Below are 185,193 nucleotides of genomic sequence, written 5' to 3' on the forward strand. Positions count from 1 at the left end.
CCGAGGGTTCCCCCCACCCACGATCTCTCCACTTCGCACTACAGCGCGCATCCGCTCCGAGCTCCAAGCGAGCTCCGAACGGCGTGCGCGCAGAACCAGGTAATCGATGAGCAACGACGCCGCCGGCGTGAGCGAGCCCGACCGGGCCGCCGCCGAGCATTCAGTCCCCGCCCCCGACACCGCTGTTCCCGAGACGCACGCCATGGATCCCCGCGATCCGGCCGTGCTCGAGGCGGTGCATCTCACCAAACACTTCCCGCTGCGCGGCATCCGCAACAAGGGCGTCGTGCACGCGGTCGATGACTTCAACGTCGCGCTGCGCCCCGGCCACGTCGTCGCTCTCGTCGGCGAATCCGGATCAGGCAAGTCCACCGTGGCCCGCCTGCTGGCCCGCCTCTACACGCAGACCAGCGGCGAGGTGCTGCTGCACGGCAAGCCCGTGACAGCCAAGCGCGGCCGCGCGTTCCGGCAGTACACCCGAAACGCGCAGATGATCTTCCAGGATCCGTTCGCGTCGCTCAACCCCGTGCACACCGTGCGGTACGTTCTCACGCGCGCGGTGCGGATCCAGACGCCAGGACTGCGCGGCGACAAGCTCGAGGAGCAGCTGCACACTCTGCTGGAGCGCGTGCAGCTGAACCCTGACCGGTTCCTGGACAAGTTCCCGCACGAGCTCTCCGGAGGACAGCGGCAGCGCGTCGTCATCGCCCGCGCGCTCGCCGCGGATCCCGAGGTGCTACTCGCCGACGAGCCCATCTCGATGCTCGACGTCTCCATCCGCGTCGGCATCCTCAACCTGCTGCAGGATCTGCGCGACCGCTTCGGGATCGCCATTCTCTACATCACGCACGACATCGCATCCGCCCGCTACTTCGCCGACGAGACCTTCGTGATGTACGCGGGGCGCGTCGTGGAGAAGGGCGACAGCGAGTCGACGACGCAGCAGCCCGCGCATCCGTACACGCAGCTGCTCGTGCGCTCGGCACCCGACCCCGAGAACCTCGCGAACCTCGACAAGACGGGCGCCAAGGGCGAGCCGCCGAACATGGTGAAGCCGCCGAGCGGATGCCGCTTCCGCACCCGCTGCCCGTTCGCCACCGAGCTCTGCGAGACGACGCCCCCGTCGTTCGAGATCGGACCGAAGCGCGAGGTGGCGTGCTGGGGATACGCCGACAAGGTCGCGGGCGGCACGGATGCCGTTCCCTCCGGTGCGCAGCTCCCCGACCTCGGCGACGCGGCGGCTCCCGTGCAGCCCGTGAAGGCGGTGGCAGCATGAGGTACCTCGTTCGCCGCATCATCTTCTACGTGATCACCGCCTGGGCGGCCATCACGCTGAACTTCCTCATTCCCCGGTTCATGCCGGGCAACCCGGTGCAGTCGCTGATCAACAAGTTCCAGGGTCAGCTGTCGACCAGCGCGATCCACTCGCTGTACGTGCTGTTCGGACTCGACAAGAAGCAGAGCCTCTGGGACCAGTACTGGACCTACTGGGGCGAGCTGCTGCACGGCAACCTCGGCATCTCGTTCGCCTACTTCCCCACCCCGGTGAGCGAGGTGATCGGGCAGGCGCTGCCGTGGACGATCGGACTCGTCGGCGTCTCGACGATCGTCTCCGTCGTCATCGGCACGCTGATCGGCACGTACATCGGATGGCGGCGCGGAACCTGGGCCGACGGCATCCTGCCGGTCACCACGTTCTTCTCCTCCGTGCCGTACTTCTGGCTGGGGCTCATCTTCATCGCGGTCTTCGCCGTGATCCTGCCGGTGTTCCCGGCCGGCGGCGGATTCGACGGCGGACTGATCCCGGCGTTCAACCTCGAGTTCATCGGCTCGGTGCTGCAGCACGCCGCACTGCCGGCGATCACGATCATCCTGTCCTCGGTGGCGGGCTGGATCCTGTCGCAGCGCAACATGATGGTCACCGTCACGTCGGAGGACTACGTCACCGTTGCCCAGGCGAAAGGCCTCAAGGAGCGCACCGTGATGTTCGCCTACGCGGCGCGCAACGCGATCCTTCCGCAGGTCTCCGGATTCGCGCTGTCGCTCGGCTTCGTGGTGTCGGGAACCCTGGTCATGGAGCTCGTCTTCTCGTACCCGGGCATCGGCTACTCGCTGTTCCAGGCGATCAACGCCCACGACTATCCGCTGATGCAGGGCATCTTCCTCGTCATCACCATCTCGGTGCTGGTCGCGAACATCATCGCCGACATGGTCTACGTGTTCCTCGATCCGCGCACCCGTCAGGAGGGCTGAGACATGTCGAACGCACCCGTCGTGAACGACGCGGCCATCACCGGAGCGGATGCCGCGGCGCAGCCGACCGCGACCGCCACCTCGCACAGCGGCAAGCGCCACCGCAAGCGCTTCGCGTCGTTGCGCAACCCGAAGTCGATCACCGGCCTGGTGATCTTCGCGGTGTTCCTGATCCTCGCGATCATCGGACCGCTCATCGCGCCGTACGATCCGAGCGCCATCACGAACACCCTGTTGTCGCCGCCCACCGCGCAGCACTGGATGGGCACGGACCACCTGGGGCGCGACATCCTCTCGCAGCTCCTTGTGGGAACGCAGGGCGTCATGATCGTCGGCGTCATCGCCGGAGCGCTCGCCACGGCACTCTCCGTGCTGATCGGAGTGAGCGCCGGATTCCTGGGCGGAGTCGCGGACGAGATCCTCTCCGCGCTGTCGAACATCTTCCTGGTCATCCCGGCGCTGCCGCTCATCGTGATCGTGGCAGGGGCTGTGCCGAACGCCGGCAACCTGCTCATCGCGTTCGTGCTCGCGATCACCGGATGGGCGTGGGGTGCTCGCATCCTGCGCGCCCAGACGCTCTCGCTTCGCGGGCGGGACTTCATCGAGGCCGCGCGGGCGGGCGGCGAGTCGACCTGGCGCATCGTCTGGTTCGAGACGCTGCCGAACCTGACAGCGATCATCGCGTCGAGCTTCATCAGCACGATGACGTTCGCCGTGCTCACGCAGACCACGCTCGCCTTCATCGGCGTCACCTCGGTGACCGACTGGAGCTGGGGCACGGTGCTCTACTGGGCGCAGGCGAACGGCGCCCTCGCCCGCGGCGCCTGGTGGTGGTTCGTTCCTGCCGGCCTGCTCATCGCCATCCTCGGCATGTCGCTCACGCTCATCAACTTCGGAATCGACGAGTTCGTCAACCCGCGCCTGCGGCTCGCGGGGCTGAGCGCACGCAAGATGCGCAAGACAGGCATCCGTCCCCGTATCGGCTTCACCGCCATGGTGCGCGACGCACCGCGCGGCCCTGCCGTCGGCACGGCCGCGCACGCCGCCCGCGCCGCTTCCCAGGAGGTCACCCGATGACGACCGACGTCACCACCGCATCCCAGAACACCCTCGACGCGGCAGCGGACAGCGCGCCGGCCGGCGGGTCCGCCTCCGCAACGAGCACCGCACCGGATGCCATGGGCCGCGTCCGCAACGCCGGCGGCGGTCGTCCCGTGCTCGAGATCAAGAACCTCTCCGTCGACTACGGATACGGCGAGGATCGCGTGCACGCGCTTCGCAACGTGAGCCTCACGCTGCGCGAGGGGGAGGTGCTCGGACTGGCGGGCGAATCCGGATGCGGCAAGTCCACCCTCGTGTACGGCGCGACCCGTCTGCTTCCGCCGCCCGGACTCATCTCCAGCGGCGAGGTGCTCTACCACCCGGAGGACGGCGGCGAACCGGTCGACATCCTGCGCCAGTCGGAGCAGGATCTGCGCGCCGGTCGCTGGCAGGACACCGCGATCGTGTTCCAGGGCGCGATGAACTCGCTCAATCCGGTGCACCGCATCGGCCGCCAGATCACGGATGCCATCGCCGCCCACCGCCCGGAGACCACGAAGCAGGAGCGCCAGGAGAGGGCGCGCGAACTGCTCGAGATGGTCGGCATCGACCCCGGTCGCATCACCGCGTTCCCGCACCAGCTTTCCGGCGGGATGCGGCAGCGCGTGATGATCGCGATGGCGCTCGCCCTCGAGCCCCGCGTGCTCATCATGGACGAGCCGACCACCGCCCTCGACGTGGTGATGCAGCGTCAGATCATCGAGCAGATCGTCGACCTGCGCGAGCGACTCGGCTTCTCCGTCATCTTCATCACGCACGACGTGTCGCTGCTGATCGAGATCGCGGACCGCATCGCCATCATGTACGCGGGCGACATCGTTGAGCAGGGTCCGGCGGCGAAGCTGTACCGGCAGCCGCGGCATCCGTACACGAAGGGGCTGCTCAGCTCGTTCCCGCCGCTGCGTGGGCCGCGGCGCGAGATGACCGGCATCCCAGGGTCGCCGCCCGACCTGGTGGCGCTGCCGACCGGATGCCCGTACCACCCGCGCTGCCCCCACGCGATGCCGGTCTGCAGTGAGAAGCTTCCGCAGCTCCTGGAGCCGACGGCGATCGGCCCGGAACCCGATCGCCTTGTCGCGTGCTGGCTCGACGAGGACCCGACGGCCACGGTTCCCGAGGAGCTGGCCCTCCGCCCCTGATCCCCGCCCCGAGGGTGCCCGTTCCTCCTCGCGAGGGTGCGCGTTCCTCCTCCCGAGGGTGCCTGTTCCTCCTCGCGAGGGTGCCAGTTCTTCCTCGCGAGGGTGCGTGTTCCTCCTCGCGAGGGTGCGTGTTCCTCCTCGCGAGAGTGCAGTCCCCGCGCACTGCGGGCCCAGACCCGTTGGACCATCCGCAGCCCCCGACGCGGATGGTCCAACGCCCGGTGGTGAGCGGTCGACGACACGCCCCACCCGGTCTCCGACCCCTCCTCCACAGTCCTCGCGGGCCGCATCTCTTTCCCACTGCTTCCTCCACAAGTTCCGGAACCCGCCCGAGCCCGGTACGCTGACTGGCCAGATCCACGATTCCCGAATGTCGTGCCCCCGGACGCAGAGCGCGCCCCCCTCGCGCTGTCTCTGCGTTGCTTCCGCCCGGAAACTCCGGAGCCCGCCAAGCGGTGAACCGACGCATTCTCGGCGTCGGGCTCGCCCTGGGATCGCGTGCAAGGAGGCAACGGGAATGAAGATCACCAAGGGCCTGGCCGTCGTGGCGGCAGCCCTCGTGGCCGTGGGCTTGTCGCTCTCCGGATGTTCGGGCGGCGGATCCGCATCGGAGGCCGGCCAGCGCGCGCTGACGATCGGCATGCCGAACGGCCCCCAGACCAACAACTCGAACCCGTTCCTGAACACGTCCGCGGCGACCTCGCTCGGCTACCGGTACGCCATTTACGAACCGCTCGCCCAGGTCAACGACACGCGTCCGGCGAACAAGGCGATCCCGTGGCTGGCGAAAGCGTGGAAATGGAACAAGGACTACACGCAGCTGACGCTCACCGCGCGCAGCGGCGTGAAATGGTCGGATGGCACGGCCTTCTCCGCTGATGACATCGCATTCTCGCTGAACCTGCGAAAGAAGTTCGATGCGCTGAACACGGAGGGCCTGCCCTACGGCGACATCACGACGAGCGGAGACACCGTCACGGTGTCCTTCACGACCGGTCAGTTCGTCAATCAACTCAAGGTGCTGCAGCTGTTCATCGTGCCGGAGCACCTGTGGCGGAAGGTCGCCGATCCCACGAAGTTCGCCAACAAGACGCCGGTGGGAACCGGTCCGTACATCCTGAAGAGGTGGACCAGCCAGACCGTCACGCTTGACGCCAACCCGAAGTACTGGGGCGGCAAGCTCGCGGCGCCCGAGCTGCGGTACACGTCCTACAGCGGCAACGACACCCTGACCACCGCGCTGGCCGTCGGTGCGTCCCAGTGGGCGTGGACGTTCATCGCGGACTATCAGAACGTCTTCATCAACAAAGACAAGGCGCACAACCGGGCGTTCTATCCGGCCGGCCTCGCGGTCGACTTTCTGGCGCTCAACACCCAGACGGCCCCGTTCAACGACGTCGCGATCCGCATGGCGCTGAACACCGTCGTCGATCGGGCGAAAGAGAGCAAGATCGCCGAGTCCGGCATCTTCCCGGAGCTCACGAGCGTGACGGGCATCCCCACCCCAGCCGGTGACTCGTTCATCGCAGACGACTACAAGGGCAAGAACTACAAGGTCGATGTCGCAGCGGCGAAGAAGATCCTCACCGACGCAGGGTACACGTACAACAAATCGACGCTGATCGGCAAGGACGGTCAGCCCGTCACGTTCACGCTCACGGATCCCGCAGGCTGGAGCGATTACGACACGGGACTCACGCTCATCGCATCGGCGGCGGCCTCCATCGGCATCGACGCCAAGGTATCGACCCCCACTGCGGATGCCTGGACCGACTCATTGAACAGCGGCGACTTCCAGGCCGCCCTGCACTGGACCAACATCAGCGTCTCTCCGTGGGAGACGTACGCCGACATGTTCGACCCGAACTACTACGTGCCGATCGGCCAGAAGGCGTCGTGGAACTACGGCCGCTATCAGGACGATGACGCCAAGACGCTCTTCACGGCGTACACCGACGCCGTCGACGACGCCAGCCGCAAGAAGGCGCTCGACGGGCTGCAGAAGATCTACGTGGAGAAGGTGCCGACTCTGGCGATGGATGCGCGACCATCCGGCGCCGAGTTCGCAACCATGTATTACACGGGCTGGCCGTCCGACCATGACGCTTATGCCAATCCCCAGCCGACCATGCCCAACGTGGCGCTCATCCTGACGCGTCTCAAGGCCGCGACCGACTGACGCGCTGCGCAGCTCTACCGGGCATCGTCTCCACCCGACCTCCACCCGCGTTCCGCCACTTCGCGCGCACTCTCCACCCACGGTCCGAGGCGCTCACTCGCCGTGCCGAAGAGCATCGAAGGGGCGGCGGATGCCGCTCCCTGGCGATCCGGAAGGTGCGTGGCGCGATGGCTCGATGGTGGCAGGCGGTCGGAGCGTTCAGCGCCCGGCGCCGGTGGTGGGTGATCGCGGCGTGGATCGTGCTGCTGGTCACGGCCGTCGGCAGCACGATGGCGTTCGCGAAACCGTTGGACTCGAACATCACCGTCAGGGGACTGCACTCCATCACCACCCTGCACACGGTCGACCGGATGTTCGGCACCGGCAACGCCTCCGGTCAGATCGTCTTCGCTTCCCCGAAGGGGCAGAGGCTCACGGCGGCGGACGCCGCCTCCGTCGGACGGCTCGCGAAGCAGCTCGCCGCCGTCCCCGGCGTGTCCTCCGTGGCCGATCCGTTCGCTGCGCCGCGCGCGGGCGGACTCGCCGCCGACGGCCGGATCGGATACATCACTGTGCAACTCGACTCGCCGAAGCTGTCCTCGACGACGGCGACGGGCATCCTCGCGGTCGTCGATCGCGCGGATTCACCGCGGCTGGAACTGGCGGCCACCTCGGGGGCCGTCGGCGCGCCCGCCTCCTCGTCGTCTCAGCTGCCCGGCATCATCGTCGCGATCATCGTGCTGCTCATCACGTTCGGCAGCATCGTGGCGGCGGGGATGCCGCTGGTGTCCGCCCTGGTCGGACTCGGCACCGGCGTGACGGCCATCTATGCCGCGACCTCGTTCGTCTCGCTCACCTCGGTGGCGCCGACGCTCGCCATCCTGCTCGGGCTCGCGGTCGGCATCGACTACTCGCTCTTCATCGTGAGCCGCCACAGACGCCAGCTGCTGGAGGGTATGTCGCCGACCGAATCGCTGCCACTGGCCGTCGGCACAGCAGGCACCGCCGTGTTCTTCGCAGCAGCGACGGTCATCATCGCGCTCGCCGGGCTGGCCGTCGAGGGTCTCGGCTTCCTGACCCAGATGGGTCTCGCAGCGGCCTTCGCCGTTTTCGTCGCGATGCTCGCCGCGTTGACACTGACACCTGCACTGCTGTCGCTCGCCGGATCCCGCCTGCTCGGCCGCCGCACCCGGCGCCGGCTCGCATCCGGTGAGGCGAAGCGGAGCCGACGGATCGCCGCCGGGTGGGTGGCCGCCATCCAGAAGCGGCCGGTGCTGTTCCTCATCGCCGGATTCGTGCTGGTGGGCGTGCTCGCCGTGCCGGTCTCACAGCTGCGACTGGGACTCGGCAACGACGGAACGCTGCCATCGTCGACGACGCAGCGACGGGCATCCGATCTGCTCGCGGAAGGATTCGGCGCCGGCGCCAATGGTCCGCTGGAGGTGCTCGCCACCTATGCGACGACACCGACGCCCGCCGAGGCCGGAGCGCTCGTGCGCACGGTGGGTGCGACATCCGGTGTCGCGCACGCGCTGGCGGCGGGGGCGAAGGGCGACGCGGTGCTCGTGGCCGTGATCCCGAAGAGCGGACCGTCGGATGACGCGACGGTCGCGCTCGTCGGCGCCCTGCGCGACCCCTCGCTCCACCGCGCTCTGCCGGGCGCCCCGCGGATCGAGGTCACAGGCCAGACCGCCGTGGACATCGACATCTCCGCGCGGCTCGCATCCTCGCTTCCGCTGTACCTCGGGCTCGTCGCGGTGTTCGCGTTCCTGCTGATGATCGTCGTGTTCCGGTCGATCCTGGTGCCGCTGAAGGCGGCGATCAGCTTCCTGCTCAGCCTCGCGGCATCCCTCGGCATCACGGTCGCCGTCTTCCAGTGGGGATGGCTGGGCGGGCTCTTCGGGGTCGACCCGCCCGCTCCGCTGCTCGCTTTCCTTCCGACCATCGTGATCGGCGTGCTCTTCGGACTCTCGATGGACTACGAGATGTTCCTCGTCACCGGAATGCGCGAGCACTACGTGCACCACCAGAGCGCTCGGGGCGCCGTCTCCACCGGATTCCAGCAGGGCGCCAAGGTCGTCGCGGCTGCCGCGCTCATCATGATCGGAGTCTTCGGCAACGGTGTCGTCGAGGGGGATGCGACGATCCGGCCGATCGCGTTCGCGCTGGCCGTCGGGATCCTGGTCGACGCGTTCGTCGTGCGGATGACGATCGTCCCGGCCGTCATGACGCTGTTCGACCGGGCGGCGTGGTGGTTGCCGAGCTGGCTGCAGCGGATCGTTCCGCGTGTGGATGTCGAGGGTGCGTCGCTGAGCCGGCCGACGACATCCGCTGCGGCGGGCGTGGAAGCAGGTGCGGAAGCAGGTGCGGACGTTGATGCGGAGGCGCCGGCCGGCAGTATCGTGTCCACATGAGCTTGGGAATGGGCCCGGGCAACCCCGGCCCGGTCACGATGAAACCCGGTGAGGGCGCGACCTCCGGATTGCCGCGGCCGCCGGAACGGTCGCACGGTCCTCTGCGCTGGTTCGGTCTCGGTCTCACCACCGGGGTGGTCGGCACCCTTGTCGTGGTTGCGGTGGTGATCGCGGTCTCGCACTAGGTCGTGTCGACAAACTCGCGCTGGGCTTGGCCCCCATCGCCGGTTCCGGCGCGCCGTACGCGGAGTGACGGCCGTGCGATAGGAACGGTGTGCTCGGATGGCCCTTCGTTCCCAGCTCCACCGCGCACGCTTCCCGCGCTTCACACCCGTGCCGCAGCCGCGTTGCACGTCTCTCGGCGACCCGTGTCGAAAACGCGAGACCTCGTTCGACGTCTACGTGACCGACCTTCCAGGAGGAACAACCATGAAATACATGATGATCGTGGCCACCGATCCCAACGCCGAGCCGTACTCGGCCGAGGAGGACAACATCCAGGAGTGGGGCGACTTCGTCTCGAAGAAGGGCGCGTGGATCGACGGCAGCCGACTGCGTCCGTCCGAGGACGCCAAGACGGTGCGCCTCCGCCAGGGCGAACTCTCGGTGACCGACGGCCCGTTCCTCGAGACGAAGGAGATGATCGCCGGCTACGACGTTCTCGAGTGCGAGAGCGTCGAGGATGCCGTCGAGATCGCGTCCAAGCACCCCATGGCGCGCTTCGGTCAGATCGAGGTGCGCCCGTTCTGGCCGTTCGAGTAGCGCTGCCCCTTCGAGCGATCCGCGTCCTTTCATGGAGCTGGCCCGTGGAATGACCAGCAGCGGTCACGGTCGCTCGACAGAGCACGAAGGCCTCGGCCAGGACGCACCCGTCGTCCGCCGGGGTCTTCGTCGCGTCAGACGGAGCGGATGCCGTCCCCTCAGCGCCTGCGTCCGGCCAGGAAGTAGACCACCGGCCCGACCCAGTTGACCAGGATCACCGGGATCCACACGGCCTTGGGCCCGCGCACCTCGTCCCGATCGCGCCGCGCGAGATCCACGAACGCGGCGACGGCGAGGGATACCTGCACGAGGGCGGCGACCGCCACCCCGATCTTGGATGGGGTTGGCAGGTCGGCGAAGTTGCTGCGTGCAAGGGACATGCATCCATCCTGCCTCGGACGGCGCCTTCGGGGTGGCGAGACTTCAGGCCGACCGGACATCGGGCGGCGTCATCCTGTGGTGTCTTTCGGGCGGAGACGCTCGTTCGGCGTCGTGGAATCCTTACGTCCGCCGGGCTCGGATCCGTGTGCTTTCCTTGATCCATGAGGCACACGCCGCACTATCTGATGACGGATCCCGACGAGGTCAAACGCCTGATCCGCAACAACCCGTGGGCCACCATCGTGTCGAACACGGCGAACGGGCTCGTCGCCTCGCACTACCCTGTGCTGCTCGACGAGGACGCCGATGGCATCGTGATCCTCAGCCACTTCGGCCGGCCCGACGAGGAGCTGCACGAGCTGGGGCAGCACGAGGTGCTGGTCATCATCCAGGGGCCGCACGACTACGTGTCGTCGAGCTGGTACGAGCCGGGAGACATCGTGCCGACCTGGAACCACGTGACCGCGCACCTGTACGGCACGCCGGAGCTCCTCTCCGAGGAGGAGAACTTCCGCGTGCTGTCGCGGCTCACCGACCATTTCGAGCAGCACTATCCGCATGGCAGGAGCCTGTCGGAGGACGAGGCCGGCGCTCGCCGCATCGCGAAAGGCACCGTCGGGCTGCGGATGCTCGTGACCCGCTTCGACGCGCGGTCGAAGCTCAGTCAGAACAAGAAGCCAGAGGTCGCCGACCGCATCATCGAGAACCTCGAGCCGGGGAACCCCGGCCTCGCGGAGGAGATGCGTCGCATCCGCCACTGAGGTCGGCCGTCGCGCCATTCGCAGCCCCCGCCGGCGTGCGCGCGCAAGGGAATTGCTGGCGCGTGTTGTCGCTATCGGAACGGCTAGCGACAAGAAGCGTCAGGTAATCAGCGGACGTGCGCGCGCTCAAGGGAGTTGCTGGCGCGTGTTGTCGCTAGCCGGTTCCGATAGCGACCACAAGCGTCAGGAATTCGGTGAGGGAGCCTCGAGGCCGGCGAACGCGGGCGGCCGGGCGGAACGGTGCGGGGCGGGCGTCAGGACTCCTTGGGCTTCGGCATCGCCGACGCCACGCGCTCCAGCGTGTCCAGGATGTCCGTGATCGCGACCAGCTCGTCATCGTCCAGTTCGGCCATGAGCTTGCCGATCCGCTCCGCGCGCTCGGCCCGCGCCTGCAGCACGGCCTCGGCGCCGGCATCCGTGGCGGTCACGAGCGACGAGCGGCCGTCGTCGGGATCCGGATGCCGTTCCACGAGCCCGCGCGCCTCGAGGTCCGCCACGAGCCGGGTGATCCCTGGCGCCCCGATGGATTCGATCCTGGCGAGATCGCCGGGACGGAGCGGACCCTTGCGCGCGATGCTCGACAGCGCAGACAGCTGCGCCTGGGTGAGGTGCGAGCCGACGGCGCGGATCCTGCGATTGATCCGCCCAACCACGACCGCGAGTCGCGCCGCCGTCTCGGCCCGGTCGCCGGTGGACCGTGCGCCGGCCGCGTGGACCCCGGCGGCGCCGGCCGCGTCGACGTCGGCCGAGTCGGCGTCGGCGGCGCGAGTGTCAGGGCGTGGCATCCGTCGATCCTAGGGTGCGCCGGTGCTGCCCGCCTGTGCCCGCTGAGAACCTGCCGCAGCAGAACCCGTGACGGCGGCAGCGGGGGCGTCGGCCGTCGTCACGGCGACGGAAGCAGGCGCCTGGTCGGCGGCATCCTCGCTCCCGTCGTGCTCGAGGCGCAGTCGCACCGGGGCGGTGTCGACGTGCACGTACTTCTTGCCGCGGCTGAAGGAGGCGATCGCTCCGATCAGCGACATGATCGCCGCCGCGATGAACACCACGGCGAGTCCGTCGTGGAACGCGTTCTGGATGAGCTGCGGGAAGAACTCCTTGCCGGTGAGCGTGGCCGCATCCGATGCGGGAAGCTTGTCGAGCACGCCGGTCGGCCCGAGCAGACTCTCGATCGGGTTGTAGCCGAGGAACGTCGCGAACACACTGCTCACCGGCGGCAGCTCGGCGATCTTGTGCGCGGCGGCGGAGGGCACGCCGTGCGAGGTGAGCCCGTTGTACAGCGCGCTCGGCAGCGACGCGGCGAGACCGGAGATGAGCAGCGAGAAGAACAGCCCCATCGAGAGCGACGTGCCCGCGTTCTGCACGGTGCCCGCCATGCCGGATGCCGCGCCTCGCTGATTCGCGGGAACGCTGTTCATGATCGCGGTGCGGTTCGGTGCCCCGAACATGCCGGATCCGATGCCGGAGAGCCCCGTGATGATCGCGAACTGCCAGTACTCGAAGTTCACCGGAATGAGCAGCAGCAGCACGAAGGTGATGGCCACGACGAAGAGGCCGAGCGTGGCGAACAGGCGAGCGCCGAAACGGTCGGAGAGCACGCCGGAGAGTGGTCCTGCGATGAGGAATCCGATCGTGATCGGCAGCATGTAGATGCCGGCCCAGAGCGGGGTGTCCGCGTAGTCGTATCCGTGCAACGGCAGCCAGATGCCCTGCAGCCAGATGATCAGCATGAACTGCAGGCCGCCTCGGCCGACGGAGGCGAGCAGCCCCGCGAGGTTCGCCATGGCGAACGCGCGGATCCGGAACAGGCGCATGTTGAACATCGGCGACTTGGCGCGCAGCTCGATGAACGTGAAGACGACGAGCAGCAGGGCGCCGCCGATGATGCCGGTGAGCACCCACGGGTTGGTCCATCCGGTGGAGTTGCCGCCGTAGGGCTGGATGCCGTACGTGATCGCCGTGAGCAGCGCGGTCAGACCCACCGCGAACGTGATGTTGCCCGGCCAGTCCAGCTTGCCGGGATTCTTGGTGCCGACCTCCTTGAGGGAGATGTACGACCAGATGGTGCCGATCACGCCGATCGGCACGCTCACGAAGAACACGGCACGCCAGTCGACGACAGCGAGCAGACCGCCGACGATGAGGCCGATGAAGCTTCCGGCGATGGCCGCGACCTGGTTGATGCCGAGCGCCATTCCTCTGCGGTTGGAGGGGAAGGCATCCGTCAGGATGGCCGTCGAGTTGGCGAACAGCATGGCGCCGCCGATGCCCTGAACGAACCGCCACACGATGAGCCACATGGCTCCCGCGCCGTTGGTGAACGGATCGAAGGCGAGGGCGATCGATCCGATCGTGAACACCACGAAGCCGAGGTTGTAGATGCGCACGCGACCGAACATGTCGCCGAGACGCCCGAACGTCACGACCAGCACGGCTGTGACGAGCATGTAGCCCATGAGCATCCAGAGCAGGTAGCTCACATTGCCCGCCTCGAGCGGGTTGAGCTTGATGCCCTTGAAGATGGCGGGCAGCGAGATGATGACGATCGACGAGTTGATCGTCGCCATGAGCATGCCGAGGGTGGTGTTGCTCAGGGCGACCCACTTGTAGTGGGGGTGCTCCTTGGTGAACAGGGCGCGGGAGGGCGGCGGTGTGGTGGCGGTGGTCACAGAACTCCAGAACGGCGTAACGACTGAACTACTTGCTTGATGTGAAACAAATATAGTCCGTTCGTTCGAACATCGAACTACGGATGTTCTACCGTGCGGAGACGGGCACGTAACGTTCCCGCGGGACGGGCGTCGGCGAGGGGACCGGACGCTAGAGCCCCGGTCGCACCCGCAGCTCGGTCAGATCCGCGTCGCGAGGCAGGTCGAGCGCGGTCAGCACGGCGGTGACGACCGACTCGGGACGGATCCAGTCCGCGTCTTCGTACTCGGCACCCTCTTGCTCGTGCACGCGCTGCTGCATCGGGGTCGCCGTGCGTCCCGGGTACACGCTCGTCACGCGCACGCCGGCCGCGCGCTCCTCGGCACGCAGGGAATCCGCCAGCGCCCGCAGACCGAACTTGCTCGCGGCGTACGCACTCCACTGTGGCGACGCGTTGAGCCCTGCACCCGAATTCACGAACACCACCCGACCGGATGACTCGCGCAGCGCGGGCAGCGCGAGTCGCGTCAGCTCGGCCGGGGACTCGAGGTTCACGGCGAGCGTGCGGCGCCACACCGCGGGCGGCAGCGTCGCCACCGGGCCGAGGTCGACCACCCCTGCGACGTGCAGCAGCGAGTCCAGACGGGACGGCATCCGTTCCCCGACGGATCCCGCCAGCGACTCCGGATGCTCCAGGTCGCCAACGACCGTGCTCGCGCCCGGGAACTCGGCCGCCAGCGCCGCAGCTCGTTCGGCGTTCCGGGCCAGCAGCAGGAGTCCGTCTCCGCGGTCGTGCAGAGCGCGGGCGAGGGCGGATCCGATACCGGAGGTTGCGCCGGTCAGGAAATGGGTGGACATGGACTCCAGTATGCGAAGTAGAGATGCGTGCTGGAAGTCGGAGTTTCCGCGCCACCGCCGGCGTGTCCTCGCCACGCGCGGCGAGTCACCACAGGATTCCGAATTCCAGCACGCGAGGACTCACCGGCGGCGGCGTCGGGTGAGAACCAGCACCAACACCGCGATCAGCGCGAGCACAACGATCGCCACGGCGATGACGACCACGACGACGATCGCACCCGAGTTGACGGTTCCCTGTGCCGTACCCGCACCCGCCCTCGCGGTGCTGGTCGCTCCCGCGCCCTTGCACGCGCTGTCTGCCGACCCCTTCGCCGCCTTCGTCCCGGCCGGCGGTGCGTACGTGAAGGTGATCGAATCCGACACGACGTGACCGTCAGCCGAGACGATCTGCCATGTGACCAGGTATTTTCCCGGGCCGCCGAGCGCTACAGGAGCCGTGACGTCGCGGTCCTGCACCTTCGGGCATCCGGTCTCGAAGTGGGTGGATGCGCCGTCGGGGCCTGTCACCTGCAGCAGGGCGCCGGGACCCGTTTGCGCCAAGTCGAGCACCACGTCGTCGAACGTGAGTCGGACGCTGTCGAGCGGGGTCGTCTGCGTCGATCCCGCCTTCGGCGAGCTGTCCACGAGATAGTCGTGCGCGCTCGCGGGGGCAGACGTCAGTACGCCGATCGCCGCGGCCGCCGCGAGGGCGACGACCGCGGCGGCGGCACTGAGACCTCGCCTCCCCGGAAGACGGATGCGGCGCCGCGCCACCGAGACGCGGTCGACTCCATCTCCCGAGCGTCGGGGTCCACCTGGCATCACGCCTCACCCCCGCCCGAGCCCGCTCCGTCCTCCGACGAGCCCGCCCGTGCGGATGCAGCGCGCGGGCGCCGGGTGAGCGCCAGCACCGACACGACGAGGGCGATGGCGCCGAGCGCCAGACCGCCGAGGCCCAGACCGATCCCCAGCGAGTCAGACGGCGACGACGCGGCGGCCAGCGCCGGCGGTGCCGCCGAACTGCTCACGATCGTGGGCGCCGAGTCGCCGGGCGGCGCGTCGTTGATGTAGAGCGTGGGAGCCGGATGCTCCGGCTCCTCGCCCGACGCCGGCGTCACCTGGTCCCACTTCACGACGCTGCCGTCCGAATAGGTCTGCGTGGCAGGGAGCACCACCTTGCCGGTGTCCGGCACGATGCCGGCGGACACACTGAACTGTTGGAACTGGCCTGGGCCGACCTGCGTGCCGGCGTCGGCCGTCCACACGATTTTCGTCGGCGCAGACGTGACAGTGGCCCCGGAGATCTTCACCGGCTCGGGCAGCTTCGTCGTGGTGACGACGGCCGACCATCCGGGCACCGGCTGGTACGAGATCGAGGTGAACGGGGTGTCGGTTGGGAAGTCGACCTCGAGCCCGACGGTGCCCGCCGTGGCCGACTCGGTCGGCACGCGGAACGTGAGCACCGTGTACGTGCCGGCGGACGCCTGGTCCGGGTCGATCCGCACGTGCGCTTCTGCGGCGAGAGGGGTGGCCACCGCGAGGACGACTGCGGCGGCTGCGATGGCTGCTGCCGTCGCGAAACTTCGTCTGATCATGGATTCTTTTCATATGCCTGCTCGTGCATACGATGCACGATGCGCTGGATGCTGACGTCGAAGCGGCGAGGCGCGACGACGCCGATCGCGGGCACGACCGCCGCCGTTCTCGAGGTCCGAGTGACGACGGACGGTGGTCCGGGATCGTCCGAGTGCGCTTACGCCGTGAGCGCGGCGGGCGGGCCTCTGTGCCGCAGCACTCCGAAGGCGGGGATCGAAACGGCGACGGGTGCAGGCGTCGCGCGCACGAGCATCCGTGCCGGCGACTCCACGGCGACGGTCGAGATGCGGTTCACTGCGGTGACCAGCAGCACGGTGAAGTTCGCGAGCGCGAACAGCGTCTTCTCACCGTGGCGCAGCGCCACAATCGTGGCGATCGCTGCTGCGGCGTGCGCGACGAGCATCAGGGAGTCGTCGTGGTGCATGACCTGTGCGGGCACGAGCTGACCGGGCACGATCGCGATGTGGCTTCCGGCGTGCACGTGGCCGGCCGGGGCGATGAGCGTCGTCCCGCTGCTGCCGGAGCCGAGGCCGAACAGCAGGTGCAGCAGCAGCTGGCTCACTCCGACGGATGCTGCCTGACGCCACAGCGCGATCCGCTTGCCGGCAAGCGCGACGCACAGCGGCACCGCGAAGGCGAGCGACAGCACGACGGCGAGCGCGGACGGCAGTCCGCCGCCCGCCGCATCGTGGAACAGGGCGGCGACGAAGACGGCGAAGGACGCGGCCGCGGTCCCGCGGACCGCGCGGATTCCGCGTGGCGTCATGACGTTCCCCGATGCGAGTGGATGCCTCCAGCGTAGTCAAGCGTCGGCGCACTTCTCGTCCTCCCCAGGAGAGGTTGTGTCGCATCCATCCCCGATCGTCCGATCCCGCGTCCGCCCGTCGGATGTCGTCGTTAGCCTGGTGGGGTGAGCATGCCCGAGCCCTTCGATCCCGCCGCGTCGGGCGACCGCGCCCCATCAGACGCCCGAACCTGGTCGGGCGACCCCGCTGTGCCGGGTGGTTCCGGCCATACTGACGCCTTGCTGGGCGAATCCGCCCCTACGGACTGGGACTGGGATCCGAACGAGCTGGTGCCGCCCGACGACGAGTACGGCCCGGAGGTGGTGCCTCCCGTGCAGACCGGTGCGCGTCCTCGCGTCGGCGCCGGTGCCGGTGGGAGCGGCACGCCGACCAGATTGGACGACGCGTTCGAAGCGGAGCTGGAGCGGGCATCCGTTCGACGCATGGTCGGCGCAGACCCGCTCGACGTGCTGCGCACGGTGTGGGGTTATGACGGGTTCCGCGGCGACCAGGCCGCCGCGATCGATCGGCTCATCGGCGGCGGCGATGCCGTGGTACTCATGCCCACCGGCGGCGGCAAGAGCCTCTGCTATCAGGTCCCGTCGATCGTGCGAGAGGGCACCGGCATAGTCGTCTCGCCGCTCATCGCGCTCATGCACGATCAGGTCGACGCGCTGAGCGCCGTCGGCGTGCGTGCGGCCTATCTGAATTCCACGCAGGATGCCGCCCAGCGATCCGCCGTCGAGCGCGCCTACCTGCGCGGCGAGCTCGACCTGCTCTACGTGGCGCCGGAGCGACTGTCGTCCGAGCCGACGAAGCAGTTGCTGTCGCGCGGAAAGATCGCCCTGTTCGCGATCGACGAAGCGCACTGCGTGTCGCAGTGGGGTCACGACTTCCGACCGGACTATCTCGGGCTGTCGGAACTCGCGCAACGCTGGCCTGATGTGCCACGGATCGCACTCACCGCCACCGCGACGGAGGCCACGCACAAGGAGATCACCGAGCGGCTGAGACTGCAGAACGCCGAGCACTTCGTCGCGAGCTTCGACCGACCGAACATCCAGTACCGCATCGTCGAGAAGAACGATCCGCGCAGGCAGCTCGTGTCGTTCATCAAGGGCGAGTTCGGCGGCGACCCGTCCGCCGGAGAGGGCCCGGCGTCCGGCATCGTGTACGGACTCAGCCGCAAAACGGTCGAGCAGACGGCCGAGCACCTGCGGCAGAGCGGCATCGACGCCATGCCGTACCACGCAGGACTCGACGCCGGCACGCGCGCGCGCACGCAGTCGCGTTTCCTGCGCGACGACGGTGTCGTCATCGTGGCCACCATCGCTTTCGGCATGGGGATCGACAAGCCGGACGTGCGCTTCGTCGCCCACATCGACCTGCCCAAGTCCGTCGAGGGCTACTACCAGGAGACCGGTCGCGCGGGCCGTGACGGCGAGCCCGCCGTCGCCTGGCTCGCGTACGGCCTGCAGGATGTCGTGCAGCAGCAGCGCATGATCGAGCAGTCGCCGGGAGATCTCGCACACCGTCGGCGCCAGTCTGCACACCTCGATGCCATGCTCGCGCTCTGCGAGACAGTCGGATGCCGACGCCAGAACCTCCTGCAGTACTTCGGGCAGTCGTCGGAGCCGTGCGGTAACTGCGACACGTGCCTCAATCCGCCCGAGACGTGGGACGGCACCGTCCCCGCACAGAAGCTCCTCTCCACGGTTGTGCGGCTCAAGCGCGAGCGCAATCAGCGTTTCGGCGCCGGTCACCTCATCGACATCCTGCGCGGCAAGCGCACGCCGCGCGTCGACCAGTACGGACACGATGCGATCAGCACCTGGGGCATCGGCGACGACCTCGGCGAGCAGCAGTGGCGCGGCGTCGTCCGGCAGCTGCTCGCACTCGGCCTGCTCGCGGTCAACGACGACGGATACGGCACCCTGGCCATCACGCCGGCGAGCACCGAGGTGCTGAACGGATCCCGCACGGTGCTGCTGCGGCAGCAGGCCGAGCGGCCGACGCGCTCCCGTGCGGCCAAGGCGAGCATCGACGCGCTGCCGGATGCCGCGCATCCGCTCTTCGAAGCGCTGCGAGCCTGGCGCGCCGAGCAGGCGCGGGAGCAGGGCGTTCCGGCCTACATCGTGTTCGGGGATGCGACACTTCGCGGCGTCGCAGCGAGCCGCCCGGGCAGCCTCGACGAACTCGCGCAGATCTCCGGCGTCGGTGCCAAGAAGCTCGAGACCTACGGGGAGGGCGTGCTCGCGGTCGTCGCGGCTGCGGGCGGCTGACCCGGCGGTCGGGACCCTCGGCGAGCGTTTTGCGGGACTCGTCCGGACCGGCCCGGATTCGTCCAGACTGACGCGGACCGGCTTGGAGGCTCCGGGTCAGGGCCGTGCCCTAAACCTCCGGATACCGCTCGTGCGGTGCGACCGGCCGGAGTCCGAACGTGTCCACGATGATCCGGGCGGACTCGCTCGGATCGAACCGCTCGGTGTCGATCACCAGATCCGTCGGCGGTTGTTCGACGGGATCGTCCGCATCACGTTCGGATTCGCGCAAACGCCGAAGGGTGTCGACATCGACGAGTTTGCGGAATTCGTGACGGCTCGGGCTCCCGAGTCGGCGCTCCTGCTCGGCTTCGCCGACGGTGAAGCCGACGAACCTCACCCTTCCGCCGGACTCCTCCGTCACACTGCGCACACGCTCGGGGAACCCTCGCTGCACTGTCCGCTCCGGCGCGAACGTGAAGATCAGCGACGTGTCGAAGGACGCAGCCTCGCTGAAGGTGGACAGCCAGAACTGTTCGCGGAGCTTCACGAACGGCGTAGAACCGAACGCGAAGACGCTCGTCACGGCATCCACGATCAGGTGATTGTGGAAGACCGCGAAGCCGGTCAGCTCACCGAGGGCGCGGGCCACCGTCAGTTTCCCCGCGGCAGCGGGGCCATGGAGGAACACCAGATCCATGGGCCGACCCTAGGGTGTGACCGCTTGGCGGCCGCGACGGCGCGCGACCATGCCCAGGACTGCGGACCCCATCGAGCCGCTCACGCCGCTCCCGATGGTGATCCGACCGGGAGCAGGGTGGGATGCCGCTCGAATCACGTCAGGTCGTCGTGGTCTCCGCGCACCCACTCGATGTAGAGATCCGCGGATGCCCGCACCACGGCGTGCGCATCCTCCGGAACGCCCCGTCCGAAGTTGTTGAACAGCCGATCGAACCGCAGCCCGAGCGCCCGCGTTGCCACCCGGTCGACCACGGCGGCCGACAGGGGCAGCAGATTCGGGTAGCTGCGCATGAACGACACCGATGTCCCGTTCGGATTGGGGAAGATCGCGTCCCCGGCCAGGAGCACGCCCTTGCCGTCGGCACCGGCGTCCCAGAGCGCGGCGGTGCTGCCGGGGAAGTGGCCGCCCAATGTGTGCAACGCGAGGCCCGGTGCCAGCTCGAAGGTGCCGCTGAACAACCGGATCACGGGATCCTCACGGCGCACCCACTCGGCATCCGCCCGATTCACGTAGACCGGCGCGTCGCCGAGCGCGTGCGACCACGACACCTGGGCCCCGTACATGTGCGGGTGGCTCGCCGCCACCGCGATCACCGGGCCGTACTCGAGAACGTGTGCTGCGGCATCCTCGTCGACGTAGCCGATCGGATCGAAGAGGAGATTTCCGGCCGGCGTGACCACGAGCATGGTCTGCTGGCCGATGCCAACGTGCGGTTCGCTCGTGATGCCGATGAGGTTCGGCTCCACCTCGAACAGCTGCACCCGGATGCCGCCGGCGCGCAGTTCCTCAGCGGTCGTCCACTGCTGTCCGGTTCGCGGCACCCACTGCCTGTCGTCACTGCAGATGACGCATTCGGCGGGCGGTTCCGGGGTGTCGGCATGTTCGACACCACAGGTCGCGCAGATCCACACAGTCATGAAACCGACCGTATCCCGCTGTCCTCGTCTCTCGCGCACGTCCGCGTGTCCTGCGTGTCCTTCGAACTGCAGAAAGGGCTCCATAACGAAAGCGTTGGAGCCATTTCTGCAGTTCCAACGTCGCGCGACGTGGTCGAGGCGTCGGTTGGGCGAGGGCGCGTGCTCGCTGCTTGCCTCACGTGCGGGTGATCGCGGCTGGCGCCGCTCGACCCACGCCATCGGCTCGGTGGTGCGAGCTCGCTCGCGTCACTCTCGCCTCGCTTGCGGGTAAATCGTCTCTCCGCGCGCGAGCATCGCGACGTACTCCGCGATCTTGCGCGCCCGCGTCTCCGCCCGCTTCACGTTGCCGATGCGGAACAGAATCGCGAAGCGGTTCTGGCTGGTCAGCGTCGCGAACATCGCGGTCGCCTCGGGGCTCGCGGCCAACGCCGCGGCGAGGTCGTCCGGCACCTCGATGGTGCTGGATCCGGCGTACGCGGCATCCCACCGACCGTCCGCCTTGGCGCGCTCGACCTCGACGCGTCCCGCATCCGTCATGCGACCCTCGGCCTCCAGGCGGTCGACGTGCTCGCGATTGCGCTGAGACCAGATGCTCCGCTTGCCGCGCGGCGTGAAGGTCTGCAGGAACTCGGTGTCGCTGAGACCCTTCTTGCGGCCGTCGATCCAGCCGAAGCACAGTGCCTCGTCGAGCGCTGCCGCGTACTTCAGGCCTGGCGTCGACCCCTTGGCCAACGCGAGTTGCACACCGTCATTCGTCGTGTGGTTCTCCTCGAGCCAGGCACGCCACTCCCCGGCGCTCCCGATGCGCAGGATCGGTCGTCCCGAGCTCGTTCCCTCGGACGATTCCGCGGCGCTCACAGCAACTTCCGCAGGGTGTTGAGGTTGCGGTTCGTGGTCAGTTCCTTGTCCTTCCCTCGTCCGAGACGCTTGCCGACGACGCTGTCGAGTGTGTGCCCGCGTTCGACCGTCCAGAAGACGACCGAACCGCCGTCGGCGACCTCCTCGAGCTTCGGATCGAGCTCCAACTCGAGCACGCTCTCGGCCACGGCATCCAGGTCGGAAGACCGACCGGTCGAACGCACGTCCCGGCCGGCAGCGCCTTCTGCACCGATCAGGAACACCACATACCGGTGCCAGCCCTCGCGCTCGGCAAAGGGGTAGGCGTCGATGACGGAGGTCAAGGCATCCGTCTCGAGAACGTGCACCTTCGCGTCATAGCCGAACCGTTCGGCGAGCGCCTTCTCGATGCGAGTGCGGGCAGCGGATGCCGTCCCGTCCGTCGTGAACACCACGTTGCCGCTCGCGAGCACGGTCTTCACCTCGTCGTACCCGAGTGCCCGGAACACGTCGGCCAGCTCCGCCGACTTGATGGTGCGCCCGCCCACGTTGACGCCGCGGAGCAGGGCGATGAAGCGCGTCATGGATCCCAGCATGGCAGCGACCACCGACTCCGCAACGGGATCAACGGAGCAGCGCCCTCCGAGTCGGCAACGGGACCGGCATGACCGCGACCATCGACTCCACCACGGGACCGACGGGGCAGCGCCCTCCGACTCGGCAACGGGGACAGCAGGGAACGCATCCGGCGACCCGGCCCGCGCGCGCCGTAGGCTCGACGCGTGGGGGACGAGGTGCCGGGGGACGGCTCGGCCGAGGAACGTGCGGGGACGGCCGACGCAAGCATGTCTTCGCGGCGGCGCACGGTCATCCGTGCAGTCGTCGTCGCTGCCGTGTTCATCGTGATCTATGCGGTCGTCGTGACGCTCTACGCGCTGAGCGGTGCGGTCTCGTCGCTCGGGCCGAAAGAGCCGGAGCCCGACAAGGGCGGCGTCACCGTCGTGCTCACGGTCGAGGGTGTGGATGCCGCGCATCAGCGGGTCGACCTCAGCGTGCGGGTCGACCCGTCCGAGACCCTGTACACGGGCGACCGTCTCGCGCTCGCCGAGGACATCACCGTGATCGTCACGCCGATCGACGGCAGCCAGACTCTGGTCTTCAAGGCGCAGACGAACGCCGCGACCAAGTCGGCGACGCTCCGTACGAACGGCGAGATCACCGACTGGCCGTTCGACGCGTATCGGGCGCAGAATCTCGTGGTCCTGGCGTCCGTCACGAGTGGCGGTGTCGCGCGCCCGATACCCACGAAGGTCTGGATGACGGGCGATGTCCCCGGCTGGAACGTGGACGCGAAGCAGGTCGGCGCGGCGCCGACCGCGCTGCCGGCGACGCTGTCGGAGGCCGTCGCGACGGCGCCGTCGATCGATCTGCACGCGGTGCGTTCCGGCAGCACCGTCGCGTTCGCCTTCGTGCTCCTCGGGCTGCTCGTCGTGATGCCGTGCCTCGTGCTCTTCGTCGCGATCACGGCCTACCGCGGTCGCCGCAAGCTCGAGCCGTCGTTCATGAGCTGGATGGGCGCGATGCTGTTCGCGACGATCCCGCTGCGCACGTTCCTGCCAGGATCCCCGCCGATCGGCTCGTGGATCGACTTCACCGTGGTGCTGTGGGTGGTGGTGGGGCTCATCGCAGGGCTCGCCGTGTACGTGGCCGCGTGGATGCGGTGGGGGCATCCGGCCGACTAAGCATCCGGCCGACTATGCGGGAGCGTCGCGGCGGAGGCCAGAAATGGCCTCCGCTTTTAGCTCCAGCACGCAGCGCGCAGCGGCCGAGAACAGTGAGGTTGCGCAATCCCACAGGCATCCGAGAAAGCGCTCAGCGGGGTTTGTGGCATCCGCACGGCGGACTGGCCGCTCTCAGAATGCCGACCTACCGTGAGAGTCGACGTCCTTTTCGGGCGCCGGATGCCGCGAGCGGGCTCCCAGCCCCACGGCCCGAACGCTTCCACTTCAGACCACCACGGAAGAAGGCATTGCGATGGTCGACACCGTTTCCAAGCCCACCACCGATCACGTGACGCGCCCCGATCGCACGCAGTACACCGCCCAGACGGGACCGATCGACGTGGACGCCCCGCCCGCAACGGTGGACGTCGCGGCGCTCGGCCGCACGCTCATGGGAACGTGGGCGGACATCCGCGTGGCTGCTCGCGAGTTCGCGAAGAACCCGGCGCTCCAGCGCATCGAGGGTCTGAGCCTCGACGACCACCGCACGCGCGTGTTCGAGCAGCTGAAGCTGCTCGTCGACAACGGTCAGGTGCACCGCGCGTTCCCGAAGTCCGTCGGCGGCGGTGACGACCACGGCGGCAACATCGCAGGCTTCGAGGAGCTCGTCACCGCCGATCCGTCGCTGCAGATCAAGAGCGGCGTGCAGTGGGGCCTCTTCGGTGCGGCCGTGCTGCACCTCGGCACGGAGCGCCACCACCAGAAGTACCTCCCGGGCATCATGAGCCTCGAGGTTCCCGGCGCGTTCGCCATGACAGAGACCGGACACGGATCGGATGTCGCAGCCATCGCCACGACCGCCACCTACGACCCCGAGACGCAGGAGTTCGTCATCAACACGCCGTTCCGTGGCGCGTGGAAGGACTACCTGGGCAACGCCGCGAAGGACGGGATCGCCTGCACCCTCTTCGCGCAGCTCATCACGAACGGCGTGAACCACGGCGTGCACTGCTTCTACGTGCCGATCCGGGATGCCGCAACCGGCGAGTTCCTGCCGGGCATCGGCGGCGAGGACGACGGCCTGAAGGGCGGCCTGAACGGCATCGACAACGGACGCCTGCACTTCACCGATGTGCGCATCCCGCGCGAGAACCTGCTGAACCGGTACGGCGACGTGGCGGAGGACGGCACGTACTCGAGCTCCATCGCGAGCCCCGGCCGCCGCTTCTTCACCATGCTCGGCACGCTCGTGCAGGGTCGTGTGTCGCTGGACGGCGCATCCACGCTGGGATCGGCGATGGGTCTCACCATCGCGATCACGTACGGCAACCAGCGCCGTCAGTTCACGGCGGGCAGCGACACCGACGAAGAGGTGCTGCTCGACTACCAGCGCCACCAGCGTCGTCTGATTCCCCGCCTCGCCACGACCTACGCGCAGGTGTTCGCGCACGACAAGCTGCTCGTCAAGTTCGACGAGGTGTTCAGCGGCAAGGCCGACAGCGACGACGACCGGCAGGATCTCGAGACCCTCGCCGCCGCGCTCAAGCCCCTGTCAACCTGGCACGCTCTCGACACGCTGCAGGAGACGCGGGAGGCATGCGGCGGTGCCGGCTTCCTCGTGGAGAACCGGATCACCAGTCTGCGCGCCGACCTCGATGTGTACGTCACGTTCGAGGGCGACAACAACGTGCTGCTGCAGCTCGTCGCCAAGCGTCTGCTGACCGATTACTCGAAGAAGTTCGCGAAGGCGGATGCCGGCGCACTCGCCCGCTACGTCGTCGCCCAGGCTGCCGACCGTGCGTACCACGGCTCGGGCCTGCGGCGCCTCGCCCAGACGGTCGCGGACTTCGGGTCCACCGCACGGTCGGTCGGGCAGCTGCGCGACCCGCAGACCCAGCGCGAGCTGCTCACCGATCGCGTCGAGACCATGATCGCCGAGGTCGCCACCCGCCTCCGCAACGCGAACAAGCTCTCGAAGCAGAAGGCAGCCGATCTCTTCAACTCGCAGCAGAACGAGCTGATCGAGGCGGCTCGTGCACACGGCGAGCTCCTGCAGTGGGAGGCGTTCACCGAAGCGTTGGAGACGATCCAGGATCCCGGCACCAAGCAGGTGCTGACCTGGCTGCGTGACCTCTTCGGCCTGGGTCTCATCGAGAAGCACGTCGCCTGGCACATCATCCACGGCCGGCTTTCGCCGCAGCGCGCGCAGGCCGTCAGCGCGTACATCGACCGGCTCGTCGCGCGTCTGCGCCCCCAGGCGCAGAGCCTCGTGGATGCCTTCGGCTTCGAGCAGGAGCACCTGCGCGCGAAGATCGCCAGCGGCGCTGAGGCCGAGCGCCAGACCGAGGCCCGCGAGTACTACCGCGAGCAGCGGGCATCCGGCACTGCTCCGATCGACGAGCGCGCTCGAGCTTGAAGCGGAGGTCATTTCTGACCTCCGCCGCGAGGCCAGCGCCGACCGCCGTCTCGGCGGTCGGGCCGACGCTGCAGAAGAAGCACAAGTAGCTCGACGTGATTCGCGGATGCCCCGCGCCGGCCCCGACCGCCGGCGCGGGGCATCCGCCTTTCGTGGGAGCATCGCCCCATGGTCCTTCCCGCCGACAGCCATGTGCACAGCGAATGGTCGTGGGACACCGGAGGTCCGGATTCGGATGCGCGCGGCCGGATGCGCGCCACGTGCCGGCACGCCGTGCGGATCGGTCTCCCCGCGATCTTCTTCACCGAACACCTCGACCTGCCCGGATCCTGGCGTGCGGAGCCGGACGACCTGATGCCCCACCAGCGGCACTATCTCGGTGAGGACTCGCGGGTGTGGTTCGCGCCCTTCGACGCCGACGGATACTTCGAAGCCATCGAGCGGATGCGCCACGAGTTCCCGCAGTTGCGCATCCATACCGGCGTCGAGTTCGGCCAGCCCCACCTCTGGGAAGCCGAGGCGCGGTCGCTCGTGGACTTCTCGCGCATCGAGCGCGTGCTCGGATCCCTGCACACGCTCGACCTGCACGCACTCGACCCGGGTGCGCCCGGTGCGGGCACGCCAGGCCTCGGTTCCCCGGGATCGGACTCGACCGACCCCGGTGTCGCGGATGCGGGCACGCGCGCCGAGCCGAACACGCTCTTTCGCGAGCATCCGGCGGAGGAGGTGATGAACGCGTACCTCGCTGAGATCCCGGTCATGGTCGCCGGCTCGCGTCTCTTCGACGTGTTCACGCACATCGACTACGCGATCCGGCTGTGGCCGACAGATCGGCTCGGGCCGTTCGACCCACGGCCGTTCGAAGAGGGATTCCGCACGGCGATGCGCGCGATCGCCGACAGCGGCCGGGCGCTCGAGATGAATACGAGGCGGCTGTGGCCGTGGATCCCGCAGTGGTGGGCCGAGGAGGGCGGTCGTGCCGTGACGTTCGGCAGCGACGCACACACGCCCGATGCCATCGCCGGCAACTTCCCGGAGGCGACGGCGATGCTCGAGCACGTCGGATTCCGCCCGGGCTCCGTGCCCGAGGACCCCTGGATCCGCTGACCCGGGCGAGCCGGGCGGATGAGGTGCGGATTCGTCAGGCGAGGCGGGCGGGTGGGGCGAGGCCGTCATCCGCCTTCACCTCGAACTCCGGCGCCTTGGTCACGATCAGCCAGGTGGGAAGGGTGATGACGCAGAGGATCGGGAGCACCGTGATGTCGCCGGTGAGGGCGACGCCGAGGAAGAGTCCGATCCAGCCGTCGCGCGTCTCCGAGATCACGAAGCCGAGAGCGCCGCACGCCACGGCCAGGCCGATCGGCATGCTCGGCACGAGCGCGTGGGCGAGCAGCCCGAACGCGACGCCGATGAAAACGATGGGGAACACGCGGCCGCCGCGGAATCCCGAGCTGGCCGCGATGAGCAGCGCAACGAGCTTCACGACGACGAACAGCGTGAGCGTGCCTGCGGAGTAGTCCTGCGGATGCTCGAGCAGCTCGCCCATCTGCTCCAGCCCTTTGAACAGGGTGGTGGGTCCGCCGATGATGCCCAGCACGCCGAGCAGTACGCCGCCGACGGCGCTGATGGCCAGCGGATTCCGCAGCAGGCGGAACGCTCCGTGCAGGTACGGGAACACCCACGCCGCCGCGACGCCGAGCAGTGCAGCGACCCCGGCGACGACGACGCCGCTCACGAAGTCGATGAGGCGAGGCGATCCGTACGCGGGCAGGTGGAATCCGAGAGTCTGACCGCCGAGCAGATGCATCGTGACCGATCCGGCGGCCGCGGCAGCGACGGGCAGGAAGAGCTTGTCCCAGAGCGAACCGCCGCCCTTCACGGCGGCGACCGCGCCGGTGAGCACGAGAGCGGCGGCGACGGGGGTGCCGAACAGTGCTCCGATCGTGGCTGCGGAGGCGAGCATGCCGATGAGTGCCGGCGGAACCTTGGTCATGATCCGGCCGACGACGTAGACCGCCAGCGCGCAGTTGATGGCGATGATCGGGTTCTCCGGTCCGAGGCTGACACCGCCGGCGAGTCCGATGATCACGACGATGGCGATGCTGGGCAGCGTGCCCGCCGCGGGGGGAGGCGACGACAGACCCGTGGTGGCGGTGTCCGGACCGCCGTGGCCCGGCACCAGCCACACCACGAGCCCGACCGCGATGCCGGTGACCGTGAGCACGGAGAGGATCCACAACGGGTTGTCGCCTCCGATGCCGAACGCGTGCGGCAGGTCGTCCCAGAGCGCGGTCTCGAGCCATCCGGAGAGCAGGTCGAGCAGCCACAGCATGATGGCCGATCCGATGCCGATCAGCAGTGCGGGAATCGCGAGGAGGAGCAGCATCCGGATGCTCGGCCCGGCCTCCTCCGTCGCCCCCGCCTGTCCTGCGCCCGCCTCTGACACGGTTCCTCCTCCGTCGGCCGGGACGGTCGCGAAGGGTGGCCGCCGTGCCGTCACCGCTCGTGGATCCGTCGGAACACGCTATTCGTGCCCGTCGCACGAGGATCCGGGACGGCCGCGGAAATCACGTGACTCGGGTGAGCGGCGGGCGAGTCGCGAGAGGGGTGGCGGAGGCGGCTCGGGCGAGCCACGGACGAACCACGGGAGAGCGGCCTGGGCGGGCGGTACGGGCGGGCGACTCCGCGAACGGCAAGCGGTGCATCCGGTCGGCACAATGTCGTCCGATCGGACGACGACGGTGGGGGAGGTGGACAATATGGTGGTCTCGTCCCCCTTGCTCTGAGGACGCCATACGCTGCGCGGATCCTCAGCAGTCTTCGTGCCAGCCGCCGGAAGGATGCCATGACCGACGCCGTGACCCCACCTCCACTCCCCGAGGGCGGTGCGCCGCAGCCGGCTCCCGTCGGGCAGACCGACCAGGCCTCCACGCCCGATCCGTCGTGGCCGGCGCCCCAGCAGCCGGCCCAGGCAGCTCCGCGCGCCCCGCTCGCTGCCGTGTCGCCGGATCCGGATCCGGCCGCCGCGCTCTCCATCCGCCTCCTGCACAAGTCGTTCGGGCAGAAACACGCGGTCGACGGCATCAGCCTCGACGTCCCGGTCGGCAGCTTCTACGGACTCGTCGGCCCCAACGGCGCAGGCAAGACGACCACGCTCAGCATGGCGACGGGTCTGCTCAAGCCGGACGCCGGGGTGGTGACCGTGCACGGGATCGACGTGTGGCAGCATCCGCTGACGGCCAAGGCTCAGATCGGGGTGCTCTCCGACGGCAACCGGCTGTTCGACCGTCTCACCGGCGAGCAGCTCGTCGTCTACGCGGGACTGCTCAGCGGGATGGATCGCGCCACGGCCGTCTCCCGCACCCGCGATCTCCTGCAGCTTCTCGATCTGCAGTCGGCAGGAGGCACGCTCGTCGTCGACTACTCGGCAGGCATGACGAAGAAGATCGCGCTCGCCTGCGCCATGGTGCACGCGCCGAAGCTGCTCGTGCTGGATGAGCCGTTCGAGTCGGTCGATCCGGTGTCGGCGGCGAACATCCGCGACATCCTCGGCGGGTTCGTGCGCGGCGGCGGCACCGTCATCGTGTCGTCGCACGTCATGGATCTGGTGCAGCGCATGTGCGACCACGTCGCGGTCATCACGAACGGGCGGGTCGTGGCATCCGGAACCGTCGACGAGGTGCGCGCCGGCGCCGACCTCGAGGATCGTTTCGTCGCGCTCGTCGGCGGACGTCGTGTGCAGGAGGGGCCGGAGTGGTTGCAGCACTCGTAAGGCTCCGGCTGCTCGTTCTGCGCAACAGCCTCAAGCGCAGCGTCGGACAGCTGATCGCCGTCATCATCGGTGGCCTCTACGGCCTGTTCGTGCTCGCCATGGTCGTGGTCGGGCTCTTCGCGCTGAGCTTCGCTCCGATCGAGCTGACCCGCACGATCGTGGTCCTCGCGGGGTCGGTGTTGACGCTCGGCTGGGCGATCCTGCCGCTGTTCTTCTCGGTGGAGCAGACGTTGGACGCCCCGCACCTTGCCGTGTATCCCATCCCGTTGAACACGCTCCTGGTGGGTCTTCTCGTCTCGGGAGTCGTGGCGATCCCGGGCGCGATCACGATGGTGGCGTCCGTGTTCACGTTCGGATCGTGGCTGCGGATGCCCGGCGTCGCCGTTCTCGCACTGCTGTGCGGCATCGCCGGTGCGCTGCTCTGCATCATGCTGTCCCGCGCCGTCACCACCGCGGCAGCCGGCCTCGCCTCTGGACGACGGTTTCGGGAGGCGGCCGGCATCCTCATCTTCATTCCGCTCGTGCTGCTCGGACCGATCATCGCCGGGACCGCCTCGTCGCTGCGGCACTCGCAGGATGCTCTGCCTGCGCTCGCCGACGCCATGTCGTGGACGCCGCTCGGCGCCATCTGGGCCATTCCCGCGCAGGTCGCGATTGGTGATCCGCTCGGAGCTCTGCTGCGCGCGCTGATCGGTATCGCGACGATCGCCGTCGTGTTCCTGGTGTGGCGCTGGGGCCTGGCGCGCGCGCTCGTCACTCCCGTGCACTCGACTTCCAAGGTGCGCGCGGAGGGCAAGCTGGGGCTGTTCGCCCGCCTGCCGGGTACGCAGGCGGGCGCCATCGCGGCGCGCTGCCTCATCTACTGGTTCCGTGATCCGCGCTACCTGCGGCAGCTCGTGCTCATTCCGGTGATGCCGATCCTGTTCTGGTTCTATTCGTCGCTGAGCCACTTCCCGCAGCTGCTGCTCTGGTCGGGTCCGCTGGTCGCATTCCTCCTCGGCGTCACGCTCATCGCCGACGTTTCCTACGACTCCACGGCGTTCGTGCTGCACGTGAGTAAGGCGGTGCCAGGGCGCGCGGATCGGTGGGGGCGGGCATCCGCCGTGCTCACCTTCGGGCTGCCTGCCGCGGTCGCGGTCACGCTCGTGACCTCGGCCGTCGTGCAGCAGTGGTGGACCGTTCCCGGCCTGCTCGGGCTCGTGGTCGGGCTGCTGCTCGGCGGCCTGGCCGTGTGCTCTGTGACGTCCGCGGTGCTCGTCTTCCCCGCGCCGGCGCCCGGCGACAATCCGTTCAAGACGCGACCCGGTGCCAACACGGCGCTCTTGGGATCCACGTTCCTCAGCTGGGGAATCCTCGCCGTGCTGACATCGCCGGAGATCGTGCTCTTCCTGGTGAGCGTCTTCACCGGTCAGGTCATCTGGGGATGGATCGGCCTCGTCGTCGGCGTCGTGCTCGGACCGGTCGCTCTCGCGATCGGTGTGCGCGTCGGCGGCAACGTGCTCGACCGCCGTGCGCCGCAGCTGCTCATGCAGCTGCAGAAGGAGGGCTGAGCGCCGCCGGTGTGTGCGGCGCGCAACGCCGGACGTGCTCAGGCGGTGCTGGCCGCGAGCGAGAGCAGCACCATCGCCTCGTGGTCCGGCGTTCCCGGCATGGCCTGGTACACACCGAGTCGGGTGCCGTCCGGACCGACGTCGAGGCTCTCGTACATCAGGGTCAGCGTGCCGACGACGGGGTGGTTCAGCGTCTTGCGCTCCGTGCGACGGTGTCGCACGTCGTGGTGCTCCCACAGTTCGGCGAACTCGGGGCTGGCGGCGGTGAGCTCGTCGACGAGAGCCGTGAGCGCGGTGTCGTCGCTGTCGCCTCGGGATGCGGCGCGAAGCTGTGCCACCGACATCCGTGCCGCATGCGTCCAGTCCGGGTACAGGGCGCGGGCTGTCGGATGGAGGAACAGATACCGCGTCGTGTTGCGCCGCTCCGGCGGCCATTCGGCGATGCCGGCCACAAGCGCCAGTCCCTCGGGATTCGCCGCGAGGATGTCGTTGGTGCGGTTGCGCACATAGGCAGGGCACGGTCGCACGGTCTCCAGCAACTGCCGGATGCCGGGCCGCACGGTGTTGTCGATGCGCCGCCTTGGTGCCCGGCCGGCGAGCTGGTCGGCGAGGCCGAAGAGATGGTCGCGGGCGTCGTCGTCGAGCCGGAGCGCACGGGCGAGGGCGGTCAGGACGGGCCCGCTGGGGTGCAGCTCCTTGCCCTGCTCGAGCCGGATGTAGTAGTCGACGCTCACCCCGGAGAGCGCCGCCAGCTCCTCCCGACGCAGGCCGGGAGTGCGCCGGTTGCCCGTGCCCTGCGGAAGCCCGAGGTCGGTGGGCTGAAGCCGCCCCCGACGGGCGCGGAGGAACTCGCCGAGCACGTTGGGTCGAGATGCCGGATCCGAGGTCACGCACTCAGCTTGCCATCGGCGGACCACACGGCGACCGGTCGTTCGACATCCGGGCCGACTCAGGTCCTGCCTCCGGCCCCACCCGTGCCGTCCGCGGTCCCACCCGTGCCGTGCACGGTCCCACCCGTGCCGTCCGCGATCCCACCCGTGCCGTCCACGCCCCACCCGTGCCGTGCACGGTCCCACCCGTGCCGTCCGCGATCCCACCCGTGCCGTCCACGCCCCACCCGTGCCGTGCACGGCCTCACCCGTGCCGTCCACGCCCCACCCGTGCCGTCTTCAGGAGGAGCGGCACTCGGGCCGCCATATGCGATCGAACTCGCCCTCCTCCTGAACACGGAACGCTTCGGAGTTGAACCCGAACCCTTCGGAGTTGAACACCGAACGCTTCGGCGTCGATCCCCGAACGCTTCGGCGTTGAACCCGAACGCTTCGGGCCTGAACCCGGAACGCTTTGGGCCCCAACCCGCAAGGCTTCGGACGCCGTTCCTGGCCGTGTCACTACCAGGAACGGCGCGGCCTTCTCTCCGCCGCCGTGCGGGCGGAGACTCGTCGCAGACCCCGGCACCGCACGGCGTCCGCGACCGGAGCGCAGCCACGGCGACCCCCGACCGAAGGAATGACGATGACCACGACCCTGCACGATCTTTCCGCCCATCCGGCTCGGCAAGCGGCTCAGGATGCTTCGCCGCGCCCGCCAGCATCCCGCCCGCCCCGCAGATGGAAGCTCTGGCTCCTCACCTGCGCCGCGATCTACCCGGTGATCACGGGACTCGGATACCTGCTCGCCGCGACAGCCGGCGCGCTCCCGATCTGGGCGCACTTCGTGGTCATGGTGCCGATCGCGGTTGCGCTGCTGGTGTTCATCGTGATGCCGCTGCTGACGAAGGCGTTCTTCGGATGGCTGGCCCGATGAGCGACGATAGGAAGCGCACCGCGCTCGAGGTCGTCGAGGGCATCGACCTGTCGGGCAAGGAGGCGATCGTGACCGGCGGCTCCTCCGGCCTCGGGTTCGAGACCGCGCGTGCGCTCGCCGCTGCCGGTGCGCGAGTGGTGATCGCCGGCCGCGACGTCGCTGCCGGTGAGAAGGCGGCGGCCACGTTGCGCGACGAGACGGGGAACGAGCAGGTCGTGCATCGCCGGCTCGACCTGGCATCCCTCGAGTCGGTGTCGACGTTCGCCGCTCGCCACGTGGCGACGGGCCGGCCGCTGCACATCCTCGTGCTGAACGCCGGCGTGATGGCGACCCCCTTCGGGCGCACCGAGGACGGATTCGAGACGCAGTTCGGCATCAACCATCTCGGCCACTTCGTGCTCGCGACAGGGCTTCTGCCGTCGTTGCGATCCGCCGGTGGCGCACGTGTGGTGTCGGTGTCATCGCGGGCGCATCGCCGATCCGACGTGGACTTCGACGACCCGAACTTCGTGCACACCCCGTACGATCCGTGGCTCGCGTACGGACGCTCCAAGTCGGCGAACGCGCTGTTCTCGGTCGGATTCTCCACCCGGTTCGCGGCAGAAGGCATCCTCAGCAATGCGGTGAGCCCCGGCGCGGTGCTGACCGGACTGCAGCGACACATGTCGGCCGAGCAGATCGCGGCCAGAGGCTGGAACGATCCAGAGAACCCGTCCATGTCCACGCCGGCCGAGGGTGCCGCGACGTTCGTCTGGGCCGCCGTCGCGCCGGAGCTCGACGGGATCGGTGGCCGCTATCTCGAGAACTGCACGTTCGCGGAGCCCTTCGATTCAGGGGTGACCGGCGAGCTCCCTGACGGCTGCTATCTGCCCCGCGCGCTCGATCCAGCGCGCGCCGACCGCCTCTGGGACCTTTCGGAGGGACTTCTGGCCACGGCTGTCGCTGGCTGATCTCGTCGAAACCTGCACCGGATTGCCCGTGACCGCTGGTTGAGCGTACCGAAACTCGCGCCGGTCGCCCGTGACCGCGGTTGAGCTCGTCGCAACCAGCACCGGCGGCCCGGTTTCCACGAGCTCGACCGGCGGGATGCGCGACACCCGGCCCTCGCTCAACTGGCGGGATGCACGGCGGCCGGCCCACTCTCAACCGGCGGGATGCGCGACAGCCGGCCCTCGCTCGACCAGCGGTGATCCGAGCCGGAGGTCTCAGCCGGGCAGCAGGCCCAGAGCGCGCACGGCCTCGCGCTCCTCGACGAGTTCCGCGACGGATGCCTCGATGTGCGCCCGCGCGATCGGACCCTCGTCGAATCCGGGAACGACGCGCCACTGCCCATCGGACGATCGGACCGGCAGCGAGCACACCAGTCCCTCCGGGACGCCGTAGCCGGCTGCGGCTTCGGCGTTCGCGCCGCTCGAGGTGACGCCGGCTGACGTCCATTCGTAGCCGGTGCCGTTGACCCAGTCGTAGACGTGGTCGATGGCGGCGTTCGCGGCGGATGCCGCGCTCGATGCTCCACGAACCTCGATGATCTCGGCGCCGCGACGGGCGACCTTCGGCACGAAGACGCCCTCCAGCCACTCCTCGTCCACGAGCTCGACCGCACTGCGCCCGTCCACGGTGGCGTGCGAGACATCCGGATACTGCGTCGCCGAGTGATTGCCCCACACGATCACCCCGTGTACGGAGGCGACAGGGACCTCGAGTTTGAGCGCCAGCTGCGCGACCGCCCGGTTATGGTCGAGCCGGGTCATCGCGGTGAAGCGCTCGCGCGGCACATCCGGAGCATGCGACGAGGCGATCAGCGCGTTCGTGTTCGCCGGGTTGCCCACCACGAGCACCCGCACATCGGATGCCGCGCCCTCGTTGATCGCACGCCCCTGCGGTCCGAAGATGGCCGCGTTCGCCTCGAGCAGGTCGGCCCGCTCCATGCCGGCGGTGCGCGGACGCGCACCCACCAGCAGTGCGACATTCGTGCCGTCGAAGGCGTCGGATGCGGAGTCCGTCACGTCGATGGACGTGAGAAGCGGGAACGCGCCGTCGATGAGTTCGAGCGCCGTTCCCTCTGCCGAGCGCAGCCCCTGGGGGATCTCCAGCAACTGCAGCCGCACGGGGGTGTCCGGTCCGAGAAGCTGTCCGGATGCGATGCGGAAGAGCAGTGCGTAGCCGATCTGCCCTCCCGCTCCGGTGACGGTCACGGTGACGGGTTCGCGGGTGGAGGCTGCCATGCGGCCAGCCTACGATGCGGTCCACGGCGGGCTGAGCCGACCCAGAGCTCCCTGCGCGACAGTCGCAGGAACGAGCCCAGTCGCAGAAACAGAGGATCCCCGGCTACGCGAAACGGCGCTTCCGGGGATCCAGCACGCGACTACGGGTGAGTCGCATGCTCGCAGCCGGGAGTTTTGGGGGGATATCCCCGACCGCGCTCTCGACGATATGAGAGATATTCGAATGAATGCTGGATTCGGCCTGATCTAAAGCTGGGAGGTATTCGGATGGTTCCTAGGTGCGCGGGAGTGCCTCAAGCGCACCGCATCGAGCGCCCGGCAGCGCACCGTGCTGGGTCATCGCCTCGGTGCGCCTCGCCTCGGTGCGCCTCGGTTCAGCGTCGTCGTGCCCTGCGCGCGGCGCGGTTGCGCGCGAATGCCCAGCCGGCGATCCCCCCGACGATGAAGATGACGAGCACGAGGACCCACGTTGGCCATTCGACCTGCCAGAACAACAGGAAAATGGTCGACTTGTCGTCGGCCACCCCGTTCTGGATGGCGACGATGGCCAGAAGCACGACGAGCACGATGGCGAGCCATCGGCGCTTCATGAAACCGACGACTGCGTTGTCCTTCTTCGTGGTGTCGCTCACCGGGATCCTCCTGTCGGACGTGCCGTCTTCGCGGCCGCCTTCACCGCTTTCTTCGTCTCTCGCACCTTGGCGAGCGATGTCTCGTCGACGATGTCCGCCACGGAACGAAGCGAGCCGGGCTCGCCGTACTCGCCGGCCGCCTCACGCCATCCGGCACCGTCGTATCCGTACTGCTTGCCGAGCAGGGCGATGAAGATCTTCGCCTTCTGATCGCCGAATCCGGGCAGCGCCTTCAGCCTGCGGAACACCTCCTCGCCGTCCGGGACGGATGCGGCCGATGGTGCGGGTCGCGTCCAGATGCCGGCGGCATCCGCGTCCCAGTCGACCACGATGGCACGGCACACCGTCTGGATGCGCGCGGCCATGGAACCGGGAAAGCGGTGCACGGCGGGAGGCGTCGCGCAGAGGCGGGCGAAGGCATCCGGATCCGCGTCGGCGATCGCCTGGGCGCTCAAAGCCGTCCCGCCGCCCATGCGGTCGCGGATCTTCGCCGGGCCGCTGAACGCGGTCTCCATGGCCACCTGCTGGTCGAGGAGCATGCCGAGGAGCAGAGCGAGCGGATCGGTCGACAGCAACTCGTCGGCCGCGGCATCGCCGGTGATGTGCAGAGTGCCGGTCATGGGTGTCATCCTCCCACCGGCACCGCGCGCGACAGCCTCACTCGGTGCCCGCGTCGCCGGTTCGTTCACGCTCGCTGTTGCGCAGCGCCAGCGCCGACTCGCGTATCGTCCGAAGCGCTTTCAGCAGTCGGGCTTTCTCATCGTCGTCGAGCCCGGCCGTCAGTGTGTTCTCCAACTCGCGGCGTTCGGCTTCGACCGGGGCTCGAAGAGCTGAGCCCTTCTCGGTCAGCCACAACCGAACGAGGCGATTGTCGTGTTGGTCGCGCCTGCGCTGGATGAGTCCGGCAGCGCTCATGCGGTCGGCCATTTTGACGACGGCGGGGGTGCTCACGTCCGCAGCCGCAGCGAGCTCGCCGGGTGTCTGCCCGTCCTGTTCCCACAGGGCCGCCAGCAGATGGTCCTGGCCGAGGTGCAGACCGTGGCGGCGCAGCGCGGCATCCGCCAGCGCACGGACGACCTTGTTCGTCTGACCGTGCAGGTCGAGGAACTCCGGCACTGTCGCATCCCTTCTTCGCAGGTGTTGACCATCAATTCATTAACCGGTTATTGTTCCAGTCGTTAACCAGTTACCGATTGGACTCTCATGTTACTCATCACAGGGGCGACCGGACACATCGGAACGGCCTTGGTGCGGGCTTTGTCGCAGTGCGAAGCGCCGACGCGGATCCTCGTTCGCGACCTCGAGCGAGCCGCATCCTTCCCTGCGGACGTGCAGCGATACAGCGGCGATCTGGAGGATCCGGAGTCGCTGAGCGCCGCGTTCGAGGGAGTGGATCGGATGTTCCTGCTCACCCAGGGCACCGGCACCTCCATGGCGCAGAACGCGTTGCGCCAGGCCGTGCGAAGCGGGATACGCCAGATCGTGCTGCTCTCGTCCACCAACGTCTTCGGCGATCCCGTCCCGGCGATGGGGCGCTGGCACCACGACCGCGAACTCCTCGTGAAGAGGTCGGGGATACCGTGGACGATCCTGCGGCCCACCGGTTTCATGAGCAACGCGCTCCAGTGGAGGCCCAGCCTGACCGAGGGCGGATACGTGCTGGATGCCACAGGACCGGGGCGTCACGCCGTCATCGACCCCGCGGACATCGCCGCGGTCGCGTCCGCCGTGCTCACCGCGGACGCCGCCGTGCACGAGGACGCTGAATACACGCTCACCGGACCGGAATCGCTCACCACCGGCGAGCAGGTTGCGACGCTGGCCGACGTCCTCGGCAGGCGGATCGCGCTCCGCGAGGTCGACACCGCGGAGGCGGTGCGCTCGCGCTATCCGGGCGGCGCTACCCCCGAGCTGTCGTCAGCCGTCGTCGAGGCGTGGTCGCTGATGCGTGCAGACACCGTCGGCGTCCGCACCGACACCGTGGAAATGCTCACGGGTCGGCCCCCAGGAACCTTCCGAGAGTGGTGCAGTCGCCATGTCCGCGATTTCGGGCCCAGTCCCGAAGCGGCCTGAACCCGCGGCGAGGGTTGACCGCATGAGCGAGGGGCGTTTGCATGGGACCGTTCGCATCCGGTCGTCGAGGAGGGTGCCATGGTCGAAGCCATCACCACCAAGCGGTTCCACGAGCTCGTTCCAGGGGATACCTGGCATCGCGTCTACGGCGGCGCGACCGCCCACTTCGCCACCGGCTCCTTCGACAAGGGCGTCGAGTTCGTTCGTGCGATCGCCGAGCTGGCGGATGCCGCGAACCATCATCCGGACATCGACCTGCGGTTTGCCGGTGTCACCGTTCGGCTCGTGACCCACGAGATCGCCGCCGTGAGCGAACGCGACGCCGCTCTCGCAGCGCAGATCTCGGACGCGGCAAGCCGTCTCGGCATCGAACCGGACCCCACGCTGATCGGGACCGTGCAGCTCGCGATCGATGCCATGGACATCCCGCTCGTGCTGCCGTTCTGGGAGGCCGTGCTCGGCTATCAGCGTCGGGGCGAGGGCTCCCTGCGCGACCCGCGCGGAATCGGCCCGTCGGTGTGGTTCCAGCAGATGGATGAGCCGCGACCGCAACGTAACCGCATCCATGTGGATCTGGCTCTTCCGCGTGCTTTGGCCCAGCAGCGGATAGACGCTGCGGTCGCGGCCGGCGGTCACGTCGTGTCCGACGCCTTCGCCCCGCACTGGTGGACGCTCGCCGACGCGGAGGGCAACGAGATCGACATCGCACCCTGGGTGGACGACACCGACTGGGACGACGACGAGTAGCAGCCGGATCGTCGCCGACAATCGAGGATCGGCGAGGATGTATAGGCGGAACGGTCGCGTCCGCCGGGGCTCAGCCGGGCAGCTCGATCGGTGCACCGCCCATCAGCCTGTTGAGCGCATCCAGTGTGCGCACCGTGGCGGCGAGATCGTCGGCGTCGAGCCCGCCCATACTCTCCCGAACGGACGCGTCGAGCAGTGCGTCTCCCTTGCGCACCAGGTCGGTGCCGGATGGTGTGAGGGTCACGACGTGCTCTCGGCGTGACCGCGGCGAGACGACCACGTTCATCAGCCCGGCGGCCACGGCAGCGTCGATCTGTCGGCTCACCGTGCCCTTGGTGAGGCTCAGGCGGTCGGCTACAGCTTGCTGGTTGATCTCGCCGGGGTAGGCGTCCACCACGCTGAGCACCAGGTATTGCGCGAGGGAGATGCCGATCCCATCGCGGTAAAGGGCTTCGGCCGTGCGATCCATCAGGGTATTGACCCGTCGCACGAGAAACCACATCGCGGCGAGGTCACCCTCCGCGGCCGCATTCACCGCCGTGTCGTTCATGGAGGCCATCGTAACATTCCGTTTGACATGCAACGGTTGTTAATGCAACGGTTGCGTAAGCAACCAAATTGATCAACGGAGGCAACCGTGCGCATTCTCGTCGTCCTCGACCATCCCTATTCGCTGGCTTCGGCCGAGAACATTCCGCACCGCCGCAGTTTCACCGCCGCTGTCGCGGCTGCAGCGATCCGCGGCGCCCAGTCCGCCGGGCACGAGACCGACGTCATCGATCTCGCCGCCGACGAGTTCGACCCCCGCATGTCAGCCGAAGACCTCGTCGAATGGCGTCTGCGCGTCCCCAGCGATCCGCAGATCCTCGACTATCAGCAGCGGCTCCTCCAGGCGGACCACCTCGTCTTCGCGTTCCCGATCTGGTGGGAAGCGATGCCGGCGGCGACCAAGGGCTTCCTCGATCGCGTGCTGGGCAAAGGCATCCTGTATGAGGAACTCGAGGGAGCCAAGGGCAACCCGTTCCGTTCGTTGATGCCGCGGCTCGGGGGCGTGACAGCCCTCACCGTGATGACCACGCCCCACGCCGCCTACAAGTGGTGGTACCGCGACCCGGTCACCAAGATCCTGTTCAAGGGCACGTTCGCGAAGATCGGCGTGAAGAACCTGGTGTGGCGTAACTATGACAGCGTCGACCAGCGCACGCCGGAGCAGAGGCGACGGATGCTCGACGCCACCGAGACCTATTTCTCGCGTCTGAGCGCGCCACGGTCGGCCACCGCGGCGTCCGCGATCCCGGTTCGCTGAGGGGCTTGGGATTCGGATCCTCCTGGTGCATGCGACCTGACCGCCCGATCGGTGATGGATCCGCCGGCGATCCGGGCTCGCCGTCTCACCCACCTCGGTGGTGGCGCTGCGCGGATGCTCGGCGCATGCTGGAGAAATGAGCGAGACAACCGAGACCACCCCCGAGACCACTGACGACACGCCCCGGATCGTCGTGGGCGTTGACGGTTCCGAGCAGTCCATCGTCGCGTTGCGCCAGGCGGACCGGCTTTCGCGTCTGCTCGGCGCACGGATCGAGGCGGTGTCCACGTGGAGCTATCCGGTCGCGATGTCGCCGTACGCGCTGTCGATGGAGCCGTCGTTCGAGGAGATCGCCGTGCAGGCGCTGGACGAGGCGCTGACGGAGGCGTACGGATCCGATCGTCCGGCGCTTCTGACGACCGTTGTGCAGTACGGACATCCGGCGCAGGTGCTCATCGAACGCAGCACGGGAGCGGAGATGCTCGTGCTCGGATCCCGCGGCCGCGGCGGATTCGCCGGCCTGCTGCTCGGATCCGTGAGCTCGGAGTGCGCGGCGCACGCCAACTGCCCGGTGCTCATCGTCCGGTGACCTGGGGTCCCCCAGCCCTGGGACCGACGCGGGCTGGCGCATAGGCTCGACCCCATGGCCACGGTGATCCTCGTACGACACGGACGTACCGCGGCGAACGCGCAGGGTGTGCTCGTTGGAAGGACGCCGGGCGTCTCGCTCGACGAGGTCGGGCGTACGCAGGCGTCTCGACTGGCCGAGCGCCTCGCGGCGGTGCCGCTCGCCGGGGTGGTTTCGAGCCCGCTCGATCGGTGTCTCGAGACGGCGGATGCCATCGTCTCGCGGCAGGCGGACGCGCCGGCCGTGTCCGTTGATCCGCAGCTCACCGAGTGCGACTACGGGGCGTGGCAGGGCAGGTCGTTGGCCGAGCTCGCGCGCGAGGAGCTGTGGCGGCACGTGCAGGCGAGTCCGGCATCCGTCGTGTTCCCCGGCGGAGAGCCGATGGCGGGGATGCAGGCGCGGGCGGTTGCGGCCATCCGTGGACACGATGCCGAGGTGACCGGGGCGCACGGCGCGAAGGCCGTGTGGGCTGCCGTGAGCCACGGCGACGTCATCAAGGCGATCCTGGCGGATGCGCTCGGCATGCACCTCGACCTCTTCCAGCGGATCAGCGTCGGGCCGGCATCCGTCTCGATCGTGAACTACGGCGCGAACGGCTCGCGGGTGATCGCCACCAACACGGACGCCGGCGATCTGTCCTGGCTGCACGACGGGATCGCGGATGCCGATGTGGCGGTAGGCGGAGGCTCGACGCCCTGAGTCGGGGCCTGCCGGCAGCGGGGCAGCGCTCATAAGCTTGTGCGCATGCCCACCGTCGTCCACGACTTCGATTGGCCCGACCGTGTTCTCATCGGAACGATCGGCGAGCCGGGCTCGCGGTCCTTCTATCTGCAGGTGAAAGACGGCCGGCGTGTCGTCAGCGTGCTGCTGGAGAAGGAGCAGTCGGCGCTGCTGGCGATGCACGTTGAGCAGATCCTCGACGAACTGATGGGCGCCGGGAACCCGTTCGGGATCCCGGCGGATCCGTCGGCCGAGCTGATCGACCACGGTCCGCTCGATCCGGTCGACGAGCAGTTCCGCACCGGCACCATCGGCCTCGGCTGGGACCCGACCACGGCTCAGGTCGTGGTGCAGCTCCTCTCGGAAGAGGGGCTCGACGAGCCGTCGGATTCCGACGACGAGGTGCCGGAGGAGGCCGTCGTCATCCGGATGCCCGTCGGTGCGGCCCGCGCGTTCGCCCGCGGCACCAGGGCGATCGTCGCGGCGGGCCGTCCGCTCTGCCCGCTCTGCGGACTGCCGATGGATCCGGGCGGGCACACGTGTCCGGATCCCGCCGCATTCGGCGACGCCCCGTGACGGGTGGCGGTGTGGTCACCGGGAACGACGGCATGTGCGGAGAACGTGGAAGGACCGGGAGACGCGGATGACCGCATCCGGTGCGATCGACGGCGAGCTGCAGGTGGTGGCGCGTATTCCGGCGGCGTCGAACGAGACGTTCCTCGCCGCGATCGGCGATGTTCCGGTGATCTACAAGCCGTCGTCGGGCGAGAAGGAACTCTGGGATTTTCCGGACGGCGACCTGGCACAGCGCGAGGTGGCCGCGTATCTCGTCTCGGAGTGCCTCGGCTGGAACGTGGTCCCGCGCACGTGGCTCAGGGACGGCCCGTACGGCCCCGGCATGGTTCAACTGTGGCAGCACGTGGACGAGGAACAGGATGCCGTCGACGTGGTCGCGGCCGACAACCTTCCGCTGCACGGCTGGCGGCTCGTGCTGCGTGGCGCCGACGAGGAAGAACGTCCGGTGGCGCTCGTGCACGAGGATTCGGACGCACTTCGGGCGATGGCCGTGTTCGACATGATCGTCAACAACGCCGACCGCAAGGGCGGACACGTCCTCGCCATGCCCGACGGACACCGGTACGGCGTGGACCACGGCCTCACATTCCATGTGGAGCACAAGCTGCGCACGGTGCTCTGGGGCTGGGTCGGAGAGCCGCTCAACGAACGCGAGGTCGACGGCATCGCGCGGGTGCGAGCATCCGTCGATCACGAACTGGGGCTGAGCCTCCGCGAGCTGCTGGCGGACGACGAGTTGGAGGCCCTCGCCGCTCGCTGCGACAGGATGCTCGACGACCGGCGGTTCCCCGCGCCGAGCGGCTGGATGCCCGCCACGCCCTGGCCGTTGTTCTGAGCGCTGCCCCTTGTTCTGGGCGCGGCGCAGACCGCCTGCCTCGGATCGGGAACTGCCTGGACGGGTGCGGATCAGGTGCGGTCGGAGCCGTCGCGACGCCGACGCACCTCGAGCGGAACGACGATGAACAGCAGGATCGCGATGAGCGCGATCGGGATCAGCAGCGCGATCAGCTTGGCGATCAGCACGGCCAGGATGAGCAGCACGCCGAGCGCAGCGAGCACCCACAGAACGGGCCGCCAGTTCGTACGCATGGCCGTATCGTACGTCGCGGCGCCGCAGGCCGGCTGAGCCCGGCAGCGGCGGATCGTCAGGATCCGTCGATGAGCTCGAGCAGTTCTTTCGTCGCCTTCGCGATGTCGTCGTGGTCGTTCTGGGCTGCCCTGGATTCGAGCGAGATCACCGCGCAGCGGTGCACCTTCTCGAAGTCGCCGTAGGGGAAGCTGTAGCGCCCCTTGGTCTGCTCGGAGGCATCCGAATCCACACCGAGGTGCCACTGGCTGTAGTCACCCCAGCCGTGCTTCTCGATGAACTCGTTCTGGGCGTTCGTGCTGGGCGCGTGCTCGCTCCAGTCATCCCGCTCATCGCGCACCACCTTGCCCTGTCGCACGAGTTCGCGGGCGTGACCGAGTGCGCGGTCGTTGAGCTTGACAGTCATGTCGACGCTCCTTCCGTCAGGCGGGAGTGGCTTTTTTCCTGGCAGCGGCCAGCTTTCGTCGCGGGGGCGGGCGCGTCAACCCCTTGCGGGGGTGCGGGCGGGCGCGCGACGGTCACGACATGTCTGACGAAACGAACTTCCAGAATTCGCAGCCCGGCGGAGGCGGACGCCATGTGGGCGGGCCGACCGATCCCGAGGTGCCCAGTCCTGATCAGCCGCTCCAGCCGGGTGGGCCGGGGGTTCCTGCTCCCGATCCGGAGGAGCCGAACCCGCCGTCGCCGGCCGAGCCGACAGTGCCGACGCCTGAGGAGCCGACGATCCCAACCCCGACCGAGCCGAGCTTCCCGACCGCGCCGACACCTCCCGAGACGCCGGCCGGGCCGGGTGCGCCCGGTGCTCCCGGCGCACCGGACGGACCGCAGCCGGTCGCATCCGCCGACCGTACTGCCACCGACGACTCCGCGGGCGACGAGCGTTTTGTGCGCGGCGCGGGCTCCGACGCGGATCTCAGCGTGCTCGCGGCGGATGTCGCGCATCCGTTCGACCAGACCAACGGGATCATCGATGGGCTCGAGGGCGACGCCGACGATCCGGAGCGCGTTGAGGAGCGCCTCGGCGACGGCGACATCGCGGCGGCCCCTGGTGTTCCCCCGCTCGGTGTGCCGACCGATCAGATCGACGCTGACGCTGATGCCGGTCGGGACGGCGACGCGTCGACACGGTGACAGCGCCGGCACGATGCCGGTGTGGCAGGGCAACTGTCGGCCGACCGAGACGTGTCAACCCCTGCACAGCCTGGGCCTGCCACGCACACCCTCGAAGAGTCGAACGACAAGGACAGACCGGACGAACGACAGCGACCGACGGCAGCGACGGACCACAGCAAGACCGGGCCGCGGCGATCCGGAGGTGAGGGGGAGCAGCGATGCAACCGAAACAGCAGCAGGAACCGCCAGGGACGGAGCGGCGCCTTCGTCCGCGAGCCGATCACGGTGAGGAGACGTATCGCGGCAGTGCGCGGCTCTCCGGCAAGGTGGCGGTGATCACCGGGGCGGACAGCGGAATCGGCAAGGCCGTGGCCATCGCGTTCGCGCGGGAGGGCGCCGACGTCGTGTTCGGCTACCTCGACGAGACGGAGGATGCACGGGACACCGAGTACTGGGTGACCGAAACCGGGCGGAAGTGCATCGCGCTGCAGGGCGACATCGCGGATCCCGCCGAATGCCGGCGGCTCGTCGAGGCGGCGGTCGAGAGGTTCGGCCGCATCGACGTGCTCGTGTCGAACGCGGCGATGCAGCGGACGCACACCCGGGTTGAGGACATCTCCGACGAGGAGTGGGACGCGACCATCGCCACCAACCTGAGTGCGTTCTTCCACCTGGTGAAGGCGGCGCTACCGCACATGCGGCCTGGCGGATCGATCATCGGCACGTCGTCCGTCAACTCCGATGCGCCATCGCCGACGCTCATGCCGTACGCCGCAACCAAGGCAGCGATCGCGAACATGACGGCATCCCTGTCGCAGCTCTTGGGCGAGCGCGGCATTCGCGCGAACAGCGTCGCCCCTGGCCCGGTGTGGACACCCCTGATCCCGTCGACGATGCCGGAGGAGCACGTCGAATCGTTCGGTGACAACACGCCGCTTCGCCGAGCCGCTCAGCCGGCAGAGCTCGCGCCCGTGTATGTACTGCTGGCCAGCGACGAGGCGTCGTACATCTCGGGCGCGCGTGTCGCCGTGACGGGCGGACGTCCGATCCTGTAGGAGGTCGAAGCTCCTCCGGACGGTGCCTGAGACCATCAGCCGCGGCTCGGTCGAGGACGTGGAATCCGTGCGGAGGCGGATGGCGGCATCCGCTCGCATGTGCCACGGCAGCGACTCAGGGCCATTGCAGATCTGAGAGGCTCTGTCAAGGGTGCCTCCCAATCGATGGCTTGCGGTTGTGATCTGAGCCGATTCGCGCTTGCCTGGGGGAAAGAGAAGGTGATCTTTTCCATGGGTGTATTGATTTACGGACCGCAAGACATCGAGTTCGACGACCGATTGCTGACGCATCTCGAGATCGTGATCGTCAACAAGTTCAGACGGCAGGAGTCGTTCCTGCTGTCGTGGCTGGACGACCTCTCCGTCGGCAGCGGACGCGCATCGATGTGGATGGCGTGCGAGGTGCCCGTCTACTTCAAGTACTGGGGATCTCGCGTTCCCTCCATCAACAAGGAATGGCTGCGTTCGCTCGAGCTCGGCGCCGAGAGTTCGCGAGGGCTCATCGTGCTTGACGAGGAGGGCAGGCCGGCACACGCGGGACGCGACGGCCAGCAGCGCACAGATCGACCCGTGAAGCGCATCCACGGTGCGGCCTAGGATGAGGCCGGACGCCGAGCGCGGAGGGGTGTGATCGTCGCCAATGGGTGCGTTGTTCTACGGTGGCACCGAGTATCAGTTCGACGATCGGACGCTCGCCCACCTCAAGATTGCGATCGCCGCGAAGCTCCGCCTCAAAGAGGGCTTCCTCGTGAGCTGGCGGGCGGAGCCTGAGGACGGCGGAGGGCGTGTCAGCATTTGGCTGAGTCCGGCCATCGCCCTACAGTTCGTGTTCGCCGAGGAAGACCCGCCGCAGCTCAACCGTCGCTGGCTGGAAGCTCTGGCTCGCTCCTCTCACGGTCCCCGTGGCCTGGTGGTGCTGACGGAGGAAGAGGCCGAGAGGGTCGTGGCCTCGGACATCACGGACGCCGAGACGCAGAAGCGCATCCAGAAGGCGCTGGACGAGGTCGGCTAGCGCTGCGCTGGCGTGCGTGCGACCCTGACGTTCGTTGCCGCATCTCGGCGGTTCTCAAAACGGAAACCTCGAGGGACGGATGACGGGGGCCGAGACCCGCGGCACGCGCTGGTCGGATCGCTCGATCACAGGGCTCCGTGTGCGGGATCTGCGCCGGCCCGCGGCGTCTCGAGGTCGCGGAGCACGGAGTTCAGATCCGGCTCCTCATAGGCGGACACGGGACCGTCGAGCCGGAGAGCGTGGTAGCCGCGGCCAACGCGTTCCACGTATCCCACCAGGGATCGTGCGTCGTTCGTGGGAAAGCGCGCGTCAACGGCGCACCAACGGGTCTCGTCGATGCGCCGCAACGTCACGTGCATGTCAAACGCTTCTTCTCAGCAGCCGGACCAGGCCGAGAACGACGGCGACGATCAGGATGATGATGCCGATCCAGAGCAGCCATTGTGCGGCACCCACGAAGATGCCGAGGAACAGCAGGATCAGGCCGACCACGAGCAGGACTATCGCTAGAGAAACCATGCCGTCACTCTTCCCACCCGGCCGGCCGGTGGGAACCCCTTGCCAGATCGGCCCGGAGTGTGATTCACGTACGCGAGACGATCGCGGACGTCCGCCGGACCGCGCGTGTGGCGTCGCCTTGCGACGTTTCGCCGCCGATTGCAACCGGTCGTGTTCCGCACGCGCAGCGGCTAGACATCGGACAAGGAACGCGTGATGCCTGCGCCTGGACGATGGAGTGCGGTGACCACACGCGGTTCCAGGAAGGAGACTGCCGTGGAACCGTCGCAAGGAGTCGCCGTCGTCACGGGAGGAAGCGCCGGACTCGGACGCGCCATCGTGCGCGAACTGGCGTCCCGAGGGTGGAACGTGGCCGTGCTGGCGCGCGGCGAGGAGGGCGTGAACGAGGCGCAGCGCGAGGTGCTGGCGCTGGGTAGACGCGCGATCGGGATCGAGGTGGACGTCAGCGATCGGGCGGCGCTCGAGTCGGCAGCCGAGCGTGTCGAGCGGGAGCTGGGACCCATCGCGGTGTGGGTGAACAATGCGATGGTGAGTGTCTTCGCGGAGTTCACCCAGATGGATCCCGACGACTTTCAGCGGGTCGTCGACGTCGACTTCGGAGGATTCGTGAACGGCACCCGCGCCGCGCTGCACCGCATGTCGCCCCGTGACCGCGGTGCGATCCTCCAGGTGGGATCCGCGCTGGCACACCGCGGCATCCCGCTGCAGTCGGCCTATTGTTCCGCCAAGCACGCGATCACCGGATTCACCGAGTCGGTGGCGGCCGAGCTCGAGCACGACGGCAGCGCCGTGACGCTGTCTCAGGTGGACATGCCGGCGATGAACACCCTGCAGTTCAGCTGGGTGAAGTCGACGCTGCCGAAGCATCCGCAGCCCGTGCCGCCGATCTATCAGCCCGAGATCGCTGCGAAGGTTGTCGCGGATGTCGTCCAGCGCCCCAGACGACGCGTGCACGTCGGGGAGAGCACAGTGCTGACGATCTGGCTCAACCGGCTTGCGCCGCGCCTCGCCGACCGCAATGCCGCGCGCGGCGGATTCGACGGCCAGCAGACGGACTCCGTGCACGATCCGATGCTCGGGCCCAACCTGTACGACCCGGTTCCGGGCGATCACGGGGCGCACGGAGTCTTCGACGACAGGTCGATGGTGATCACGCCGCAGACCTGGGCGATCCGGCACCGCAGGATAACGGCGGGTCTCGCCGCGGCCGCGTTCGCAGGGGCCATGACGGCAGCCGTCGCGGTCGCGCGACGGCACTAGAGCGCCGATCCGGGCTCGGACGTCGCACGCCTCGACGTGACGGAAGGCACGCGCCACGGGCCGCACAGTATGGGCTCAGGCGACGACGAGCGCAACCTCTGCTCGTGCCGATCGATCAGAGGTCAGCTGGTCGTTCGCGACAGGAAGGACCACGACGATGACGGACACAGGCGGACAACCGGACCCCGACATCCGCACCGAGCCGCTGGAAGCGACCGGCCGGACGGACGAGGCGGACGGGAACGAGAATGCGGAGGACGTCGAGGCGGCTCGACCACGACCCGACAAGGATCCCGAGACACAGGAGGACACGGCCTCTGGCGGCCCCGCCGACTGACGGTCGCCCTGGCCTCTACAACGCTCTCGGTGGTGACGCAACCACTCGACAGGCATCCCGGGAGCGTCGACGCTGGCGAGTATGACTAGCTCGGCGAATCGTCCGCTCGCCGGTGTCCAGAGGTTCGGCGGCCGGATGCCATCGCATCGCACGTCGCTCGACACCCGGCGACGGGGTGCGAAGGGGCATCCGGTCGCCGGCGCTGCCTTCGGCATCGATCGGTTCGTACGCGATGTGCGACACGGCCGGTTCGAACGGACCTTGTCGGCACTGACCGCCGTCGGCGCCGCCGTGACGACCGCGGAGATCTTCTTCGAGCACGACAAGGCCAGCTTCGGCAACCGCTGGATGTGGGCTCCTATCGTGACCGGTCCGATCGGTGTGGCGGCCGGGATCGCCGGCTATGCGAATCACCGGCTCGCGAAGACGGCTCTGCCGCTCGCCGCCGGCGTCATGCTCGCGAACGGTGTGCAGGGCATCTGGCTGCATGCCAAGGGCATCAAGCAGAAACCGGGCGGATGGCGCAACTTTCGTTACAACATGGAGATGGGCCCTCCGCTGCTGGCACCGCTCCTCGTCACGCTCGTCGGCGGCATGGGGCTGCTCGCGGCCGTGCTGCGGAGGGAAGAATGAGCCGACGGTCCACGGCCACTCGTCCGCTGCCGCTGCCGGCGGCTGACGGGGGAGGACGTTTCCCGGGCTTCGACGTCATGGAGCAGGAGCCGCATTGGGACGGCGCCACCCGGGCCGCGCTGCACGCCCGGCTGCACGGTCAGCCAGCCGTGCGCTTCTTCGATCGCGTGCAGGAGTCCACGGCGAAATGCCTGCTGGATCGGCTCATGGGTCAGCGTTCGCAGCCCGGCGACGAGACCGTCGATCTCGTGCGGATGGTGGATGCCCGGCTCGCGGAGAACCAGACAGACGGCTGGCACTACGACACCATGCCTCCCGACTGGAAGGCATGGCGGGCGACACTCGCCGCGCTGAACGAGGATGCCCACGCCCGGTTCGGACGCGACTTCGCCGCGTGCCGTCACGAGGACCAGTGCGACCTCCTCGAAGCCGTGCGCACATGCACCGACGACCGCTGGCATGGGCTGCCGCCCGGACAGGTGTGGGGCATGTGGACCAGGTACGCGGCGACCGCGTTCTACTCGCATCCCGCGGCCTGGAACGAGATCGGATTCGGCGGTCCAGCGTATCCGCGCGGCTACAAGGCGCTGGGCGTGGGCAAGCGGGAACCGTTCGAGGTGCAGGATGCGCGTCCGCGCGACGATCCGCTGCGTCGCCCTGGCGCACCGCTTGAGCCGGGAGCGGAGACCGCTTCCGGCTCGACGCTCCCTCTTCCTCGGCCGGATGGCGGAACGACGCCGCCCGGAACCGGCTCGTGGGGCCCGGTGCCGACCGCCGTCACGGCGGTCGGGCACCGACAAGTGGCGACATGACGGGTGGGCCAGGTCGGTCGATGAGCGTCAGGGAACGCAACGAGTCGGCTTGGCTGCTCACTCCCGACGGTGCGGTCGACAACCGGCTGCGTCGGAACATGCGACGGTTCGAGGACGGCGACGAGCTCGACGCCGTGATCGTGGGCTGTGGCGCAGGCGGCTCGACCATGCTGCAGCGGCTCGCCCGATTCGGCTGGCGTGTCGCGGCACTGGATGCCGGACCGTTCTGGGATCCGGAGGAGGACTGGGTCAGCGACGAGGCGGCGTCGCACCAGCTGTACTGGACGGAGCCGAGGGAGATCGGCGGATCCGATCCGGTGCCGCTGGGCTCGAACAACTCCGGCCGCGGCGTCGGCGGATCCATGGTGCACTACGCCGGCTACACGCCGCGTTTCCACCCCAGCGACTTCCACACGCTCGCGGCGGATGGGGTTGGGGCCGACTGGCCGTTCCGATACGAGCAGCTGCGCGGATACTACGAACAGCTCGAACAGGAACTCCCGGTCGCCGGCGAGGACTGGCCGTGGGGCGATCCCCACGGGTACCCGCACCGGCCGCATCCGGTGGGAGGCAACGGCGAGGTCTTCCTACGCGGCGCTGGGCGGGCTGGCATCCGGGCGAAGGTCGGACCCGTCGCCATCCCCAACGGACGGTTCGGGCACCGCCCGCACTGCATCTACCGCGGCTTCTGCCTGCAAGGCTGCAAGGTGAACGCGAAGGCGTCACCGCTCATCACGCACATCCCGGATGCCATCGCGCACGGCGCAGAGGTGCGTCCTGACTGCATGGTGACGGGCATCGGCGTCGACGACCTCACCGGCCGGGCGACGGGAGTGCGATACGTGCGCGACGGGCTCGAGCGGTTTCAACGGGCATCCGTCGTGATCGTCGCCGGATACGCCATCGAGACACCCCGGCTGCTGCTCAACTCAGCGTCGGCGCGGTTCCCCGACGGACTCTGCAACGACCACGACCAGGTCGGCAGGTACGTGATGGTGCAGGGGGCGCCGCAGACGGCCGGGCGGTTCGACGAGGAGATCCGCATGTACAAGGCGCCTCCGCCCGAGGTGAGCACCGAGGAGTTCTACGAAACGGACCCGCGCAAACCGTACAAGCGCGGCTTCTCGGTGCAGACCATCTCTCCGCTTCCCATCACCTGGGCGGAGCATGTGATGGCGCAGGGCTACTGGGGCAGGGAGTTCCGCAACTACATGAGCGACTACGTGCACTGGGCGTGCTTCGGCGCGCTGTGCGAGTTCCTGCCTCAGCCGGACAACAGGGTCACCCTCGCCGACGAGAAGGATCGCAACGGCATGCCGATCGCCCACTTCGCGTACAGCCAGTGCGACAACGACCGCGCGCTGATGGATGCCGCGACGGCGGTCATGGAGCGGATGCTGAAGGCGGCCGGCGCCGACGACGTGATCACCATCAAGCGCTATGCGCACCTGGTGGGCGGCGCGCGCATGGCGAAGGACGAGGAACACGGCGTGGTGGATGCCGACTGCCGCACGTTCGCCATCCCGAATCTGTACATCACCGACGGCAGCGTGCTGCCCACACAGGGCAGCGCGAACCCGGCGCTCACGATCATGGCGGTCGCGGCGCGCGCGGCGGACCGGATGGCACAACGATGACGCCTGGAAACCGCTGGTTGAGGCTTTTTAAGCCAACAGCACCCCGGGTTGGGTTTTACAAACTCCACCCGCGGCGGGCGTTCGACCAGCGCGCGCACGCGAACGAACGCGAACACGAAGGAGGAACGACATGGCTGAGACGGTCAGCGACGTCATCATCCAACGGCTGAAGGACTGGGGCGTGCATCGCGTCTTCGGATTCCCCGGCGACGGCATCGGCGCCTTCGACGGCGCATTGGGCAAGGCGCAGCACGACGCCGACGGCGGCGACGGGATCGAGTACATCCGTCCGACCCACGAGGAGATCTGCGCACTGATGGCCACGGCACACGCCAAGTGGACCGGCGAGGTGGGTGTGTGCATCGCCACGTCGAGCCCCGGAGGATTCCATCTGCTCAACGGCCTGTACGACGCCCAAATGGACAACCAGGCCGTCGTGGCGATCGTCGGTCAGCAGGGACTCGACGCCCTCGGCACGTTCACCCAGCAGGAGAGCAACCTCGAGCGGGTCTTCCAGGATGTCGCGTGCTACGTGCACACCATCGTCAGCCCTGCGCAGGCCGAGGTCGTGATCGACACCGCGTTCCGCACGGCGAAGGCCAGGCTGCAGCCGGCCGTCGTGATCATCCCGCACGACGTGCAGGCGATGAAGGCCGTGACTCCGCCGGTCGCCCACTGGGTGTCGCGCGCCAGCCGGGTTCCGGCATCCACGGCGATCACTCCGCCGGCTGAGCAGCTGCAGAAGGCAGCCGACATCATCAATGCCGGCGAGAAGGTCACCTTCCTGGTCGGCGCGGGCGCGCGCGGTGCGACGAACGAGGTGCTGCGGGCCGCGGAACTGGCGGGCGCGGGCATCATCACCGCGCTGCGCGGCAAGGACGTGATTCCCGGCGATGTTCCGCACCACACCCAGCAGCTGGGCCTGCTCGGCACGCTGCCCAGCCTGCATCAGGTGCACGGCTGCGACACGCTCGTCATGCTCGGCACGAACTATCCGTACGGCGAGTTCCTGCCACCGACGGGGTCGGCGCGGGCGATCCAGGTGGACCTGAAGCCCGAGCAGCTCGGCGTGCGGTATCCGACGGAGGTGAATCTCTGGGGCGACGTGAAGGCCACACTGGAGGCGCTCATCCCGCTGCTCACCCCGAAGGACGACCTGTCGTGGCAGCTCCAGGCAGCCGAGCAGATGCGCGGCTGGGAGCGCGAGGAAGAGGCGGAGGCGATGGTCGCGTACGACGACGGCGCGAATCCCCGTCGCTTCTTCCACGAACTCGGCCGGCGTCTGCCCGACGGGGTGATCGTGACGGCGGATGCCGGCACAACGGCCGACTGGTACGCCCACCACATCAGGTTCCGCCGTGGCATGCGCGGCGATCTCTCCGGACGCCTGGCGACAATGCTCGCCGCGATGCCGTACGCGGTGGCAGCCAAGTTCGCGTATCCCGAGCGCCCCGTCGTCTGCACCATCGGCGACGGAGCCTTCCAGATGCTCGGCATGAACGAGCTGATCACGGTGAAGAAGCACCTCGGAAGGTTCGCCAACAAGACGTTCGTCGTTCTGGTCATGCACAACGACGACCTGGGCCAGGTGTCGTGGGAGATGCGCACCGAGGATGCGAACCCCGTGTGGCGAACGGCGCAAGACGTCGAGTCGGTCGACTACGCGGGCTTCGCCCGCCTGCTCGGATTCCAGGGCATCAGGGTGGAGAAGGACGAGGATGCCGCATCGGCGATCGAAACGGCACTGGCGTTCGACGGCGTGACGGTCATCGACGCGATCGTGAGCCGCAGCATCCCGCCGCTTCCGCCGCACATCACCAAGGAGTATGCGAAGAACACCGGGCTCGCGCTGCTGAAGGGCGATCCGTTCGAGTTCGACGTGATCAAGGGATCGGCCGCAGCGCTCGCCGCCGAGGGAATCGAACGTGTCAAAGGCGCTTTGCACCTCGGACGTGACGACAAGGACGAGTGATGTCTGTCGCAGGCCGCATCGCGCCCGCGATCGCAATCGCGCCACCTGCGCACTATTGCGCCATGACGGGTGGCGCAATAGTGCGCAAATGGCGCAGTCACCGGGTGGTGGGTGATCATGCCTGACGGCGCCGTGCGCTCCGTGCGGGTGTCCGCGTACGTCGTGCCCACGACGTTCGACGGCGAGGCGATGCCCGAGTCGGACGGCACCGCCCTGTGGGACTCGACCGGTGTGCTGGTCGTGGAGGTGGAGGCCGACGGATGCTCCGGCCTCGGCTACGCGTACACCTCACCCGCTGCCCTCGGCGTGGTGCGCGACGTGCTCGCTCCCATCGTCATCGGCGGCGACCTGTTCCACACGCCGGAGCTGTTCTGGACCATGGCCCGAGCGGTACGCAATCTCGGCTGGCGCGGAATCGCCGCGAGCGCGATCTCGGCCGTGGACGTCGCGCTGCACGACGCCAAGGCCCGACTGCTCGAGGTCTCCCTCCTCGACCTCCTCGGGGTATCCCGCGATCGCATCCCGGTGTACGGCAGCGGCGGCTTCACGAACTACACGGACGCGCAGCTCGAACAGCAGCTGGCCGGGTGGGCCGAGCGCGGCATCCGCGCCGTGAAGATGAAGGTGGGAACGGACGCCTCGGCCGACCCAGCCCGAGTCCGCAGCGCCCGCGCAGCGATCGGCGACGACATCGGGCTCTTCGTCGACGCCAACGGCGCCTACGACCGCAAACAGGCGCTCGGGCTCGCCGAGCGGTTCGCCGGGGAAGCCGGCGTCACCTGGTTCGAGGAGCCCGTCTCGAGCGACGATCTGAGCGGGCTGCGTCTCCTCCGCTACCGTGTTCCGGCCGGCATGCAGATCGCGGCGGGTGAGTACGCGTACGTTCCCGCCGACTTCCGCCTGCTGCTCGAGGCCGGCGCGGTCGACGTGCTGCAGGCGGACGCCACGCGCTGCGGCGGCGTCACCGGTTTCTGCGCTGCAGCGCAGCTGTGCGCGGCCTCGGGCATCCCGCTCAGCGCGCACACAGCTCCCGCGCTGCATGCATGGCTGGGGGCGTCCGCACAGCCTGCGGTGCACGTCGAGTATTTCCACGACCACGCGCTGATCGAGCCGCTTCTGTTCGACGGCGTTCCGGAGCTCGTCGACGGATTCCTCGTGCCCGACCCCTCAGCGCAGGGCCACGGCCTGCGCCTCAGCGAACGTGCCCGCGAGCACCGTACGGCGGCATGGAGGTCGTGATCCACATGGACAAGGGCAGGGCTGACCACACGGATCCGACGCTCGTGCGCAACCAACCGGCGCTGCGCAGTTCCTCCGGCCGCATCTGGCTGGTGGTTGGCGGCATCCTCGCCGTCATCTGCGCGGCGGTGCTCCTGCTCCAGGTGGGCAACAGCGTGCCGCTGGCAGTCGTCGGGGCGATCGTCGTCGCCCTGTTGTACGCGGCGATGGTCGTCGTGCGGCTCCGGCTGCCGCAACCACCGCGGCTCATCGCACTCGCGTGCATCTTCGCGGCGATCCCGGTGTGGACCATCGTCTGGCTCTTCGTGATCGTCGCCCAAGTGACCTGACGTGTATGCCGGTACGCCCGGCTATGTATCCGACGCGGGGAAGTCAACCCGTTCGGGTCGGAGCGTTCGGCGCGTACGGTCGGTCACTTGGAGTCGTTGGTCGGCCAACGCATTCGAAGAAATTGGAGGACTCATGCCACGGCAACCCAGCCTCAAAGACCCGGAGCTGTACGAGGAACTGCGCGACGATGGAGCGTCCAAGCAGAAGGCGGCCCGCATCTCGAACGCCGCGGCGAAGCGCGGGCGCAGCAGCGTCGGACGCAAGGGCGGCAAGTCCGAACCGTACGAGGAATGGACGGTGGCGGATCTGCGTCACAGGGCCAAGGACCTCGGACTTCACGGATACTCGCACAAGACGAAGGGTGAGGTCATCCACATGCTGCGCGACCACTGAGGTCGCGCGGTCCTCTGCATGACGGTCACGCCTCCGTCTTGGAAAGCGGCTCCGCGATGTCTTCCAAGGACTCGTTCTCCGCATCCACTCCGAGGAAGACCTCGACGAGACCCGCAGCGATCATGAGGCCGGCGCCGATGAAGTACCCGATGGCGACGGCGCCGATGCCGATCGAGACGAACTGGCCGAACAGCAGCGGTCCGATGATCCCGCCGATACCCGTTCCGACCGCGTAGAAGAACGCGATGGCCATGGCCCTGGTCTCCATCGGGAAGATCTCACTCACGGTCAGGTAGGCGGAGCTGGCGCCGGCCGACGCGAAGAAGAACACGATCACCCAGCAGACGGTGAGCCAGGTCGCATCGAGGATCCGCAGATCGAAGAGGATGCCCGTGCCCACCAGCAGCACGCCGCTGCCGATGTACGACACCGAGATCATCACCCGGCGTCCGACGGTGTCGAACAGCCTGCCGAGCAGCAGCGGACCGAGGAAGTTGCCGACGGCGATGGGGACGAGAGCCCAGGGCGCGAGGTCGTCCGGCACGTGCAGGAGCTTCGTGAGCACGAGGGCGTAGGTGAAGAAGACGGCGTTGTAGAGGAAGGCCTGTCCGATGAAGAGGGACAGTCCGAGCACGAACCTCTTCGGATACTTCGTCACCGCGACGCGCACGATCTCGCCGAATCCGGTGGACCTGCGTTGCTTGATCTCGATCGCGCGATCGTCGCCGATGTCTTCGAGAGGTTCGTCGGTGTCCTCCTCCACCGTGTGCTCGATCTCTGCGACTTCCTTCTCGGCGTCCTCGTCGCGGCCGTGGATGAACATCCAGCGCGGGGATTCGGGCACGTTGCGGCGCACCAGCAGGATGACCAGCCCGAGCACCGCGCCGAGGCCGAAGGCGAGGCGCCATCCGACGTCAGCGGGGAAGATGCTCGTGTTCAGCAGCACGACGGTGAGCATGGCGCCGAACGCGGTGCCCAGCCAGTACGACCCGTTGATCGCGAGATCCACCACTCCGCGGCGTTTGGCGGGGATGAGCTCGTCGATCGCCGAGTTGATCGCTGAGTACTCGCCGCCGATCCCCGCGCCGGTGAAGAAGCGGCAGGCGAAGAAGAACAGGGGCGTGAACGAGAACGCCGTCGCGACGGTCGCCAACAGATAGAGACCGAGCGTGATCATGAACAGCTTCTTGCGGCCGAAGCGATCCGTCAGATAGCCGAAGAAGAGTGCTCCCAGGCACGCGCCGGCCACGTAGATCGCGGCGGCCAGCCCCACCTCGCCGGGGCTGAGGCCCAGGCCGCTGGACTTCTCGGTGAGGCGGCTGCCGATGGCGCCGACGATCGTCACCTCGAGGCCGTCGAGAATCCAGACCGTGCCGAGTCCGACGACCACCATCCAGTGCCAGCGCGACCACGGCAGCCTGTCCAGCCGGGCGGGAATGGTGGTGCGGATGGTCTTCAACTCGTGATGTGCCATGTCGACCCCCTCGACAACGTCGGCAGCGACGGATGTCTGCACCGTACGCATCCGCAGAGCTCACCGACAACCCGTTGCCGTCGCAGGCGCAGGGCGCTAAGCCTGCAGGCCCGCCGCCGGTGCCGACCCGTGGCCAGGAGGCACGGTGTTCCGGGGACACAGCGTCCGGGGATTCCGTGGCGGCGAGGATGGGATCCGGGCAAGGAGGCGCGGGGTGGGATCCCCGATGTCCTCACCCCGCGCAGCGCGCCGTCCGCCTTCCTCGAGCCCATCGTCACCCGATAACGACTACTGCTACTGAAGTACGGAGGGGGCGCCTTCCTGACCACCACCATAGGGGTGCGCCGGGTGCGAGCGATGCCCCTTGACACGGGGCATCACGATGTGGCATCGCTCCGCGCACTTCGACGCATGACGCGTCAGATCGTGGCCACCGAGCCGCCGTCGACGCGGTAGTTCGACCCGTTCACGAACGATGCGGCATCGGAGCACAGGAAAGCCACGACGGATGCCACTTCCTCCGGCAGCCCGCGCCGCTTCAGCTCCAGGAAGGGCCGTTCGGTCTCGAGGAACGACCGCACCGCTTCGTCGAAGGATGTGCCGTTCTGCTCGGCCCGCTCCTCCATCATGGCGTCCGTCATGGGTGTGGCGATGAACGCAGGGGAGACGGTGTTCACCAGGAGACCGTCTTCCGCGTAGGCACGCGAGAGTCCTTTCGCCAGCGCGAGGACGCCGGCCTTGGCCGCGCAGTAGGGGAGTTCGTCCGCGTAGGGCTGCACGGCGTCCTCCGACGAGATGAAGACCAGCCGGCCCCAGCCCCTGCGGAGGTCCGGCAGGAACTCCCTGGCGACGCGGACCGGACCGAGCAGGTCCGTCTCGATCGTGTGCAGCCAGCCGGCGTCGTCGATGTCCGAGAAGTCGCCTTGAGCGCCGGTGATTCCCGCTGCGTTCACGACGATGTCGATGCGTCCGACCGCGGCGAGCGATCGTCGGTGTAGTTCAGCGACGTCGGCGGTGTCCGTGACATCGGCGGCGAACACGTGCACGGATCCGGTTGGGTCCTCCTGGGTCACATCTTCCGCGAGTCGCTCAACGGCCTCGTCGAGCTTCCCCTGATCGCGATCCGTCATGATGACGGTTGCGCCTTCCTGCAGCAGTGCTCGCGCGGTGTGCCATCCGATGCCGGAGTCGGCCCCGGTGACGAGTGCCTTCTTGCCTTCGAGTCCGAGATCCATTCCTCGAGTCAACCGGGCACGATCCGTCATCACGAGGCGTTGCGTCTGCGTCGCGCCCGTGCATAATGGCGGGTCCGGCACCCGCGGCTCCTCGGATCAGGGGCGGGGACCAGAAGTGCCGAGGTGGGCGATGATCCTGCTCCAGTGCTCGGCGATCGGCACGGCGGCCGTCGAGACTGCGACCCGGGCGTCACGCAGCCGCCTCGCGTACGCATGCGCTGACCGCTTCTGCTCCTTCGTATCCCGAGCGACGATGAGGGTGGATGCCGTCACGGAGTCCAAGCTCTGATGCAGCACTTTCTGCGTGAAGGCGGCACGGTCGGCATCCAGTCCGGCTTCGCCCTGCTCGGCGGCCGTGCTCAGCATGTGCTCCAGTCGCGAGGCGAGTCCGGGGTCGCGAACGTCGGCGCCACCGATGTGCGGCGCGAGACGCTCGCCCGACCATGCGTCCGGCGACCGCGTCCCGGACGATGCCGCGCGCAGCGTCATCGGCTCCACCAGTGCGAGGGTGGCCACTTCATCTCGGAAGCAGGCAGCGAGTGCGGCGGCGAAGATGCATCCCTCTCGCCAGCCGAGCATGCCGAGGTCGCGGTAGGCGACGCGTCCGAGGGATTCGGCGTCGCGGCGACACTGCGCAAGGAACGCGTCCACGTCATCCGCCCAGCGCAGCGGTGAGGGCTGGGGCGGGACGATCCAGGGATCCGATGCGCCGTATCCGGGGCGATCGAGGGAGATGAACGACAGACCGCTGCCCTCCGTGAGGTGCGGATCAGGATCGAAGCCGCCGGCACCGGGTGTCGGATGGCACACGAGAACCCACCGCTCGGCCGCGACCGCGCCGTGCACGGTGATGCCGAGCCGTCGTCCGTCCGCGCGGGTGAACGTCCGTTGCGTCATGACACCCTCTCCGGTTTACTCACCCCTCGCCGCCGCGCGCACGCCTACGTGCCGCAGAGACACCTGCCTCCGTGCCGCGGAGACGCACCAAGGCCATCGCCGCTTGTCGCCCGACGACAGGGCTTGTCTTCGCCGAGGCTATGCCTTATCGAGGCTGGCGGCTCGGCGCGAAGCGGTGCAGCGCCGTCAGCTCCGCTGTGCGCCAGACCCGGCGAGGACGGCGTATGCCAGCGGCACCACCGACACGCTCATCAGCACGATGCCGAGCGCGGTCACCTGCGGCAGCAGAAGCACGCCGCCCACGAGGAATCCGGCGAACAGCACGGCGCCGACCGCCCTGCGCACGAGCCGTTCGAGACGGCTCAGCCTGCGGTCGATGGCCGGCGTCGCGACGGTCACGGTCCCTTCGTTGATACGCGAGATGAGCGCATCCGCTCGCTGAGGCAGCCGCAGCACGATGCCGGCGACCGAGAGCACCTCCTTCGCCACCGAGAGCACCACGTTGCCGCTCTCCTCGCGCAGCAGCCGCGACGCGTACGGCTCGATGGCGTCCCAGACGTTGAAGTCCGGGTCGAGCGAGCTGCACACTCCCGACGTCAGCGACATCGAGCGGATGACGAGCAGAAAGTTCTCGGGAAGCTGGAGCGGCAGCGACCGAACGACCGTGCCGAACTCTCGCCCGAAGTCGCGGAACTCCCGCTGATCGACCGTGCGCAGCTGCGCGAACCCCATGCCGCCGAAGCGATCGAACAGCTGCGACATCGCCCGTTCGAGCTCCGCCGTGTCCGTGGTGGGCAGCAGGATGCCGACCTCCTGGATGCTCGCCACCAGGCTTCGTCCGTCACGGGCGGCCACGGCGACGAGCAGGCGCCGCAGTCCGTCGCGCAGCTCAGGCGTGACCTCGCCCATCATCCCGAAGTCGAGGAACGTGAGACGCCAGGCCGGACCGTCGCCCTTCGTCGCGTTCCCGCCGCCGCCCTTGCTCCCGCCGGCCGTTCCGGTCGCGGATGGATCGCACGGCGTCACGAAGATGTTCCCCGGATGCGGATCCGCGTGGAAGTATCCGTTCCCGAAGAGCTGCTCGAACATCACCTCGGCGAACACCGCGGCGACTTCGGACGGATCGATGCCCGCTTCTCGCAACCCGTCGACGTCGTTGATCTTGATGGCCGTGACGTCCGAGAGGGTCAGCACCCGGCGGGACGTGCGCTCCCACACGACGTCGGGCACGTCGACCCGCGGATCGTCGGCGAACATCTCGCGGAACCGCTCAGCACCCGCCGCCTCGTGGAGGTAGTCGATCTCCTCGAGGCTGGTCTTCGCGAACTCCGTCACCAGAGAGTGCGGGTCGACGTGATCCGTCACGATCCGCAAATGGGTGAGCCAGCCCGCCACGCGACGCAGAGCAGCGAGGTCCACGTCCACGATCTCCTGGATCCCGGGCCGCTGCACCTTCACGACGACCTGCTCGAATCCGGTGTCGGCGGCATCCGGCGCGACGAGCCGTGCCCGATGGGCCTGGCCGAGGGATGCCGCAGCCACCGGCGCCTCGTCGAACGACGCGAAGGCCTCGGCGAGCGGCATCCCCAGGTCGGACTCGGCGAGCCGCCTGATGGATTCGAACGACGCCGGCGGCACCTCGTCCTGCAGCCCGGCGAGCTCCTGGGTGATCTCCGGCGGCAGCACGTCGAGCCGTGACGACAGGAACTGTCCGACCTTGATCATCAGGCCGCCGAGCTCGACGGCCAGCGCGTGGAAGCGCTGCGCGACGCGGGTCAGACGCGTCGCGCGTCCGCGGTCCGACAGGCGTGCCAGCCCGATCCGCGGCAGCACGATCTCGAACCACCACGTCTGCGCCAGGTAGCGAAGCGCGAACCTGAGGATGCGACGGTAGCGGGCACGAGTGTCTCCCGCCTCGTTCGGTTGGGATTCCCCTGAGACGGGGGCCTTCGGCATCCCTCAGTCCTGCGCGAGGATCGTGTAGAGCTTGCGACGCGCATCGTCGAGCACCCTCACCGCCTGGTCGACCTGTTCCGGTGTCCCGGTGCTGCGCACCTGGGCGGCGGCCTGAGCCAGCGCGACGCCCGCCTTGGGCAGGGCTCCGATGTTGCGGGCGCCGCCGGGACCGGATGCCTCCCACGGCGCTGCACGATCGGCCGCGGCATCCGCTTCTGCACGTCCCGACTCCGTGAGCGAGTACGTCTTTCGTCCGTCGGCGACCTCCGCGCTGATCAGGCCTTCGTCCGCCAGGAGCTGCAGGGTCGGATACACGGATCCCGCGCTCGGCTTCCACGCGCCGCCGCTGCGCTGCTCGATCTCCGCGATGATCTGGTACCCGTGCATCGGCCTCTCCCTCAGGAGCGCGAGGATGGCCTGACGCACGTCGCCGCGAGCCACCCGTGGCCCGACGCGCTGCTCGAACATCGCGTGCAACTGGTCGGCGAGCTCCGACAGTCGTGGCCCGCCCCCGAATCCTCCGTCGAATCCACGGGATCCGAATCCCCCGCCCGCCGAACCGCTGAATGAACCGCTCATGACGACCTCCCTGGTCCCCGGTATCTGGTCAGGTCGTGCTACCCCGACGACATGTCACGATATATCGTTCGAGCGGGTTTGTCCGGGGGATTTCGCTGGGAATCCGGGCTCCGGTGTGAGACAGCCCAACCGGTCGTCTTCGCCTGGATGCGCCGATCGAGATCGTCGAGCTCCGCGAGCCGTTCGGCGGCCGCCCAGACCGGTCGCGGTGGCGCCCGGTGCGCCCGCGGATGAATCCCTAAAGTGGGCTGGTGACTCTCCCCGACGGCCTCCTCCGGATCCTGCGTGCGCCCAGCGCCTGCCACCTTGCCACCCTGATGCCGGACGGATCCCCGCAGTTGACCCAGGTCTGGGTGGACACCGACGGTGAGCACGTCGTCATCAACAGCGTGGACACGCATCACAAGGTGCGGAACATTCGCCGGGATCCGCGGGTGGCCGTGAACGTGACGGATCCGGACAGCCCCACCCACTACTTCCAGATCCGTGGCACCGCCGCGGTGAGCTATGAGGGTGCGGCCGAGCACATCGAGGCGCTGTCGCAGAAGTACACGGGACGTCCGTACGCCTGGTATGGCGGGCGAGATCAGGTGCGCGTCCTCCTCACCATCGACGCGACGAGCGTGAGCGAGTTCGGTCGCTGACGCCGACGCGCCCGCACCGCACAGACGAGTTACCCCGGTTGATCGTGACGCCGACCAGCGAATTCACTGTCCGGAGCCGCGAGGACGAGCGGCGCGCATCGGCCATTGTCGCCGAATTATTGGCGGCGCTCGATAGCGCCGTCACCGAGCTCGGCACGCCGAAGGACCTCTCAACGGGGCTGGTCGACGGATTGCGCTGGAACCTCGGCCGACTGCTCGCAGGCCAGGAGATCAGCGAGCCGAAGCGCTGACTTGTGGTCGCGCAGTGTCTCGCTTGCGTTCGACGAAGGACCATTGCGAGTCCATGCCTCGCTCGGCACCAGATGGCCCCAAATGGCGGGGCTTCGCAGAGGGGAAGCGGCTCCGAGCAGGAAACACCCGATGGAATTGCGTCTTACGTGGTGGCTCCGACCGGCATCGATCCGGTGACCTTTCGATTTTCAGTCGAACGCTCTACCAACTGAGCTACAGAGCCATGGCATCCAATGGACGCCTACTGGAAAAGAAGCCCTCCATAAGGGAGGGCTTCTCCAGAGCGACCCTGACGGGACTTGAACCCGCGACCTCCGCCGTGACAGGGCGGCACGCTAACCAACTGCGCTACAGGGCCATGTGTGTATTCAGTTATTCGGTATGTCAGTCATCAAGTGTAGTCGTGACCCCAACGGGATTCGAACCCGTGCTACCGCCGTGAAAGGGCGGCGTCCTAGGCCACTAAACGATGGGGCCGTCCACGCCCACGGCGCTTGACTTCCGAGGGATTAGCTTAGATGACCCCAGGGCGATTGCCAAACCGAGCGGATGTCGCCGCGCAGCTCGGGCGCGTCGCCTGCTCAGCATCGATTCCCGCCACCCCCGGGAATGTGCCGAACCCGCGGCAGCGCCCGGGTACAGTCGCTCACGCACACCGCCCGACGGACACTCCGCGACCCACCCGAGGACGAGAGCCATGACGCCAGACGAAAGCACGCGACGACGCGCGCTCTTTCGGGGAGCGTCGCGTGCATCCGCGATCCGTGGTCTCGGCCAGGTGCTCGTCGGCGTTCTCGCCGTCGTACTGGTGGGTGGCGTCGCCGCACCGGCACATGCCGACGACTACCCGAGCTGGGCGGACGTGCAGGCGGCCAAGGCCAACGAGGCGGCGGCGCAGGCCGAGGTGACGAAGATCCAGGGCCTGATCGCGAGTCTGCAGACGCAGGTCGAGCAGACGCAGGCAGCCTCTGTCGCCGCCGGCAACGAGTTCAACCTGGCGCAGCAGAGGTTCGACGCGGCCGACGTGAAGGCGCAGACGTTGCAGGCGCAGGCATCCGCTCTGACGAAGAAGGCGGATGCCGCGACCACACAGGCGGGACGCCTCGTCGCCGAGCTCTACCGCACAGGCGGCGGCGACCTCTCGACCAACATCTTCCTGACCGGATCGAAGGATCCGAAGGATGCCGCCAAGCTGCTCGACCACCTCGGATCTGCCTCCAAACTCGTGGAGAACACGAGCGGCGTCTACGAGCAGGCGGCGCAGGCGCGGAACACCGCCAAGTCGATGAGCGATCAGGCGACCGCGGCGCTGCACGAGCGCGAGCAGCTGCGTACCGAAGCGGATGCCGCCCTCAAGAAGGCGATCGCGGCCGCGCAGGCAGCTCAGGCCGCGCTGGCGACGCAGCAGGCACAGTCCGTCATCCTCGAAGCGCAGCTGTCGGCGCTGAAGGACACGACGACCGCGACGGTCGCCGGATACCAGGCAGGCGTCGAGGAGCGCCGCAAGGCTGCGGAGGCGGCGGCGGTCGCAGCGCGCCAGGGCGGACACGTCGGTCCGCAGGGCTGGGCGGTGCCCGCGAGCGGCCCGATCACGGACTATTTCGGCACCCGCGTCGCGCCATGCTCCGGATGCACGACCTACCACGAGGGTGTCGACATCGGGGCCGGCTGCAACAACACGATCTACGCCGCGCACGACGGAGTCGTGACGTGGGCGGGCCCGAACGGGGGCTACGGCAACTTCATCCTGCTGGACAACGGGGGTGGCATTTCCACGGGATACGGACATATCGTGTCCGGAGGCATCATGGTGAGCATCGGCGAGAGCGTCGGTGCGGGGGAACCGATCGCCAGGATCGGCTCAACCGGCAACTCGACAGGGTGCCACCTGCACTTCGAGGTGCGGAACAACGGGAGCGCAATCAATCCGATCCCGTTCATGGCCGAGCGGGGAGCCCCGCTCGACTGAGAAATATCGCGGGGGGCGATATGGCAAGCGAATCGCCGAACGAGAGCGCGCGCACGGACGAACGTCTGCGCCGCGAGAACGACATCCTGCAGGCGGAGCGCCGGCAGCGGGAACGGACCTCGGTGTGGGGCCCAACCGGGCACCCGGTCGCGGATCCGGCGATCACGGATGACCGGGGCGAGCATCCGCAGAGCCGCACCTCCGGATTCGGGCTCGGCTCGCTGTCGCTGGGCGCAGCAGCGGTGGGCGTGATGACCGGCGCCATCGGCATCGTGGTGCCGCCGGCACACGCCGACGACTACCCGAACTGGAACGACGTGCAGCAGGCGAAGCAGAACGTCGCCGATCAGCAGGCACTCGTCGACACGATCACGGGGCTCATCGGCGACCTGCAGAAGCAGGCGGATGCCGCCAGCATGCAGGCGGACCTCGCCGCGGAGGGGTACCTCGTCGCCAAGGGCAAGCTCGACGACGCGACAGCCACATCGGACGACCTGCAGAAGAAGGCCAAGGCCGCCGAGAAGACGGCGAAGGCATCCGCCCTGCGGGCGGGGCTGCTGGCGTCTCACCTGGCCAAGACGGGCGGCGACTCGTCCGTGAACCTGTTCCTCTCCGGCGGCGACCCGGACGCGTCGCACCAGCTGCTCGATCAGCTCAGTGCGATGAGCCAGCTGACCGAGCAGTCGGCCACGATCTACCGTCAGGCGGTGAGCGACAAGAACGCCGCTGCCTCGCTCGCGGACCAGGCGACGGTCGCCGAGAAGGCCCGCAAACAGCTCGCGGATGCCGCATCCACCGCGCTGCAGAAAGCGAAGGATGCCGCCACCGCGGCTCGCACAGCACTGGCGACCCAGCAGTCGAAGCAGGCCGAGCTCGTCACCCAGCTGGCGTCGCTGCAGAACACGTCGGAGCAGGTGGCGCAGCAGTACGCGGATGGCGTCGCCGCGAAGGCAGCGAAGGTTGCGACCCAATCAGCGACCGTTCCGCCTGCCGTCACGTCGCAGCCGAGTGGCAGTTCGTCGGGGGGTGGCTCGTCGTCCGGCGGGTCCTCTTCAGGCGGCGGCGCTCCGGCGGCACCATCCGGGGGCGGCTCGGCGGGCGCACCGAACGCGAGTGCTGTCGAGACAGCCATCGGATACGCGACGGCGCGCCAGGGCGCCCCGTACGAGTTGAACGGCGCCGGCCCCGTGTACTACGACTGCTCGGGCCTGACGATGATGGCCTACCAGGCGGCGGGCATCTACATCGGCGGGCACAGCGTGGGGCTGCAGTACAGCTACGCGGCGAACCACGGGCAACTCGTACCCTTAAGCCAGCGCCAGCGGGGCGACCTGATCTTCTGGGCGGACAGCGGCGGCAACCTCTACCACGTGGCGATCTACCTGGGGAACAACCAGATCATCGCCGCCCGCGACTACGGAGAGCCGCTGGCCATCCAGAGCCTGTGGGGCTCGCCCGTGGGATACGTCGCGCGTCCGTCGGCCTGAGTCCGCACGGCATCCGATGCGCTTCGGCACGCAGTCCGGACTCCCTGTCGTGCCGGTCAGTCACGCGGATGGGCATCGACGACGGTGCGCGTGACGGTGGCGATCAGGTCGTCGTCGGATGAGGCATCCGCCGTGCTTCTGGTGGTGTAGATCGCCAGCACGATCGGCTCCGCGCCAGGAGGGTAGAGCACGGCGATGTCGTTGCGCGACCCGTAACCCCCGTTGCCCGTCTTGTCTGCGACCCGCCAGCCGGACGGGACACCCGCGCGGATGAATGTGTCCCCTGTCGTGTTCGCCAGCATGGTGTCGACGAGGGTCTGCCGCCGAGGGGTCGAGAGCCGATCACCGAGGAGCAGCGACTTCAGGTTCGTCGCCATCTGCGTCGGCGTCGAGGTGTCGCGAGGATCCCCGGGGACGGCGGAGTTGAGATCGGGCTCTATCCGGTCGAGGTTCGTGACCGCATCGCCCCAGGCGCGCAACCGATCCTGCGCGGCGGCAGGTCCGCCGAGCTGGTCGTACAGCAGATTCGCCGCCGTGTTGTCGCTGTACTGCAGAGCGGCAGCGATGAGGGCGGACAGCGTCATCCCGGTCTGCACGTGCTGCGACGTGATGGGCGAGTAGGACTGCAGATCGGACTGGCCGTATCGGATGACGGTGCCAAGGCGCGCGTCGTCGGCCTCCTTCAGCAGCATGCCCGACGTGAGCAGCTTGGCGGTGGAGTCGAGCGCGAAGCGTTCGTCAGCTCGGTAGCCGAACGAGACTCGGCTGCCGGTGTCGATCAGTCGGAGGCCGACCCGTGCGCCGTAGCGTGTCTCGATGCCTGCAAGCTCGGCATCCAGCGCCGCCGCGTCGATGGAGGGTGCGGGCGCCGCGCTGGGCGTGCCGGGTGAGTTCGTGCCAGGGTGAGGCCGCGTGCTCGAGGATGCGGAGCATCCGGAGAGCAGAGCGAGAACAGCGCTCGCCGCGATGACGGCGAGCGCTGTTCTGCTCGGCTTCTGCACCAGAGATGTTGGCCGGACTCAGTGACCCTGCTCGGCGAGGCGCGCGATGGCCTCCTGCACGAGGCGGTCGGCGTCGGCGGCGGAGCCCCAGGCATCCACCTTGACCCACTTGCCGGGCTCGAGGTCTTTGTAGTGCTCGAAGAAGTGCTGGATCTCCTTCTTCGTGTACTCGGCGATGTCGTCGACGTCCTGGATGTGCGACCAGCGCGGATCCTTGTACTGCACCGCGATGATCTTGTCGTCGCCACCCGCCTCGTCGCTCATGTGCAGCACGCCCACCGGACGCACCTTCACGCCGACGCCCGGGAACAGCGGGTAGTCGAGCAGCACGAGCACGTCGAGCGGATCGCCGTCCTCACCGAGCGTGTTCTCGAAGAATCCGTAGTCGGTGGGGTAGCTGAAGTTCGTGTACAGCACGCGGTCCAGGTACACCCGACCCGTCTCGTGGTCGACCTCGTACTTGTTGCGGCTGCCGCGCGGAATCTCGATGATCGCGTCGTAGTCGGCCATGGGTGCTCCAGTTCAATCGGTGGATGTGTGGGATGTCTGATGGGATGTCCGCCGCGGCCGCACACACACGCGTCGCCGCCGCAGACACGCTCACTCAATCTACCCGGGACAAAAGGGACGCGCGCTGGCACCCGGTCTGCTCGTGCCAGGTCGCCGGCGCCCTGTGCGCCGGCGCCCGGTCGGCTCTCCCGTCTGCCGATCTCCGTACTCCTTCCGGCTTTTGTGCGGTCGACTCGGCCTCCGCCACGTTCACAATTCAGGACCCGTGCCGTTTGACCTCTGGCCACCGGCGCTGAACGGCGCGGTTTTCGCCCGTTCAGCCCGCCGTGTTCCTGAATTGCGAACATGTCGGCGCTGCCTCCCGGCGACGACAACGCCTAGCGTGGAGGCGTGACCGAAGCCGAACGCCGCCCGCGACTCACACCGCCGATCGCGGACATCCGGCGCGCTGTGCGGGAGGGTCTGGCATCCGCGGGAGTCGCCGAGGGCGACCTCGTGCTCGTGGGGCTCTCGGGCGGGCCGGACTCGTTGGCGCTGGCGGCCGGAGCGGCTTTCGAGGGGCCGCGGGCCGGCATCCGGGTGGGCGCCGTCATCGTGGACCACGGGCTGCAGGATGCCTCGGCCGAGACCGCAGACCGCGCACGCGCGCAGGCGGTCGCGCTCGGCCTCGACCCCGTCGTCGTCAAGCGGGTGCACGTCTCCCAAGCGTCCGACGGCGGCGGTCCGGAGAACGCTGCCAGGGATGCGCGGCACGCCGCTTTCACCGAGGCGCTGACGGAGGCCGGCGCGACGCGGGTGCTGCTCGCCCACACGCTCGACGACCAGGCGGAGACGGTGCTGCTCGGTCTCGCCCGTGGATCCGGTGCTGCCAGCCTGCAGGGAATGGCGAGCGAGGGTGGATTCGTGGTGCGGCCGCTGCTGGGCATCCGGCGGGCGACGACGCGACAGGCGTGTCTGGACGCCGACCTCGAACCGTGGGACGACCCGCACAATCTCGACCCCTCTTATACGCGCGTGCGCGTGAGGCGGAACGTACTGCCCGTGCTGGAGCGAGAGCTCGGTCCGGGCGTCGCCGAAGCGCTCGCACGCACGGCGGATCAACTCCGCGAAGACGCCGAGGCGTTCGACGAGATGATCGAGGAGGTCATCGAGGACATCTGCGCGCCGGCCGAGGCGGGCATCGCCGTGTCGGTGGGGGCGCTCGAGGCGAACCCGCCCGCGTTGCGCAACCGCATCATCCGGTTCGTCGTGTCGAGCGAGTTCGGCGTCGCGCTGGAACGCGTGCACGTTCTCGCCGTCGCACGCCTTGTGACCGACTGGCACGGACAGAAGGCGCTCGATCTGCCAGGCGGGATCAGCGCATCCCGCTCCGGCGGACACCTCGTGTTCTCGACGACAGGCTCGACGACGGTGCTGCCGCACGACCACTGAGCGGATACCGCGGGGCGAGGAACGACCGCTGGTCGACCTTGTCGAAACCAGCCGGAGGGTGCCTGTTCGCAAGCTGGTTTCGCTGCGCGACGCGCCGGAACCGGCGGCCGGGACCCCAAGCTCCGCCGACCGGGTCGCCGTAGGATTGCACGCATGCTGCCAGAAGACATCGAGGGCGACCTCACGAAGGTTCTCGTCACGGAGGAGCAGATCCGGACTCGGCTCGCCGAGATGGCGGCGGAGATCGACGCGGATTACGCGGGTAAGGACGTGCTCCTGGTCGGTGTGCTCAAGGGTGCCGTCATGGTGATGGCGGATCTGGCGCGAGCGCTCAGCATCCCGATCAACATGGACTGGATGGCAGTGAGCTCGTACGGCGCGAGCACGAAGTCCAGCGGTGTTGTGCGGATCCTGAAGGACCTCGACGCGGCACTCGAGGGGCGACACGTGCTCATCGTCGAGGACATCATCGATTCCGGAATCACCCTCTCGTGGCTGCGAGAGAACCTCGTGTCGCGCGGTCCGGCATCCGTCGAGATCTGCGCCCTGCTGCGCAAGCCGGACGCCGCCAAGGTGGAGGTCGATGTGAAGTACGTCGGCTTCGACATCCCGAACGACTTCGTGGTCGGCTACGGTCTGGACTTCGCCGAGCGTTACCGCAATCTGCGGTCCGTCGGGATCCTCGCTCCGCACGTCTACGAGGACTGACGTGGGCCGCTCCTGGAGGTCGCGGCGTGTACGCCGCCGGACTGGTTTCGTCGCGGGGTCGACAGCGGTGCGCCGGGCGGTTCTCCGGCGCACAGGAAGCACAGTGCACGCCGAGGGCGAACACGCAGACGCCCTCCAGGAGCGTGGCGGTACCCTGACTTCACCATGAACCTGAAAAAGATCTTCCGTGGCCCCATTCTGTGGATCGTGCTCGCGGTCATCATCGTGTGGATCGGCTCGAGCCTGATCACGATGTCGGGCTTCAAGCAGATCAAGACGGAACAGGGTCTTGAGCTTCTGAAGGACGGCAAGGTCTCGTCGGCTGTCATCGTGGACACCGACCAGCGCGTCGACCTCACGCTCAAGGAGGCCGACGGCAACAACGGCACGCAGGTGCAGTTCTATTACGTGGCTCCGCGCGGTACCGAGGTCGTCAAGGCCGTCACCGACGCCAACCTGTCCAAGGGCTACGACGACCAGGTTCCGCAGCCCAGCTGGTGGCTCTCCGCGTTGAGCATCCTGCTCCCTGTCGTGCTGATCGGCGCCTTCTTCTGGCTCATGCTCTCCGGCATGCAGGGCGGCGGCAACAAGGTCATGCAGTTCGGCAAGTCGCGGGCCAAGCTCGTCTCCAAGGAGAGCCCGAAGGTCACGTTCGACGACGTCGCCGGCAGCGACGAGGCCATCGAGGAGCTTCAGGAGATCAAGGACTTCCTGAAGGAGCCCGCCAAGTTCCAGGCGGTCGGTGCACGCATCCCCAAGGGCGTGCTGCTGTACGGCCCTCCCGGTACAGGTAAGACGCTGCTCGCGCGCGCCGTCGCCGGCGAAGCGGGCGTGCCGTTCTACTCCATCTCGGGTTCCGACTTCGTGGAGATGTTCGTCGGCGTCGGCGCGAGCCGCGTTCGCGACCTGTTCGACCAGGCCAAGCAGAACGCGCCCGCCATCATCTTCGTCGACGAGATCGACGCCGTCGGCCGTCACCGTGGCGCCGGCCTCGGCGGTGGACACGACGAGCGCGAGCAGACGCTGAACCAGCTGCTCGTGGAGATGGACGGATTCGACGTCAAGACCAACGTCATCCTCATTGCGGCGACCAACCGCCCCGACATCCTCGACCCGGCGCTGCTGCGTCCCGGTCGTTTCGACCGCCAGATCGGTGTGGACGCACCCGACCTGCTGGGTCGCAAGAAGATCCTCGAGGTGCACGGCCGCGGCAAGCCGCTGGCAGCCGGTGTCGACCTCGAGGTCGTCGCCCGCAAGACTCCGGGATTCACCGGTGCCGACCTGGCCAACGTGCTCAACGAGGCCGCTCTGCTCACCGCGCGTTCCAACGCGCAGCTGATCGACAACCGCGCACTGGACGAGGCCATCGACCGCGTGATCGCCGGTCCGCAGCGCCGCACGCGTGTGATGAAGGACCAGGAGAAGCTCATCACCGCCTACCACGAGGGCGGTCACGCCCTTGCTGCGGCCGCGATGCGCCACACCGACCCGGTGACGAAGATCACGATCCTGCCGCGCGGTCGCGCCCTCGGTTACACGATGGTGCTCCCGCTCGAAGACAAGTACTCCGTCACGCGCAACGAGCTGCTCGATCAGCTCGCCTACGCGATGGGCGGACGCGTCGCCGAAGAGGTCGTCTTCAAGGACCCGACCACCGGGGCATCGAACGACATCGAGAAGGCCACCGGCATCGCCCGCAAGATGGTCACCGAGTACGGCATGAGCTCGGACATCGGATCCGTCAAGCTCGGCCAGTCGTCCGGCGAGATGTTCCTCGGTCGCGACATGGGCCACCAGCGCGACTACTCCGAGAACATCGCGGAGAAGGTCGACGCCGAGGTGCGCGCCCTCATCGAGAAAGCGCACGACGAGGCGTGGCAGGTCATCAACGACAACCGCGACATCCTGGACAGCCTGGCGCGCGAGTTGCTCGAGAAGGAGACGCTCGACCACCACCAGATCGCCGAGATCTTCAAGAACGTGAAGAAGCTGCCGGAGCGTCCGGAATGGGTGTCTGCCGACAACCGGGTGTCGCCCGGGATCCCGCCGATCGCCTTCCCGGAGCCGGCGACCGCGCCGATCGACGAGGGCGTCGTCGACGGAGACGTCGACTCAACGCCCACCCCGAAGCGCTCGCGCCAGATCAACCCGCGCCCGGCCACCGCGTAGCCCGGCAGAATAGCTGCATGGCTATCGACCGCGCACGTGTAGAAGCGGCCGTCGCCGACATCCTCGCCGCCATCGGCGAGGATGTCGCGCGTCCGGGGCTTGCGCAGACGCCGTCGCGCGTCGCCGACTCCTACGAGGAGTTCTTCGGCGGGCTCGGGCTGGATCCGGTGGAACCGCTGCGTGACACCGTCCCGCTCGGAGACAGCGACGCCGAGACGGTGCTGTTGCGCGACATCCACTTCCGCTCGATGTGCGAGCATCACCTGCTGCCGTTCACCGGCGTGGCGCACCTGGCGTATCTGCCGCGCGAACGTGTTGTCGGCCTCGGCAGGCTGCCGAAGGTGGTCGAGATCCTCGCGGCTCGGCCGCAGGTGCAGGAGCGGCTGACCGAGGAGATCGCGGACACGTTCGTCGAGGGACTCGATCCGCGCGGGGTCCTCGTGGTGCTCGACGCGAAGCACGCGTGTGTGACGACACGCGGTGCTCGTCAGACGGATGCCTCGACGGTCACGATCGCGAGCCGCGGCGAGCTCGGCGATCCGGTCGTGCGAGCCGAGCTCATCACCCTCATCGGCAGGGGCGTGCAGTGACGGCCGAACGCCAGACGACCCTCATCATGGGCGTGCTCAACGTGACGCCGGACTCGTTCAGCGACGGCGGACGGTGGGCATCAACGGATGCCGCCATCGCGCACGGTCTCGAGCTGGCCGCGCAGGGCGCGCACATCGTCGATGTCGGCGGCGAGTCCACGCGTCCCGGCGCGGAACGCGTACCCGTGCCGGCGGAGCTGGGGCGCGTGCTGCCGGTCGTGCGAGAGCTGGCGGGGCGTGGCATCCGCGTGAGCATCGACACGATGAACAGCGAGACTGCCGGGGCCGCCGTTGACGCGGGAGCGCAGATCGTCAACGACGTCTCGGGCGGGCTGGCGGACCCCGCGATGGGTCCCCTTGTCGCCGAGCGCGGCGTGGACTACGTGGTGATGCACTGGCGAGGGCACAGCCGCACGATGAACGACCTGGCCCACTACACGGATGCCGCGCGCGAGATCCGCGAGGAGCTCTTCCGTCGCGTTGACGCGCTGGAGGCCCAGGGGGTGGCACCTGAACGCATCATCGTTGACCCCGGGCTCGGGTTCGCGAAGGCGTCGGATCACAACTGGGACGTGCTGCGCCACCTGCGCGACTTCGAGGCCGCCGGACTGCCGGTGCTGGTCGGGGCGTCGCGCAAGCGTTTCCTGTCCGACCTGATGTGGGACGGCGCGACACCGCAGGATCGCGACCTGCCCAGCGCCGTCGTGGCCGCCCTCGCCGCCAGGGAAGGCGTGTGGGGTGTGCGCGTGCACGATGTGGTGTCCACGCGGATCGCGCTGGACGTCGTTCGGCACTGGGACGGTGGATCCGTGGGCACGGAGAGCGGAAAGGACACCCGATGAACGCCGATCGCATCACGCTCACCGGGCTGCGGGTGCACGCGCATCACGGCGTGTTCGACTTCGAACGCGAGCAGGGTCAGGACTTCGTGGTCGATGTCGTCGCCTGGCTCGACCTCGGGCCCGCCGCTCGCGGCGACGAGCTCGCGGCGACCGTGCACTACGGGGAGCTGGCGGAGGCGGTGGCGGATGCCGTGGCCTCCGATCCGGTGGACCTCATCGAGACCGTGGCGGAGCGGGTGGCGCGCGTCGCGCTGTCGTTCCCGGTCAAGCACGTGGAGGTGACGGTGCACAAGCCGAACGCACCCATCTCCGTGCCGTTCGGCGATGTGGCCGTGACCGTTGTGCGAGATCGCGCGTGGGCCGACGGCGGTGCGCCGACCGGCGAGCTCGGGCGGTCCGATGCGATGACCCGGTCGGACGAGACTCAAGGCGAGAGCCCGACCGGTCAGGAACGAGCACTGTGAGCCCCCTGGCACCGAAACCGCAGCGGATGCTGCCCCTCGAGCCCGCCGTTGTGGCGTTCGGCAGCAACCTCGGCGACCGTGAGGCCACGATCCGGGCGGCCATCGACGACCTCGCCTCCACCCCAGGAGTCCGGCTGGATGCCGTCTCGCCCTTCCACGAGACAGCTGCCCTTCGGCTCGACGGCGTCGACGAGGACGCCCCGCGCTATCTCAACGGCGTCGCGCTCATCTCGACGGCGCTGGATCCGCACGCGCTCCTCGACGAGCTGCACCGCATCGAGGATGCCAACGGCCGGGTTCGTGTCGAACGCTGGGGCAACCGCACGCTCGACCTCGACCTCATCGCGATGGGCGGTCGGTACATCGACGACGACACGCTCGTGCTGCCGCATCCGCGCGCAGCAGAGCGCGAGTTCGTGCTCGCACCGTGGCTGGACGTCGACCCTGATGCCGAGCTGCCGGGGCTGGGACGGGTGGACGAGCTGCTGCGGCGAGTGCGGGCATCCGCAGCTGCTGACGCCGGCGCCGGTGCTGACGCCGGTGTCGGTGCCGGTGCCGACAGTGCGATCGGAGCTCGGGCCGCAACGGAGGCCGAAGGCGCCGAGTCGGACGGATCGAGCGAGGGAGCACGGTCGTGAGACGCACCGGACCCGCCGCTCTGATCGCGCTCGGCATCGTGGGCGTGGCAATCGGATACCTGCTCGAGGTGCTCCTGGTGGCTGCTGGGACGTCGATGCTGATCCCGCCGGTGTCGCTGTCGGTCACGCTGGTAGCGATCGGCGTCATCGTGGTGTTGCTGGCGATCCCGATCCGGCGTGCTGTGCGCAGCAAGGTGAAGGTGCACGTTGACCCGTTCCGGGCCATGCGTATCGCCGTGCTCGCGAAGGCGTGCAGTCTCGTCGGCGCGCTGCTCACCGGCACGGGCATCGGCGTCGTCGTGTACGTGCTGACTCGACCGGTGCTGGCAGGCGTGGACGCGATCTGGCTCAGCGTGGTCGCGGCGGTGAGTGCGATCATCCTGCTCGTCGGCGGCCTCGTCGCCGAATTCTTCTGCACGCTGCCGCCTCCCGGGGACGACGAGAACGAGCAGACCGGTCACGTCCACGCGCGGTAGGCCCGTGCGATAGTCGTCACGTCCACGCGCGGTAGGCCTGTGCGGTAGTCGCCGAGACATGACATCCGGTTCGAAACAGGGCGATGTGGCATGTTCTCGGCCGAATCGAGCGCGATGTCATGTCAACGCGAGCGGGAGGGGGCGGTGGCGTGCCCGTAGGGCCTCGCAGGCCAGCGGGGATCCGCGCACGTGAGTCGAGATGGGTCGACTGGTTCCTGCAACCATGCGGCGACCAGGGTGCAGACTGGTGCGATGGGGGTCGACCTGAACGAACTGCGCCGACTGCGCCGGGCGCGCGACCGCATGGATCGCGACTATGCGCAGCCGCTCGACGTGCCGGCGCTGGCCGCGACGGCGCTGATGTCGCCCGCGCATTTCAGCAGACGGTTCCGCGACGTCTACTCGGAGACGCCGTACTCGTACCTCATGACGCGCCGCATCGAACGGGCGATGGCGTTGCTGCGCCGAGGCGATCTCAGCGTGACGGATGTCTGTGCCGCCGTCGGCTGTACGAGCCTCGGCTCATTCTCCTCGCGGTTCACCGAGCTGGTCGGGGAGTCCCCGTCGGCGTATCGGGATCGCGACCACGAGGCGCTGGACTCGTTCGCATCCTGTCAGGCCATGGTGCTGACGCGGCACCGCAAGGTCGAGGGACGGGCGCACCTCGACGAACGCGGCTTGGCGCTGAGTGGTGGGACGGCATCCGTGTCACAAGCGGGTTCGGTGTCGGAGCCGGTTTCGGCACAGGAGGGGATGGCCGCGTCGGCATCCGCCTGAAGCATCCCGAAGCGAGCAGTTTCCGAGAAGCGACGGGTCCGTGGCCGCCCTAGCGTGGGAGCCATGACAGTAGCTATCAGTGGCGTGCACGTTCTGGTCGACGACCCGAAGGCAGCCCTTTCCTTCTATCGCGACATCCTCGGGCTCACCGTGAAGAACGAGGTCAACCAGGGCGACTTCACGTGGATCACGCTGACCACGGCATCCCAGCCGGAGATCGAGATCGTGCTGGAGCAGCCCCACGCCGGACGCTCGCAGGAGGACGGCGACGCCGTCGCGGCACTGCTGGCCAAGGGCGAGCTGCAGATGCTCCAGCTGCGCACCGACGACCTGGCGTCGACGTTCGACCGGCTGGCCGCGGAGCCGGGCGTCGAGGTGCTGCAGGAGCCGACCGACCAGTTCTGGGGCGTGCGGGATGCCGCGGTGCGGGACCCAAGCGGCAACATGATCCGGATCGCGCAGGCCTGAGGCCCGGCTCGGGCCGACGCCGAGTCGGCCCGAGAGTCCGAAGCGGCGCCGACGCGCACGACGGCCGCCGACATGACGGAGGATTCTTTGACCGGGAACACGCGAGATCGGCATGTTCCCGGGCGATGTCATGTCGGCGGCCGTTGCTGTGCGCGGCCCACGGCGGGACCGCGCTGAAGCTCAGTCGCGGTTGCGGCGGTCCGCCCAGCGCACGAGCGCCCACGCGGACGGGAGCAGGGCTGCGGCGATCGCCCACTTGACGATTCCGCCGACGATGAACGGGGTGAATCCTGCGGCCATCACCGAGGCGAAGTCGTTGGGCAAGCCGAGGTGGCCGAGCACGATGGCCAGGTAGGGGAGGCCGAAGAGGAACGGGACGAGGCTGGCCCCGAGGAAACCGAGGGCGGAGAGCACGGGGCGACGGTCCCAGGCGCGTTCGGACAGCCATCCGATGAGCGCAGCGGCAGGGATGAACCCGATGATGAAGCCGAAACTGGGCAGGAGCACCGACGCGGGACCGCCCGTGAACTCGGCGAAGATGGGCAGCCCTGCCAGGCCGAGGACCATGTAGAGCGCGAGGGACGCCGCGCCGCGCCAGGCGCCGAGGCTCGCTCCGACGAGCAGCACGGCGAGCGTCTGGCCGGTGACGGGGACCGGCCACATCGGCACGGAGACCTGCGCCGAGATGGCGACCAGGGCGGTGCCGGCGACGATGAGGATCGAGTTGCTCAGCGCAGAGCGCGAGACGAGACGGTCGGCGATGGTGGGACGCGACAGGGTCGCGGTGGATGTGGTCGTGGTCAAGACGGGCTCCGTTCGGCGGGGCGTGCGGTGGACAACGGTCCCACCCTAGACCGGGCGATGCGGGCGACAAGATGTGCGGTTCAGACATTCGATTCGCCAGTTGTTTGCACGAATCGGCCAACCTGCTCTCAGGGCACCGGTCCTCAGGGATCCCGGCCCCCAGGGATCCCGGCACCCAGGGATCAGACCGAGTCGGAGGCGCCGGAGACGAAGGAGCGGCGGTCGCCATGCAGGCGACCGCCGCTCCCCACCTTCCTCACAGCGATGGTGAGGAACCGCTTGGATCAGGCCACTTCGTCGGAGACAGCCTCGGCCGTCGGCTCCTCGGCCGTTGTGTTGTGGAACTTGCGCGTCTTGTGCAGCACCGTGAATACCAGCATGAGCACGCCGAAGATGACCAGCGCCCAGTACGTGTTCTCGTAGGAGGTGACGGTCGGGATCTGCGTCGGCGTCGTCCCGCCCTTGCCGTCGGGGATCGGCACCGTGACGGCGAACGCGTACAGGATGGCGGTGAAGATCGGTGCGGCGAGGGATCCGATCGTCGCGACGACCGTCGAGGAGGCAGCGGAGAAGTGTGCACCCTCCGTGTTCTCCGCCGCGTGCAGCACTGCGGCGTTGGCGGCTGTGCTGCCGAGCGCGTACGCGATGCCCCAGATGCCCATGCCGACCGCGTTCGCCCAGATCTGGTCGTGCAGGATGGCCATGAGTGAGAAGGCGACGATGGTGCAGACGCTGGCGATCGCGAACGTGGTCTTCACGCCGATCTTCGTGATGATGCGGCCGACGGTGAAGCCGCCGATCAGGATGAAGAACGCGGTCGGCATGAGGAACAGCGACGTCTGCAGAACGATGAGCCCCCAGCCGTAGCCGAGCGGGCCGGCGAGTGCCGGGACCTTCGAGAACGGCTCCGGATTGAACTCGCCGTACATCGTGACGGCCAGGTTGGAGATGACCGCCACCAAGCCGAACAGGCCGCCCAGGATGAAGGCAGGAACCGTGTACCGGCGGAAGGTGCGCCGCAGGTTGATCATCGGATCCTTGACGTTCAGCTCGACGACGACCCAGAGGATCATCACCACGAAGCCGCCGATGAGCACGAGCAGGCCGGTCCCGCCCCAGCTCTCGGCGAAGCCGATGCCGATGGCGATCAGCGTGAGACCGACGACCAGGGTGATGGCGCCCAGCAGGTCGACCCGTTGGCGCGTCGTGGTGCGGTAGTCGGGGACGATGACCAGGCCGACCAGGAAGGTCAGCAGACCGACGGCCGCCATGACCCAGAACACCGTGCTGACGTGGCCGCCGATCTGGAGGATGAATCCGCCGAGCAGGAACGAGAACACCACGCTGATGCCGACTGCAGCGGTCACGACGGCAAGAGCTCGGTTGGTGCTGTGCTCCGAGTCCGCCTTCTCGCGCACCAGGGCGAGGGCGATCGGCATCGCGGCGCTGAAGCCGATGATGCCGCGTCCGATCAGCAGGAGCGTGAATCCGGGTGCCAGCGCGCAGATGGCGTTGCCCACCGCGACCAGCGCGACCCCGAGCAGCAGGAAGAGGCGGAGGCTGATGCGTTCCGCCAGTCGGGTGAGAACGGGGAGGAAACCTGCACCGACCAGACCGAGGATCGCCAGCACCAGGCTGGCCTGCGACGGACTGAGCGAGTACTCCTTCTCCATGGTGCTGTTCAAAGGGATGAGTGCGAGCGCCTGCGCGTCGCCGACGAACACGATCATCGCGGCGACGATGGCGACGGCGTTGACGGGCTTGATGCGGAGTGCCGCCAGGCGCCGGTCGACACCGGTCGCTGGGGCGAATGTGGTTGTAGACATTCCTATCCTCGGCTTATGGGATTGCAAAGGCAGGCGTTCGGCTGGGCGCCATTGCCCTGAATCGGTCGGTATTCTTCATGAACCCCCGGACGACTTTGTCTCGGGTCCCACTTCATTTCGAATGCAGTCGGGTTCGGTTTATCGGTACCTTACAGACGGACATACCGTTTGTATAGAGCATTTTGTGTTATTCGTTGAAGCGAGATCGGGGCTGCGACATTGCACGCCGAATTGCACAGAATTAGCCGGAAATGGGCATTTCCAGCCGAATTGCGAAGTGCTCGCAATTCGGAATCACAACGCGAGTCCCGCCGGCTTCACGCTCACGCGGAGCGTGAAGCCGACGGGGACATCCGGGTGGCGGCCTGCGCTCACTGCCGGCACCGTCGGACGCCCCCGCCAACGCGTGAACGCGGCGGTGCGCTATGGCCTGCGGTTGGACAGCACGAGGCTCCCTCCCGCGCCGAACATCATGCCGACGCCTTGCACGAAACTGGTCTGCACATCAGGAACCTGCACCACGGCCTCGCCGCGGAGCTGCCGAACGGCCTCCTGGATGGCGAACATGCCGTACATGCCGCTGTGCGTGTACGAGAGGCCGCCGCCCTGGGTGTTGATCGGCAGCTTTCCGCCCGGTCGAGTGTTGCCCTCGCGGTAGAAGTCGGCGGATTCGCCCTTGCCGACGAAGCCGGTGTCTTCCAGCATGTACAGCGGCAGGTGGGCGAACGCGTCGTAGAACATCACGTGATCGATGTCCGCGTGGCTGACGCCGGCGGTCTCGAACGCCTCCTTGGCCCCGCGGCGGAACGGCCCGAACGACTCGAGGTCGTCCATCTGCGAGACGATCACGCTCTCCGTGCCCTCGCCGGATCCGAGCACGTACACGGCACGATCAGCCGAAGGCAGGTCGCGAGCCCGCTCGGCGCTCATCAGTACGAGTGCACCGCCGGCATCCGTCACCACGCAGCACATGTCGCGGGTGAACGGGTAGGCGATGGGCGGTGCGCACAGCACGCCTTCGACGTCGATCGGCGAGCGGCGCTGGGCGCGCTCGTTGGGCATGGCCCACAGCCGCTGCGACACGACGACCTCGGCGAGGTCTTCGCGCGTGAAACCGCGCGATTCCATGAACGCGAGCACCGGCGTGGTGAACGACGAGTAGGGCGCGAGAGCACCGAACGGCGCCTCGAACTGCCCGCCCATCGAGCTCGGTGCCGGTCGGTAGTCGGGCACGCCGACGCGGGAGCGGCCGGACTCGCCGTGCGTGACCAGCACGACGTTCGCGGCGCCGGAGGCGATGGCGGCGGATGCGTGGCGCACGAGCGCCATGAAGCTGCAGCCTCCGAGCATGGTGCCGTCTGCCCATCGCGGGCGGATGCCGAGCATGTCGGCGACCTCGATCGCGGTGGGGCCGGCAGTGGCGACGCCGTCGATCTCGGAGATGTCGATTCCCGAATCCGCGATGGCGCGCCGCGCCGCGTTCGTGTGCAGGTGGATCATCGACACGTCGGGGACGACGCCGATCCGCTCCGTCTCCGCCGCGCCGACAATGGCGATGTTGCCCTGATGCATGCTGGTGGTCGTCACGGTCAGTTCCTCGTCTCTGCGGCGTCGGCCGTCCGGGCGGATGCTGTGTCGGAGAGCGGGCGGAAAACCGGCAGGAACTGGTCACCGCGCGGCTCGAATTCGACCTTCAGGCGCAATCCGAGCGGAAGGTTCTCCGGCAGCGGCTCCACGCCCACGATGGTGGACATCAGGCGCACGCCTTCGTCCAGCTGCACCAGGGCGATCACCTGCGGCTTATCCGTCTTGAACATGGGGAAGGGCCGGTAGTTGATGTTGTACGAGGCCAGCGTTCCCTTTCCGGAGACGACCCGCCATTCGACGTCGCCGGAATTGCACAGAGGACAATAGGGGCGCGGATAGAAGTAGTACTTCTCGCAGGAAGTGCACTGCTGAATGCGCAACTCCCCGACCGCGGTGCCCTCCCAGAACTGCTTGGTCTCGGGAGTGGGTACGGGCACGGGTCCTTCTGACACGTTCGCCCCTTTCTTCTTGGTGGATGCTGTGGTCTTCTGATTACCGATGTCGACCAACCGCTGGTGGTGCTTGGCGTGCCCCGAGCTCGTCGAAGGATCGAGATCGGTTCTCGGATCCGTTTCTGGTTTCGACAAGCTCAACCAGCGGGGTGCGGAGTCGTTTGTTCAGTGCGCCCCTTCGGATGCCGCCGCACGCTCCTTGGCGTGGGCGGCCATCTGCCGGTTGTACTTCTCGATGTCGGCGAGGATCTGCTCGCGCTGATCGGGATCCGCGATGCCGTGCTCCCCGTCGAGGCTCGCCAGGTACTCCACGGTGGAGATCACCGTGGAAGCGCCGAACATGGCCCGGGATCCGGTGAGGTCCGGGTAGAGGCGCTTGATGAGGGCCATCAGCGTCGTGTCGCCATCGGCGATGTATCCGCGCAGCTCGTTGATGCGCCGGGTGCGCACGTCGATGACCTTGGTGGTGGATGCGACGAGGTCGGTGAACGCGGGACCGTGGCCGGGCAGCGCGAGCACGTCCCGATCCGCTGCGAGGTTCCGCAGCAGCTCGAGCGAGGAGAGGAGGTCTCCCAGCTTGCCCATCACGCCCGATGACCGCGCGCCGAGCACGGTGTCACCGGTGAGCAGGGTGCCGCTGTCTGGCATCCAGAGGCACACGGAGTCGTCGCTGTGTCCTGGCGTGTGGATGACGTGCACCGCGAGGCCGTCGAGGTCGAGCACCTGGCCGTCGGTGAGGTACTCGTCGGCGAACCGGGACGACATGCACACGATCGGCACGCCGAGCGAGTCGGCCAGCGCGCGGGCTCCGTCACTGTGGTCCGGATGGTCGTGTGTGAGCAGCACGGAGGCGACCTCACGGCCGTTCGCGCGCCCCGTGCTCCGCAGCGCCTCCAGGTGCGTCTCGTCGAGGATGCCCGGGTCGATGAGCACCGACGCGCCGCCGTTCGCGATGACGTACGAGTTCGTTCCCTCGTAGGTCCACGAACTCGCGTTGGGCGCGAGCAAGTGCTCGACGGCGGGTGCCACAGCTCGGGCGGAGTCGGGCTCGGGCGGCCACGGCTGCGTCACGGCGATTGTCATCTTCGACCTCTCCATGCCGGATTCGCGCGCTTCTCCGCCCCGCCGTCACTCGCTCGGGGCGACGATGACGGCCGATGACGGAACGCTTTCGCGAATCCAAACTTGATTCTAGAATGATGTTCTAACACGGCCTCGGATGAGGTCGCAAGGTGAGAATCGCGGGGCGTCGCCCCGTACGATGACAACGCCGAGTGAGCCCAGGGGGCGCGCACACCCACACGAGAGGCACCACGTGAGCACCGAATCAGTCGCCGCAGAAGAACGGCCGGCTCGCCAGTGGGGACGCACCCAGCAGACGCGACGCACCATCCTGGATGCCGCGCGAGACGTCTTCGTCGACGAGGGCTATGCGGACGCGAACATCGCGCACATCGTCGAGCGATCCGGCCTGAGCGTTGGCAGTGTGTACCACCACTTCAACGGCAAGGCGGATCTCTTCCTCGCTCTCTGGGAGGAGTTCGAGGCCGTCTACAGCGAGGCGGCGACGACCGCGGTGGCCGACGCGCGACACGCGGGCGTGACGGATGCCGTCGACCTGTTCGTCGCCGGATCCCGCGGCTACCTCGACGTCGCCCGCGACAACTCCAGGCTCACGCTGCTCTTCCGAGGCGGTGACGGCCCTCCCGGATACGACGTGCTCGGCAGCCACGTGGGCGCCGAGTGGATGAAGAACAACATGACCCTGCTGGAGCTTGAGGACACGCCTGCCAACCGGCTGCGGGTGCGCATCCTCACCTCCGTCGTCGTCGAAGGCGAGCGTTCCATCGCCGCTGTCGAGGACAAGAGCACCATCGATGAGCTCATCGACGAAGTGCTCGCCATCGTGCGACGGATCGCCGCCGCCTGATTTCGTTCCCGACGTCGCCTGATCCGACTCGGACCGTCGGTCCGACCTGATTCCTCCGTCGGTCCGACCTGATTCCTGCCATCGGCCCGTGAGCCGTGGGGCTGCCGATGCCGCGCGCCGCCGATCCGTTGTATCGAACTGCGGCATTTCGTCGCGACACGCCGGCGGCCGGTGCCCAGCGTCGGCGCGTCGCGACGAAGTGCCGCGTTTCGGTACGCGGGGACGGCGCCGAACGGATCGACTTGACGGATGCGCGGCACGCTCCTATTCTCTGAATCGTGTTCTAGAACGGGGTTCTGTTCTCCGCGGGACACACATCCGAAAGCACATGGTTCCAAAGGAGGCACCCGTGCCGGCATCGCCGACCCTCATGCACGCCCGCCTTCACGGGGCGTGGAGAGAAGAGGGCACGTGGCTCAGCTAGAAGGAAAGATCGCGGTCGTCACGGGCGCGGGCCGGGGTATCGGAGGCCGCACCGCGGTGCGCCTGGCATCCGATGGCGCGGCCGTCGCCGTCGTCGACATCAACGAGGAGGCCACCCGCGCCACCGTCGCCGAGATCGAGGCGGCAGGCGGACGGGCCATCGGCGTCGCGTGCGATGTCAGCGACGAGGATTCGGTCACGGCCGCCGCCGAGCGCGTCGCCGCCGAGCTCGGCGGCATCGGGGTGCTGGTCAACAACGCGGGAGTCCTGCGCGACAACCTGCTGTTCAAGATGAGCGCGAACGACTGGGACACCGTGCTCGGCGTTCACCTGCGCGGCGCCTTCCTCTGGTCGCGTGCCGCTCAGGCTCAGATGGTCCCGGGCAAGTGGGGCAAGATCGTCAACCTCTCCAGCACCTCGGCCCTCGGCAACCGCGGACAGGCGAACTACTCGGCTGCCAAGGCCGGCATGCAGGGCTTCACCAAGTCGCTGGCCATCGAGCTCGGTCCGTTCGGCATCAACGTCAACGCTGTCGCCCCCGGTTTCATCGCCACCGACATGACCCGTGCAACGGCCGAACGCACCGGCGTCGACTTCGAGCAGATGCAGAAGGCGGCATCCGAGCGGATTCCGGTGCGTCGCGTCGGGCGCCCGGAAGACATCGCGAACGTCGTCTCGTTCCTCGTGAGCGAGGACGCCTCGTACGTCTCCGGTCAGACCATCTACGTCGCAGGCGGACCCGTCGGCTGACTCATCAGCTCGCGAGCCATCAACCACAAACCCCCACGCAAGAAAATCTGGAGACAGAAGAAATGATTGATTTCTCACTTTCCGACGAGCAGCGGATGGTGCGCGACAGCGTCCGCGACTTCATCGAGAAGGAGGTCGTGCCGCTCGAGCCGCAGGTGCTGCGCAACGAGCGCGAGGGCCGCCCCGGCCTGGAAGACGGCCAGTACAAGGATCTGCAGCGCAAGGCGAAGGAAGCCGGCTTCTGGGGCATCGGCACGCCGGAGGAGTACGGCGGGATTAACCTCGGCCCGATCATGAGCTCGATCATCGCCATGGAGACCGGCCGCACGTTCGTGCGATTCGGCTTCGGTGGCACGGCGGACAACATCCTGTACGGCGCGAACGAGAAGCAGAAGCAGGAGTACCTGATCCCGACCATCAACGGTGACCGTCGAAGCTGCTTCGCGATCACCGAGCCGGGTGCCGGGTCGGATGCCACGAACATCCGCACGCGCGCCACCCGCGACGGCGACGACTGGATCATCAACGGCGAGAAGATCTTCATCACCAACGGCAACGAAGCCGACTTCGTGATGGTCTTCGCCGTGACCGACCCGGAGAAGGGCGCCAACGGCGGCATCACCTGCTTCCTGGTCGACCGCGAGATGGGCTGGACCTCCCGCCCGATCCAGACCATGGGCGAGTGGGGACCCGCTCAGCTCTACTTCGACAACGTGCGCGTTCCCGGCGACCACGTGCTCGGCGAGGTCGGCTGGGGCTTCAAGCTGGCCATGCAGTGGATCGGCAACGGCCGCTACCTCATCCCTTCGGGTGCGATCGGCGCCGCAGAGCGTCTGCTGGAGATGGCGATCGAGCACGCGAAGAACCGCGTCTCCATGGGACACCCGATCGCCGACTACCAGGCGATCCAGTGGCACATCGCCGACTCGCACGTGGAGATCGAGCAGGCGCGCTGGCTCACGCTGTACGCCGCCTGGCTGCTGGAGAACCAGAAGGACAACCGCCACGCGGCATCCGTCGCGAAGCTGAACGGCACCCAGATGGCCAACAAGGTCGTGGACCGCGTGCTGCAGATCCACGGCGGCATGGGCTACACGAAGGAGCTCCCGATCGAGCGCTGGTACCGCGAGCTGCGCCTCCTGCGCATCTTCGAGGGCACCGACGAGATCCAGAAGCGCACCATCGCCCGCAACCTCCTCAAGGGTCACGCGAAGGTGAGCGAAATCGGCGCCTGACCTCGTACTTCGCCCCCACCTCGCGGCCTCATCTGATCAAGGAGGATTCATGACGGCCACCGAAATCCTGCTCCCCGGCACCGACGCCGAACCCGGCACCGTCGGCGGTCTTTCCGTCGACCGAGTGAAGCAGCTGTTCAACCCCAAGTCGATCGCACTGATCGGGGCCACCGACAAGTCGTTCTGGTCCCTGTCGATCTACAAGAACCTGCTCGAGGGCGGATTCGATGGCGCGATCTACCTGGTCAACCCGCGCGGCATCGTCGTGCACGGCCAGCAGTCCTACGCCACGCTTGACGACCTTCCGGAGACCCCGGACCTGGCGTTCGTCATGGTGTCGACGGCCGTGGTGCTCGAGGTGATGGGCAAGGTGGCGGATGCCGGCATCCCCACCGCAGTCGTGCTCACCTCTGGCTTCGGCGAGGTCGGCGAGGAGGGGGCGAAGCTCGAGGCGCAACTCGTGCAGCTCGCCCAGGATCGCGGCATCACGGTCCTTGGCCCCAACGGCAACGGATACGTCAACAACGCGGCGTCCATCACGCCGTACGGTCTGCCGATCACGACGCCGCTGCGCAAGGGCAACATCGGCGTGGTGCTGCAGAGCGGTGCGCTCGCAAGCGCCGTCATCCAGCTGGCCCAGACGCGCAACGCCGGCGTCAGCCTCCTGGTGTCGATGGGCAACGAGTCGATGGTGTCGATGACGGATGTCATGCGGTACCTCGTCGAGGACGACGCCACGAAGGTGATCGTGCTCTTCATCGAGTCGATCCGGCATCCGGAGGACTTCCTCGAGGTGGCACGCAAGGCGCTGCTGGCGGGCAAGCCGGTCGTGGCGCTCAAGGTGGGGCGCAGCGAGGGCGGCGCCCGTGTCGCCAAGGCGCACACCGGATCCCTGGTGGGCGACGACGGCATCGTCGACGCGGTGTTCCGGCAGAACGCCGTGATCCGCGTCGACTCGCTCGAGGACCTCATGGTGACGGCAGAGCTGCTGTCGCACACGGATCCGTTCGCCGGCCGCCGCATCGGATTCGTCACCCCGTCGGGCGGCGCGTGCGAGGTCATCTCCGACCGCGCGGAGGACGAGGGGATCGAGATCCCGTCGTTCGCCGAGGCGACGGAGGACAAGCTCCGCGAGGTGCTGCCCGACTTCGCGAGCGTGCACAATCCGATCGACGTGACCGGGTACATCCTGATCGACCCCGACCTGGCAGTGAAGGCACTGAAGGCGGTCGAGGACGACCCGAACATCGACCAGATCGTGTATGTGGCAGACCTGCCGCACGACGAGTCGGACCTGGACGTCGCGGTGGCCCGCGCCCAGCACCAGGCCGAAGCGATCGCGAGCGTGTCGAAGCCGGTCATCGTGGTCTCCAACACGATCACCGACATCACGCCGTTCGGCCGCAAGGTCGCAGACGCCAGCGGGTTCCCGGGCGTCGTGGGCGGCATCCATCACGGCATGACGGCGCTCGGCCGCGCTGCCGCGTGGGGCGAGCGGTACCGCGCGGCAATCACCGCCGAGGTCGAGACCGCCGAACTCGGCGAGCCGATCGTGGTGGACGCGAAGCCGGGCGACGTGTTCGCCGAGCGACAGGCATCCGCACTGCTCTCCGAGAACGGCGTGCCCGTCGTGCCGAACGTGCTGGTGCGCACCGCAGACGACGCCGTCGCCGTTGCCGAGGAAGTCGGCTACCCGGTGGTCGTGAAGCTGGCAGCCGACGAGATCGAGCACAAGAGCGACATCGGCGGCGTGAAGCTGAATCTCCGCGACGCGGAGGCCGTGCGTCAGGCGTTCGTCGACGTCACGGAGGCCGGACACGGCGCAGGTGCTGCGGACCCCGCAGCGCTCGTGCAGCCGCAGCGCTCGGGTGGCATCGAACTCATCGTCGGCGCCGTGCGCGACCCGAAGTGGGGCATGGTGCTCGCCGTCGGACTCGGCGGTGTGTGGGTCGAGGTGCTCAAGGACAGCACCCTGCACCTCTTGCCCGTGAGTCGCGAACAGGTCAAGGCTGGCCTGACGTCACTGCGCGGCGCCGCGCTCCTCGCCGGCGCCCGCGGAACGCAGACCGCCGACCTAGATGCCGTCCCCGACGCAGTCCTGCACATCGCGCAGGTCGTGCAGCGGCTCGGCGATGGCCTCGAGTCGCTCGAGGTGAACCCCCTGCTGGTGCGCGGATCCGAGGTCGAAGCGCTCGACGCCCTGATCACCTGGAGGTAGAGGATGACGCTCAACCTTGACGCCGTCGGCATCGCCGGCGAACCCCACATCGTCAGCTGGACGCCTGACGAGGCGATGCTCTACGCGGTCGGCGTCGGCGCCGGCCAGGACGATCCGCTGGCCGAACTGGCGTTCACGACGGAGAACAGCCATGGCGTTCAGCAGCGTGTGCTGCCGACGTTCGGCGTGATCCTCAACCAGTTCCGCGGCGGATCCCGCCTGAGCATCGGCGAGTTCAACCCGGCCATGCTGGTGCACGCCGAGCAGAGCGTCGAGCTCAGCGGCGCGCTGCCGGCGAGCGGATCCCTCGAAGTGACATCCACCGTCACCGGGATCTACGACAAGGGCAGCGGTGCTCTCGTGGTCAGCGAGGCCACGGGGCGCGTGCCTGGATCGGATGAGGCGCTCGTGGTGACCCGCTCGTCGGTGTTCATCCGCGGTGAGGGCGGGTTCGGCATCCCAGGACCGAAGGATGCCTGGACGCGGCCCGATCGCGATCCGGAGGTCGTGCTCACGGCATCCACCCGCCCGGATCAGGCGCTGCTCTACCGGCTCTCCGGCGACCACAACCCGCTGCACACGGATCCGGCGTTCGCGGCGCGAGCGGGATTCCCACGGCCGATCCTGCACGGCATGTGCACGTACGGCGTTGTCGGCCGCGTGCTGCTCGGCGCGCTCGCCGAGGGAGATCCGGAGCGGTTCGCCGGCATGAGCGGACGCTTCAGCAAGCCGGTGTTCCCGGGAGAGGCGCTGAGCATCAGGGTGTGGCAGTCCGAAGGACCGGCGCAGTTCCAGGTCGTGAACGACAGAGACGAGATCGTGCTCGATCGCGGCACATTCGCGCTGAGGTAGCGTGACCCGCGGCAGCATGAGAGTTTCCATGGAGGGGCGACGCTGCGGCCGCATGCGACAGCAGACCGGCGTGGGCGTCGCCCGTCCGTGGAGACACCGAGAGAGGCAAGTGAGAGGCACAGCATGAGAATCGTCGTGTTGGTCAAGGAGGTGCCAGACACCTACGGCGACCGCAAGCTCGACCTGGAGACGGGTCTGGCCGACCGGGACGCGAACGACCGCGTTCTCGACGAGGTGGGCGAGCGCGCGACGGAGGTCGCGATCTCCTACGCCGAGTCGGCACCCGGCACCGAGGTGGTCGTGCTGACCGCCGGCCCCGAGTCGGCGGTGAACTCGCTGCGCAAGGCCCTTGCCATGGGGGCGGATCGCGCGGTGCACGTCGTCGACGCCGGCCTCGCGGGCGCCGACCTCACGCTCACCTCCGAGGCTCTGGCGAAGGCCATCCAGACGCTGTCGCCGGATCTCGTCATCACCGGCAACGTCTCCACCGACGGCGCCGGCGGCGTGATGCCGGCCCTGGTCGCCGAACGGCTGGGACTGCCGGCCGTGACGGCGCTCGACAGCGTGGAGATCGCGGACGGCGTCGTGCGCGGCGATCGTGCAGCCGACGGCGGACGCATGAAGGTCGAAGCGCAGCTCCCCGCTGTCATCTCGATCACCGAGCAGCTGCCCGATCCGCGTTTCGCGAGTCTCAAGGGCATCATGGCCGCGAAGAAGAAGCCGTTCGACACGCTCACGCTGTCCTCGCTCGGGGTGGACCCCGACGCGCTGAACCCCCGCTCGATCATGATCGCGGTCGCGGAACGTCCGCCCCGCGGCGCTGGCGTGAAGGTCATCGACGACGGCACCGCCGCGCAGCAGCTGGCGGACTTCCTCGCCCAGAAGGGACTGGTGTGACCATGGCCGACTACCCCGAGAACTCCATCCTGATCCTGGCCGAGGTGTCGACCGACGGCGTGCCAGCGAAGTCCGCGGCGCAACTCGTCGCGACGGCGGCCGGAGTGGGCACCCCGGTCGTCGTCGCGGTGGTCCCCTCTGCTGCAGCGGATGCGGCGGCCACGGCACTCGGCGGCCTCGGCGCCGCACACGTGCTCATCGCTGAGGGGACGGGTGAGACATCCGTTCCGAGCGCCGCGTATGCGGATGCCCTCTCGGCGGCTGCGGCCCTCGTGCAGCCGGAGGCGGTGCTGGTCTCCAACACCATCGACTCGCGCGATGCGGCCGCACGGTTCGCCGTGCGCAGCGGCAACGCGCTCGCCGCCGATGCCATCGCCGTCTCGCGCGACGAGGAGGGAGTGGTCGCGCACCACTCCGTGTACGGCGGCGCGTACAACGTGGACTCGGCCGTCACGTTCGGCACGGCCGTCATCACGCTGCGCGCGGGATCCGTGGATGTCGCACCCGCCGCCGTCACTCCGTCCGTGGAGCGTATTCAGCTGGAGGCGACGACCCCCGTCGTGACCGTGCTCTCGCGTGAGCAGACGGAGAGCGCGTCCGAGCGCCCGGAGCTCCGCGGTGCCTCCCGTGTCGTCTCCGGCGGACGCGGACTCGGATCCAAGGAGCAGTTCGAACTGGTCGGCCGGCTCGCCGACGTGCTCGGTGCAGCGGTCGGCGCCTCGCGCGCCGCCGTCGACGCCGGTTACGTGCCGTATGCCCATCAGGTCGGCCAGACCGGCGTCTCCGTCTCGCCGCAGCTGTACGTCGCGCTCGGAATCTCCGGCGCCATCCAGCACCTGGCGGGCATGCAGACGGCGAAGACGATCGTCGTCATCAACAAGGACGGCGACGCGCCCATCTTCGACATCGCGGACTTCGGTGTCGTGGGAGACGTGTTCGAGGTGGTTCCGCAGCTGATCTCGGCCCTCGAGTCGAAGCGGAGCTGAGGTCCATGGCACTTCAGGTGGGCTCGCGCCCTATCCGCCGCGGACTTCCGCGGGTGCACGGCGGTACGCCGTGGCCGGACGCCGCCGAGGTACCTGTCGTGCGCCGTGCCTCAACGGCGTCCGCAGACGCCGCGCCGGCCGCGGCTGCGGCGGCGTCGGAGGCCGTCAGAGCTGCCGCGGCGCCGGCCGCCGGGGTCGACAACACCGGCCCGGCCAACACAGGGGTGGACAACGCCGGCGGGGACAGCGCAGCAGCGGTCAGCATAGCGGCGGTCAACACAGACGCGGTCGCTTCGGTGGAGGCGCCAGCGCCCGCCGGGGCGGCTGCCGCATCCGGCGCGGCGACGGGTGGCGCTGCAGCGGGCAGCGGTGCCCGTCAAGGACGAGCGACCTCTCGCGTTCGGCGCGGTCTGCCGCGGGTGAGCGGCGGTGAATCCTGGCCGCCCGAAGCCTTCGCCGCGGCCGTCCTCGCGTCGTCGGCCTCCGGCACGCCTGCTGCGGCCGTCGGAGCGACATCCGCTGCTGCACCGCTCGCCGGTGCCGCCTCTGCGCCCGAGCCCCGCGCTGCGGATGCCACCAGTGCGGAATCCGCACCGGTCGCGATGTCGCAGGCCGCCGCTCCGGCGGTCGTCGCGGCGAGTCCGTCCGTCGCTGCTGAACCGGCCGCGATGCCGGTCCGTTTCCGTCGCGGCCTGCCGCGCGCCCGCGGCGGGGAACCGTGGCCCCCGGTGCCCGACGCCGCAGCACTCGCCGCGGCGGGTGCCGTCGCCGCGGCCAGTGCGGCCGAGCCCACTGAGCCTGCCGGGGCCGAAACGGTCACGACGCCGGCCGTGACATCGGCGCCCGCCGCGTCGGCCACGCCCGCGATATCGGCCACGCCTGAGTCCGCGACGCAGCCGCCGGCCGTACCCCCGGCTGCGACAGCCGCTCCTGCGGAGCCGTCCGTTGCAGCGAACGCGCCGAGCAGGTCAGCTCCTGCCGTCGCATCCGCGGTGACACCGTCACCTGCTCCTGCTCCTGCTCCTGCTCCTGCTCCTGCTCGTGCGCCTGCTCCTGCTCGTGCGCCTGCTCCTGCTCGTGCGCCGGTCGTCGCGGCGGCCGCATCGGCGGCCCCGGCAAAGCCTGCCGCCGGGCCGACGGCTCCGGCCAGGACCACCGCCCAGCCGGCCGCCGAGCCGAAGCTCTATCGAGGGTTCACGCTGAAGCAGTGGGTCTGGCGCTCGATCGGCGCGGTCGTCGGGGCGGTGATCGTGGTGGGAATCCTCATCCTCGCCGCTCGCGGTCTGTTCACATTCCAGTTCGTGCGGGACTTCGTGAAGACGTATCCGGGTGACTATCCGTTGCCGAAGAACGCTCCCGTCGGGTTCCCCGGCTGGCTGAATTGGCAGCACTTCCTCAACGCGTTCTTCATCCTGCTGATCATCCGGTCCGGCATCCAGGTGCGCCGGGAGCAGCGGCCCAAGGCGAACTGGACGCCGCGCTGGAACCCGAGCCGCAAGATCAGCCTCACGCTGTGGCTGCACCAGTCGCTCGACCTGTTGTGGGTCGTCAACGGCGTGGTCTTCCTCGTGATGCTGTTCTCGAGCGGGCAGTGGATGCGCGTCATCCCGACCAGCTGGTCCGTGTTCCCGAACGCCATCACGGCGGCACTGAACTACGCGTCGCTGCAGTGGCCGACGGACGACGGCTGGGTCAACTACAACAGCCTGCAGCAGCTCGCCTACTTCGCGACGATCTTCCTCGCGGCGCCGCTGGCGGCGGCGACGGGCATCCGGATGTCTGGCCTGTGGCCCAAGAAGGCCGAGCGCCTGAGCAAGCTGTACCCGGTGGAGGTGGCCAGGGCCATCCACTTCCCCGTGATGATCTACTTCGTGGCGTTCATCGTGGTGCACGTCGCGCTGGTGTTCGCCACCGGCGCCCTGCGCAACCTCAACCACATGTACGGCGGATCCGACCAGGTGAACTGGGTCGGCTTCTGGATCTTCGTCGCCTCGCTCGTGGTCATGGCCGCCGGATGGGTTGCCGCGCGCCCGCTGGTGATCGCACCGATCGCATCCCTCTTCGGCAGAGTCGGCCGATGACCGCCGCGGAGGAGCCGGCGAGCGAGAGGGGATTCGTCACGCCGGCTGCCTCCGCGTACCGGGGTGCGACGGTCAAGCTGCTTCTGCTCGCCTCCGCCCTGTTCATGGTCGGCACGAACGCGTCGATCATCGCCGGTCTGCTGCCGGAGATCGCGCACGGCCTGAAGGCGACGCAGTCGACGGTGAGCTATTCGATCACCGTGTACTCGGTGGTGGTCGCGATCGCGGCACCGGTCGCATCCATCGTGCTCGTGCGGATGCCGAGGGCGATGCTCATGGCGATCGGCGCCGTGTTCTTCTCGGCGGGAACGCTCGTGGCATCGCTGAGCACGAGCGCTGTCGGTTTCATGGGCGGCCGCGCCATCGCGGCGCTGGGCGGTGCGGCGCTTGTGCCGACGGCCAGCGCCGTCGCCGCCACGCTCGTGCCGCCGGAACGGCGAGGACGGGCACTCGCGCTGGTGAGCCTGGGCTTCACGCTGTCCAGCGTGCTCGGCGCGCCGATCGGAACGGCGCTCGGCAGCCTGGCGAGCTGGCGCCTGCCGATGCTCTGCCTGGCGGGGCTGGGCATCGTCGTCGGGGTCGGCATCGGCGTCTTCCTTCGCGGAGTGCCGACGCCGCCGGTCACGCCGCTGCGGCATCGGCTGGCGCCGCTCGCCGATCGCCGGGTGCTCGGCGGCATCGGCACGACACTCTTCATCGTCGTTGCCTTCAACGTGGTCTTCATCTTCAGCGCGAGCCTCACCGCTGACGCCACGGGCGGCAGCGGCGTCTTGCTCGCCGCGCTGCTCATGACGAACGGGCTCGCGGGCATCGTCGGCAACTTCTTCGCAGGCAGGTTCACCGATCGCTTCGGCAGCCGGCCCGTGGCGGTCGTCGCGCTCTCGGTGATCATCGTGCTGCTGGCGGTGATGCCGCTGACGCTCGAATCGCTTGTCGCGTGCCTTGTCGTCTTCATGATCTGGGGGCTCGTCTCCGCAGGCACGAGCGTGCCCGTGCAGTACCGGCTGATCGCGATCGATCCGGATGACGCCGTCGTGACGCTGTCCTGGAACTCCACGGCCATGTATGTCGGCATCGCACTGTCGCCGCCGCTGGGCAATCTCGCCATCGGGATCGGCGGCGTGCACCTCACGCCCGTCACCGGTGCGATCTGTGCGGCACTTGCGCTGTGCTCGTTCCTGATCGGCATGCTTCCGGCGCGCGAGCACAACCGTCATCGTCGGCTCGAGGGTGGTCAGGAGATCACGAAGGCAGCACACCCCGTCCAGGCGGCCGAACCGCTGCCGGCCGAGCAGCAGTCCGCCCATCAGCGACCGGCCCATCAGCAACCCGCCGCGCCGCCGCCGACCGCGCCGCTTGCGGCCGCACCCAGCTGCGAGCGCTGAGCGTCCGCGCACTCGTGATCAGGAGCGAGAAGTCGCGTCTGGGTGGCTAGGCGTCGCGACCCAGGTCTGCCGATGTGACGAATGTCATGCGAATCCGGTGACGGACGTGTGCGGTCGATCGGCGCCATGTCCCGGAGAGTTGATGCATGAACACGAAACCCCTCCTCAACGAGCGCGCTGCGGATGCCTCGCAGCGCGTTCTCGCCGTCGATGCGCGTGGCATCACCAAGCGCTTCGGTCAGGTGCTCGCCGTCGACGGCATCGACCTGCGGATCGCGCCGGGCGAGATCGTCGCCTTCCTCGGCCCCAACGGCGCCGGAAAGTCGACCACGATCGACATGCTCCTCGGTCTCAGCCAGCCCGATGAGGGCGAGGTGAGCATCTTCGGCGGCAGCCCCCGCGCAGCGATCGGCCGCGGCCTCGTCTCGGCCGTGCTCCAGAGCGGCGGACTCTTGAACGACCTGACCGTGCGCGAGACCGTCACGCTGACCGCGAGCTTCTTCACCGCGCCGAGCCCGGTCGAGACGGTTCTCGAGCGTGCCGGAATCCTCGACATCGCCGAACGACGGGTGGGCAAGTGCTCAGGGGGACAGCAGCAGCGGTTGCGCTTCGCGCTCGCCCTGCTCTCGGACCCCGGACTGCTCATCCTCGACGAGCCGACGACCGGCATGGACGTCGACGGGCGCCGCAGCTTCTGGCAGGCCATCCGAGCGGATGCCGCGCGCGGCCGCACCGTCGTGTTCGCCACGCACTACCTCGAGGAGGCCGACCTCTACGCAGACCGCATCGTGCTCGTGCGCAAGGGCCGCATCGTCGCCGACGGGACGTCTGCGGAGATCAAGAACCTGGCATCCGGCCGCGTCGTACGCGCGACGCTCCCCGACGCCGACGTGGTCGCGTTGGGCGCGTTGCCCGGTGTCACGTCCGCCGAGACCAGGGGAGATGCCGTGATCCTGACGACGACGGACTCGGACGCCGCCGCCCGCTACCTACTCACCCAGACCTCAGCAGTCGACCTCGAGGTGACCTCGCACAACCTCGAGGACGCGTTCGTCGCACTCACCGGCGACGACGATGCCGACCGCCCCGCGACTGCGTCCACCATCAACCGGAAGGCCTGAACTCCGATGACCGTCATGACCTCCGTCGCCGAGACGCGCACGGTGCGCCCGTTCGGCGCCTTCAACCTCACCTACCTGTGGATCGAGCTCAAGCGCAAGCTGCGCAACAGGCGCACGCTCCTGCTCACGCTCGTGTTCCCCGTCGCTCTGTACCTGCTGGTCGGGTATCCGCAGCGTGACGTGGCGCTCGGCCACACGCCTGTCGCCCAGGGCGGCATCTCGGTCGCCGCGTACATCATGGTCTCCATGGCGCTGTACGGCGCGATGATGTCGGCCACCGCGGCGGGCGGATCCGTCGCCATCGAACGCACCCAGGGCTGGAGCCGGCAGCTGCGCCTCACGCCGGTGAGCGCGGTGGCCAACGTGGCGACCAAGATCATCGCCGGTCTCGTCGTCGGGCTCATCGCCGTCGTCGCCACCTTCGTGGTCGGCGCCCTCACCGGTGTGACCATGCCCGTCGGCGACTGGCTGCTCTCGGGGCTCGCCGTGTGGCTGCTCGGCACTCTCGTGTTCACCGCGCTCGGCCTCATGATCGGCTATCTCGTGCCGAGCGAGAACGCGATGCAGTTCGTGAGCCTGGCCATCGTGCTGCTCTCCTTCCTCGGCGGCCTCTTCATCCCGGTGACGCAGATGCCCGACGTGATGCGCGACATCGCCGTGTGGACTCCCGTGTACGGCATCGGCGAGCTGGGACGAGCGCCCCTCACCGGCGATGCCTTCGACGTTCTGGCCCTGCTCAACGCACTCGCATGGCTGGTCGTCTTCACGATCGGAACCGCGCTGCTGTTCCGTCGCGACACCAAGCGCGGTTGAGCGGGTGCCCAGTAGAGGCGAAGCGGTCGGGTCCGGCTCCACGCCGGGCCCGACTACTGTGGGCACGGTGGCCGCCAACCTCATCGCGCTGAACGTGCCGGTGCCGGAGCCGCCGGCCGACCTCGACCTTCGCAGCGGGCCGAGGATCCCCGTGCTGGGCAACGTCACGCCGGAGGGCACGATCGTGTTCGGCGGCGGGCGTCGCTCATTCGTCAGGTTCGCCGCCGTGCTCGCCTCCATGTCCCTCATCGTGGCTGCCGACTCCCACACCGACGAGCCGTGGCTCATCGCCTACGCAGCGGTCATGGTGGTCGTGATCTCCGTCGCAGGATCCCTCGCAACCGCGCTCACCTGGCTCGCTCACCGACGGCTTCGCATCCTGATCTGCATCGGCTACTTCGCGCTCTCGTTCGTGATGTGGCCGGTGCTGCACTGGACCATCTGCATTCTGTGGATCTTCGCTTCGATCGTCATCGGCGTGAGCATGTTCACGTCGGGGGTGACAGGGGTTCTCACCCTGCTTCTCGCTCTGCTCGCCGTCGCGTTCCAGTACGCAGGAGGAGAGCGTGGCCTTGCGGTTGTCTGGATTCCGGCGATCCTGGCATCCGTCTCGCTCATGATGTCGGCGTTCTCGCGCCAAGCCGCCTCCATCGTTCAGCTCCAGCAGACCCGACACGAGCTGGCGCAGCTCGCGGTCGCAGAAGAGCGCGGAAGGGTCGCTCGGGACATGCACGACATCCTCGGGCACTCGCTCACGGCGATCGCGGTCAAGGCCGAGCTCGCCGGCATGCTGATCGACGGGGATGACACCGCGAAGGCACGCGACGAGACCGCCGCCGTCGAGCAGCTGGCACGCGCTGCGCTGGCCGACGTGCGCACCACCGTCGCCGGCTACCGAGGCATCAGCGTCGCCGCCGAGCTCGCGAATGCGCGGTCCGTGCTCACCAGCGCGGGCATCGAGGCGGAGTTCCCCGCCACCGTGGAGGCGCTGCCCGCCGACGATCGGGAGCTCGCCGGATGGCTGGTGCGCGAGGGCGTGACGAATGTGCTGCGGCACTCGAACGCTCGCATCTGTCGCATCGTCGTCGAGGCCGATCGGGTCGAGGTGGTCGACGACGGGCGAGGTCCGGCAACGGGATCGACGCCGGAGCTCTCGAGCGGAAACGGGCTGCGCGGCTTGCGCGAACGCGCGGAGGCGGCCGGCTGGCACGTGGAGACCGGGCGAAGCGACCTTGGCGGGTTCCGTCTCAGCATGATCCGCGAAGCGACGAGCCCGGCCGCGGGGGCGGGGCCGCAGGGACGAGACGGCGCGAACGGCGATCAGGAGAAGCGGGCATGACGCGAACACTGCGACTGCTGCTCGCCGACGATCAGGCGCTCGTGCGCGGCGCGCTCGCCACGATGCTGTCGCTCGAGCCGGACATCGAGGTGGTGGCCGAGGTGGGGCGGGGCGACGAGGTCTTGCCCGCCGCGCTCGAGACGCACCCCGACGTGGCGCTCCTCGACGTGGAGATGCCAGGCAGGGACGGCATCACGGCGGCGGCCGAACTGCGGGAGCGGATGCCGGGCATCCGCGTGCTCATGGTGACGACGTTCGGCAGGCCCGGGTACCTCCGAAGGGCGATGCAGGCGGGCGTCGCAGGCTTCGTGGTCAAGGACACCCCGGCCAAGCGGCTCGCCGCCATGGTGCGCGACGTGGCCGACGGCATCCGGGTGATCGACCCTGAGCTCGCGGCGGAGTCCCTCGTCGCCGGCGACTCTCCGCTCAGCGAGCGGGAGGGCGACGTGCTGCGAGCCGCCCAGGCGGGAGGGACGATCGCCGATCTCGCCCGTCAGCTGCACCTGTCGGAGGGCACGGTGCGCAATTACCTCTCGAGCGCGATCGGCAAGACGGGTGCCCGCACCCGAGCCGAGGCGGTGCGCATCGCGCTCGACAACGGCTGGCTCTGACCCGCCGGCGCGGAACGCGCGCCTCACGCTCCGGTGAACCGCCGTACGTCGCGACGCGTCGGATCAGCGGCGGGCGGCGACCGCCAGCTGCGTGCTGTGCGCGACCGGCGCCCCCGTCGAGTCCCAGGCGTAGCAGGTCTCGTCCACCAGACCGTCGGCCAGCAGGTGCGCACGATGCAGCAGGTGGATGGGTCCGGGCGCCGGGAGTGCGCGCACGTACGTCGTGAACTGCAGCGTCGGCACCCAGCCCGTCATGGGGCCGATGTCGAAGGTCGCCGGCGGCATGGCATCCAGCGCGAACTGCAGTGAGATCGGATCGAAGGCCTCGTCACCGGGAAGAGCGAGCCACCCCCGCAGTTCCCCGTCACCCGTCGGCGCTCCCGTGAGGGAGCGCACGGATTCGGGTGACAGGGTGAGGCGGAGCTGATCCGAGAGCCCCGGCGGATTCGCTCCGCGCGGCAGACGGAACCGCACGTAGTCGTCGGCGTCGCGCACGTCTCGCTCCGGAACCCCGCGTGCCCACCACGACGCTTCGGGCGTCCCTTGTGCCGCGGAGGCGGCACCCGATCCGGTCGATCCACCCGATCCCGTCCATTCGCCGGACTCACCGGATCCGGTCGATCCGGGCGTCGGGTTCAGACGTCCGAGCGTCGCCACCACGTCGACGCACACCCGGCCGCCCTGGCGGAGGGATGCCCGCACGCGTGTCACCGTGCGCCCTGACTGCAGCAACTCGGTCTCGATTTCGGCGCCACCGGCATCCGGCGAACTGCAGAAGTGCGCTGACACCGCCAGCGGATGCGGATGGTCGGCGACCTCCGCCGCCGTCTCCACGGCGGCTCGGGCGAGCACGGCCGTGAGGTATCCGCCGTTGGGCTTGCCGCCGACACCCCAGCTGCCGTCGATCTCGGTGGTGAAATGCGTCGCGTCCAGCCTGGTCACGGCGCTGACCTCGGAGAAGCGGCGGCGGTCGATCGAATCCTGCACCCTCGCCACGCTACCGGGCGCGCTGCGCCCCTGCCGACGCCTGCGAAGACCCGGACGAAGACTCTGATGAAGACCCGGACGCGGCGGCGAACAGACGCGGTGACGGAGCAGGCGCATCCGCACTCCCGCTCGCACCCGGCAGAGCGCTGGGAGACCGCGTCGGCGCCGCTCAGTACCATGGACTGCGCAGGCGAAGAGCGATGCCGACACGGCCGATCGCCCGCGCTGCACGACGACGGGAGCGCAGTGTCACAACGACTGGACGTCGCTGCGCAGGGCGGCACGACGCAGTGGCGACGGGTCTCGCCCAAGTACGTGTGGGTCGTCATCGTCGGGTCGCTGATCAGCGGGGTGATCGCGGCGGCAGTCGCCGTGTTCGCCTGGCTCGTGCTGCACTGGTGGTGGGCCTGGATCGCGCTCGTCGTCATCGTGGTCATCGCCATCGTGCAGCTCATCATCGCGCCCCGCCGCGCACGGGCCATCGGCTACATCCTTCGTGACGACGACCTGCTGATCCGCCGCGGCATCATGTTCCAGCGGTTCGTCGCAGTGCCATACGGCCGCATGCAGCTGCTCGACATCGAGCGCGGACCCGTCGACCGCGTGCTAGGCCTGGCCGAACTGCGATTCGTGACGGCAGCCGCATCCAGCCGGGTCTCCATTCCCGGCCTCGTCGAAGCGGATGCCGCGTGGTTGCGAGATCGCCTCGTCGAGCTCGCCGAGGCGCGCAGGACGGGTCTGTGACCCAGACGTACACCGAAGCGACCGGCCTCGCCGACGGCGAGTGGCACCGGATGCACAAGGCGACGCCGCTCCTGCGAGGCGGCATCGCCATCGTCGCGATCGTGGGCGTGATCGTTGCGAACCTGCGGGAGCGCATCATCGCGTTCTTCGTTGGCACCCCCGACTACCCATCGGGCGACCCCGTCGACCTGATCATCCGGCACAACTTCGTGTGGCCGGCGATCGGCATCGCCGCCGTCGTCATCGCGGCCTGCGTCGGGGTCTTCGCACTGTCGTGGCGCGTGCAGACGTTCCGCGTGACACACCAGGCCGTCGAGCTGCGCAGTGGGATCCTCCGTCGCCAGGAGCGCAAGGCGCGGCTGGATCGCATCCAGGGCATCAACGTGCACCGGCCGTTGTTCGCGCGGATCTTCGGCGCGGCGAAGCTCGAGATCGTCGTCGCAGGACACGACGCCAACCTCGACCTCTCCTATCTGCCGTCGAAGGTCACGGAGACGTTGCGGCGCGAGATCCTGCGCCTGGCGTCGGGAGTGCGTGCCGAGGAGGCGGCGCAGGCGGTGGGTGCCGTCGAGCCGGCAGATGCGGCCTCTGAGGAATCCGGATCCGTTCCGGCCGATCCGCCGGCCCGTGGCGAGGCGACGCGCAACGTCCTCGCCGACCGTGTCGACGAGTTCCTGCTCTCGCCCGCCGATCTCGATCCGGATGCCGCACCCCGGGCATCCGTCGTGCGCATGCACCCGCTGCGGCTGGCCGGGTCCCTGTTGCTCAGCGGCCCCACGATGGTGCTCTTCGTCATCGTGATCGCGATGATCGTCGGGGCGTCGACCGGACGTCCGTGGCTGATCATCATCATCTTCCCGGCCGTCCTGAGCCTCGGCGGTCTCTACGCACGTCGCTTCACCAAGGCGCTGCGCTACTCCATCGCCGGCAGCGACCAGGGCGTCCGCATCGGATTCGGACTCCTCACCACCAGCAGCGAGACGATCCCGCCGCAGCGCATCCACGCCGTCGAGCTGCTGCAGCCGCTGGCGTGGCGGCCGTTCGGATGGTGGCAGATCCGCATGAACACCGCCGGCCACACACGCGGCAAGAACTCTGCCGGCGAGTCGCGCACGACCACGCTGCCGGTGGGCGGCATCCGCGATGTGCAGCGCGTGCTGCCGCTTCTGCTGCCGGGCATGGACGGCACGCTCCGCGATGGCATCGCCCACGCGGCCATGCGCGCTCGCGCCGACCAGTCCGCGTTCTCGTCCGCACCGCGCAGGGCCGCGTGGCTGCGTCCGTTCTCCTGGCGCAAGACCGGATACACCATCGCCGATGGCGTGGTCGTGTTCCGGCACGGCGCCGTGTGGCGGCGCATCGTGTTCGTGCCGCTCGCGCGCCTGCAGAGCGTCGAGGTGGAGCAGGGGCCGGCGCGGCGCATCCTGAACCTGGCATCGGCCGACGTGCACCTCGTCGACGGTCCCGTGCACGCCAGACTGCCCGTGATCGACGTGCGCGCCGCAGAGGAGTTGTTCGGCCTGGTCAGCGCAGGGGCGATCACCTGGGCTGACGTCGAGGCGTCGCCGAGCGCCCGCCCGGCTTCCCTGAGCGAGCACAGCGTGGGCCGCCCCGAGCACGTCGAAGGGCCGGGGGGCGACGTTCCGGCCCTTCGACTCCCGCCGTTCGCTCAGGCAGCCGAAGACCACGAACCCCACACGAAAGGTGACGACTGATGGCCGGACGTTCCGGACGCCTCGGGGTCGGCATCGTGGGCGCAGGACGCGTCGGGCCCGTGCTCGGCGCCGCGCTCGCCGGAGCCGGGCACGCGATAGTGGGCATCGCGACCTCGAGCGAGCGAAATCGCGAGCGTGCGGAGGCGCTGCTGCCCGGTGTTCCGGTGCTCGCCGTGCCGGACCTCATCGAGCGATCAGAGCTCGTCGTTCTCGCCATTCCCGGCGCTGAGCTGCCCGAGTTCGTGAACGGCCTGGCCACCGCCGGCACCTGGCAGGCGGGGCAGCTCGTCGTGCACACGGCGCCGGAACACGGCGTCGACGTGCTGCTGCCCGCGCTGCAGCGCGGTGCCATCCCGCTCGCCATCCACCCGGCGATGACCTTCAGCGGCACGAGCCTCGACCTCGCCCGCCTCGCAGAGAGCTACTTCGCGGTGACCGCGCCGGCTCCTGTGCTGCCCATCGGTCAGGCGCTCGTCGTCGAGATGGGCGGAGAGCCGGTGATCATCGAGGAAGCGGATCGCCGGGCATACGCGGAGGCCGTCTCCACGGCGACGACGTTCTCGCGGTCGATCGTGGAGCAGGCGTCCGGGATCCTCGCCGGCCTGGGCATCGAGAATCCGGGCGGATACCTCTCGTCGCTGGTGCGATCATCCGTCGACGAGGCGCTGCGTCGCGCCGGTGCGCCGACGGAGCTCGACGCCCTCGACATTCCAGGGCTGCTGGATGCGCAGCACGGTCATCCTGAGCGGCCACCGACCGCAGACGGCCCCGGTCGGTGGCCGGACGCGAGCGGATGGCCCGGCTCGAGCGACTCGATGGGCAGCGGATCGCCCGGCACAGAGGGAACGACGGGCAACGGATGGCCCGACGTGGACGGCGACGGGCAGGAACGATGACCACGCATCTCTGCTGCTGAACACGACGACCGCACGAGCACGATGACCACGGCACGAGCACGATGACCACGGAGGAACGATGACAGACACGACCGCGCCGGCACCCGGAACACCGGCGGTGTCGACGACGATCGCCGAGATCCGATCGATCGTGCGGGATGCGCGTGCCCGCGGGGAACGCGTCGCCCTCGTGCCAACGATGGGCGCCCTGCACGACGGCCATCTGTCCCTGGCGCGCGCCGCTCGCGGCCTGGCGGACGTGGTCATCGTCTCGATCTTCGTCAATCCGCTGCAGTTCGGTCCGAACGAGGACTTCGACCGCTACCCGCGCACGCTCGACGCGGATCTGGCAGCCCTCGGCGACCTCGCCGACCACGTGTTCGCGCCGACGGTCGGCGAGATGTATCCGAACGGTCCGTCGCAGACCCGGATCGCCGGGGGCGAGATCGCGGGCGAGTTCGAGGGCGCATCGCGCCCAGGCCACTTCGACGGCATGCTCACCGTCGTGAACAAGCTGCTGAACATCGTGCAGCCGGATGCGGCGATGTTCGGCCAGAAGGATGCGCAACAGGTCTTTCTCGTACGGCAGATGGTCGCGGATCTCGACATCCCCGTCTCCATCGAGGCCGTGCCGATCGTTCGGGAGACCGACGGACTCGCGCGCTCCAGCCGCAACCGCTACCTGGATCCCGACGCGCGGGAGGCCGCCGTGACCCTGTCGCGCGCTCTGCACGATGCCGTGGCCGCTGCGCCGGCAGGGGTGCAGGCGGCGCTGGATGCTGGGCTGAAGCGCGTGCGGGCATCCGCGCCGGTTAAGCTGGACTATCTGGCCATCGTCGACCCGCAGACCTTCCGTTCCGTCGCCGACGGATACCGCGGAGCCGCAACCGTGCTGATCGCGGCACGGGTCGGCACAACGCGGCTCATCGACAACGCGAGCGCGGTCATCGGGTAGGCGCACCACCTGCACCGCCGGTTGAACCCGTCGAAACCAGCCCAGCACCACCCAGACCCACACCACCGGTTGAGCCTGTCGAAACCAGCCACCGTGACCGCGAGAGCTGGTTTCGACACGCTCAACCGGCGAGAGCGCTCAACCAGCGAGAGCGCTCGACCAGCGGCACCGCACCACCGACCGAACGAGAACGAAGAGGAACCATGGCGACCGACGAGCGTCGTGCAGACGAGAACCGCGCCGACGAACTGAGCGCTGACGAGGTCGGCGAGCAGAAGGCCGTGCGGCTCGCCAAGCGCGAGCGCCTGAACGCCGAGGCGGACGCCGCCGGCGGCGCCTACCCGGTCACTCTCCCGATCACCTCCACCATCCCCGAGGTGCGTGCTGAGCACGGCCACCTCGAAGCGGATGCCACCACCGGCGTCTTCGTCGGCGTCGCCGGCCGCGTCGTGCACCTCCGGAACACCGGCAAGCTGTGCTTCGCCGCGCTGCAGTCGGGCGACGGATCCCGCATCCAGGCCATGGTGTCGCTCGCCTCGGTGGGCGAGGAGTCCCTCGCGCGCTGGAAGGATCTCGTCGACCTCGGCGACCACGTCTTCGTGCACGGCGAGGTCATCTCCTCGCGTCGCGGCGAGCTGTCCATCATGGTGGACGACTGGGCGATCGCGGCCAAGGCGATCCTTCCGCTGCCGAACCTGCACAACGAGCTCTCGGAAGAGACGCGCGTCCGCAGCCGCTACCTCGACCTCATCGCCCGCGAGCAGGCCCGCACCAACGTGCTGAACCGCGCCAAGGCGGTCGCGTCACTGCGCACCACCTTTGCCACACGCGACTTCGTCGAGGTGGAGACGCCGATGCTGCAGACGATGCACGGCGGGGCATCCGCTCGCCCCTTCGTCACGCACTCGAACGCGTTCGACACCGAGCTCTATCTCCGCATCGCGCCCGAGCTGTTCCTGAAGCGTGCCGTCGTCGGCGGCATCGACCGCGTGTTCGAGATCAACCGCAACTTCCGCAACGAGGGTGCGGATTCCACGCACTCGCCCGAGTTCGCGATGCTCGAGGCCTACCAGGCGTACGGCGACTACAACACCATGGCGGAGCTGACGCAGACGCTCATCCAGGATGCCGCCTGGGCCACCAGCGGCGGGCACGTCGTGACCTGGGCGGACGGCACCGAGTACGACCTCGGTGGCGAGTGGGATTCGATCTCGATGTACGAGAGCCTGACGGATGCCCTCACCGCGGCCGTCACCGCAGGCCGCGTCCCGTGGACCGGCGGCACCGACATCACTCCCGAGACCCCGCTGAACGAGCTCGCCGCGCTTGCGGAACTGCTGGAGGTCGAGGTGAAGCATCCGATCCACGGCAAGTACGTGGAGGAGCTCTGGGAGCACTTCGTGAAGGGCGGCCTCGAGCGTCCGACGTTCGTGCGGGACTTCCCCGTCGACACGTCGCCGTTGGTGCGGGCGCACCGCTCCAAGGCGGGCGTCGTGGAGAAGTGGGACCTGTACATCCGCGGCTTCGAGCTGGCGACCGGATACTCCGAGCTGGTCGATCCCGTCGTGCAGCGCGAACGGTTCGTGGAGCAGGCGCGGCTGGCAGCCCAGGGCGACGACGAGGCGATGCGCCTCGACGAGGAGTTCCTGCGCGCACTGGAGTTCGGCATGCCGCCCACCGGCGGCATGGGCATGGGCATCGACCGCCTGCTGATGGCGCTGACGGGCCTCGGCATCCGCGAGACGATCCTCTTCCCCCTGGTCAAGTAGCAGGCCCGACTGCCGCTGCAGCCTGCAGCCTGCGGCCTGCGGCCTGCGGCCTGCGGCCTGCAGCCTGCGGCCTGCAGCCTGTCGCCGCTTGTCGCAGTCAGCCCTGTTGCGAAAACAGGAGTGATCGCGCTCTCGCAACGGATACCGGCGGAAACCTCCGGTATCCGTTGCGACCTCCGGTGTTCGTGACGCCTCCGGACCGAGCGAGTCGCGTCGGTGCTGGCCTCCACAGGGCGACGCGGCAAGGAGGTTTCCACACTTGACCATTACGGCCGGGGCGGCCCGGATGCCGTGCGCAACCATCGAGGATGCCCTCGGTACCCGCGGAATTGGCACGTTTCGGTGGACTCGCGACGCGCACCCAGCTCCGCGCCGCGGGATGCTCGGCACGATCTCTGCAGGCGTTCGCCGCGCAGGGACACGTGCGGGTCATCCGGCGGTCGTGGCTTGCGGCCACAGCCGACCCCGCCGCGATGCGCGCGGTCGAACTGGGCGGCATCCTCGGCGGGGAGAGCGCACTCCGCTCCCTGGGAGTGTGGGTTTCGCACGACACCGGCCTTTGCGTCGCGACACCGCCTGGAGCCAGTCACCTTCCGCCAGTCCGTGACGGCGAATATCGCATCTACCCGAACGACTTCGCATGGCCGACGGGCAAGCGCTGGAGGACGGATGTCGTCAGCGCCCTTGTACACCTGGCGAGACGCGTGGAGCCGATTCACCTCATCGCATCCATCGACAGCGCGCTGTACACGGACACGATGTCCGGACCTCAGCTGTCCCAACTCTTCAGACGACTACCTCGAAGATTCAGACGACTTCGCCGTTTGGTGGAACCGCGTGCGCAATCGGGCCTCGAGTCGATCCTCCGTGTTGCGTCGGTGATGGAGGGGTGGAACGTGGATGTACAGATCTCGATTCCCCGTGTCGGAGCCGTCGATCTTGTGATCAACGGCTGGCTCGTGATTGAGACGGACGGAGACGCATGGCATTCCTCGCCGCAGCAGCGCGCCAAGGACCGGGCACGGGACGCGGAGCTCGTGCGGCGTGGCATGCGGTCGCACAGATTCGGTTACGCACAAGTCATGGGCGACCTCGCGGGCTGTCTCGAGGTGATCCGCGTGCTTCTTGCTGCGGGACGACCACTCAGCCAGTGAGGGTGACAGGCACCGGAGGCCGCAACGAGCGCCGAGGGGCCCGACGGGCACCTGAGGCAGCACCGAGCGCCGGGGGCGTTACGAACACCGGGGGCCGCAACGGATACCGGAGGTTTCCGCCGGTATCCGTTGCGAGAGCGCGATCACTCCGGTTTCCAGAACGCTCTGCGCCGGACAGGACATGCCGTGCAGCTCTGCGCCGGACAGGACAGGACAGGGCCGTGCAGGACGGTGCCGGACAGAAGAGGCGGGTGCACTCAGTGTTGCTGGTACCGCTTCAGGTGCTCCTGCGTGAGCTGCTCCATCTGCTCGTCCGTGAGGTCGTCCATCGTCTTGGCCTCGCGGCGGTCGGTGTGCATCCACCGGAAGAAAAGGATGATCAGCACCGGCACATCCGCGATCTCAGCGATGAACCACAGGAAGTCGCCCGAAAGGTGCTGGTCGTGAAGCGGGGTGGGGAACCACGGCGGTAGCGCCCCCGCCACACGCGACGCGTGGTCCAGCACGGACTCGTTGAGGCGCAGCAGGATGCCGGGCACGGCATCCAGGACCAACTCGACGAACGCGAGCATGAACTCCGCCGTGATGAACAGGCTTGTGCGCAGGAGGCCGCTGTCGGTGACCGGCAACACCATGAGCAGACCGACCAGCGGAACGCCGATGGTGATGGCGGCCTCCCACCCTGGATCCAGGCGCAGGGCCGCCGCGAACGGCGTGAGGAAGAGGCTGAAACCGATGAGGGCGACGACGGGCGCGAAGATCGCGTTGCCCATCAGCCGTACCGGCCACGACTTCAGGATGCGATCCAAGACCTGCGCCGGCAGCCCCGACATCGCAGCGCGCGCGAGCGACACGGGACGCCCGAGGGCGAGGAGCCCCGGAACCACGAAGAGGAGGAACGCCACGCGAGTGGTGAACGCCCACCGCAGCTCGGTGCTCCAGGTGCCGAGGAATCCGAACTCGATCCACGCGTACGAACCGAGTCCGAACAGGTAGAACGCGATGGTCGGCCACGCGGGCCACCGAACCTCGTTGCGGCGCGCGTAGAACAGGCCGAGACCGTAGAGTCCGCCGGCCACGATGATGACCCCGAGCGCATACGGGTTGAACGAGAACGTCGTGAGGAACGTCAGTACATCAGGCGTGGGGGACTCCGATTCGTGCGGGAGGATCACGGCGGGCGATGTCGTCGGCGATCCGGCGATCGCCATCCGAGCGGATGCTGCGGCCGCCCCGCCATTATCCGCCGACTTCCTCAGCGCCCGCCAGGACGGGGACGGCATCGTGGCCCGCAGGATGGACGCCGCGGGACCTCATGTCCGGAGTGGGCACCGCAGGACGTGGCCAGCAGGGTTGGGCATCGCGGAGCCTGATGCCCGGAGTGGACGCCGCGGCACGCGGCCTCGCAGGGTGAACGTCGCGGGCACTGGGCCAGATGGGCAGACGCCGCCGGAGGGTCCGGGGCCAGGGGAACCGATCCGTCGTCGCGAGACCGACGCCGCAGAGATCAGGCCCTCCGCCGATCCGCCTCCGCAGGGAGAGGGCCCGCCCTCGGCGTACCATTCAGCACGAGCGGCCCGCGACGTCCGATGTCGTGCGGCAACAGAGGGGAGCGGCAGTGGTGCAGCATCGAGCAGGGGATCGGGACACCCCGGCGGAGGGCACGGCCGACCCCGTCGGTGTGCCGGCGGCTTCGGGCGGACCGGCAGCGAAGCTCGGCGATGGATCATCGGCGCCCGAAGGGCGACCCGCGTCGGCTGGCAGTGCCGTTCGCGACCGCGAGCCGGCGGTGCGCGAGTTCCTGTCAGGACTCGAAGTCCGCGATCGCGCGATTGACCGTTACGCGGCAGCCCACGACGCGTCCCACTACCTGCTCGTGCCCGAAGCGGTCGTCGCGCCGCGGAGCGTCGAGGAGGTGCGGTCCGTGTTCGGCGCGGCCAGGGCATCCCGTCGAACGCTGACGTTCCGTTCGGGCGGCACCAGCCTGTCTGGACAGGGCGTGACGAGCTCTGTGCTGGTGGACACGCGGCGTGCATTCCGCGGAATCCGCATCGAGGATGACGGCAGACGGGTCACCGTGCAGCCCGGCGCCACGGTCCGCGCGGTGAACACGCGTCTCGCACGGCACGGATACCGACTCGGACCGGATCCGGCGAGCGAGATCGCCTGCACGATCGGCGGCGTCATCGCCAACAACTCCTCCGGCATGGCCTGCGGCATCACCGAGAACAGCTACCGCACCGTCGAGTCGCTGCTCTTCGTGCTGCCCAGCGGCACGGTCGTGGACACGGCGCTCCCGGATGCCGACGCCCGCCTCCGCGAGCGTGAGCCTTCACTGCACGCCGGCCTGCTCGAGCTGCGCAGCAGGTTGCTCGCGTCCCCGCATGCCGTGGCCGAGATCCGTCGGCAGTTCTCGATGAAGAACACCATGGGGTACGGCCTCAACGCCCTGCTCGACTTCGAGGATGCCGCGGACATCCTGGCGCACCTCGTGATCGGCAGCGAGGGGACGCTGGCCTGGGTGGCAGAGGCGCGGTTCGCGACGGTGCCGTTGCGTCCGTCGATCGCGACGGGTCTGTTGGTCTTCGCGAACCTCGCGGACGCGACGGCCGCGCTCCCCGACCTGGTGAGCACCGGCCCTGCGACGATCGAGCTGATGGATGCCGCATCCCTCCGAGTGGCGCAGGCGGCGTCCGACTCGCCGGAGGCGATCCGCAGGCTGGAGGTCGTCGACCACACCGCGCTCCTGGTCGAGTTCCAGGCGGCGGGTGCCGATCAGCTGGCCGACGTGGTCGCGGACGCCCGACCGGTCCTGGATGCGCTCAACGTGGCATCCCCGCTCGAGCTCTCGTCGGATCCCGCCGAGCGCGCAGCACTCTGGCATGTCCGCAAAGGTCTTTACGCCACCGTCGCCGGCGCCCGACGGTCGGGAACCACGGCCCTGCTCGAGGACATCGTGGTGCCCGTCGAACGACTGCTCGACACGTGTACGGCACTCACCGCGCTGTTCGACAAGCACGGCTACGACGAGGCGGTCGTCTTCGGCCACGCCAAGGACGGCAACCTGCACTTCATGCTGACCGAAGACTTCGGCGATGCGGAGTCCCTGGTCCGATATCGAGCCTTCACCGACGACCTCGTCGACCTGGTGCTCGATCAGGGCGGGTCGCTCAAGGCCGAGCACGGAACGGGGCGCGTGATGGCGCCGTTCGTGCGGCGTCAGTATGGCGACGAGCTGTACGGGATGATGCTCGAGATCAAACGCCTCGCCGATCCGAAGGGCATGCTCAATCCCGGCGTGCTGCTCGCGGACGATCCCGATCTCTACCTCCACGATCTCAAGACCGCGCCGCAGGTGGAGGCCGAGGTGGATCGCTGCGTCGAGTGCGGATACTGCGAGCCGGTCTGCCCGAGCAAGAACCTCACGCTGACACCGAGGCAGCGCATCGTGCTGCGCCGTGAGCTCGAGCGGGCCAGGGCGGCCGGCGACGACGAGCTCGCGGCTGAGCTCGAGCAGGATTACGAATACGACGGCATCGACACCTGCGCGGTCGACGGGATGTGTGCCGTCGCGTGCCCCGTCGACATCAACACGGGGGATCTCGTTCGCCGGCTGCGCGCCGAGGAGCCGACTCCGCTGCTGGATCGGGCGTGGCGCACGGCCGCGCACCACTGGGAGGCGTCCACCCGTGTCGCGTCTGCGGCGCTGACGGTCGCGCACACGCTCCCTGCCCCGCTGGTCGGCGCCACGACCACGGCGGCGCGCGCCTTCTTCGGCACGGAGACCGTTCCGCACTATGACGCCGGCCTGCCGGCAGGGGGGCGGATGCGCGGTTCTGACCGAGCCGGAGCCCACGGCACAGGGCCTTCGCCGTCCGTCCACGCGAAGCGTGCGAGCAGCGCACGTGAACCGGTGGAGCCCGGCACCGGCCCTTCCGCCGGATTCGGCAGCGCGGACGTGCCCGCGCCCGACGAAGCCGTCAGCGAGGTCGTCTTCTTCTCGGCGTGCGTCGGAACGATGTTCGGTCCCGAACCGGGCGGGATCGGATCCGCCGAGGCGCTCCGCAGGCTGGCCGAGCGCGCCGGCGTGCGGCTGGTCGTGCCCGACGGCATCGACGGGCTCTGCTGCGGCACTCCGTGGAAGTCCAAGGGACACCTGCACGGCTACCACGACATGTCCGACCGCGTGCTCCCTGCTCTGCGAAAGGCGAGCGACGGCGGCCGTCTCGACATCGTGTGTGATGCGGCATCCTGCACCGAGGGGCTGGAGACCATGCAGCACCTGGCGGCGGAGTCGGGGGCCGGACTGCGGTTCGTCGACGCGACGGAACTCGCGGGCCGGATGCTGCTGCCGCGCCTGACCGCAACCCGTCGCCTCGCGTCCGTTGCCGTGCACCGCACGTGTTCCACCACCGCACTGCATGCCGACGCCGCGCTCGACGCGGTCTGCGCGTTCGTCGCCGACGAGGTGTACGAGCCGGACGCCTGGGGTTGCTGCGCCTTCGCGGGGGATCGCGGGATGCTGCATCCGGAGCTCACTGCATCCGCCACCTCCGCCGAAGCGCTGGAGGTCGCGGATTGGACGTTCGACGCGTACGTCTCTGCGAACCGCACGTGCGAGATCGGCATGACCAGGGCGACCGGGCGCCCGTACCGTCACGTGCTCGAGGTTCTCGAGGAGGCGACGCGCCCCGCGTCGTGACGCCCAGTCAGCGACACGCGTCAGGCGCCGCTGTCGACCTCGCCGAATGCGGGCGCTCCGATGCTGCGCGGCGCAAGCTCCTGCTGCAGCACGACCGTGGCCACGCCGACGGCTGCGGCATCCACCACGTGGTGGGAGAGCGTGACGTCGAGGGGATGCAGCTTCGCCGAGCTGAAATCGGAGGCGATCCGGTTTCGCACGGCGCGCAGGTAGATAGGCCCGGCGACCGCGAACGCGGGACCGGCCAGGGCGATCGAGTCGAGGTCGAGGATCTCGGCGAGGGTGAGCACCGCCTCGGCGAGGAGGTCCGCCGACGCCTCGATCAGCCGGATCGCGAGCTCGTCGCCGTGCGCGGCGGCGGCCGCCACCCGCGTGAAGTCCTCGAACCAGTCGCTGTCGTCCACGGTCAGCGTGACACCGGTGCGCTCGTGCTTCGCGAGCGCCGCTCTGGCCGCTGCGGCGACGGCATGAGGCGCCGCCATGTCTTCGAGCGTGCGGCGCGGCAGACCGTCCTGCACGGCGGATGCGCGCATCCGCCCGATCTCGCCCGTATTGGAGCTCGTTCCGCGATAGACGGATCCGCCGACGATGATGCCGGCACCGATGCCGGCACCCATGTACACGGTGCAGTGCGCGACGGATTCGGTCTTGCGCCTGCCCCAGAACTCGCCGACGCCCGCGGAGGTCGCGTCGTTGTCGAGCACCGTCGGAAGCCCGGTCGCCTCCTGGACGGCCGCTCGCACGGCGAATCCGTGCCAGGCGGTGAACGCGTCGCTCTCGATGCTGCCGTGCGTAAGGTCGAGTGGGCCGGGTGCGGCGAGCCCGATGCCGACGACGCGAGAGCGCTCGATGTTGAGCGTGTCCAGCAGCCCGAGGGTGCGGGAGACGACCAGCGGAACCACGTCGTCGGGTGAGGATCCGCGCACGCCGGGCGCTCTGACGCGCCCGATCACGGCGCCCATCATGTCGATGACGACGTAGGTCGTGGCATCCTGCCCGAGCTGGATGCCGATCGCGAACCTGGCTCGGGGGTTGATGGTCAGCATGACGCGCGGCTTGCCGCCGGTGTACTGCCGCTCGCCCGACTCGATGACCAGACCTTCGTCGCTGAGCTGGCGCACCAGGTTGGAGATGGTGGCTTGGGTATAGCCGGAGACCAGCGCCAACTGCACGCGGCTGATCGGACCGCGTGAGCGGATGAGGTCGAGCACGACGCTCCTGCTCGTCATCCCGCCGAGGTCGGGTTTGGGCTGGGTCACTCTGAACGCCTCCCCCGCAGCCGTTCGGGTCGATCGATGGGTCATACTACAAGTCGTGCAACGCTCAGGTCCTTTCGTACCGACCCTGTCGGACGATTCGCACACGCCGACGCTCTCGGTCGCGGTGCATCGTCAGCCGGATGTCTTCGGCATCGACCCGTTCTACAACGACTTCGTGAACGGGGTGGAGGACCGGCTGCGAAGCGTGCGAGGATCCGCCGTGCTGCGCATGGTCGACAGCGTCGACGAGGAGCTCGAGGACTACCGGCGGTGGGCATCCGATCACCGCATCGACGGCGTCGTGATCGTGGACTTCGTGCCGGATGACCCCAGGGTCGCGCTGGTGAAGGAGCTGGGGCTCCCCGCGGTGCTGCTGGGCGGCGATCCATCCGTCGGGCTGACGACCATCGACGTCGACAACGCGCGGGCCATGAACGACGCCATCGCCTACCTGACCGGGCTCGGCCATCACCGCATCGGTCGCGTGGCGGGCCCGGAGGATCTGCTGCACACGCTCGCCCGAACGGAGGCGTTCGCCGGCGCGCTGGCATCGCACGACGCGGTCGGGCAGACCGTGTACGGCGATTACAGCGCACACAGCGGGGCCGTCGCCACCCGCACGCTGCTGTCGAGCGCGGAACCGCCGACGGCGATCGTGTACGACAACGCGCAGACCGCCGTCGCCGGCCTGGCCGAAGCCGCAGCGCTCGGCGTCTCGGTGCCCGGCGATCTCTCGATCCTGGCCTGGGACGACAACGCGGACTGCCAGCTCTGCGATCCGCCGCTGTCGGTGATGGACCGTGACGTGCGCGCGCTCGGCCACGCCGCGGCATCCGCCCTGCTGGACGTGATCGCGGATCGTGCCAGGCGGGTCGTGAAGACGCCCGCCGCCGTCGTCGTCGAACGTGGGTCTACCGCCTCGCCACCCCGGTGACCGTGCTCGTCGCGGGCTGGGCGAACTCGCCGCGTGAGGCGACGAGGCTCCGAAGTACCACGACGGCGCCTCCGATGGCGGCCGCTTCAGACACCCGTTCCGAGAGCTCGGCCGACACCGGATGCGCCGATCGCATGAACGCCGCCCGCTCCAGCTCGCGCTGCGCGTGCTCGCGGTAGATCTCGCCGACCTCGGTGAACGCGGCGCCCGCGAACACGACATGCGCCACATCGAACAGGTTGACCAGGGTGACGGATGCCACGGCCACGAGTGCCGCGGAGCGCTCGATCAGCTTCCGAGCGTCGCCGTCGCCGCCGAGGGCCGCAGCCCCCAGGCGCCGGAAGTCGCCGAGGGTGTCGCCTTTCCCGCGGATCCCCGCCCGCTTCGCCAGTCCGGGCACGGCGAGCGACTGCTCGACGACGGCCGTCGGCCCAGCGGAGTTCTCGACGCATCCAACATTCCCGCACGTGCAGCGCTCGCCGGATGCGTCGATCGAGATGTGTCCGAGCTCGACCCCGTTGGAGGTGGCCCCGCGGTACGGCTGTCCGCTCAGCACGACCCCGGATCCGATGCCGCCCGACATGTAGACCGTGGCGAAGCTCGACCCTGAACTGCCGAGCCCGGCGATGCCGATCGCGGCGGCGGTCGCGTCGTTCTCCAGCACGACAGGCAGACCGCTGAGCTCGGACAGCGTCGCCGTCAGCGGATAGCCGCGCCACGGCGGCGACGGGAAGTCGATCAGCACGACGCCGGCATCCCTGTCCTGCGGTCCGTGCGTCGTCACCCCGATGCCGAGCACCTGGGACGTGGACACCGCCGATGACGACAACAGCGCGCGGACCTGTTCGTCGACGGACCGAAGCACCTCGCCGGGGGCACGCGTTCCCGCTCCAGGGGCCGTGGAGCGACCGACGACCTCTCCGCTGAGGTCCACGACGACGGCGGTGGTCGTGAACCTGTCGAACTGCACGCCGACCGTGTAGCAGGCGGACGGTTCGAGCTGGATGAGACGCCGCGGACTGCCGCCTCTGGACCGGGCCGTGCCCACCTCCCTGACGTAGCCGACATCCATCAGGCGGCGCACGGTGTGGGTCACCGTTGCCGCGTTGAGCCCGGTGGTCTCCGCCAGCTCGACTCGGCTGACGGTGACGCGATCACGGATCGTGTCGAGGACCGCCGCCATCGCCGGTGCTGGAGCCGTCGCTCCGTTCCTCATGGTGACCTCGCTGTCTGCGTGTGCGTACCGCTCGCCGGTAACGGTACAGAAACAATAACTTGACCGACTTTATTTATTCGAATAAGAATAGGCGCACGGCGTGACAGCGCCGCCACAAGGTCATGCACCGGCGCACGAGGGTGTGCGGTGCTGGAAAGGATCAACGATGTTCCTCATGCCAGGACGACGTCGCGGCGCACGTCGTGCGGCGGCTGTCGGCGGGCTCGCGCTCGCCACGGTCATCGCGCTGACGGCCTGCTCGTCGACGGGCGGCACGACCGCCTCCTCCTCCGACGCCACCCTGGTCGCCTACACCGGCCAGTCGGGCGACTACCAGATCAACTTCAACCCGTTCTCCCCGTCGCAGATCGGTGGCATCGGCACGATCTACGAGGGCCTGTTCTTCATCACCAACGTGAACAACAAGGACCCGAAGCCGCTGCTCGGAACGAAGTACAGCTGGAACTCCGACGGCACCGAACTCGATGTCACGCTGCGCACCGGTGTGAAGTGGTCGGACGGCAAGCCGTTCTCCGCCGACGACGTCGTCTTCACGTTCGGACTGAATGAGAAGTATCCGTCGCTCAACACGAGCGGATTCGACGGCAAGGTCGCCAAGGTCGACGACAGCCACGTGAAGTTCACCTTCACGCACCCGGCGTTCGTCGAGGGTCCGACCATCCTCGGCCGGTCGATGATCGTCCCCGAGCACCTGTGGAAGGACATCGACCCGACAAAGGACGTCATGTCCAAGCCCGTCGGAACGGGTCCGTACGAGCTCTCGAACTTCAAGCCGCAGGCGTACACGCTCTCGGCCAACCCGAACTACTGGGCGGGCGCTCCGGCCGTGAAGGCCATCCGGTACCTGTCGTTGTCCGGCAACACGGCGGGCGCCGACGCGCTGCAGGCCGGCAGCATCGACTGGCAGACCGGACCGGTTCCGCACATGGACAAGGTCTCCCAGTACTACCCGGGCTACAAGTCGATCACGGTCAACCAGAACCAGGCCGTCCTCATCACGTGCTCGTCCGCCGCGCTCGGCTGCACCGGTCCTCAGACCGACCCGGCCGTCCGCCAGGCGATCTACTACGCCATGAACCGCAAGCAGCTCAACTCGCTCGCGTTCACCGACACGGCAAGCGACATCTCGCCGACCTTCGCGCTGCTGCCCGGCCAGAAGAGCCTGATCGACCCGTCGATCAAGAACCCCGTGGCATCCGACAGCCCGAACGCCTCCAAGGCGGACGAGCTGCTGCAGGGCGCCGGATGGACCAAGGGTTCCGACGGCTATTACCAGAAGGACGGCCAGGACCTCTCGCTCACGGTCGAGACCGTGACCGGCTGGACCGACTACATCACCGCGATGAACACGCTCGGCCAGCAGCTGAAGAAGGTCGGCATCAAGCTATCCGTGTCGCAGTCGTCGTGGAACGAGTGGACAGACAAGAAGTCGAAAGGCAACTTCCAGCTCGCGATCGACTCGCTCGGCCAGGGCCCGTCGTCTGACCCGTACTACCTGTACAACAACTACTACTCGACGGCGAACACGGCCAAGGTCGGTGAGGCAGCGCCGATGAACATCGCCCGGTTCAGCGACGCGGATGTCGACAAGGCGCTCGGGACGCTCGCCGCGACGAACCCGTCCGACACCGCGACCCGCCAGGCGCAGTTCAACGTGATCCAGCAGAAGATCGTCGACGACATGCCCTACATCCCGGTCCTGACCGGTGGAACCACCAGCGAGTTCAACGCGAAGAAGTTCTCCGGATGGCCGACGCTCGACAACCTGTTCGCCTTCCCGGCCGTCTGGGCATCGCCCGACAACGCCGAGGTCTACAAGGCGCTCAAGCCGACGGGGAAGTAGGCGATCCATGACCGAGGAGGAGCTCTCCGCTGAAACGGGCGGGACACGATGAGATATTTCGCACGGAAGATCGGGTTCTACGTCGTCGCACTCTGGGCGGCGCTGACCCTCAACTTCGTGATCCCGCGGCTGCTGCCGGGCAATCCGGTCGACATTCTGTTGGCCAAACTGCAGCAGCACGGCGGCATCGTGACACCCGCCACGCGCAAGGCGTACGAGCTCCTCCTCGGGGGAAACAGCAGCGATCCGCTGATCGTGCAGTACTGGAACTATCTGGTGCACGTCGCGCAGGGCGACCTGGGCATCTCCGTGAGCTACTACCCTGCGAAGGTCAGCGACGTGATCGCCACGTCGCTGCCGTGGACCATCGCTCTCGTCGGCATAGCGACGGTCATCGCCGCGATCCTCGGCGTGGCCCTCGGCGCCTTCGTCGGGTGGAAGCCCGGAACCTGGCTCGACTCGTTCGTGCCGGCGACCACGCTGCTCGCCGCCGTTCCCTACTTCTGGCTCGCGCTCATCCTGGTGTACCTGTTCGCGACCACCATGCACCTCTTCCCCGTGCAGGGCGGATACGACGTGAGCCTCGATCCCGCCTGGACACCCGAGTTCATCGGGTCGACCATTCGCTACGGGTTCCTTCCCGCGCTCACCATCGTGATCGCCTCCATCGGCGGGTGGCTGCTCGGGATGCGCAACATGATGGTGTCCACGCTGTCTGAGGACTACATCCTCACGGCGCGGGCGAAGGGTCTCACCGAGGGCCGCATCATGCGCAACTATGCGGCACGCAACGCCGTGCTCCCCTCGGTGGCCGGCTTCGCGATCTCGCTCGGGTTCGTGGTCGCCGGCTCCATCGTCACGGAGCAGGTGTTCTCGTATCCGGGCATCGGCTCGAAGCTGCTCTCCGCTGTGACGAACAACGACTACGCGCTGATGCAGGGCATCTTCCTCTACATCACACTGGCGGTCCTCGGCGCGAACCTCGTCGTCGACCTCCTGTACGGCATCATCGATCCGCGTACGCGGGCGCACGGGTAAGGGTGTGAGACGCAATGGCCTCTGAACTGAATGACGTGCAGACCCCCGGACTCGAGCAATCGGATGAGGTGCCCGAATTCGACCCGCAGCTCACGACCTCTGTGAGCCCGGCGCTCGAAACCGTGCCGGCGACAGAGGCGGCGCCAGAGACCCTCGCGGTGGTGACCGCGGCATCCGCTCCGCGCACGACGCAGTCCCGCTGGCGCAGCATGCTGCCGACGATGACGCCGTGGCTGGCGGTCGGCCTGATCCTCGTGGTCGGGTTCATCCTGTTCGGCATCCTCGGGCCCTTCTTCGTCGGCGACCCGAACGTGGTGCGCGACGAGGGCATGACTCCGCCGTCGGCCGACCACTGGCTCGGCACGACGCAGACCGGTCAGGATGTCCTGGCCCAGCTCGCGTACGCCACCCGCGGCTCCCTGATCATCGGCTTCCTGGTGGGCATCCTCGCCACGGCGCTGTCGGCGCTGTTCGGGATCCTCGGCACCTACCTCGGCGGCATCGCGGACGAGGCGTTCTCGCTGTTCTCGAACGTGTTCCTCGTCATCCCCGGCCTTCCCCTGGTGATCGTCATCTCCGGATTCGTCCCTCGCGAATCGCGTGGGCTGTGGACCATCGCCGTCGTGCTCGCGATCACGAGCTGGGCGGCATCCGCTCGCGTGCTGCGTGCGCAGACCCTGTCGCTGCGGAATCGCGACTACGTCGCCGCGTCGAAGGTGGCCGGCGAACGGGCGTGGCGCGTCATCACCGTGGAGATCCTGCCCAACCTGCTGCCTGTGCTGGCGTCGCAGTTCGTGTTCGCGGTGATCGCGGCCATCCTCGGGGAAGCAGGTCTGTCGTTCCTCGGACTCGGCGCATCCAACTCCTCGACGTTGGGCACCATGCTCTTCTACGCGCAGAACGGATTCGCGCTGCAGATGGGTGCCTGGTGGTGGTTCATCCCGCCAGGACTCGTCATCGCCCTATTCGGCATGGGGCTCTCACTCATCAACTTCTCGATCGACGAGATCATCAACCCGAAGCTCAAGACCTCGCGCCTGTACCGCAGGCGCGCGAAGTCCGCGAGCCGACTCGAACAGCGAAAGGCGTCAGCATGACCCCCGTCAAGGCTGCGGCCGCGCGGCAGCGGGATGCGACGGCCGAGCGTTCGGCCGTGCTCACCGTGCAGGACCTCTCCGTCGTGTACGAGGTGGAGCCGCCGGTGCCTGCCGTGCGGAACGCCAGCTTCACGCTCGCTCCCGGCGAGATCCTCGGGCTTGCGGGGGAGTCGGGCTGCGGCAAGACGACTCTCGCCTACGCGATCAACCGGCTGCACCGGCCCCCGGCGAGGATCTCCTCCGGCGCCGTCACGTTCCATGACCGCAACGGGAACGACATCGACGTGCTGGCCCTGGACGACGAGCCGCTGCGCGCGTTCCGCTGGGACAAGCTGTCCATGGTGTTCCAGGGCGCGATGAACGCGCTCAACCCGGTGACCACGATCAGGGCGCAGCTGGACGACACGCTGCGGGCGCACCGTCCGCAGATGTCCAAGGCGGAGCGACTCGAACGGTCGGCGGATGTGCTCCGCAGGGTGGGAGTGGATCCGAACCGGCTGTCGTCGTATCCGCACGAGCTCTCCGGCGGCATGCGCCAGCGCGTCATGATCGCCATGGCGATGCTGCTCGAACCGCAGCTGATGATCATGGACGAGCCGACCACCGCACTCGACGTCGTCGTGCAGCGCGACATCCTCCGCGAGATCGTGCGGCTCCGCGACGAGCTGTCGTTCGCCGTCATCTTCATCACGCACGACCTGCCGCTTCTTCTGGAGATCAGCGACCGGATCGCCATCATGCTGCAGGGCGAGATCGTCGAGCTGGCACCGGCCAACGAGATCTACACCGCGCCGCGGCATCCGTACACGAAGAAGCTGCTCGGCTCGTTCCCGAGCCTGAGCGGCGACCGGGGTGCGTTCATCCGCACCGGCATCGACGAGCCCACCGCCACCCACGAACGGAGGACCCAGGCGTGACCACGGCACGGATCACCAACCTCACCAAGGACTTCTTCATCAGGAAGGGCCTGCGCCGCGAGCCGTTCCGGGCCGTCGACCGGGTCTCGTTCGACCTCATCCCGGGCCGCACCGTCGCCCTGGTCGGCGAGTCGGGTTCCGGCAAGTCGACCATCGCGCGCATGCTCTCCCGTCTCGAGAAGCCGACATCCGGAAACATCGATGTCACGCTCGACGACGGCACGCCCGTTCAGGGCTCGCTCTACCGGCGGCACGTGCAGATGGTGTTCCAGGATCCGTTCGCCTCGCTCAATCCGTTCCACTCGATCGAGCATCACATCGCCCGACCGCTGCTTCTGCACAACCGCACCAGGGGCGTCGAGGCGACGCACGAGGGCGTCTTGCGGATGCTGGAGCGCGTCAATCTCCTTCCCGCCGAGTCGTACGCGTCTCGGCGTCCGCACGAGCTGTCAGGCGGCCAGCGTCAGCGCGTGGCCATCGCTCGTGCGCTGGCGCCGGGTGCGCAGATCCTGGTGGCGGACGAGCCCGTGTCGATGCTGGACGTCTCCATCCGGCTGGGGGTGCTCAACCTCATCGGACGGCTGCAGCGCGAAGACAACCTGGCGGTGCTGTACATCACGCACGACCTCGCGACCGCGCGTCACTTCTCGGACGACATCCTCGTGCTCTACAAGGGACGCGTCGTGGAGCGCGGTCCGGCGGATGCCGTCATCCTCGATCCGCACCACGACTACACGCGACTGCTCGCGGCCGCGGCACCGGATCCGGAACGTCTCGGCAAGGTTGTCTCATCCGAGGCGGTGATCGACCGCTCCACCCTCGACAACAGCGTCTGCTACGACCACCACGTCGGCGACTGGGTGTCGATCGACGACGCGGCGAAGGCGGCCGTGGCGGCGTGAGCCGGCCGGCGTGCGGGAGCGCTGCTCGACGAGTTGTCCCCACCAGCATCCGGCAATGATGAGGGCTGCGCCGAGCGCCATCGTCACGCTCAGCCGTTCTCCCTCCAGCGCGATCGCCGCTGCGACCGCCCACAGCGGCTCGGTGCCGAGAAGCAGGCTCGCCCGGTTCGCGGAGGTGCGCCGCACCGCCCAGGTCTGGGCGAGGAAGGCGAACACGCTGCAGAACAGCGCGAGGTACAGGATCGCGACCACCAGTTCAGGAGTGACGAGGACGCCGGGGTTCGCGGCGAGCTGCGGCAGTGCCGGCGGCGCGGTGAGCGCGGTCCCGACGACGAGCTGCACGGTCGTCAGCTGCAGCGGCCGCACGCGTCCTCGGCCGGTCTCATCCGCTCGAGTGAGCCGACCGAGGAGTGTGACGTGTCCGGCACGGATGACGGCTGCCGCCAGCACCAGCAGGCTTCCGTCCCAGCCGCCAGGGCCGGACTGTGTGTCCAGCATCACGCCCACGCCGACGATGCACACGCCGGCTGCCGCGTAGAACCGGCCGGGAACGCGCGTTCCGATGACCACGCCGGCCAGCGGCGTGAGGATGATCGTCAGACTCATCAGCACGCCGGCCGCCGCGGCGCTTGTGTGGGCCACACCGTGAGTCTCGAGATACAGGACGGCAGCCTGCGTGATCCCGAGCACACCGCCGAGACGCACCTCGCGCAGCGTGGGACGATTCGCGCGACCGCGCGCGGCGAGCACGCCCACGATCGCCAGGCAGGCGACGGCCGAGACGGCATACCGCAGGAAGACCACCGCATCTGCGGCCACCAGTCCGGTGGCGACCTTCGCCGCCAGATAGCTCGACCCCCACGTGATAGCGACCGCAAGGAGGCACAGATCGGTCGAGCGAGCACGTAAGAACCGGGGCATGCGATCAGGTTCGATTCATTCCGAATGAAGAACAAGACCGGATGTCTTCATTGATAGTTGAGCATCTCTAAACTGATCGGATGGACGAGCGCCAGTTGCAGATCCTCCGGGAACTGGGCGAGCACGGCAGCGTGCAAGCCGTTGCCGACGCACTCAGGATCACGCCGTCCGCCGTCTCGCAGCAGCTGAGCCTGGCCCAGCGCGAAGTGCGAGTTCCGTTGACCAGGCGAGTCGGGCGCGTGCTGCGCCTGACGCCGGAGGGAGAACGTCTCGCGGCGGCTGCCGTCGAGGTCCAGACCGCGATGAGCCGCGCTCGTGAGCTCGCGCGGGGTCTCGGCACGTCGCCATCCGGGACGGTCGGCGTCTGCGCGTTCAACAGCGCAGCGCTGGCGTTCTTCACGCGGCTGACGTCCCGTTTCCCTGCCGACGGCGTCGACATCACGCTCAGCGACGAGGATGTCGCCCAAGACGAGTTCCCCGCCCTGACCTCCCGCTACGACATCGTGATCGCCCACCGCCTCCAGCACGCGCCGTCCTGGCCGAGCCGCGTCGTCGTCGAACCACTGTTGAAAGAGCGACTCGACATCGCGCTGCCGGCAGAGCACCCGCTGGCCGCCCGGAAGTCGCTCAGGGCGAAGGACGTCATCGGCGAGCCGTGGATCACCACCCACCACGGCTTCCCGATAGGTCCCACCCTCGACGCCATCGCCGTGACGGGCGGACGACCGATCGAGATCCGCCACCGGGTCAATGAGTTCACGATCGTCGCCGAGTTGGTCCGCGCCGGTCAGGGTCTCGCGTTCCTTCCACGCTGGACCCAGCCGCGGCCCGCAGGTGTCGTGCTCCGACCCCTGGCGGACCTCCCGGTGTCGCGCGTCGTCGATGCGCTGATCCGCCCCGAGAACGCGGCGCGTCCTGCCGTGGGGAGTGTCCTCGCGGAACTCAAGACCGTCACCGCCTCCCTGATGCGGTGAATGACCCTGGCTCCCTTGCCGCGTTCTCTGTGCTGCCCTCCTTGGCTCTCGCCGGCGCCGATCTCCGGCGCTTCCGCGGCCCCGGAATGTCGCCCCCGATCGGTCTGTTGCCACTTGGTGACCGAGGCGATGGGAGACGCAGGGTGAAGCAGTTCGGTGTCGGTGTCGTCGGTGCGAACCCGGACCGCGGATGGGCGTCCCGTTCGCACATTCCTGCGATCCTCGCGTCCGACGGCTTTCGTCTCGCCGCCGTCGCGACGACGTCTCCGCAGAGCGCGACCGCCGCACAGGAACGATTCGGAGCGGGTGCCGCCTACACCGACGTGGCGTCGCTCGTGAACGATCCGGCGGTGGACCTGGTCCTGGTCTCGGTCAGGGCATCCGGCCACGCGGGTCCGATTCTCCGGGCGATCGAGGCGGGCAAGGACGTGGTCTCCGACTGGCCGCTCGCCGAATCGGTGGTCCAAGCGAGGGAGCTCACCCGGCGGGCGCAGAGCGCGACGGTTCGCCACTTCGTCGCGCTGCAGGGACGCTTCGCGCCGGCCGTCGAACGGGCGCGACAGTCGATCGCCGCCGGGGCGATCGGTGATCCGTCGTCGGTCACCGTCTACAGTTCACGCGCCAAGGGGAGCGGTGCCCCGGTGCCGGCGTGGACCGCGTACACGTATGACAGCGCGGAGGGTGCCGGCCTGGTCGAGGTGCTCGGCGGGCACACGCTCGACATCCTGCAGCACGTACTCGGGCCGATCGTCGCGCTTCGAGGCTCCAGCCACATCCGTCGTCGGCAGCAGACCATCGCCGAGACCGACGAGACGGTGGATGTCACGTCCCCTGACCTGCTCGTCGCCGTCGCGGAGTTCGCCGGCGGCGCGGTGGCGACGATCCAGCTCCACGACGGCGAAGCATCGACGCCTCGGAGCCGGATCGAGATCATGGGCAGCAGCGGGGACCTGGCGATCGTGTCATCGACGGACTCGGATCCGCGGGCGGCGCAACTGCAGATCACTGGCCTGGAGCTCGACCTGGCCGGAGACTGGCCTGACGTGTGGCATCGGGTGGACACGTCGAGCGGCTCGCACCTGTCCGTCGAGGTCCGCAACACGAGCCGGCTGTACGAGGCGATCTACGCCGACCTGACAACGGGCAGCAGCAGCGCACCGACGTTCGACACCGCGCTGCAGGTACACGAACTCCTGGCGGCGATCGAGAGCCCTGCTCGCCGCGACCGTCGCTGACCGGTCGTACACGCCTCGGGGCGGCGGCGTCATCCGGCGAAGCTCGTGGACTGCCGCGCCGTTACGGGAGCCAGTACAGCTCGATGATGTGGCGGTTGTCGTCGACGAACACCACGTGCTGCGTGTTGTCCGGCATGACGTAGGCGGACGGATAGCTGCGGCTGGGCAGGACCCCGGTCGCCGCTGTCAGGTCGTTCGGATGCCAGCCCGAGTCATCCTCCCAGTATTCGTGGATGTGGCTGTCGATCCCCACGTAGTTGACGTGCAACGTTCCTTCGCTGGGATACAGGTAGCCGGTCGGGGTGGTTCCGGATGACGGCGCGACACCGCCCGCGCTGACTGTCAGGTCGTGTTCGTGCCAGGCGCCGTCCCACACCAGCTGATGCAGATGGCCGTCGGTGCCGGCGTAGGACACCACCTGCTGGTTGCCGGGATCATTCGCGAAGCCCACCGGTCTGCCTTCGGCTCGAGAGGAAGCGCCGGATGCGACGGTGAGGTCGTTGTGGTGGAACCCGCCCTGCTGACCCTTCCACAGCTCGTGCACGTGCTGATCCGACCCCGTGTAGAGCAGGTGATGGGTCCTCTGCGACGTGAAGCCGTACCCGGTAGGAGGCAGACGCGGAATCGTCCCGGCCATGTACGGGGTGAGATCACTGTCGAGCCAGCCGAAGTCCTCTTCCATGTCGAGGAAGCGCAGCGTGTTGTTCGCACGGTAGACGATGTGCTGACCAGCCTCGAAGCTGTAGCCGAAGGGCTGATCGATCACCCGCGGCGTGCCGTCGGTGAGCTGATGGTGATGCTTGCCGTCTTCATCCCACCAGATCTCCTGAACACGTCCGTCTGCACCAACACCGGGTTGGAGTCCCTGGAAGACCGCGTGCTGCGTCCAGCCGCCCGGCTGGTCCGCGTACACGTAGCCGGACACCTCGCCCGAGATCAGGGGTGCTCCGGCCTGTGCGGTCAGGTCGTTGAGATGCCACTGGCCGTCCCACCACAACTCGTGCACATGACCGTCACCCGCCCCATCGCCGAACCCCTGATAGAGAACATGCTGAGTCTTCTGTTGTTCGAACGCGTAAGCCGACGGGCTGAAGATGGCGACGGGACCACCGCTGCGCACGGTCAGATCGTTGCTGAACCAGGACATCTGAGGCCTCCTAGACAGGTGCAACCAGAACGGTCCCCAACGGCATCAGTGTGAACCCGTACGCCGCCGCTGTCCAGGGCGATCGGCAGGGTGAGCGGGTGGATGCGCGCGGCCTTCACGCTCCCTGTCCGGCCGCCGCACGCCTGGTCGGCCGCCAGGACTGAGCCTCAGCGCATGACCTCACACGTCGATGCGCAGCACTCGTGCAGCTGGCGCGTCCGGCGGAGTGGTCACGCGAAGAACCCCGGCCGCCTCATCCCACTCGTGCTCCCACGCCGCGAGGCTCTGCGGGAAGGTCGTCTTGACGTGGATCCGCCGCCCCCGGAGCTCCGGAAGCGGAACCTCGAGCGAGCGGGACGAATGCGCGGTCCGGCGCCACACCGAGAGGTAGAGGCCGCCGTCGCTCGTGGCGAGGCCTGCGCAGACCCAGGCATCCGTCCAGCCGGGAAGCCCGAGCGGCCACCTCGGATGCGCGTCGAGCGTCACCGAGAGCACCTCCCGGTGCGCGGCGATGGCGTCGTGCACCAGCGCCAGCTGCCCGGGCGACATGCGGTTCAGGTACCCGGAGAGGTACATGCGGCCGATGACGCCGTTCACGAGCGACAGCGCGAAGAGCTCGTCGTCCATGTCCGGATTCGGGTACGCCCAGTGCCCAGCCTGTTCCGGCAGGATGCTCGCGCTCGCCGCGGCCGCGATCGTCGCGTACCGCACGGGGTCCTGCTGATCAGAGGTGGACTGCAGGTGCAGCCGGGACAGCATGGCGTAGTCGGCCCGCATCGCACCGGATGCGCAACTCTCGATGAGCAGCTGCGGATGCCGCGCCTGCACCCCGTCGATCCACTCCAGCAGTGCGTCCGCGTGCCTCCGCAGGCCGTCGCCTGGGGACTGTGCGTCCCTGTCCGTCCCGGGGCCGGGCATCGTGTTGTAGTCCATCTTGAGGAACGCGACGCCGTATTCGCCGACGATCCGGTCGACGACCGCATCCAGGTGCGCCCTCGTCGCTGGATGCCTGAAGTCCAGGAGATAGCGGCCGTGCTCCGCCACGCGGACGCCGCCCCGCGAGAAGAACGCAGCATCCGGAAGCGTCGCTGCGAGCGGCGACCGCAACCCGATCACCTCGGGCTCGATCCAGAGTCCGGCCGTCATCCCGTGCTCGCGGATGCGCCCGATCACCTCCCCGATGCCGCCGGGGAAGCGCTCTGCGGACGGCATCCACTCGCCGACGTTGTCCCACCAATGTCCGTCGGCGTACCAGCCGGCGTCGATGCAGAAGCAGTCCGCCCCGGCAGCGGCCGCCGCATCGATGAGCGGCAGGAGCTTCTGCGTGGTCGGGTCGCCCATGAGGGTGTTCATGTAGTCGTTGAAGACCAGTGGGAGGGCGGCATCCGCATCCCGAAGCAGGCGCAGTGCGCGACGTTGATCGGTCAGCGCGGCGATCGCCGTGTCGAACGCGCCGCCCGGCGTGCCCAGGGCGACCGAGGCGGGCACCGAGCGCACCGACTCGCCGTTCCGCAGGAGTGCCGACCACTGGTGCTCTTCGTCGCTCGGTCCGGACAGCAGCAGATAGGCGGTTGCCCGAGTCTCGCCGAGCTCGTACAGCCACGGCCCGTTGTGCTCGAGTTGCCATGCGACGGGAGTCGAGGTGTCGTCGGGATCCTGGGCCACGAGCATCCCGGTCGGCAGCGCCTCGCCTGTGGACCACGACCCGCGGCCCGTCACCACGCAGCGGCTTCTCGGCGGATGGTGCTGCAGCTCGCGGTCGATCTCGGCCAGTCCGGCCTCGCGCAGCGGAACGGTGCGCCACCTGCTCTCCGCAACCCAGTCGCTGGATGCCGTCATCAGCGCGAGCCTGTCCACGTCGCGTCCGGTCACGGCGTACGGCGCGGCAGACACGAACGTCGACACGAACGTGACGACGAGGTCGTCGTTAGCGTCGTCGCCGGCGCCGCGGCTCACCTCGGTCCATGTGCGGAACGCGGCGATCCCGTCTCGCTCCTCGAACACGCTGACGACCTCGAGCCCGGTCTCCGGATCCCGCTGGCGGAGCCGGAGCGTCCTGACGCCTCCGGGTGGGGAAGGAGCCGAAGCGAGCGCCGGATCGGCGTCGAATCCCGAGTACCGCAGCCGTGCGCCGATCACGGTGTCCACGTGCCGGTATCCACCGGGGAAGCGGCCATGGCCGTGCGCAGACAGCTCCACCAGCGGCCGGTCACGGTGCGGATCACGGCGGCGTTCGGCGTCCCGCAACTCGACCGCGCCGGCATCGCGGCGCTCCATCCCGACGAGCGAGACCGGAGCGTCGGGATCCAGCAGGAACGTCAGCGCAACGGCCGAACCGCCCCACACCAGAAGGCGGGGGCGGTTCGACAGGGCTGCGGCGTCGCGGATCACGCGGCCGGTGTGGTCGGCAGCACTGCGGCGTTCGCCACGAGCTGGTTGGACGTGCGCAGCACGGTTGGCGCCAGCACGGCGGCAGCCCCGAGCGGACCGTCGGCACTCAGGGTGAGCACCACGGTCTCGCCTGCCAGCAGTGAGACGACGGAATCGTCGACTGACGCAGACCGGCCGGCGCGGTCGGCGAGGACGGTGAGGTCGCGCACATAGGAGCGCGCCGTCACCGTGACCCGTGCGCCGTGATCGGTGGTCTCCACCTCCGCCGTGAAGGCGTCGGCGTCGAGTTCCTGGTCGACCGGCTCCGCGAAGTTCCAGATCGCACGCACCGGGTGCTCTCCATCCAGTGACACCACGAGCAGCTCGCTGCCGGGAGCGGATGCCACGGCCGACTCGGCCGGGATCGCGCGCCGCTGAACCGACCGCGGTGCGACCTCGAGGTCCAGGGTGCTGGTGGCGAGGACGGTGCCGTCGAACGACATCCGCTCGATCCGCACGGGACCCGACCACGTCGTGGCGTCGTCGTTCACGGCGACCAACTCCAGCCCGTCATCCGTCGGCTGCACCGTGAGCAGCCGCGGACGGTAGGCCTGGCGCAGCGCGTACCAGAGCGGCTTGCGGCGCTCGGCGAAGTCGACGGCGGCCCAGGAGATGACCGGCCAGTCGTCGTTCAGCTGCCACACGATGGACCCGGTGTTGTACGGCGTCAATGAGCGGAAGTACTCGATCCCGAACCGCACGGCGTTCGCCTGGTTCAGCTGGGTCGTGAAGTGCCAGTCGTCGATCGATGTCGGAACCGGAAGATGTCCGGCGAATCCGCGCTCGAGCTTGAGGTTGCCCTGGTCGGCCTTCTGGTGCACGAGCATCTGCGCGCCGTAGGGGTCGAGCGGGGCGTCGTGCACGACATCCGTGAGCGTCGTCCATGCCGGCGGCCCCTGGAAGCCGAACTCGGCGACGAATCGCGGACGCCACGAACCGCGGTACTCCGTGTAGTCCTTCTGGTTCCAGACATCCCAGATGTGCACGGTTCCGTTGCGGTCGTCGTTCGGGTGCAGATAGTCGTCGAACGAGAACGGGCTGCCAGGGGTGTACGGACGCGTCGGGTCGAGCTCGGCCAGCACCGAGGGGAACAGCCTCCGGTAGTACCCGTTGCCCCACGTGCGGCCGCCGAGCACCGCGCGCCAGCCCCATTCCGCGTAGCCGACGATGTTCTCGTTGTTGCCGTTCCAGACGATGAGCGACGGATGCGTCGACAGGCGCGTGACGGCCTCCCTCGCCTCCGCCTCGATCTCGACGGCCAGCCACTCCTCCTCGGCATAGGCCGCGCAGGCCAGCAGGAAGTCCTGCCACACGAGCACGCCACGCTCGTCGCAGATTCGGTAGAAGTCATCCGACTCGTACATGCCGCCGCCCCAGACGCGCAGCAGGTTCATGTTCGCCTCGAGGGCGTCGTCGATCCGGCGCGACAAGCGCTCAGGCGTGATCTCGGTGGCGAAGGCGTGGTCGGGGATCCAGTTCGCACCGCGGATCCACACCGCCTCGCCGTTCACGAGGATGACGAACCGGCCGCCGTCCGCATCCGGCCGGGTGTCGATCGACACCGTGCGGAACCCTACGCGGGATGCCCACTCCCGCTCTCCTGCGGTGACCTTCACCTCGTACAGCGGCTGGGATCCGTGCCCGACCGGCCACCACAGCTCGACGTTCGGCACAAGGACGCGCACGGATCCGCCCTCGCCGATCACCGCATCCCCACGCCCCACCTCGATGCCGTCCTTGACGACGGAGACGGACACCGGACCCGAGTCGCCGAGCGGCCCGCCGATCCGCTCCAGCGCCACGCGCGCGGTGAGCACACCGTGGTCGCCGACCACATCGACGAGCGGGCGCACGGAGTCGATGCGCACGTCGCTCCAGCCCTCGATGCCGATCGACTTCCAGATGCCGCTGGTCGCGACGTCGATTCCCCAGTCCCAGCCGAAGTTCGATGCCGTCTTTCGCAGCGAATTGTAGGGGTGGTGGTTGACGTGCGGCAGCTCGCCGTGCTCGGCGGCCACGCGCTCTGCGGCGTCGACGGGCGCGTCGAACTGCACGGTGATCCGGTTGGTGCCGAGCACCAGCAGGTGGCTGATGTCGAAGCGGTAGGAGCGGTGCTGGTTGGCGGTGGTCCCGACGACACGGTCGTTCACCGAGACGACGGCGAGCGTGTCGAGGCCTGCTGCGACGAGGTCGAAGCGTGCCGAGTCATCCGGAGTCCACTCGAACTCGCGCTCGAAGCGCCACACGGTGCTGCCGATCCACTGCTGCGCGCTCTCGTTGTCGCCGTCGAAGGGATCGGCGATCAGCCCCGCACGGTGCAGATCGGTGTGCACGCAGCCAGGAACGCGGGCGTCGATCGTCGCGTTGACGAACTCGTCGGGGAGCGGGCCGGCGACGGCGCGCAGCGTCCATTCGCCATCGAGGGACAGATAGGTCATGAGGCCTCCAGCCAAACCGGAATTCCCGGACGACCGGGCCTGCTCCATTTTCGTAAGTGACTTAAGTAATGTCAACCGCCAGCGATGGCGCGCGGACAGGAGCGAGACCGCGCGAGCGTATCCTTTAACGCATCATGAACGGCGTATGGGCAGGCATCATCTGGGCTCTGGCGCCGACCGTGCTGGTCGGCCTGGTGTTCTGGATCGTGATGAGAGCGGTGGTGCGTGCCGATCGCAGCGAGCGCAAGGCGTACGCCAAGGTCGAGGCCCAGGAGCGGGCGCGCCGCGGCCTCCCGCACAAGTCCTGACGGGCATCCGTCGCTGACGAACGGCCGGGCGAAGCGCGCTCGTCACGGCCGCGCACCCCGGCTCGAGTTCACCCATTCTCGGTGGGGCGGATGCCGCACCTGCGGTGTTAGCGTCGGCAGCAGTTCCGCCGTGCCCCGCCGCACGAATGTCGGCACGGACGTCGGCACGGACGCCGATGTGACCGGCCGGTATCCGTTCGGGGTGCGGAGTCACGAGCGGTCTCCATCGCTGCACGAGGGGACGGCATGGACAGCAGCACACTGACGACGATCATCATCGTCGCGCTTCTGGTCATCGACTTCGTGCTGCGCATCGTGGCGATCATCGTCATTCCGCGCAACCGGCGCCCTACCTCGGCCACCGCGTGGCTGCTCGCGATCTACTTCATCCCCTACGTCGGATGGCTGTTCTTCCTGCTCATCGGCAGCTTCGCGCTGCCCAAGGTGCGCAGGGAGCGGCAGCAGCAGATCAACGACTTCATCCTGGAGTCCACAGAAGGCATCGAACGGGTGCGCCGCGATCATCCGTGGCCGCCGTGGCTGGAATCCGTCGTCACGCTGAACCGCAATCTCGGCGCCATGCCGCTGGTGGGCGGCAACACGGCGTCCCTGATCGGCGACTACGGCGGGTCACTGGATGCCATGACCCGCGAGATCCGCTCCGCCAGCCGCTATGTGCATGTCGAGTTCTACATCCTGTCCTGGGATCAGACAACCGGACCGTTCTTCGACGCGCTCGAGGATGCAGTGAAGCGCGGCGTGAACGTGCGTGTGCTCCTCGATCACATCGCCTCGCTGCGCACGAAGAACTACAAGCGCACCATCAAGCGGCTGACGGCGATGGGCGCTTCGTGGCAGCTGATGCTGCCCGTGCAGCCGTTCAAAGGCAAGTACCAGCGACCGGATCTGCGCAACCACCGCAAGCTGCTCGTGGTGGACGGCCGGGTCGGATACATGGGCTCGCAGAACGTGATCGACCGCAGCTATGACAAGAGATCGAACCTGAGGCGCGGCCTCAAATGGAAGGAGCTGGTCACCCGGCTCGAAGGACCCATCGTGCAGGGCCTCGATGCCATCTTCATCACGGATTGGTACTCGGAGACCGGCGAACTGCTCGCGCGCGAGCGAGAGTCGGTCGAGGTCGTGCGCAGCGACGACGAGATCGATTGTCAGCTCGTGCCGAGCGGACCGGGGTTCGCGGGCCAGAACAATCTCAAGCTGTTCCTCGCACTCCTTTATTACGCGAGCGATCGCATCATCATCACGTCGCCCTATTTCGTTCCGGACGAGGCGATGCTCGCCGCGCTCACGACGGCCGTGCAGCGCGGAGTCCGCGTCGAGCTGTTCGTCTCCGAGATCGGCGATCAGGGCCTGGTCTACCACGCGCAGCGCTCGTACTACGAGCAGCTCCTGCGTGCGGGCGTCATCATCTGGATGTACAAGGCGCCCTACATCCTGCACGCGAAGCACTTCACGATCGACGACGAGGTGGCGGTCATCGGATCGAGCAACATGGACATGCGTTCGTTCCAGCTCAACGCCGAGATCTCGTTGATGGTGCGCGGCGCCTCGTTCGTGTCGGCGATGCGCGACGTGGAAGAGGGCTACCGCGAGGCGAGCCGCCAGCTCACGCTCGACGAGTGGCTGAAGCAGGGACTCTGGCCGACCGTGCTCGACAACCTGGCGCGTCTGACCTCCGCCCTGCAGTGATCCACACCCCCTCCCCAGGCACGCGGCACCGCAAAGTCTGTGGAGAGCGCCCCATCGCCACCCGTGCTCCGATACGCTGGCCGCGCGATCACGAGGAGGCCACACCCGATGAGCCACGAGAACCCCCAAGTCCAGCCGCAGCGGCCCGAGCCGCAGCAGTTCCAGCAGCAGGCGCCCGCCGCTCAGCCCGCTGCAGCACCCCAGCCGCCGCATTCGGCAGCGGCCCCTCAGCCCGGCGCAGCGCCGTTCGCGCCGGGTCAGCAGCACGCGGGACGGCGTACGAGCGTGCTCGGCGCGTGGGGCGCTCGCATCGTGCTCATCGTCGTCGCGGCGTGCGCGCTCGTGTCCGTGGTGTTCATCCTGTTCGGCACCGGAGGCGACACGCTCGGCCGTGTCATCACGACGGATGTCGCACTCATCCTGTTCGCGCTGCTGGTGTGGCTCGACACGGTGATCGGCGCCTACCGCCCCGAATGGTTCGAGTTCGCCTCTCTCGCGACGGATGCCTACATCCTGCTGCTTTGGATCGTCATCATCTGGACCGCGACCGGCAGCTCTACCGACTACTCGTATTACAACCGTGGCGCCGCCCTCGCCTTGGGCATCTGGCTCGGCCTCCTCTCGCTGCTGTTCATCCGTGGGATGCTCGCGCTCGTCGACCTCGTTCGCTTCCTGTTCTCCCGCTGGGTCACTCAGGTCACGCGTGCGCTCGCCTGGGTCGCCGCCTGCTCCTTCGGCGTCATCGCCGTCATGGTGACCATCCCGGCACCCACCCCGTTCAACCACCTCTGGGACTACGACGCCTACGGACGCATCGTCGCCTCGATCGCCGTGATCGGCGGCGTCGCCCTGGTGCTGATCCCTCTGTGGGGGCTCCTCATCAATCGGAACAATGGTGAACGGCGTGTGCCGGCGCCCTACGGCTACGCGTCGGGCGCAGCCGTCCCCGGCGCCTCCGGATATCCGGCCGACGGCTACCCGGCCGCGGCGACGCACGGGTTCGCGGCGGCGCCGGTCCCGACTCAGCCCGTGTCTCCCCAGCCCATCCCCGCTGCGGCCGGTGCACACCCGCCGCTCGCCTGGCCGCGTCTGGCGGACGGACGCCCCGTGCCGGTCGGATCAGGCGGCGCTCCGGACTTCGCCGCGGTCGCGGGCGCATCGCTCGCATGGCCCACGCACGTCGACGGATCCCCGGTGCCCGCAGCAGCGGACGGCACCCCGCTGTACCGCTGACCCACACGGCCAACCGCCGGGGCGGCATCCGCCCTACTGCCGCGGCTTGAGCCGCACCGTCGGCAGCTCGGGCGCGGGAAGCGGGCGACCCGGATAGTCCGCGACGGTGCCGAAGCGACCGGCGGCATCCGCCCCCTCGATGACGTCGTGCTGCCACTGCTCTCGCGAGGCGACGACCTCGTCGTGCGTACGGCCGATGAAGTTCCACCACATCACGATCTGTTCGCCGAGTGGTTCCCCGCCGAGCAGCAGGATGCGCGCCCCGCCCACCGACGACAGCCGCAGTCGGGTGCGTCCGGGCGGCACGTACGCGAGGTGCCGGTGCGGCACGTCGACGCCCGCCACACTCACATCGCCGAGGTCGAGCAGGATGCCGTGCTCGAAGTCGGCCCGCACGTCGAGAACGACGGAGGCGCCGGCATCCAGGTCGAGTTGCGCACCGACGAGCGGCGAGAAGACCGTCGCGTCAGCGGATGCCCCGGCCAGCTCGCCGATGAAGACCCGCAGCACGGCGCCGTCGATGTGGATGGGATCCGGCACGGTGTTCTCGAAGAACGGATCCTGGTCCCGCGACGCGTCGGGAAGCGCGAGCCACAGCTGTGCGCCGTGCAGCACCGTCGTCTCCGGCGTGGAGTCCTCCGAGTGGCTGATCCCGTGCCCTGCCGTCATCAGGTTCAGCTCGCCCGGCCGCACCATCGCGTGCGATCCGACGCTGTCCCTGTGCTCGATCTCGCCCTGGAACAGCCAGCTCACGGTCTGCAGTCCGGTGTGCGGATGCGGCGGAACGCGCATCCCGCCGGTCACCGACACGTCGTCCGGACCGTAGTGGTCGAGGAAGCACCAGCCGCCGATCGTCGACTTCACGCGCTGCGGGAGCGTGCGATGCACGGGCATGGCGCGGGGCCCGCCGAGTGGAACGTCCCTCGGTTCGATGAGGAAGATGCCCTCGGCATCGAGGACGTCGCACTCCGCGACGAGCTCGGCCGGATGCCGCTCCAGGTTGCTCATGCGAGGAGCATACGTCGTCCTCGACCGTGCCCGTTTCTCCCCTCGAGGGTGCCCGTTTCTCTCCTCGAGGGTGCCCGTTTCTCCCCTCGAGGGTGCCCGTTTCTCCCCTCGACCGTGCCCGTTTCTCTCCCCGAGAGTGCCCGATTTTCCACTCCAGAGTGCCCGATTTCGCTCTCCCCCCGAGGGTGCCCGCTTCTTCATCTGAGGGTGCCCGTTTCTCGGGCCGCGGGCGCGAACGATCCCGCACGCAATTGGTCGCCGTTCGATCCCGTCCCGCACTCCGTGCTGGCCCTACGATTGAGGCATGCCGCACCGCTTCGTCCGTCTTGCCGTCGCATCCGTCGTTGCGGGTCTCACCGTGATCGCCCTCGCCGGATGCTCGCAGAACTCGACGAAGCCGATCACCGACTACCACGGCGAGCCGAAGGGCGTCGAGGCACCGGCCAGCAGCGCAGGCGGCGCACCGTTCTCGGTGTGGCTCAAGGACGGCGACCAGTTCACCGTCACGCTCTACGGCAGCTCGACCTGCCCGCCCGTTGCGACGCGCTTCAACCTCACCGGGCACAACACGATGAAGCTCACCGTCTCCACCGGCAGCGACAAGAAAAAGGTGTGCACGATGGACTACGTGCCGCACACCACGGTCTTCGCCACGCCCAACACCATCGATCGCAACACCGACGTCTCGATCACCGGCCAGGGCATGACCTGGACGCTTGCGGGCATCCCCGCGAAGTAGCCAACCCTTCGGCCTGTCTCCAGGTCTTGTGTTTTCCTGTCCGGCCGGTCCGGCACGCTCCGTACCGCTGCACATTCTCCGTTCCGCTGTCCCTTCGTGCCGCCGTGGCGCTCGACGAGCGACACGAAGGGACAGCGGAACGGTGCGAGGGGATTTGTCGCGCGGCGTCTGCCGGGCGTCGCAGGACGGAGGGAGTATGCGCGCGCTGACGCGCGCCGGCGCACGTTAACGCCGACGGCGAACAGCCGCCACGGGGGCCGAGCCGCTGGCTACCCTCGAAGTATCGGAGCCGACGTGCAGGCATCCGGATGCTCGTGAGCAGTGACCGCAGGCATCCAGCCTGCATCCCGCCAGCGGCCCCGCGAGGAGTGACCACATGTTTGAGAGATTCACCGACCGAGCTCGCCGAGTCGTCGTCCTGGCCCAAGAAGAGGCCAAGATGCTCAACCACAACTACATCGGGACCGAGCACATCCTGCTCGGCCTGATCCACGAGGGTGAAGGCGTCGCGGCGAAGGCCCTGGAGTCGCTGGGGATCTCCCTCGATGCCGTCCGCGAGCAGGTGCAGGACATCATCGGTCAGGGCCAGCAGCAGCCGACCGGGCACATCCCGTTCACCCCGCGCGCCAAGAAGGTGCTCGAGCTGTCGCTGCGCGAGGCGCTGCAGCTCGGCCACAACTACATCGGGACCGAGCACATCCTGCTCGGCCTGATCCGCGAGGGCGAGGGCGTCGCAGCCCAGGTTCTCGTGAAGCTCGGCGCCGACCTCAACCGCGTGCGCCAGCAGGTCATTCAGCTGCTCTCCGGATACCAGGGCAAGGAGCAGGTGCAGGTCGGGGCGAACGAGCAGCAGAGTGCTCAGGGCGGCAGCCAGATCCTCGACCAGTTCGGACGCAACCTCACGCAGGCTGCGCGCGAGAACAAACTCGACCCCGTGATCGGGCGCGAGAAAGAGATCGAGCGCGTCATGCAGATCCTTTCGCGCCGGTCCAAGAACAACCCGGTGCTGATCGGTGAGCCCGGCGTGGGCAAGACCGCCGTCGTGGAGGGGCTTGCCCAGGCGATCGTGCGCGGTGACGTGCCGGAGACGCTGAAGGACAAGCAGCTCTACACGCTCGACCTCGGATCGTTGATCGCCGGATCCCGCTACCGCGGCGACTTCGAGGAGCGCCTCAAGAAGGTGACCAAGGAGATCCGCACGCGCGGCGACATCATCACGTTCATCGACGAGATCCACACCCTGGTGGGTGCGGGTGCCGCAGAGGGCGCGATCGACGCGGCGAGCATCCTGAAGCCGCTTCTCGCCCGAGGCGAGCTGCAGACCATCGGTGCGACGACGCTCGACGAGTACCGCAAGCACTTCGAGAAGGATGCCGCGCTCGAGCGCCGCTTCCAGCCCATCCAGGTGGCTGAGCCGTCGCTGCCCCACGCGATCAACATCCTGAAGGGGCTGCGCGACCGTTACGAGGCGCACCACAAGGTGTCGATCACGGATGGCGCCATCGTCGCGGCCGCGAACCTCTCCGACCGCTACATCAGCGACCGTTTCCTGCCCGACAAGGCGATCGACCTGATCGACGAGGCCGGCGCACGCCTGCGCCTGTCGATCCTGTCCGCCCCGCCGGAGCTGCGCGAGTTCGACGACAAGATCGCCAAGGTGCGCGAGCGCAAGGAAGCCGCGATCGAGGAGCAGGACTTCGAGAAGGCCGCGAGCCTGCGCGACGAGGAGAAGAACCTCCTCGGCGAGCGTCTCCGTCTTGAGAAGCAGTGGCGTTCCGGTGACGTGAAGACCACGGCCGAGGTGGATGAGGGACTCATCGCCGAAGTTCTGGCACAGGCGACGGGCATCCCGGTGTTCAAGCTCACCGAGGAGGAGTCCAGCAGGCTCGTCTTCATGGAGAAGGCACTGCACCAGCGGGTCATCGGTCAGGAGGAGGCCATCTCGGCGCTCTCCCGCACCATCCGCCGTCAGCGTGCGGGCCTGAAGGACCCGCACCGCCCATCCGGCTCGTTCATCTTCGCCGGCCCGACCGGTGTCGGTAAGACGGAGCTGGCCAAGGCTCTCGCCGAGTTCCTGTTCGACGACGAGTCGGCCATGATCTCGCTCGACATGTCCGAGTACGGCGAGAAGCACACGGTCTCGCGACTGTTCGGTGCCCCTCCCGGGTTCGTCGGCTTCGAAGAGGGCGGCCAGCTCACCGAGAAGGTGCGCCGCAAGCCGTTCAGCGTCGTGCTGTTCGACGAGATCGAGAAGGCGCACCCCGACATCTTCAACTCGCTGCTCCAGATTCTGGAGGAGGGACGTCTGACGGATGGCCAGGGCCGCGTCGTCGACTTCAAGAACACGGTCATCATCATGACGACCAACCTCGGAACGGCCGCCATCTCCGGCGGACCCGTCGGCTTCCAGGCCGAGGGCGACGCAGGCAGCCAGTCCGGCTACGACCGCATGAGCGGCAAGGTGAAGGAGGAGCTGAAGAAGAACTTCAAGCCCGAGTTCCTGAACCGCGTCGACGAGATCATCGTGTTCCCGCAGCTCGACAAGAACGAGCTGCTGCAGATCGTGGATCTCTTCGTCAAGCGCCTTGGCGAGCGGATGCTCGACCGCGACATGACGATCGAGCTCACGCAGGCCGCGAAAGAGAAGCTCATCGAGGTCGGATTCGACCCGGCACTCGGTGCTCGTCCGTTGCGCCGCGCGGTGCAGCACGAGGTGGAGGATCGCCTCAGCGAGAAGATCCTGCACGGCGAGCTCAACGCGGGCGACCACGTGACGGTCGACTTCCAGAACAACGAGTTCGTGTTCACGACCGCGGCCCGCAAGGATCCGGTCGGCGCGATCTCCGCGGGAACCGTCGGAACCGGGTCGGCCACGCCGGACCTCGCCGCAGGCATGTAGCATCCACCGTTCTCACGGCATGAAGGGGTCGGACCATGGGGTCCGGCCCCTTCGTCGTCCTCCGCAGGCAGAGCTCAACCGGCGGCTGGTTCCGACAAGCTCGATCAGCGGTACGCCGTCCGTAGACTGAATCGCGTGGCAGACCTCCTCACCGAGCCGATCTCGACGACCGAACTTCGCGGATTCCGCGTGCGACGCGCGCGGACCAGTGACGTTCCTGGCATCCAGCGTCTCGTGCAGCCGCTGGTCGACAGCCGCATCCTGCTCGGCAAGGAGCGGGTCACTCTCTACGAGGCGCTGCAGGAGTTCCGCGTGGCGGAGGATCTCGAGGGCGAGCTCATCGGATGCGGCGCGGTCCACGTGCTGTGGGAAGACCTCGGTGAGGTGCGAACGCTCGCCGTCGCCGACACGTGGCGAGGTCGCGGGGTGGGCCACGCCATGCTGGAACGGCTCGAGTACGACGCCGTCGGGCTCGGTTTGAGTCGCCTGTTCTGCCTCACGTTCGAGGTCAGGTTCTTCTCTCGTCACGGGTTCGAAGACATGGGGCACGAGACGGTGGATCCCGAGGTCTACAACGAACTGCTCCGCAGCCGCGACGAAGGTGTGGCCGAGTTCCTGGATCTCGCCAGGGTGAAGCCGAACACGCTCGGCAACACCCGCATGATCAAGCACCTGTAGGAACGATTGCGATCCGTTCGGCGCGGCCCGCTACCATGACGCCAGCCCGGAATTGCCGCACGCGCCCGGCGAGTTGCCACAGCTGCCGCAGGGGTGCCGCTTAATCTGTTGGCATGTCGAGCCTGAAGCATCCGATCGGCCCGCAGTCGAGCAGGGTGTACTGGCGTCGTCGGCTCGTGGTGGGGTTGGCGTTGCTGGCGATCATCGTCGTGATCCTCCTCATCGTCTTCGCGCCGCGTGGCAAATCGGATGCCTCGGCCACAGCCCCCACCAACACCTCGACCTCGACCCCCAAGGCCACGACCGACCCGACAACGGTGCCGACCACGGCGGCGACGACGGCGGGCAAGACGTGTGCGGCATCCGCGATCGATGTGGAGTCGGCGACGGATTCGAACACGTACAGCGCCGGCGTCCAGCCTCAGTTGTCGTTCTCGATCACGAACAGGGGCTCGAAGGCGTGCGCCTTCGATGTCGGCACCGCCAAGCAGACCTTCACGATCACGAGCGGCACCGAGGTGTATTGGAAGTCGACCGACTGCCAGACGGATCCGAAGAGCACCGTCGTGCTCCTGGAGCCGGGCAAGACGCTCACCTCGACGCCGATCGCCTGGGACCGCACCCGTTCGGCGCCATCGACCTGCGGTGACAAGCAGCGCGAGGCCGTGCCCGCCGCCGGAGCGTCGTATCACCTGAAGGTTCAGGTCAACGGCGTCACGTCGAAGACGACGAAGCAGTTCCTGCTGTACTGAGCGCGTTCGCTGATCAGAACGCCGCGTCCAACTCCCGTTCGCGCTCGGTGAGACCGGTTGCGAAGGCCAGCCGGAGCGCGGCGGCCACGCCGCCGGCTTCAGCGTCGATCCGTTCTCGAAAGCCCATGCGCGCGCCCTCTGCGGCGCGCTGACGGGAAGCGGTGACCGCACGCACCTCGCCGGCGAGGCTGATCTCACCGAAAGCGACGGTGTCGTGCCCGATCGCCTTGTCACGCACGGCGGATGCGACGGCGATCGCGATGGCGAGATCCGCGGCGGGCTCGGTGAGGCGCACGCCGCCAACGGTGGAGACGTACACGTCCTTGTCGGACACCCGGATGTTCGCCCGCTTCTCGAGCACCGCGAGCAGCATCGCGAGGCGGGCCGCATCCACTCCGCTGGTCACTCGTCGTGGGTTGGGCGCGGAGCTGTCGATCACCAGCGCCTGGACCTCGACAGGGATGGCGCGCTTACCCTCCATCGCCACGGTGACGCACGTGCCGGACACCGGGGTGGATGATCGGCTGAGGAACAGCCCGCTCGGATCCGGGACCTCCACGATCCCGTCGCCGGACATCTCGAAGCATCCGACCTCGTCGGTCGGCCCGAACCGGTTCTTCAGAGCCCGAACGAAGCGAAGTGCGGTCTGTCGGTCGCCCTCGAACTGGCAGACGACGTCGACGAGGTGCTCGAGCACGCGGGGTCCGGCGACCTGTCCGTCCTTGGTGACATGGCCGACGAGCAGGACAGGAAGGTTGCGCTCCTTCGCCACGCGGATGAGCGTGGTCGCCACCTCGCGCACCTGGCTCGGGCCGCCGGCCATGCCGTCGAGGCCCGCACTGGCGATGGTCTGTACGGAGTCGACGATGACGAGTTGTGGATCGACCTTGTCGATCTGTCCGACAACCGTGGCGAGGTCCGTCTCGGCCGCCAGATACAGGTTCGGATGAAGCGCGCCGGTCCGCTCGGCGCGAAGCCGCACCTGGCCCGCGGATTCCTCAGCGGACACGTACAGCACCCGCGACTTCGCGGCTGCGGTTCGCGACGCCACCTCCAGCAGCAGTGTCGATTTTCCGACGCCCGGCTCGCCGGACAGCAGGATGGCCGCACCGGGCACGACGCCGCCCCCGAGCACGCGATCGAACTCACCGATGCCGCTGGGCCAGTGGCAGGCGGCATCCGTCGAGATCTCGGTGATCGGGGTGGCCGCGCGATCGTCCGCGATCCGTGCCGGGGTGAGCCGGGCGGATGTCTGCACCACCTCCGTCATGGTGTCCCACGCCTGGCAGTCACCGCAGCGCCCCACCCACTTGGCTGTCGTCCAGCCGCACACGGTGCAGCGGTATCCGCTCTGCGTTTTCGCCATGAACCCTCCGATGCGCGATTGCGATCACGACTCAGGCTAGGGGTGCCCTCCGACGTGGGCGCATGCCGCGGCGCGAGTTGTGGAGGATGCGCGGCTGGGGAGGGAGAGACATCCGCACGCGCACCGCATCGGCGGGCCCCGGAAACACCCGCCCGGGGCACACGCCCCGATGACCTGCGCCCGGCCGCCGAGCTCAGCGTGCACGCTCAAGCATGAGGGCTCAGGGCTCAGGGCTCAGGCGTCAGGGCTCGGACGGCGCCTCGGCGGCGCGCTCGGCGACGACCTGGTCGACGCGGGCATCCACGAGCGGTGCGAAGGCCGATGCCCACACGCGGTATCCGCGGTCGTTCGGATGGAAGCGGTCCCCGGCGAACATGGTGAGCACGCCGAACAGACCGGGCCGTCGCGTGGTCTCGTGCAGCGGGGCCACGACGAGCCCGCGCGTGGCGGCGAGCCGGCGTACGGTGCGGTTCGCCTCGGCGACGAGACGCTCGTTGTGCGGCAGGTAGAAGCAGGGCAGGTCGGCGACGATCGCGTGCGGCGGGAGGGCGTCGAAGACGGTGGCGAGCGAGGTCTCGAAGGCGACGGCATCCCAGGAAGAAATGTCGTTCGCGCCGATGGACACGGTAACGACATCGGGCCGTTGCGCCTTGAGCCGCGGCACTTGGTAGTCGACCGCCTGCGAGACCGTTGCGCCGGACACGGCGAGGTTCACGGTGCGCACGGAGCATCCGGAACGCTGCGCGATGCGCTCCGCGAGGATGCCCACGTACCCGAACTCGGGACGACTGGCGCCGATGCCCTGTGCTGCGCTGTCGCCGAGCGCGACGTAGAGCAGCTCGCCGTCGAGCTTCGCCCTGGCGCGCCACCACGCCGAGTTGACCGGCAGCGTGTCGTTCAGCTCCGCGGCGGCCGACCGCGTGCGACGCACCGCCGATCGTGTGAACGCGATGCTCGTGGCCACGACGGACAGCCCGACGGATGCCGCCACCAGCCAGGTAGCGGCGCCTCGCGACATCCGTCCGCTCTTCGTCACGCGATCACCCTATGTCCGCCGGGTGAAGGGGCGGCGTCGGGCGCGGCTCGAGGGTGTCATGGACGAGCGAATGCATGGTCCGACCATGGCTGAGGGACGCTGACGATGTGCCGTCCGCCGGGTCGCCTCGAATTGGTGCGGGGCCAGGGCGTCGCGTACAGTAGACCGCGGTACCGTGTCCGAGCGGCCGAAGGAGCATGTCTCGAAAACATGTGATGGTGCAAGCCATCCGTGGGTTCAAATCCCACCGGTACCGCCGCAGAGAACCCCCGCGATCCCCGTGTTTACAAGGGATCCGGGGGTTTTCGCTTGCCTCGGAACTGAGGTTTCACGATTGCCGGGATTATCGGCCAGCTCCGGCGCCACCACGGGGGCGCTCCTCCTCCGCCTCGTGATCGGTCCTCCCCGTCGCGCGGCCGGCACGCCGCATGTGGCGCGCCGGAACCAGCGACGTGGACCCAGCGCACATCCTCGCCGACCACGACTGCGGAAAGACGCTCCCAGTGTGCCCGCACGTCAAATATGAGGTGGACTCACATTCTGGCGCCTGCTAGTTTGCGTCCATGGTCGACCGGGCATCGCGTCTCCAGGCTGTCGTTCTCGTTGTCGCGGGTGCGTTGCTGATCGGCGGGTTGGCGGGCTGCACGTCACAGCCCTCCTCGCAGACGACCGCGACTGTGACAGTTGCAGTGACGCCCCCGCCGTCCACCCCAGCATCGGGCTCCGCGCCCGGAGCAGACGGGACTCCCGCTCCGACGTCGCTTGTCCTGGCAACAGCCAACGCGTTCGGAGGCACGACCGAGGGCGTCAGAGGTTTTGGATCGACAGAGCCGTCCATCATCGACAACGGTGGCGATCCGACTGGTGTCGTGACAAGCATCACGTGGATCAATTGGGGCAGCCCGACTGCGATCGGCTACGGAACTTCCTGCTATGTGCCGCCCGGACAGGCCGTCGTCAACTGCACTCCGCAAGCGGCTGAAGTCATCGCCAGCAACGTCGGAGAATGCGACGGCCATTCCGCATACGAGAATGTCGGGTGGTTCTTCCCGGGCGTCGCCGACGAAGACGTGCAGAACGCTGATGGCTCCGATGTTCGAGGCTGCGTCTACTCGGCAGGCGACTAGCCGAGCTGAGCTCGGGAGCGGACGTCCGAGGAACGGAGTGCGGATCTGTGCGCTGCCGCGTCGGAACCCGGCGCGCCGGACCGGCCGAGAGCCCCTTCACATGCTCGATGACGCAGCGTCGTGGGGTCGGTTGTCGGGCACAAGGGACGGTTCGTCCCTGGACGTCGAGATACTCGAGCCGGGGGTGCCGAGATTGGCGGTCAGCACGTCCACGAGATTCGGGACGTTCTCCTCGATCGCGTAGGGGCACCCTCGCCGCCGAGGTCTGTTCTGATCCAGCCAGGCGCCATCCGACGGCGAACCATCGACTTGTTCCTCGACCAGGCCATGCGGCTCACCCCGTTCACCGAAAACCTGCTCTACTCCGCTGCTGCAGGGCGGCTGCCACGGCGACGGCGCGATCGTTTGGGCTGCGCAGGCGGAGCGCGACATCCGGAGTTCGCCAAGTCGGCGTGACCGCTGCTCGTGACGAGGGAGATGATGCACGCTGGATATTCCCGGAGATTCGGGGCATGCGTAACGCACCCCCCATTCGCTGGTAGACACCCCAGGGTTGATCTCCCGTTCACGCCCTTGTCGCCTGCCGGGCGTTTCCGTTCGGCACCCTCGGTGCCATGCACACTCAGGATGACACCGCAACACCCGCCCCCGGTCGTGGCCTCTCGCGGCGCGCTCTGCTTGCCGCCCTGGGCACCGGCACGGGCATCGCGCTCGCCCCGATGGTGTTCGCTGACGCAGCCCACGCCGCGACGCCGAGCAGATCCCAGTCCAAGACGATCAGCGGACACCTGGATGCGGGCGCCCCCGACTTCGTCTACCTTCCCGTCGTCGTTCCGGCCGGCATCACGCAGATCGCCGTCTCGTACAGCTACTCGAAGCCGTCGGCTCCAGCGGGGACACCGGGCAACTCGTGTGACATCGGCATGTTCGATGCGCGCGGCATCGATGTGGGTGGGGCGGGATTCCGCGGGTGGTCAGGTGGTTTCCGCACCGAGTTCGCGATCAGCAGGTCCGAGGCCACGCCCGGATATCTTCCCGGCGACGTGATGCCGGGAACCTGGCACGTCGTCCTCGGTCCGTATCAAGTGGTCCCGCAGGGCATGGACTACGAGGTGCAGGTCACGCTGACCGCTGGCGCTCCCGGCAAGGCGTTCGCTCCCGCCTACCCGGCCACCTCTGCCAAGGGTCGCGGCCGCGCCTGGTACCGCGGCGACTGCCACCTGCACACCGTGTACTCGGACGGACGCAACACCCCGGAGAACGTTGCCGCGGGTGCCAGGGCGCGCGGCCTGGACTTCATGGTGTCCACCGACCACAACACGACGGCCTCGCACGGCGTGTGGGGACCGCTGGCCGGCGATGATCTGCTCGTCATCACCGGTGAGGAGGTCACCACGCGCAATGGACACTGGCTGGCTCTCGGCACGAAGCCCGGCGACTTCATCGACTGGCGGTACCGTTCGCGGGACAACGTCTTCCCCGCGTTCCAAAGACGCGTCGGTGCCGACGGCGGCCTCAACGTCTCCGCGCACATGTACTGCCCGTGGATCGGCGCCGAGTGGAAGTTCGGCTGGGACGGCCTCGATGGCACCGAGGTCTGGACCGGACCGTGGGGATGGGATGACGATGCCGCCGTCTCCACCTGGGCCAACCTTCTCGCGGAATCCGCCCGTACCGGCAAGAAGTGGTTGCCGGCGTTCGGCAACAGCGACGCGCACAATCCGACCGACGTGATCGGCCTGCCCCACAACGTCGTGCTCGCCGACGAGCTGTCTCGTCAGGCGATCCTCGCCGGGCTCAAGGCCGGACGATCCTGGATCGCTGAGTCCGCCGATGTGCAGCTGACGTTCACGGCGACCAGCACGAAGGGGCACGCGGTCGGGATCGGCGACATCCTGCAGGCCGACCGCAGCGACGACGTCACCGTCACCGTTGGCGTCGCGGGTGTTCCGAACGGCACCGTCCGGCTCTTCACGGATGAAGGGCAGATGCTTCAGACGCAACTACCGGCATCCGGTGCGGGAACGGTCACGTGGATCACGCGTCCCGAGATCGCCGCGTTCGTGCGGGCGGAGGTGCGGCATCCGATGGCGGACGGCTCTGCCGGCGGCACGTCGATGGGGCCGTCGCTGAGTTTCGGCTCGATGGCTGCGCTCACGAACCCGATCTGGCTTCGCGGACACTGAGGAACTGTTGAGCCCTGGCCCACCCGAAAGGCCAGGGCTCAACGACGATCCCAACCCCCATCGGGATCGCAGCCGAGCGCGTCTTCCGCCGCCCGGCGCTCTGAAGCGTAACCGCGCACGTGGAGCGGATCGGGACGCAAGGGTGAAGTGCAGGTGAACGCTACACGGATCCACGGCGTGTTGAACCCGAGATCACCGAAGAGCTGCGGGACTCCCTGGCATCCGGCACGACACCGAAGGGTGTGTCACGACGACTCCGAGGCGACGCTACAGCTCCGCCGTCAGCCCGCCGTCGATCACGTAGTCCGCTCCCGTCGTGTTGCCCGCGACGACGTCGCTCGCGAGGAACGCCACGAGCGCGGCGACTTCCTCGGGCTTCGTGAAGCGTCCGGTGACCATCGACGCCTCGGCGCCGGCGACGACCTGCGCGCGATCGGCGCCGGCCGCGGCGATCGTGTCGGCGACGCCGTCGTGGCCGAGCCAGAGGTCGGTGGCGACCGGCCCGGGGCTCACGGTGTTGATGCGGATGCCGTCCGCTCCGACTTCCTTCGACAGAGACTTCGAGAAGTTCACGAGCGCCGCCTTCGCTGCGCTGTAGTCGATGACGGCCGGATCCGGCAGCTTCGCGTTCACGGATGCGACGGTCACCACGGCGCCGCGCCTGGCGCTCCGCATCGTCGGGAGCACGGCCCGTGTCATCCGGATGGCGCTCAGCGCGTCGAGCTGGAACGTGCCCATCCACTCGTCGTCGGTGACGGATGCGAATCCTCCCGTGCGCGGCCGCACCCCGCCGACGTTGTTCACCAGGATGCGGAGCGGACCGAGGGCCGACGCCCGTGCGACGAGTTGGTCAGGGACGGCGGGATCCGTGAGGTCCGCAGCGACGGCCTCGACGGCGCCGCCGTCGGCAAGCTCGGCGAGCGCCGGCGTGATGCTGCGCGACGCGGCGACGACCCGAGCGCCCTCGGCGAGGAGGGCACGCGTGACCGCCAGGCCGATGCCTCGACCGGCGCCCGTGACGATGGCGATGGCGCCGTCGAGGCCGAGCTCCATGTCAGAGTCCCTGCGCCGAAAGCCACTCGAGGACGGCGTCTGCGACCTCGCCCCAGCCGTGGTCGATCGTCAGCGAATGGCCCCTGCCTTCGAACTGCTTGAGCTCCGTGACGGCCATCGAGTCGCGATACTGCTTCAATGTCGACTTCGTGACCACATCCGGGACCGTGTGGTCAGCCGTACCGGAGATCAGGAGGAGTGGTCCGCGCGGGTCGCGTTTCGTGTCGACCGCCGCCGCCGAGTGCATGACGAAGTTCGCGGCGGCCGCCTGGAAGAGCGGGCGAGCAGGGGATGGGATGGTCCAGCGCTCGTAGAGCGCATCCGACTCCTCTTCGGTGAGGGCGTTGCCGAACCCGTACCGGAACTGGGGAGCCGTCAGCGACACCGCGCGGTGCAGGTTCGCCGGATTGCCGAGCCCAGGGAATCCGGACCGCAGCTGCGCGAGCGGAAGGGGCAGGACGCCCTTGATCTGCGCCGGATCGATCGCCACCGCGCCCGCTCCGATGCCTTCACCGAGCAGCTTCTCGGCGAGAAGCCCGCCGAACGAGTGCCCGATGAGGATGGTGTCCGGGCTCAGTCCCGACACGACCTCCGCGTAGCGCGCGGCGGCCTCGTCGATGCCGATGTTCGCCACGGCCTCGGGATTCGCCCGCGCCTCGGCAACCGTTGCCGGCTCGTTCGGCCAGCCGGGGGCGACCGGTGCGTATCCGCGGGCTTGGAAGCGTTCGATCCAGGGCTGCCAGCTGGTGGCATGAAGCCACAGTCCGTGGATGAAAACGACGGGACGTGCTTGCTCGGCCATGATCGCGCTCCTCTGATCGTCGCGTCGGCATCGCCGACGTGCTGGGATCGGCCTCGTCCACGATCCTGCGGCCGCCGGTCGATAACTGAGGTTGCATCAGATAGTGGTCGGACGTCAACCGTTGATCGTGTCGATCGTCGAAACAACGGCCGAACACACCGAGACCCGCGGGTGACCCGCGAAACCGGACTCTGGCCCACGCGATGGTGGGTGAGGCGCCGAGCACCCCACCCACCATCCGCGTACGGTCCCGCTTCTACGTGCGCGGCGGGTTCGCGGGCAGCCAGTCCTCGAGACGGGTCTCGAAGAGGGTGGCTCCGTCGAGTGGGACGAGCGTGCGCTCCTCGATCACGGCGCCGTAGTACGGTGCGGTGTCGTCGCGAACGACGGTGCGCGGATCCTTGCGGAAGGCGAGGCCGCGGCGGATGAACTCGTCCAGCCCGAACTGCTCGGGTCCTGCGACCTCGATCTCGCCCATCGGGTCTCCGGCTGCCGCGCGCGCGACGGCGGTGGCGACATCCTCGGCGGCCATGGGCTGGATGAGTGCTCCGGGAAGCCGCACCGTGTCGCCTTCCGTGGAGATGTCGGCGATGCTGCCGAGGAACTCGAAGAACTGCGTCGCGTGCACGAGAGAGTACGGGATTCCCGACTCGCGGATGAGCTTCTCCTGTGCGGTCTTCGCTGCGAAGTACGGGATGTGCTGCGGACGGTTCGTTCCCACGATCGTCAGGGCGACGTGGTGTCGCACTCCGGCTCCGCGCTCCGCGGCGAGCAGGTTGCCCGTTGAGGTCTCGAAGAACTCCAAGACGGCCTTCTCCTCGAACGAGGGGGAGTTCGCGACGTCCACCACGACGTCCGCCCCGGCCAAGGCATCCGACACGCCTTCGTTCGTGATGGTGTTCACGCCCGTGCTGGGAGCAGCCGCGACGGCCTCGTGACCGTGCTCGCGCAGCTTCGCGACCACCTTGGACCCGATGAGACCCGTGCCGCCGACGACGATGATCCTTGCCATTTCCGTACCTCTCTTCACGTTGTGGGGCGCCGATCGACGCCCTGCAGTGTTGACAGGAACGGGGCCGGTGTTGTGACGGCCGTGAGGCTCAGCCGCGATTCCAGTGCGTCAGCTTCGCCTGGTTGAGAACGGCCCACAGCGACTTCACCCTCGCGCCGTGTGCCGACACGGCGACGATTCCGACCACGCGATCGTGCGAGCGGATGACGATCCCCGGCGTGCCATTGACCTCGCCGATCGCAAGCGTGCAGCCCGGCAGCTCGTCGCGTACGGCGATCAGGGCGGATGCCGCGGCCAGCGCCCCTGTCGTCGGCAGCACCTCCGGGATCGTGCCGCCGCCATCGATGGTCAGCGTCGCTCGCGGATGCATCACCTCGATGAGCCCGGCGAGGTCGCCGCTCTCCCACGCAGCGAGCAGTTCCGCGACGGGACTCCGCCGCGGTTTCCACGCGGTCATGCTCAGGCCATCGAGACGTGGCGCAGCTTGTCAGGGCTCATCACCCAGAGCAGGCGGGTGATCCCCTCGGGGGACACCGTCAGCGTGAGAGCGGTCGTGACGATGCCGTCCTCGGACAGCGTGACGCCCGGACGTCCGTTGATCTCGACCCAGTCGATGGACTTGCCCGTCCAGAAATGCGAGGAGAAGGCCGCGACGAATTTGGCCACGCGCAGGGCCCCTGCGACCGGGATGCGCGCCGCGAGCTTCGCCCCGTTCCCGTCCGTGAGGCTGACGATGTCGGAGACGAACAGCTGCTCGAGCTCGTCCACGTTCCCCTGTTGCGCGGCGGCGAGGAACGCGGTGAGCAGCCGTCGCTGATCGGCCGAGGCCACCTCGGCCTTCCGTTCGGACTGCAGGTGCTTCTTCGCCCGGCTGACGAGCTGACGGGCCGCTGCTTCCGTGCACTGCAGGATGTCGGCGATCCGCTCGTACGGGTAGTCAAGCGCCTCCCGCAGCACGTACGCGGCGCGTTCGGTCGGCGTCAGCTTCTCGAGAAGAAGGAGAACGGCGTACTCCAGAGCCTCGCCGCGTTCGGCACCGAGAGCCGGGTCGTTCTCCGTGTTCACAGGTTCCGGGAGCCAGGGTCCGATGTACGTCTCTCGACGGGTGTGCGCGGACTGGAGCGAGTTGATGGAGAGACGCGTGGTGATCGTGGTGAGGAACGCGGCCGGCTCCGTGACGTCGTCGCGGTCCGTGGTCTGCCAGCGGATCCAGACCTCCTGCAGGATGTCCTCCGCATCCGCCACGCTGCCCAGCATTCGGTAGGCGATCCCGAACAGCCGTCGCCGCGACCGCTCGAACTCCGCCGCAGCTTCGTCGACCCCGAAGTGCTCCGTCGCATCCATCCGTCGTGCCGCTCTCATCCGTCCCGATCGAGATCCGCTGGGGCGCGTCCGCGCTTCGAACACTGCGCACACCCCCTGGGTCTGTGTATCAGACACCGCTGGTCTGAGCCGGGAGAGCGGATGCGTGAAGCCACTCGTCGAACGTGGTCGGCGCGAGTGCGGCATCCGGTCCGGGGAGAAGGTCCCGCGTGCCCAGCCGCACGTCGCGGTAGGTCCCGAGCACGTCGGGCGCGGCCTCTCGGGGATCCCGACCCACGTGGCGTTCCCTTCGTGCGAGCTCTGCGAAGCTGAACACCTCCGGCCCGGCGAACTCCACGGTTCCCTCCACCGGCAGTCCGCACGCGACGGATGCCAGCGCGGCAGCGACGTCATCCGCGGCCATGGGCTGGATCAGGATGTTCTCCAACGCCACACCGTCGACGTCGATCGCGGAGGCGCTGATGCCGCGCACGAACTCGAAGAACTGCGTCACCTGCACGATCGAGTGCGAGTGACCCGAGTTCTGGATCATGAGCTCCTGTTCCGCTTTCGCGGTGAAGTATCCGCCCAGGTGCCGGGCGAGCCGATCGGACCCGACGACGGACAGCGCCACGTGATGCCTCACGCCGGCCTCGTCGCCGTACGTCAGCAGGTTCTCGGTCGAGGTGGCGAAGAACTCCCTGGCGCCCTCTTCGTCGGAGTACGACGCGTTGGAGACATCGACGACGACCTCCGCGCCCTCCAGGGCCGCCTCGAGCCCGTCACCGGTGAACGAGTTCACCCCGGTCGACCGCGCAGCGGCGACGACCTCGTGACCCTGTTCGCGCAGCAGGCGCACGAGCTTCGCGCCGATCAGTCCCGTGCCGCCGACCACCGTGATCTTCATTGCCCACTCCTTCTTCTCTTGCTGAGAGCCGAGCTCTTCTCTGGCCGACAGCCGGGCTCGGCCGTCCGGCCGAATGCTCCCTCGACAGGTCTGACAGGACGAGTCCTCGATCTGTGACAGCGAAGGTGCAGATCGCCGGATGTCGTTCCCGGCCGTCACAAGCGGCGCGCCTGCGCTGTCTCACCTGATGTCGCCGGCGTCCTCTCGATCCGGCGCACGAATCCATGTTCAGCCCATCGGCAATGGGCCACAACGAATCGAGGAGAGACCATGAACGACCAGAAGCCCACCATCGTCCTGGTGCACGGCGCCTTCGCGGAATCCGCATCCTGGAACGGCGTCATCCGCAGCCTGAGCGAGCACGGCCTGCACGCCGTGGCGATCGGGAACCCGCTGCGCAGCCTGGCGGGCGATGCCGCGTATGTGCGAGATGTCATCGCATCTGTCGGCGGTCCCGTCGTGCTCGTCGGCCACTCCTACGCAGGACTCGTCATCACAGAGGCTGCGGCGCGGAACGAGTCCGTCATCGCGCTCGTCTACGTCAACGCCTTCGTCCCGGAGACCGGTCAGAACGCGTTCGACCTCTCCACCAGCGAGCCGGGCAGCACACTCGGCGACGCGCTCGACGCGCGGCAGCTGTCGACAGGTGGCGTGGAGCTCGTCATCCGGACTGACCTGTACCGCAGCCAGTTCGCCGCGGACGTTCCGGAGGATCAGACCGCGCTCATGGCGGCGACCCAGCGCGCCGTGACCCAGGCTGCCCTGACCGAGCCGCTCCCGACAGCTCGACCGGCATGGAAGGACATCCCCTCGTGGCACGTCTTCGGCGACGAGGATCGCAACATCCCCGTCGCCGTCCACCGCGCAGGCGCTGCACGTGCGTCGTCGCGTGGAACGACGGAGATCGAGGGCGGATCCCACGCGCTGTCGGTGTCGCAACCGGATGCCGTCGCGAGGGTGATCGCGGAAGCAGTGAAGGCATCCGTCGACCGACTGGCGTCCGCGCGCGTCGCGGGATCGGCCACGGTCGCCTGACGACCAGCCACAGGCCGGCGTCGGCCGGCGCGGAGGGACCGCTCACCCGGCGGTCGTGCGGAATCGCCTCATGGCCGCGGTGAGCGATTCTCTGCGCTCACCATCCAGGACAGCTGCTCGAGCCGTTCGATGATGGCGTGCAGAACGTCAGCGCTCGTCGGGTCCTCTGCGTCGACGTCGTCGTGGACACGACGCATCGTGCCGACCGTCGCGTCGATCCGTGCCGTGATCAGGTCGACGACCTCCGCCGTGTCCCGTTCCCCGTTCGGGAACGCCGGCAGCGTCGTCGTGGCAGCGACGGTGTCGGATCGTCCGTCCGGCACGGCGTGAAGCGCGCGCAGGCGCTCGGCGATCGTGTCGCTGAAGCGGCGGACATCCGCCACGATCTCGTCCAGCTGAAGGTGGAGGTCTCGGAAGTTCTTGCCGACCACTGCCCAATGCGCCTGCTTGCCTTGCAGCGACAGCTCGAGAAGGTCGACGAGCACCTCCTGCAGACAGTTCGTCAGTTGCTTGGATGCGCTGAAACCCTTCTCCGCGTTCTCTCTTCTGCTGTTGTGCGGGCCGCCTCCACGGGGAAGCGTCGCCGTGTGTCCTGCAGCACCCGAGTCGCTCATGCTGGTCCTCTCTTCCATGTCGCGTCCATATCGCGGGCGACGATCGCGATGGACCGTCGAGTCAACCGAACCCGATCGAGGAGCGCACCGGTAGCAGTTGCCACCGTGCGAATTCGTGTGGACAATGACCCCGACCAAGAAGGAGGCACGCATGCAGGGATCGTGGCTGTGGATCCCGTTCTCCCTGGTGGCCGTCATCGTCGCGATCGTCCTGCTTGCGTGGGCGGCGCGGCGCAACGCCCGCCGTCATGGCCGAACCCTCGGCGCCGTCGGCACTCCGGTCAGGTACACGGCGCACGCCAGGGAGCGGATGCTCCAGCGCGGCGTCGACCCGCGGCAACTCGAATCCGTTCTGGTGAAGCCCGCTCGCGTGCTGCGTGATCGCGGCGAGGACAGCGTGCGGCTGGAGGGCGACTTCGACGGACGCTTGCTCAAGGTGTGGGTGGCCGAGCCGTGGCCCAGCACCAGCGAAGTGGTGGTCAAGTCCACGGCGTGGACGTATGTCGCCGAGTTCCCGATCGTCCCCGGTGCGGTCGGGCGCGTGAAGGGAAGAGGCGGCCAGACCATCCAGGCGATCTGCCGTGAATCCGGCGCCCAGATCACGGTCGAGCGCAGCGGCGCCGTGCGGATCACGGCGGGGGATCAGGCATCCGTGGAGTCCGCGCGGCGGAGCATCCTCGCTGCCGCGGATCCCGCACGCAAGCTGTCTGCCCGTACTCGGGGTGCACGGTAATCTCGACCTAGCACTCTTGTGTGACGCATTGTGGCCCCCAGCGCGGCCCGGCGGACGGCGAGGCCTTGCCGCTCATCCGGTTCGCGCACCGCATGCGTCGTCGCGATCGGCTGCTCACGCGCTCGGTGCTGATGGCTCTGGGCATTCGATCAACCCACGGATGAGAGACTGTGGGAGCTCATGCAACGACCGATAGGAAGATCATGACCGACAACGGACCCGACCTGAGCGGCGACTGGGACCTCGACCCCGCCCACACGCGCATCGGCTTCTCCGCCAAGCACGCCATGGTGGCGAACGTCCGCGGCGCGTTCAACGAGGTGACGGGAACTTTGCACGCCGACTTCGACGACCCGGAGAAGTCGACGGCCGAGGTCGTGCTCAAGGTGGCGAGTGTCGACACCCGCAACGACCAGCGCGACGAGCACCTGCGCAGCGGGGACTTCTTCGATGTGGAGCAGTGGCCCGACATCGTCTTCCGCAGCACCCGCATCGAAGAGGTGGGTGAGAACGCGCTCGTGGTCTCCGGCGACCTCACGATCCGCGACATCACCAAGCCGCTCACGATCCCGATCGAGTTCACCGGCGTGCAGACGGATGCCTTCGGCGCAGTCCGTGCCGGTTTCGAGGGGACCCGACGCATCGACCGCCGCGAGTTCGGCCTCGAGTGGAACATGGCGCTCGACCAGGGCGGATGGCTGGTCTCCGAGAAGATCACCCTCGAGTTCGAGATCTCCGCGATCAAGCGCACGGCGGACCAGCAGGCCGCCTGAGTCCGTCGCGTCCGGTCGCCGCGTCTCGACGCCTCGCCGTCTCCCGTCGCGTCGCCACGTTGTGCGGGGTCAGCGCGGCGGATGCCGCAGCACGTGGCGTCGACGTCGCTCGGTCGTCGGAGCGTTGGGGTGCCGCCCGGTAGATTTCTGGGGTGAGCGACTCGCATCCGGACATCGACATCCTTTCCGCCCTCTCGGATGACGACGCGCGCGACATCGCCGCGCTCCTCGGCCAGCTTTCGACCACCACGACGTTCGATCCGGACCGTCTCGCCGCGATCGTCGACCACGATGCGACGGAGCTGCTCGTCGTGCGGGTCGAGGGCAGGATCGTCGGCATGGCCACCCTCGTCACGTTCCCGCTTCCGTCCGGTCTCCGCGGGCACGTCGAGGACGTCGTCGTCGACGCATCCCTGCGGGGCAGAGGCATCGCGCGCGCGTTGCTCGAGCGGATGACGCACCTCGCGACCCAGCGCGGCGTCCGCACCCTGGACCTCACCTCGAGGCCGTCGCGGGAGTCGGCGCTGAGGCTGTACGAATCCGTCGGATTCGTGCGCCGCGACACGAACGTGCTGCGCTTCACACCGCCAGCAGGCTGACCGTCGGTTGCGTCGGTTGCGGGGGCGGGACCTGGCGGTCCGCTCCGCATTCCCAGATGACGGACTGTTGCTCTCGATTCCCGTCTGTTACCGGTGACGTGTGGGTCGGGCGGCGGCCTCAATAGTGTGGCGCTACCCGAGGGCGAGCGCTTGTCGCCCCCATCGTGCACGCACCGTCGCGTGGGCGTCCGATCATCCGCATCAGCATGGCCACAGCGACTTCGCCGTGTCGAGTGGAGGCCACACATTCGTGGCGGATACCCCGCGCACCATCGTCGCCGACGCGATCGATGAGGCGGCCGGCACCACCGACACGAAGAGGAAGTCACCATGAAGAAGCTCATTCAACGCACAGCCGTCGTCTCCATCGCCGGTCTCATGGCGATGGGCCTCGCGGCGTGCAGCGGTACGGCGACGGCGTCGTCCACCAGCGGATCCTCGTCGAAGAGCACGGTGTACTTCGGTGTGTCCGCCGCCGAGACCGGTCAGTATGCGCAGTACGGCCAGCAGTTCAAGGAGGCGTTCGACCTCGCCGCCGAGCAGGTGAATGCGAACGGCGGCATCAACGGGCATCCGGTGGCGCTGAAGTACGAGGATTCCCAGTCCGACCCGAAGCAGTCAGTGCCGGTGGCCCAGAAGTTCGTGGGCGACTCGAGCGTCGTGCTCGTGTTCGGCGACTACTCGTCTGCGGCATCGATCCCGGCGTCGCCCATCTACACGGCGGGCAAGCTGCTGCAGTACGGCTTCAACAACTCCAACCCCGACTTCACGGCGAAGGGCACGCAGTACCAGTGGTCGACGTCCATCACGACGAGCGACTCGTACAAGTGGACGGCCGACTACATCAAGAAGCAGGGCGTCAAGTCGGTCGGCGTGACGTACCTGAACACCGCTGACTGGGGCATCCCGGCCTATCAGGCGTTCCAGGCGGAGGCCAAGAAGATCGGCCTGAAGATCACGGATGCCGAGGGCGTTCTCGACACGTCCGACGACTACAAGCCCTCGCTCATCAAGGCGGTGGCAGACAAGCCGCAGGCGTTCGTGCACATCGGATACGGCCCCGACTCCGCGAAGATCGTCACCCAGCTTCGCGCCATCGGCTACGACGGAACCTTCTACGGCGGTCAGGACGAAGAGTCCTTCGACGGCACGTCGGCGGCGGAGGGATCCGTGATCGGAAGCGAGTTCGTCGAGACGAGCTCCGATCCGAATGTGAAGGCGTTCGTGAAGGCGTTCACGAAGAAGTACCCGAACGAGTCGGATGTCACGAGCTTCGAGGCCGGCGCCTACGACGCGCTGAACGTGGCGGTCGCCGCGGCCAAGAAGGGCGGCATCACGCGCGAGGGAATCCTCAAGGGCTTCGGGGAGATCAAGGACGTTCCGAGCGTCGTGTACGGAAAGATCACGTTCGACCCGTCCACGCGTCGCGTCGCCTCTCCTCACCTGACCCCGACCATCCTGAAGGGCGGCAAGTGGGTCGTCTACAACGGCTGATCGCCGAAGCAGACACACGCATCCATGCTTGACACGCTGATCGCCGGCGTGCTCCGAGGGAACGTCTACGCCCTCGGAGCCGTCGGTATCTCCCTCGTCTTCGGCGTCATGAACGTCGTGAACTTCGCCCAGTTCTCGTTCTTCGGGCTGGGCGCCATGCTCACCTGGTTCTTCGTCGCGAAGCTGGGCCTGTCCTTCTGGCTCGCCCTTCCGCTCGTCCTCCTCATCTGTGCAGCGCTCGGACTCGCGATCAACGTCGCGGTCGTGCGGCCGCTCGCCAAGTTCCTGCCGCTGGCGGCGATGCTCTCCACCTATGCGGTGTCGCTGATCCTCGACAACACCTCGCAGACGCTGTTCGGTGCCAACTCGCGGGTGTTCCCGCAGGTGCTGCCGACCTCGAACCTGCACATCGGCAACATGCGCTTCGGCACGGCGGACATCGTCATGCTCGGCATCACCGCCGTCGTCATGGTGGTCATGTCGCTCTTCTTGAAGTACGGCAAGGTGGGGCGCGGCATCCGCGCGACGGCGCAGGACCAGGAAGCCGCGCTGCAGATGGGCATCCCCGTCGGCGCGGTGCAGAACCTGTCCTTCGTGATCGCCTCGGCGCTCGGCGGACTCGCCGGCATCTTCATCGCGCTGTACGTCGGCGTCGCGGATCCCACCTCCGGCATCAACACCGGGATGACGGCTTTCGTGGCTGCCACGCTCGGCGGGCTGGGCTCGCTGGTCGGTGCCGTCATCGGCGGATTCGCGCTGGGCATCCTCGAGTCGTTCGGCATCTACCTCTTCGGCGGCAGCGCCGACCAGATCATCGTGTTCGTCATCCTGATCGTCGTGCTGATCGTGCGGCCGGGCGGACTGTTAGGCAAGGTTCCGCTCATCTCCAGCGAGCCGCTCACCGGGACGTTCCTCGGCAAGGGGCGACCCATCCGGATTCCGAAGTGGGTGTGGCCCATCGCGTTCGTGGTCGGCGGGATCGTCATCCCTCTGGTCTCCAACGACTACATCCTGAGCACCGGAACCCAGGTGCTGGTCTACGCCATCATCGCGGCCGGCTTCACGGTGACGGCGGGACAGGCGGGCGTGATGGCGCTCGGTCAGGCTGGACCGATCGCGATCGGCGCCTACACCTCGGCGCTGATCACGTTGTACCTGCACGTGTCGTTCTGGCTCGCGCTGCCGATCGCAGGGCTCGTGGCCGCGATCATCGCCTCGATCCTGGCGTCTCCGATCTGGGGTGTGAAGGGTCACTACATCTCCATCGCCACGCTCGGCCTTGGCATCGCGATCGTTGCCGTGATCCAGCTGGTGATCCCGACGGGGATCCAGGGGATCCCGTGGCCGCAGATCGGCGGCACCGTGCTGTTCTCGGCCCAGGACTTCTACTTCATCGACTTCGGCGTGCTCGTGCTCACGCTGCTGGTGATGTGGCGGATCCGGCGATCGCACCTCGGCCGGGTGATCTCCTCCGTCGGGGCGGACGAGGTGGCGGCACTGGCATCCGGTGTCCGGGTGCGGGACTACAAGGCGCTCGCCTTCGCCATTTCGGCGTTCTTCGCCGGCATCGGCGGATCCCTCTTGGCGCACCAGTACACCTACATCGACACGACGATCTTCTCGATGCTCATGTCTCTGGTTGTGGTGACGATCGTCATCCTCGGAGGGGTGAACCTGCCGTACGGCGCGGTCGTCGGCGCGATCATCCTGATCGGCGGGCTGGAGGCGCTGCGCTTCACCGACGAACTGCGGATCATCGTCTACGGGCTGGTGCTCATCCTCGCGCTGAGGTTCCGGCCCGGTGGGATCCTGGTGAGGAACTCATGAGCGACGACGAGCGCACCAACGGCCGAGCCTCCGGCGGCCCGGATGCATCTGGCCGGGATGTCAGTGTGCCCGCGGGCGCAACCGTGGCGGAGACGCTTCTCGAGGTGACGGCTCTGGAGCGTCACTTCGAGGGCCTCAAGGCGGTCGACGGGATCACGTTCAGCGTGGCGCCGCACGAGGTGGTGTCGATCATCGGACCCAACGGATCCGGCAAGACGACGACCCTCAACCTGGTGACCGGAACCATCAAGGCCAACGGCGGCACCATCGTGCTGGACGGCCGGGACATCGGACACGCGGACACCGCGCGCATCGCAGAGGACGGCGTCGCGCGCACGTTCCAGAACGGACGCGTGTTCGCGACGCTGTCGGTCGCCGACAACATCGAGGTCGGCATCCACTCGACCCTGCGGGCGAGCCGGCCCTTCCGCAGCCTCTCCCACCTGTTCCTGCTGCGCTGGATCCCGCTCCTCGCCGAACTGTTCGTCGCGATCTTCGGAACGCCGGGCGCGCGCAGGGAACGCACGGCGATCGACGCGACGGTCGCGGAGGAGATCCAGCGGTTCGAGGCCCGCCTCGGCCCGCGTCGAGACGATCCCGCCTACACGCTGAGCTACGCCAACCGGCGACGCACCGAGATCGCACGTGCCCTCGCGTTGAAGCCGAAGCTGCTCGTCCTCGACGAGCCGACCGCCGGCATGAACCAGTCGGAGACGGCGGAGGTGCTCGAGCAGCTGTTGCAGCTCAAGGCGGACGGCCAGGCCATCCTCCTCGTCGAGCACAAGCTCGACCTGGTGATGACGGTCTCCGATCGCATCATCGTGATGGACGGCGGGCGCATCATCGCACAGGGCAAGCCGGATGCCGTCCGTCGCGACCCCGCCGTCATCGAGGCGTACCTCGGACGACGGCGCGGGCTCGGCGGGGAGGACCTGACGTGACGGACGACCTGCTGCGCCTCGACGACGTCAACGTCTACTACGGGCCGTTCCATGCGCTGCGCGGCAACACGCTCACCGTCGGCGACGGCGAGATCGTGTCGCTGCTCGGCGGCAACGCGAGCGGCAAGTCCACGACGATGAAGACCATCCTCGGACTCACCAGTGTGAAATCGGGCTCCGTGCACTTCGCCGGCCGTGACATCACGAAGGCGTCGACGAGACACCGGGTGAAGGCGGGCATCGCCTCGGTGCCGGAGGCGCGGCGTGTCTTCCCGCAGCTGACGGTGGATGAGAACCTGCTCGCCGGTGCGTACACGCGCTCGGATCGGGCGGGGGTGGCAGAAGACCTCGAGCGGATGCGCGACCACTTTCCCCGCCTCGCCGAACGTCGCAGGCAGGAGGCCGGCACACTCTCCGGCGGCGAGCAGCAGATGCTCGCCTTCGCCCGCGCGCTGATGAGCCGTCCCAAGCTCATCTGCATGGACGAGCCCACCATGGGACTCTCGCCCAAGCTGGTCGACCAGGTGCTCGACGAGATCGTGCGCATCAACACGGAGCTCGGCGTTGCCGTGCTCTTCGTGGAGCAACAGGCGGAGCTGGCGCTGTCCATCGCATCCAGGGGCTATGTGCTGGCGACCGGCGCCATCGTGCTGCAGGGCAGTGCGCGTGAGCTGCTGGACAACCCGGAGATCCAAGAGGCCTACCTCGGAAAGGGAAACACGCAATGACCACACCACGGCTCGGCTTCTTCACCCGACTGCTCGACGACGTGAGCCCCGTCGAGCGCTACCGCAACGCGCTCGCGCAGTTCGTGCGTGCAGAGGAGCTCGGGTTCGACACGGTGTGGGTCGCGCAGCACCACTTCCACCGAGATGAGGGCGGCCTGCCGTCCCCGTTCGTGCTGCTTGCGCAGGCGGCGGCGCAGACCTCCCGCATTGTGCTCGCCACGGGCATCGTCACGCTGCCGCTGGAGGCTCCGCTCCGCGTCGCCGAGGATGCCGCTGTGCTGTCGCTGCTCTCCGACGGACGGCTCGAGATCGGCATCGGATCCGGTGGCACGTCGTCCTCGTTCCCGCCCTTCGGCCACGACCCGGCCGACCGGCCGGCCATCTACGCCGCGCACAAGGAGACACTGTTGCGTGCGTTGAACGGCGACGTCCTCACGAGCGACGGCGGTGCACTCTACCCGCCGGCACCGGGGTTGGCCGACACGCTCTGGGAGGCGACGTTCTCCGTGTCGGGCGCCGAGCGCATCGGGCGTGAAGGTCACGGCCTCATGCTCTCCCGCACGCAGCCGCGCAAGGAGTACACGGGTCACGGTTCGGCAGCGGATCAGGTCGCCATCGTCGACGCCTACACCGCGGCACTCCCGGACGGAGTCGAACCTCGAGTGATGGCATCCCGATCCGTGCTCGTGGTCGACACCGAAGAAGACGCCGCCCGCTGGCGCGCGCACGGCATCGCACGTTCGCTGCCCACCCTGCGGGCGCAGGACGTCGTCGTTCCCGATGACGTCGACGAGCTCGACCTCGCCGCCTACCTGGACCTGCACATCGGCACGCCAGAGCAGGTGCTGTCCACCCTGCGGGACGACCCGATCCTGCCGATCGCGACCGACATCGTCTTCCAGCCGCACCCGGTCGACCCGCCGCACGCGGTGGTGCTGCGCTCGCTGGAGCTCACGGCCGAGCGTGTCGCGCCCGAGCTCGGCTGGGTGCCCGCCTCCGCAACCGCCGGTTGAGCTTGTCGCAACCGGCCCTTTGTCCAACCAGCGGTGGTTCAGCTCGGCGGCGGCAGATCAGTGAACACGAAAGGAAGCTCATGACCATCGATGTCATCGACCAACTCGTGGGGGTGCAGGAGGGCGATCCCGTCTTCGAGCTGCGCGTCCAGCGTCCCGACGCGAAACGGAACGCGCAGGCCAGCTACGACGCACTGTTCCACTCCGACGAGCTGCAGCACGTCAGCCGGCTGGAGCGTCTGGCCGTCGCGTACTGGGCCATCGCCCTCGCGCAGAGCGACACCGTGGCGCACTACCGCGACCTCCTCGCGGCCGCCTCGCCCGTGACGCTCGCGGCTCTGGAGGGTGCCCTCCCCGGTGCCGTGACCACGGGACCGTACGGCGATTACCCCGAGGGTCCGCTCTCGGTCGAGAACACGCCTGGGCCGCACTGGAGCGCGTCACCCGAACTGGTCGCTGCCGTCGGCACGCGCCTGACGGCCGCCCTCGAACACACCCACCTGCTCACGTACCGCCCGCGCGACGCGTCAGCCGACGCGCTGCAGGCCCTGCTGGATGCCGGCTGGGACACGACCGGGATCGTCACGCTCTCACAGCTCGTGTCGTTCCTGAACTTCCAGCTCCGGGTGGTCGCCGGGCTCGCCGTCTTGAAGGGAGAACTGCGATGAGCGACACCGTTGCATCGAACGGCCCCGTTGCGCCGAACGACACCGTTGCGCCGAACGACACGACGGGATCGGACGCGCAGAAGCTGTCCGACCAGGCGACGTCGTCGGGAGAGCAGGTCATCCGGCACACGTTCCAGGCACCGAACGTCTTCACGCAGGCACAGCTCGGCTGGGAGGCCTGGCTCGAGCCGTTGCCGCTTGAGGAGCTCACCGAGCGGCACTACGTCGGTCTCGTCGACAAGGGCCGCGCGAACAGCCCGTACTTCCGGCTGCTGGTGCGCGATCCCGACATCCTCGGTGCCCGCACGCGGACCGACAACGACATCTTCTACAACGAGAAAGGCGGGCTCACGCGCGCCCAGCGCGAGCTGTCGGCGGCCGCGGCATCGCGCACGAACGGATGCCTGTTCTGCGCCTCCGTGCACTCCCGGTTCGCATCGCAGAAGTCGAAGCGTCCCGACGACGTGCAGCGGCTCCTGGATGATGGCACCTCCGCACCGCAGGACGACCCGCAGTGGCGCGCAACGATCGACGCCTCGGTGGCCCTGACGAAAACGCCCGGCGAGTTCGATGCCGAGAACATCCGACAGCTGCGCGAGGCGGGTCTCGACGACCTCGCGATCGCCGACGTCATCCACGGCGCGGCCTTCTTCAACTGGGCGAACCGGCTGATGCTCTCCCTGGGCGAGCCGACGCCGCCGCAGGAGGGCTGAGCGCGGGCGCCAACGGCACATCCGCGTGTTACCGTCGGACCGGCCGAGCCGCGGATGTGCCCCGACGGCCGTGAGGAGAGTGAGCCGAGTGTCCGTTCCCCGGGGCGTCGCGTTCTTCGATGTCGACGAGACGTTGGTGTCCGTTCGCACCCTCGAGTCGTTCCTGATGTACTACCTGAAGCTCGTGCCGACGATGATCTCGCTGGAGCGGCTCCGCGAGCTGCGGGATCAGGTGCTCGAGCTGGATCGCACCGAGTTCAACCGCCGGTACTTCGCGATCTGGGCCGGTCAGCCGGAGGAACAGGTGCTCGAAGCCGGACGCACCTGGTACGCGGAGGTCTCCGCTGCGCCCGGCTTCTTCCGGGACAACGTGCTGCAGTTGCTCCGCGACCATCAAGCGGCTGGCGAGCACGTCGTGCTCGTGTCCGGGTCCTTCGACGGTCCGCTGCGCGCGCTGGGCGATGCGCTCGGCGTCGATCGCCTGTACTGCACGGAGCTCGAGGTCGAGGACGGCCGCTACACCGGCCGCATCAGCCAGGCGATGATCGGCGACGACAAGCGGCAGGCCGTCGAGGACTACCTGCGTGCCCTCGGAGACGGTGCGCGCAGCTGGGGATACGGCGACCATCCGAGCGACCTGCCGCTGCTCGAGCGGGTGACGGACCCCGTCGTCGTCGGATCCGATCCGGCCATGTTGACCGTCGCCGCCGATCGGCACTGGACGGTGCTCCCGATCGAGGTCCCGCTCGCCCCTCGGAGCTGATCGACCCGCCTTCGACGGGGCCCTGGCCGGGGGCGAAACTGGCCCCCTGGCGGGGGTCAGGCGAGATCCGGCGAACGCGGTACGGTGATCGAAGCCACGCAGTATCGCTCCCGAAGGACCTTCAATGCCCTCGATCTCTGCGGCGCTGCACGAGTTGCTCGGTGAGGGCGACCTCTCCGTCGAATCCGTGCTGCAGCGCCACTTCACCGACGACTACCGCCAGAGCACGGGAGGCGAGTGGATCGACCGCGCGGCCTTCGCCGAGCAGATGACGCAGCTGCGTGCGTTCGTGGATCGCGTCGAGATCGAGGTCGTCGTCGAGCTGGTGCAGGGGTCCGCGTATGCCGAGCGGCACGTCATCCGGGTGACGCAGCGAGACGGATCCGTTCTCGCCCAAGAGGTGTTCGTCTTCGCCTCTCTCGCCGCCGACGGCCGGTTCGAGGGTCTCGAGGAACTCGTGCGCCCCCTTCCGGCGTCCTGACGGCGGGCTCGGGCGCCGTCGGCAGCCGCCCGATTGCTACGCTTCGAACATGGCATCGATCGGGGGCGGACACGCGGTCGTCATCGAGGACGACGACGGGATCCGCGGGCTGATCGGCCTCGTGCTGGAGCAGATGGGCCTTGAGGTCATCACCGTGTCCAACGGCACCGACGGGGTGGAGCAGGTCGCCGAGTGCGATCCGATCCTGGTGACTCTCGACGTCAGCATGCCGGGGATGGACGGCTTCGAGACCGCGAAACGCATCCGTGCTATCAGCAGCGCGTACATCATCATGCTCACTGCGCGCGACGAGGAGATCGACGCCCTGCAGGGGCTCGGGGCCGGCGCCGACGACTACGTGCTCAAGCCGTTTCGTCCCCGTGAGCTGCGCGCCCGGGCCGAGGCCATGCTCCGTCGGCCGCGCGTCGTCGAGGGTGCGCCGGGCGGGTCGACGGATGTCGCACCCGTCGTGCCAGAGACGGACGGGGCCTCAGAGGCTGCGGTCCCGTCGCCGGCCGCCGTGCTGGAGCACAACGGCGTGATCCTGGATCCGGCCACGCACATCGTCCGCAGAGAGGGTCGCGAGCTGGACCTCACCCGGAGTGAGTTCGAACTGCTGCAGGCACTGCTCCAGTCCGGACGGACGGTGCGCCGCAAGGACGATCTGGCGCGCATCCTGCGCGGTGACGCCTACGTCGCCAACCCCTACGTCAGCGATGCGGACCGGCGCGGTGTCGAGGTGCACATCGGGAATCTGCGCAAGAAGCTCGAGGACAACGCAGCAGCCCCCTACCTCATCGAGACGGTGCGCGGCGTGGGATACCGCCTCGCGGCGCCGCGCGAATAGCCCGGGAGACCCGCCGCTCGCGGTACCGCAAGCGGCGGAGAACGACGCGTTGCGTGTCATCCGAGCGGACGATATCGGTGGAAAGACTCGATAACTGGCAGGAATTCCCGTAGCCTGAAGGCTCCACACAGGCGCCGCGCGCCGTGATGACGGGCCACATTCGGGTTGAGGCACGTCTTTGGACAAGGGGGGAGGGGGCGCCTTCATTCGGGTTGAGGGCGCCCCCACATCCTTGCCGCATCGCTGCGATCACTCCAGTGTCTCCTCTCAGCTGACAGGATGACCGCGGGGACGCCTCAAGAGTCCCTCAGGAGAATGGAAAGCACGGCGCAGGCTGGCTCAGCTGCCATGCCGCATCCGCGATCGTTGAGTCGGTTCTCCATGACGGGGCGGTGTGCTGCGATCCTGAACGGAGGTCACACGACGCCCAGAGAGAGGAACCCGATGGCCGAGCCGTTGCACCGGCACCGTGCGTCCGCGGTGCCCGTCGAGGACGACGGGCCCGTCGTGTCCATCTGCGCTCTCACCGCACGCGCTGCGGAGGCGGTCGATCGGGCTGCGGCCGCCGCCGGATTCGGGTCGGCGGCCGTCGTCATTCGGGACCCGTCCGAGGCTCCGACCAGGAGCCCGGTGATCGTCGTCGCCGAATCGCTGGACGACCTCGACCCGGAGATCCTCGTGTCGTCTGTGCACCGCGACTACATCCTGGTAGCGGATGTGCAGCAGCAGCTCGACATCCGGGTGAGCCTTCTGCGCGAGCGTGCACGCCGCAGGCGGGACGAGCTGGCGCAGGCGGAGGACCTGCGCAACCGGGCCATGGCTCTCGCGTCCCAGGTGCATGCCGCCGGGACCGCGACGGACCTTGCGCGGATCGCGAGCGATGGCATCCGCTCGGTGTTCAAGGCGCAGGCCGCCGTCGTGCTTCTTCCAGCTGACCCGGACGCCGATGGCGGGGCGCACCCCGTGATCTGGGTGTCTCCGGGCGGAGCGTCGGATCCGGATGCGGCAGTCGCGGATCGGCTGCGCTCGCGGAGTGCACAGATCTCGGACGCCGCGACCTCGCACGCCGGCAGGACCGCCGACGGTCCCGCCGTCGAGTTCTCCGTCGAGGACGGTTCAGCGCTCGTGGGCGGACTGTTCGGGCCGGACGCGCTGCGTGGCATCCTCGCGCCCGTTCAGCCGAACGGAGGGGCGAAGGGCGCCCTCGTCCTGGCGGACGGCGCAGGGGCGCCGCGGCGCACGTCGTTCGAGCGCTCGCTCGTCGCGTTCGTCGCGACCCAGACCGCCCGAGCGGTCTCCGAGCTCTGGTTGAGCGAGCGGCAGCAGCGCACCGAGACAGAGCTGCGCACGACGTCGGCCGAGCTTCAGCGTCTCGTCGACGAGATGGGCGATCTTGGCGTCGTGGTGCGGTCGGTGGCCGACGCGGTGAACGTCGGCGTGCTGTTCTACGACACCGAGAACCGGCCGGTTCTGCACAACCGGATGCTCGCGCGACTGCTCACGCTCACCGGATTCGACCCGCAGACCGGCCGCAGCAACCACGTGTACGCGTCCGACAGGCACACGCAGGTGAAGCAGGGCAAGAACATCCTCGCCGAGACTCTCGAGGGCGACGAACGGGGACTCATCTACTGGATCGGCGACCCGCGAGGCGAGCAGCGCGCGGTCGTCACAGAGGCGCACACGATCACCCGGCCGGACGGCGAAAGACTCGGATCGGCCGTCGTGACCTACGACGTGACCGACCTGGCGAACGCGATCGAGATCCGCGAGGAGTACCTCGCGACCGTGTCGCACGAGCTGCGCACCCCGCTCACCTCGATCGTCGGCTATCTCGACCTCATCGACGACGGCTTCGACGTCGAGGCGCTCGGATTCGGCAAGGAGTTCCGCACCATCCAGCACAGCGCCGAGCAGATGCTGGGGCTCATCCGAGACCTGCTCAGCACGAGCACGAGCGACCTCGCTCTGCGCATCGAGCCCATCGACCTGGCCGCTCTGCTGACGCAGTCCGCCACCACGTTCCGCCCTGTCGTCGAGGCCGTACACCAGACGCTCGAGCTGCACATCCCGAACAGCACGGTGCTCGTGCACCTCGATCGCGGCCGGATCAAGCAGGTCGTGGACAACCTCATCTCGAACGCGTCCAAGTACACCGCGGAAGGCGGACGGATCCTGGTGCGGCTCGAGTTCGACGGCGAGTCCGTCGTGATCTCGGTCGCCGACAACGGCCGCGGCATCAGCAAGTCGGATCAGGCTCGGCTCTTCGACCGCTTCTTCAGGGCGCGAGACGCCCGCGACGCCGCGATCCAGGGCGTGGGAATCGGGCTGACCATCGTCAAGACGATCGTCGATGCACACGGTGGCACGGTGAGCGTGGACAGCGAGCTGGGGCGCGGCACCGTCTTCACGGTGCGGCTGCCGATCCGTGCGCAATCCACCCCGCTCGGCACGCTCCCGCTGAGGCCGTGATCGTGACGAGCGGGGCGGAAAGCAGGCCGCGCACGCGGCGATCGGCCGACCAGTACTGTTGAATCACCTCGCCCCGGCCGCGGTCGAAGAGGCCCGAGACGATTCGCGGCCGCCATCGTTCGCCCGCGCCACCATCGACGCGAGCGGGACACGTTAAGGTGCGTTCACGTGGCACTCATCGATAACAGCGCTGCCCACCGTTCGACCCGGTCGGAACTGCTGGTCTGGGGCATCGAGCACGTCTCCGGCCAGACCTGGTGGGCGGACGTCGAGATTCCGCGGAGCCACTGGCTGTGTCATCCGGCGCCGTCGCAGGTTCCGGTCTCCCTGCTGGCCGAGGCATTCCGTCAGGCCGGCCTCGCGATCTGCGTGGTGGGCCTCGATCTGGGACAGTCGGTGCAGTTCGTGGTCTCGAGCATCACCGTGAACGTGGAGGTCGAAACCCTCGAGTTCCCCCGCTTCGGTGCCGTGACCGGACGCCTCGAGGTGGACTTCGCCGAGATCCAGCTGCGCAAAGGCCTGCCGCACATCCTCGAGGTCGACTACCGGTTGCCTGGACTCGCCTCTGGACACGTGAGTGCCCGTGTGCTCTCCGACTCCGACTACCGGGCGATCCGTCGCAATGCGCAGCGGCTCGGCGACGACATCCGTGGAATGTCCTCGCCGCTCATCGAGATAACGGAACGAGCGGATGACACGCTGCTGGCGCGTCTGTCCGTCGACGAGTCCGACCCGTTCTTCTTCGATCATGCAGTGGACCATCTCCCAGGCATGCTGCTCCTGCACGCGGCGGCGCTGCTGCACGAGGATGTGCACGGCGCGCCACCGCGCTCCCTCACGGTGGCCTTTCCCACGTTCGGCGAGCTGCGTGCTGAGACGACGATCCGCGCGACGCTGGCCTCCAACAGCCTGGATGTCGCCTTCGTGCAGGGTGCGCGCACGATCGCCACGGCGACGACGGAGGTCGATGCGAGCATCGGTCGGACCCGGCAGGCAAGCGTCTGAAGGTCGTCTGCCCGAAGGCCGTGTGCGCGAGGGCCGCGGTTTCTGAGACAGGCTCGCCGCGGTACGGGCACGCCGGGCGCTCGAGCCGGAGCCCCCGGGCGCTGGGTCCGTCCCGCCTTTCGGGTTGCGGAAGACGGGCCCAGCACCTCACCGTGACGCTTGAACCAGCGATCAACGGGCGTGACGGCACCTTCGGTGCGCGCCATTGTGGGTTGAGGGCTTCGCCGCGCGAGGCGCGACCCGACCAATCTTGCCAATGCCGCGAAGAGGGTTCCGCGGGATCACCTCAAGATTTGCTCAAGCCTGTTCACGGCGGTGAACCGATCCCCATCCCACGCCGTGTGGATGGCCCGGAGCTCACGTCGGACGCGGCTCAGATCTCGGTGACGCGTCCGTCCTTGATGCGCAGTCGACGCTCGGCGCGGCGCGCGACGGCCGAGTCGTGCGTGACGATGACGACGGTCAGCAGTCGCTCGCGCCACACCCTCTCGAGCAGCACCATGATCTCGTCGCGTGTCGCCTCGTCGAGGCTTCCCGTCGGCTCGTCGGCCAGCAGCACGTCGGGCTCCTTGACCAGGGCGCGGGCGATCGCCACGCGCTGCTGCTGACCGCCGGACAGCTCGCTCGGTCGGTGGTCCGCTCGGTCGGCGAGACCGACGGATGCCAGCGCCTCCGCACTGCGTCGCCGGCGTTCGGCCCGCGGTACGTCGTCCGTGGCGAACGCCGTCTCCACGTTCTCGGCCGCCGTGAGCGTCGGGATCAGGTTGAAGCCCTGGAAGACGAATCCGATCTCCGTTCCGCGCACTGTCGCGAGCGACTTGTCGGATGCCCGCGACAGATCGTGCGCGCCGAGCATGACGGTTCCGGACGTGGGACGGTCGAGCGCGCCGAGCATCTGCAGCAACGTCGACTTTCCGCCGCCGGTCGGACCCTGCACAGCCACGAGCTGTCCGCGCGGGATCTCCAGGTCGATGCCGCGCAGCGCCTGCACGGTTCGTCCCTTCTGCTTGTACGTCTTGACGACGCCACGCAGGGAGTACGCAACGCCAAGGGTGTCACGTGTGGATTCGGTCGGAATCTGCAGGGTGTTGCTCTCGGTCATGGTGTCCTCCTGAAGGGAATGCGTGTGTCGGGAACGGGGCCGTCCGCGCAGACGGGATCGTCTGACCGGGTAAGGGGTGCGGCGGGATGGCCCCTTCCGATCGGCCTGTGGCCGCCCGAGGGCCGATCGGAAAGTGCGGAGTCGCGAGCGCCGCTAGGCGACGCTCCGCAGGGCCTCGGCCGGACGGAGCCGCGATGCCCGCCACCCGCCGAACGCTCCGGCGATGAGCCCGCCGAGCACGGACAAGCCGACCGCGATGAGGATGATGCCCGCCGTCAGCGGAATGTGCAGTGTGATCTCGCTGGCGTTCTGCATGGCAGCCGATCCGCCGCCGGGTATTCCGCCGCTCGGGGCGCCGGAGGCTGGGCCCGCGCCCGCACCGGAGGGCGCGCCGCCGCCGGATCCCACGGACAGCGTCGGCGAGATCCCGTTGACGATGAGGATGCTCGCGATGCCGACCACGGCGCCGATCGCGCCGCCGACGAGGCCGTTCACGAGGGATTCGCCGGTGACCTGCCGAACGACACGTCCGTTGCTCCAGCCGATGGCCTTGAGGGTGCCGAACTCACGGGTACGTCGGCTGACGCCGGAGATCGTGAACAGCACGGCGATGAGGAAGGCCGCTGCCAGCACGAGCAGCGAGAGCCAGGTGCCCAGGTTGGTCACCAGGGTGGAGACCGTCGAGAGCGATCCGGAGACGCTGGCCGCGAGATCCGCCTGCGTGTTCACCGTCGCGTTCGGGAGCACCTTCTCGAGAGCGGTCTTGAGCGAGGAGACGTCGCCTGCGGAGGTCGCGGTCACGTACACGTCGGTGATCTTGCCGTCGAGGTCGGCGAGCTTCTGCGCCGTGTCGAGCGGGATGTACGCGTTCGACGCGGTCGTCGATGACGACGACGTGGACTTCACGATGCCGACGACTTTGAAACTGGTGTCGCCGATCTTCACGGTGCTGCCCACCTTCTTGCCCGCGCTCTTCGCGTAGCTTCTGTCGAGCACGACGTCGTGTTCACCGGAGTCGGCGGAGGTCAGGTAGCGGCCGCTGGTGAGCGTCGTCGAGCTCATCGGGCCCACACTGCGGGTGTCGAGCGAGATGCCGGTCACGGTGAACTGATCGATTCCGAACGAGCTCGGTCCCATGCCGCCTCCGTTGCTGCCGCCGGAGGGCGGGGTCGCCTGCGCCTGCGAGCTGTCGCCGCCCGTGCCGTCCTGCTGCGCGATCTGGCCCGAGAACGTGCTGTTCTGCAGCGACAGGGTCGCGGTCGCGGCCTTGACGCCGTCGACGGCTTTCACCGTGGTCAGCGCGGACGAGCTGTAAGTGGCCGACCCCATCGCGGTGGAGAGCCGGCTCTGCGACAGGTCGGTGCTGCCATCGTTGCCGTTGCCGTTGCTGCCGGATCCGAAGTCGAAACGCTGGTTGCCCGATCCCGGCTTGGCGGTCTGCGAGATCGTGATGTCGGTTCCCACCCCGTTCACCGACTCCAGCGCCGTCGCCTCGGCGTCCTTCACGCCGGTCGAGACGCCGTTGACGAGGATGACGAGCGCGATCGCGAGCGCCATCCCTATGGCGATGATCACGCTCTGCTTCTTGCGATTGCTCAGCTCGCGTCTGAGATAGGTGAGGAACATCGGGTTCTCCTTCGGATACGTCTGCAGTCCGCGGCAGCGACGGGTGAGCCGACCGGGACATCAGAACCGTAGGAGCGCGACTTTTCCGAGCCCGATCCGGAGCCTGTGCGGTGTCACAGAAAGCGCTCGAAAAACATCCTGTTGTCATTCGGAAAACACATAGCGAACCAAAGCCTTCGGTGGGCCGCCGCGACCGATCGGCCTCACGAGCCCACGCCGTACACGGGTCCGCGGGCCCACCCCATCGCGACGGGAGTCCCGCAACGAAAAATGGCAGCCCCTTCGGGACTGCCATCGGCGGGCACAGAGATGCGGATGCCAGGCGCGCCGCTCCGAGTCCGCGCGCTACTTCGGCGACGTCAGCTTCGCCGCGCGCACGGCGACCAGCTTGTCGACCGCTTCCTGCAGGCGTTCGGATGCCGGGGCATCCTGATCCGAGTGGTCGTGGACGATGAGTCCGAACGCGGCCATCACCAGGGTGACGGCCGTCATCGCCTCCTCGTGGGAGGGCGAGCGCTCTTCGGCGAGCTGAACGAACTGTTCCCGCACGCTCGTCATCCACTGCGTGAAGGCGGGCATCAACTCAGGACGCCGATGGATCATGTCCTTCATGCGGATGCGGTCGAGCCGGGCATCGGCCGGCTCGCCCACCAGATGGCACAGCGCCGGAACGAGGTCGCCGGTCGCCACCTTGAACTGGTCGATGGTCTCCGGTGAGATCGCGGTCTCCGGCAGACCGAGCGCGGCGGCCGCCTTCGACGGGAAGTAGTTGAAGAACGTGCGGGGCGACACGTCGGCGTGCTGGCAGATCTGCTCGATCGTCGTGCCATCGAGACCGTTCAGGTCCACGAGCTCGAGGGCAGCTTCGTGGATCGCCTGCCACGTGTGCTGCTTCTTGCGCTCTCGCAGTGTGTCGCCGGCTGCCTGCTGAGCGGGGGTCTGCTGAGCGGTGATCATGATGTTCCCATTCTGGCGTGTGGCGGCCCGGGACGGCCTGTCAACAGGCCGTCCCGGGCGGGCGATCATGCGCCTTGGAGCTGGATCGAGCCGGTCTCGCTCAGTCCCGCTGCGTCAGCCTGCTCCTGCAGGGCCGACGTCTTGCGCAGCGGCGGCACCTTGAAGAACCAGGTGAGGATGAACGCGAGCAGGATCACACCGAACCCGACCCAGTAGACCGTCACGACGGACTGCGTGAATCCGACCATGAACGGCTTGCTCAGCCGGCTGTCCGCGCCGTTCAGGAACGACGTGTCGCTGGTGGAATTGCTCGCGGCCGTCGACTTCGCGTCGTTCTTCTTCATCTGCTTCTCGAGCGTGGGCGTGAGCTGGTCGACCCAGTGCGAACGCTGGTTCGTGTTGGACCAGTCCACCGCGACGTGGCCGTCGGTCACCGTGGCGTACGCCTTCTTGGCGACGACGCCGAGCGCGGCCTCCTCGGCGGCGGGGGTTGCCGCTGCGACCTGCTGCTGGATGACGGTGGAAGCCGCAGCCTCGGGGATCACTCCCGCTGCGACCTGGGCATTCACGGCCTCCGTGACCTTCTCGGTCACGGCCTTGCCTGCTGCAGCCTTCGCCTGGTCGGATGCCGAGTCGAGCTGCTTCTGCACGTTCGTCTCGATCGGGGTGACGATCGGGTTCCAGAGCTGCTTCATGATCGGCTTGTTCTCGGCCTTGGTGGCCACGGCCGGGTTCAGTGCGGCATCGAGCGCGGAGCTCAGCGTCGACGTGTCCGCCGTGGCGTGCACGATGTTCGCTGGCAGCACCGAGAACAGCACGGAGAGCATGATCGCCGTGCCGAGCGTTCCACCGATCTGACGGAAGAAGGTGGCGGCACTGCTCGCGACACCCATGTCCTGCGGCTTCACCGAGTTCTGGCTGGCGAGCACAAGGGACTGCATCAGCTGGCCGAGGCCGAGGCCGATCACGAAGGTGCCGACCATCAGGAACCACAACGGGCTGTCGTACTTCAGGAACGTCATGATCAGGAAGCCCACAGCGGTGAACAGCGTGCCCGTGACCGGGAAGATGCGGTACTTGCCGGTGCGTGCGACGAGCTGGCCAGAGCCGAGCGACGCGATCATCAGTCCGATGACCATCGGGATCATGGCGAAGCCGGACGCGGTCGGCGACAGGCCGGTGACGATCTGCAGGTACAGGGGGATGGTCATCATGGCGCCGAACATGCCGAATCCGACGAGCACACCGATGACGGTCGCCATCGAGAACGTGCCGGAGCGGAACAGCTTCATCGGGATGATCGCGTCTTCCTTCATGAGGACCTCGACGACGATGAACGCGACGGCACCGACGACACCGATCACGTAGCACGCGATGGAACCGGCCGAGGTCCAACCCCATTCACGGCCCTGCTCCGCCACGAGGAGCAGCGGAACCAGCGCGACGATGACGGACGTAGCCCCCCACCAGTCGATGCGCGGCTTCTTCTTCGCACTCACCTTGGGCAGGTGCAGGAACGCGACGACCATGAGCAGCGCGACGATGCCGATCGGCACGTTGATGAGGAAGACCCAGCGCCATCCGGTGACCCACAGGATCGAGTTCGCCCCGGCGAAGATGCCGCCGACGAGCGGACCGATCACGGAGGAGATGCCGAACACGGCGAAGAAGTACCCCTGGTACTTCGCTCGCTCGCGAGGAGCGAGGATGTCGCCCATGATGGCCAGCGGCAGGGCCATCATGGCGCCGGCGCCGATGCCCTGGAACGCACGGAAGGCGGCCAGCATGAGCATCGACGTCGAGAACGACGACAGCAGCGAGCCGATGACGAACACGACGATGCCGAAGATGAACAGCGGGCGCCGGCCGAAGATGTCGGAGAGCTTGCCGTAGATCGGCACCGAGATGGTGGAGGTGATCAGGTAGGCCGTGGTGACCCACGCCTGCTGGTCGAGACCGTGGAGGTCGTCGCCGATGGTGCGGATGGCCGTGCCGACGATGGTCTGGTCGAGCGACGACAAGAACATGCCGGCCATGAGGCCGTAGATGACGAAGAGGATCTGCCGATGGGTCATGATCGGCTTCGATCCTGGTGCAGACCCTACGGTCTGCACGGGAGCGGTTGCGGTGGACATGCCAGCCCTTCGAGTGACGGTGGTTCGGGATGGGCGCGGCACCCGTCACCGTTCGTCGGCACCGGGCGCCGACTTTGGCGGGCAATTTCTTGCAGGCGGTGCAACATTACGCCGATCATGCACGTTGTGCAAGATTGCCATCGCGCAAGTTTGCGCAGACTGCACATATGAGCGAAACGAAGGGAACGCCAGGCTACGCGCTCGCGCCTTTGCGTTCGCTGGGGTCGGGGGCCGAGCATCCTGTCGTCGCTTCTCGAGCGGGCGGCTCGGCGGGGACGGCGCGCGTCCTGTGCCGCAGCGGCACGCTTCGCCCCCGAGGAGGCGTGCTCCTCGGGGGGCGAAGCCGACTCGCATGCATCCGAATGGACAGTGGCGTCCACCCCGACGCGGTGCCACACTGTGCGCGTGGTCGCCCCCGACGCATCCTCAGCTCTTGCCGTTCGGACGAGTCCGCATCGCGGCTACGTCACGGTGATCCTGCTCGTCGCGGTGCCGAGCATGCTGGTCGCGCTCGCCATGAGCTCGCTCTACTTCGTCGTGATGCCGGCGATGCCGTTCCTGCGCGACTACTACTTCAACCAGCAGGAGCAGACCTTCGCGACCTACGCAGTGCCCTTGTTCGGCCACATTGCGGGGGGCACAGTCGCGCTCATCGCCGGTCCGATCAACCTGGTGAACGCGCTCCGCAACGGCTACACCAGGACACACCGCGTGTTCGGCACGATCTACGCGGTGGCCGTCGCCTTCTCCGCGACGTGCGCGATCTTCATGTCGTTCCACGCGTATCCGGGAATCATCGCCGGTGGACGGTTCATCGTGACGAGCGGATTCTGCACGCTCGGGATCGTGTGGCTGTTCACGCTGGCGATGGCGCTGCGCGGCATTCTGATCCGCGGAGACATCGTGGCGCACCGCTTCTGGATCATCACCAACTTCAGCCTCACGTTCGCCGCGGTCGTGATCCGTGCGGAGAACGGCGCCATCATCGCCGCCGACATGTTCTCGCGGCTCTATCCCTGGCTCGCATGGGCGTCGTGGGTGCCCTGCGTGATCGTCGGGATGCTGCTGGCACGCCATGTGAACCGCTCGCGAGCCCGCCGCGCGGCTCTGCCCGGCTGACCCGGGTGCCGGAGCGATCCGGTTCGTGCCGCCGTTCTCGCTCTCATGCCGACGCGGATGCAGGATGACGCCCCCGCACGCAGAACGGCGGCGCCCCGAGGCCGGGACGCCGCCGTATCAGGCGATGGGCCTCCGATCGCTACCTCTTGCCGGCGATCGGACGGCTCACGATGTCGCGCATGATCTCGTTCGTGCCGCCGTAGATGCGGTGCACGCGGGCATCCGCCCACGCGCGTGCGATCGGATACTCGACCATGTAGCCGTAGCCGCCGTGCAGCTGCAGGCACGTGTCGAGCACCTCCCACTCGCGCTCGGTCGCCCAGAATTTGACCTTCGCCGCTTCATCGGCCGACAGCTTGCCGTTCGCGTAGGCGCGCAGCGCGGCGTCGACGTAGGCCCAGGTCGCGTCGACCGCGGTGGCGACGTCGGCAATGCGGAAGCGGGTGTTCTGGAAGTCGATGATCCGCTCGCCGAACGCCTCGCGGTTCTTCGTGTGGTCCAGCGTCCAGGCGAGCCCGGCCTGCGCGGCGGCCGCCGCGGCGACACCGATCGAGAGCCTCTCGAGCGGGAGGTTCATCATGAGCTGGATGAATCCGCGGCCCTCTTCGCCGCCCAGCAGGTTCTCCTCGGGCACGAACACATCGTTGAACGAGAGCTCGGCGGTGTCGTGGCCGTGGAAACCGATCTTGTTCAGCTTGTTGCCGTGCTCGAAGCCCTCCATGCCGTCCTCGATGAGCACGATGCTGAAGGCGTCTGGGCGATTGCCTTCGCCGGTCTTCACGAAGGTGACGACGACATCCGCCGTCTTGCCGCTGGAGATGAACGTCTTGGCGCCGTTCACCAGGTAGCCGCCCTCCACCTTCTTCGCGGTGGTCTTGATGCCGCGCAGGTCGGACCCTGCACCCGGCTCGGTCATCGCGAGGGCGCCGATCACCTCGGCGGTCGCCATGCGAGGAAGCCACTTGGCCTTCTGCTCCTGCGTGCCCATGTGCACGAAGTACGGAACGGCGAGGTCGTCCTGGATGCCGAATGCGCCGGCAAGCGATCCGGCGCCCGCACCGATGATCTCCTCGTTCACGACCGCGCGGAAGCGGTAGTCGCCGAGCATCCCGGCGCCGCCGAACTCCTCGGGCACCGACAGGCCGAGCAGGCCGGCCTCGGCGGCAGCCTTCATCGTCTCGCGGTCGATCTCACCCTCGGCGTCCCAGCGCTGGATCGCCTCGTTCGTGACGTGTCGCTTCACGAACGCCTTCACCAGATCGCGGAATGCCTCGTGGTCCTCGTCGTAAATGTCGCGCTCCATCGCGAAACCTTCCTCCTTCGGCGGGCGGCCGCACCCTTGTGCGGAGCCGGTTGACGTCCCGGACGCACTGGTCCGGGGAATCCACAGATCATAGGCAGGGTCCACCGCGGTTCCGGGGCCGACTGTGGGAATGCCTCCCGCCGTCGGGTCTGCGCGCGACGTCTTTTGTGGGATGCCGCCAGAGGCGCGCTCAGCCGCCGATGTACGACATCTCCACGCGCTCGGTCGATGCCGTGCGGGAGTCGGATCCTGCCGCGGAGCGCAGCTCGGAGTAGCGGTCGCCGCGCGCCGACCAGCTGCCGGCGAGGGATGCCTCGAGTGCCGCATCCGAGCATCCGTCGCGCAGCAGCGCCCTCAGGTCGTGCCCGCTCGAGGCGAACAGGCAGGTGAAAAGCTTGCCGTCGGCGGAGATGCGGGCGCGACCGCAGGATCCGCAGAACGGGGCGCTCACGCTGGAGATGACCCCGATCTCGCCCGCGCCGTCGCGGTAGCGCCACCGCGTTGCCGTCTCGCCCGGATACGTCGCGGGCAGCGGTGCGAGCGGATGCTCCGCATCGATGCGTGCGATCACCTCGGCGGACGGCGTGACCTGGTCGAGGTTCCAGCGGTTGGTGGTGCCGACATCCATGAACTCGATGAAGCGCACCGTGATGCCCGTGCCGCGGAAGTGCTCGGCGATCGCCACGACGTCGCGGTCGTTGACGCCGCGCTTGACGACGGTGTTGACCTTGATCGAGGCGAACCCGGCATCCTGAGCGGCGCTGATGCCGTCGAGCACGCGCGCGACGGGGAAGTCGACGTCGTTCATGCGTCGGAACACCTCGTCGTCGAGGGAGTCCAGCGAGACCGTGACGCGGCTCAGCCCCGCCGTCTTCAGGGCGGTCGCCTTGTGCGCGAGCGCCGCGCCGTTCGTCGTCATCGCGATGTCGAGCGGATGGCCATCCGTCGTGCGCAACGGGGACAGCATGCCCACCAGCTGGTCGATGTCGCGTCGCAGCAGCGGCTCGCCGCCGGTGATCCGCAGCTTGCGCACGCCGTTCGCGATGCCGGCGCGCGTGATGCGCACGATCTCCTCGAACGTGAGGAGGTGCTCCTGTGGGAGGAACACGTGATCCCGGCCGAAGATCTCCTTCGGCATGCAGTACACGCAGCGGAAGTTGCAGCGGTCGGTGACCGAGATGCGCAGGTCGTGAAGGCCGCGACCACGGGCATCCGTCGTCGCTTGCATCCGCTCGGCCGCCATCGTCCCACCGTAGACCGCGAGTGTGTCGGCGGGATGTCGGCGCGGCCGAGGAGACGGGGGGTCGTGGCGGCCGCTGGGCCGAGCCGCGACGCTCGCTCAGCCGCGCCATGTGCGTACTGTTGCGCCGTGCCGGGCGGCGCAACAGTGCGCAGGTGGCGCGATTGCACTCCCTGCCGTGAGGTTTCGGCTCACGGCTGCGGATGCTGGACCTGCCGCCGAGATGGGAGCAATGTTGCAGATGACGCGGCTGCGTCGACTGCGAGTACACGGATCCGCCGACCTGGGGGAGTCAGCAATGGCCGTCGTCACGGGCTCAGAGCTCAAGCCAGATCTGTCCAACTGGAACCCTGAGAACCCGGCGACCTGGGATCCGAAGCGCGCGTGGTGGACGCTCACCATCACCACGTACACGATGTTCATCAGCTTCGCGACGTGGTACGTGGTGAGCGCCGTCGCGCCGCGGCTCAACGAGGTCGGCTTCGCGCTGGATCCCGGACAGCTCTACTGGATCGTGGCGATCCCCGGTGTCTCCGCCGGCGTGCTGCGGTTCGTGTTCATGTTCCTTCCGCCGGTGCTCGGGTCGCGCACGCTGGTCGTCCTTTCCGCCCTTCTGCTGCTCATCCCGCTGCTCGGCTGGACCTTCGCGGTGCGCGACACGCACACCCCGTTCTGGATGCTGATGCTGCTCGCCTTCGCGGCAGGAGTCGGCGGCGGCACGTTCTCGGGCTTCATGCCCTCCACCAGCTACTTCTTCCCCAAACGGCTGAGCGGCACGGCACTCGGTCTGCAGGCCGGACTCGGCAACTTCGGCATCTCGTTCGTGCAACTGCTCACGCCGTGGGTGGTGGGCTTCGGCCTGTTCGGCACGGCCGCGCTCACGCCGCAGACGGATGAGACCGGCAAGCTGATCTGGCTGCACAACGGCGGACTCGTGCTCGTGCCGTGGGTGCTGCTGGCCGCGATCGTGGCCTTCCTCTACATCCGCAGGGTGCCGGTGAAGGCGAACTTCCGCGACCAGCTCGACATCTTCCGGCTCAAGCACACGTGGATCCAGACCGTGCTCTACGTGATGGGATTCGGGCTGTTCTCGGGGCTGTCGGCGCAGACCGCCCTGCTGATCAAGAACCTGTGGGGCGGACCGGATGCCGGCGGCCCGAACGGGGTGGCCTTCGCATTCATCGGACCGGCGATCGGTGCGCTGGTGCGTGCCGCCGTCGGACCGCTGTGCGACAGGTTCGGCGGCGGCATCTTCACATTCATCGGATCCATCGGCATGTTCGCCGGATGCTTCGTGACGGTCTTCTTCCTCAACCCCGATGACAAGGGCGATTTCGCAGGCTTCGCCACCGGCATCCTGATCATCTTCTTCTTCTCCGGACTGGTGAACGCTGGCACCTTCAAACAGATGCCGACGATCTTCGCGAAGCGGCAGGCGGGCGGTGCGATCGGATTCACGGCATCCGTCGCGGCATTCGGGCCGTTCTTCGTCGGCGTGCTGCTGTCGCTGGTCGGTCCGGTTCCCTTCTTCATCTGGTCGGTCATTCTGTGCGCGATCTGCATCTGGCTGGCCTGGTGGTACTACGTGCGGCCCGGTGCCGAGGCGAAGAGCTGACGGCCGGCGCGACACACGGATTGAAGACGCAGGAATCGAAGACGCAGGAATCGAAGACACAGGGCATCGAAAGAGACGAGGACACATGACTCCGCGCACCCGCACCGATCCGGCCACCGACGGCCCGCTGGCCGATGCCCTCGTCGAACTCGGCAAGTACCTGAGGCCGGGCGAGGTGTCGCCCGATCTGCGGACGCTGTTCCTCAAGGGCGGTCGTGACGGTGACGTGTTCTATCGCGACAGATGGTCGCACGACAAGGTGGTGCGGTCGACGCACGGTGTGAACTGCACGGGCTCGTGCTCGTGGAAGGTGTACGTCAAGGACGGCATCATCACGTGGGAGACACAGCAGACGGACTATCCGTCCGTAGGTCCGGACTCGCCGGAATACGAGCCACGCGGATGCCCGCGCGGCGCCGCCTTCAGCTGGTACACGTATTCGCCGACACGGGTGCGCTATCCCTATGTGCGCGACACCCTGCTGCAGCTCTACCGCGCAGCCAAGCAGCAGCACTCGGATCCGGTGGATGCCTGGGCGTCGATCGTGGAGGATGCGGGGGCCTCCGCCGCATACAAGCGCGTGCGCGGCAAGGGCGGTCTGGTGCGCGTCGTGTGGGACGAGGCCGTCGAGATCGCCGCGGCCGCCCACGTGTACACGGTGAAGAAGTACGGGCCGGATCGCGTCGCCGGCTTCTCGCCCATCCCTGCGATGTCGATGGTGTCGCACGGTGCAGGATCCCGGTTCCTCAACCTGGTGGGCGGCACCATGCTGTCGTTCTACGACTGGTATGCGGATCTGCCCGTGGCGAGCCCCCAGGTCTTCGGCGACCAGACGGATGTTCCTGAGTCCGCCGACTGGTGGAACTCCAGCTACCTGATCATGTGGGGATCCAACGTGCCGGTCACCCGCACACCAGACGCCCACTTCATGACGGAGGCCCGCTACCGCGGCACGAAGGTCGTCGTGGTGTCGCCCGACTACACCGACAACACGAAGTTCGCCGACGAGTGGGCCGCGCCGCACCCGGGAACCGACGCGGCGCTCGGGATCGCGATGGGCCACGTCATCCTCACCGAGCACTTCGTGCAGAAGCGCACGCCGCGCTTCGAGGACTACATGCGCAGGTACACGGATGCCCCGTACCTCGTGTCGGTGGAGCAGAACGGCGACCGGCTCGTGCCAGGCAAGTTCCTCACGGCATCCGATCTCGGAGGAGATGCGGCAGCCGCGGCCCGGGCCGAGTTCAAACCCGTCGTGCTCGACCAGCACGGGTCGGCATTCGTGCCGGGCGGATCCCTCGGGCACCGCTTCGCCCCCGAGGACGAAGGAAAGTGGAACCTCGACCTCGGCGATGTCGTGCCGCCGCTGTCGATCGCAGACCTGGCCGACTGGGACGGCGGGGCGGCCGAGGTCGCGCTGCCGCGCTTCGACGTGGCGCCGGAGCCGGGCCAGGAGCACACAGGCGGATCCGGTGTCGTCGTCCGCGGGGTGCCCGTGCGGCGCGTGGCGGGCAAGCTCGTCACCACGGTCTTCGATCTCATGCTCGCCCGCTACGGCGTCGGCCGCGACGGGCTGCCGGGCGAGTGGCCGTCCGACTACGAGGACGCCTCAACGCCGGGAACGCCCAGTTGGCAGGAGGAGATCACGTCGGTGCCTGCGGCGCAGGCGATCCGCATCGGCCGCGAGTTCGCGGAGAACGCGGAGCGCAGCGGCGGGCGCTCGATGATCCTGATGGGTGCTGGCACGAACCACTGGTTCCACTCCGACACCATCTACCGCACGTTCCTCGCGCTCACGATGATGTGCGGCTGCCAGGGCGTCAACGGCGGCGGATGGGCGCACTACGTCGGGCAGGAGAAGGTGCGGCCGCTGACCGGCTACAACCAGTACGCAGGGGCGGCGGACTGGAGCCGCCCACCGCGGCAGGCGATCGGGACGGCCTTCTTCTACCTGGCCACCGACCAGTGGCGGTACGACGGGCTGCCGGCGAACCAGCTCGCATCGCCGCTCGCGCGCGGCGCGTTCGACGGTCGGACGACGGCGGACTGCCTGGTGGAATCCGTGAAGCGCGGCTGGATGCCGAGCTATCCGACCTTCGACCGCAACCCTCTCGACCTGTGCGACGAGGCAGAGGCGGCGGGTAAAGAGGTCGCCGACTACATCGTGGAGAGCCTGAACGACGGATCCCTGCACTACGCCTGCGAGGATCCCGACGCTCCAGAGAACTGGCCGCGCGTCATGACGATGTGGCGGGCGAACGTGCTCGGCTCCTCCGGCAAAGGAAACGAGTACTTCCTGAAGCATCTGCTCGGAACGGATGCCGCCATCCGCGTCGACGAGGCTGCGTCGGGTTTCCGGCCGCGCGACATCCACTGGCGGGAGGATGCCCCGATCGGCAAGCTCGACCTGCTGGTCACCAGCGACTTCCGGATGACGTCCACCACGCTGTTCAGCGACATCGTGCTGCCCACAGCCACCTGGTACGAGAAGTACGACCTGTCGTCGACGGACATGCATCCGTTCGTGCACTCGTTCACACCGGCGATCGACCCGCCGTGGCAGACGCGCACGGACTTCGACACGTTCAAGGTGCTGACCGAGCGCTTCAGCCAGCTGGCGCGCACGCACCTCGGTGTTCGCCGCGACGTGGTCGCGGCTCCGCTGCAGCACGACACCCCCGATGCCATGGCCACGCCGCACGGCGCGATCGAGGACCTTCCGCTGAAGCCCGGCGTCACGATGGCGAAGCTCGTCGTCGTGGAGCGGGACTACCCGGCGATCGCGGAGAAGTGGGGATCGCTGGGGCCGCTGACGGAGAGCGTCGGCATGGTCACGAAGGGCATCACGTACCATCCGGGTCCCGAGGTGGCGGCACTGAAGCGGCTGAACGGCGTCGTCGAGGCCGGGCCGATGAGTGGACGCGCGCGGCTCGACACCGACAAGCGGGCGTGCGAGATGATCCTCGCGCTCTCCGGAACGACGAACGGCCGGCTCGCGGTCGAGGGATTCGAGCAGCTGGAGGCGAAGACCGGCCAGAAGCTGGCGTTCCTCGCCGAGGAGCACGAGGGAACGCACATCACGTTCTCGGACGTGCAGGTGCAGCCGCGCAGTGTCATCACGTCGCCGGAGTGGTCGGGATCCGAACACGGCGGACGCCGCTACACCGCGTTCGCGGTCAATGTGGAGCAGCTGAAGCCCTGGCACACGCTCACCGGACGCCAGCACTTCTACCTGGACCACGACTGGATGGAGGAGCTCGGCGAGAATCTGCCGGTCTACCGTCCGCCGCTGGACATGCACCGACTGTTCGGCGACGCGAAGCTCGGCGTCGTGGGCAACGCATCCGGTCCGGGCGCTGACGGTCAGGCCGAGGTCTCCGTGCGCTACCTGACCCCGCACTCCAAATGGTCGATCCACTCGGAGTACCAGGACAACCTCTTCATGCTCTCGCTCTCGCGCGGTGGCCCGGAGATCTGGATGAGCGTCCAGGATGCGGCCAAGATCGGCGTGCGCGACAACGAGTGGATCGAGGCGTACAACCGCAACGGCGTCGTGGTCGCGCGCGCGATCGTGTCCCACCGCATGCCGGAAGGAACCGTGTACATGTACCACGCGAAGGACCGCACCGTCGACGTGCCGATCACGGAGACCAGCGGCCTGCGCGGCGGCATCCACAACTCGCTCACGCGCATCCTGCTGAAACCGAGCCACCTGATCGGCGGCTACGCGCAGCTGTCGTGGGCGTTCAACTATCTGGGGCCGACGGGGAACCAGCGCGACGAGGTGACGACGATCCGGCGACGGAGCCAGGAGGTGCAGTACCGATGAAGGTCATGGCGCAGATGTCGATGGTGATGAACCTCGACAAGTGCATCGGATGCCACACCTGCTCCGTCACGTGCAAGCAGGCCTGGACCAACCGCACAGGTGTCGAGTACGTGTGGTTCAACAACGTGGAGACCCGGCCAGGGCTCGGCTACCCGCGGCGGTACGAGGATCAGGACAAGTGGCAAGGCGGATGGACGCGTACCAAGCGCGGTCGTCTCAAGCTGCGCAGTGGCGGACGCCTGGCCAAGCTCGGACACATCTTCTCGAACCCCAACCTGCCGGAGATCCACGACTACTACGAGCCGTGGACGTACGACTACGACATGCTGCTGAACTCGCCACGAGGCCAGCAGACGCCCGTCGCGCGACCGAAGAGCCTGCTCACCGGCCAGGACATGAAGATCTCGTGGTCGGCGAACTGGGACGACGACCTCGGCGGATCCGTGGAGACCATGCAGGACGATCCGATCCTGCAGAAGATGAGCGAGCAGGTGAACGCCGAGTTCGAGCAGGCGTTCATGTTCTACCTGCCGCGCATCTGCGAGCACTGCCTCAATCCGTCGTGCGTGGCATCCTGTCCGTCCGGCGCCATGTACAAGCGGGTCGAAGACGGCATCGTGCTCGTCGACCAGGACAAGTGCCGCGGCTGGCGCATGTGCGTCTCCGGATGCCCGTACAAGAAGGTGTACTTCAACCACAAGACGGGCAAGGCCGAGAAGTGCACGCTCTGCTACCCGCGCATCGAGGTCGGCCTGCCGACGGTGTGCTCCGAGACGTGTGTCGGACGGCTGCGCTACCTCGGGCTCATCCTCTACGACGTCGACAGGGTGGCGGATGCCGCCAAGACCGAGAACGAGCACGACCTGCTGGATGCGCAGCGCGACGTCATCCTCGACCCGCACGATCCTGCGGTGATCGAGGCGGCGCTGCGTGACGGCATCCCGCAGGACTGGATCGAGGCGGCGCAGAACAGTCCGATCCACAAGCTCATCAAGGAGTACCGGGTCGCGCTGCCGCTGCACCCCGAGTACCGCACGATGCCGATGGTCTGGTACATCCCGCCGCTGTCACCCGTGGTCGACGTGATCACCGGATCCGGCAACGACGGCGAGGATGCGCGCACGCTGTTCGCCGCGATCGACAAGCTGCGCATACCGATCGAGTACCTCGCCGAGCTGTTCACGGCGGGCGACACGCGCCCGGTGGACGAATCGCTGCGCAAGCTCGCCGCCATGCGGTCGTACATGCGCGGCATCAACCTCGACGACGAGCGCGACGAGCGGATCGCGAACGCCGTCGGCATGACCGGCACCGAGGTCGAGGAGATGTACCGGCTGCTCGCCATCGCGAAGTACAACGACCGATACGTCATCCCCGCCGCGCATGCCGAGCAGGCGCGTGAGCTCGATGAGCTCGCCTGCTCGCTGGACTACGACGGCGGTCCGGGCATGGGCGGTGCTGGCCCGTTCGGATCCTCCAGCGGACATCCGACGCCGGTCGCTGTTGAGAACTTCCATGCTCTGGCCAACAGGCAGACCGCCGACCGGCCGTCGACACCCGGACGCGTCAACCTGCTGAACTGGGACGGCAACGGAGCCCCTGAAGGGCTGTTCCCGCCGGACGAACGGCACCAGCCAGCGCACGACGAGTCCGCGCACGACGAGGACTCCCGATGAGCGGGGCGGTCCGATGACCGAGACCCGCCGATCCGGTGCGACCCGCGAACGCACGCGGGTGACGCCCCGCAGACGAATGCCCGCACGACTCGATCCGCTCCCGCTCACCCGCGAGCAGCGGAAGCGGGTCCACCTCGCCGGTGCGGTGCTGCTGGACTATCCGGATGCCGCGTGGTTCGGCAAGCTCGCCACGGTGCGTTCCCTCGTGGCGGGGTTGCCGGCCGAGCTGCGCGATCCGCTGGACCGCTTCATGGATGCCGCGCTGAAGGCATCCGCTCCGGATCGGGGTGGCGATGCCTTCGCCTGGGAGCAGCAGTATGTCGCCACGTTCGACTTGAAGCGCAAGTGCAGCCTGTACCTCACGTACTTCGCCACCGGGGACACGCGCAAGCGCGGCACGGCCCTCGTGACGATTCTCGAGGCATACCGGGCGGCCGGCTGGGAGTTCGACGCCGACGAGTTGCCGGACTACCTGCCGGCCGTGCTGGAGTTCTCCGCCGTCAGCGACTCGGAGATCGCCGGCGCCCTGCTCAGCAGCCATCGCGAGGGCATCGAGGTGCTACGCGCCGCGCTGGAGCAGATGTCCAGTCCGTGGGCGGATGTGGTGCGCGTCGTGACCCTGTCTCTCCCGCCGATCGACGACGCGACGCGCGAGCACTACCTGGACCTGATCAGCGAGGGGCCGCCCACCGAGACGGTTGGCCTGAGCTTCCTGGGCAGCCTGCCGCCGTACGCGCCGCACGATCGGTGAGTGCGCGCCCGGATGACGACACACGAGTGAAGAGGAAGAGCGAATGAACGCCTGGTCCATGCTGCTGTGGGTCGCGCTGCCGTACATCGCGATCGCGGTCTTCGTCGTCGGGCATATCTGGCGCTACCGCTACGACAAGTTCGGCTGGACCACGAGGTCGAGCCAGACGTATGAGAACCGGCTGCTGCGCTGGGGATCCCCGATGTTCCACTTCGGCATCCTGTGCGTGCTCGTGGGCCATGCGGTGGGGCTGCTCATCCCCGAGGAGTGGCTCTTCGCGATCGGGATCAACGAGCTCATGTACCACATCGGGGCCACCGTGCTGGGGACGGCCGCGGCCATCCTCACGCTCGCGGGGCTCGCCATCCTCATCTACCGTCGCCGCACGGTCGGTCCCGTGTTTCTTGCGACGACGCGCATGGACAAGGTCATGTACGTGTTCCTCGGTGCGACGTTGCTCTTCGGGACGCTCGCGACGTTCGGTTACCAGCTGTTCGGCGAGGGATACAACTACCGCGAGACCATCAGCCCGTGGGTGCGCAGCATCATCATCTTCCAGCCGCAGCCGCAGCTCATGGCCGAGGCGCCCCTGATGTTCCAGCTGCATGCGCTCTGCGCGACGGCGCTGTTCATCATCTGGCCGTTCACCCGCCTGGTGCACGTGTTCTCTGCGCCGGTGCAGTACCTTTTCCGGCCGTACATCGTGTACCGCTCGCGCGACGATCGCAGCGGCAGCCGTCCCGTGCGCCGGGGCTGGGATCCGGTCACGACGCCCGACGCGGAGCGTCTGCACCGTCCGTAGGCGGCGGAACCTCCTCCGGTACGGCTCCGCGCGTCCGCCCACGCTCGTACGCCGGCCCCTGGAGTTCCTGGCGCATGTCGTCGCTTCCGACAGGTGAAGCGACAACACGCGTCAGGGATCCGGAACGATCGTGCGAATCGGTCTGCGGCTCTCGGAGTCAGCCCGCGAGCCTCGACGAAATCCTGGCGCGTGTTGCCGCTTCCGGCAGGTGAAGCGACAATACGTGCCAGGAATCCGGTGATGGCAGGTCAGGAATGCCGTGACGGCACGCCTGGAATCTCTTGACGGCGGGTTTCAGTCGACGGTGATGATCGAGCCGACGGCGACGCGCGCGCCCGAGGGGAAGTGCAGCACGACCTCGTCGCCGTTCGCCGTGCGTGCCAGCACGCGCAGTCCGGTCTCGTCGGATGCCACGTGCACGACTCGCGCACTCCAGTCAGCGCCGTTCGTGGCGTCGCTCTCCGTCCCGTGGTCCCGATCGCGCGGCAGCGTCGCGGAGACCGCTGAGACGAACGGGGTGGCCGGTGCGCGGAAGACGTCGTGGACAGCACCGGACTGCGTGACGTGCCCGTTCTCGAGCACGACGATCCGGTCGGCGAAGGATGCCGCGTCGCTCGCGTCGTGCGTCGCAACCAGCGTCGTGGTCCGGGTCGTTGTCAAGACCTCGCGCAGCAGGCGGCGGATATCCGCCGCGGTCTCCGGATCCAGCGCGCGCAGCGGCTCGTCCAGCAGCAGGAGGCGCGGGCCGGTGGCCAGCGCCCTGGCGAGCGCGACCCTCTGCTGCTGACCGCCTGACAGCTGTGCCGGGCGTCGGTCGCCGAGATCGGGGAGGCCGACGTTGGCGAGCCAGGCGTCGGCATCCGCTCGTGCCAGCGCCTTCGATGTGCCCCTGGCACGGGGACCGAACGCCACGTTCTCGCGGGCCGAGAGGTGCGGGAAGAGCCGGGCGTCCTGGCCCATGAGCACGACTCCGCGTTCGTGCGGAGCCACATGCGGTCCGGATGCGGCGTCCAGGGTGCGTCCGTCGAGGCGCACCTCACCGTCGTCGAGCGACACGAATCCGGCGATCGCCTCGAACATCGTGGACTTGCCCGCTCCGGACGGTCCCATCACGGCGACCACTTCGCCGGCGTCGGCGTGCAGCTCGATGTCGAGGCGATAGGTGCCGCGGACCACGCGGAGGCGCGCGTCCAGCACCGATCCGGACGCTGCGTCAGCCTCACCGGACCATCCGACGCCGTCCGCCGCATTGCGGGGCGCTGCCGCGGATCCGCTCACTGCACGACCTCTCTGGTCATGCCTTCCTTCGCGGCGGCATCCGGACGCCAGGCACGTACGAGCAGGAGCACCGCGATGGCCGTCACGAGCAGGAGGAGGGAGAGGGCGACCGCGGCATCCTGGCTGACGCCGCCGCCGTTGAACGCGGTGTAGATCGCGAGCGGCATGGTCTGGGTGACGCCCGGCGCGTTGCCCGCGAACAGGGCTGTCGCTCCGAACTCGCCGACCGCTCTGGCGAAGCAGAGGATGACGCCGGAGAGCAGCCCAGGACCGGCCAGCGGCAGCGTGACCCGCCACAGCGTCGTCCACCGTCCGGCGCCGAGGCCTGCCGCCGTCCGCTCGTAGTCCAGTCCGGATGTGCGCAGTGCGCCCTCCAGCGCCAGCACGAGGAACGGCATGGCGACGAACGTCTGGGCGAGCACCACGGCGGTCGTCGTGAACGGGAGCTGCCAGCCGGTGAAGCCCAGCCATCCGGTGCGGCCGAACAGGAACAGCAGGGCGAGGCCGCCGACCATCGGCGGCAGTACGAGCGGAACGGTGACGACGGCGCGAAGCACGGCGGCGGGGGGGGGGGGGGGGGGGGGGGGGGGGAGGGGGAGGGGGG

General features: G+C 68.2%; 168 protein-coding genes, 4 tRNA genes and 2 pseudogenes. 111 read left to right on the forward strand and 63 right to left on the reverse strand.

The window, feature by feature from the left end:
• The first annotated feature begins 106 nt into the window (after positions 1–106).
• The 8 genes from ACX9R5_RS05285 to ACX9R5_RS05320 all read left to right on the forward strand — a co-directional run bounded on the left by ACX9R5_RS05285 (position 107) and on the right by ACX9R5_RS05320 (position 9,827).
• Positions 107–1,276: an ABC transporter ATP-binding protein gene (locus ACX9R5_RS05285; RefSeq protein WP_459407952.1), complete on the forward strand. Its 1,170-nt coding sequence runs from the start codon at positions 107–109 to the stop codon at positions 1,274–1,276.
• A complete protein-coding gene (locus ACX9R5_RS05290) occupies positions 1,273–2,253 on the forward strand; it encodes an ABC transporter permease (protein WP_459407953.1) in 981 nt (326 codons plus the stop codon). The genes ACX9R5_RS05285 and ACX9R5_RS05290 overlap by 4 nt, the downstream gene beginning before the upstream one ends.
• Positions 2,254–2,256: 3 nt before the next feature.
• Complete coding sequence (locus ACX9R5_RS05295; protein ID WP_459407954.1) at positions 2,257–3,330, forward strand: ABC transporter permease; 1,074 nt, start codon at positions 2,257–2,259, stop codon at positions 3,328–3,330.
• Positions 3,327–4,493 carry an ABC transporter ATP-binding protein gene (locus ACX9R5_RS05300; RefSeq protein ID WP_459407955.1) on the forward strand — a complete coding sequence of 389 codons (1,167 nt, stop codon included), beginning with the start codon at positions 3,327–3,329 and terminating at the stop codon, positions 4,491–4,493. The genes ACX9R5_RS05295 and ACX9R5_RS05300 overlap by 4 nt, the downstream gene beginning before the upstream one ends.
• 517 nt (positions 4,494–5,010) lie before the next feature.
• On the forward strand, positions 5,011–6,672 hold the full coding sequence (locus tag ACX9R5_RS05305; RefSeq protein WP_459407956.1) for an ABC transporter substrate-binding protein: 1,662 nt from the start codon (positions 5,011–5,013) through the stop codon (positions 6,670–6,672).
• Between the two features lie 167 nt (positions 6,673–6,839).
• A complete protein-coding gene (locus ACX9R5_RS05310; protein ID WP_459407957.1) occupies positions 6,840–9,065 on the forward strand; it encodes an MMPL family transporter in 2,226 nt (741 codons plus the stop codon).
• A complete protein-coding gene (locus ACX9R5_RS05315; RefSeq protein ID WP_459407958.1) occupies positions 9,062–9,250 on the forward strand; it encodes a hypothetical protein in 189 nt (62 codons plus the stop codon). Before ACX9R5_RS05310 ends, ACX9R5_RS05315 begins: the two co-directional genes overlap by 4 nt.
• 244 nt (positions 9,251–9,494) lie before the next feature.
• Positions 9,495–9,827, forward strand: coding sequence for a YciI family protein (locus tag ACX9R5_RS05320; protein ID WP_170025241.1), 333 nt, complete (start codon positions 9,495–9,497; stop codon positions 9,825–9,827).
• 158 nt (positions 9,828–9,985) lie between these two features.
• On the opposite strand, the gene ACX9R5_RS05325 is transcribed toward ACX9R5_RS05320, so the two are convergent.
• The gene (locus ACX9R5_RS05325) at positions 9,986–10,207 is read right to left on the reverse strand and encodes a PLD nuclease N-terminal domain-containing protein (RefSeq protein ID WP_459407959.1); all 222 of its coding nucleotides are present in this window, start codon (positions 10,205–10,207) and stop codon (positions 9,986–9,988) included.
• A gap of 162 nt (positions 10,208–10,369) precedes the next feature.
• On the opposite strand from ACX9R5_RS05325, the gene ACX9R5_RS05330 reads away from it, so the two are divergent.
• Positions 10,370–10,969 carry an FMN-binding negative transcriptional regulator gene (locus tag ACX9R5_RS05330; RefSeq protein ID WP_459407960.1) on the forward strand — a complete coding sequence of 200 codons (600 nt, stop codon included), beginning with the start codon at positions 10,370–10,372 and terminating at the stop codon, positions 10,967–10,969.
• A gap of 254 nt (positions 10,970–11,223) precedes the next feature.
• On the opposite strand, the gene ACX9R5_RS05335 is transcribed toward ACX9R5_RS05330, so the two are convergent.
• From ACX9R5_RS05335 to ACX9R5_RS05360, 6 genes are all read right to left on the reverse strand, one after another.
• Entirely contained in the window at positions 11,224–11,754 is a 531-nt protein-coding gene (locus tag ACX9R5_RS05335; RefSeq protein WP_459407961.1) for a MarR family winged helix-turn-helix transcriptional regulator, read from the reverse strand.
• A 9-nt stretch (positions 11,755–11,763) separates the two neighbouring features.
• Positions 11,764–13,635 carry an MFS transporter gene (locus ACX9R5_RS05340; protein WP_459407962.1) on the reverse strand — a complete coding sequence of 624 codons (1,872 nt, stop codon included), beginning with the start codon at positions 13,633–13,635 and terminating at the stop codon, positions 11,764–11,766.
• Positions 13,636–13,786: 151 nt separating this feature from the next.
• Entirely contained in the window at positions 13,787–14,473 is a 687-nt protein-coding gene (locus tag ACX9R5_RS05345) for an SDR family oxidoreductase (protein WP_459407963.1), read from the reverse strand.
• Positions 14,474–14,593: 120 nt separating this feature from the next.
• Positions 14,594–15,274: a copper resistance CopC family protein gene (locus ACX9R5_RS05350; protein WP_459407964.1), complete on the reverse strand. Its 681-nt coding sequence runs from the start codon at positions 15,272–15,274 to the stop codon at positions 14,594–14,596.
• Entirely contained in the window at positions 15,274–16,047 is a 774-nt protein-coding gene (locus ACX9R5_RS05355) for a YcnI family copper-binding membrane protein (protein WP_459407965.1), read from the reverse strand. The genes ACX9R5_RS05350 and ACX9R5_RS05355 overlap by 1 nt, the downstream gene beginning before the upstream one ends.
• A gap of 158 nt (positions 16,048–16,205) precedes the next feature.
• The gene (locus ACX9R5_RS05360; RefSeq protein ID WP_459407966.1) at positions 16,206–16,814 is read right to left on the reverse strand and encodes a hypothetical protein; all 609 of its coding nucleotides are present in this window, start codon (positions 16,812–16,814) and stop codon (positions 16,206–16,208) included.
• A gap of 150 nt (positions 16,815–16,964) precedes the next feature.
• Here ACX9R5_RS05360 and recQ point away from each other — a divergent pair, with 150 nt between their 5' ends.
• Positions 16,965–19,115, forward strand: a complete 2,151-nt coding sequence (gene recQ, locus ACX9R5_RS05365; protein WP_459409041.1) for a DNA helicase RecQ — start codon at positions 16,965–16,967, stop codon at positions 19,113–19,115.
• A gap of 109 nt (positions 19,116–19,224) precedes the next feature.
• Here recQ and ACX9R5_RS05370 read toward each other — a convergent pair whose 3' ends face one another.
• The 4 genes from ACX9R5_RS05370 to ACX9R5_RS05385 form a co-directional block, all read right to left on the reverse strand.
• Positions 19,225–19,794, reverse strand: a complete 570-nt coding sequence (locus tag ACX9R5_RS05370; protein WP_459407967.1) for a hypothetical protein — start codon at positions 19,792–19,794, stop codon at positions 19,225–19,227.
• Between the two features lie 134 nt (positions 19,795–19,928).
• A complete protein-coding gene (locus tag ACX9R5_RS05375; RefSeq protein ID WP_459407968.1) occupies positions 19,929–20,753 on the reverse strand; it encodes a hydrolase in 825 nt (274 codons plus the stop codon).
• Positions 20,754–20,999: 246 nt separating this feature from the next.
• On the reverse strand, positions 21,000–21,611 hold the full coding sequence (locus ACX9R5_RS05380; protein WP_459407969.1) for a YdeI/OmpD-associated family protein: 612 nt from the start codon (positions 21,609–21,611) through the stop codon (positions 21,000–21,002).
• Positions 21,608–22,174 (reverse strand): DUF1697 domain-containing protein, encoded by a 567-nt coding sequence (locus tag ACX9R5_RS05385; protein WP_459407970.1) that lies wholly within the window; start codon positions 22,172–22,174, stop codon positions 21,608–21,610. The genes ACX9R5_RS05380 and ACX9R5_RS05385 overlap by 4 nt, the downstream gene beginning before the upstream one ends.
• Positions 22,175–22,372: 198 nt before the next feature.
• On the opposite strand from ACX9R5_RS05385, the gene ACX9R5_RS05390 reads away from it, so the two are divergent.
• From ACX9R5_RS05390 to ACX9R5_RS05400, 3 genes are all read left to right on the forward strand, one after another.
• A complete protein-coding gene (locus tag ACX9R5_RS05390) occupies positions 22,373–23,332 on the forward strand; it encodes a DUF4436 family protein (protein WP_459407971.1) in 960 nt (319 codons plus the stop codon).
• 292 nt (positions 23,333–23,624) lie between these two features.
• Positions 23,625–25,727 carry an acyl-CoA dehydrogenase family protein gene (locus ACX9R5_RS05395; protein ID WP_459407972.1) on the forward strand — a complete coding sequence of 701 codons (2,103 nt, stop codon included), beginning with the start codon at positions 23,625–23,627 and terminating at the stop codon, positions 25,725–25,727.
• A 168-nt stretch (positions 25,728–25,895) separates the two neighbouring features.
• The gene (locus ACX9R5_RS05400; RefSeq protein WP_459407973.1) at positions 25,896–26,834 is read left to right on the forward strand and encodes a PHP domain-containing protein; all 939 of its coding nucleotides are present in this window, start codon (positions 25,896–25,898) and stop codon (positions 26,832–26,834) included.
• 34 nt (positions 26,835–26,868) lie between these two features.
• On the opposite strand, the gene ACX9R5_RS05405 is transcribed toward ACX9R5_RS05400, so the two are convergent.
• The gene (locus ACX9R5_RS05405; RefSeq protein ID WP_459407974.1) at positions 26,869–28,173 is read right to left on the reverse strand and encodes an ion channel protein; all 1,305 of its coding nucleotides are present in this window, start codon (positions 28,171–28,173) and stop codon (positions 26,869–26,871) included.
• Between the two features lie 399 nt (positions 28,174–28,572).
• Between ACX9R5_RS05405 and ACX9R5_RS05410 the strand changes: the two genes are divergently transcribed.
• Together ACX9R5_RS05410 and ACX9R5_RS05415 are read left to right on the forward strand one after the other, a co-directional pair.
• Positions 28,573–29,499 (forward strand): ABC transporter ATP-binding protein, encoded by a 927-nt coding sequence (locus ACX9R5_RS05410; protein ID WP_459407975.1) that lies wholly within the window; start codon positions 28,573–28,575, stop codon positions 29,497–29,499.
• On the forward strand, positions 29,481–31,049 hold the full coding sequence (locus ACX9R5_RS05415) for a transporter (RefSeq protein ID WP_459407976.1): 1,569 nt from the start codon (positions 29,481–29,483) through the stop codon (positions 31,047–31,049). The genes ACX9R5_RS05410 and ACX9R5_RS05415 overlap by 19 nt, the downstream gene beginning before the upstream one ends.
• Positions 31,050–31,087: 38 nt before the next feature.
• On the opposite strand, the gene ACX9R5_RS05420 is transcribed toward ACX9R5_RS05415, so the two are convergent.
• Positions 31,088–31,939 (reverse strand): helix-turn-helix transcriptional regulator, encoded by an 852-nt coding sequence (locus tag ACX9R5_RS05420; protein WP_459407977.1) that lies wholly within the window; start codon positions 31,937–31,939, stop codon positions 31,088–31,090.
• Positions 31,940–32,564: 625 nt separating this feature from the next.
• Between ACX9R5_RS05420 and ACX9R5_RS05425 the strand changes: the two genes are divergently transcribed.
• Together ACX9R5_RS05425 and ACX9R5_RS05430 are read left to right on the forward strand one after the other, a co-directional pair.
• Positions 32,565–32,855: a hypothetical protein gene (locus ACX9R5_RS05425; RefSeq protein ID WP_459407978.1), complete on the forward strand. Its 291-nt coding sequence runs from the start codon at positions 32,565–32,567 to the stop codon at positions 32,853–32,855.
• On the forward strand, positions 32,852–33,805 hold the full coding sequence (locus ACX9R5_RS05430; RefSeq protein ID WP_459407979.1) for an SDR family NAD(P)-dependent oxidoreductase: 954 nt from the start codon (positions 32,852–32,854) through the stop codon (positions 33,803–33,805). The genes ACX9R5_RS05425 and ACX9R5_RS05430 overlap by 4 nt, the downstream gene beginning before the upstream one ends.
• A 255-nt stretch (positions 33,806–34,060) precedes the next feature.
• Here the strand turns inward: ACX9R5_RS05430 and ACX9R5_RS05435 are convergent, their stop codons facing one another.
• The 4 genes from ACX9R5_RS05435 to ACX9R5_RS05450 form a co-directional block, all read right to left on the reverse strand.
• Positions 34,061–35,080, reverse strand: coding sequence for a malate dehydrogenase (locus ACX9R5_RS05435; protein WP_459407980.1), 1,020 nt, complete (start codon positions 35,078–35,080; stop codon positions 34,061–34,063).
• Positions 35,081–35,454: 374 nt separating this feature from the next.
• Positions 35,455–35,712, reverse strand: coding sequence for a lipopolysaccharide assembly protein LapA domain-containing protein (locus ACX9R5_RS05440; protein ID WP_459407981.1), 258 nt, complete (start codon positions 35,710–35,712; stop codon positions 35,455–35,457).
• Positions 35,709–36,332: an HhH-GPD-type base excision DNA repair protein gene (locus ACX9R5_RS05445; protein WP_459407982.1), complete on the reverse strand. Its 624-nt coding sequence runs from the start codon at positions 36,330–36,332 to the stop codon at positions 35,709–35,711. The genes ACX9R5_RS05440 and ACX9R5_RS05445 overlap by 4 nt, the downstream gene beginning before the upstream one ends.
• A gap of 37 nt (positions 36,333–36,369) precedes the next feature.
• A complete protein-coding gene (locus ACX9R5_RS05450) occupies positions 36,370–36,828 on the reverse strand; it encodes a MarR family winged helix-turn-helix transcriptional regulator (protein ID WP_459407983.1) in 459 nt (152 codons plus the stop codon).
• Positions 36,829–36,915: 87 nt separating this feature from the next.
• On the opposite strand from ACX9R5_RS05450, the gene ACX9R5_RS05455 reads away from it, so the two are divergent.
• Both ACX9R5_RS05455 and ACX9R5_RS05460 read left to right on the forward strand, forming a co-directional pair.
• Positions 36,916–37,785 (forward strand): NAD(P)H-binding protein, encoded by an 870-nt coding sequence (locus ACX9R5_RS05455; protein WP_459407984.1) that lies wholly within the window; start codon positions 36,916–36,918, stop codon positions 37,783–37,785.
• A gap of 78 nt (positions 37,786–37,863) precedes the next feature.
• Positions 37,864–38,532: a VOC family protein gene (locus ACX9R5_RS05460; RefSeq protein WP_459407985.1), complete on the forward strand. Its 669-nt coding sequence runs from the start codon at positions 37,864–37,866 to the stop codon at positions 38,530–38,532.
• A 70-nt stretch (positions 38,533–38,602) separates the two neighbouring features.
• Here ACX9R5_RS05460 and ACX9R5_RS05465 read toward each other — a convergent pair whose 3' ends face one another.
• Complete coding sequence (locus ACX9R5_RS05465) at positions 38,603–39,082, reverse strand: MarR family winged helix-turn-helix transcriptional regulator (RefSeq protein ID WP_459407986.1); 480 nt, start codon at positions 39,080–39,082, stop codon at positions 38,603–38,605.
• A gap of 87 nt (positions 39,083–39,169) precedes the next feature.
• On the opposite strand from ACX9R5_RS05465, the gene ACX9R5_RS05470 reads away from it, so the two are divergent.
• The 5 genes from ACX9R5_RS05470 (at position 39,170) to ACX9R5_RS05490 (ending at position 42,597) form a co-directional block, all read left to right on the forward strand.
• Complete coding sequence (locus tag ACX9R5_RS05470; RefSeq protein WP_459407987.1) at positions 39,170–39,838, forward strand: NAD(P)H-dependent oxidoreductase; 669 nt, start codon at positions 39,170–39,172, stop codon at positions 39,836–39,838.
• A 136-nt stretch (positions 39,839–39,974) separates the two neighbouring features.
• Positions 39,975–40,427, forward strand: a complete 453-nt coding sequence (locus ACX9R5_RS05475) for a universal stress protein (protein WP_459407988.1) — start codon at positions 39,975–39,977, stop codon at positions 40,425–40,427.
• 54 nt (positions 40,428–40,481) lie between these two features.
• Entirely contained in the window at positions 40,482–41,165 is a 684-nt protein-coding gene (locus ACX9R5_RS05480) for an MSMEG_4193 family putative phosphomutase (RefSeq protein WP_459407989.1), read from the forward strand.
• Positions 41,166–41,210: 45 nt separating this feature from the next.
• Positions 41,211–41,762, forward strand: a complete 552-nt coding sequence (locus ACX9R5_RS05485) for a DUF3090 domain-containing protein (RefSeq protein ID WP_459407990.1) — start codon at positions 41,211–41,213, stop codon at positions 41,760–41,762.
• 67 nt (positions 41,763–41,829) lie between these two features.
• Positions 41,830–42,597, forward strand: coding sequence for an SCO1664 family protein (locus ACX9R5_RS05490; protein WP_459407991.1), 768 nt, complete (start codon positions 41,830–41,832; stop codon positions 42,595–42,597).
• A gap of 71 nt (positions 42,598–42,668) precedes the next feature.
• On the opposite strand, the gene ACX9R5_RS05495 is transcribed toward ACX9R5_RS05490, so the two are convergent.
• Together ACX9R5_RS05495 and ACX9R5_RS05500 are read right to left on the reverse strand one after the other, a co-directional pair.
• On the reverse strand, positions 42,669–42,851 hold the full coding sequence (locus ACX9R5_RS05495) for a hypothetical protein (RefSeq protein WP_459407992.1): 183 nt from the start codon (positions 42,849–42,851) through the stop codon (positions 42,669–42,671).
• 56 nt (positions 42,852–42,907) lie between these two features.
• Positions 42,908–43,255 (reverse strand): hypothetical protein, encoded by a 348-nt coding sequence (locus ACX9R5_RS05500; RefSeq protein WP_459407993.1) that lies wholly within the window; start codon positions 43,253–43,255, stop codon positions 42,908–42,910.
• Positions 43,256–43,374: 119 nt separating this feature from the next.
• On the opposite strand from ACX9R5_RS05500, the gene ACX9R5_RS05505 reads away from it, so the two are divergent.
• The 4 genes from ACX9R5_RS05505 (at position 43,375) to ACX9R5_RS05520 (ending at position 46,029) form a co-directional block, all read left to right on the forward strand.
• Positions 43,375–43,980: a hypothetical protein gene (locus ACX9R5_RS05505; RefSeq protein WP_459407994.1), complete on the forward strand. Its 606-nt coding sequence runs from the start codon at positions 43,375–43,377 to the stop codon at positions 43,978–43,980.
• Between the two features lie 200 nt (positions 43,981–44,180).
• Positions 44,181–45,017, forward strand: a complete 837-nt coding sequence (locus ACX9R5_RS05510; RefSeq protein ID WP_459407995.1) for an SDR family oxidoreductase — start codon at positions 44,181–44,183, stop codon at positions 45,015–45,017.
• 231 nt (positions 45,018–45,248) lie between these two features.
• Positions 45,249–45,614: a DUF7882 family protein gene (locus ACX9R5_RS05515; RefSeq protein ID WP_459407996.1), complete on the forward strand. Its 366-nt coding sequence runs from the start codon at positions 45,249–45,251 to the stop codon at positions 45,612–45,614.
• A 43-nt stretch (positions 45,615–45,657) separates the two neighbouring features.
• Positions 45,658–46,029 (forward strand): DUF7882 family protein, encoded by a 372-nt coding sequence (locus ACX9R5_RS05520; RefSeq protein ID WP_459407997.1) that lies wholly within the window; start codon positions 45,658–45,660, stop codon positions 46,027–46,029.
• Positions 46,030–46,154: 125 nt separating this feature from the next.
• Here ACX9R5_RS05520 and ACX9R5_RS05525 read toward each other — a convergent pair whose 3' ends face one another.
• Together ACX9R5_RS05525 and ACX9R5_RS05530 are read right to left on the reverse strand one after the other, a co-directional pair.
• Positions 46,155–46,388: a hypothetical protein gene (locus ACX9R5_RS05525; protein ID WP_459407998.1), complete on the reverse strand. Its 234-nt coding sequence runs from the start codon at positions 46,386–46,388 to the stop codon at positions 46,155–46,157.
• Position 46,389: 1 nt separating this feature from the next.
• Positions 46,390–46,548, reverse strand: coding sequence for a hypothetical protein (locus tag ACX9R5_RS05530; RefSeq protein ID WP_459407999.1), 159 nt, complete (start codon positions 46,546–46,548; stop codon positions 46,390–46,392).
• Positions 46,549–46,803: 255 nt separating this feature from the next.
• Between ACX9R5_RS05530 and ACX9R5_RS05535 the strand changes: the two genes are divergently transcribed.
• The 9 genes from ACX9R5_RS05535 (at position 46,804) to ACX9R5_RS05575 (ending at position 55,161) form a co-directional block, all read left to right on the forward strand.
• A complete protein-coding gene (locus ACX9R5_RS05535; protein ID WP_459408000.1) occupies positions 46,804–47,808 on the forward strand; it encodes an SDR family oxidoreductase in 1,005 nt (334 codons plus the stop codon).
• Between the two features lie 157 nt (positions 47,809–47,965).
• Positions 47,966–48,145: a hypothetical protein gene (locus ACX9R5_RS05540; RefSeq protein ID WP_459408001.1), complete on the forward strand. Its 180-nt coding sequence runs from the start codon at positions 47,966–47,968 to the stop codon at positions 48,143–48,145.
• 135 nt (positions 48,146–48,280) lie between these two features.
• Entirely contained in the window at positions 48,281–48,778 is a 498-nt protein-coding gene (locus tag ACX9R5_RS05545) for a hypothetical protein (RefSeq protein ID WP_459408002.1), read from the forward strand.
• Complete coding sequence (locus ACX9R5_RS05550; protein ID WP_459408003.1) at positions 48,775–49,590, forward strand: gluconate 2-dehydrogenase subunit 3 family protein; 816 nt, start codon at positions 48,775–48,777, stop codon at positions 49,588–49,590. The genes ACX9R5_RS05545 and ACX9R5_RS05550 overlap by 4 nt, the downstream gene beginning before the upstream one ends.
• A 20-nt stretch (positions 49,591–49,610) precedes the next feature.
• The gene (locus ACX9R5_RS05555; protein WP_459408004.1) at positions 49,611–51,227 is read left to right on the forward strand and encodes a GMC family oxidoreductase; all 1,617 of its coding nucleotides are present in this window, start codon (positions 49,611–49,613) and stop codon (positions 51,225–51,227) included.
• Positions 51,228–51,357: 130 nt separating this feature from the next.
• Positions 51,358–53,199 carry a thiamine pyrophosphate-requiring protein gene (locus ACX9R5_RS05560; RefSeq protein WP_459408005.1) on the forward strand — a complete coding sequence of 614 codons (1,842 nt, stop codon included), beginning with the start codon at positions 51,358–51,360 and terminating at the stop codon, positions 53,197–53,199.
• A gap of 117 nt (positions 53,200–53,316) precedes the next feature.
• A complete protein-coding gene (locus tag ACX9R5_RS05565; protein WP_459408006.1) occupies positions 53,317–54,438 on the forward strand; it encodes an enolase C-terminal domain-like protein in 1,122 nt (373 codons plus the stop codon).
• Positions 54,426–54,767, forward strand: a complete 342-nt coding sequence (locus ACX9R5_RS05570) for a hypothetical protein (protein ID WP_459408007.1) — start codon at positions 54,426–54,428, stop codon at positions 54,765–54,767. Before ACX9R5_RS05565 ends, ACX9R5_RS05570 begins: the two co-directional genes overlap by 13 nt.
• A gap of 133 nt (positions 54,768–54,900) precedes the next feature.
• Complete coding sequence (locus ACX9R5_RS05575) at positions 54,901–55,161, forward strand: DUF7218 family protein (RefSeq protein WP_459408008.1); 261 nt, start codon at positions 54,901–54,903, stop codon at positions 55,159–55,161.
• A 25-nt stretch (positions 55,162–55,186) separates the two neighbouring features.
• On the opposite strand, the gene ACX9R5_RS05580 is transcribed toward ACX9R5_RS05575, so the two are convergent.
• The 5 genes from ACX9R5_RS05580 to ACX9R5_RS05600 form a co-directional block, all read right to left on the reverse strand.
• A complete protein-coding gene (locus tag ACX9R5_RS05580; RefSeq protein ID WP_459408009.1) occupies positions 55,187–56,635 on the reverse strand; it encodes an MFS transporter in 1,449 nt (482 codons plus the stop codon).
• 419 nt (positions 56,636–57,054) lie between these two features.
• Positions 57,055–57,870 carry an SDR family NAD(P)-dependent oxidoreductase gene (locus tag ACX9R5_RS05585; RefSeq protein ID WP_459408010.1) on the reverse strand — a complete coding sequence of 272 codons (816 nt, stop codon included), beginning with the start codon at positions 57,868–57,870 and terminating at the stop codon, positions 57,055–57,057.
• A gap of 96 nt (positions 57,871–57,966) precedes the next feature.
• Complete coding sequence (locus tag ACX9R5_RS05590) at positions 57,967–58,767, reverse strand: alpha/beta fold hydrolase (RefSeq protein WP_459408011.1); 801 nt, start codon at positions 58,765–58,767, stop codon at positions 57,967–57,969.
• Between the two features lie 186 nt (positions 58,768–58,953).
• Positions 58,954–60,723: an ABC1 kinase family protein gene (locus ACX9R5_RS05595; protein ID WP_459408012.1), complete on the reverse strand. Its 1,770-nt coding sequence runs from the start codon at positions 60,721–60,723 to the stop codon at positions 58,954–58,956.
• 3 nt (positions 60,724–60,726) lie between these two features.
• Complete coding sequence (locus tag ACX9R5_RS05600) at positions 60,727–61,302, reverse strand: PadR family transcriptional regulator (protein ID WP_459408013.1); 576 nt, start codon at positions 61,300–61,302, stop codon at positions 60,727–60,729.
• 251 nt (positions 61,303–61,553) lie between these two features.
• Here ACX9R5_RS05600 and ACX9R5_RS05605 point away from each other — a divergent pair, with 251 nt between their 5' ends.
• A complete protein-coding gene (locus tag ACX9R5_RS05605; RefSeq protein ID WP_459408014.1) occupies positions 61,554–61,946 on the forward strand; it encodes a PPOX class F420-dependent oxidoreductase in 393 nt (130 codons plus the stop codon).
• 44 nt (positions 61,947–61,990) lie between these two features.
• Positions 61,991–62,197 (forward strand): hypothetical protein, encoded by a 207-nt coding sequence (locus tag ACX9R5_RS05610; RefSeq protein ID WP_459408015.1) that lies wholly within the window; start codon positions 61,991–61,993, stop codon positions 62,195–62,197.
• Positions 62,198–62,345: 148 nt separating this feature from the next.
• On the opposite strand, the gene ACX9R5_RS05615 is transcribed toward ACX9R5_RS05610, so the two are convergent.
• From ACX9R5_RS05615 to ACX9R5_RS05625, 3 genes are all read right to left on the reverse strand, one after another.
• Positions 62,346–62,421 (reverse strand) — tRNA-Phe (locus tag ACX9R5_RS05615).
• 61 nt (positions 62,422–62,482) lie between these two features.
• Positions 62,483–62,556 (reverse strand) — tRNA-Asp (locus ACX9R5_RS05620).
• 46 nt (positions 62,557–62,602) lie between these two features.
• Positions 62,603–62,675 (reverse strand) — tRNA-Glu (locus tag ACX9R5_RS05625).
• Positions 62,676–62,895: 220 nt separating this feature from the next.
• Between ACX9R5_RS05625 and ACX9R5_RS05630 the strand changes: the two genes are divergently transcribed.
• On the forward strand, positions 62,896–64,167 hold the full coding sequence (locus tag ACX9R5_RS05630; RefSeq protein WP_459408016.1) for a peptidoglycan DD-metalloendopeptidase family protein: 1,272 nt from the start codon (positions 62,896–62,898) through the stop codon (positions 64,165–64,167).
• A gap of 20 nt (positions 64,168–64,187) precedes the next feature.
• A complete protein-coding gene (locus ACX9R5_RS05635; protein ID WP_459408017.1) occupies positions 64,188–65,654 on the forward strand; it encodes a C40 family peptidase in 1,467 nt (488 codons plus the stop codon).
• A 56-nt stretch (positions 65,655–65,710) separates the two neighbouring features.
• On the opposite strand, the gene bla is transcribed toward ACX9R5_RS05635, so the two are convergent.
• Positions 65,711–66,655 carry a class A beta-lactamase gene (bla, locus tag ACX9R5_RS05640; RefSeq protein WP_459408018.1) on the reverse strand — a complete coding sequence of 315 codons (945 nt, stop codon included), beginning with the start codon at positions 66,653–66,655 and terminating at the stop codon, positions 65,711–65,713.
• Between the two features lie 18 nt (positions 66,656–66,673).
• On the reverse strand, positions 66,674–67,165 hold the full coding sequence (gene ppa, locus ACX9R5_RS05645; protein WP_459408019.1) for an inorganic diphosphatase: 492 nt from the start codon (positions 67,163–67,165) through the stop codon (positions 66,674–66,676).
• 390 nt (positions 67,166–67,555) lie between these two features.
• On the opposite strand from ppa, the gene tilS reads away from it, so the two are divergent.
• The 10 genes and pseudogenes from tilS (at position 67,556) to ACX9R5_RS05695 (ending at position 75,728) form a co-directional block, all read left to right on the forward strand.
• Entirely contained in the window at positions 67,556–68,596 is a 1,041-nt protein-coding gene (tilS, locus tag ACX9R5_RS05650) for a tRNA lysidine(34) synthetase TilS (protein ID WP_459408020.1), read from the forward strand.
• A 153-nt stretch (positions 68,597–68,749) separates the two neighbouring features.
• On the forward strand, positions 68,750–69,304 hold the full coding sequence (gene hpt, locus ACX9R5_RS05655) for a hypoxanthine phosphoribosyltransferase (protein WP_459408021.1): 555 nt from the start codon (positions 68,750–68,752) through the stop codon (positions 69,302–69,304).
• Positions 69,305–69,469: 165 nt separating this feature from the next.
• A complete protein-coding gene (gene ftsH / locus ACX9R5_RS05660) occupies positions 69,470–71,473 on the forward strand; it encodes an ATP-dependent zinc metalloprotease FtsH (RefSeq protein ID WP_459408022.1) in 2,004 nt (667 codons plus the stop codon).
• Between the two features lie 17 nt (positions 71,474–71,490).
• Positions 71,491–72,063: a GTP cyclohydrolase I FolE gene (gene folE / locus ACX9R5_RS05665; protein ID WP_459408023.1), complete on the forward strand. Its 573-nt coding sequence runs from the start codon at positions 71,491–71,493 to the stop codon at positions 72,061–72,063.
• Entirely contained in the window at positions 72,060–72,905 is an 846-nt protein-coding gene (gene folP, locus ACX9R5_RS05670) for a dihydropteroate synthase (RefSeq protein WP_459408024.1), read from the forward strand. The genes folE and folP overlap by 4 nt, the downstream gene beginning before the upstream one ends.
• Positions 72,902–73,369 carry a dihydroneopterin aldolase gene (folB, locus tag ACX9R5_RS05675; RefSeq protein WP_459408025.1) on the forward strand — a complete coding sequence of 156 codons (468 nt, stop codon included), beginning with the start codon at positions 72,902–72,904 and terminating at the stop codon, positions 73,367–73,369. Before folP ends, folB begins: the two co-directional genes overlap by 4 nt.
• Complete coding sequence (folK, locus tag ACX9R5_RS05680) at positions 73,366–74,007, forward strand: 2-amino-4-hydroxy-6-hydroxymethyldihydropteridine diphosphokinase (RefSeq protein WP_459408026.1); 642 nt, start codon at positions 73,366–73,368, stop codon at positions 74,005–74,007. Before folB ends, folK begins: the two co-directional genes overlap by 4 nt.
• Positions 74,004–74,483 carry a DUF3180 domain-containing protein gene (locus ACX9R5_RS05685; protein ID WP_459408027.1) on the forward strand — a complete coding sequence of 160 codons (480 nt, stop codon included), beginning with the start codon at positions 74,004–74,006 and terminating at the stop codon, positions 74,481–74,483. The genes folK and ACX9R5_RS05685 overlap by 4 nt, the downstream gene beginning before the upstream one ends.
• Positions 74,484–74,735: 252 nt before the next feature.
• A pseudogene (locus ACX9R5_RS05690) lies at positions 74,736–75,119 on the forward strand (helix-turn-helix transcriptional regulator); the annotation flags it as partial.
• Positions 75,120–75,323: 204 nt separating this feature from the next.
• Positions 75,324–75,728 carry a VOC family protein gene (locus ACX9R5_RS05695; RefSeq protein WP_459408028.1) on the forward strand — a complete coding sequence of 135 codons (405 nt, stop codon included), beginning with the start codon at positions 75,324–75,326 and terminating at the stop codon, positions 75,726–75,728.
• A 180-nt stretch (positions 75,729–75,908) separates the two neighbouring features.
• Here the strand turns inward: ACX9R5_RS05695 and ACX9R5_RS05700 are convergent, their stop codons facing one another.
• From ACX9R5_RS05700 to ACX9R5_RS05720, 5 genes are all read right to left on the reverse strand, one after another.
• Positions 75,909–76,532, reverse strand: coding sequence for a biotin transporter BioY (locus tag ACX9R5_RS05700; protein ID WP_459408029.1), 624 nt, complete (start codon positions 76,530–76,532; stop codon positions 75,909–75,911).
• Positions 76,533–76,816: 284 nt separating this feature from the next.
• The gene (locus ACX9R5_RS05705; RefSeq protein ID WP_459408030.1) at positions 76,817–78,358 is read right to left on the reverse strand and encodes an MFS transporter; all 1,542 of its coding nucleotides are present in this window, start codon (positions 78,356–78,358) and stop codon (positions 76,817–76,819) included.
• Positions 78,359–78,781: 423 nt separating this feature from the next.
• The gene (locus tag ACX9R5_RS05710; RefSeq protein ID WP_459408031.1) at positions 78,782–79,945 is read right to left on the reverse strand and encodes a thiolase C-terminal domain-containing protein; all 1,164 of its coding nucleotides are present in this window, start codon (positions 79,943–79,945) and stop codon (positions 78,782–78,784) included.
• 2 nt (positions 79,946–79,947) lie between these two features.
• Entirely contained in the window at positions 79,948–80,397 is a 450-nt protein-coding gene (locus tag ACX9R5_RS05715; protein WP_459408032.1) for a Zn-ribbon domain-containing OB-fold protein, read from the reverse strand.
• A 165-nt stretch (positions 80,398–80,562) separates the two neighbouring features.
• Complete coding sequence (locus ACX9R5_RS05720; RefSeq protein WP_459408033.1) at positions 80,563–81,480, reverse strand: MBL fold metallo-hydrolase; 918 nt, start codon at positions 81,478–81,480, stop codon at positions 80,563–80,565.
• 232 nt (positions 81,481–81,712) lie between these two features.
• Between ACX9R5_RS05720 and ACX9R5_RS05725 the strand changes: the two genes are divergently transcribed.
• The 13 genes from ACX9R5_RS05725 to ACX9R5_RS05785 all read left to right on the forward strand — a co-directional run bounded on the left by ACX9R5_RS05725 (position 81,713) and on the right by ACX9R5_RS05785 (position 97,038).
• Positions 81,713–82,327: a TetR/AcrR family transcriptional regulator gene (locus ACX9R5_RS05725; RefSeq protein WP_459408034.1), complete on the forward strand. Its 615-nt coding sequence runs from the start codon at positions 81,713–81,715 to the stop codon at positions 82,325–82,327.
• A 411-nt stretch (positions 82,328–82,738) separates the two neighbouring features.
• Positions 82,739–83,500: a 3-oxoacyl-ACP reductase FabG gene (gene fabG / locus ACX9R5_RS05730; RefSeq protein ID WP_459408035.1), complete on the forward strand. Its 762-nt coding sequence runs from the start codon at positions 82,739–82,741 to the stop codon at positions 83,498–83,500.
• Between the two features lie 62 nt (positions 83,501–83,562).
• Positions 83,563–84,735, forward strand: a complete 1,173-nt coding sequence (locus ACX9R5_RS05735; protein WP_459408036.1) for an acyl-CoA dehydrogenase family protein — start codon at positions 83,563–83,565, stop codon at positions 84,733–84,735.
• A gap of 49 nt (positions 84,736–84,784) precedes the next feature.
• Positions 84,785–86,953, forward strand: a complete 2,169-nt coding sequence (locus ACX9R5_RS05740; protein WP_459408037.1) for an acetate--CoA ligase family protein — start codon at positions 84,785–84,787, stop codon at positions 86,951–86,953.
• 3 nt (positions 86,954–86,956) lie between these two features.
• Positions 86,957–87,805: a MaoC/PaaZ C-terminal domain-containing protein gene (locus ACX9R5_RS05745; RefSeq protein ID WP_459408038.1), complete on the forward strand. Its 849-nt coding sequence runs from the start codon at positions 86,957–86,959 to the stop codon at positions 87,803–87,805.
• Between the two features lie 123 nt (positions 87,806–87,928).
• Positions 87,929–88,702 carry an electron transfer flavoprotein subunit beta/FixA family protein gene (locus ACX9R5_RS05750; RefSeq protein WP_459408039.1) on the forward strand — a complete coding sequence of 258 codons (774 nt, stop codon included), beginning with the start codon at positions 87,929–87,931 and terminating at the stop codon, positions 88,700–88,702.
• A 2-nt stretch (positions 88,703–88,704) separates the two neighbouring features.
• Complete coding sequence (locus ACX9R5_RS05755) at positions 88,705–89,688, forward strand: electron transfer flavoprotein subunit alpha/FixB family protein (RefSeq protein ID WP_459408040.1); 984 nt, start codon at positions 88,705–88,707, stop codon at positions 89,686–89,688.
• A 5-nt stretch (positions 89,689–89,693) separates the two neighbouring features.
• Complete coding sequence (locus tag ACX9R5_RS05760) at positions 89,694–91,769, forward strand: cytochrome b/b6 domain-containing protein (RefSeq protein ID WP_459408041.1); 2,076 nt, start codon at positions 89,694–89,696, stop codon at positions 91,767–91,769.
• The gene (locus ACX9R5_RS05765) at positions 91,766–93,154 is read left to right on the forward strand and encodes an MFS transporter (RefSeq protein ID WP_459408042.1); all 1,389 of its coding nucleotides are present in this window, start codon (positions 91,766–91,768) and stop codon (positions 93,152–93,154) included. The genes ACX9R5_RS05760 and ACX9R5_RS05765 overlap by 4 nt, the downstream gene beginning before the upstream one ends.
• Before the next feature lie 146 nt (positions 93,155–93,300).
• Positions 93,301–94,275 carry an ABC transporter ATP-binding protein gene (locus tag ACX9R5_RS05770; protein ID WP_459408043.1) on the forward strand — a complete coding sequence of 325 codons (975 nt, stop codon included), beginning with the start codon at positions 93,301–93,303 and terminating at the stop codon, positions 94,273–94,275.
• 6 nt (positions 94,276–94,281) lie between these two features.
• Positions 94,282–95,088, forward strand: coding sequence for an ABC transporter permease (locus ACX9R5_RS05775; RefSeq protein ID WP_459408044.1), 807 nt, complete (start codon positions 94,282–94,284; stop codon positions 95,086–95,088).
• A 67-nt stretch (positions 95,089–95,155) separates the two neighbouring features.
• Positions 95,156–96,427, forward strand: coding sequence for a sensor histidine kinase (locus ACX9R5_RS05780; RefSeq protein WP_459408045.1), 1,272 nt, complete (start codon positions 95,156–95,158; stop codon positions 96,425–96,427).
• Positions 96,424–97,038 carry a response regulator gene (locus ACX9R5_RS05785; RefSeq protein ID WP_459408046.1) on the forward strand — a complete coding sequence of 205 codons (615 nt, stop codon included), beginning with the start codon at positions 96,424–96,426 and terminating at the stop codon, positions 97,036–97,038. Before ACX9R5_RS05780 ends, ACX9R5_RS05785 begins: the two co-directional genes overlap by 4 nt.
• 63 nt (positions 97,039–97,101) lie before the next feature.
• On the opposite strand, the gene ACX9R5_RS05790 is transcribed toward ACX9R5_RS05785, so the two are convergent.
• Positions 97,102–98,025 carry a thioesterase family protein gene (locus tag ACX9R5_RS05790; protein WP_459408047.1) on the reverse strand — a complete coding sequence of 308 codons (924 nt, stop codon included), beginning with the start codon at positions 98,023–98,025 and terminating at the stop codon, positions 97,102–97,104.
• A gap of 246 nt (positions 98,026–98,271) precedes the next feature.
• On the opposite strand from ACX9R5_RS05790, the gene ACX9R5_RS05795 reads away from it, so the two are divergent.
• The 6 genes and pseudogenes from ACX9R5_RS05795 to ACX9R5_RS05820 all read left to right on the forward strand — a co-directional run bounded on the left by ACX9R5_RS05795 (position 98,272) and on the right by ACX9R5_RS05820 (position 105,258).
• On the forward strand, positions 98,272–98,769 hold the full coding sequence (locus ACX9R5_RS05795; RefSeq protein ID WP_459408048.1) for a PH domain-containing protein: 498 nt from the start codon (positions 98,272–98,274) through the stop codon (positions 98,767–98,769).
• Positions 98,766–100,484, forward strand: coding sequence for a PH domain-containing protein (locus tag ACX9R5_RS05800; RefSeq protein WP_459408049.1), 1,719 nt, complete (start codon positions 98,766–98,768; stop codon positions 100,482–100,484). Before ACX9R5_RS05795 ends, ACX9R5_RS05800 begins: the two co-directional genes overlap by 4 nt.
• Positions 100,484–101,191 (forward strand): annotated as a pseudogene (locus ACX9R5_RS05805) (Rossmann-like and DUF2520 domain-containing protein); the annotation flags it as partial. The gene ACX9R5_RS05800 and the pseudogene ACX9R5_RS05805, both read left to right, overlap by 1 nt.
• Before the next feature lie 268 nt (positions 101,192–101,459).
• Positions 101,460–102,335, forward strand: a complete 876-nt coding sequence (gene panC, locus ACX9R5_RS05810; protein WP_459408050.1) for a pantoate--beta-alanine ligase — start codon at positions 101,460–101,462, stop codon at positions 102,333–102,335.
• A 203-nt stretch (positions 102,336–102,538) separates the two neighbouring features.
• Entirely contained in the window at positions 102,539–104,104 is a 1,566-nt protein-coding gene (lysS, locus tag ACX9R5_RS05815) for a lysine--tRNA ligase (RefSeq protein WP_459408051.1), read from the forward strand.
• Between the two features lie 896 nt (positions 104,105–105,000).
• A complete protein-coding gene (locus tag ACX9R5_RS05820) occupies positions 105,001–105,258 on the forward strand; it encodes an endonuclease domain-containing protein (protein WP_459408052.1) in 258 nt (85 codons plus the stop codon).
• Between the two features lie 257 nt (positions 105,259–105,515).
• Here the strand turns inward: ACX9R5_RS05820 and ACX9R5_RS05825 are convergent, their stop codons facing one another.
• A complete protein-coding gene (locus tag ACX9R5_RS05825; protein ID WP_459408053.1) occupies positions 105,516–106,469 on the reverse strand; it encodes a cytochrome c oxidase assembly protein in 954 nt (317 codons plus the stop codon).
• Positions 106,470–107,047: 578 nt separating this feature from the next.
• Here ACX9R5_RS05825 and ACX9R5_RS05830 point away from each other — a divergent pair.
• A complete protein-coding gene (locus ACX9R5_RS05830; protein ID WP_459409042.1) occupies positions 107,048–109,960 on the forward strand; it encodes an FAD-binding and (Fe-S)-binding domain-containing protein in 2,913 nt (970 codons plus the stop codon).
• A 20-nt stretch (positions 109,961–109,980) separates the two neighbouring features.
• On the opposite strand, the gene ACX9R5_RS05835 is transcribed toward ACX9R5_RS05830, so the two are convergent.
• The gene (locus ACX9R5_RS05835; RefSeq protein ID WP_459408054.1) at positions 109,981–111,219 is read right to left on the reverse strand and encodes an ROK family transcriptional regulator; all 1,239 of its coding nucleotides are present in this window, start codon (positions 111,217–111,219) and stop codon (positions 109,981–109,983) included.
• A gap of 55 nt (positions 111,220–111,274) precedes the next feature.
• On the opposite strand from ACX9R5_RS05835, the gene ACX9R5_RS05840 reads away from it, so the two are divergent.
• Entirely contained in the window at positions 111,275–112,153 is an 879-nt protein-coding gene (locus ACX9R5_RS05840) for a LacI family DNA-binding transcriptional regulator (RefSeq protein ID WP_459408055.1), read from the forward strand.
• Here ACX9R5_RS05840 and ACX9R5_RS05845 read toward each other — a convergent pair.
• Complete coding sequence (locus ACX9R5_RS05845; protein ID WP_459408056.1) at positions 112,131–113,369, reverse strand: ROK family transcriptional regulator; 1,239 nt, start codon at positions 113,367–113,369, stop codon at positions 112,131–112,133. The two genes, ACX9R5_RS05840 and ACX9R5_RS05845, sit on opposite strands and share 23 nt — an antisense overlap.
• A 166-nt stretch (positions 113,370–113,535) precedes the next feature.
• Between ACX9R5_RS05845 and ACX9R5_RS05850 the strand changes: the two genes are divergently transcribed.
• The 5 genes from ACX9R5_RS05850 to ACX9R5_RS05870 are packed head-to-tail and all read left to right on the forward strand — an operon-like array spanning position 113,536 to position 119,187.
• Entirely contained in the window at positions 113,536–115,233 is a 1,698-nt protein-coding gene (locus ACX9R5_RS05850) for an ABC transporter substrate-binding protein (RefSeq protein ID WP_459408057.1), read from the forward strand.
• Positions 115,234–115,281: 48 nt separating this feature from the next.
• Positions 115,282–116,271 carry an ABC transporter permease gene (locus ACX9R5_RS05855; RefSeq protein ID WP_459408058.1) on the forward strand — a complete coding sequence of 330 codons (990 nt, stop codon included), beginning with the start codon at positions 115,282–115,284 and terminating at the stop codon, positions 116,269–116,271.
• Between the two features lie 14 nt (positions 116,272–116,285).
• Positions 116,286–117,368, forward strand: coding sequence for an ABC transporter permease (locus tag ACX9R5_RS05860; RefSeq protein WP_459408059.1), 1,083 nt, complete (start codon positions 116,286–116,288; stop codon positions 117,366–117,368).
• Entirely contained in the window at positions 117,365–118,285 is a 921-nt protein-coding gene (locus ACX9R5_RS05865) for an ABC transporter ATP-binding protein (RefSeq protein WP_459408060.1), read from the forward strand. The genes ACX9R5_RS05860 and ACX9R5_RS05865 overlap by 4 nt, the downstream gene beginning before the upstream one ends.
• On the forward strand, positions 118,282–119,187 hold the full coding sequence (locus ACX9R5_RS05870) for an ABC transporter ATP-binding protein (RefSeq protein WP_459408061.1): 906 nt from the start codon (positions 118,282–118,284) through the stop codon (positions 119,185–119,187). The genes ACX9R5_RS05865 and ACX9R5_RS05870 overlap by 4 nt, the downstream gene beginning before the upstream one ends.
• Here ACX9R5_RS05870 and ACX9R5_RS05875 read toward each other — a convergent pair.
• Positions 119,074–120,108 (reverse strand): DMT family transporter, encoded by a 1,035-nt coding sequence (locus ACX9R5_RS05875; protein WP_459408062.1) that lies wholly within the window; start codon positions 120,106–120,108, stop codon positions 119,074–119,076. The two genes, ACX9R5_RS05870 and ACX9R5_RS05875, sit on opposite strands and share 114 nt — an antisense overlap.
• An 80-nt stretch (positions 120,109–120,188) precedes the next feature.
• Here ACX9R5_RS05875 and ACX9R5_RS05880 point away from each other — a divergent pair, with 80 nt between their 5' ends.
• Positions 120,189–121,082 carry a LysR family transcriptional regulator gene (locus ACX9R5_RS05880; protein WP_459408063.1) on the forward strand — a complete coding sequence of 298 codons (894 nt, stop codon included), beginning with the start codon at positions 120,189–120,191 and terminating at the stop codon, positions 121,080–121,082.
• 143 nt (positions 121,083–121,225) lie between these two features.
• Complete coding sequence (locus tag ACX9R5_RS05885; protein ID WP_459408064.1) at positions 121,226–122,317, forward strand: Gfo/Idh/MocA family protein; 1,092 nt, start codon at positions 121,226–121,228, stop codon at positions 122,315–122,317.
• Between the two features lie 61 nt (positions 122,318–122,378).
• On the opposite strand, the gene ACX9R5_RS05890 is transcribed toward ACX9R5_RS05885, so the two are convergent.
• The 3 genes from ACX9R5_RS05890 to ACX9R5_RS05900 all read right to left on the reverse strand — a co-directional run bounded on the left by ACX9R5_RS05890 (position 122,379) and on the right by ACX9R5_RS05900 (position 128,332).
• Positions 122,379–123,464 (reverse strand): hypothetical protein, encoded by a 1,086-nt coding sequence (locus ACX9R5_RS05890; protein WP_459408065.1) that lies wholly within the window; start codon positions 123,462–123,464, stop codon positions 122,379–122,381.
• Positions 123,465–123,644: 180 nt separating this feature from the next.
• On the reverse strand, positions 123,645–125,855 hold the full coding sequence (locus tag ACX9R5_RS05895; RefSeq protein WP_459408066.1) for a glycoside hydrolase family 36 protein: 2,211 nt from the start codon (positions 125,853–125,855) through the stop codon (positions 123,645–123,647).
• Positions 125,852–128,332 carry a glycoside hydrolase family 2 protein gene (locus ACX9R5_RS05900; protein ID WP_459408067.1) on the reverse strand — a complete coding sequence of 827 codons (2,481 nt, stop codon included), beginning with the start codon at positions 128,330–128,332 and terminating at the stop codon, positions 125,852–125,854. Before ACX9R5_RS05900 ends, ACX9R5_RS05895 begins: the two co-directional genes overlap by 4 nt.
• A gap of 134 nt (positions 128,333–128,466) precedes the next feature.
• Here ACX9R5_RS05900 and ACX9R5_RS05905 point away from each other — a divergent pair, with 134 nt between their 5' ends.
• The 3 genes from ACX9R5_RS05905 to ACX9R5_RS05915 all read left to right on the forward strand — a co-directional run bounded on the left by ACX9R5_RS05905 (position 128,467) and on the right by ACX9R5_RS05915 (position 131,583).
• Positions 128,467–128,640: a hypothetical protein gene (locus ACX9R5_RS05905; RefSeq protein ID WP_459408068.1), complete on the forward strand. Its 174-nt coding sequence runs from the start codon at positions 128,467–128,469 to the stop codon at positions 128,638–128,640.
• A gap of 246 nt (positions 128,641–128,886) precedes the next feature.
• Positions 128,887–130,350: a cardiolipin synthase gene (gene cls, locus ACX9R5_RS05910; RefSeq protein ID WP_459408069.1), complete on the forward strand. Its 1,464-nt coding sequence runs from the start codon at positions 128,887–128,889 to the stop codon at positions 130,348–130,350.
• 108 nt (positions 130,351–130,458) lie between these two features.
• Positions 130,459–131,583 (forward strand): hypothetical protein, encoded by a 1,125-nt coding sequence (locus ACX9R5_RS05915; RefSeq protein ID WP_459408070.1) that lies wholly within the window; start codon positions 130,459–130,461, stop codon positions 131,581–131,583.
• 33 nt (positions 131,584–131,616) lie between these two features.
• Here the strand turns inward: ACX9R5_RS05915 and ACX9R5_RS05920 are convergent, their stop codons facing one another.
• Positions 131,617–132,591: a pirin family protein gene (locus ACX9R5_RS05920; protein ID WP_459408071.1), complete on the reverse strand. Its 975-nt coding sequence runs from the start codon at positions 132,589–132,591 to the stop codon at positions 131,617–131,619.
• Between the two features lie 304 nt (positions 132,592–132,895).
• Here ACX9R5_RS05920 and ACX9R5_RS05925 point away from each other — a divergent pair, with 304 nt between their 5' ends.
• The 4 genes from ACX9R5_RS05925 to ACX9R5_RS05940 all read left to right on the forward strand — a co-directional run bounded on the left by ACX9R5_RS05925 (position 132,896) and on the right by ACX9R5_RS05940 (position 137,659).
• Positions 132,896–133,330 (forward strand): hypothetical protein, encoded by a 435-nt coding sequence (locus ACX9R5_RS05925; protein WP_459408072.1) that lies wholly within the window; start codon positions 132,896–132,898, stop codon positions 133,328–133,330.
• Positions 133,331–133,706: 376 nt separating this feature from the next.
• Positions 133,707–136,229, forward strand: coding sequence for an ATP-dependent Clp protease ATP-binding subunit (locus ACX9R5_RS05930; protein WP_459408073.1), 2,523 nt, complete (start codon positions 133,707–133,709; stop codon positions 136,227–136,229).
• A gap of 135 nt (positions 136,230–136,364) precedes the next feature.
• Positions 136,365–136,907 (forward strand): amino-acid N-acetyltransferase, encoded by a 543-nt coding sequence (locus ACX9R5_RS05935; RefSeq protein ID WP_459408074.1) that lies wholly within the window; start codon positions 136,365–136,367, stop codon positions 136,905–136,907.
• Between the two features lie 113 nt (positions 136,908–137,020).
• Positions 137,021–137,659: a hypothetical protein gene (locus ACX9R5_RS05940; RefSeq protein WP_459408075.1), complete on the forward strand. Its 639-nt coding sequence runs from the start codon at positions 137,021–137,023 to the stop codon at positions 137,657–137,659.
• Between the two features lie 13 nt (positions 137,660–137,672).
• Here ACX9R5_RS05940 and radA read toward each other — a convergent pair whose 3' ends face one another.
• The gene (gene radA, locus ACX9R5_RS05945) at positions 137,673–139,025 is read right to left on the reverse strand and encodes a DNA repair protein RadA (protein WP_459408076.1); all 1,353 of its coding nucleotides are present in this window, start codon (positions 139,023–139,025) and stop codon (positions 137,673–137,675) included.
• Between the two features lie 241 nt (positions 139,026–139,266).
• On the reverse strand, positions 139,267–140,061 hold the full coding sequence (locus ACX9R5_RS05950; protein ID WP_459408077.1) for an SGNH/GDSL hydrolase family protein: 795 nt from the start codon (positions 140,059–140,061) through the stop codon (positions 139,267–139,269).
• A gap of 169 nt (positions 140,062–140,230) precedes the next feature.
• Between ACX9R5_RS05950 and ACX9R5_RS05955 the strand changes: the two genes are divergently transcribed.
• The 3 genes from ACX9R5_RS05955 (at position 140,231) to ACX9R5_RS05965 (ending at position 143,374) form a co-directional block, all read left to right on the forward strand.
• Positions 140,231–140,317, forward strand: a tRNA-Ser gene (locus tag ACX9R5_RS05955).
• 613 nt (positions 140,318–140,930) lie between these two features.
• Complete coding sequence (locus ACX9R5_RS05960; protein ID WP_459408078.1) at positions 140,931–141,188, forward strand: hypothetical protein; 258 nt, start codon at positions 140,931–140,933, stop codon at positions 141,186–141,188.
• A 614-nt stretch (positions 141,189–141,802) separates the two neighbouring features.
• Positions 141,803–143,374: a CehA/McbA family metallohydrolase gene (locus ACX9R5_RS05965; protein ID WP_459408079.1), complete on the forward strand. Its 1,572-nt coding sequence runs from the start codon at positions 141,803–141,805 to the stop codon at positions 143,372–143,374.
• A 267-nt stretch (positions 143,375–143,641) separates the two neighbouring features.
• Here the strand turns inward: ACX9R5_RS05965 and ACX9R5_RS05970 are convergent, their stop codons facing one another.
• The 6 genes from ACX9R5_RS05970 to ACX9R5_RS05995 all read right to left on the reverse strand — a co-directional run bounded on the left by ACX9R5_RS05970 (position 143,642) and on the right by ACX9R5_RS05995 (position 148,450).
• Positions 143,642–144,427, reverse strand: a complete 786-nt coding sequence (locus ACX9R5_RS05970; RefSeq protein ID WP_459408080.1) for an SDR family NAD(P)-dependent oxidoreductase — start codon at positions 144,425–144,427, stop codon at positions 143,642–143,644.
• Between the two features lies 1 nt (position 144,428).
• A complete protein-coding gene (locus ACX9R5_RS05975) occupies positions 144,429–145,229 on the reverse strand; it encodes an alpha/beta hydrolase (RefSeq protein ID WP_459408081.1) in 801 nt (266 codons plus the stop codon).
• A gap of 256 nt (positions 145,230–145,485) precedes the next feature.
• A complete protein-coding gene (locus tag ACX9R5_RS05980; protein ID WP_459408082.1) occupies positions 145,486–146,241 on the reverse strand; it encodes an SDR family oxidoreductase in 756 nt (251 codons plus the stop codon).
• A gap of 88 nt (positions 146,242–146,329) precedes the next feature.
• Positions 146,330–146,698, reverse strand: a complete 369-nt coding sequence (locus ACX9R5_RS05985; RefSeq protein ID WP_459408083.1) for a sigma-70 family RNA polymerase sigma factor family protein — start codon at positions 146,696–146,698, stop codon at positions 146,330–146,332.
• A 2-nt stretch (positions 146,699–146,700) separates the two neighbouring features.
• On the reverse strand, positions 146,701–147,585 hold the full coding sequence (locus tag ACX9R5_RS05990) for an RNA polymerase sigma-70 factor (RefSeq protein WP_459408084.1): 885 nt from the start codon (positions 147,583–147,585) through the stop codon (positions 146,701–146,703).
• Positions 147,586–147,673: 88 nt separating this feature from the next.
• The gene (locus ACX9R5_RS05995; RefSeq protein WP_459408085.1) at positions 147,674–148,450 is read right to left on the reverse strand and encodes an SDR family oxidoreductase; all 777 of its coding nucleotides are present in this window, start codon (positions 148,448–148,450) and stop codon (positions 147,674–147,676) included.
• Positions 148,451–148,720: 270 nt separating this feature from the next.
• Between ACX9R5_RS05995 and ACX9R5_RS06000 the strand changes: the two genes are divergently transcribed.
• Complete coding sequence (locus ACX9R5_RS06000; protein WP_459408086.1) at positions 148,721–149,485, forward strand: alpha/beta fold hydrolase; 765 nt, start codon at positions 148,721–148,723, stop codon at positions 149,483–149,485.
• A 68-nt stretch (positions 149,486–149,553) separates the two neighbouring features.
• On the opposite strand, the gene ACX9R5_RS06005 is transcribed toward ACX9R5_RS06000, so the two are convergent.
• A complete protein-coding gene (locus ACX9R5_RS06005; protein ID WP_459408087.1) occupies positions 149,554–150,099 on the reverse strand; it encodes a Dps family protein in 546 nt (181 codons plus the stop codon).
• A 151-nt stretch (positions 150,100–150,250) separates the two neighbouring features.
• Here ACX9R5_RS06005 and ACX9R5_RS06010 point away from each other — a divergent pair, with 151 nt between their 5' ends.
• The 15 genes from ACX9R5_RS06010 to ACX9R5_RS06080 all read left to right on the forward strand — a co-directional run bounded on the left by ACX9R5_RS06010 (position 150,251) and on the right by ACX9R5_RS06080 (position 165,156).
• Entirely contained in the window at positions 150,251–150,832 is a 582-nt protein-coding gene (locus ACX9R5_RS06010) for a KH domain-containing protein (protein ID WP_459408088.1), read from the forward strand.
• A gap of 203 nt (positions 150,833–151,035) precedes the next feature.
• Entirely contained in the window at positions 151,036–151,605 is a 570-nt protein-coding gene (locus ACX9R5_RS06015; RefSeq protein WP_459408089.1) for a YceI family protein, read from the forward strand.
• Between the two features lie 152 nt (positions 151,606–151,757).
• A complete protein-coding gene (locus ACX9R5_RS06020; protein ID WP_459408090.1) occupies positions 151,758–152,204 on the forward strand; it encodes a GNAT family N-acetyltransferase in 447 nt (148 codons plus the stop codon).
• Positions 152,205–152,534: 330 nt separating this feature from the next.
• Positions 152,535–153,698, forward strand: coding sequence for an ABC transporter substrate-binding protein (locus ACX9R5_RS06025; protein WP_459408091.1), 1,164 nt, complete (start codon positions 152,535–152,537; stop codon positions 153,696–153,698).
• A gap of 24 nt (positions 153,699–153,722) precedes the next feature.
• On the forward strand, positions 153,723–155,525 hold the full coding sequence (locus tag ACX9R5_RS06030; RefSeq protein WP_459408092.1) for an ABC transporter permease: 1,803 nt from the start codon (positions 153,723–153,725) through the stop codon (positions 155,523–155,525).
• On the forward strand, positions 155,522–156,466 hold the full coding sequence (locus tag ACX9R5_RS06035) for an ABC transporter ATP-binding protein (protein WP_459408093.1): 945 nt from the start codon (positions 155,522–155,524) through the stop codon (positions 156,464–156,466). The genes ACX9R5_RS06030 and ACX9R5_RS06035 overlap by 4 nt, the downstream gene beginning before the upstream one ends.
• Positions 156,463–157,194, forward strand: coding sequence for an ABC transporter ATP-binding protein (locus tag ACX9R5_RS06040; RefSeq protein ID WP_459408094.1), 732 nt, complete (start codon positions 156,463–156,465; stop codon positions 157,192–157,194). The genes ACX9R5_RS06035 and ACX9R5_RS06040 overlap by 4 nt, the downstream gene beginning before the upstream one ends.
• Complete coding sequence (locus ACX9R5_RS06045; RefSeq protein ID WP_459408095.1) at positions 157,191–158,207, forward strand: putative FMN-dependent luciferase-like monooxygenase; 1,017 nt, start codon at positions 157,191–157,193, stop codon at positions 158,205–158,207. The genes ACX9R5_RS06040 and ACX9R5_RS06045 overlap by 4 nt, the downstream gene beginning before the upstream one ends.
• Before the next feature lie 80 nt (positions 158,208–158,287).
• Complete coding sequence (locus ACX9R5_RS06050) at positions 158,288–158,875, forward strand: CMD domain protein (protein WP_459408096.1); 588 nt, start codon at positions 158,288–158,290, stop codon at positions 158,873–158,875.
• The gene (locus ACX9R5_RS06055; RefSeq protein WP_459408097.1) at positions 158,872–159,588 is read left to right on the forward strand and encodes an alkylhydroperoxidase domain protein; all 717 of its coding nucleotides are present in this window, start codon (positions 158,872–158,874) and stop codon (positions 159,586–159,588) included. Before ACX9R5_RS06050 ends, ACX9R5_RS06055 begins: the two co-directional genes overlap by 4 nt.
• An 88-nt stretch (positions 159,589–159,676) precedes the next feature.
• Positions 159,677–160,351 carry an HAD family hydrolase gene (locus ACX9R5_RS06060; RefSeq protein ID WP_459408098.1) on the forward strand — a complete coding sequence of 225 codons (675 nt, stop codon included), beginning with the start codon at positions 159,677–159,679 and terminating at the stop codon, positions 160,349–160,351.
• Positions 160,352–160,475: 124 nt separating this feature from the next.
• The gene (locus ACX9R5_RS06065) at positions 160,476–160,832 is read left to right on the forward strand and encodes a hypothetical protein (RefSeq protein WP_459408099.1); all 357 of its coding nucleotides are present in this window, start codon (positions 160,476–160,478) and stop codon (positions 160,830–160,832) included.
• A 49-nt stretch (positions 160,833–160,881) separates the two neighbouring features.
• On the forward strand, positions 160,882–161,679 hold the full coding sequence (locus ACX9R5_RS06070) for a response regulator transcription factor (RefSeq protein WP_459408100.1): 798 nt from the start codon (positions 160,882–160,884) through the stop codon (positions 161,677–161,679).
• 444 nt (positions 161,680–162,123) lie between these two features.
• Positions 162,124–164,151, forward strand: coding sequence for a sensor histidine kinase (locus ACX9R5_RS06075; RefSeq protein WP_459408101.1), 2,028 nt, complete (start codon positions 162,124–162,126; stop codon positions 164,149–164,151).
• A gap of 168 nt (positions 164,152–164,319) precedes the next feature.
• A complete protein-coding gene (locus tag ACX9R5_RS06080; RefSeq protein WP_459408102.1) occupies positions 164,320–165,156 on the forward strand; it encodes an AfsA-related hotdog domain-containing protein in 837 nt (278 codons plus the stop codon).
• Positions 165,157–165,529: 373 nt separating this feature from the next.
• Here the strand turns inward: ACX9R5_RS06080 and ACX9R5_RS06085 are convergent, their stop codons facing one another.
• From ACX9R5_RS06085 to ACX9R5_RS06100, 4 genes are all read right to left on the reverse strand, one after another.
• Positions 165,530–166,258: an ABC transporter ATP-binding protein gene (locus ACX9R5_RS06085; RefSeq protein ID WP_459408103.1), complete on the reverse strand. Its 729-nt coding sequence runs from the start codon at positions 166,256–166,258 to the stop codon at positions 165,530–165,532.
• Positions 166,259–166,411: 153 nt separating this feature from the next.
• On the reverse strand, positions 166,412–167,884 hold the full coding sequence (locus ACX9R5_RS06090) for an ABC transporter permease (RefSeq protein ID WP_459408104.1): 1,473 nt from the start codon (positions 167,882–167,884) through the stop codon (positions 166,412–166,414).
• A gap of 345 nt (positions 167,885–168,229) precedes the next feature.
• Positions 168,230–168,841, reverse strand: coding sequence for a TetR/AcrR family transcriptional regulator (locus ACX9R5_RS06095; RefSeq protein WP_459408105.1), 612 nt, complete (start codon positions 168,839–168,841; stop codon positions 168,230–168,232).
• Between the two features lie 65 nt (positions 168,842–168,906).
• The gene (locus ACX9R5_RS06100) at positions 168,907–170,916 is read right to left on the reverse strand and encodes an MDR family MFS transporter (RefSeq protein ID WP_459408106.1); all 2,010 of its coding nucleotides are present in this window, start codon (positions 170,914–170,916) and stop codon (positions 168,907–168,909) included.
• A gap of 465 nt (positions 170,917–171,381) precedes the next feature.
• Between ACX9R5_RS06100 and ACX9R5_RS06105 the strand changes: the two genes are divergently transcribed.
• Positions 171,382–172,095 carry a DUF2306 domain-containing protein gene (locus ACX9R5_RS06105; RefSeq protein ID WP_459408107.1) on the forward strand — a complete coding sequence of 238 codons (714 nt, stop codon included), beginning with the start codon at positions 171,382–171,384 and terminating at the stop codon, positions 172,093–172,095.
• A 139-nt stretch (positions 172,096–172,234) separates the two neighbouring features.
• On the opposite strand, the gene ACX9R5_RS06110 is transcribed toward ACX9R5_RS06105, so the two are convergent.
• Entirely contained in the window at positions 172,235–173,398 is a 1,164-nt protein-coding gene (locus ACX9R5_RS06110; RefSeq protein WP_459408108.1) for an acyl-CoA dehydrogenase family protein, read from the reverse strand.
• Between the two features lie 190 nt (positions 173,399–173,588).
• Complete coding sequence (gene moaA / locus ACX9R5_RS06115; protein WP_459408109.1) at positions 173,589–174,641, reverse strand: GTP 3',8-cyclase MoaA; 1,053 nt, start codon at positions 174,639–174,641, stop codon at positions 173,589–173,591.
• Positions 174,642–174,870: 229 nt separating this feature from the next.
• Here moaA and ACX9R5_RS06120 point away from each other — a divergent pair, with 229 nt between their 5' ends.
• The 5 genes from ACX9R5_RS06120 (at position 174,871) to narI (ending at position 183,311) form a co-directional block, all read left to right on the forward strand.
• A complete protein-coding gene (locus ACX9R5_RS06120; RefSeq protein WP_459408110.1) occupies positions 174,871–176,253 on the forward strand; it encodes an MFS transporter in 1,383 nt (460 codons plus the stop codon).
• Between the two features lie 85 nt (positions 176,254–176,338).
• Entirely contained in the window at positions 176,339–180,082 is a 3,744-nt protein-coding gene (locus tag ACX9R5_RS06125; RefSeq protein ID WP_459408111.1) for a nitrate reductase subunit alpha, read from the forward strand.
• Positions 180,079–181,758, forward strand: a complete 1,680-nt coding sequence (narH, locus tag ACX9R5_RS06130) for a nitrate reductase subunit beta (protein WP_459408112.1) — start codon at positions 180,079–180,081, stop codon at positions 181,756–181,758. Before ACX9R5_RS06125 ends, narH begins: the two co-directional genes overlap by 4 nt.
• Before the next feature lie 13 nt (positions 181,759–181,771).
• Positions 181,772–182,509 (forward strand): nitrate reductase molybdenum cofactor assembly chaperone, encoded by a 738-nt coding sequence (narJ, locus tag ACX9R5_RS06135; protein WP_459408113.1) that lies wholly within the window; start codon positions 181,772–181,774, stop codon positions 182,507–182,509.
• Between the two features lie 43 nt (positions 182,510–182,552).
• Positions 182,553–183,311, forward strand: a complete 759-nt coding sequence (gene narI, locus ACX9R5_RS06140; protein WP_459408114.1) for a respiratory nitrate reductase subunit gamma — start codon at positions 182,553–182,555, stop codon at positions 183,309–183,311.
• A 294-nt stretch (positions 183,312–183,605) separates the two neighbouring features.
• Here narI and ACX9R5_RS06145 read toward each other — a convergent pair whose 3' ends face one another.
• On the reverse strand, positions 183,606–184,589 hold the full coding sequence (locus ACX9R5_RS06145) for an ABC transporter ATP-binding protein (RefSeq protein ID WP_459408115.1): 984 nt from the start codon (positions 184,587–184,589) through the stop codon (positions 183,606–183,608).
• Positions 184,586–185,193 (reverse strand): molybdate ABC transporter permease subunit (locus ACX9R5_RS06150; RefSeq protein WP_459408116.1); only part of this gene is annotated, 608 nt, incomplete at its 5' end. The genes ACX9R5_RS06150 and ACX9R5_RS06145, both read right to left, overlap by 4 nt.

This window comes from Rathayibacter sp. CAU 1779, assembly GCF_054551755.1.

Bases quoted from the DNA above. Each gene is read 5' to 3' on its own strand.
- ACX9R5_RS05310 (WP_459407957.1), top strand. From the start codon at position 6,840: ATGGCTCGATGGTGGCAGGCGGTCGGAGCGTTCAGCGCCCGGCGCCGG.
- ACX9R5_RS05285 (WP_459407952.1), top strand. From the start codon at position 107: ATGAGCAACGACGCCGCCGGCGTGAGCGAGCCCGACCGGGCCGCCGCC.
- ACX9R5_RS05520 (WP_459407997.1), top strand. From the start codon at position 45,658: ATGGGTGCGTTGTTCTACGGTGGCACCGAGTATCAGTTCGACGATCGG.
- ACX9R5_RS05355 (WP_459407965.1), bottom strand. From the start codon at position 16,047: ATGATCAGACGAAGTTTCGCGACGGCAGCAGCCATCGCAGCCGCCGCA.
- ACX9R5_RS06110 (WP_459408108.1), bottom strand. From the start codon at position 173,398: ATGGAGCGCGACATTTACGACGAGGACCACGAGGCATTCCGCGATCTG.
- ACX9R5_RS06125 (WP_459408111.1), top strand. From the start codon at position 176,339: ATGACTCCGCGCACCCGCACCGATCCGGCCACCGACGGCCCGCTGGCC.
- ACX9R5_RS06075 (WP_459408101.1), top strand. From the start codon at position 162,124: ATGGCCGAGCCGTTGCACCGGCACCGTGCGTCCGCGGTGCCCGTCGAG.
- ACX9R5_RS05360 (WP_459407966.1), bottom strand. From the start codon at position 16,814: ATGACGCCACGCGGAATCCGCGCGGTCCGCGGGACCGCGGCCGCGTCC.
- folE (WP_459408023.1), top strand. From the start codon at position 71,491: ATGGCTATCGACCGCGCACGTGTAGAAGCGGCCGTCGCCGACATCCTC.
- ACX9R5_RS06085 (WP_459408103.1), bottom strand. From the start codon at position 166,258: ATGACCGAGAGCAACACCCTGCAGATTCCGACCGAATCCACACGTGAC.
- ACX9R5_RS06015 (WP_459408089.1), top strand. From the start codon at position 151,036: ATGACCGACAACGGACCCGACCTGAGCGGCGACTGGGACCTCGACCCC.
- ACX9R5_RS05485 (WP_459407990.1), top strand. From the start codon at position 41,211: ATGCCCACCGTCGTCCACGACTTCGATTGGCCCGACCGTGTTCTCATC.
- ACX9R5_RS06045 (WP_459408095.1), top strand. From the start codon at position 157,191: ATGACCACACCACGGCTCGGCTTCTTCACCCGACTGCTCGACGACGTG.
- ACX9R5_RS05845 (WP_459408056.1), bottom strand. From the start codon at position 113,369: ATGAGGAACGGAGCGACGGCTCCAGCACCGGCGATGGCGGCGGTCCTC.
- ACX9R5_RS05500 (WP_459407993.1), bottom strand. From the start codon at position 43,255: ATGACTGTCAAGCTCAACGACCGCGCACTCGGTCACGCCCGCGAACTC.
- ACX9R5_RS05455 (WP_459407984.1), top strand. From the start codon at position 36,916: ATGTTACTCATCACAGGGGCGACCGGACACATCGGAACGGCCTTGGTG.
- ACX9R5_RS06065 (WP_459408099.1), top strand. From the start codon at position 160,476: ATGCCCTCGATCTCTGCGGCGCTGCACGAGTTGCTCGGTGAGGGCGAC.
- ACX9R5_RS05995 (WP_459408085.1), bottom strand. From the start codon at position 148,450: ATGAAGATCACGGTGGTCGGCGGCACGGGACTGATCGGCGCGAAGCTC.
- ACX9R5_RS05320 (WP_170025241.1), top strand. From the start codon at position 9,495: ATGAAATACATGATGATCGTGGCCACCGATCCCAACGCCGAGCCGTAC.
- hpt (WP_459408021.1), top strand. From the start codon at position 68,750: ATGCTGCCAGAAGACATCGAGGGCGACCTCACGAAGGTTCTCGTCACG.
- ACX9R5_RS05985 (WP_459408083.1), bottom strand. From the start codon at position 146,698: ATGACCGCGTGGAAACCGCGGCGGAGTCCCGTCGCGGAACTGCTCGCT.
- ACX9R5_RS05705 (WP_459408030.1), bottom strand. From the start codon at position 78,358: ATGTCTACAACCACATTCGCCCCAGCGACCGGTGTCGACCGGCGCCTG.
- ACX9R5_RS05860 (WP_459408059.1), top strand. From the start codon at position 116,286: ATGGCCTCTGAACTGAATGACGTGCAGACCCCCGGACTCGAGCAATCG.
- ACX9R5_RS05525 (WP_459407998.1), bottom strand. From the start codon at position 46,388: ATGCACGTGACGTTGCGGCGCATCGACGAGACCCGTTGGTGCGCCGTT.
- ACX9R5_RS05825 (WP_459408053.1), bottom strand. From the start codon at position 106,469: ATGGCGATCGCCGGATCGCCGACGACATCGCCCGCCGTGATCCTCCCG.
- ACX9R5_RS05940 (WP_459408075.1), top strand. From the start codon at position 137,021: ATGTCGAGCCTGAAGCATCCGATCGGCCCGCAGTCGAGCAGGGTGTAC.
- ACX9R5_RS05755 (WP_459408040.1), top strand. From the start codon at position 88,705: ATGGCCGACTACCCCGAGAACTCCATCCTGATCCTGGCCGAGGTGTCG.
- ACX9R5_RS05720 (WP_459408033.1), bottom strand. From the start codon at position 81,480: ATGACAATCGCCGTGACGCAGCCGTGGCCGCCCGAGCCCGACTCCGCC.
- ACX9R5_RS05735 (WP_459408036.1), top strand. From the start codon at position 83,563: ATGATTGATTTCTCACTTTCCGACGAGCAGCGGATGGTGCGCGACAGC.
- ACX9R5_RS05760 (WP_459408041.1), top strand. From the start codon at position 89,694: ATGGCACTTCAGGTGGGCTCGCGCCCTATCCGCCGCGGACTTCCGCGG.
- ACX9R5_RS05855 (WP_459408058.1), top strand. From the start codon at position 115,282: ATGAGATATTTCGCACGGAAGATCGGGTTCTACGTCGTCGCACTCTGG.
- ACX9R5_RS05920 (WP_459408071.1), bottom strand. From the start codon at position 132,591: ATGAGCAACCTGGAGCGGCATCCGGCCGAGCTCGTCGCGGAGTGCGAC.
- ACX9R5_RS06095 (WP_459408105.1), bottom strand. From the start codon at position 168,841: ATGATCACCGCTCAGCAGACCCCCGCTCAGCAGGCAGCCGGCGACACA.
- radA (WP_459408076.1), bottom strand. From the start codon at position 139,025: ATGGCGAAAACGCAGAGCGGATACCGCTGCACCGTGTGCGGCTGGACG.
- ACX9R5_RS05585 (WP_459408010.1), bottom strand. From the start codon at position 57,870: ATGGATCTCGGACTCGAAGGCAAGAAGGCACTCGTCACCGGGGCCGAC.
- ACX9R5_RS05875 (WP_459408062.1), bottom strand. From the start codon at position 120,108: ATGCCCCGGTTCTTACGTGCTCGCTCGACCGATCTGTGCCTCCTTGCG.
- ACX9R5_RS05570 (WP_459408007.1), top strand. From the start codon at position 54,426: ATGGAGGTCGTGATCCACATGGACAAGGGCAGGGCTGACCACACGGAT.
- ACX9R5_RS05505 (WP_459407994.1), top strand. From the start codon at position 43,375: ATGTCTGACGAAACGAACTTCCAGAATTCGCAGCCCGGCGGAGGCGGA.
- ACX9R5_RS05490 (WP_459407991.1), top strand. From the start codon at position 41,830: ATGACCGCATCCGGTGCGATCGACGGCGAGCTGCAGGTGGTGGCGCGT.
- ACX9R5_RS05315 (WP_459407958.1), top strand. From the start codon at position 9,062: ATGAGCTTGGGAATGGGCCCGGGCAACCCCGGCCCGGTCACGATGAAA.
- ACX9R5_RS06055 (WP_459408097.1), top strand. From the start codon at position 158,872: ATGAGCGACACCGTTGCATCGAACGGCCCCGTTGCGCCGAACGACACC.
- ACX9R5_RS05740 (WP_459408037.1), top strand. From the start codon at position 84,785: ATGACGGCCACCGAAATCCTGCTCCCCGGCACCGACGCCGAACCCGGC.
- ACX9R5_RS05510 (WP_459407995.1), top strand. From the start codon at position 44,181: ATGCAACCGAAACAGCAGCAGGAACCGCCAGGGACGGAGCGGCGCCTT.
- ACX9R5_RS05695 (WP_459408028.1), top strand. From the start codon at position 75,324: ATGACAGTAGCTATCAGTGGCGTGCACGTTCTGGTCGACGACCCGAAG.
- ACX9R5_RS05905 (WP_459408068.1), top strand. From the start codon at position 128,467: ATGAACGGCGTATGGGCAGGCATCATCTGGGCTCTGGCGCCGACCGTG.
- ACX9R5_RS05990 (WP_459408084.1), bottom strand. From the start codon at position 147,585: ATGGATGCGACGGAGCACTTCGGGGTCGACGAAGCTGCGGCGGAGTTC.
- ACX9R5_RS05745 (WP_459408038.1), top strand. From the start codon at position 86,957: ATGACGCTCAACCTTGACGCCGTCGGCATCGCCGGCGAACCCCACATC.
- ACX9R5_RS05435 (WP_459407980.1), bottom strand. From the start codon at position 35,080: ATGGCAGCCTCCACCCGCGAACCCGTCACCGTGACCGTCACCGGAGCG.
- ACX9R5_RS05295 (WP_459407954.1), top strand. From the start codon at position 2,257: ATGTCGAACGCACCCGTCGTGAACGACGCGGCCATCACCGGAGCGGAT.
- ACX9R5_RS05515 (WP_459407996.1), top strand. From the start codon at position 45,249: ATGGGTGTATTGATTTACGGACCGCAAGACATCGAGTTCGACGACCGA.
- ACX9R5_RS05970 (WP_459408080.1), bottom strand. From the start codon at position 144,427: ATGGAGCTCGGCCTCGACGGCGCCATCGCCATCGTCACGGGCGCCGGT.
- ACX9R5_RS05560 (WP_459408005.1), top strand. From the start codon at position 51,358: ATGGCTGAGACGGTCAGCGACGTCATCATCCAACGGCTGAAGGACTGG.
- ACX9R5_RS06035 (WP_459408093.1), top strand. From the start codon at position 155,522: ATGAGCGACGACGAGCGCACCAACGGCCGAGCCTCCGGCGGCCCGGAT.
- ACX9R5_RS05445 (WP_459407982.1), bottom strand. From the start codon at position 36,332: ATGACCGGCACTCTGCACATCACCGGCGATGCCGCGGCCGACGAGTTG.
- ACX9R5_RS05460 (WP_459407985.1), top strand. From the start codon at position 37,864: ATGGTCGAAGCCATCACCACCAAGCGGTTCCACGAGCTCGTTCCAGGG.
- ACX9R5_RS05425 (WP_459407978.1), top strand. From the start codon at position 32,565: ATGACCACGACCCTGCACGATCTTTCCGCCCATCCGGCTCGGCAAGCG.
- ACX9R5_RS05350 (WP_459407964.1), bottom strand. From the start codon at position 15,274: ATGCCAGGTGGACCCCGACGCTCGGGAGATGGAGTCGACCGCGTCTCG.
- ACX9R5_RS05630 (WP_459408016.1), top strand. From the start codon at position 62,896: ATGACGCCAGACGAAAGCACGCGACGACGCGCGCTCTTTCGGGGAGCG.
- ACX9R5_RS05770 (WP_459408043.1), top strand. From the start codon at position 93,301: ATGAACACGAAACCCCTCCTCAACGAGCGCGCTGCGGATGCCTCGCAG.
- ACX9R5_RS05290 (WP_459407953.1), top strand. From the start codon at position 1,273: ATGAGGTACCTCGTTCGCCGCATCATCTTCTACGTGATCACCGCCTGG.
- ACX9R5_RS05975 (WP_459408081.1), bottom strand. From the start codon at position 145,229: ATGGCCGAGCAAGCACGTCCCGTCGTTTTCATCCACGGACTGTGGCTT.
- recQ (WP_459409041.1), top strand. From the start codon at position 16,965: ATGCCCGAGCCCTTCGATCCCGCCGCGTCGGGCGACCGCGCCCCATCA.
- ACX9R5_RS06000 (WP_459408086.1), top strand. From the start codon at position 148,721: ATGAACGACCAGAAGCCCACCATCGTCCTGGTGCACGGCGCCTTCGCG.
- ACX9R5_RS05545 (WP_459408002.1), top strand. From the start codon at position 48,281: ATGCCATCGCATCGCACGTCGCTCGACACCCGGCGACGGGGTGCGAAG.
- ACX9R5_RS05325 (WP_459407959.1), bottom strand. From the start codon at position 10,207: ATGTCCCTTGCACGCAGCAACTTCGCCGACCTGCCAACCCCATCCAAG.
- ACX9R5_RS05475 (WP_459407988.1), top strand. From the start codon at position 39,975: ATGAGCGAGACAACCGAGACCACCCCCGAGACCACTGACGACACGCCC.
- ppa (WP_459408019.1), bottom strand. From the start codon at position 67,165: ATGGCCGACTACGACGCGATCATCGAGATTCCGCGCGGCAGCCGCAAC.
- ACX9R5_RS05565 (WP_459408006.1), top strand. From the start codon at position 53,317: ATGCCTGACGGCGCCGTGCGCTCCGTGCGGGTGTCCGCGTACGTCGTG.
- narH (WP_459408112.1), top strand. From the start codon at position 180,079: ATGAAGGTCATGGCGCAGATGTCGATGGTGATGAACCTCGACAAGTGC.
- lysS (WP_459408051.1), top strand. From the start codon at position 102,539: ATGGCGACCGACGAGCGTCGTGCAGACGAGAACCGCGCCGACGAACTG.
- ACX9R5_RS06030 (WP_459408092.1), top strand. From the start codon at position 153,723: ATGCTTGACACGCTGATCGCCGGCGTGCTCCGAGGGAACGTCTACGCC.
- ACX9R5_RS06090 (WP_459408104.1), bottom strand. From the start codon at position 167,884: ATGTTCCTCACCTATCTCAGACGCGAGCTGAGCAATCGCAAGAAGCAG.
- ACX9R5_RS06025 (WP_459408091.1), top strand. From the start codon at position 152,535: ATGAAGAAGCTCATTCAACGCACAGCCGTCGTCTCCATCGCCGGTCTC.
- ACX9R5_RS05880 (WP_459408063.1), top strand. From the start codon at position 120,189: ATGGACGAGCGCCAGTTGCAGATCCTCCGGGAACTGGGCGAGCACGGC.
- ftsH (WP_459408022.1), top strand. From the start codon at position 69,470: ATGAACCTGAAAAAGATCTTCCGTGGCCCCATTCTGTGGATCGTGCTC.
- ACX9R5_RS05410 (WP_459407975.1), top strand. From the start codon at position 28,573: ATGACCGACGCCGTGACCCCACCTCCACTCCCCGAGGGCGGTGCGCCG.
- ACX9R5_RS05765 (WP_459408042.1), top strand. From the start codon at position 91,766: ATGACCGCCGCGGAGGAGCCGGCGAGCGAGAGGGGATTCGTCACGCCG.
- ACX9R5_RS05930 (WP_459408073.1), top strand. From the start codon at position 133,707: ATGTTTGAGAGATTCACCGACCGAGCTCGCCGAGTCGTCGTCCTGGCC.
- ACX9R5_RS06005 (WP_459408087.1), bottom strand. From the start codon at position 150,099: ATGAGCGACTCGGGTGCTGCAGGACACACGGCGACGCTTCCCCGTGGA.
- ACX9R5_RS05925 (WP_459408072.1), top strand. From the start codon at position 132,896: ATGCCGCACCGCTTCGTCCGTCTTGCCGTCGCATCCGTCGTTGCGGGT.
- ACX9R5_RS05330 (WP_459407960.1), top strand. From the start codon at position 10,370: ATGAGGCACACGCCGCACTATCTGATGACGGATCCCGACGAGGTCAAA.
- ACX9R5_RS05530 (WP_459407999.1), bottom strand. From the start codon at position 46,548: ATGGTTTCTCTAGCGATAGTCCTGCTCGTGGTCGGCCTGATCCTGCTG.
- ACX9R5_RS05345 (WP_459407963.1), bottom strand. From the start codon at position 14,473: ATGTCCACCCATTTCCTGACCGGCGCAACCTCCGGTATCGGATCCGCC.
- ACX9R5_RS05595 (WP_459408012.1), bottom strand. From the start codon at position 60,723: ATGCCGAAGGCCCCCGTCTCAGGGGAATCCCAACCGAACGAGGCGGGA.
- ACX9R5_RS05600 (WP_459408013.1), bottom strand. From the start codon at position 61,302: ATGAGCGGTTCATTCAGCGGTTCGGCGGGCGGGGGATTCGGATCCCGT.
- ACX9R5_RS05965 (WP_459408079.1), top strand. From the start codon at position 141,803: ATGCACACTCAGGATGACACCGCAACACCCGCCCCCGGTCGTGGCCTC.
- ACX9R5_RS05850 (WP_459408057.1), top strand. From the start codon at position 113,536: ATGTTCCTCATGCCAGGACGACGTCGCGGCGCACGTCGTGCGGCGGCT.
- ACX9R5_RS05495 (WP_459407992.1), bottom strand. From the start codon at position 42,851: ATGCGTACGAACTGGCGGCCCGTTCTGTGGGTGCTCGCTGCGCTCGGC.
- panC (WP_459408050.1), top strand. From the start codon at position 101,460: ATGACAGACACGACCGCGCCGGCACCCGGAACACCGGCGGTGTCGACG.
- ACX9R5_RS05335 (WP_459407961.1), bottom strand. From the start codon at position 11,754: ATGCCACGCCCTGACACTCGCGCCGCCGACGCCGACTCGGCCGACGTC.
- ACX9R5_RS06120 (WP_459408110.1), top strand. From the start codon at position 174,871: ATGTTGCAGATGACGCGGCTGCGTCGACTGCGAGTACACGGATCCGCC.
- ACX9R5_RS06070 (WP_459408100.1), top strand. From the start codon at position 160,882: ATGGCATCGATCGGGGGCGGACACGCGGTCGTCATCGAGGACGACGAC.
- ACX9R5_RS06100 (WP_459408106.1), bottom strand. From the start codon at position 170,916: ATGACCCATCGGCAGATCCTCTTCGTCATCTACGGCCTCATGGCCGGC.
- ACX9R5_RS05575 (WP_459408008.1), top strand. From the start codon at position 54,901: ATGCCACGGCAACCCAGCCTCAAAGACCCGGAGCTGTACGAGGAACTG.
- folB (WP_459408025.1), top strand. From the start codon at position 72,902: ATGAACGCCGATCGCATCACGCTCACCGGGCTGCGGGTGCACGCGCAT.
- ACX9R5_RS05890 (WP_459408065.1), bottom strand. From the start codon at position 123,464: ATGTCCTGGTTCAGCAACGATCTGACCGTGCGCAGCGGTGGTCCCGTC.
- ACX9R5_RS05300 (WP_459407955.1), top strand. From the start codon at position 3,327: ATGACGACCGACGTCACCACCGCATCCCAGAACACCCTCGACGCGGCA.
- ACX9R5_RS05385 (WP_459407970.1), bottom strand. From the start codon at position 22,174: ATGACGCGCTTCATCGCCCTGCTCCGCGGCGTCAACGTGGGCGGGCGC.
- ACX9R5_RS05540 (WP_459408001.1), top strand. From the start codon at position 47,966: ATGACGGACACAGGCGGACAACCGGACCCCGACATCCGCACCGAGCCG.
- ACX9R5_RS05635 (WP_459408017.1), top strand. From the start codon at position 64,188: ATGGCAAGCGAATCGCCGAACGAGAGCGCGCGCACGGACGAACGTCTG.
- ACX9R5_RS05980 (WP_459408082.1), bottom strand. From the start codon at position 146,241: ATGGCAAGGATCATCGTCGTCGGCGGCACGGGTCTCATCGGGTCCAAG.
- ACX9R5_RS05580 (WP_459408009.1), bottom strand. From the start codon at position 56,635: ATGGCACATCACGAGTTGAAGACCATCCGCACCACCATTCCCGCCCGG.
- ACX9R5_RS05915 (WP_459408070.1), top strand. From the start codon at position 130,459: ATGAGCCACGAGAACCCCCAAGTCCAGCCGCAGCGGCCCGAGCCGCAG.
- ACX9R5_RS05480 (WP_459407989.1), top strand. From the start codon at position 40,482: ATGGCCACGGTGATCCTCGTACGACACGGACGTACCGCGGCGAACGCG.
- ACX9R5_RS05555 (WP_459408004.1), top strand. From the start codon at position 49,611: ATGAGCGTCAGGGAACGCAACGAGTCGGCTTGGCTGCTCACTCCCGAC.
- ACX9R5_RS05400 (WP_459407973.1), top strand. From the start codon at position 25,896: ATGGTCCTTCCCGCCGACAGCCATGTGCACAGCGAATGGTCGTGGGAC.
- ACX9R5_RS05900 (WP_459408067.1), bottom strand. From the start codon at position 128,332: ATGACCTATCTGTCCCTCGATGGCGAATGGACGCTGCGCGCCGTCGCC.
- ACX9R5_RS05775 (WP_459408044.1), top strand. From the start codon at position 94,282: ATGACCGTCATGACCTCCGTCGCCGAGACGCGCACGGTGCGCCCGTTC.
- ACX9R5_RS05865 (WP_459408060.1), top strand. From the start codon at position 117,365: ATGACCCCCGTCAAGGCTGCGGCCGCGCGGCAGCGGGATGCGACGGCC.
- ACX9R5_RS06010 (WP_459408088.1), top strand. From the start codon at position 150,251: ATGCAGGGATCGTGGCTGTGGATCCCGTTCTCCCTGGTGGCCGTCATC.
- ACX9R5_RS05465 (WP_459407986.1), bottom strand. From the start codon at position 39,082: ATGAACGACACGGCGGTGAATGCGGCCGCGGAGGGTGACCTCGCCGCG.
- narI (WP_459408114.1), top strand. From the start codon at position 182,553: ATGAACGCCTGGTCCATGCTGCTGTGGGTCGCGCTGCCGTACATCGCG.
- ACX9R5_RS05395 (WP_459407972.1), top strand. From the start codon at position 23,625: ATGGTCGACACCGTTTCCAAGCCCACCACCGATCACGTGACGCGCCCC.
- ACX9R5_RS05430 (WP_459407979.1), top strand. From the start codon at position 32,852: ATGAGCGACGATAGGAAGCGCACCGCGCTCGAGGTCGTCGAGGGCATC.
- moaA (WP_459408109.1), bottom strand. From the start codon at position 174,641: ATGGCGGCCGAGCGGATGCAAGCGACGACGGATGCCCGTGGTCGCGGC.
- ACX9R5_RS05550 (WP_459408003.1), top strand. From the start codon at position 48,775: ATGAGCCGACGGTCCACGGCCACTCGTCCGCTGCCGCTGCCGGCGGCT.
- ACX9R5_RS05785 (WP_459408046.1), top strand. From the start codon at position 96,424: ATGACGCGAACACTGCGACTGCTGCTCGCCGACGATCAGGCGCTCGTG.
- ACX9R5_RS06050 (WP_459408096.1), top strand. From the start codon at position 158,288: ATGACCATCGATGTCATCGACCAACTCGTGGGGGTGCAGGAGGGCGAT.
- ACX9R5_RS05375 (WP_459407968.1), bottom strand. From the start codon at position 20,753: ATGACTGTGTGGATCTGCGCGACCTGTGGTGTCGAACATGCCGACACC.
- cls (WP_459408069.1), top strand. From the start codon at position 128,887: ATGGACAGCAGCACACTGACGACGATCATCATCGTCGCGCTTCTGGTC.
- ACX9R5_RS05750 (WP_459408039.1), top strand. From the start codon at position 87,929: ATGAGAATCGTCGTGTTGGTCAAGGAGGTGCCAGACACCTACGGCGAC.
- ACX9R5_RS05305 (WP_459407956.1), top strand. From the start codon at position 5,011: ATGAAGATCACCAAGGGCCTGGCCGTCGTGGCGGCAGCCCTCGTGGCC.
- ACX9R5_RS05370 (WP_459407967.1), bottom strand. From the start codon at position 19,794: ATGGATCTGGTGTTCCTCCATGGCCCCGCTGCCGCGGGGAAACTGACG.
- narJ (WP_459408113.1), top strand. From the start codon at position 181,772: ATGACCGAGACCCGCCGATCCGGTGCGACCCGCGAACGCACGCGGGTG.
- ACX9R5_RS05590 (WP_459408011.1), bottom strand. From the start codon at position 58,767: ATGACGCAACGGACGTTCACCCGCGCGGACGGACGACGGCTCGGCATC.